Source organism: Massilia sp. LXY-5 (assembly GCF_059801075.1).
Genome location: NZ_JBNNEH010000003.1, coordinates 55,224 through 280,362, shown reverse-complemented (window position 1 = coordinate 280,362; position 225,139 = coordinate 55,224). Strand labels below are relative to the sequence as shown.

At 64.5% G+C, this 225,139-nt stretch carries 208 protein-coding genes, 1 other RNA gene and 1 pseudogene (1 of these 210 running past the window's edge); 89 read left to right on the top strand and 121 right to left on the bottom strand.

The genetic code is table 11. The features are described 5' to 3' along the window. Both glpK and rnpB read right to left on the bottom strand, forming a co-directional pair. A protein-coding gene (glpK, locus tag ACI48I_RS10300) for a glycerol kinase GlpK (protein ID WP_498574527.1) crosses the window boundary here: on the bottom strand, window positions 1–674 show its 5' end (the start). It extends 814 nt beyond the left edge of the window; 674 of the gene's 1,488 nt are visible here — the first part of the coding sequence; the start codon lies at window positions 672–674; the stop codon falls past the left edge of the window. A 48-nt stretch (window positions 675–722) separates the two neighbouring features. After that, an RNA gene (rnpB, locus tag ACI48I_RS10295) (RNase P RNA component class A) lies at window positions 723–1,074 on the bottom strand. 129 nt (window positions 1,075–1,203) lie between these two features. Between rnpB and ACI48I_RS10290 the strand changes: the two genes are divergently transcribed. Further along, window positions 1,204–2,904 carry a thiamine pyrophosphate-binding protein gene (locus tag ACI48I_RS10290; RefSeq protein WP_498574113.1) on the top strand — a complete coding sequence of 567 codons (1,701 nt, stop codon included), beginning with the start codon at window positions 1,204–1,206 and terminating at the stop codon, window positions 2,902–2,904. Between the two features lie 34 nt (window positions 2,905–2,938). Here ACI48I_RS10290 and ACI48I_RS10285 read toward each other — a convergent pair whose 3' ends face one another. Next, window positions 2,939–3,877, bottom strand: a complete 939-nt coding sequence (locus ACI48I_RS10285; RefSeq protein WP_498574112.1) for a hypothetical protein — start codon at window positions 3,875–3,877, stop codon at window positions 2,939–2,941. A gap of 157 nt (window positions 3,878–4,034) precedes the next feature. Between ACI48I_RS10285 and ACI48I_RS10280 the strand changes: the two genes are divergently transcribed. Continuing rightward, window positions 4,035–4,796 (top strand): DUF4261 domain-containing protein, encoded by a 762-nt coding sequence (locus ACI48I_RS10280; protein WP_498574111.1) that lies wholly within the window; start codon window positions 4,035–4,037, stop codon window positions 4,794–4,796. Window positions 4,797–4,815: 19 nt separating this feature from the next. Here the strand turns inward: ACI48I_RS10280 and ACI48I_RS10275 are convergent, their stop codons facing one another. Beyond that, on the bottom strand, window positions 4,816–5,001 hold the full coding sequence (locus ACI48I_RS10275) for a hypothetical protein (RefSeq protein WP_498574110.1): 186 nt from the start codon (window positions 4,999–5,001) through the stop codon (window positions 4,816–4,818). A gap of 248 nt (window positions 5,002–5,249) precedes the next feature. Here ACI48I_RS10275 and ftsY point away from each other — a divergent pair, with 248 nt between their 5' ends. From ftsY to rpoH, 4 genes are all read left to right on the top strand, one after another. After that, window positions 5,250–6,350: a signal recognition particle-docking protein FtsY gene (gene ftsY / locus ACI48I_RS10270; RefSeq protein WP_498574109.1), complete on the top strand. Its 1,101-nt coding sequence runs from the start codon at window positions 5,250–5,252 to the stop codon at window positions 6,348–6,350. Window positions 6,351–6,356: 6 nt separating this feature from the next. Beyond that, window positions 6,357–7,031, top strand: coding sequence for a cell division ATP-binding protein FtsE (locus ACI48I_RS10265; protein WP_193687002.1), 675 nt, complete (start codon window positions 6,357–6,359; stop codon window positions 7,029–7,031). Then, window positions 7,028–7,948: a permease-like cell division protein FtsX gene (ftsX, locus tag ACI48I_RS10260; RefSeq protein ID WP_498574108.1), complete on the top strand. Its 921-nt coding sequence runs from the start codon at window positions 7,028–7,030 to the stop codon at window positions 7,946–7,948. The genes ACI48I_RS10265 and ftsX overlap by 4 nt, the downstream gene beginning before the upstream one ends. A gap of 513 nt (window positions 7,949–8,461) precedes the next feature. Then, complete coding sequence (rpoH, locus tag ACI48I_RS10255) at window positions 8,462–9,355, top strand: RNA polymerase sigma factor RpoH (protein ID WP_193688815.1); 894 nt, start codon at window positions 8,462–8,464, stop codon at window positions 9,353–9,355. Between the two features lie 214 nt (window positions 9,356–9,569). Here the strand turns inward: rpoH and ACI48I_RS10250 are convergent, their stop codons facing one another. Genes ACI48I_RS10250 through ACI48I_RS10240 form a run of 3 tightly spaced genes read right to left on the bottom strand, consistent with a single transcriptional unit; the run spans window position 9,570 to window position 12,579 of the window. Beyond that, window positions 9,570–10,826, bottom strand: coding sequence for an NAD(P)/FAD-dependent oxidoreductase (locus ACI48I_RS10250; protein WP_498574107.1), 1,257 nt, complete (start codon window positions 10,824–10,826; stop codon window positions 9,570–9,572). Window positions 10,827–10,830: 4 nt separating this feature from the next. Next, window positions 10,831–11,760, bottom strand: coding sequence for a quinoprotein relay system zinc metallohydrolase 2 (locus ACI48I_RS10245; RefSeq protein WP_498574106.1), 930 nt, complete (start codon window positions 11,758–11,760; stop codon window positions 10,831–10,833). Continuing rightward, window positions 11,761–12,579 carry a quinoprotein dehydrogenase-associated SoxYZ-like carrier gene (locus tag ACI48I_RS10240; RefSeq protein ID WP_193687006.1) on the bottom strand — a complete coding sequence of 273 codons (819 nt, stop codon included), beginning with the start codon at window positions 12,577–12,579 and terminating at the stop codon, window positions 11,761–11,763. It abuts the gene before it with no gap. A 298-nt stretch (window positions 12,580–12,877) separates the two neighbouring features. Between ACI48I_RS10240 and ACI48I_RS10235 the strand changes: the two genes are divergently transcribed. Beyond that, window positions 12,878–13,213 carry a hypothetical protein gene (locus ACI48I_RS10235; RefSeq protein ID WP_193687007.1) on the top strand — a complete coding sequence of 112 codons (336 nt, stop codon included), beginning with the start codon at window positions 12,878–12,880 and terminating at the stop codon, window positions 13,211–13,213. An 86-nt stretch (window positions 13,214–13,299) separates the two neighbouring features. Here the strand turns inward: ACI48I_RS10235 and ACI48I_RS10230 are convergent, their stop codons facing one another. The 3 genes from ACI48I_RS10230 to pstS form a co-directional block, all read right to left on the bottom strand. Then, window positions 13,300–14,514, bottom strand: coding sequence for an extracellular catalytic domain type 2 short-chain-length polyhydroxyalkanoate depolymerase (locus tag ACI48I_RS10230; RefSeq protein ID WP_227496575.1), 1,215 nt, complete (start codon window positions 14,512–14,514; stop codon window positions 13,300–13,302). Window positions 14,515–14,621: 107 nt separating this feature from the next. Beyond that, the gene (locus tag ACI48I_RS10225) at window positions 14,622–15,578 is read right to left on the bottom strand and encodes an IS1595 family transposase (protein WP_193687008.1); all 957 of its coding nucleotides are present in this window, start codon (window positions 15,576–15,578) and stop codon (window positions 14,622–14,624) included. A 153-nt stretch (window positions 15,579–15,731) separates the two neighbouring features. Beyond that, window positions 15,732–16,775, bottom strand: a complete 1,044-nt coding sequence (gene pstS / locus ACI48I_RS10220) for a phosphate ABC transporter substrate-binding protein PstS (protein ID WP_193687009.1) — start codon at window positions 16,773–16,775, stop codon at window positions 15,732–15,734. Between the two features lie 146 nt (window positions 16,776–16,921). Between pstS and ACI48I_RS10215 the strand changes: the two genes are divergently transcribed. Both ACI48I_RS10215 and ggt read left to right on the top strand, forming a co-directional pair. Continuing rightward, window positions 16,922–17,311 (top strand): hypothetical protein, encoded by a 390-nt coding sequence (locus tag ACI48I_RS10215; protein ID WP_193687010.1) that lies wholly within the window; start codon window positions 16,922–16,924, stop codon window positions 17,309–17,311. 24 nt (window positions 17,312–17,335) lie between these two features. Next, window positions 17,336–19,090 (top strand): gamma-glutamyltransferase, encoded by a 1,755-nt coding sequence (gene ggt / locus ACI48I_RS10210; protein ID WP_498574105.1) that lies wholly within the window; start codon window positions 17,336–17,338, stop codon window positions 19,088–19,090. Here the strand turns inward: ggt and ACI48I_RS10205 are convergent, their stop codons facing one another. Genes ACI48I_RS10205 through ACI48I_RS10195 form a run of 3 tightly spaced genes read right to left on the bottom strand, consistent with a single transcriptional unit; the run spans window position 19,091 to window position 21,665 of the window. After that, window positions 19,091–20,518, bottom strand: a complete 1,428-nt coding sequence (locus ACI48I_RS10205) for a hypothetical protein (RefSeq protein ID WP_498574104.1) — start codon at window positions 20,516–20,518, stop codon at window positions 19,091–19,093. It abuts the gene before it with no gap. Beyond that, window positions 20,515–21,270 (bottom strand): ABC transporter ATP-binding protein, encoded by a 756-nt coding sequence (locus ACI48I_RS10200; protein ID WP_498574103.1) that lies wholly within the window; start codon window positions 21,268–21,270, stop codon window positions 20,515–20,517. Before ACI48I_RS10200 ends, ACI48I_RS10205 begins: the two co-directional genes overlap by 4 nt. Next, window positions 21,267–21,665: a GntR family transcriptional regulator gene (locus ACI48I_RS10195; protein WP_498574102.1), complete on the bottom strand. Its 399-nt coding sequence runs from the start codon at window positions 21,663–21,665 to the stop codon at window positions 21,267–21,269. The genes ACI48I_RS10200 and ACI48I_RS10195 overlap by 4 nt, the downstream gene beginning before the upstream one ends. A gap of 240 nt (window positions 21,666–21,905) precedes the next feature. Between ACI48I_RS10195 and ACI48I_RS10190 the strand changes: the two genes are divergently transcribed. Then, window positions 21,906–22,349, top strand: a complete 444-nt coding sequence (locus ACI48I_RS10190; RefSeq protein ID WP_498574101.1) for a DUF1003 domain-containing protein — start codon at window positions 21,906–21,908, stop codon at window positions 22,347–22,349. Window positions 22,350–22,407: 58 nt separating this feature from the next. Here ACI48I_RS10190 and ACI48I_RS10185 read toward each other — a convergent pair whose 3' ends face one another. The 4 genes from ACI48I_RS10185 to ACI48I_RS10170 form a co-directional block, all read right to left on the bottom strand. Beyond that, window positions 22,408–22,989 carry a TerD family protein gene (locus ACI48I_RS10185; RefSeq protein ID WP_193687016.1) on the bottom strand — a complete coding sequence of 194 codons (582 nt, stop codon included), beginning with the start codon at window positions 22,987–22,989 and terminating at the stop codon, window positions 22,408–22,410. A 23-nt stretch (window positions 22,990–23,012) separates the two neighbouring features. After that, a complete protein-coding gene (locus ACI48I_RS10180) occupies window positions 23,013–23,708 on the bottom strand; it encodes a TIGR00266 family protein (RefSeq protein WP_193687017.1) in 696 nt (231 codons plus the stop codon). Window positions 23,709–23,763: 55 nt separating this feature from the next. Beyond that, a complete protein-coding gene (locus ACI48I_RS10175) occupies window positions 23,764–24,339 on the bottom strand; it encodes a TerD family protein (RefSeq protein ID WP_193687018.1) in 576 nt (191 codons plus the stop codon). 190 nt (window positions 24,340–24,529) lie between these two features. Then, the gene (locus ACI48I_RS10170) at window positions 24,530–25,597 is read right to left on the bottom strand and encodes a DUF475 domain-containing protein (RefSeq protein ID WP_193687019.1); all 1,068 of its coding nucleotides are present in this window, start codon (window positions 25,595–25,597) and stop codon (window positions 24,530–24,532) included. A gap of 117 nt (window positions 25,598–25,714) precedes the next feature. Here ACI48I_RS10170 and nhaR point away from each other — a divergent pair, with 117 nt between their 5' ends. The 5 genes from nhaR to ACI48I_RS10145 all read left to right on the top strand — a co-directional run bounded on the left by nhaR (window position 25,715) and on the right by ACI48I_RS10145 (window position 32,048). Beyond that, a complete protein-coding gene (gene nhaR / locus ACI48I_RS10165) occupies window positions 25,715–26,611 on the top strand; it encodes a transcriptional activator NhaR (protein ID WP_498574100.1) in 897 nt (298 codons plus the stop codon). A 69-nt stretch (window positions 26,612–26,680) separates the two neighbouring features. Beyond that, complete coding sequence (locus tag ACI48I_RS10160; protein WP_193687021.1) at window positions 26,681–28,033, top strand: hemolysin family protein; 1,353 nt, start codon at window positions 26,681–26,683, stop codon at window positions 28,031–28,033. A gap of 96 nt (window positions 28,034–28,129) precedes the next feature. Then, window positions 28,130–28,936, top strand: a complete 807-nt coding sequence (locus tag ACI48I_RS10155) for an alpha/beta fold hydrolase (protein WP_498574099.1) — start codon at window positions 28,130–28,132, stop codon at window positions 28,934–28,936. Continuing rightward, on the top strand, window positions 28,933–30,492 hold the full coding sequence (locus ACI48I_RS10150) for a hybrid sensor histidine kinase/response regulator (protein WP_498574098.1): 1,560 nt from the start codon (window positions 28,933–28,935) through the stop codon (window positions 30,490–30,492). The genes ACI48I_RS10155 and ACI48I_RS10150 overlap by 4 nt, the downstream gene beginning before the upstream one ends. Before the next feature lie 725 nt (window positions 30,493–31,217). Further along, the gene (locus ACI48I_RS10145) at window positions 31,218–32,048 is read left to right on the top strand and encodes a hypothetical protein (protein WP_498574097.1); all 831 of its coding nucleotides are present in this window, start codon (window positions 31,218–31,220) and stop codon (window positions 32,046–32,048) included. 186 nt (window positions 32,049–32,234) lie between these two features. On the opposite strand, the gene ACI48I_RS10140 is transcribed toward ACI48I_RS10145, so the two are convergent. The 7 genes from ACI48I_RS10140 to ACI48I_RS10110 form a co-directional block, all read right to left on the bottom strand. Further along, the gene (locus ACI48I_RS10140) at window positions 32,235–33,896 is read right to left on the bottom strand and encodes a sialidase family protein (protein ID WP_498574096.1); all 1,662 of its coding nucleotides are present in this window, start codon (window positions 33,894–33,896) and stop codon (window positions 32,235–32,237) included. Between the two features lie 115 nt (window positions 33,897–34,011). After that, on the bottom strand, window positions 34,012–35,085 hold the full coding sequence (locus tag ACI48I_RS10135) for an AI-2E family transporter (protein WP_498574095.1): 1,074 nt from the start codon (window positions 35,083–35,085) through the stop codon (window positions 34,012–34,014). A 146-nt stretch (window positions 35,086–35,231) separates the two neighbouring features. Then, the gene (locus ACI48I_RS10130) at window positions 35,232–35,834 is read right to left on the bottom strand and encodes an SCO family protein (protein ID WP_498574094.1); all 603 of its coding nucleotides are present in this window, start codon (window positions 35,832–35,834) and stop codon (window positions 35,232–35,234) included. Between the two features lie 15 nt (window positions 35,835–35,849). After that, window positions 35,850–36,740 carry a heme o synthase gene (cyoE, locus tag ACI48I_RS10125; RefSeq protein ID WP_193687029.1) on the bottom strand — a complete coding sequence of 297 codons (891 nt, stop codon included), beginning with the start codon at window positions 36,738–36,740 and terminating at the stop codon, window positions 35,850–35,852. Beyond that, window positions 36,737–37,885 (bottom strand): COX15/CtaA family protein, encoded by a 1,149-nt coding sequence (locus tag ACI48I_RS10120; protein ID WP_498574093.1) that lies wholly within the window; start codon window positions 37,883–37,885, stop codon window positions 36,737–36,739. Before ACI48I_RS10120 ends, cyoE begins: the two co-directional genes overlap by 4 nt. A 6-nt stretch (window positions 37,886–37,891) precedes the next feature. Further along, window positions 37,892–38,491: an SCO family protein gene (locus ACI48I_RS10115; RefSeq protein WP_498574092.1), complete on the bottom strand. Its 600-nt coding sequence runs from the start codon at window positions 38,489–38,491 to the stop codon at window positions 37,892–37,894. After that, window positions 38,484–39,287: an SURF1 family protein gene (locus tag ACI48I_RS10110; protein ID WP_193687032.1), complete on the bottom strand. Its 804-nt coding sequence runs from the start codon at window positions 39,285–39,287 to the stop codon at window positions 38,484–38,486. Before ACI48I_RS10110 ends, ACI48I_RS10115 begins: the two co-directional genes overlap by 8 nt. A gap of 35 nt (window positions 39,288–39,322) precedes the next feature. Between ACI48I_RS10110 and ACI48I_RS10105 the strand changes: the two genes are divergently transcribed. Beyond that, window positions 39,323–39,523 carry a twin transmembrane helix small protein gene (locus tag ACI48I_RS10105; RefSeq protein WP_193687033.1) on the top strand — a complete coding sequence of 67 codons (201 nt, stop codon included), beginning with the start codon at window positions 39,323–39,325 and terminating at the stop codon, window positions 39,521–39,523. Window positions 39,524–39,586: 63 nt separating this feature from the next. Here the strand turns inward: ACI48I_RS10105 and ACI48I_RS10100 are convergent, their stop codons facing one another. The 7 genes from ACI48I_RS10100 to ACI48I_RS10070 all read right to left on the bottom strand — a co-directional run bounded on the left by ACI48I_RS10100 (window position 39,587) and on the right by ACI48I_RS10070 (window position 45,707). Then, window positions 39,587–40,444, bottom strand: a complete 858-nt coding sequence (locus tag ACI48I_RS10100) for a cytochrome c oxidase subunit 3 (RefSeq protein WP_498574091.1) — start codon at window positions 40,442–40,444, stop codon at window positions 39,587–39,589. 53 nt (window positions 40,445–40,497) lie between these two features. Next, entirely contained in the window at window positions 40,498–40,710 is a 213-nt protein-coding gene (locus ACI48I_RS10095) for a DUF2970 domain-containing protein (RefSeq protein WP_193687035.1), read from the bottom strand. Then, entirely contained in the window at window positions 40,711–41,265 is a 555-nt protein-coding gene (locus ACI48I_RS10090) for a cytochrome c oxidase assembly protein (protein ID WP_227496578.1), read from the bottom strand. It abuts the gene before it with no gap. A 1-nt stretch (window position 41,266) separates the two neighbouring features. Next, window positions 41,267–41,383 carry a cytochrome oxidase small assembly protein gene (locus ACI48I_RS10085; protein WP_227496579.1) on the bottom strand — a complete coding sequence of 39 codons (117 nt, stop codon included), beginning with the start codon at window positions 41,381–41,383 and terminating at the stop codon, window positions 41,267–41,269. After that, window positions 41,383–42,987 (bottom strand): cytochrome c oxidase subunit I, encoded by a 1,605-nt coding sequence (ctaD, locus tag ACI48I_RS10080; protein ID WP_193687036.1) that lies wholly within the window; start codon window positions 42,985–42,987, stop codon window positions 41,383–41,385. Before ctaD (ACI48I_RS10080) ends, ACI48I_RS10085 begins: the two co-directional genes overlap by 1 nt. 33 nt (window positions 42,988–43,020) lie before the next feature. Next, a complete protein-coding gene (coxB, locus tag ACI48I_RS10075; RefSeq protein WP_193687037.1) occupies window positions 43,021–44,208 on the bottom strand; it encodes a cytochrome c oxidase subunit II in 1,188 nt (395 codons plus the stop codon). Between the two features lie 608 nt (window positions 44,209–44,816). Further along, window positions 44,817–45,707: a methyltransferase domain-containing protein gene (locus tag ACI48I_RS10070; protein ID WP_498574090.1), complete on the bottom strand. Its 891-nt coding sequence runs from the start codon at window positions 45,705–45,707 to the stop codon at window positions 44,817–44,819. A gap of 89 nt (window positions 45,708–45,796) precedes the next feature. Between ACI48I_RS10070 and ACI48I_RS10065 the strand changes: the two genes are divergently transcribed. From ACI48I_RS10065 to ACI48I_RS10055, 3 genes are all read left to right on the top strand, one after another. Further along, the gene (locus tag ACI48I_RS10065) at window positions 45,797–46,555 is read left to right on the top strand and encodes a ComF family protein (RefSeq protein ID WP_193687039.1); all 759 of its coding nucleotides are present in this window, start codon (window positions 45,797–45,799) and stop codon (window positions 46,553–46,555) included. A gap of 14 nt (window positions 46,556–46,569) precedes the next feature. After that, entirely contained in the window at window positions 46,570–47,040 is a 471-nt protein-coding gene (trmL, locus tag ACI48I_RS10060; protein WP_193687040.1) for a tRNA (uridine(34)/cytosine(34)/5-carboxymethylaminomethyluridine(34)-2'-O)-methyltransferase TrmL, read from the top strand. Between the two features lie 69 nt (window positions 47,041–47,109). Then, window positions 47,110–47,958 (top strand): alpha/beta hydrolase, encoded by an 849-nt coding sequence (locus ACI48I_RS10055; RefSeq protein WP_227496580.1) that lies wholly within the window; start codon window positions 47,110–47,112, stop codon window positions 47,956–47,958. Between the two features lies 1 nt (window position 47,959). Here the strand turns inward: ACI48I_RS10055 and ACI48I_RS10050 are convergent, their stop codons facing one another. The 6 genes from ACI48I_RS10050 to ACI48I_RS10025 all read right to left on the bottom strand — a co-directional run bounded on the left by ACI48I_RS10050 (window position 47,960) and on the right by ACI48I_RS10025 (window position 59,359). Beyond that, window positions 47,960–50,359, bottom strand: a complete 2,400-nt coding sequence (locus tag ACI48I_RS10050) for a catalase (protein ID WP_193687041.1) — start codon at window positions 50,357–50,359, stop codon at window positions 47,960–47,962. 151 nt (window positions 50,360–50,510) lie between these two features. Further along, the gene (locus ACI48I_RS10045) at window positions 50,511–51,446 is read right to left on the bottom strand and encodes a diguanylate cyclase (RefSeq protein ID WP_498574089.1); all 936 of its coding nucleotides are present in this window, start codon (window positions 51,444–51,446) and stop codon (window positions 50,511–50,513) included. After that, window positions 51,443–54,895: a hybrid sensor histidine kinase/response regulator gene (locus ACI48I_RS10040; RefSeq protein ID WP_498574088.1), complete on the bottom strand. Its 3,453-nt coding sequence runs from the start codon at window positions 54,893–54,895 to the stop codon at window positions 51,443–51,445. The genes ACI48I_RS10045 and ACI48I_RS10040 overlap by 4 nt, the downstream gene beginning before the upstream one ends. Next, the gene (locus ACI48I_RS10035) at window positions 54,892–56,322 is read right to left on the bottom strand and encodes an oxygenase MpaB family protein (RefSeq protein ID WP_227496582.1); all 1,431 of its coding nucleotides are present in this window, start codon (window positions 56,320–56,322) and stop codon (window positions 54,892–54,894) included. The genes ACI48I_RS10040 and ACI48I_RS10035 overlap by 4 nt, the downstream gene beginning before the upstream one ends. After that, window positions 56,322–57,128, bottom strand: a complete 807-nt coding sequence (locus ACI48I_RS10030) for a carotenoid biosynthesis protein (protein WP_193687043.1) — start codon at window positions 57,126–57,128, stop codon at window positions 56,322–56,324. The genes ACI48I_RS10035 and ACI48I_RS10030 overlap by 1 nt, the downstream gene beginning before the upstream one ends. Before the next feature lie 14 nt (window positions 57,129–57,142). Further along, window positions 57,143–59,359: a TonB-dependent receptor gene (locus ACI48I_RS10025; RefSeq protein WP_227496583.1), complete on the bottom strand. Its 2,217-nt coding sequence runs from the start codon at window positions 59,357–59,359 to the stop codon at window positions 57,143–57,145. 266 nt (window positions 59,360–59,625) lie between these two features. On the opposite strand from ACI48I_RS10025, the gene ACI48I_RS10020 reads away from it, so the two are divergent. Continuing rightward, complete coding sequence (locus ACI48I_RS10020) at window positions 59,626–60,252, top strand: hypothetical protein (protein WP_193687044.1); 627 nt, start codon at window positions 59,626–59,628, stop codon at window positions 60,250–60,252. Between the two features lie 25 nt (window positions 60,253–60,277). Here ACI48I_RS10020 and ACI48I_RS10015 read toward each other — a convergent pair whose 3' ends face one another. Both ACI48I_RS10015 and ACI48I_RS10010 read right to left on the bottom strand, forming a co-directional pair. Next, a complete protein-coding gene (locus tag ACI48I_RS10015) occupies window positions 60,278–60,754 on the bottom strand; it encodes an adenylyltransferase/cytidyltransferase family protein (protein ID WP_193687045.1) in 477 nt (158 codons plus the stop codon). A gap of 19 nt (window positions 60,755–60,773) precedes the next feature. Continuing rightward, window positions 60,774–61,958, bottom strand: a complete 1,185-nt coding sequence (locus ACI48I_RS10010; RefSeq protein ID WP_193687046.1) for a PilT/PilU family type 4a pilus ATPase — start codon at window positions 61,956–61,958, stop codon at window positions 60,774–60,776. Between the two features lie 157 nt (window positions 61,959–62,115). Here ACI48I_RS10010 and ACI48I_RS10005 point away from each other — a divergent pair, with 157 nt between their 5' ends. From ACI48I_RS10005 to ACI48I_RS09985, 5 genes are all read left to right on the top strand, one after another. Next, a complete protein-coding gene (locus tag ACI48I_RS10005; RefSeq protein WP_193687047.1) occupies window positions 62,116–63,057 on the top strand; it encodes a hydrogen peroxide-inducible genes activator in 942 nt (313 codons plus the stop codon). 74 nt (window positions 63,058–63,131) lie between these two features. Beyond that, window positions 63,132–63,986 carry a 4-hydroxybenzoate octaprenyltransferase gene (gene ubiA, locus ACI48I_RS10000; protein WP_498574087.1) on the top strand — a complete coding sequence of 285 codons (855 nt, stop codon included), beginning with the start codon at window positions 63,132–63,134 and terminating at the stop codon, window positions 63,984–63,986. Window positions 63,987–64,069: 83 nt separating this feature from the next. Next, window positions 64,070–64,384, top strand: a complete 315-nt coding sequence (locus tag ACI48I_RS09995) for an ElaB/YgaM/YqjD family protein (RefSeq protein WP_193687049.1) — start codon at window positions 64,070–64,072, stop codon at window positions 64,382–64,384. Next, window positions 64,384–64,761 carry a phage holin family protein gene (locus ACI48I_RS09990; protein ID WP_193688822.1) on the top strand — a complete coding sequence of 126 codons (378 nt, stop codon included), beginning with the start codon at window positions 64,384–64,386 and terminating at the stop codon, window positions 64,759–64,761. Before ACI48I_RS09995 ends, ACI48I_RS09990 begins: the two co-directional genes overlap by 1 nt. Then, the gene (locus ACI48I_RS09985) at window positions 64,754–65,116 is read left to right on the top strand and encodes a YqjK family protein (RefSeq protein ID WP_498574086.1); all 363 of its coding nucleotides are present in this window, start codon (window positions 64,754–64,756) and stop codon (window positions 65,114–65,116) included. Before ACI48I_RS09990 ends, ACI48I_RS09985 begins: the two co-directional genes overlap by 8 nt. A gap of 88 nt (window positions 65,117–65,204) precedes the next feature. On the opposite strand, the gene proC is transcribed toward ACI48I_RS09985, so the two are convergent. Further along, window positions 65,205–66,014, bottom strand: a complete 810-nt coding sequence (gene proC / locus ACI48I_RS09980) for a pyrroline-5-carboxylate reductase (RefSeq protein ID WP_498574085.1) — start codon at window positions 66,012–66,014, stop codon at window positions 65,205–65,207. A 9-nt stretch (window positions 66,015–66,023) separates the two neighbouring features. Further along, on the bottom strand, window positions 66,024–66,725 hold the full coding sequence (locus tag ACI48I_RS09975; protein WP_498574084.1) for a YggS family pyridoxal phosphate-dependent enzyme: 702 nt from the start codon (window positions 66,723–66,725) through the stop codon (window positions 66,024–66,026). Window positions 66,726–66,805: 80 nt separating this feature from the next. Here ACI48I_RS09975 and ACI48I_RS09970 point away from each other — a divergent pair, with 80 nt between their 5' ends. From ACI48I_RS09970 to ACI48I_RS09960, 3 genes are read left to right on the top strand one after another with little or no spacing between them, the layout of a single operon-like run. Then, on the top strand, window positions 66,806–67,849 hold the full coding sequence (locus tag ACI48I_RS09970; RefSeq protein WP_193687053.1) for a type IV pilus twitching motility protein PilT: 1,044 nt from the start codon (window positions 66,806–66,808) through the stop codon (window positions 67,847–67,849). A 2-nt stretch (window positions 67,850–67,851) separates the two neighbouring features. Further along, window positions 67,852–68,988 carry a PilT/PilU family type 4a pilus ATPase gene (locus ACI48I_RS09965; RefSeq protein WP_193687054.1) on the top strand — a complete coding sequence of 379 codons (1,137 nt, stop codon included), beginning with the start codon at window positions 67,852–67,854 and terminating at the stop codon, window positions 68,986–68,988. 33 nt (window positions 68,989–69,021) lie between these two features. Beyond that, window positions 69,022–69,504, top strand: a complete 483-nt coding sequence (locus tag ACI48I_RS09960; RefSeq protein WP_193687055.1) for a glutathione peroxidase — start codon at window positions 69,022–69,024, stop codon at window positions 69,502–69,504. An 89-nt stretch (window positions 69,505–69,593) separates the two neighbouring features. Here ACI48I_RS09960 and ACI48I_RS09955 read toward each other — a convergent pair whose 3' ends face one another. The 8 genes from ACI48I_RS09955 to ACI48I_RS09920 all read right to left on the bottom strand — a co-directional run bounded on the left by ACI48I_RS09955 (window position 69,594) and on the right by ACI48I_RS09920 (window position 78,876). Continuing rightward, complete coding sequence (locus tag ACI48I_RS09955) at window positions 69,594–70,130, bottom strand: hypothetical protein (protein ID WP_498574083.1); 537 nt, start codon at window positions 70,128–70,130, stop codon at window positions 69,594–69,596. A gap of 98 nt (window positions 70,131–70,228) precedes the next feature. Beyond that, complete coding sequence (locus ACI48I_RS09950) at window positions 70,229–70,618, bottom strand: hypothetical protein (RefSeq protein ID WP_498574082.1); 390 nt, start codon at window positions 70,616–70,618, stop codon at window positions 70,229–70,231. A 143-nt stretch (window positions 70,619–70,761) separates the two neighbouring features. Then, window positions 70,762–71,448: a pentapeptide repeat-containing protein gene (locus ACI48I_RS09945; RefSeq protein WP_498574081.1), complete on the bottom strand. Its 687-nt coding sequence runs from the start codon at window positions 71,446–71,448 to the stop codon at window positions 70,762–70,764. Window positions 71,449–71,466: 18 nt separating this feature from the next. After that, entirely contained in the window at window positions 71,467–71,781 is a 315-nt protein-coding gene (locus tag ACI48I_RS09940) for a hypothetical protein (RefSeq protein ID WP_193687059.1), read from the bottom strand. A 148-nt stretch (window positions 71,782–71,929) separates the two neighbouring features. After that, window positions 71,930–74,719, bottom strand: coding sequence for a TonB-dependent receptor domain-containing protein (locus tag ACI48I_RS09935; protein WP_498574080.1), 2,790 nt, complete (start codon window positions 74,717–74,719; stop codon window positions 71,930–71,932). A 380-nt stretch (window positions 74,720–75,099) separates the two neighbouring features. Beyond that, window positions 75,100–76,341 (bottom strand): glycolate oxidase subunit GlcF, encoded by a 1,242-nt coding sequence (gene glcF, locus ACI48I_RS09930; RefSeq protein WP_498574079.1) that lies wholly within the window; start codon window positions 76,339–76,341, stop codon window positions 75,100–75,102. A gap of 1 nt (window position 76,342) precedes the next feature. Continuing rightward, window positions 76,343–77,386 (bottom strand): glycolate oxidase subunit GlcE, encoded by a 1,044-nt coding sequence (gene glcE, locus ACI48I_RS09925; protein ID WP_498574078.1) that lies wholly within the window; start codon window positions 77,384–77,386, stop codon window positions 76,343–76,345. 8 nt (window positions 77,387–77,394) lie between these two features. After that, window positions 77,395–78,876 (bottom strand): FAD-linked oxidase C-terminal domain-containing protein, encoded by a 1,482-nt coding sequence (locus tag ACI48I_RS09920; protein ID WP_498574077.1) that lies wholly within the window; start codon window positions 78,874–78,876, stop codon window positions 77,395–77,397. 73 nt (window positions 78,877–78,949) lie between these two features. On the opposite strand from ACI48I_RS09920, the gene ACI48I_RS09915 reads away from it, so the two are divergent. Then, complete coding sequence (locus ACI48I_RS09915; RefSeq protein ID WP_498574076.1) at window positions 78,950–79,504, top strand: cob(I)yrinic acid a,c-diamide adenosyltransferase; 555 nt, start codon at window positions 78,950–78,952, stop codon at window positions 79,502–79,504. A gap of 9 nt (window positions 79,505–79,513) precedes the next feature. Beyond that, complete coding sequence (locus ACI48I_RS09910; RefSeq protein ID WP_498574075.1) at window positions 79,514–80,557, top strand: rhomboid family intramembrane serine protease; 1,044 nt, start codon at window positions 79,514–79,516, stop codon at window positions 80,555–80,557. A gap of 87 nt (window positions 80,558–80,644) precedes the next feature. Here ACI48I_RS09910 and pepA (ACI48I_RS09905) read toward each other — a convergent pair whose 3' ends face one another. Then, a complete protein-coding gene (gene pepA, locus ACI48I_RS09905; protein WP_193687065.1) occupies window positions 80,645–81,502 on the bottom strand; it encodes a flocculation-associated PEP-CTERM protein PepA in 858 nt (285 codons plus the stop codon). A gap of 411 nt (window positions 81,503–81,913) precedes the next feature. On the opposite strand from pepA (ACI48I_RS09905), the gene ACI48I_RS09900 reads away from it, so the two are divergent. The 5 genes from ACI48I_RS09900 (at window position 81,914) to ACI48I_RS09880 (ending at window position 86,106) form a co-directional block, all read left to right on the top strand. Next, the gene (locus ACI48I_RS09900) at window positions 81,914–82,177 is read left to right on the top strand and encodes a XapX domain-containing protein (protein ID WP_193687066.1); all 264 of its coding nucleotides are present in this window, start codon (window positions 81,914–81,916) and stop codon (window positions 82,175–82,177) included. 29 nt (window positions 82,178–82,206) lie between these two features. Continuing rightward, a complete protein-coding gene (locus ACI48I_RS09895) occupies window positions 82,207–82,899 on the top strand; it encodes a hydrolase (RefSeq protein ID WP_498574074.1) in 693 nt (230 codons plus the stop codon). A 62-nt stretch (window positions 82,900–82,961) separates the two neighbouring features. Then, window positions 82,962–84,833, top strand: coding sequence for an amidohydrolase (locus ACI48I_RS09890; RefSeq protein WP_498574073.1), 1,872 nt, complete (start codon window positions 82,962–82,964; stop codon window positions 84,831–84,833). 2 nt (window positions 84,834–84,835) lie between these two features. After that, window positions 84,836–85,516: a YoaK family protein gene (locus tag ACI48I_RS09885; protein ID WP_498574072.1), complete on the top strand. Its 681-nt coding sequence runs from the start codon at window positions 84,836–84,838 to the stop codon at window positions 85,514–85,516. Continuing rightward, on the top strand, window positions 85,513–86,106 hold the full coding sequence (locus ACI48I_RS09880; protein WP_193687070.1) for a TMEM175 family protein: 594 nt from the start codon (window positions 85,513–85,515) through the stop codon (window positions 86,104–86,106). The genes ACI48I_RS09885 and ACI48I_RS09880 overlap by 4 nt, the downstream gene beginning before the upstream one ends. Here ACI48I_RS09880 and ACI48I_RS09875 read toward each other — a convergent pair. Then, window positions 86,101–86,982: a DMT family transporter gene (locus ACI48I_RS09875; protein ID WP_498574071.1), complete on the bottom strand. Its 882-nt coding sequence runs from the start codon at window positions 86,980–86,982 to the stop codon at window positions 86,101–86,103. The genes ACI48I_RS09880 and ACI48I_RS09875 overlap by 6 nt on opposite strands. Before the next feature lie 187 nt (window positions 86,983–87,169). On the opposite strand from ACI48I_RS09875, the gene ACI48I_RS09870 reads away from it, so the two are divergent. Then, the gene (locus ACI48I_RS09870) at window positions 87,170–88,252 is read left to right on the top strand and encodes a DUF3466 family protein (RefSeq protein WP_498574070.1); all 1,083 of its coding nucleotides are present in this window, start codon (window positions 87,170–87,172) and stop codon (window positions 88,250–88,252) included. A 169-nt stretch (window positions 88,253–88,421) separates the two neighbouring features. On the opposite strand, the gene ACI48I_RS09865 is transcribed toward ACI48I_RS09870, so the two are convergent. Continuing rightward, window positions 88,422–89,105: a FadR/GntR family transcriptional regulator gene (locus ACI48I_RS09865; RefSeq protein WP_498574069.1), complete on the bottom strand. Its 684-nt coding sequence runs from the start codon at window positions 89,103–89,105 to the stop codon at window positions 88,422–88,424. Between the two features lie 116 nt (window positions 89,106–89,221). Here ACI48I_RS09865 and ACI48I_RS09860 point away from each other — a divergent pair, with 116 nt between their 5' ends. Both ACI48I_RS09860 and ACI48I_RS09855 read left to right on the top strand, forming a co-directional pair. Beyond that, entirely contained in the window at window positions 89,222–90,091 is an 870-nt protein-coding gene (locus ACI48I_RS09860) for a fumarylacetoacetate hydrolase family protein (protein ID WP_498574068.1), read from the top strand. A gap of 84 nt (window positions 90,092–90,175) precedes the next feature. Further along, on the top strand, window positions 90,176–91,159 hold the full coding sequence (locus ACI48I_RS09855; protein WP_498574067.1) for a tripartite tricarboxylate transporter substrate binding protein: 984 nt from the start codon (window positions 90,176–90,178) through the stop codon (window positions 91,157–91,159). Window positions 91,160–91,363: 204 nt separating this feature from the next. Here the strand turns inward: ACI48I_RS09855 and ACI48I_RS09850 are convergent, their stop codons facing one another. The 10 genes from ACI48I_RS09850 to ACI48I_RS09805 all read right to left on the bottom strand — a co-directional run bounded on the left by ACI48I_RS09850 (window position 91,364) and on the right by ACI48I_RS09805 (window position 101,427). Beyond that, window positions 91,364–92,296, bottom strand: coding sequence for a cytochrome c oxidase assembly protein (locus ACI48I_RS09850; RefSeq protein ID WP_498574066.1), 933 nt, complete (start codon window positions 92,294–92,296; stop codon window positions 91,364–91,366). Beyond that, the gene (locus ACI48I_RS09845) at window positions 92,257–92,592 is read right to left on the bottom strand and encodes a hypothetical protein (RefSeq protein ID WP_498574065.1); all 336 of its coding nucleotides are present in this window, start codon (window positions 92,590–92,592) and stop codon (window positions 92,257–92,259) included. The genes ACI48I_RS09850 and ACI48I_RS09845 overlap by 40 nt, the downstream gene beginning before the upstream one ends. An 11-nt stretch (window positions 92,593–92,603) precedes the next feature. Beyond that, complete coding sequence (locus ACI48I_RS09840) at window positions 92,604–93,218, bottom strand: cytochrome c oxidase subunit 3 (RefSeq protein WP_498574064.1); 615 nt, start codon at window positions 93,216–93,218, stop codon at window positions 92,604–92,606. Beyond that, window positions 93,215–95,131 (bottom strand): cytochrome c oxidase subunit I, encoded by a 1,917-nt coding sequence (gene ctaD, locus ACI48I_RS09835; RefSeq protein WP_498574063.1) that lies wholly within the window; start codon window positions 95,129–95,131, stop codon window positions 93,215–93,217. The genes ACI48I_RS09840 and ctaD (ACI48I_RS09835) overlap by 4 nt, the downstream gene beginning before the upstream one ends. Next, entirely contained in the window at window positions 95,128–96,144 is a 1,017-nt protein-coding gene (coxB, locus tag ACI48I_RS09830) for a cytochrome c oxidase subunit II (protein WP_498574062.1), read from the bottom strand. The genes ctaD (ACI48I_RS09835) and coxB (ACI48I_RS09830) overlap by 4 nt, the downstream gene beginning before the upstream one ends. A gap of 2 nt (window positions 96,145–96,146) precedes the next feature. Then, the gene (locus ACI48I_RS09825) at window positions 96,147–96,701 is read right to left on the bottom strand and encodes a c-type cytochrome (protein ID WP_193687079.1); all 555 of its coding nucleotides are present in this window, start codon (window positions 96,699–96,701) and stop codon (window positions 96,147–96,149) included. After that, window positions 96,698–97,501 carry a substrate-binding domain-containing protein gene (locus ACI48I_RS09820; RefSeq protein WP_498574061.1) on the bottom strand — a complete coding sequence of 268 codons (804 nt, stop codon included), beginning with the start codon at window positions 97,499–97,501 and terminating at the stop codon, window positions 96,698–96,700. The genes ACI48I_RS09825 and ACI48I_RS09820 overlap by 4 nt, the downstream gene beginning before the upstream one ends. Next, on the bottom strand, window positions 97,482–99,269 hold the full coding sequence (locus tag ACI48I_RS09815; protein WP_498574060.1) for a methanol/ethanol family PQQ-dependent dehydrogenase: 1,788 nt from the start codon (window positions 99,267–99,269) through the stop codon (window positions 97,482–97,484). Before ACI48I_RS09815 ends, ACI48I_RS09820 begins: the two co-directional genes overlap by 20 nt. Before the next feature lie 175 nt (window positions 99,270–99,444). After that, a complete protein-coding gene (locus ACI48I_RS09810) occupies window positions 99,445–100,320 on the bottom strand; it encodes a DUF3494 domain-containing protein (RefSeq protein WP_498574059.1) in 876 nt (291 codons plus the stop codon). 216 nt (window positions 100,321–100,536) lie between these two features. After that, entirely contained in the window at window positions 100,537–101,427 is an 891-nt protein-coding gene (locus ACI48I_RS09805) for a LysR family transcriptional regulator (protein ID WP_498574058.1), read from the bottom strand. A 235-nt stretch (window positions 101,428–101,662) separates the two neighbouring features. On the opposite strand from ACI48I_RS09805, the gene ACI48I_RS09800 reads away from it, so the two are divergent. The 6 genes from ACI48I_RS09800 (at window position 101,663) to ACI48I_RS09775 (ending at window position 108,605) form a co-directional block, all read left to right on the top strand. Beyond that, a complete protein-coding gene (locus tag ACI48I_RS09800; RefSeq protein ID WP_498574057.1) occupies window positions 101,663–102,358 on the top strand; it encodes an RraA family protein in 696 nt (231 codons plus the stop codon). Then, window positions 102,355–103,296 (top strand): hydroxyacid dehydrogenase, encoded by a 942-nt coding sequence (locus ACI48I_RS09795; RefSeq protein ID WP_498574056.1) that lies wholly within the window; start codon window positions 102,355–102,357, stop codon window positions 103,294–103,296. Before ACI48I_RS09800 ends, ACI48I_RS09795 begins: the two co-directional genes overlap by 4 nt. Before the next feature lie 63 nt (window positions 103,297–103,359). Further along, window positions 103,360–104,685: an MFS transporter gene (locus ACI48I_RS09790; RefSeq protein ID WP_498574055.1), complete on the top strand. Its 1,326-nt coding sequence runs from the start codon at window positions 103,360–103,362 to the stop codon at window positions 104,683–104,685. A 46-nt stretch (window positions 104,686–104,731) separates the two neighbouring features. Continuing rightward, the gene (locus ACI48I_RS09785; protein WP_498574054.1) at window positions 104,732–105,703 is read left to right on the top strand and encodes a tripartite tricarboxylate transporter substrate binding protein; all 972 of its coding nucleotides are present in this window, start codon (window positions 104,732–104,734) and stop codon (window positions 105,701–105,703) included. A gap of 141 nt (window positions 105,704–105,844) precedes the next feature. After that, window positions 105,845–106,897: a porin gene (locus tag ACI48I_RS09780; RefSeq protein ID WP_498574053.1), complete on the top strand. Its 1,053-nt coding sequence runs from the start codon at window positions 105,845–105,847 to the stop codon at window positions 106,895–106,897. Window positions 106,898–106,997: 100 nt separating this feature from the next. After that, on the top strand, window positions 106,998–108,605 hold the full coding sequence (locus ACI48I_RS09775) for an MFS transporter (protein ID WP_193687088.1): 1,608 nt from the start codon (window positions 106,998–107,000) through the stop codon (window positions 108,603–108,605). 6 nt (window positions 108,606–108,611) lie between these two features. On the opposite strand, the gene ACI48I_RS09770 is transcribed toward ACI48I_RS09775, so the two are convergent. Then, window positions 108,612–109,598 carry a Bug family tripartite tricarboxylate transporter substrate binding protein gene (locus tag ACI48I_RS09770; RefSeq protein WP_498574526.1) on the bottom strand — a complete coding sequence of 329 codons (987 nt, stop codon included), beginning with the start codon at window positions 109,596–109,598 and terminating at the stop codon, window positions 108,612–108,614. Window positions 109,599–109,789: 191 nt separating this feature from the next. Between ACI48I_RS09770 and ACI48I_RS09765 the strand changes: the two genes are divergently transcribed. After that, window positions 109,790–111,289 (top strand): CitMHS family transporter, encoded by a 1,500-nt coding sequence (locus tag ACI48I_RS09765; RefSeq protein ID WP_498574052.1) that lies wholly within the window; start codon window positions 109,790–109,792, stop codon window positions 111,287–111,289. Between the two features lie 64 nt (window positions 111,290–111,353). Here the strand turns inward: ACI48I_RS09765 and ACI48I_RS09760 are convergent, their stop codons facing one another. The 4 genes from ACI48I_RS09760 to ACI48I_RS09745 form a co-directional block, all read right to left on the bottom strand. Next, on the bottom strand, window positions 111,354–112,310 hold the full coding sequence (locus tag ACI48I_RS09760; RefSeq protein WP_193687090.1) for an IS1595 family transposase: 957 nt from the start codon (window positions 112,308–112,310) through the stop codon (window positions 111,354–111,356). A gap of 97 nt (window positions 112,311–112,407) precedes the next feature. Further along, window positions 112,408–114,837, bottom strand: a complete 2,430-nt coding sequence (locus ACI48I_RS09755; protein ID WP_498574525.1) for a hybrid sensor histidine kinase/response regulator — start codon at window positions 114,835–114,837, stop codon at window positions 112,408–112,410. Between the two features lie 12 nt (window positions 114,838–114,849). Next, a complete protein-coding gene (locus ACI48I_RS09750) occupies window positions 114,850–115,506 on the bottom strand; it encodes an MEDS domain-containing protein (RefSeq protein WP_498574051.1) in 657 nt (218 codons plus the stop codon). Between the two features lie 170 nt (window positions 115,507–115,676). Further along, window positions 115,677–116,609 carry a LysR family transcriptional regulator gene (locus tag ACI48I_RS09745; protein ID WP_498574050.1) on the bottom strand — a complete coding sequence of 311 codons (933 nt, stop codon included), beginning with the start codon at window positions 116,607–116,609 and terminating at the stop codon, window positions 115,677–115,679. Between the two features lie 116 nt (window positions 116,610–116,725). On the opposite strand from ACI48I_RS09745, the gene ACI48I_RS09740 reads away from it, so the two are divergent. After that, a complete protein-coding gene (locus ACI48I_RS09740) occupies window positions 116,726–117,625 on the top strand; it encodes a DMT family transporter (RefSeq protein ID WP_498574049.1) in 900 nt (299 codons plus the stop codon). 85 nt (window positions 117,626–117,710) lie between these two features. Here ACI48I_RS09740 and ACI48I_RS09735 read toward each other — a convergent pair whose 3' ends face one another. Beyond that, window positions 117,711–119,786 (bottom strand): CARDB domain-containing protein, encoded by a 2,076-nt coding sequence (locus tag ACI48I_RS09735; RefSeq protein WP_498574048.1) that lies wholly within the window; start codon window positions 119,784–119,786, stop codon window positions 117,711–117,713. A gap of 229 nt (window positions 119,787–120,015) precedes the next feature. Between ACI48I_RS09735 and ACI48I_RS09730 the strand changes: the two genes are divergently transcribed. Beyond that, window positions 120,016–120,720 (top strand): 2OG-Fe(II) oxygenase, encoded by a 705-nt coding sequence (locus ACI48I_RS09730; RefSeq protein ID WP_193687096.1) that lies wholly within the window; start codon window positions 120,016–120,018, stop codon window positions 120,718–120,720. A gap of 100 nt (window positions 120,721–120,820) precedes the next feature. Here the strand turns inward: ACI48I_RS09730 and pepA (ACI48I_RS09725) are convergent, their stop codons facing one another. The 4 genes from pepA (ACI48I_RS09725) to ACI48I_RS09710 form a co-directional block, all read right to left on the bottom strand. Next, entirely contained in the window at window positions 120,821–121,675 is an 855-nt protein-coding gene (gene pepA, locus ACI48I_RS09725; RefSeq protein WP_193687097.1) for a flocculation-associated PEP-CTERM protein PepA, read from the bottom strand. Between the two features lie 231 nt (window positions 121,676–121,906). Further along, on the bottom strand, window positions 121,907–123,781 hold the full coding sequence (dxs, locus tag ACI48I_RS09720; RefSeq protein ID WP_193687098.1) for a 1-deoxy-D-xylulose-5-phosphate synthase: 1,875 nt from the start codon (window positions 123,779–123,781) through the stop codon (window positions 121,907–121,909). Next, a complete protein-coding gene (locus ACI48I_RS09715; protein ID WP_498574047.1) occupies window positions 123,782–124,690 on the bottom strand; it encodes a polyprenyl synthetase family protein in 909 nt (302 codons plus the stop codon). Beyond that, window positions 124,690–124,956 carry an exodeoxyribonuclease VII small subunit gene (locus tag ACI48I_RS09710; protein ID WP_193687099.1) on the bottom strand — a complete coding sequence of 89 codons (267 nt, stop codon included), beginning with the start codon at window positions 124,954–124,956 and terminating at the stop codon, window positions 124,690–124,692. The genes ACI48I_RS09715 and ACI48I_RS09710 overlap by 1 nt, the downstream gene beginning before the upstream one ends. A gap of 365 nt (window positions 124,957–125,321) precedes the next feature. Between ACI48I_RS09710 and ACI48I_RS09705 the strand changes: the two genes are divergently transcribed. From ACI48I_RS09705 to ACI48I_RS09690, 4 genes are read left to right on the top strand one after another with little or no spacing between them, the layout of a single operon-like run. After that, on the top strand, window positions 125,322–126,422 hold the full coding sequence (locus ACI48I_RS09705; RefSeq protein WP_193687100.1) for an aromatic ring-hydroxylating oxygenase subunit alpha: 1,101 nt from the start codon (window positions 125,322–125,324) through the stop codon (window positions 126,420–126,422). Between the two features lie 3 nt (window positions 126,423–126,425). Beyond that, window positions 126,426–127,328: a DMT family transporter gene (locus ACI48I_RS09700; protein ID WP_498574046.1), complete on the top strand. Its 903-nt coding sequence runs from the start codon at window positions 126,426–126,428 to the stop codon at window positions 127,326–127,328. 22 nt (window positions 127,329–127,350) lie between these two features. After that, the gene (locus tag ACI48I_RS09695) at window positions 127,351–128,274 is read left to right on the top strand and encodes a DMT family transporter (RefSeq protein ID WP_498574045.1); all 924 of its coding nucleotides are present in this window, start codon (window positions 127,351–127,353) and stop codon (window positions 128,272–128,274) included. 8 nt (window positions 128,275–128,282) lie between these two features. After that, window positions 128,283–129,134, top strand: coding sequence for a sulfurtransferase (locus tag ACI48I_RS09690; protein ID WP_498574044.1), 852 nt, complete (start codon window positions 128,283–128,285; stop codon window positions 129,132–129,134). Window positions 129,135–129,269: 135 nt separating this feature from the next. On the opposite strand, the gene ACI48I_RS09685 is transcribed toward ACI48I_RS09690, so the two are convergent. From ACI48I_RS09685 to ACI48I_RS09675, 3 genes are all read right to left on the bottom strand, one after another. Then, window positions 129,270–129,986 (bottom strand): ZIP family metal transporter, encoded by a 717-nt coding sequence (locus ACI48I_RS09685; RefSeq protein ID WP_227496724.1) that lies wholly within the window; start codon window positions 129,984–129,986, stop codon window positions 129,270–129,272. A gap of 129 nt (window positions 129,987–130,115) precedes the next feature. After that, window positions 130,116–131,012 (bottom strand): dienelactone hydrolase family protein, encoded by an 897-nt coding sequence (locus ACI48I_RS09680; protein WP_498574043.1) that lies wholly within the window; start codon window positions 131,010–131,012, stop codon window positions 130,116–130,118. A gap of 95 nt (window positions 131,013–131,107) precedes the next feature. Continuing rightward, complete coding sequence (locus ACI48I_RS09675; protein ID WP_498574042.1) at window positions 131,108–132,325, bottom strand: DUF4382 domain-containing protein; 1,218 nt, start codon at window positions 132,323–132,325, stop codon at window positions 131,108–131,110. Between the two features lie 343 nt (window positions 132,326–132,668). Here ACI48I_RS09675 and ACI48I_RS09670 point away from each other — a divergent pair, with 343 nt between their 5' ends. Beyond that, complete coding sequence (locus ACI48I_RS09670) at window positions 132,669–133,196, top strand: PEP-CTERM sorting domain-containing protein (protein WP_498574041.1); 528 nt, start codon at window positions 132,669–132,671, stop codon at window positions 133,194–133,196. Window positions 133,197–133,276: 80 nt separating this feature from the next. Here the strand turns inward: ACI48I_RS09670 and ACI48I_RS09665 are convergent, their stop codons facing one another. Both ACI48I_RS09665 and ACI48I_RS09660 read right to left on the bottom strand, forming a co-directional pair. After that, window positions 133,277–133,912, bottom strand: a complete 636-nt coding sequence (locus ACI48I_RS09665; RefSeq protein ID WP_498574040.1) for a head GIN domain-containing protein — start codon at window positions 133,910–133,912, stop codon at window positions 133,277–133,279. 134 nt (window positions 133,913–134,046) lie between these two features. Next, window positions 134,047–135,135, bottom strand: a complete 1,089-nt coding sequence (locus ACI48I_RS09660; protein ID WP_498574039.1) for a tartrate dehydrogenase — start codon at window positions 135,133–135,135, stop codon at window positions 134,047–134,049. A gap of 99 nt (window positions 135,136–135,234) precedes the next feature. Here ACI48I_RS09660 and ACI48I_RS09655 point away from each other — a divergent pair, with 99 nt between their 5' ends. Next, window positions 135,235–136,146 carry a LysR substrate-binding domain-containing protein gene (locus ACI48I_RS09655; RefSeq protein WP_193687108.1) on the top strand — a complete coding sequence of 304 codons (912 nt, stop codon included), beginning with the start codon at window positions 135,235–135,237 and terminating at the stop codon, window positions 136,144–136,146. Between the two features lie 16 nt (window positions 136,147–136,162). On the opposite strand, the gene ACI48I_RS09650 is transcribed toward ACI48I_RS09655, so the two are convergent. The 3 genes from ACI48I_RS09650 to ACI48I_RS09640 all read right to left on the bottom strand — a co-directional run bounded on the left by ACI48I_RS09650 (window position 136,163) and on the right by ACI48I_RS09640 (window position 138,212). Further along, the gene (locus tag ACI48I_RS09650; protein WP_498574038.1) at window positions 136,163–136,936 is read right to left on the bottom strand and encodes a phytanoyl-CoA dioxygenase family protein; all 774 of its coding nucleotides are present in this window, start codon (window positions 136,934–136,936) and stop codon (window positions 136,163–136,165) included. 455 nt (window positions 136,937–137,391) lie between these two features. Continuing rightward, window positions 137,392–137,784 (bottom strand): VOC family protein, encoded by a 393-nt coding sequence (locus ACI48I_RS09645; protein WP_498574037.1) that lies wholly within the window; start codon window positions 137,782–137,784, stop codon window positions 137,392–137,394. Window positions 137,785–138,002: 218 nt separating this feature from the next. After that, the gene (locus tag ACI48I_RS09640; RefSeq protein WP_192053319.1) at window positions 138,003–138,212 is read right to left on the bottom strand and encodes a cold-shock protein; all 210 of its coding nucleotides are present in this window, start codon (window positions 138,210–138,212) and stop codon (window positions 138,003–138,005) included. A gap of 315 nt (window positions 138,213–138,527) precedes the next feature. On the opposite strand from ACI48I_RS09640, the gene ACI48I_RS09635 reads away from it, so the two are divergent. Continuing rightward, on the top strand, window positions 138,528–139,688 hold the full coding sequence (locus tag ACI48I_RS09635; protein ID WP_193687111.1) for a sensor histidine kinase: 1,161 nt from the start codon (window positions 138,528–138,530) through the stop codon (window positions 139,686–139,688). Window positions 139,689–139,746: 58 nt separating this feature from the next. On the opposite strand, the gene ACI48I_RS09630 is transcribed toward ACI48I_RS09635, so the two are convergent. Next, window positions 139,747–140,823 carry an NADH:flavin oxidoreductase gene (locus tag ACI48I_RS09630; RefSeq protein ID WP_498574036.1) on the bottom strand — a complete coding sequence of 359 codons (1,077 nt, stop codon included), beginning with the start codon at window positions 140,821–140,823 and terminating at the stop codon, window positions 139,747–139,749. 161 nt (window positions 140,824–140,984) lie between these two features. Here ACI48I_RS09630 and ACI48I_RS09625 point away from each other — a divergent pair, with 161 nt between their 5' ends. Next, a complete protein-coding gene (locus ACI48I_RS09625; protein ID WP_193687113.1) occupies window positions 140,985–141,893 on the top strand; it encodes a LysR family transcriptional regulator in 909 nt (302 codons plus the stop codon). Between the two features lie 34 nt (window positions 141,894–141,927). Here the strand turns inward: ACI48I_RS09625 and ACI48I_RS09620 are convergent, their stop codons facing one another. Further along, entirely contained in the window at window positions 141,928–142,536 is a 609-nt protein-coding gene (locus ACI48I_RS09620; RefSeq protein ID WP_193687114.1) for a DJ-1/PfpI family protein, read from the bottom strand. 135 nt (window positions 142,537–142,671) lie between these two features. Between ACI48I_RS09620 and ACI48I_RS09615 the strand changes: the two genes are divergently transcribed. Both ACI48I_RS09615 and ACI48I_RS09610 read left to right on the top strand, forming a co-directional pair. Next, window positions 142,672–143,721, top strand: coding sequence for a MerR family transcriptional regulator (locus tag ACI48I_RS09615; protein ID WP_498574035.1), 1,050 nt, complete (start codon window positions 142,672–142,674; stop codon window positions 143,719–143,721). Continuing rightward, a complete protein-coding gene (locus ACI48I_RS09610) occupies window positions 143,714–144,988 on the top strand; it encodes an MFS transporter (protein WP_498574034.1) in 1,275 nt (424 codons plus the stop codon). Before ACI48I_RS09615 ends, ACI48I_RS09610 begins: the two co-directional genes overlap by 8 nt. Window positions 144,989–144,998: 10 nt before the next feature. Here the strand turns inward: ACI48I_RS09610 and ACI48I_RS09605 are convergent, their stop codons facing one another. The 3 genes from ACI48I_RS09605 to ACI48I_RS09595 all read right to left on the bottom strand — a co-directional run bounded on the left by ACI48I_RS09605 (window position 144,999) and on the right by ACI48I_RS09595 (window position 146,177). After that, window positions 144,999–145,190 carry a hypothetical protein gene (locus ACI48I_RS09605; protein ID WP_498574033.1) on the bottom strand — a complete coding sequence of 64 codons (192 nt, stop codon included), beginning with the start codon at window positions 145,188–145,190 and terminating at the stop codon, window positions 144,999–145,001. A gap of 188 nt (window positions 145,191–145,378) precedes the next feature. Continuing rightward, window positions 145,379–145,564, bottom strand: coding sequence for a hypothetical protein (locus ACI48I_RS09600; RefSeq protein ID WP_193687118.1), 186 nt, complete (start codon window positions 145,562–145,564; stop codon window positions 145,379–145,381). Next, window positions 145,542–146,177: a class I SAM-dependent DNA methyltransferase gene (locus ACI48I_RS09595; protein WP_498574032.1), complete on the bottom strand. Its 636-nt coding sequence runs from the start codon at window positions 146,175–146,177 to the stop codon at window positions 145,542–145,544. The genes ACI48I_RS09600 and ACI48I_RS09595 overlap by 23 nt, the downstream gene beginning before the upstream one ends. 94 nt (window positions 146,178–146,271) lie before the next feature. Here ACI48I_RS09595 and ACI48I_RS09590 point away from each other — a divergent pair. Continuing rightward, window positions 146,272–146,508, top strand: a pseudogene (locus ACI48I_RS09590) (gamma carbonic anhydrase family protein); the annotation flags it as partial. A gap of 8 nt (window positions 146,509–146,516) precedes the next feature. Here the strand turns inward: ACI48I_RS09590 and ACI48I_RS09585 are convergent. Then, on the bottom strand, window positions 146,517–147,428 hold the full coding sequence (locus ACI48I_RS09585) for a LysR family transcriptional regulator (RefSeq protein WP_193687120.1): 912 nt from the start codon (window positions 147,426–147,428) through the stop codon (window positions 146,517–146,519). 146 nt (window positions 147,429–147,574) lie between these two features. Here ACI48I_RS09585 and ACI48I_RS09580 point away from each other — a divergent pair, with 146 nt between their 5' ends. Continuing rightward, window positions 147,575–148,342 (top strand): class II aldolase/adducin family protein, encoded by a 768-nt coding sequence (locus tag ACI48I_RS09580; protein ID WP_193687121.1) that lies wholly within the window; start codon window positions 147,575–147,577, stop codon window positions 148,340–148,342. Between the two features lie 111 nt (window positions 148,343–148,453). Next, complete coding sequence (locus tag ACI48I_RS09575; RefSeq protein ID WP_498574031.1) at window positions 148,454–149,782, top strand: MFS transporter; 1,329 nt, start codon at window positions 148,454–148,456, stop codon at window positions 149,780–149,782. A 42-nt stretch (window positions 149,783–149,824) separates the two neighbouring features. Here the strand turns inward: ACI48I_RS09575 and ACI48I_RS09570 are convergent, their stop codons facing one another. Further along, a complete protein-coding gene (locus ACI48I_RS09570; RefSeq protein ID WP_498574030.1) occupies window positions 149,825–150,871 on the bottom strand; it encodes an SDR family oxidoreductase in 1,047 nt (348 codons plus the stop codon). Between the two features lie 16 nt (window positions 150,872–150,887). Next, window positions 150,888–153,623: a DNA polymerase I gene (gene polA, locus ACI48I_RS09565; RefSeq protein ID WP_498574029.1), complete on the bottom strand. Its 2,736-nt coding sequence runs from the start codon at window positions 153,621–153,623 to the stop codon at window positions 150,888–150,890. A gap of 189 nt (window positions 153,624–153,812) precedes the next feature. Between polA and ACI48I_RS09560 the strand changes: the two genes are divergently transcribed. From ACI48I_RS09560 to ACI48I_RS09550, 3 genes are all read left to right on the top strand, one after another. Then, window positions 153,813–154,373: a hypothetical protein gene (locus ACI48I_RS09560; protein WP_498574028.1), complete on the top strand. Its 561-nt coding sequence runs from the start codon at window positions 153,813–153,815 to the stop codon at window positions 154,371–154,373. A gap of 75 nt (window positions 154,374–154,448) precedes the next feature. Next, complete coding sequence (locus tag ACI48I_RS09555) at window positions 154,449–155,426, top strand: homoserine kinase (protein ID WP_193687126.1); 978 nt, start codon at window positions 154,449–154,451, stop codon at window positions 155,424–155,426. 5 nt (window positions 155,427–155,431) lie between these two features. Then, entirely contained in the window at window positions 155,432–156,205 is a 774-nt protein-coding gene (locus ACI48I_RS09550; RefSeq protein WP_227496589.1) for a BPSS1780 family membrane protein, read from the top strand. Window positions 156,206–156,370: 165 nt separating this feature from the next. Here the strand turns inward: ACI48I_RS09550 and ACI48I_RS09545 are convergent, their stop codons facing one another. Continuing rightward, on the bottom strand, window positions 156,371–158,683 hold the full coding sequence (locus ACI48I_RS09545; RefSeq protein WP_193687128.1) for a UvrD-helicase domain-containing protein: 2,313 nt from the start codon (window positions 158,681–158,683) through the stop codon (window positions 156,371–156,373). Window positions 158,684–159,062: 379 nt separating this feature from the next. Between ACI48I_RS09545 and ACI48I_RS09540 the strand changes: the two genes are divergently transcribed. Continuing rightward, complete coding sequence (locus ACI48I_RS09540) at window positions 159,063–159,608, top strand: SRPBCC family protein (protein WP_193687129.1); 546 nt, start codon at window positions 159,063–159,065, stop codon at window positions 159,606–159,608. Between the two features lie 97 nt (window positions 159,609–159,705). Here ACI48I_RS09540 and ACI48I_RS09535 read toward each other — a convergent pair whose 3' ends face one another. Continuing rightward, window positions 159,706–161,775, bottom strand: coding sequence for a M13 family metallopeptidase (locus ACI48I_RS09535; protein ID WP_498574027.1), 2,070 nt, complete (start codon window positions 161,773–161,775; stop codon window positions 159,706–159,708). A 784-nt stretch (window positions 161,776–162,559) separates the two neighbouring features. Here ACI48I_RS09535 and ACI48I_RS09530 point away from each other — a divergent pair. From ACI48I_RS09530 to ACI48I_RS09515, 4 genes are all read left to right on the top strand, one after another. Further along, window positions 162,560–165,268: a DEAD/DEAH box helicase family protein gene (locus tag ACI48I_RS09530; RefSeq protein WP_498574026.1), complete on the top strand. Its 2,709-nt coding sequence runs from the start codon at window positions 162,560–162,562 to the stop codon at window positions 165,266–165,268. Between the two features lie 502 nt (window positions 165,269–165,770). Then, a complete protein-coding gene (locus ACI48I_RS09525; RefSeq protein ID WP_498574025.1) occupies window positions 165,771–166,502 on the top strand; it encodes a hypothetical protein in 732 nt (243 codons plus the stop codon). Between the two features lie 278 nt (window positions 166,503–166,780). Continuing rightward, window positions 166,781–167,122: a YciI family protein gene (locus ACI48I_RS09520; RefSeq protein WP_498574024.1), complete on the top strand. Its 342-nt coding sequence runs from the start codon at window positions 166,781–166,783 to the stop codon at window positions 167,120–167,122. A gap of 5 nt (window positions 167,123–167,127) precedes the next feature. Next, window positions 167,128–167,457, top strand: coding sequence for a YnfA family protein (locus ACI48I_RS09515; protein WP_498574023.1), 330 nt, complete (start codon window positions 167,128–167,130; stop codon window positions 167,455–167,457). Between the two features lies 1 nt (window position 167,458). Here ACI48I_RS09515 and ACI48I_RS09510 read toward each other — a convergent pair whose 3' ends face one another. Then, window positions 167,459–167,653, bottom strand: coding sequence for a hypothetical protein (locus ACI48I_RS09510; protein ID WP_193687135.1), 195 nt, complete (start codon window positions 167,651–167,653; stop codon window positions 167,459–167,461). A 75-nt stretch (window positions 167,654–167,728) separates the two neighbouring features. Beyond that, entirely contained in the window at window positions 167,729–170,011 is a 2,283-nt protein-coding gene (locus ACI48I_RS09505; protein ID WP_498574022.1) for a TonB-dependent receptor domain-containing protein, read from the bottom strand. A 158-nt stretch (window positions 170,012–170,169) separates the two neighbouring features. On the opposite strand from ACI48I_RS09505, the gene ACI48I_RS09500 reads away from it, so the two are divergent. Further along, window positions 170,170–171,945: a DUF885 domain-containing protein gene (locus ACI48I_RS09500; protein WP_498574021.1), complete on the top strand. Its 1,776-nt coding sequence runs from the start codon at window positions 170,170–170,172 to the stop codon at window positions 171,943–171,945. A 52-nt stretch (window positions 171,946–171,997) separates the two neighbouring features. Here ACI48I_RS09500 and ACI48I_RS09495 read toward each other — a convergent pair whose 3' ends face one another. Together ACI48I_RS09495 and ACI48I_RS09490 are read right to left on the bottom strand one after the other, a co-directional pair. After that, entirely contained in the window at window positions 171,998–172,645 is a 648-nt protein-coding gene (locus tag ACI48I_RS09495) for a YggN family protein (protein ID WP_498574020.1), read from the bottom strand. Between the two features lie 114 nt (window positions 172,646–172,759). Beyond that, complete coding sequence (locus ACI48I_RS09490; RefSeq protein WP_193687139.1) at window positions 172,760–173,866, bottom strand: S-(hydroxymethyl)glutathione dehydrogenase/class III alcohol dehydrogenase; 1,107 nt, start codon at window positions 173,864–173,866, stop codon at window positions 172,760–172,762. A gap of 352 nt (window positions 173,867–174,218) precedes the next feature. Here ACI48I_RS09490 and ACI48I_RS09485 point away from each other — a divergent pair, with 352 nt between their 5' ends. Continuing rightward, window positions 174,219–175,796: a S8 family serine peptidase gene (locus ACI48I_RS09485; protein ID WP_498574019.1), complete on the top strand. Its 1,578-nt coding sequence runs from the start codon at window positions 174,219–174,221 to the stop codon at window positions 175,794–175,796. Window positions 175,797–175,875: 79 nt separating this feature from the next. On the opposite strand, the gene ACI48I_RS09480 is transcribed toward ACI48I_RS09485, so the two are convergent. Further along, entirely contained in the window at window positions 175,876–176,541 is a 666-nt protein-coding gene (locus tag ACI48I_RS09480) for an ion channel (protein ID WP_193687141.1), read from the bottom strand. Window positions 176,542–176,679: 138 nt separating this feature from the next. After that, on the bottom strand, window positions 176,680–177,156 hold the full coding sequence (locus ACI48I_RS09475) for a chemotaxis protein CheW (protein WP_193687142.1): 477 nt from the start codon (window positions 177,154–177,156) through the stop codon (window positions 176,680–176,682). A gap of 188 nt (window positions 177,157–177,344) precedes the next feature. On the opposite strand from ACI48I_RS09475, the gene ACI48I_RS09470 reads away from it, so the two are divergent. The 3 genes from ACI48I_RS09470 (at window position 177,345) to ACI48I_RS09460 (ending at window position 181,105) form a co-directional block, all read left to right on the top strand. Further along, window positions 177,345–180,143 (top strand): valine--tRNA ligase, encoded by a 2,799-nt coding sequence (locus tag ACI48I_RS09470; RefSeq protein ID WP_498574018.1) that lies wholly within the window; start codon window positions 177,345–177,347, stop codon window positions 180,141–180,143. 67 nt (window positions 180,144–180,210) lie between these two features. Then, window positions 180,211–180,579: a VOC family protein gene (locus ACI48I_RS09465; RefSeq protein ID WP_498574017.1), complete on the top strand. Its 369-nt coding sequence runs from the start codon at window positions 180,211–180,213 to the stop codon at window positions 180,577–180,579. Window positions 180,580–180,658: 79 nt separating this feature from the next. Then, a complete protein-coding gene (locus tag ACI48I_RS09460) occupies window positions 180,659–181,105 on the top strand; it encodes a DUF2147 domain-containing protein (protein ID WP_498574016.1) in 447 nt (148 codons plus the stop codon). Between the two features lie 61 nt (window positions 181,106–181,166). On the opposite strand, the gene ACI48I_RS09455 is transcribed toward ACI48I_RS09460, so the two are convergent. Next, window positions 181,167–182,123 carry an IS1595 family transposase gene (locus ACI48I_RS09455; RefSeq protein ID WP_498574015.1) on the bottom strand — a complete coding sequence of 319 codons (957 nt, stop codon included), beginning with the start codon at window positions 182,121–182,123 and terminating at the stop codon, window positions 181,167–181,169. Window positions 182,124–182,309: 186 nt separating this feature from the next. Between ACI48I_RS09455 and ACI48I_RS09450 the strand changes: the two genes are divergently transcribed. Continuing rightward, complete coding sequence (locus ACI48I_RS09450) at window positions 182,310–185,270, top strand: hybrid sensor histidine kinase/response regulator (RefSeq protein WP_498574014.1); 2,961 nt, start codon at window positions 182,310–182,312, stop codon at window positions 185,268–185,270. 18 nt (window positions 185,271–185,288) lie between these two features. Here the strand turns inward: ACI48I_RS09450 and ACI48I_RS09445 are convergent, their stop codons facing one another. The 13 genes from ACI48I_RS09445 to tyrS all read right to left on the bottom strand — a co-directional run bounded on the left by ACI48I_RS09445 (window position 185,289) and on the right by tyrS (window position 195,396). Then, the gene (locus tag ACI48I_RS09445) at window positions 185,289–185,495 is read right to left on the bottom strand and encodes a hypothetical protein (RefSeq protein WP_193687148.1); all 207 of its coding nucleotides are present in this window, start codon (window positions 185,493–185,495) and stop codon (window positions 185,289–185,291) included. A gap of 102 nt (window positions 185,496–185,597) precedes the next feature. Continuing rightward, window positions 185,598–186,098: an MgtC/SapB family protein gene (locus ACI48I_RS09440; RefSeq protein WP_307727319.1), complete on the bottom strand. Its 501-nt coding sequence runs from the start codon at window positions 186,096–186,098 to the stop codon at window positions 185,598–185,600. 47 nt (window positions 186,099–186,145) lie between these two features. After that, a complete protein-coding gene (locus ACI48I_RS09435) occupies window positions 186,146–186,604 on the bottom strand; it encodes a YaiI/YqxD family protein (RefSeq protein ID WP_193688830.1) in 459 nt (152 codons plus the stop codon). An 11-nt stretch (window positions 186,605–186,615) separates the two neighbouring features. Beyond that, window positions 186,616–187,677 carry a Holliday junction branch migration DNA helicase RuvB gene (ruvB, locus tag ACI48I_RS09430; protein ID WP_193687149.1) on the bottom strand — a complete coding sequence of 354 codons (1,062 nt, stop codon included), beginning with the start codon at window positions 187,675–187,677 and terminating at the stop codon, window positions 186,616–186,618. A gap of 23 nt (window positions 187,678–187,700) precedes the next feature. Then, complete coding sequence (gene ruvA, locus ACI48I_RS09425) at window positions 187,701–188,279, bottom strand: Holliday junction branch migration protein RuvA (protein ID WP_193687150.1); 579 nt, start codon at window positions 188,277–188,279, stop codon at window positions 187,701–187,703. A 19-nt stretch (window positions 188,280–188,298) separates the two neighbouring features. Then, the gene (ruvC, locus tag ACI48I_RS09420) at window positions 188,299–188,835 is read right to left on the bottom strand and encodes a crossover junction endodeoxyribonuclease RuvC (RefSeq protein WP_193687151.1); all 537 of its coding nucleotides are present in this window, start codon (window positions 188,833–188,835) and stop codon (window positions 188,299–188,301) included. 132 nt (window positions 188,836–188,967) lie between these two features. Then, the gene (gene purH / locus ACI48I_RS09415; protein WP_498574013.1) at window positions 188,968–190,554 is read right to left on the bottom strand and encodes a bifunctional phosphoribosylaminoimidazolecarboxamide formyltransferase/IMP cyclohydrolase; all 1,587 of its coding nucleotides are present in this window, start codon (window positions 190,552–190,554) and stop codon (window positions 188,968–188,970) included. Window positions 190,555–190,643: 89 nt separating this feature from the next. Beyond that, a complete protein-coding gene (locus ACI48I_RS09410) occupies window positions 190,644–190,877 on the bottom strand; it encodes a helix-turn-helix domain-containing protein (protein WP_056338842.1) in 234 nt (77 codons plus the stop codon). An 83-nt stretch (window positions 190,878–190,960) separates the two neighbouring features. Then, window positions 190,961–191,986 carry a tRNA dihydrouridine synthase DusB gene (dusB, locus tag ACI48I_RS09405; protein ID WP_193687153.1) on the bottom strand — a complete coding sequence of 342 codons (1,026 nt, stop codon included), beginning with the start codon at window positions 191,984–191,986 and terminating at the stop codon, window positions 190,961–190,963. A 269-nt stretch (window positions 191,987–192,255) separates the two neighbouring features. After that, window positions 192,256–192,909 (bottom strand): histidine phosphatase family protein, encoded by a 654-nt coding sequence (locus ACI48I_RS09400; RefSeq protein ID WP_193687154.1) that lies wholly within the window; start codon window positions 192,907–192,909, stop codon window positions 192,256–192,258. A 42-nt stretch (window positions 192,910–192,951) separates the two neighbouring features. Further along, complete coding sequence (locus ACI48I_RS09395) at window positions 192,952–193,617, bottom strand: YbhB/YbcL family Raf kinase inhibitor-like protein (protein WP_498574012.1); 666 nt, start codon at window positions 193,615–193,617, stop codon at window positions 192,952–192,954. A gap of 61 nt (window positions 193,618–193,678) precedes the next feature. Further along, window positions 193,679–194,137, bottom strand: a complete 459-nt coding sequence (gene dtd, locus ACI48I_RS09390) for a D-aminoacyl-tRNA deacylase (protein WP_498574011.1) — start codon at window positions 194,135–194,137, stop codon at window positions 193,679–193,681. Next, entirely contained in the window at window positions 194,134–195,396 is a 1,263-nt protein-coding gene (tyrS, locus tag ACI48I_RS09385) for a tyrosine--tRNA ligase (RefSeq protein WP_193687157.1), read from the bottom strand. The genes dtd and tyrS overlap by 4 nt, the downstream gene beginning before the upstream one ends. Before the next feature lie 150 nt (window positions 195,397–195,546). Here tyrS and ACI48I_RS09380 point away from each other — a divergent pair, with 150 nt between their 5' ends. Both ACI48I_RS09380 and ACI48I_RS09375 read left to right on the top strand, forming a co-directional pair. Next, complete coding sequence (locus ACI48I_RS09380) at window positions 195,547–196,908, top strand: peptidoglycan DD-metalloendopeptidase family protein (protein WP_498574010.1); 1,362 nt, start codon at window positions 195,547–195,549, stop codon at window positions 196,906–196,908. 84 nt (window positions 196,909–196,992) lie between these two features. Beyond that, window positions 196,993–198,102: an anhydro-N-acetylmuramic acid kinase gene (locus ACI48I_RS09375; protein ID WP_498574009.1), complete on the top strand. Its 1,110-nt coding sequence runs from the start codon at window positions 196,993–196,995 to the stop codon at window positions 198,100–198,102. A 264-nt stretch (window positions 198,103–198,366) separates the two neighbouring features. On the opposite strand, the gene erpA is transcribed toward ACI48I_RS09375, so the two are convergent. The 5 genes from erpA to rplM form a co-directional block, all read right to left on the bottom strand. Continuing rightward, the gene (erpA, locus tag ACI48I_RS09370) at window positions 198,367–198,735 is read right to left on the bottom strand and encodes an iron-sulfur cluster insertion protein ErpA (protein ID WP_136220584.1); all 369 of its coding nucleotides are present in this window, start codon (window positions 198,733–198,735) and stop codon (window positions 198,367–198,369) included. Window positions 198,736–198,789: 54 nt separating this feature from the next. Next, on the bottom strand, window positions 198,790–199,188 hold the full coding sequence (locus ACI48I_RS09365) for a bactofilin family protein (protein WP_193688831.1): 399 nt from the start codon (window positions 199,186–199,188) through the stop codon (window positions 198,790–198,792). Window positions 199,189–199,343: 155 nt separating this feature from the next. Further along, window positions 199,344–200,381, bottom strand: coding sequence for an N-acetyl-gamma-glutamyl-phosphate reductase (gene argC, locus ACI48I_RS09360; RefSeq protein WP_498574008.1), 1,038 nt, complete (start codon window positions 200,379–200,381; stop codon window positions 199,344–199,346). Between the two features lie 149 nt (window positions 200,382–200,530). After that, entirely contained in the window at window positions 200,531–200,923 is a 393-nt protein-coding gene (rpsI, locus tag ACI48I_RS09355) for a 30S ribosomal protein S9 (protein ID WP_027865814.1), read from the bottom strand. A 9-nt stretch (window positions 200,924–200,932) separates the two neighbouring features. Next, window positions 200,933–201,361 carry a 50S ribosomal protein L13 gene (gene rplM / locus ACI48I_RS09350; protein WP_056338863.1) on the bottom strand — a complete coding sequence of 143 codons (429 nt, stop codon included), beginning with the start codon at window positions 201,359–201,361 and terminating at the stop codon, window positions 200,933–200,935. A gap of 319 nt (window positions 201,362–201,680) precedes the next feature. On the opposite strand from rplM, the gene ACI48I_RS09345 reads away from it, so the two are divergent. The 4 genes from ACI48I_RS09345 to ACI48I_RS09330 all read left to right on the top strand — a co-directional run bounded on the left by ACI48I_RS09345 (window position 201,681) and on the right by ACI48I_RS09330 (window position 205,567). Further along, the gene (locus tag ACI48I_RS09345; RefSeq protein ID WP_498574007.1) at window positions 201,681–203,123 is read left to right on the top strand and encodes an alpha/beta hydrolase; all 1,443 of its coding nucleotides are present in this window, start codon (window positions 201,681–201,683) and stop codon (window positions 203,121–203,123) included. Between the two features lie 12 nt (window positions 203,124–203,135). Beyond that, window positions 203,136–203,867: an ABC transporter ATP-binding protein gene (locus ACI48I_RS09340; RefSeq protein WP_498574006.1), complete on the top strand. Its 732-nt coding sequence runs from the start codon at window positions 203,136–203,138 to the stop codon at window positions 203,865–203,867. After that, entirely contained in the window at window positions 203,864–205,048 is a 1,185-nt protein-coding gene (locus tag ACI48I_RS09335; RefSeq protein ID WP_193687163.1) for an ABC transporter permease, read from the top strand. Before ACI48I_RS09340 ends, ACI48I_RS09335 begins: the two co-directional genes overlap by 4 nt. 93 nt (window positions 205,049–205,141) lie before the next feature. Then, complete coding sequence (locus tag ACI48I_RS09330) at window positions 205,142–205,567, top strand: OsmC family protein (RefSeq protein ID WP_498574005.1); 426 nt, start codon at window positions 205,142–205,144, stop codon at window positions 205,565–205,567. 134 nt (window positions 205,568–205,701) lie between these two features. Here ACI48I_RS09330 and coq7 read toward each other — a convergent pair whose 3' ends face one another. Then, window positions 205,702–206,346 (bottom strand): 2-polyprenyl-3-methyl-6-methoxy-1,4-benzoquinone monooxygenase, encoded by a 645-nt coding sequence (gene coq7 / locus ACI48I_RS09325; protein ID WP_193687165.1) that lies wholly within the window; start codon window positions 206,344–206,346, stop codon window positions 205,702–205,704. 230 nt (window positions 206,347–206,576) lie between these two features. Between coq7 and ACI48I_RS09320 the strand changes: the two genes are divergently transcribed. From ACI48I_RS09320 to ACI48I_RS09310, 3 genes are read left to right on the top strand one after another with little or no spacing between them, the layout of a single operon-like run. Beyond that, complete coding sequence (locus ACI48I_RS09320; RefSeq protein ID WP_193687166.1) at window positions 206,577–207,470, top strand: ABC transporter ATP-binding protein; 894 nt, start codon at window positions 206,577–206,579, stop codon at window positions 207,468–207,470. A gap of 3 nt (window positions 207,471–207,473) precedes the next feature. Beyond that, a complete protein-coding gene (locus ACI48I_RS09315) occupies window positions 207,474–210,989 on the top strand; it encodes an ABC transporter permease (protein WP_498574004.1) in 3,516 nt (1,171 codons plus the stop codon). Between the two features lie 51 nt (window positions 210,990–211,040). Beyond that, window positions 211,041–211,241, top strand: coding sequence for an addiction module protein (locus ACI48I_RS09310; protein WP_227496591.1), 201 nt, complete (start codon window positions 211,041–211,043; stop codon window positions 211,239–211,241). A gap of 151 nt (window positions 211,242–211,392) precedes the next feature. Here the strand turns inward: ACI48I_RS09310 and ACI48I_RS09305 are convergent, their stop codons facing one another. Continuing rightward, complete coding sequence (locus tag ACI48I_RS09305; RefSeq protein ID WP_193687169.1) at window positions 211,393–214,071, bottom strand: DNA topoisomerase III; 2,679 nt, start codon at window positions 214,069–214,071, stop codon at window positions 211,393–211,395. 383 nt (window positions 214,072–214,454) lie between these two features. On the opposite strand from ACI48I_RS09305, the gene ACI48I_RS09300 reads away from it, so the two are divergent. The 3 genes from ACI48I_RS09300 to ACI48I_RS09290 all read left to right on the top strand — a co-directional run bounded on the left by ACI48I_RS09300 (window position 214,455) and on the right by ACI48I_RS09290 (window position 216,012). Continuing rightward, the gene (locus tag ACI48I_RS09300) at window positions 214,455–214,907 is read left to right on the top strand and encodes a hypothetical protein (protein WP_498574003.1); all 453 of its coding nucleotides are present in this window, start codon (window positions 214,455–214,457) and stop codon (window positions 214,905–214,907) included. Window positions 214,908–215,009: 102 nt separating this feature from the next. After that, entirely contained in the window at window positions 215,010–215,465 is a 456-nt protein-coding gene (locus ACI48I_RS09295; RefSeq protein ID WP_193687171.1) for a MarR family winged helix-turn-helix transcriptional regulator, read from the top strand. A 121-nt stretch (window positions 215,466–215,586) separates the two neighbouring features. After that, window positions 215,587–216,012: an organic hydroperoxide resistance protein gene (locus tag ACI48I_RS09290; protein ID WP_193687172.1), complete on the top strand. Its 426-nt coding sequence runs from the start codon at window positions 215,587–215,589 to the stop codon at window positions 216,010–216,012. A gap of 75 nt (window positions 216,013–216,087) precedes the next feature. Here the strand turns inward: ACI48I_RS09290 and ACI48I_RS09285 are convergent, their stop codons facing one another. The 3 genes from ACI48I_RS09285 to ACI48I_RS09275 form a co-directional block, all read right to left on the bottom strand. Beyond that, window positions 216,088–216,552 carry a Smg family protein gene (locus tag ACI48I_RS09285; protein ID WP_136223162.1) on the bottom strand — a complete coding sequence of 155 codons (465 nt, stop codon included), beginning with the start codon at window positions 216,550–216,552 and terminating at the stop codon, window positions 216,088–216,090. Between the two features lie 169 nt (window positions 216,553–216,721). After that, complete coding sequence (gene dprA, locus ACI48I_RS09280) at window positions 216,722–217,873, bottom strand: DNA-processing protein DprA (RefSeq protein WP_498574002.1); 1,152 nt, start codon at window positions 217,871–217,873, stop codon at window positions 216,722–216,724. 7 nt (window positions 217,874–217,880) lie between these two features. After that, a complete protein-coding gene (locus ACI48I_RS09275; RefSeq protein ID WP_498574001.1) occupies window positions 217,881–218,975 on the bottom strand; it encodes a LysM peptidoglycan-binding domain-containing protein in 1,095 nt (364 codons plus the stop codon). Between the two features lie 276 nt (window positions 218,976–219,251). On the opposite strand from ACI48I_RS09275, the gene def reads away from it, so the two are divergent. Continuing rightward, the gene (def, locus tag ACI48I_RS09270; RefSeq protein WP_193687175.1) at window positions 219,252–219,794 is read left to right on the top strand and encodes a peptide deformylase; all 543 of its coding nucleotides are present in this window, start codon (window positions 219,252–219,254) and stop codon (window positions 219,792–219,794) included. Window positions 219,795–219,813: 19 nt separating this feature from the next. Beyond that, window positions 219,814–220,761 carry a methionyl-tRNA formyltransferase gene (fmt, locus tag ACI48I_RS09265; RefSeq protein WP_193687176.1) on the top strand — a complete coding sequence of 316 codons (948 nt, stop codon included), beginning with the start codon at window positions 219,814–219,816 and terminating at the stop codon, window positions 220,759–220,761. A 70-nt stretch (window positions 220,762–220,831) separates the two neighbouring features. On the opposite strand, the gene ACI48I_RS09260 is transcribed toward fmt, so the two are convergent. Further along, a complete protein-coding gene (locus ACI48I_RS09260) occupies window positions 220,832–221,062 on the bottom strand; it encodes a BrnA antitoxin family protein (RefSeq protein WP_193687177.1) in 231 nt (76 codons plus the stop codon). Window positions 221,063–221,323: 261 nt separating this feature from the next. Here ACI48I_RS09260 and metH point away from each other — a divergent pair, with 261 nt between their 5' ends. After that, the gene (metH, locus tag ACI48I_RS09255; protein ID WP_498574000.1) at window positions 221,324–225,103 is read left to right on the top strand and encodes a methionine synthase; all 3,780 of its coding nucleotides are present in this window, start codon (window positions 221,324–221,326) and stop codon (window positions 225,101–225,103) included. Window positions 225,104–225,139 lie beyond the last annotated feature (36 nt).

Below are 225,139 nucleotides of genomic sequence, written 5' to 3'. Positions count from 1 at the left end.
CGCGCGAGGCCGACCTGGCCCGAGCTGCGCACCACTTCCGGCAACATCGATTCCGGCACGCCGAACAGGTCGAGCAGAAACGGATCCCAACGCATCGTATGGATGTTGTAGAGCATCGTGCGCGAAGCGTTGCTGACGTCGGTGACATGGCGCCCGCATAATTGATAGGCGAGCCAGCTGTCGATCGTGCCGAAACAGAGTTCGCCGGCCAGGGCCCGTTCGCGCGCGCCGGGCACGTTCTCGAGCAGCCATTGCAGTTTGGTGGCGGAAAAATAGGCGTCCAGTTCGAGTCCGGTGCTGCGGCTGATCTGGCGCGCGTAGCCCGCCTCGCGCAGGCGGTCGCAGGCACCGGCCGTTCTCCGGTCCTGCCAGACGATGGCGGGCGCGATCGGCTCGCCGCTGGCGCGGTCCCAGACGACGGTGGTCTCGCGTTGATTGGCGATGCCGATGGCGGCGATCTGGGAAGCCGGCACGCGGCTATCGGACATCACCTTGCGCGCGCAGGCGAGCTGGCTGTTCCAGATGTCGAGCGCGTCGTGCTCGACCCAGCCGGGCTGCGGGAAATGCTGGGGAAACTCCTGCTGGGCGCAGGCGAAGACCTGTCCCTGGCGATCGAACAGGATGGCGCGGGAACTGGTCGTTCCCTGGTCCAGGGCCAGGACGTACTGCGGCACGTACTGAGGCAGATGTTGAGGCACGAGTCCCCCTGCGCTGTGAATTAAGTGTAAAGCAGGCCGATAGGCCGGATTCTGTGTAGTGGTCTCCCTTGCGGGACGCCCCTATGACAGCCATTCCTCTAGGCGCCGAATTACTCCGGCGCTCAAGCTTCCTACCCGCACGCTCCGCGAGCAACATCAACGCGTGCCTATTTGGAATTGCTCCGAGTGGAGGTTACCGCGTTTCACCGTAACTAAATACGCTCGTCTCTGTGGCCCTATTCCTCGCCTTATACCCCTGGCTTGCGCCAGCGGCTTTCGGCGGACGGCCGTTAACCGTCACCCCGCTCTGTGGAGTCCGGACCTTCCTCCCGCCGGCACCTTGAGAGTGCCAGCCAGCGGCTGTCTGGCCTGCTTCACGGGGTGCATTGTAACCGATGGGGGTAAGCGCCGCCATTTTTGAAAATCGGTGTCGCCATTTGAAAAGCCCGCCGCCAGGCGATTGCATAGAATGCCACGATGCCTACCTTTCAAGGATGACCGACACATGACGCACCCTTCCCGCACCGGCGGCCAGATCCTGGTCGATGCACTGCACGTCCACGGCGTCGACACCGCCTTCGGCGTGCCCGGCGAAAGCTATCTCGACGTGCTCGACGCCCTGCATGACTCCGAGATCCGCTTCGTCATCAACCGCCAGGAAGGGGGCGCGGCCTTCATGGCCGAGGCCTACGGCAAGCTGACCGGCAAGCCCGGCATCTGTTTCGTCACCCGCGGCCCCGGCGCGACGAACGCCTCGATCGGCGTGCACACGGCCTACCAGGATTCCACGCCCATGATCCTGTTCATCGGCCAGGTCGGCAACGATTTCGTCGACCGCGAAGCCTTCCAGGAAATCGACTACCGCCGCATGTACGGCGAAATGGCGAAATGGGTGGCGCAGATCGACCGCGCCGACCGCATCCCCGAATACATCGCGCGCGCGTTCCAGATTGCGACCAGCGGCCGTCCGGGCCCGGTGGTACTGGCCCTGCCCGAGGACATGCTGATCGATACGGCAGAAGTGGCCGACACCCGCCGCTACCAGCCGGTGCAGGCGGCGCCAAGCGCTGCGCAAATCGATACCCTGCGTTCGATGTTGGCCGAAGCGCAGCGCCCGATCGTGCTGCTCGGCGGCGGCACCTGGAATGCGCAGGCCTGCGCCGACCTGCAACGCTTCGCCGAAGCGAACGCACTTCCCGTCGCCTGCACCTTCCGCTTCCAGGACCTGCTCGATAACGCCCACCCGAATTACATCGGCGACGTCGGCATCGGCATCAACCCGAAACTGGCCGCGCGCGTCAAGGACGCGGATCTCGTCATTGCGATCGGCCCGCGCCTGGGCGAGATGACGACCGGCGGCTACACCCTGCTCGCCTCGCCGGTGCCGGCCCAGCGCCTGGTCCACATCCACGCCGACCCCGAGGAACTGGGCAGCGTCTATCAGGCCGAATTGATGATCGCCAGCGGCGCGCCGCAAGTCACCGCCATGCTGGCCGCGATGGAACCGGTCGATGCCAGCGCCTGGCGCCATACCGTCGCCGAGGCGAAGGCCGATCTCGCCGCTTACCAGGAGCAGCCGCCAATCTTCAGGAACGGCGAAGCGCCGCTGGACCTGTGGCAAGTGGTGCAGGACCTGATGGCGACGCTCCCACGCGACACCATCATCACCAACGGCGCCGGCAACTACGCCTCCTGGGCGCACCGCTTCTGGCGCTATGGCGGCATGCGCACGCAGCTGGCGCCGACCAACGGCGCGATGGGCTATGCGGTGCCCTCGGGTGTCGCGGCAAAAATCGTCGACCCGCAGCGCACCGTCGTCACCTTTGCGGGAGACGGCGAATTCATGATGACGGGCCAGGAACTGGCGACCGCCGTGCAGTACGGGGCCGGCGTGATCATCATCGTCTTCAACAACAGCATGTTCGGCACCATCCGCATGCACCAGGAAAAAACCTATCCGGGCCGCGTCTCGGGTACGACCCTGCACAACCCGGACTTCGCGGCGCTGGCGCGGGCCTACGGCGGGCATGGGGAAATCGTCGAGAAGACGGCCGACTTCGCGCCGGCCCTGGCGCGCGCACTGGAACATGCGAACGGCAAGGGGTTGCCGGCGCTGATCGAGCTGCGTTACGACGGTAACCTGATTACGCCAAACCTCACGCTGGAGGCGATGCGCAAGGCGGCGCAGGCGGGACAGGGGGGCTAAGGCCCGCTTGCACCGCAAACGGCGACGGCAGGTACTACAAGCGCCGTTCCAGCGTCAGCTCGGCGCTGAACGCCAGCGGCCCGTCGCTGTCGGTGGTCAGGCTGCCGTTGAAGGTGTATGCGCCATTGGCGAGAACACCGACCGTGATCTTGCCCCCTGTGATCGTCAGGCTGTCGCGGCCTTTCGACGCCGTGAATGCGGCCGAGCGCACTTGCACGTGGGCGGCGCTGTCCAGATGTTGAACGAAGTACGTGCTGTCGCCGACCACGAACTCACCCGTGCGCAGGTAATCGCTCAAGGGCACATAAGCTGCGGGAAGGCTGACGCCACTCTTGCGCGGGGGTGCGAAGTTGAGGTCGATCCGCACATGGCTGCCCTGGTAGGGGGCGGTTATCATGATGCCGGCCGAACTGATATCGGTCCCGTTCACGTCCTTGTACGTCGCGCTCGCCCTGGCAGCGCAGACATCCTGGCTCGCCTGCAAGGGCGTCAGGGATGCTCCCTGGAATGACACCCGCCCCGAGTCGAAGACGGGGGAATTTGAAAACCGCCGCCACTCGGCGCCGCCGCTCGCGCCAAGCTTACCGATGATCGCGTTGTCGCCCGCGATGTGCCAATTCGCAGGTGCCCCATTCGTTTCGAGCAGTGTGCTCCCCTGCAGCTTCCAGCCCGAGGTGGAGCGGTCGCAATGCTTGACGACGATGTCGGCCCCATTCTGGACCAGGACATAAGGCAGCAGGAATTCGGAAAATGCGTATGGATTGATTTGATACCAGAGTCCCTGCGTATTGACTGGTGCCGGTTCGGGCTGCGAACTGCCTCCGCCGCACGCGGCCAGCGCGAGAAGCGCGGCAAAGCCCGTAATTATTCTAAGGTGCATCAGGGGCCGTCCTTTTTTGGTTAAAACGCGAATCACGCCGCCACGCGAGCAGATCCCGTTTCGCGAATAGTTTACCGAATTAAGATGGTCCAATTCTCACCTTTTATCACCTCGCACGAACGCTCCAGCACGGTCCTCGACCCTGGTTCGATTGCCAAACGCAGCATTGCGCCGAACGCGCTATGCTGCTCGACGGCAGCATGCACAACGGGCCTGCGCGCCAGGCAAAACGATAAGGAGACGAAACACCGTGAGCACCACCCCAGAACTGGTCTTGTGCATTCCCGGTCCATGGGACAACAGCAGCATCCTGGCCGACGAGATCGCCGTCAGCGCCATCGGTTATTCCCTGACGGGCACCGTGCTGCGCGACGCCGAGACCGGCTTCGCCTGGGAACTCGTGCTGCAAGGGCCCGATCCGAACCTGGCGGCGGACTTCGCCAGGGCCGGTCCGCACTGGGCCTCCACCGAGGCGATGGCCGACATCGACGACCACGCGTCGGTCGCCTACCTGGCAGGACCGGGCGGTTCGCGCGAAGCGGCCGAGGCGATGATGCGCGCCGGCGCCGCCCTGATCGATAGCGGCGGCCTTGGCGTGAAGGTCGACAGCACCGGGATCGCCCACGCCCCGGCATACTGGATCGACATGTGCGAACAGCTCGACCAGCTGACGGCGCACCGGGCGCTGGTGGTCTACGTGGCCGGCGCCGAGGTCTATTCCTGCGGCATGCACAACTTCGGCTTGCCGGAAGCGATCACCAGCGGGGGCGACAAGACGCAGGCGGCCGACATGCTGCGCTTCTTCACCCGCTACCTGCTCGAACGTTCTCCACAACTGGCCGATGGCCACACCTTTTCGGTCAGCGAGGGCAAACCCGTGTACCGGGTCGAAAAGGTGGCGGCGGTCGATTACGGCGAAGGCTCGCTGTTCAATAATCCCTACGGCGCCTGGCGCCTGAGCCCGGTCGCCCCGGAAAAGAAGGGCAACTGGTGGGTCCGCAACCGGCAATAAGTCGACTGGCGGCCGTTCGCTAGCCCGGCAGCAGGGGCTCGAGATCGGCCGGCAGCGGCAAGGGGCCGTCGAATACGCTTTGCTGCTCCGCTGTCGGATGCGTCAGGAACAGCGCGACGAGGGCAATGAACAGCCAGGCGAGCGAGTTGCGCAGCGTGGACCGTTTCCTGGGCTTTTCCTCCTGTTCGGTGCTGGTCGAACCCATACTGTAGACCAGCGCGCACGGACACACCCGGGCGCACGATTCGATCGCTCCAGGTCGTCGGCAGGCCTGGGGCCGCATTTCAGAACTGTCGCGTTTGCGCATATCGGCAGCGTTTTGCATTGTCCAATTCGATGGCAATTCGTTGCCGATTCGTCAGTACCTCCCTCTGGTAAAATACGCGCGACCCTTTTCGTCGTGCCGGCGGTTTTGTCCGGCATGTGCATGCACTACCCTCCACCATTCAATCCATGTTTAGTTTCTTTAAAAGAAAAAAAGCCGCCGACACACCGGCGCCGGTCGAGGTTGTGCCGGCGCCGGTTGTGCCCGCCCCTGCGCCCGCCCCGGCGCCTGCTGCACCTGCCCTGGCACCTGCCCCGGTAACGCAAGCCGTCCCTGAAGCCGACCTCTTCATCGAAGAAACGGCCGAACGCCCGACCAGCGAAGCGGAAAAGAAACGGTCCTGGATGACGCGCCTGAAGGCGGGCCTGTCCAAGACCTCGAGCAATTTGTCGCTGCTGTTCGTCGGCGCGCGCATCGACGAAGACCTGTACGAGGAACTCGAGTCCGCGCTGCTGATGTCGGATGCCGGCATGGACGCGACCCAGTTTCTTCTCGATAGCCTGCGCCGCAAGGTGAAGGAGGACAAGCTGCTCGACGCCGCCGCCGTGAAGGCCGCGCTGAAAACGCTGATGATCGAGATGCTCGCGCCCCTGCAAAAGCCGCTGGAACTGGGCCGCCATGAGCCGCTCGTGATGATGATTTCCGGCGTCAATGGTGCGGGTAAAACCACCACCATCGGCAAACTCGCCAAGCACATGCAGCGCTCGGATCAGTCCGTGCTGCTGGCCGCCGGCGACACCTTCCGCGCCGCTGCGCGCGAGCAGTTGATGGTCTGGGGCCAGCGCAACAACGTCACCGTGATCTCGCAAGCCTCGGGCGATCCGGCCGCGGTCGCCTTCGACGCGGTGCAGTCTGGCAAGGCACGCGGCGTTGACGTCGTGATGGTCGATACAGCCGGCCGCCTGCCGACCCAGCTGCACCTGATGGAAGAACTGAAAAAGATCAAGCGCGTGATCGGCAAGGGCATGGATGGCGCCCCCCACGAAACCGTGCTCGTCATCGACGGCAATACCGGCCAGAACGCGCTGGCGCAGGTGAAGGCTTTTGATGACGCGCTGCAGCTGACCGGCCTCGTGATCACCAAGCTCGACGGCACGGCCAAGGGCGGCGTGCTGGCCGCGATCGCGCGCACGCGTCCGGTGCCGGTGTACTTCATCGGCGTCGGCGAGAAGCTGGACGACCTGCAGCCTTTCAATGCAGAAGAGTTCGTCGAAGCGCTGCTCGGATAAATGCAGATGATCGAATTCCACTCCGTTTCGAAGCAATATTCCGCCGATGCCACCGCCCTGCGCGAGGTATCCCTGAACATCGACAAGGGCGAACTGGTCTACCTGGCCGGCCCGTCCGGCGCCGGCAAGTCGACCCTGATGAAGATGATCGCCGCCATCGAGCGTCCGAGCAGCGGCCGCGTGATCGTGTTCGGCCAGGACATCGGCAAGCTGGGCAAACCCGGCATCCCCTTCCTGCGCCGTAAACTCGGCCTGATCTTCCAGCACCAGCGCCTGCTGAACGACCGCAACATCCTCGCCAATACGATGCTGCCGCTGCTGGTCACCGGTGCCCCCAAGGCCGGGGCCGAGCAACGGGCCCGGGCCGCGCTCGACAAGGTCGGCCTGCTCGACCGTGCGAAAGCCCATCCGCTGGAACTGTCCGGCGGCGAACAGCAGCGCGTGGCGATTGCCCGTGCGATCGTCAACCGGCCGCAGATCATCCTGGCCGACGAACCGACGGCCAACCTCGACCGCGTGGCCGCCGACAAGGTGCTCGACGCCCTGCGCGCGTTTCATTCCGTCGGCGTGACCTGCCTGATTTCGACCCACGACGAGCAGGTGCTCGACGGCGCGGCGCGCGTGATTCGCCTGGAACATGGCCAACTCGTCCCGACTGACCGTGTTGGAGGTGCGGCATGAGCCCCTGGATCCGCCAGCACCAGTTCGCGCTCGGCGCGGCACTGTCCACCCTGCGCAAGGCGCCCGGCAGCTTCCTGTTCAACGTGCTCGTCGTCGCGGTGGCGCTGGCGCTGCCCTTCGCCGGCATCACCCTGCTCGACAACGTGCGTCCGATGTCGGAGCAGTTATCGGTCGATCCGGAAGTAAGCCTGTTCGTGAAACCGGGCGCGACGCGCGAGGAGGCGCAGGCGCTCGCACCCCGGCTGCGCCAGATCCTGCAAGGCAGCAAGGCCAGGATCGTGTTCGTGCCGCGCGAACAGGCGCTCGACGATTTGAAAGACCGCAGCGGCCTGTCCGCCGCCCTCGACACGCTGGGCGAGAATCCGCTGCCCGACAGCTATGTGATGAAACTCGAAGGTTTCAATAGCACCGTCGAGGCCGCGCGCATCGACGGCATCGTCGAGCAGATGGGCGCGCTGCCGCAGGTCGATACCGTGCAAGTCGATTCGGCCTGGGTGAAACGCCTGGCTGCCCTGCTCGGCATCCTGCGCCTGGCGCTGCTGTTGCTGGCGGTCACGCTGGGCGTGGTGGTGATTGCGGTCGTGTTCAACACGATCCGCCTGCAGGTCCTGACCCAGCGTGAGGAAATTGCCGTCTCGAAGCTGCTGGGCGCGACCGACAATTTCATCCATCGGCCTTTCTATTACACGGGCGCCCTGCTCGGGCTGTGCGCCGGCGCCGTGGCGCTGGGCGCGGTCGCGCTGGGCCTGCATCCGCTCAACAATGCCATCGCCGAGTTCGCGCGGCTGTATGCGTCGGAATTCCAGCTGGCGCCGCTCGGCGCGCTGGAAGTGGCGGGCTTGCTGGCCATCAGTGCCGGACTCGGCCTGGTCGGGGCCCTGCTGTCGGTGCAGCGCCACCTGGCGCGCATGCGCTGAGGCCGCGCAGGGAGACGGAAGCGGTATGGCCGGGCGATTCTGCCCGGGCCATATCGCCTGCCCATGTTGTGCCGCCCTGCAAATTTTCACGCCCCCATTTGTAGGTATTGACGCCGCCAGCGCGCCAGACATCTTCCCTTCTGAGCGCTGAACTTCTTCCTCGGTGCGCCAACTAACAGAAACCACGTGTCGCGGACCCGTAACCTGAGTCCTGACCGCAGCCGCATGTCCGGTACGTTTGAGCTATCTCAACAATAATGCAAGGCTTTGTTCTACAGTAAATCGTTCTATTTTCGTTTCCGCAAAGAAATACTTTGATGAAACTTAAACGCTCTTCCGATCCGGGGGCGTTGCTGGCACTCTCCCATGGGGAGTGCTAATATATGTTCTCAAGTGAAGGTAAACAAGATCTGAAACGCATCCGGCACAGGCTTGAAGATAAGCGTGCCATCAGTTTCCGGGATGTCCCGGGAACCTGATCGATGCAGCAAAGATTACTCTACGAGGAAAATGATGATGTCCGCACAATCCGCACTGGTTCCGACCAGCAGTCGTGCCTTGAACCTCGGTTTCACCGGCAATCTCGGCAATATCGACGCGTATATTTCCGCCGTCAACCGCCTGCCGATGCTGACCCACGAGGAAGAGGTTTCGCTGGCAAAGCGGCTGCGGGATGCGAATGATCTCGACGCCGCGCAAAAGCTGGTGCTGTCGCACCTGCGCCTGGTGGTGTCGATCGCGCGCGGCTACCTGGGCTATGGCCTGCCGCACGCCGACCTGATCCAGGAAGGCAATATCGGCCTGATGAAGGCCGTGAAGCGTTTCGACCCGAACCAGGGCGTACGCCTGGTGTCGTACGCGATGCACTGGATCAAGGCCGAGATGCACGAATACATCCTCAAAAACTGGCGCCTGGTGAAGGTCGCCACGACCAAGGCCCAGCGCAAGCTGTTCTTCAACCTGCGCAGCAACAAGGTGGGCCTGGACGCGATGACCCCGACCCAGGTCGACGACCTGGCGAAGATGCTCGACGTCAAGCGTGAGGAAGTGATCGAGATGGAAACCCGCCTCTCGGGCCGCGACATCGCCCTGGAAGCGCCGACCGACGACGAAGACGACAAGTTCTCGCCGATCGCCTACCTGTCCTCGGACCAGCAGGAACCGACCAAGGTGCTGGAAGCCGAGCAGGTCACGCGCCTGCAGTCCGAAGGCCTGGAAACGGCGCTGGGCAAGCTCGACCCGCGTTCGCGCCGCATCGTCGAAGCGCGCTGGCTGGCGAACGACGACGGCTCGGGTGCGACCCTGCACACGCTGGCCGAAGAGTTTGGCGTGTCGGCCGAGCGGATTCGCCAGATCGAGTCGGCGGCATTGAAGAAGATGAAAGGTGCGCTGGCGGCGTTTGTGTAAGCAGCCAGACATTGAAGGACACGGCGGCCCCGCGCGGGCCGCTTTTTTTTTGGCAAATTTGTTGGTCAATGTAACGGGCCGCATGGTTTCAAACGGTGAACGCGTGGGCAATGCCCACCCTACGTTACGCCACAGTTGATTGAACTTGCTGCGGACGGTGGTGCACCGTAGGGTGGGCATTGCCCACGCGTTACGGCGTTCGATCAACTGCGCCCTAACTCAGCACATCCGCCCAGATCTGCCGCGCCCAGGCATCGGCATCTCCCCCCTCCTGCGCAGATGCATGCTCGGACAGCACGCCGGCCCCCTCCGCCTGCATGCTCTTCTTCGCCGCGTCGTACCGGTACAAGGTCGAGATGTGCATTGCCTGCCTGTCGTCGATATAGCTGTAGCAGGTATTGGCAAAGGCCGGTGCCGCGTCTGGCGCCTGGCCCAGCATCAGGTCGACGACGGCACGCGCACAGATCTTCGCCTGGGCATTGGCCATATGCGCCGACTTGGGCAAGCCCGATTCGATCGCATCGCCAATGACGTGGACCCGGGGCAGTACCGTCGAGGCATAACTGAGAAAATCGACCTCGCACCAGCGCCCCTCGCTGTCCGCCAGGCCGGCCTCCTGGGCAAGTTTGCCCGCGCGCTGGGGTGGAATGATGTTCAGCACGGTGGACTTGACCGTATCGAACGCCGTCCTGACGGTCTTCGTCGCCACATCCACTCCCTGCAGCTCGCTGCCCGGCAGGTAGTCGATCAGGCCGGGATACAGGTCACGCCATGCCCGCTCGAACAGGGCCCGTTTCGAGGTGATGACGGGATTGGCGTCGAGCACCACGACCTTGGACCGGGGTTTGTGCGTCTTGAGGTAAAAGGCGACCTGGCAGGCGCGCTCATAGGGCGCGGGCGGACAACGATAAGGCTGTGGCGGCACCACGATCGTGAAGACGCCGCCGTTCGGCATGGCGATCAGCTGGCGCTGCAGATTGCGCGTCTGCGGTCCCGCTTTCCAGGCATGGGGAATCTGCTCCTGGGCGCCGGCGAGCGCGGGAAAGGCGTCGTAGATGAAATCGATCCCGGGGGCGAGGATCAGCCGGTCATACGACAGTTTTTTATCTGCCATGACGATGCGCGACTTGTCCGGGTCGATCGCCGTGACGCCGCCGCGCATGAATTTGACGCCATGGTGCTGCTGCAGCGCATCGTAGGCGAAGGTGAGTTGCTCCAGCGTTCGTTGGCCGGCCAGCACGCGGTTGCTGACCGGGCAAGAGACGAACTGCGCGTTCTGGTCCACGAGGATGACCTCGATGCGTCCGCCGCTCAATAGCCTGACGTACTTGGCCGCGGTCGCGCCGCCATAGCCGGCGCCGACCACCACGACACGGCCTGGTGAAGCGCTCCTGCGCTTGCCGGATGCCTGCGCCATGGCTGTCCATGCCGACCCTGCCAATGCCCATTCGAGAAGCTGGCGTCTGCGCATCGCCTCACTCCCATTCCAGGGAAGGATAGATCAGGTTGACATTACGCCGGTTGACGACGTCAAAAAGCTGCCAGCGCCCGCGCTCGGAGGCCGCCGCCGTCCCCATCGTCTCGGTCATGCCGGTGCCGTTTTTGATACTGGTACGTACGTCGCGCAGCAAAGTCGTCAGGTAGGCGCGCTGCCTGTCCAGGGCCTGGTGCTTGTCGCGTGTGACGGGGCCATGTCCCGGAATGGTCGCGACGGCCGGCAGCCTTTCCAGTGCATCCATCGCAGAGAGCCAGCCCTTGATGTCGCCATCGACGGCGGGCGTGCGCTCGATGAACAGCAGATCGCCCGTCCACAGGGTGCCGCTCGCGGCATCGAACACGGTCAGGTCGTTGTTGGTATGCGCACCCGGCCAAGCCCGGAGTTCGAGCTTGCGCCGGCCCAGGTCGAGGCTCAGGCGGTCCTGCACCGTCTCGTCCGGGGCGACCAGCCTGCTGTTGTCGGCCGCGCCGCCCAACTGTTTTTTCAGGTTGCGCACGTACATATCGCTGCGCAGGGCCATCGCCTGGGGCAGCATGGCATGGCCGATGAATCGGGGTTGCGCACCAGGCTTGTCGTCGATGAAAGCGGCGTTGCCGAATACGTGGTCAGGGTGCACATGCGTGTTGATCACATAGCGAATGGGCAGCCGGGTAATCGCGCGCAGCGCTTCCTTCAGGGCCATGCCGACCGCATACGAGCCGCCGGTATCGATGACCGCGACTGCGTCCGTGCCGACCACGAAGCCGATGTTGGCGATATCGCCGTCGTAACCGTCGTCGACGTCCTTGTGCTGCCCGATGTGCACGTACATGCCCGGCGCAACCTGCTCGAGACGCAGCGGCGCGGCGTCGGCATGCGCAGTATGCGCGGCTGCCAGCACGACCAGCGCGCGGACCAGGCGCCGCACCTAGCCTCCGACGTCCAGCGACTGGCGGAAGGTGGCGCCCCGATTGTCCTGCAGGACGACTTGCAAGGTGCCGGGCTTGTCGGCGAAGAAGCCAAACTGGATCGAAGGATTCTCGCTGATGCCGATATTGGTGTCGGCCATCAGCACCGGCTTGCCGTTGTACGTGACGTCGACCTTGTTGATGAAAAAGGCGGGCCGGAATCCATGCGTGACCAGGTCGCGCTGCAAACCGGTGTACATCGGGTGCCTGATCAGCAGCCTTGCCTGGTTGACCTCGCCTCCCTTGAAAGGCCCGTCCAGCGCCATCTTCATTTGCCCCGCCGCGGCGACCGCTGCCGCATCGCCGCTGGGCGCCGGACCGGCGCAACCGCCCGAGGCTTTCACGGTCACTGCATTCACATAGTAACGGCCATCGCTCGACTCCGCCACGACGTGCACCGGGGAATCGGATTCGAAGCGGATCCTGGTCGCGATTTCTGCTTTTCCACTCTGCGGAAGAAAGTGGAAAACCGCCGTCAGGGGCACCGGGTTTTCGTCGACCAGCACCGTGACCGACTTGATGTACTGCTGTGCCGTCATCGGATGATCGATGCTGAAGGCGAACGGGACCTGGTCGCCGCTGGCCGCGCGCGCCGGCGCAGTCAGACGGATGAAAGGCGCCGCTTCCAGTTTCTTCCCGGGGAAGAGAGACTGTTGCAGCGAGGCCCAGGCGGCATTCGCCTCTTGTGCCGGCGCTGGTAACGGAGACGCCGACCAGGCCAATATCGCCAGGCTGAAGACCCAGGAAGAGCAGCGGCTGCCCTGTAGACGGTTTTTCATCAAATCAACCTTTATCCATGAAGGATGCACGTTTCATTGCCGAACTTGGCGCCCTGTTCTTCCCTGGAGCGATGTAATGACTATAACGCAGGAAGGCCGTAAAGCCCATCGTGTTCCATGCGGCGCGCTGCGGCGTGTTAGGAAGCAGTCCTGCGTCGGCTCCGCGGGCACGAGCGTTCGAGCCAAAGCCACTAATGTAAGCAATTGTTAAGTCTGTCAACAAGCTGGTCAGCTGCGTCGTTAATGGTCGGTAGGATGTGACCATGCACTACCAAACAACCAACCGAGGAGCTGCACCATGAAAAAAATTACCGCTACCCTGATCGCGAGCCTGTTTGCCACCGTTGCCGTCGCACAGACGCCAGCGACGCCTGCAACCTCGGCAACCCCAGCCGCGCAAGCGAGCACGGACACCACCACGCCGAAAGCAGCGTTCGTGGATAACAAGGATCTGAAGGCCAGCACGCAAACCAACGGCAAGCTGGTCAAGAAGGTCAGCAAGGCCGATGCCAAGGCGGCGGCAAAAGCCGACAAGGACGCCAAGGCGGCAGCGAAAGCCGAGGGCAAGGGCGCCGTCAAGGCGGACGCCGATACCCACGGCGCGCATGTTTCCGAAACCGCCAAGACCAAGTAATCGTTTTGGACACATGAAAAACACCCGCGAAGATCGCGGGTTTTTTTATGCCCCTTGCGATAGCGGCAGCGGGCGTATCCAGGACCCTAGGGCCGGCCGGTCACACGCTGCACCATCGCGTAGAGCACGGACATCTGCAAGCCGCTCGTGAGCGCATAGTTCGGATCGTATTGGTTGGCGTAGCCCCACCAGTCAAAGCATGCCTTCGGATTCGTGGGGCCGGGCGCACTCGACGCAATGGTGTCGGGATACAGGACCACGAGTCGGTTCGTATCGGCCCACTCGTTAATGCCGGCCTCGGTGACCCAGCGGTTTCCGATAAGCGACTCCGCTTGCAGGCAGCCATGCATGGCAAGGACGAATCCGCAGGTTTTCCCTTGCGTGCAGGTTTTAGGGACAAAAATCTTCCCGGTCGAGCTCATCGAGACGTTCGGCGACGCCCCGAACTCGGTTTGGTCGAATGTCGACAAGGTCCCCGTCAGCTTTCCGTTATTACGTGGGCTCAAAGGACCGAGGAACATCGTCAGCCAGGTTTTCACCGAATCGTACACGGCGCCATTGACGGTGCAGTTCACCATGTAGGGGCTCCCGAGCGTGCCGCAGGGGAGCTCGCCGTTTGGAGATTCCCAGCCGTGAGCGGCGGGGAAGGCATTATCGAAGCGGACATTCGCACCGTAATGCTGGTATTCGGAATTGAGGTCGGCCATCTCGCGCGGGTTGACGACAGTGTCCTGCGTGCCGGACCAGAGGTAGACAGGCTGGCCTTTGAGATTGGAAGAGGGGTCGATGGTGCCGAGGCTCGACTGCGCATCCAGGTAGGCTATTGAGGCCGCAAGCGTGCTGTTGTACGATGCCTGATTGGTCGGGAGCGTCTGGCCGCCACAATTTGCCAACGCGCCCGCAGCGCCCTCGAGCCCCGCGCACCAGTACACGCCGCCCGCGTAGATGGCTGCGCCCTTGAAGGTCGACGAGTGGGCAACGTGCATCTGCACTGCCGCGAAACCGCCCGACGAAATCCCGGCGACGAAGATTTTCGCTGGGTCAATCTGGTAGCGCGGGAGTTTCACGACGGCAGTCGTGACCGCTGCGGGGTCCGCTGCGACGCTCGTGGACACGGCCAGTGTTGTCGGCCCCGAAGATGCTTGCGGCGCCGTGGCGTCGCCTCCGCATCCAGTCACGGCAAGCGCAAGAACAGCTTGCAAGGCCAGGCGTAACTTCAACGCATTTGCACTCATTGTCGCCTCCTCCACCAATCGGAAAACGGACCAGGCTTCCTCCGCCGCGACCTCGTCTTCACGCATGGGCAATATTGTCGTGTTTGCTCGATTATATCGAGCGTCCACGCAGGGGGCGCGCGTTAGGCCTGGCGCCAGCTCGCCCGGCACGAATAAAAAAGGCGCTGTTCGCGTTAAGCGTGGAATATGCCGATTGCCGCTCGCAGCAAGGCCTCCGGCGTCTTGACACGGGCGCCGTCGAGCGCCCAGCGCCAGCCGAGATAGTTGCCGAGGTAACGGCTGGCAACCCCGCGAAACGGCTGCAGCCAGCCGCGCAGGCGGCTGTGATAGGCATTCACATTCTGGACGTGGATCGCGCCGCGCACCCGGATTCCCGCCTGCAAGTTCACCGCTTCATGGGTGATACCGGCTTCGCGTGCGAAATGCCGGTAGGCCGAATGGGCGTCCGTCACCAGCAACACGTCCGGCTCCAGGCGCACTTTCAAATGTTCGTGCAATTGCGCCCGCGTAACAGGCCCCTTGCCCGGGACCCAGTCGAGCGTCTGGCCGGTCCGGTCGCGTGCGACCAGGATGCACATCTGCTCGTTCGAAATGCCGCGTTTTGTCGCCTTTCCGCCGCGCTTGCGTGGAGGCCGATCGAGCGAGCGGGACCCTTTGTGTGATTCGAGCACATACATCTCGTCGGCCTCGGCGATCCCGGCCAGGCGCTGGGGTCGGTCGTTTTGAGTGAGCGCGAGAAAACGGTGGCGCCAGCGAAAGCTGGTGGCGCGGGCAACGCCGAGCTGGGCGGCGCTGCGCCGGATGCTGTGCGAGTCGAGCATGCCGCCCAGGTAATCGAGCCAGCGCCCTTTGTGGCGCAGGCGCGCCAGCGGCGTGCCGGTGAGCGCATTGCAGGTGCGGCCGCAAGCGCGGCAACGAAAGCGCTGCAGCCCGTTGGCGCGGCCGTGCTTGTGGAAGCGATTCAAGCCGCAACCGGGACAGGCAAGTTGCGGCGCGCTCGCCTGCTCGATGACGTCCACCGTCCGATCGCGCTTGACCGTTGGCAGCAGCAGGCCGAGCAAACGTTCGCGCTGGCGCCGGGTCAGCGCGGCCAGGTTCTTCAGGAAGTGCTCGAACTTGCGTGCTTGCATGCGAACCTCCTCTCAGGTGAAGTCTCATTTGGACCTCAGCCGTTCAAGAAGATTCCACACTCAACGCGAACAGCGCCATAAAAAAAACGGCGGTCCCTGTGAAGACCGCCGCCAACCTACCGGTAACGCTACGCGGGCCTGCGCCCGCTTGCATCAATAAATCGCCGCGCCCGACGCATCCTTCAGCTGCGCCTTCCAGGCGCCCTGCACCAGCTTGACGACCGATGCCGGCATCGGCACGTAGTCCAGCTCGGCTGCGGCGGCGCTGCCGTTCTTGTAGGCGTAGTCGAAGAACTTGACGACCTCTTTACCCTTGGCCGCGTCCGCCTGTGCACGGTGCATCAGGATGTAGGACACGCCGGTGATCGGCCAGCTGCTCTTGCCGGCAGTGTCGGTCAGGACCACGGCGAAGCCCGGGGTCTTGGTCCACTCGGCGCTGGCGGCGGCGGCCTTGAAGTGCTCGTCGTCCGGCTGCAGGAACTGGCCGTCCTTGTTCTTGAGCTGGGTGTGCGACAGCTTGTTCTTCTTGGCGTAGGCCCACTCGACATAGCCGATCGCACCCTTGATGCGCTGCACGTTGGCGGCGACGCCTTCGTTGCCCTTGCCGCCGACGCCGGTGGCCCATTTCACGGCCGTGCCGGCGCCGATTTTCGACTGGAATTCCGGGTTCACCTTCGACAGGTAGTCGGTGAACAGGAAGGAGGTGCCCGAGCTGTCGGCGCGGTGGACGACGGTGATGTCGTCGGCAGGCAGCTTGACGCCCGGGTTCAGCGCGGCGATTTCCTGGGCATTCCACTTGGTGATCTTGCCCAGGTAGATGTCGGCCAGCACCGGACCGGTCAGTTTCAGCTGGCCCGGCGCCACGCCTTCCACATTCACCACGGCAACCACGCCGCCCATGATGGCCGGGAACTGCATCAGGCCCGCTTCGTCCAGTTCAGCCGCTTTCAATGGCATGTCCGAGGCGCCGAAATCGACGGTTTTTGCCTTGATCTGCTTGATGCCCGCGCCCGAGCCGACCGACTGGTAGTTCATGCCGGTGCCGGTGGCCGCCTTGTACATTTCCGCCCACTTTGCGTAGATCGGGTATGGGAAGGTCGCACCTGCGCCCGTCACGTCGGCGGCGAAGGAAGAGGACATCACCATCGCAGCAGCGCTACCTACGATCATCGTTTTGAACATGTGCTTGATTTTCATTTTGTCTTTGGCCCAGGGTGTGGCTCAGTTGGTTGAGTGACGAGCGCAGTCTAGTCCGCGAATATGACCGCTGTATGACGGGTCGAAATGCGCCGATACTGTGGCGTTTTTGCTATGCTGCACTTGTCGACACGACCATTGCTCCGATGCGCCACCTGTTCGCTCTTCCCGTCCTCTGCGCCGCGCTGCTTGGCTGCGCCACCCCGGCGCCGCCCGTGCTCGGCACTTTTACCCTCGAACCCGGCCAGGAGCTGGTGGTCGCGCCGGACACCACCCTGCATTTCGATGCCGTCGACGACAGCCGCTGCCCGCCGAACGTGCACTGCATCTGGGCCGGCAGGCTGAGCTACCGCTTCAGCATCCGGCGCGCCGGCGTGGCGCTCGACACCGTCGAGCTCTCGCCCGCGCAGCGCGAGGCGGCGCCGCCAGCCTTGCATGGGCGCCGCATCCTGCTCGACCCGGCAGCGATCCCGGCCCCACCCGCCCCGGCCATGCCGACTCCTCATCGCGCCACCATCACGCTTGTCCCCGCCTGATCCTTCAACCTTGCCGACCATTCCATGACCCGATCCGCGACCGCCCTCACCTGCACACTGACCCTTTCCATCATCCTCAACGCGCCGCTGGCGCTTGCCAAGACGCCGGTCGCCACCGGCAGCGGCGGCGCCGTCGCCACCATCAGCGAGAAGGCCTCGCAATCGGCGCTCGCCATCCTGAACAAAGGCGGCAACGCGATCGACGCGGCAGTCGCCGCCGCGGCGACGCTGGGCGTGACCGATCCGTTCAGCTGCGGCATCGGCGGCGGCGGCTTCATGGTGATCTATCTCGCCAAGGACAAGCGCGTGATCACGATCGACCACCGCGAAACGGCGCCCGCCTCCTTCACGCCAGCAGTGTTTTTGGAGGGCGGTAAAGAGATCGATTTCGAGAAGGCGGTCGCCAGCGGGGCATCGGTCGGCGTGCCGGGCACGGTGCGCGGCTGGCACGAAGCGCTCGAGCGCTACGGCAGCATGAAGTTCAAGCAGGTGCTGGCGCCGGCCATCGACGTCGCCACCAAAGGTTTTACGGTCAGCGACACTTTCTCGCACCTGACGCGTGAAAATGAGGGCAAATTCCGGCAGTTCGGCACCACGTCGGCGCTGTACCTGCGCGACGGGAAAGCCGTGACGGCCGGGACCACGCTGCGCAATCCCGACATGGCCAAGGCCTACCGCGAAATCGCCGCCAGAGGTCAGCGCGCCTTTTATGAGGGCCCGATGGCGCGCGCCATCGTCGACGCCGTCAACAGGCCGCCGGTGGCGAACGGCGCTCAGGTACGCGCCGGCCGCATGACGCTGGCCGATCTCGCCAACTACGAAGCGCGCATCCGCCAGCCGGTGCTCAGCACCTACCGCGGCTATGAACTCTACGGCATGCCGCTGCCGAGCAGCGGCGGCATTACTGTCGCCGAAGCGCTGAACATCCTCGAAGGCTACGACCTGAAATCGCTGCCGCGTGCGAACGCCGAGCACCTGTACCTGGAAGCGAGCCGCCTTGCCTTTGCCGACCGCAACGCCTATATCGCCGATCCGGAATACGTCGATGCGCCAGTAAGCGGCCTGCTGTCGAAAGAGTTCGCCGCGCAGCGCCGCGCCCAGATCGACCTCAAGCGCGCCAGCGCGAATGTCGGTGCGGGCGATCCCTACGCCTTCCAGGACGACCAGAGCATTCCGCTGCGCCCGCAAACGCGGCCGCTACAGCGCGAGAGCGCCCACACCACCCACTTCACGGTCTCCGACAAGGAAGGCAACGTCGTCTCCTATACCTTCACCATCGAGTCCTGGGGCGGCAGCGGTATCGTGGTGCCGGGCTACGGCTTCCTGCTGAATAACGAGATGACCGATTTCGATTTTTCCGGTCCGCGCCCGAACGTGCCGGAAGCCGGTAAACGTCCGCGCAGCAGCATGGCGCCGACCATCGCCCTGAAGGACGGCAAGCCCGCCTTCACCATCGGCAGCCCGGGCGGCGCGACCATCATCACCACGGTGCTGCAGACGATCGTCAACTACGTCGACTTCGGCATGCCGATGGACGCGGCGGTCAATGCGCCGCGCCTGTCGGAACGGAATGGCGCAGCCACCTCGGTCGAACCGGGCTTCGGCGGCTCGGCCCAGGCGCAGGCCTTGTCGGCCTTCGGTCACAAGTGGGAAGACCCGGCCGAGGAGATCGGCGCGGCGAATGCGATCGTGTTCAATCCGGACGGCACCGTGACGGCGGTCAGCGAAGGCCGGCGTCACGGGGTGGGCAGCGCACTCGTCCAGAAGAGCGCGCACTAGTCAGGCCAGGCGCCCGACCGGAAAAGCGATCGGGGCAGCGACGCTGCGTTTCCAGCGCCAGGGCACGACCACCAGCGCGATCAGGACACTGGCCAGTGCAGCGCCTGCCGTGATGGGCAGGCCCGAGACGGCATGGATCGCGGCGCCGGCGGCGAAGCTGATCGCCGCCGTCACGAGCAGCGCGAACGCCGGGCCGAGTCCGAGCAGGCCGGCATGCCGGGCATGCTGGCGCAGGTTGGTGCCGATCAGCGGCAGCGTCAGGCAGCACAGGCACAGTTGCAGGACGTAGAAGGAGGCCGGCGCGCCGGCGGCGAGCGTCAGCAATCCGACTGCCCCGGCCTGCAGGCACCATCCGAGTACGGCGCTGCGCAGCTGCACGCCGGCCAGCGTGCGGTTGAACGCGGCGGCGCCGGCGGGCATGGCGGGCGCCAGGCGCAGCAGGGTTTGTTCGCCGCGGGTCTCCATCAGGCGGATGTTGCGGCGTTCGTGGTCGAACAGGGGCACCAGCATCAGGCTCGCCGCGACTGCCCAGCCGCCATTGGCCACCATGAGGCGCACCGCATCGCCGTCGTAGAACCGCAAGGCCAGCAGCGCACCTCCGAGGACCGGCGTGACCACGGCCAGCGCCAGCAGCTGGCCGCTCCAGTGCTCGCGCGCGCCCAGCAGGTGGCCGAGCAGCTTGCCGGCATCGCGGCCGGCACAGTCGCGGCGCAGCGCGGCCAGGTAGACCGCCGTGAAGACCCGGTTCGGCTTGCCTTCCCTGAATTGCCCTTTCGGCGTCAGCCGTTCGGTCTGCAGCTTCTGCCGTTCGCGCAGGGCGTAATGGCGCTCGCCGCCGTTCATGAACATGGTCCTGAGGGTGAAGGCGCCGTAGGCGAGCATCAGCAGGCTGGCCGCCGCCAGGCCGGCCCCATGCGCCAGCCGGTCCAGCGCGCTGGCCGGAATCACCCTCGATAGGGCAACCAGGGGGAACAGGCCGAACTGCGCAGCGACGCCCGCCCAGTGGCCGGTGCGTGCCAGGGCGAAGGTGGCGAGCCCGCCGCCGGCACCCAGCAGGACCAGGCTTGGGGCCAGTCCGGTGCCGACCGCCAGCAGCGCCGCCAGGAGCGTGGCAGCGGCCCAGGCGCCCGCCGTCAGCTGCATCAGCCGGCGGCGCAGGGCCGGCACCAGGCGCGCATTGGCCGGCGTGTTGAGTTTGATGGCGCCCGGCAGGAAGTAACCCGCCCAGCCGGCGAGCAGGCCGGCCAGCCCGATACGCGCCGCCACGCCGATGCTCAGCATCGGGTCGTCCATTTTCAGCTGGACCAGGAAACCGATGGTGACCCCAGCTACCGCCGCGAAGGACAGCACGATCATCCAGGCGTGCGGCTGGCGCGAACTGAGCGCCATCCGTGCAAGCACGGCATGCGCGCGCAGCGCCGGGCTCATTGCGTCACCTCGATGAACAGGTCTTCCAGGCTGAGCGGCTCGGCGCGCAGGCCCGGCGCGCCGGCGACGCGGTGCGCGCCTTCGAGCAGTTCGTCGAGCTGGCCCTGGAGCGCGATCCTGCCGTCCTTCAGGAAAGCGACATCGAGCGCAACGCGTTCCAGGTCGGACAGGATATGCGTCGAGAACACGACCGTGGTGCCGCGCTCGATGACGCCGTCGATCAGCTCGCGCAGGAACTCGCGGCGGCCGACCGGGTCGAGCGCGGAGACCGGCTCGTCGAGGACCAGCAGTTCCGGATCGGGTCCGAGCGCGCGGATGATGGCCAGGCGCTGCTGCTCGCCGCCGGACAGCTTGCTGATCGCCCTGCCCTGCTTGACCAGGTCGAAACCCCAGCGTTCGAGCAGCGCATCGACCTTGGCATCGTTCCAGCGCGGATACAGGGCCTTGAAGTAGTCCAGCATCTGGCGCGGCGTGAGCCACTCGAACAGGTCCGATTTCTGCGGCACGTAAGCAATCCGGGCACGGGTGGCGTCCGACAGCGCGTTCACATCCTCGCCGTAGATGGTGACCGCTCCCCCATCCGCTTCGCGCAGGCCGAGCAGGCATTCGAGCAGGGTCGACTTGCCGGCGCCGTTGCGCCCCAGCAGGCCGATCACCTGGCCCGGCATCACCTGCCAGTCGAGGCCATTCAGGACGGGAGTACTGCCGAACTGCTTGCGGACCGAGGACAGCCGGACGATCGGGGTGTTCATGCTTGTTCCTTCAGGATGTGGGTGAACAGGGAGAGGACGGTGTCGGGATCGAGTTCGAGCTGGCGCGCCTCCATGGCCGCGCGTTCCAGGACTGGACGCAGCAGTTCGGCGCGCTCGAGGGCGCTGTGCCGGGTGCCGGCGCGGTCGGCGATGCTCATGCCCATGCCGCGCTTGCGCGTCAACAGCCCTTCCATCTCGAGCAGGCCGTAGGCCTTGGAGACGGTCATCGGATTGAGCGTCAGCGCCTGGGCGACCTCGCGCACCGAAGGCATGCCGTCGCCGGGGACCATCTGGCCGGCGGCAATCAGGCGCCGCACCTGCTCGACGAGCTGGCGGTAGATCGGCTCGGAGGAGCCGGTGGTGATCGAGAACAGCTGGGCGGAGTGGGTGGTCATGGCGCTTAGTGTATTAGTTAATTAATACACTAAGCTCATTCTCGGATGATGTCAACAAGAAATGTCAAACAAAGTCGGGGCCGGCACGCCCGTACATGCAGTTTTCTCACGACGATTCGGGCTATAGTGGGTCGTCCGTTCGTCCCAGGGGGTGTCATGAACTCGTCTCAAATCTCCGCTTTGCCTTCGGAAGGCGAACCCGATGTCGACCACTTGCGCTTTCATCGTCAGCACGAGCATTTGTTCAAGACCTTCGGCAGCGACGTGTTCGGATTGAAAGCGGAAGCCTTCGCCCGTTTCTTCGGAACGCCTGTTTTCCTCGGTGCGCAAACCTTGATTGTTGCTGTCTGGATCGCCGCCAACGCACTCGGGTTCATGCATTTCGACCTGTACCCCTTCATCCTGCTCAATCTGGCGTTCAGCCTGCAGGCAGCCTACGCGGCCCCGCTTATCCTGCTCGCGCAAACGCGCCAGGCGGCGCGCGACAAGGCGCACTCCGACGCGGATGCCAAGCACCGCGAAGCCATCGCCGCCGCCTCGACCAGGCAATCCGAGCAGATGTTGGAATTGCTGCGCCGGAATACGGAACTGACGGAAATCACCAGGACGATGGCGGAACGCATCGAAAAGCTGACGGCGGAAATGCACCAGCATCTGCTGCGGGATAGCGAGCAACAACACTGAGGTGCGAAAAAAAACCGGGGACGTATCCCCGGTTTCCTCGACTACGACAAACGACCGATTACAGATGCGGCGTAATGGCCGGCATCAGGTCATCGAAGGTGCGGCCGCTGGCATTTTCGCCGATCGCATGCATCTTCCATTCGCCATTGTGACGGTAGAGCTTGGCCATCACCTGGGCCGTGTGGGCGCCCTGCACCGACAGGTCGTAGCGCGCCACTTCCTTGTTGCCGGATGCGTCGAGCAGGCGGCAGTAGGCGTTTTGCACCTGCGAGAAGTTCTGGCCCGTGAAGCTGTTCACGGTGAAGACCAGGGACTTCACGTTCGGCGGCACGCTGGACAGGTCGACGTTGATCTGCTCGTCGTCGCCGTCGCCCGCGCCGGTGCGGTTGTCGCCGGTGTGGACGATGCTGCCGTCCTTGCTTTTGAGCTGGCGGAACCAGACGGTGTCCACCGGACGGTTCGATTCGTCGAACATCACCACCGAGGCGTCGAGGTCGACGCTTTCGGTCTTCGCGCCGAAGCCGAGGAAGCCCTTGGTCTTGATGGCGTCCCAGCCGAGGCCCATCGTGACGCGGGTGAGTGCGCCGCCGCCCTCTTTCGAGAGCGAGATTTTCTGGCCTTTTTGCAGATTGACTGTCATTGCATTACTCCTTGTGAGCAGACTTATTTGGCGGGCGTTTGCATCCAGGCTTTAAAGGCGGCACGGTTACGCGAACACACGTAGACCTTGCCCTTGCCCGAAAAGCGCAGGACCATGCCCTCGCCGCTGGTTTGGCTGTTGATCAGGTTACCCAGGAAGCCACCGCTGGTGCCGGTCGTGATCGAGATCTCGTAGCGTAGCGTGCTGTCCCAGCACACGACGTGCGAATTGTCGATGATCGCGTCCTTGCCCGGCTCGACGTCCAGCATCGACATCGACCCGAAACCCGACACCACGACCTGCCCCTGGCCGCTCGTCTCGGTGACGAAGAAGCCACCGCTGTTGGCGAAGAGCGCATTGCCGATGCTCTGGGTGCGCACGTTCAGGCCGACGCCGGACGAAGCCGCGACAAAGGCGCCGTCGCTGATGATGTAATTGTTCGGGCCGACGTCGACGATCTGCATCGCACCCGGCAGCGTCGGCGAGAGCAGGCAGTCGCCGGCGCCGCGCGTGGCTTCGATGTGCTGCTGGAAGAAGGACTCGCCGTTGGCGAAGGTGCGCATCAGCGCGCTGCCGAGCCCGCCCCGCATCTTGCCTTTCAGGTCGAGGGTCGATTCCATCATCACCATCGCGTCGGACTCGCAATAGATGGTTTCGCCCTGACGCATCGACACATGCAGGAAGGGATCGACATCCCCGGTCACGGTAAAAGTTGGCATTTGGCTTCCTTTGAAATGCGGCCCTCCGTTCAGGGAGAGACCGCGAACCTGTTAATTAAACGTTGACGCCGTAGTTCTTGGCGAGTGGCCCCAGGCCGCCCTGGAAGCCCTGGCCAATGGCGCGGAATTTCCAGTCGGCGCCGTTACGATACACCTCGCCGAAGATCATCGCCGCTTCCGTCGAGCCGTCTTCCGACAGGTCGTAGCGGGCAATTTCGCTCTCGCCATTGGCGTTGATGCAGCGAATGAAGGCCTTGCCGACCATGCCGAAGTTCTGGCGGCGGGTGTCGGCGTCGTGGATGGTGACTGCCAGCACGATCTTGTCGACGTCGGCCGGAACCTTGGTCAGGTCGACCGAGACGCTCTCGTCGTCGCCCGCGCCTTCGCCGGTCTTGTTGTCGCCCGAGTGGACGACCGAGCCGTCGGCCGACTTCAGGTTGTTGTAGAAGATGAAGTCGGCGTCGGAACGTACCTTGCCCGACGAGTTCAGCAGGAAGACCGCGCCGTCGAGGTCGAAGGCCGCGCCGTCGGTGGCGCGGGTGTCCCAGCCAAGGCCGACCTTGAGGTTGGTCAGGCCTGGAGCTTCTTTCGACAGGTTGACGTTGCCGCCTTTTTGCAGACTGATTGCCATGATGTTGTATCTCCTGAGTGAGTACTACTTTATTGAACACCGGGGTTACCACGCGCAGCGAACTGGTGTTCTGCCATTCGCCGTGCGGTTCGTTGGGCGCATCGCTTGTGGCGCTGCGCGGAATTCTGTGCTGCTGCTCTTGCTCTGTACCGCGTGGGCATGCCCACGCGGTACGACATTTCCTTACCGCTTACGCCAGCTCTTTGACACCTTCATGCGCTTCCAGAGCAGCATGCTTCTTCTTGTACTGGATCGACGACCACAGCGAAGCCGCAATGAACGCCACACCCGTCAGGCCCGTCACGATCTCAGGCACGTGGAACTTCATACTTGCCAGCATGATCACGGCCAGGATACCGATCGCGTAGTGCGCGCCGTGCTCCAGGTACACGAACTCGTCCAGCGTGCCCTTCTTGACCAGGTAGACCGTCATCGAACGCACGAACATCGCGCCGATTGCCAGGCCCAGCATGATGATCACGACGTCGGTGGTGATCGCAAAGGCGCCGATCACGCCGTCGAAGGAGAACGATGCGTCCAGCACTTCCAGGTACAGGAAGCCGCCGATACCGCCCTTCTTGACCATGTCGCCGACGTCGCCGCCGCCTTCTTCTTCCTTCTCCAGCAGGCCGCTGATCATGTCGACACCGACATACACCAGGATGCCCCAGATACCGGCAACCAGAACCACCATCTTCTGGCCAGCTTCGACGAAGGTCATCGAGAACAGCAGCGAAGCGAGCGCGATCATCACGGCGATCGAGGAAATCTTGCCCAGCGAACCGAGCTTCTTCTCGAAGTGTCCGAGCCAGTGGGTTTCCTTGTCCGAGTCAAGCAGGAAGTTCAGGAAGACCAGCATCAGGAACATGCCGCCGAAAGCCGCCACTTCAGCGTGGTGGGCCGTCAGGTGCGACGAGAAGCCTTTCGGATCGGACAGTGCCAGGTTCCACACTTCGGTGATCCCCAGGTCGGCCGCAACGGCGACGATGACCAGCGGGAACACGAGGCGCATACCGAACACGGCGATGATCATGCCCAGGCCCAGGAACAGCTTCAGCCAGAACTCGTTCCAGCCTTTCAGGACCGAGGCGTTGACCACGGCGTTATCGAAGGAGAGCGACACCTCCATGATCGACAGGATGGTGGCCACGCCAATGGCCGTCAGCGCGCCGGACAGGCCCGCATGCTCGTAGCCCCACCAGCCCGCTAATCCCAGGCAGACGATAGCGACGAGGAATGATCCCCTGAAGTGCTTCATATTGATTTCCCTTCAATGTTGTTGTTGACGGGATGCAGTGTAAGGGCTGGCGACTTATTGAAAAAGCGAAGATAATCGAAGGAATACTTCGAGAAAACGGAAGAGATCGAGCTGAAGATGAAAAACGCGGGCACCAATTTTCGCCACCTGTACTATTTCTGGGTCGTCGCCAAGGAGGGCAGCATCACGCGCGCGGCCGAGCGCCTGGGCCTGGCCGTGCAGACCGTCAGCAGCCAGATCGCCCTGCTCGAGCAGTCCCTGGGCAAATCGCTGTTCACCCAGCAGGGCCGGCGCCTGGTGCTGAGCGACGCGGGCGAACTGGCGCGCACCTATGCCGACCAGATTTTTCTCCTCGGCGAGCAAATGCAGGATGCGCTCGACCAGTCGTCCACCCTGCGCACCCGTCTCTCGGTCGGGATTTCCGACTCGCTGCCGAAACTGACGGCCTACCGCCTGCTGGAAGCGACCACCCAGCTCGCCACCCCGGTACGCCTGGTCTGCTACGAGGGCCAGTACGAGGCGCTGCTGGCCGACCTGGCCCTCCATAAACTCGACGTGGTGCTGACCGACCGCGCGCTGCCGACCGGCAGCACCCTGCGCGTATTCAGCCACCTGCTGTTCGAGAGCGAGATGACGGTGGTCGGCACGGCCGCGCTGGCGCAGATCCATTCGCCCGACTTCCCGAAGAACCTGAATGGCGCGCCTTTCCTGCTGCCGACAAGGAATAATGCCCTGCGCCTGAAGATCGACGAATGGTTCGAGCTGCAGGGCGTGCACCCCGACGTGGTGGGCGAGTTCGAGGACAACGCTTTACTGAATACCTTCGGCCGGCGCGGCCTGGGCCTGTTCTTCGCGCCGGCGGCGCTCGCCAGCGACCTGGCCGAACAGTTGCAGGCGGTGCTGGTGGGCCGGGTACCGCAGGTGCGCGAGCAGTTCTATGCGATCTCGAACGAGAGAAAGATCCAGCATCCGGCGGTCGAAGCGATCCTGGCTTCGATGCATCAGGACGGCTAGCGAACCGTTGAGCTCAGTGAACCTTGTACAATGGGCATCGGCTTTGCCTTTTATTAACTCACATCTTGTATGGAAAATATTCTATTTGTCGTTCTGGCCCTCTTCCTGGTTGTCCTGAACGGCTTCTTCGTGGCGGCGGAATTCGGCATCGTCACGTTACGTAAAACGCGCGTGCGCGCCATCGCCAAAACCTCGGGCCTGCGCGGCCGCATCCTGGCCAAGGTCCACGGCCAGCTCGACGAATACCTGTCCGCCTGCCAGCTCGGCATCACCCTCGCCTCCCTCGGCCTGGGCTGGGTCGGCGAACCGGCCTTTGCCAGCCTGCTCGAACCGGTGTTCGGCCTGGTCGGCGTGACCTCCCCCCAGATCATCCACGGCGTCTCCTTTGTCGTCGCCTTCAGCGTCATCTCCTTCCTCCACATCGTGGTCGGCGAACTGGCGCCGAAATCGCTCGCGATCCGGATTCCCGAAGTCGTCGCCATGTGGTGCGCGCTGCCTTTGTACGGTTTTTACTGGGCCATGTACCCGGCGATCTGGCTGCTGAACGCGAGCGCGAACGGCGTGCTGCGCGTGGCGGGCCTGGCCGGCACCGGCAGCCACGAAACCCATTATTCGACCGACGAACTGAAACTCATCCTGCGCACCAACACCAGCACCAGCACCGGCAAGGAGAAATTCACCCATGACGAGCGCCACATCCTGGCGCAGTCGCTGGAGTTTTCCGAAATGGCCGTGTCCGACCTGATGCGTCCGATCAACGAGGTGATCGCCCTGCACGAAGACCTGTCGATCGAGGAAAACCTCGACACGGTGCGCCGCAACCGCTTCTCGCGCTATCCCTATTTCGACGAGGAAGGCGAGGAAGTGCTGGGCGTGATCCACCTGAAAGACCTGTTCTTCGCCCAGCAGTCGGGGAAAGACATCAGCGACCTCTCGCAATTCCTGCGCCCGGTCGAGACGATCTCGGCGCGCACGCCGGCCCAGGACATCTTCCGCCGCTTCCGCACCGGCGCCCCGCACTTCGCCCTGATCGGCGAAAAGGGCAAGCGCCCGGTCGGCTTCATTACGCTCGACAACCTGCTCGGCGCGATGGTCGGCGAGATCCGCGACGAATTCCGGATGAACGAAAACGACTGGCTGCCGCAGTCGGACGGCACCTATATCGGCAAGGCCTCACTGCCGATCTATTCGCTCGAACGCCTGCTCGGCATCGACATCGACAACGAAGAGATGGGCCTGGACGACGTCGAATCGGTCGGCGGCCTGCTGATGGCGAAGCTGGGCGACATTCCGAAACAGGGGCAGCGCATCGAGTTCCCGAAATTCGACGTGGTCGTGAAAAAGACGAACGGCCCGCGCATCCTGCTGGTGAAAGTGATCCCGCGCCTGGAGCGCGGCGAAGACGAAGACGAACTGAGCTAAGACGTACAAACGCGTTACAAAGCCGCTGCCCTGCGCACCGCTTTGCATGCGTATAATGTTTCGTTGGAAAAATCATCAGTTCACAGTGAGGCCCGTATGAACGTGCGTCTTCGTAACAACGTGACCATCACGGGCAGCGGCCCCATCACCCTCGTGTTTGCGCATGGCTTCGGCTGCGACCAGGTCGTGTGGCGCTTCATGGCGCCCGCCTTTGCGGACCGCTACCGCGTGGTCACCTTCGACCTGACGGGCAGCGGCAACTCCGACCTGGCGGCCTACGACCGCGAGCGCCACGCGACCCTGCATGGCCATGCCGACGACCTGCTTGAAATTATCGACGACCTGAAAGGCCCGGTCGTGTATGTCGGCCATTCGGTCAGCGCCATGATCGGCATGCTGGCCGGGATCAAGGCGCCCGAACGCTTCCTGGCCCAGGTCATGATCGCGCCTTCGCCCTGCTATATCGACGACGGCGACTACCGCGGCGGCTTTTCGCGCGGCGACATCGACGAGCTGCTCGATACGATGGAAGCGAACTATCTCGGCTGGTCGAGCGCGATGGCGCCGGTCATCATGGGCGCGCCCAACCTGCCGCACCTGGGCATCGAACTGACCAACAGCTTCTGCCGCAACGATCCCGACATCGCCCGCCATTTCGGCCGCGTCACCTTCCTGTCCGACCACCGCGCCGACCTCCCGGACGCGACCCTGCCGACGCTGATCCTGCAGTGCAGCGACGACCTGATCGCACCGCGCGCAGTGGGCGCCTGGCTGCGCGAGCGGCTTGCCGGCAGCCGGCTCGAGCAGGTACAAAACGTCGGCCACTGCCCGCACATGAGCGCGCCGCAGGACTGCGTGCGCCTGACCCAGGCCTTCCTCGACCAGCAGGGACTGCAGGCTTGAACGGATTGCCGGACGACGACACGCTCTACCAGCACGCCCCCTGCGGCCTGCTGCTGACCGACGGCGCCGGCCTGATCCTGCGCGCGAACGCGACGCTGTGCCGCTGGCTCGGCTATTCGGCGAGCGCGCTGGTGAACAAGGTGCGCATCCAGGAGCGCCTGCCGGTGGGCGCCCGCCTGTTCCACCAGACCCACTGCCTGCCGCTGCTTCAGGTGCAGGGTTCGGTGGCCCAGTTGCAGGTCGAGCTGCGCGACAGCGCCGGGCAGCGCGTGCCGGTCCTGGTGAACATCGTGCGCCGGATCGTCGACGGCGCGGCCTTCGACGAATGGGCCTTGTTCGCCGTGAACGAGCGGCGTTCCTACGAGCGCGAACTGCTGGCCGCGCGTAAAAGTGCCGAGCAGGCTCTCGAGGCCCGGCTCGAGGCCGAAACCCAGCTGCGCGCCCTGAACCTGGCCCTGTCCGACGCCGACCGCCGCAAGGATGAATTCCTCGCCACCCTGTCGCACGAACTGAGGAATCCGCTGGCGCCGATGCGCAGCGCCCTGGAGGTGCTGAAGCTCGAGCACGGCGCCGGTGCGGAGCGGCGTCCCCTGCTCGACGTGTTCGACCGCCAGCTGCATCATTTGACGCACCTGGTCGACGACCTGATGGAAGTCTCGCGCATCACCCAGGGCCGCATGGAGCTGCGCCGCGAGCCCGTGCTGCTGGCCGATATCGTGCACGGTGCGGTCGAGGACGTGGCGGCCATGATGCGCGCCGCCGGGCATACCCTGAACGTGACGGTCGACGCACCGGGTGCGGTGGTCGAGGCCGACCCGACGCGGCTGCTCCAGGTGGGAGTCAACCTGCTGACGAACGCCTGCAAGTACACGCCGGACGGCGGCACCATCGACCTCGAACTGCGCAGCGAAGGACAGGAAGCCGTGATCACGGTACGCGACAACGGTATCGGCATCCCCGCGCATGCGCTGGGCACCGTGTTCGACATGTTCTCGCAGCTGAAACCGGCGCTCGACCGCTCGAAGGGCGGCCTCGGCATCGGGCTCGCGCTGGTACGCGGCATCCTGGCCCTGCACGGCGGCAGCATCGGCGTCGAGAGCGCAGGCGAAGGCCGCGGCACCACCTTCACGGTGCGCCTGCCGCTGGCCTCGGTGCAGGCGACGCCGGCCACCATTGCCACCGCCTCCGATGCCGTCGCGCCAACCAGCGTGCTGGTGGTGGACGACAATGTCGACGCGGCCGAGACCCTGCAGATGTTCCTCGAACTGTCGGGCTGCCTGGCGCGCGTCGCGCACAGCGCCGCCGAGGCCCTGGAGGTGCTGGACCAGTTCCAGCCGCAGGTGGCCCTGTTCGATATCGGCCTGCCCGACATGAACGGCTACGAACTGGCGCGCCGCGTGCGCCAGCGCCCGGGCGGAGACAATCTGCTGTTGATCGCCGCCACCGGCTGGGGGCAGGAGGCGGACAAGCAGCTCGCGTTCGCGGCGGGATTTGACCATCACCTGACCAAGCCGATCGACTTCGACAAATTGAGAGCACTGCTGGCGGCCTCGTAGGGCACTTGTGCCCACGCGGTACGCATCTGCTCAATCGAACAGCATTTATCTCGATTCACACCGCCGGCGGCTGTCGGCAGCCGCGTCGGTCTTGTTGCCCGTCGAGTATTCCGTCAATTCTTCGGTTGTAGGTATGGCAAGCTGAAAGTGCGTTGCATCTTCCTTCATCCGCTTTCGCCATTTATCGCGCGACACTGACTGGCCTATGGGGATCGGTAACTCTATCTACAGACCGGTGTCTCTTTCCGCAATCGCCCGGTAGAGGGCGAGCATCTTAGCCAAGGCGCAGATTCGCGTGGACTGGCGCCGGCTGAACCTCGTCAGCCTTGGCGAAATAGTGGACCGCCAAGCAAGCTGTCAGGGCCGCAGCGGCTATCCCGGCCGTTCGCAGACCCACAAATACATGCGGGCGCCGGCCGCACTGAGGGCATGTTGTTACGAAACTGGTGAGATACCCGCACTCGACGCATGCCTTCAGAGCCATTTGCTTCTTCCTGAGTTGACCAGGCACGTTCGCGCCCTCAAGCCAAAGGATTATACGGAGTAGGCGTTATCAAAAACTCACCAATTGTCGCAATTCAGTCCTGGCGTCGCCAGTTCGTTGTCGTCTGACCTTCCTGGTGCAAAAGTACTAGTCATGAAGGGACGTTTGTAACTTACGGTAAAAATACTTAACCGCTACGATCGATCCATTCGCACAGATAAAACCTCGGAAGGATGACGCAATGGACGCTCGAAAAGTTGGTGTGGCTAGCTTTTTTGCTTTATGCGTTGTCGGATGCAGATCTCCTGTTCCGGTTGCCGAAAACTTTCCGGTGTCATACCAGCAGGTCGCCAGGACGGCGCATCACTGGGACATCATCGCCCAGGATGTGGTGAACCATGCAGTGACGACCTTGACCGCCACCAAGGGATTGCAGGGCCGGCCAGTGCGCGTGATTCCTACGTCCCGCAACACGACCTTTGATGCGGTTTTTAACGACTTTCTGATCAACCAGATGGTGGACCGCGGAATACAGGTAAGCGCGTGCGAGCTTGGTGGGACAGGAATGATCGTAGAACCCGATCTAAAGGTAAGGTATCAGGCGCGCGTCATTATCCACTCAGAAGCGCCGCAATATCGTCCCGGCCTGTTGACTGCCCTGGCGGCCGGCGTGTTTGTAGGGCGAAGCATTGCGCTTTCCGATCTCAGCAGGGATGCAGAAGGATTGCTGGGGATCGCAGCGAGCGGCGCTGTTGACCTGGCGGCGGGCTACCTTCCACGGGCCACGAGAACCGAAGTAGTCGTGACCACCACGATCGAAGACAAGAACCGGTTCGTTTTGCGTCGTAGCGATATCTACTATGTGCCAGATGGCGACGCAAATCTGTTCTCACGAAGGGTAGCGCAAAACACAATCTGCCCATCCTCCTCTCGAAGCGAAACCGTAGCAGCGACTGCAGCAGAAAAAGAGGAGGCCGAGCGCGTAGCCCGGTACGAACTCTTTGTGAGAAACATGCGCCATACAAATCCGGATTGGAAACCGGAGTCGTCAGACTTATCACTCTTCGATTGAGGAGTCGAGAAGGCATCCTTACGGCGAGGCCGGCGCAGATAGTACGGGGTCAAGGCAGCGGCTCAGGTCTGCCATTCGGACACGGACTCGACAATCTAACCGAACCAGGACAGGCCCCGTCCAATTATCAGATCCGCTCCCGCCGTGATTCGAGGCTCCGGAAGGCGCGACCTGATCCATCCTCGCTCAGGGCACTCTTCGTTCGAGAACCCAGTGCTTGCCGCCGTCGGTCGAGCTATAGAAACGGCCGTCGTCGCTGACGAAGCCGATATGGTCCATTCCGCCGAGCTGCACCAGGCGCCGCGGGAACGCAGGCGCAGCGCCCATTTCGCGCCAGGTACGGCCGGCGTCGTCGGTGCGCCAGACGGACTCGCCGCCCTTGGCGCTTTCGGGGTATTCATACTGCGGCGGTCCGTTTGCGCGCGCGACATAACCGATGTCGTTCGAGACGAAGAGCAGCGATCCCCAGCTGAGGTGCAGCTCCGCGCGCCGTTCCCAATGCATGCCGCCGTCGCCGGACAGCTCGAAGAACCTGTCGCGCGACAGGTTCACCTGCTGAAAACGCGCGATCCTGCCGTCGGGCAGCATGGCCCAGCATTCCGGCAGACCGTCGGTCTCCAGCGTGGCCACCGCCCAGTTACGGGTCTGGCTGTCGTAACGGATTGTTTTCTGTTGCGCAATATTGCTGCCGCTAACAAGAACAAGATTGCCACCTGCGCGCAGCACGAAGCCGCGCGCGTCGCCGGCGGACGCGCGGAAGAGCTGGCGTGGTTGCGAGAACTGTTCGGTCCATTGTCCGGGCGCCGCCGGGTTTGTCGACAGGCCGATGAAACGGTCGCGCGTCTGCAGGATGACGAGCAATTGGTCTGAACCCGGCAGGGTGCCGATGTCGATCACGCTGGCGTCGTCCAGCGGCAGGGCGAGCGCTCGCCAGTCTGCCTGTCCGGCGGGCCTGGTGAACAGGATAGCGTCGTCCGAGCCGGCGAACAGCGTACCGTCGCTTAGCGCATGGACGGATCGGAGCGGCAAGGCGGTCGGCGTCGGGATGGCGCTCCAGTTGCCGTCAGGGCTGCGCACGGCGATGTGGCCGAAGGCCTCTCCAAACAGCAGCGTACCGTCATCGAGGCGCTTGGGCGAATGCACCAGCATGCTGACCGAGCGCAGGTCCTCGTAGCGCGCCTGCAGCGCCTCAAGACGCTCGCCCGGTTCCCAGCCGAGCGCCGGTTGCGCCTCGACGATAGCCGCCAGCGTGGTGCTGAGCTGGCGCAGTTCGGCCTGGCGGTCATGCGGCGCATACACCTGGCCCAAGTGATAGTAGAGGGACGTGGCGGGGTAGTGCGCCCGGATGTAGGCAATATTACCGAGATCGGTGAGGCGTCCTGCAGCCACAGTAAACTTAGGGAATTTCTCTTTGGCGTTAGTACGGAACCACGCTTCGATCATGGGATTGCTTACCTCGCTCCTGATCGCGCGCACAGTGTAGGAGCCTGGTGGAAGGCTGCCGACAAAGAAGGCGTGCATTGCGCCCGGGTCCGCAAAGTCCTTCAGTTCAAATTCCTTTTGCAGGCCTTCGTTCCAAACAGCCAGCGTCGTGAACTTGCGGAAGAGCGGACTGACTTGTGGGCGGTTGATGGCGATTTTGATCGCCAGCAGGCCCTCGCCGTTCGCCAACTGCAGGGTTTTCGGCGATGTCTCGGCGCGCGTCTCGGACGTCACCGGCGGCGACACGCAAGCGCTCAATGCACAAGCCAGGATGAGTACTGCCGCGCCGCTTAGCCGCCTGTAGTTGTTACGAATCAGTCTTGACATATCCATCCCAAGGAATCGTTTGTAAAAGAAACGCAACATCGATTCTATAGGGAAAGGAAAGAGGATGTCTCAATATAAACGCTTTAGCTGCACATCAGGAAGCAGGCGCCACGGTTCCCGTTGGTCGAGGGTGAACTGGTCTCAACAGTGGCACTCAGGCCTCCTGCTCCCCCTTCTGCTTGACGATCGGGTCGCGCGTCCCCGTCCACTCGCTCATCAGCGAGTAGCCGACGGCCAGCAGCACCGGCCCGATGAACATCCCGACGAAGCCGAAGGCGATCACCCCGCCCAGCACGCCCAATAAGGTCAACAGGAACGGCAAACTGGTCCCGCGGCTGATCAGCATCGGCCGCACCACGTTGTCGACGCCGCTGATCAGGACCGTGCCCCAGATCACCATGAAGATGCCCCAGCCCGTCAGGCCCTGGCCGAACAGCCAGATCGACGCGCCGCCCCAGATCAGCGGCGGGCCGAAGGGCACGAGCGAGGTGACGAACACCAGCACCGACAGCAGCGGCACGGCAGGTACGCCGGCAATCGAAAAGCCGATCGCGGCCAACAGGGCCTGCGCCAGCGCGGTGCCGAGCAGGCCGTACATGACGCCGCGCGTGGTCTGGCTGATGATATCGGACACCGATTGCGCGCCCTCCCCCATCACTTTCGCCATCATGCTCGCCGTCACCGCGATCAGCGCGTGGCCGTCGCGGTACAGGAAGAAGCTGACAAAGGCGGCCAGGCTCATCTGCAGAACGCCGGTGCCGAGCAGCAGGCCGCCCGCCATCAGGTAGTGACGGGCCGGCTCGACCATGCGCTGTGCCAGGGCCAGCATCTGGTCGCGGCTGGCCACCAGCTGGCGCAGGTAAATGTCGAGGGTATCGCCGATGAAGGGTAATTCGCGCACCCAGCCGGGCGGCACCAGGGCGCCGTGCTCGATGCTGTCGCGCAGCTGGCCGAAGGTGGTCGCGACGTCGTCGGCCAGGTTGTAGGCGACGATGGCGAGCGGGATGATGACCAGCAAGGTCAGCGAGAGCGTCATCGTCAGCGCCGCCAGCGTGCGCCGCCCGCGCATCGCGCGCAGCAGGCGCAGGTACAGGGGCCAGGAAGAGATGACGACGGCGGCCGCGAACAGGATCGCGGGCAGGAAGGGTTTGAGAACGAACAGGCAGCCCAGCGTCAGCAGGACAACGGTTGCGATACGGGTGTAGTTTCTGCCAATACGTTGTTCCATGAATCCTCGTTAAAGTATCGGGAGCCCGAGAAACCGTAGCGAGCGGAAGGAGGTTTGGCCGAGAAGCGCAGCTGTACGACTGTACAGCGAGCATCGCAGACCGAACCTACGACGCGCAGTAGGTTTATCGGGCTTCCCTCACGAGATCATAGCAGCTGTCGTAAGTCGTGGACGATTGGGGCGGGTCCCTGGCCATGGCGCAGGAACAAGCGCACGCGCCCTTCCTTGTCGAACACATAGCTGCCGGCCGTGTGGTCGACCGTATAGCTGCCCGGCTCCTTGCCCGGCACCTTCGACACGAAGACCTTGAATTCCTTGGCGGTGGCCGCCGTCTGCTCGGGCGTGCCGCGCAGGCCAATGAAACGCTTGTCGAAGGCGGGCACGTAGGAAGCGAGCAGCTCCTGGGTATCGCGTTCCGGGTCGAGGGTGACGAACAGCACCTGCACCTCGTCGGCGGCCGGACCCAGCTCCTTCATCACGGCGGCCATCTCGGCCATCGTGGTCGGGCAGACGTCCGGGCACTGGGTGTAGCCGAAGAACAGCACCACGAGCTTGCCCTTGAAGTCGGCCAGGGTGCGCGGCTTGCCGGTGTGGTCGGTCAGCGAAAAGCCTTTCGCGTAATCGAGGCCGGTGAGATCGGTGTTCTGGAAGGCCACCGGCTTGGATGTCAGCTTATCCAATGCGAGCCTGTCGCAACCGGCGGTGAGCAAGGCCAGTGCGATCATCCCGGCGGTGAGCAGTCGTTTCATGTCTGAACCTGCAAATCAAAAGCGAAAATAATGGTCGACCAGCAGCGCCGCGAACAGCAGCGACAGGTAGAGGATCGAGTATGCAAAAGCCTTGCGCGCGGTCTGGTCGCTGTAGTGCTTGTGCACGCGCCAGCTGTGGCGCAGGAACAGCGCATTCAGGACGATCGCCGCGACGAGGTAGATCAGGCCGCTCATGCGCACGGCAAAGGGCAGCAAGGTGGTCGCGCTGAGGGCCAGCGAATACAGCCAGACCTGCTGTCCGGTGTAGTCCATGCCGTGGGTGATCGGCAGCATCGGCAGGCCCGAGCGCGCGTAATCGTCGCGCCGGTACATGGCCAGCGCCCAGAAATGCGGCGGGGTCCAGACGAAAATGATCAACACCAGCAGCCAGGCCTGCATCGGCACCTCGTTGGCGACCGCCGCCCAGCCGAGGGCCGGCGGCATCGCGCCCGACAGGCCGCCGATGACGATGTTCTGCGGCGTCGCCGGTTTCAGGTAGATCGTGTAGACGACGGCATAGCCGACGAAAGTCACGAAGGTCAGCCACATCGTCAGCGGATTGACGAAGGCGTACAGCACCCACATGCCGAGGCCGCCGATGACGGCGGAGAAGACGAGCGTCTGGTTGCGCGTCAGTTCGCCGCGCGCGGTGGCGCGGCGGGCCGTTCTCGCCATGCGCGAATCGATCTCGGCTTCGATCAGGCAGTTGACGGCAAAGGCCGCACCGGCCAGCAGCCAGATGCCGATCGTACCGGCCACCAGCACGCGCCAGCCGGGAAAGCCGTCGGTGGCCAGGAACATGCCGATGATGGCGCAGAAGACGGCAAGCTGGGTTACCCGGGGCTTGGTCAGCTGCCAGTACTGGGAGATGCGGCTGGTCGATTGGAGGGCGGTCTGGGTGGTCATCGATACGAGTTCGCAGGAAGGTCTGCATTCGCGGGGGTGCGCTGCGACACGTCGAGCAGGTGCTTGACCTTGTAGTTTAACATGGTCACCAGCAGGACGAGGAGAGCAGCCCCGGCGTTATGCAACACGGCAATGGCCAGCGGGAAGTCGAAGAAGACCGTCGCGATGCCCGTGAACAGCTGCGCCAGCAGTACCGCTGCGATGAGTTTCGCCGTGTTGCGCAGCGCGGGCTGGCGCGCGGCGCGCCAGGCAGCCAGGCCCAGCACCAGCGCGACGATCATCGCGAAATTCCGGTGCACCCAGTGGATCGCCACCAGGGCCGAGAACTGCAGGTAGTGGCCGGCCGCCGTCTTGCCCAGTTCGCGCCACAGGGTAAAGCCGTGTTCGAAGTCCATCTCCGGTATGAATTTGCCATCGCAGAGCGGGAATTCGTCGCAGGCCAGGGTCGCATAGTTAGTGCTCACCCACCCGCCGAGCGCGATCTGCAGCACCACGACGACCGCGGCCAGCAGCGCGAGCGTGCGCAAGGCGCGCAGGCCGGCCAGGTCCCGGCTCGGGGCCGGCGGATGCAGCAGGTAGTCTTCGCGCCCGCCCAGCCAGACCAGCATCGCCAATAAGCCCATGCCCAGCAGCAGGTGGATGGTGACGATCACCGGCTGCAGTTTCAGGGTCACGGTCCAGGCCCCGAAGGCGCCCTGCACGCAGACGAACAGGAACAGCGCCACCGGCAGCGCCGGGGCAAAGGCCTGTTGATGGGTCTTGCGCCACTGGCGGACCGACTGGAACATCAGGGCCATGATCAATACGCCGATGCCCATCGCCAGGTAGCGGTGGATCATTTCGATCCAGGCTTTTACTTTGGTCACCGGCCCGGTCGGCATCAGCGCCTCGGCCGCGGCGATCTGCTCATGCGCGATGAAGGGATTCGCGGCGCCGTAGCAGCCAGGCCAGTCAGGGCAGCCGAGGCCCGAGTCGGTCAGCCGCGTAAAACCGCCGAACACGATCAGGTCGAAGGTCAAAAACGCCATCACCCAGACCAGCTTGCGGTATTTGTTGGCGTCGGCGGAGAGCCAGACCATGGTCAGGGGAATGCTGGCCACGAACAGGCCCATCAGGGCTAGTTGCAGGAGGGTGGACGGATGCATGCCTGCTTATCCGATCGCCGAGGCTTTGAGCAGTTTGGCCAGATCCTTGTTCACCTTGCGCGGGTCCGGGTCTTTCGGGAAGCGCATCATGAGGTTGCTGCGCGGGTCGATCAGGAAGATGTGGTCTTCCAACTTCGTACCCGCTTCCACCGGCAGCCATTTCGCCAGCTGTTCGGGCGATACGCGCAGCATGTGCATGTCGTCGTACATGCGGATCAGCATGGTGTCGACCGGTTCTTTATCGGTAATCAGCCAGACCCGTTCCACGCGGTCCATGTTCTTGCCCTGCATGGTGCGCAGCTGGCGCATGGCGAACAGCTGCTTGCTGCAGGCTTCGTCGCAGGCGCCGCCGCCGACTTTCACCATGATCCACTTGCCGGCGTAGTTCTCGAGCGACTCCGGGCGGCCGTCGAGCGTCGTGCTGGCGAGCTTCGGCATCGGATGCGAACGCTGGTCGATGAAGGCGCCGTAATTCGTGCGCCCGCTCGGCTTGATGATGTAATACGTCACATACGAGGCGATGATCGGCGCCGCGCAGACGAACAGGAGGACGAACAATTTCAGGCGCCCATCGCGACGGGCCTTTTTTAACGCTTGTTCAGACAACGTGTTTTCTTCCACTTCGAAACCCTGTAATCACGAAAAATAAGGCAGCCATGGCCGCCAATGCATACCACTGGAAGGCGTAGCCGCGGTGTTTGTCGACGCCCGTGTCCGGGGCCGGCCACGCGCGCACCAGGCCTTCGCCCTGCCCTGTCTGCTGGACGAAGAAGGGCATCAGCGCCAGGCCGCTGGCCTTCGCCACGGTGTCGACGTCGACGTTCTGCACCCGCACGCCCGGCTTGATGTCAGCTGCGCCGCCGAGCTGCATGACGTGCCCCGCGCTCAGCGTGGCGATGCCCTCGATGGTCACGGTGCCGGCCGGCGTTTGAAAGCCCGGCAGCCTCGCATAGTCGCCCGCATCACGCGGCAACCACCCGCGCAGCACCAGTACATGTTTGTTCGAGCCCGCTATTTTAAACGGCATCGCCAGAACGAATCCGGCCCGCCCATTCAGCGGCCGGTTATCCAGGAACAGCGGCCAGCCCGGCACCCACTCGCCGGTAACCCGCACCCGCCGATACTCGATATCCGGGGACACATGCGTGCCGACTGCGCTCCCCGACATCGCCGCCTCCTTGCGTACCGTAGGGTGGGCACCGCCCACGCGTTCGTGCCCATCCACACCACCACCGCTACCGTAGACCACCGGCGCCTGCGCACCACGCTCGGCAAGCCGCGCCGCAATCCCCAGCTTCTCCTCCGCCCGCCTCGTCTGCCAGTTCCCCAACACAATTCCCAGCACCACCAGCACCACCGTGGCAAGGAACGGAATGACCCTAAAACGAAATGCCAAACGCATTACAATTGACCTTTACTCCACACAGCGGCCCGACCATGAAAACCTTCATCGCCATCGCCTTCATCCTGATCATCGCCAGCCTCGGCTCGGCGCTGTTCTTCCTGATGAAGGACAAGGGCCGCAGCAACCGCACGGTGCAGGCGCTGGCGATGCGGGTCGGCCTGTCGATCACGCTGTTCCTGATCGTGCTCGCATCCTACAAGATGGGCTGGATCCACCCGACCGGCATCCGCTGAACCCTCAGATGCGACAAAGGACAGCCAGCTGGCTGTCCCTTGCTATTCCAACCTGAGTACTGATTACAACCAGTAGACCACGACGTACAGGCCCAGCCATACGACGTCGACGAAGTGCCAGTACCAGGCCGCGCCTTCGAAACCGAAGTGGTGATCCGCCGTGAAATGCCCCTTCAGCACACGGTAGAGCACCACCGACAGCATGATCGCGCCCATGGTCACGTGGAAGCCGTGGAAGCCGGTCAGCATGAAGAAGGTGGAGCCATAGATGCCCGAGGTCAGCTTCAGGTTCAGCTCATGGTAGGCGTGGATGTATTCGTAGGCCTGGAAGCCCATGAAGATCGCGCCCAGCAGGATCGTGAAGAACAGGAACACGGCCGTATTGCGGCGATGCCCCTCGCGCAGCGCGTGGTGGGCGATGGTCAGCGTCACGCCCGAGGTCAGCAGCAGAGCGGTGTTGATGGTCGGGATCGGGAACGGGCCCATCGTATTGAAGGCTTCGACCGTACCGGCCGGGCCGGTATTGCCCCACTGGGCAGCGAAGTCGGGCCACAGCACCTTGTGGTCGAGATCGGCCAGCCAGGGCATCGAGATCGCGCGGGCGTAGAACAGCGCGCCGAAGAAGGCGGCGAAGAACATGACCTCGGAGAAGATGAACCAGCTCATCGACCAGCGGAAGGAAGAATCGATGCGCTGGCTGTACTGGCCGGTTTCCGACTCCTGGATGGCGTCGCCGAACCAGAAATACAGCACCACCAGCATCGATACGATGCCGGCCAGGCAGACGCCAGGTCCCCAGGAGGCGCCGTTGACCCAGCCGGACGCGCCGAGCATGGTCACCAGCATCGAGAAGCCGCCGGCCATCGGCCACATGGAGGGGCCCGGCACGAAATAATGCGGCGCGGTCTTTGACACACTCATCTTCATCTCCTGGAACGTTGTTCTAATGCGTTGAATTGAAATGCTTAAAACTATTATTGTGCAACCGCTAGCTTCACCAACAACAACAGCACGCCGATAAATATCGCGACACCCAGCAACGCCGCCACGATCACGTGAACCGGATTCAGGTTCACCGCGTCATCCTCGTAATCGCGCCGCTTGCGCACTCCGAAGAAGGACCAGAACACGGCCTTCATCGAGGCCGCGAACGAAGCCTTGCGGCGCGGCTGTTCGTTCTGTTCCATCTATTTCGCCGCCACCGCGCCGGACACCTCGAAGAAGGTGTACGACAGCGTGATCGTTTTGACTTCCTTCGGCAGCTTCGGGTCGATGAAGAATACCACCGGCATCTGGCGCGCTTCGTTCGGCTGCATGAGCTGCTCGCGGAAGCAGAAGCACTCGACCTTCTTGAAATGCGGCGTCGCCGACTGTGGCGCGTAACTCGGGATCGCCTGCGCTTTCACGGCGCGCGCCTGGGTATTCACCACTTCGTAGACCACGGTCGCCAATTCGCCCGGATGCACCTCGATGCTGCGCGTGGTCGGACGGAAGCGCCACGGCCCCTGCGAGTTGCCATCGAGTTCCACCGTGATCGTGCGCGTGGTGTCGACCTGGGTGTTCGCCGGGCGCTCGACCGTACCGTCCTTCTGGGTCAGCACATTGATGCCGAGTACCTCGCAGACCTGGCGGTAGACCGGCACCAGCGCATAGCCGAAGCCGAACATCGCCACCGCCACCACCACCAGCTTGCCGAAGGTGGAGCGGTTCAGGCGCAGGCGTTCGATAGGCGTGTAGCTCACGTCACATCCACAGGCGCTTGAGGATGACGGCCGCGAAGAAGAACGCGGCAACCAGGGCCAGCACCAAAGCGGTTCGAACGTTCCTCGCCTTGGCGTTCGGCTTCGTCGGCTGATTCATCACTTCACCAGCGGCGGGTTCTCGAAGGTGTGGAACGGCGCCGGGCTCGGCACGGTCCACTCCAGGCCTTCCGCGCCTTCCCATGGTTTGGCTTCCGCTTTCGGACCGCCCTTGATCGTCGGCAGCACCACGAACAGCAGGAAGTAGACCTGCGACAGGCCGAAGCCGAAGGCGCCGACCGAGACGATCATGTTGAAGTCGGTGAACTGCACCGCGTAGTCGGCATAGCGGCGCGGCATGCCGGCCAGGCCCAGGAAGTGCATCGGGAAGAAGGTGATGTTAAACGTGATCAGCGACAGCCAGAAGTGCGCCTTGCCGCGGCCTTCCGGATACATGTGGCCGGTCCACTTCGGCGCCCAGTAGTAGAAACCGGCGAACAGCGCGAACAGCGAGCCGGCCACCAGCACGTAGTGGAAGTGGGCCACCACATAATAAGTGTCCTGCACCTGGATGTCGATCGGCGTCACGGCCAGGATCAGGCCGGTGAAGCCGCCCATCGTGAACACGAACAGGAAGCCGACCGCGAACAGCATCGGCGTCTCGAAGGTCATCGAGCCCTTCCACATGGTGGCGACCCAGTTGAACACCTTCACGCCGGTCGGCACCGCGATCAGCATGGTGGCGTACATGAAGAACAGCTGCGAGGTCACCGGCATGCCGGTGGTGAACATGTGGTGGGCCCAGACGATGAAGGACAGCACGGCGATCGAGGCGGTCGCGTAGACCATCGAGGCGTAGCCGAACAGCGGCTTGCGGGCAAAGGCCGGGATGATCTGCGAGACGATGCCGAAGGCCGGCAGGATCATGATGTAGACCTCGGGGTGGCCGAAGAACCAGAAGATGTGCTGGTACATGACCGGATCGCCGCCGCCGGCGGCATTGAAGAACGACGTGCCGAAGTGGCGGTCGGTCAGGGTCATGGTGATGGCGCCTGCCAGCACCGGCATCACGGCGATCAGCAGGAAGGCGGTGATCAGCCAGGTCCAGCAGAACATCGGCATCTTCATCAGGGTCATGCCGGGCGCGCGCATGTTCAGGATGGTGACGATGATGTTAATCGAACCCATGATCGACGAAGCACCCATGATGTGCAGGGCGAAGATCGCCATGTCCATGCCCGGGCCCATCTGGGTCGACAGCGGCGCATACAGGGTCCAGCCGGCGGCGGTGGCGCCGCCCGGCACGAAGAAGGACGCGGCCAGCAGGAACGCGGCCGGCGGCAGCAGCCAGAACGAGAAGTTGTTCATGCGCGCGAAGGCCATGTCGGACGCTCCCACCTGCAGCGGGATCATCCAGTTGGCGAAGCCGACGAAGGCCGGCATGATCGCGCCGAACACCATCACGATGCCGTGCATGGTGGTCAGCTGGTTGAAGAACTCGGGACGGAAGAACTGCAGGCCGGGCTGGAACAGCTCGGTGCGGATCATCAGCGCCAGCACGCCGCCCGAGAGCAGCATGGTGAAGGCGAACCACAGGTACAGGGTGCCGATGTCCTTGTGGTTGGTGGCGAACAGCCAGCGGCGGGCGCCGGTCGGCATGTCGTGATGCGCGTGGTCGTGGCCGTGATGGTCGTCGTGCGCGTGATCGAGAGTGCTGGTAGTCATGTCAGTATCCTGGAAACGATCTTGCTTGCTACGTTACTTGCTGCGTGCAGCCAGCACTTCGGCCGGTTGGACGATGTTTTCGGCGGCCTTGTTCGACCAGGAATTGCGGGTATAGGTAATCACCGCCGCAATGTCCGAATCCGACAGCTGCTTCCAGGCCGGCATGGCCGCCGCATAGGCCGGCGTATCCTGGCCATGCAGCAGCACGTCGACCTGGTGCGCCCTGGGGCCGTTCACGACCGGCGAACCGTCGAGCGGGGCGAAGGTGTTCGGGATGCCCTTGCCGTTGGCCTGGTGGCAAGCCACGCAGTTGGCGGCGTAGACGGCTTCACCCTTGGTTTTGAGTTCGTCGATGGTCCAGACCTTGGTCGGATCGTCGGCCAGCGCGGCCATTTTCTTTTTCTCGCCCGCGACCCAGGCAGTGTAATCCTCGGCGGAGACGACGCGCACCACGATCGGCATGAAGGCGTGGTCCTTGCCGCACAGCTCGACGCAGTTGCCGCGGTAGACGCCGACCTTGTCGGCCTTGAACCAGGCGTCGCGCACGAAACCGGGGATCGCATCCTGCTTGATGGCAAACGCCGGAATCGTCCAGGCGTGGATCACGTCGTTGGCGGTCAGGACCATGCGGACCTTCTTGCCGACCGGGACCACCACTTCCCTGTCGACTTCGAGCAAGTAGTTTTCGCCGCGTGCTTCGGTCGGCGCCACGCCCGGCTCGCCGATCTGGCTGCGCGGGGTCGACAGGTTCGACAGGAAGCTGATGCCCTCGCCTTCGCCCTTCAGGTAGTCGTAGCCCCATTTCCACTGCATGCCGGTGGCCTTGATGGTCAAATCGGCATTCGAGGTGTCCTTCAGGGCGACGACCGTCTTGGTGGCAGGCAGGGCCATGCCGATGACGATCAGGAAGGGAACGATGGTCCAGGCGATTTCGACGGCGGTCGATTCGTGGAAGGTGGCCGGTTTGTGGCCGAGGGATTTGCGGTGCTTGAACACCGAGTAGAACATGACGCCGAAGACGCCGAGGAAGATGATGAGGCAGACCAGCATCATCCAGTTGTGCAAGCTGTAGATGTCAGCGCCGATCCCAGTCACCGGAGTTTGCATGTTCAACTGGTGTTCCACCGGCCGCCCCGTGATTTCCGGGGCCGCCAGTGCCGGGATACTGGTCCATACTGCGAGACCGAGCACCAAGGCGTGAAGTCGCTTTGCATATGTCATGAATTGTCCCCAACCACCCAAAATAAGAATATTTTTAAACGGTCAGCAATTCCATGAACGAACCGCCGCCGCTCCGAAACCAAGTGCAAGCTGGTTCCCGGCGGCACGGCTTGTGGACGCGCAACTGGTTGAAACCATGCTCGTCCATCAGCAACTGCAACAACACTGACGGGCGCCAAACTTGCTGATGCTGCTTTTCAATTTTCTAATTCTTCCACCATTTCACCCTGTTTTTCAATGTTTACAGGGCAGAGGACGAAAAAATAGTCATTGATTATACTCAAATCGCTAATTTTTATTCAAGGAAAATCCTTGCCATCGCTGTGATATTTCGTGCATTAGAGCATCGAGCGTTGCCGTATGGGCCTTGCCGCTGCGAGTTAGCCGTGTTAGCGATTTATACCAGTACCCGGGTTTCTCCGGCACGAACGCGTGGGCTCGAGAGCCCACCCTACGTTACGCCGCTGCCACTGGCCGTCGCATGACGTACGGGTCATCGAGGCCAATGGCCTTGATGACGGGTTTACCGGGCACCTTTGCCCACGCGTGCATCGCCACCGTAGCCCGGATCTTTCAACCGGGCCGCGACAGGATATCCACGGCCGACATCACGGTTTGCGCGGCCGGAATTGCACGATCGCCTCCCCCGCCGCAGTCGTCTTCGGCACGGGCCGGAACGCGTGGCCATAAATCACCTCGAAACTCAAGCCAATCTTGCCGTCCGCCCCACGCTGCGCTTCCAGTGCATCCACCATGCGCTGCCAGGCCGCGCGCCCGATCAGGCCGCGCCGGCGCGTCGCCAGCGGGTTGCCGCCGATCGCCCGCACATCCGCCAGCAGCGCCTCGACCGTGCCATAGGTGACGGTGATGCGCTCGGCATCCATCACCGGCGTCGAGAAGCCAGCTTCCACCAGTTGATCGCCGAAATCGTGCATGTCGACGAAGGGCAAGGTATGCGGCGATTCGTCGAGCTCGGCAAACGCCGCGCGCAATTCCTTGAAGGTGTCGGGACCGAAATTCGAGAACATCAATAAACCATCGACGCGCAGCACGCGGCGCCACTCGGCGAACACGCGGTCGGGCTGCGGATGCCAGTGCAGCGCCAGGTTCGACCACACCAGGTCGAGCGAGTTCGGACCGAATGGCAGGATTCCAAAGTCGCCGCAAAGAAGATCGACGCCGGCCTTGGCCGGCATCAGGCGGCTGAGCATCTGGTTCAGCGAGCGCAGCGCCGGCGCCGGCGCTTTGGCCTCGGCCAGCATGGCGCTCGAGGCATCCATGCCGATGATCTGGGCCGCCGGATAGGTTTTTTGCAGGGTGCCGAGATCGGGCCCGGTGCCGCAGCCGGCGTCGAGCACGCGCTGCGGCACGATCTTTACCAGGCTCAGCCGCTCGTGCATGCGCGCGGCGATCTCGCGGCGCAGGAAGTCGGCAGCGGCCACGCGCTGCGGTTCCGCGAACAGTGCACGCACACGCGACTGGTCAATCGGTGCGCTCATTTTCGATGGGGACGAGGGAGAAGCCATGGTTCTGTTGCGTTCAAATGAGATAATGGCGGAAGTGTACAGGTTTGCGGAGAGCCGAGCCGATGGGTGAGCGCATCGAACCGTTGTTGCTGCGCTGGCCGCGCGCCCTGGCCGGCCGGCTGCTGCCCATGCTGTTGCCAAGTTCGTGCGCCCTGTGCGGCGAGCAGGCGCCGGGTGCCGTCTGCGCGTCCTGCACGCTGAGTTACGCGGCGCCCGGCGGACCGCGCTGTCCCTGCTGCGCCAACCCGCTTGGCCCAACAGAACTGCCCGGGCAAGCCTGCGGCGCCTGCCTTGCCGACGAACCGGCTCATGATGCCACGGTCGTCGCCGTCGATTACGCGGCGCCGCTCGACGGCCTGGTGCTCGGCCTGAAATTCGGCGCCCGGCTGCCGCTGGCGCCCTGGTGCGCGGGCCTGCTGCGGGACGCGGTGCTGGCGCGGCCCGGCTTGCCCCTGCCCGATCTGCTGTGCCCGGTCCCGCTGGGGCCGCGCCGCTTGCGGGAGCGCGGCTTCAACCAGGCGCTCGAGATCGCCCGGCCGCTGGCGAGTGCGCTCGGTGTCGGGCTGCAGCCGCGCCTGGCAACGCGTGCCGTCGAGACGGCCGCGCAGTCGGGCGTGAGGCCGCGCGAACGGGCGGCCAACATCCGCGGCGCCTTCGAGATCGCGCCGGACATGGCAGAGAGAATACAGGGCCGCCACGTCGGCGTCGTCGACGACGTCATGACGAGCGGCCACACATTGAACGAACTGGCCGCCACCCTGAAGGCGGCCGGCGCGCTGCGGGTGACGAACCTGGTGTTCGCCCGCACGCCACCCCATTGATCGAGGAGAAGCGCTTGTTTCACGTAGTCCTGTTTGAACCGGAAATCCCGCCCAACACGGGCAACGTCATCCGCCTGTGCGCCAACACCGGCGTCCAGTTGCACCTGATCGAACCGCTCGGTTTCCCCCTCGACGACGCCAAGATGCGCCGCGCCGGGCTCGATTACCACGACTACGCGACGATGAAGGTGCACAAGAACTGGGAAGCCTTCCTGGCGGACACCCAGCCCGACCCGAGCCGCATGTTCGCGCTGACGACCCACGGTTCCTCCCCCTTCGCCGACGCCGCATTCAAACCGGGCGACGTGTTCGTCTTCGGACCCGAATCGCGCGGCCTCGCACCTGCCTTCCGCGAAAGCTTTCCGGCATCCCAACGCATCCGCCTGCCGATGATGCCGGACAACCGCAGCCTGAACCTGTCGAACACGGTGGCGGTCGTGGTCTACGAGGCCTGGCGCCAGAACGGTTACGCCGGCGGCGTCTGAACGCAGTACTTGACCCTGCGCGCGGCGGACAGGCACACTGCTCGGCACGCACACTGCCGAGGAGCCGCATTGACCAACCGCCGAACCGTGTTACAGGCCGCCGCCGCGCTGGCCGCCCTCGCCGCCTGCGCACGCGCCGGTGCCCAGTCGGCGCTTGCCGCGGCGCCGCTGGCGATCGGCGACACCTTCATGCTGCCCTCCAGCGTGCTCGGTGAGAACCGCCGCATCAATGTCTATAACGCGCCGGCCGCAAACGGCGCGCCCCTGCCCGTCCTGTACATGCCTGACGGCGGCCTGGAAGAGGATTTCCTGCATATCGCGGGATTGCTGCAGATCTCGGTCGCGAGCGGCACCATGCGCCCGTTCATGCTCGTCGGTATCGAAAACACGCAGCGCCGCCGCGACCTGACGGGCCCCAGCGACGATCCGGAAGACCGCAAGATCGCGCCCGTGATCGGGCGCTCGGAAGCGTTTCGCGCTTTCATCCGCACCGAGCTGATGCCGGCGATTAGCGGGCGTTACCGGACCACGGGCGAAACGGCCATCGTCGGCGAATCGCTGGCCGGCCTGTTCGTGATGGAAACGTATTTTGTCGCCCCGGAGATGTTCGACACCTATATCGCCGTCGATCCGAGCCTGTGGTGGAATCGCGAAGGCTTGCTGGCGAAGGGGGCGGCGCAGCTGCGCACGCGGCGTCATGGGAATAAAACGCTGTTCGTCGCCGCCAGCGGCGAACCGGGTATGCCGGCGCTCGCTGGCCGGCTCAAGCAAGTGTTCGACACGGCCGCAGCACCCGGTCTGCGCTTCGAACTGGCGGCCTTCCCCGAAGAAAACCACCGTACGGTCTACCATCCGGCTGCGCTGCGCGCATTCCGGACGGCTTTCCGCAAGCCCGCCGAACAGCGCGGGCCAGGATAGATCAGACCATCGGCGGATCGGTCTCGCGCGCGAAGGAGCGGTGGCTGGCCAGCGCCTGCTTGAAGGCATCCAGGCCGGCATCGACCAGCAGCGCCGGATCGTCCGAACCATCCGGCAGCGTCGCCGGAATCATGGCCTTGGCCAGCAAAGCGGCGCCGCTGCCCAGCACCATGATCGGCTTGCAATGGCGGTACTGCTCGCGCAGGAAGTCGATCGCGTGGGCGTTGCGCGCCAGCAGCTCGGCCGATTTGTCGCCATCGGGCACGATCACGGCGTCGTACATCACCGACGGGCCGGCTTCGAGCGAGATCTCGACATCCAGCGGGTCGCCGGCGCTGGCCTTGACCTTGCCCAGCATGTTGCCCACCAGGCGAGGCACGGCGCCATCCTTCAGCAAGTCCGCATACAGCTTGCGCACCTGTTTGCCGTCCACGCCATTGGCCACCAGGATCGCCACGCGGCGGGTGCGGATGCCGGTTTCGCCCGGACGGCTCAGCAGCGACAGCGCCGGCGATGGATCGTAGACCGGGACCGGATCCGGGCTGGCCATCGGCAGCGGCGCCGGCACGTCCATCCCCAGGCCTTCGGCCACCTTGGCCACCAGGCCGTCGTCGACATTCGCCAGCAAAGCCAGCATGCGCTCGCGCACGGCCGGGGTTTGCACCCGGGTCAGCTCGAAGCGGAAGGCGTTGGCGATGTGGGTCTGCTCGGCCGCGCTCTGGCTCTGGTAGAACAGGCGCGCCTGGCCGTAGTGCTCGGCGAACAGGGCGGGATTGCCGCGCACCTTGTCTTCGGTCGTGAAGCGTTCCGGGAAGCTGGTGAAGCCGGCCTTGCCGGCCTGGAATGGACAGCCACCGCCCAGCGAGTTCGGCTCGTAGTTCACACGGCCGCGGTTGATGGCCTGGCGGTGCATGCCGTCGCGCTGGTTGTTCTGGATCTGGACGATCGGCGAATTGATCGGAATTTCATGGAAATTCGCGCCGCCCAGGCGGCTGATCTGGGTGTCCAGGTAGGAGTGGTTGCGGCCTTGCAGCAGCGGGTCATTGGAAAAATCGATGCCCGGCACGATGTGCGCGGTGCAGAAGGCCACCTGCTCGGTCTCGGCAAAGAAGTTGTCCGGGTTACGGTCGAGCACCATGCGGCCGACCGGCGTGATCGGAACGAGCTCTTCCGGCACCAGCTTGGTGGCATCGAGGATGTCGAAGGGGAAGGATGCGGCCTGCTCTTCGGTGAAGATTTGCAGGCCCAGTTCCCATTCCGGGAAATTGCCGCCCTCGATCGCTTCCCACAGGTCGCGCCGGTGGAAGTCGGAATCGGCGCCGGAAATACGCACCGCCTCGTCCCAGACCAGCGAGTGCGTGCCCTGTAACGGGGTCCAGTGGAATTTCACGAAGCGCGACTCGCCCTGCGCGTTGATCAGGCGGAAGGTGTGCACACCGAAGCCCTGCATCGTGCGGTAGCTGCGCGGGATGGCGCGGTCGGACATCACCCACATCAGCATGTGCGCGATTTCCGGAGACAGCGAGGCGAAGTCCCAGAAGGTGTCGTGGGCCGTGGCGGCCTGCGGCATCGCATGGTGCGGTTCCGGCTTGGCGGCGTGCACCAGGTCGGGGAATTTCATCGCATCCTGGATGAAGAAGACCGGGATGTTGTTGCCCACCAGGTCCCAGTTGCCCTGCTCCGTATAAAACTTGACCGCGAAGCCGCGCACGTCGCGCGCCGTGTCGGTCGAGCCGCGTTCGCCGGCGACGGTCGAGAAGCGCACGAAGACCGGGGTGCGCTTGCCCTTGGCGGCGAACGGGACCGCGCGGGTCAGTTCGCTGAAGTCGCCGTAGGACTCGAAATAGCCGTGCGCGGCCGAGCCGCGCGCATGCACCACGCGCTCGGGAATGCGTTCATGGTCGAAATGGGTGATCTTTTCGCGCAGAATAAAATCTTCCATCGCGGTCGGTCCGCGCAGGCCGATCTTGAGCGAATGCTGGTTGTCCGCCACCGGCACGCCCTGGTTGGTGGTCAGGTGGCGGTCGCTCGGATCCACACGCACGCGGTCAAGCGGCGCCACGGTCGGATTCTGGCCGACCGGCGGCTGGCCGTTGCCGACCTTCTCCGACATCATGATTTCGCTGCTCGTGCTGCCGGTCGCGGCCGGCGTCGACGGCTGGTGATGGTCGCCCTCGGGTGGGGTGCCCGACGCATCGCCGTACTCGGCCGGCTTGTTCGGATTGAAGGGCATGGCGGCGGCCAGGTCCTTTTCGGCGCTGGTTTTCTCGAGCAGGCGCTCGGGAACCGGATCGCTGCTGCCCAGGCTCGATGGCGGCGTGCTGGTCGATGGCCCGGCGACGGTGCTCAGTACGGAACCGGCGCCATCGGTGGCGCCGGATTTGTTATTGCGTGTGGTCATGCGGTCCTCGCTGGTTGATCAGTTGTCTTCGATTCAACGAACAACATAACCGACCAGCAGTGAGCGCTATGTTAGTGAACTAACGCAATTGATCAGGCAACAAGTATTCCCTCGACAAAGGCGCATTGCATTTCCCAGCCAGAAATAACAATTATCCCGCGTCAGTAAGCGCTTCTTGCGCGCCCCGCCACATCACCCGATTGCGTCCGCCCTGCTTGGCCCGATACAACTGCACATCCGCCGCCTCGAACAGCGCTGCCGAGCTTTCCGCCTGGGCCGGGTCGAGGCTGGCGCCGCCGATGCTGACCGTGATGCAGGACGCCGCCGCGGAACCGGCATGGGCGATCATCAGCTCGGCCACTGCCTGGCGCAAGGCCTGCGCGATCTGCAGCGCCTGAACGGCATCGGTTTCCGGCATCAGGAGCACCAGCTCTTCGCCGCCGTAGCGCGCCGCCAGGTCGGCCGGGCGCCGCATGTGGGTGCCGGCCACGCGCGCAACCGCACGCAGGGCGCGGTCGCCGGCCGGGTGGCCATATAAATCGTTGAACTGTTTAAAGGAGTCGATGTCGAGCAGGGCCAGCGACAGCGGCCGGCCGCTGCGGCGGGCGCGCTGCCATTCGAGGTCGTAGACGTCGTCGAAGCGGCGCCGGTTGGCCAGCTCGGTCAGGCCGTCGACGTGGGCCAGGTGTTCGAGCAGGCGCCGCTGGCGCACCAATTGAAGGTGCAGCGCCACCCGCGCCAGCACCACCGTCGCATTGAAGGGCTTGGCGATGTAGTCGGAGGCGCCCATCTTGAGGCCGGCCGCTTCGTCTTCCGGACGGTCGAGGCCCGAAATGAAGATGACCGAGACGTGTTCGGTCTGGGGCGTGGCGCGCAGGCGGCGCAGGACTTCGAAGCCGCTCATGTCCGGCATCATCACGTCGAGCAGGATCAGGTCGGGCACGTGGCGCGTCGCGCGCTCGACGGCCTGGGCGCCGTTCTTCGCGAGCAGCACCGTGTACTCGGGCTGGAGCAGCTCGCACAGCACGTCGCGGTTGACCGGGTCGTCGTCGGCGACCAGGACTTTCTGCGGTTCGGCGGGCGTCATGCGCATTCCTCCAGGTTCGGGCGCAGCAGCCCTTCCAGTTCGGCGAGCGGCGCCAGGGCGGCCTCGTATTCGAGCTCGCTCACGGCGTGCGCGATTGCGGCCAGGGGCGCAGCAAAGGCGGCGGCGGGGAGCCGCGCCTGCAGTTCGGCCAGGGTATCGCGGGCGCGCGCGTCGTCCGCCGCCAGCTGGGCCGCGAGGCGCGCCACCAGCGCCGGCAAGCCGTCGGGCGGGCGCGCAGGCTGGTCGCGCGGACCGGCCAGCGGCGCCATCCCGGCCAGGATGGTGTCGAGGGTCGCGATCAGGGCCGGCACCATGCCGGCCGCGCGTTGCGCTTCATCGGCGCGCAGCGCTTCCTCGAGGCGCCGCGCCTGCGCCGCCAGCTCGTAGGCGCCGACATAGGCCGCGCTCGACTTCAGGTTGTGCGCCAGCGCTGCCAGCGGCGCCTCGTCGCCGCTGGCCAGGGCCTCGGCCAGCTGGCGCGGCGCCGCGCGGTATTCCTGCACGAAGCTGCGCACGCGCTTGATCAGGCGCGCATGCTGGTGGCTGACGCCGGCCAGCGCCGTGTCCCAGTCGACGCCGGGCACGGCCGGCAGCAGGACGGTGTCGTTGCCCGGCAGCGTCTCAACCTGCGCGGCCGGCGCTGCGCGCCCGTCCAGGCGCGCCGGGTCGATCCAGGCCAGCAGGGTGCGGAACAACAGGTCCGGATCGATCGGCTTGGCGAGATGGTCGTTCATGCCGGCCGCGAGGCTGCGTTCGCGGTCGCCCGCCATTGCGTGCGCGGTCATGGCGACGATCGGCAGCGCGCGCAGGCGCTCGATGGCGCGGATGCGGCGCGTGGCGGTGAGGCCGTCGACCTCGCGCATCTGGATATCCATCAGCACCAGGTCGTAGTCGTGCAGCTGCACCATCTCGACCGCCTCGCCGCCATGGACGGCGACGTCGACGTGGACCGGGGCGGCGGCCAGGAAGTCGAGCGCCACTTCGCGGTTGTTGGCGTTGTCCTCGACCAGCAGGATGCGCGCACCGCGCAGCCGCGCCAGGCCACGCGGGTCCGCTTCCATCCGCTCGGGCGCACCGCCCGGGGCCAGGTCCGGACGCAGCACCCGCAGCAGGCTGTGGTACAGCAGCGCCGGGCCCACCGGCTTGTTCAGGAAGCCCTGCAGCTGCAGCTGTCCCGCCTGCAGCTGTACCGTTTCGCGCGCGCAGGCGCTGACCATCAGGATCGAGGGCGCGGCGCCGATATCCCCGGCCGCGCGGATACGGCGGATCGTCTCGACGCCGTCCCAGCCCGGCATCAGGTAGTCCATCAGCACGACCTGGTAGGGTTTGCCGCGTGCTGCCGCGTCCTTCCATCGTGCCAGCGCCTCTTTTCCGCACGAGGCCGCGTCGGCGGCGATGCCGAAGCCCTCCAACATTTCGACCAGCGCAGCGCGCGCCGTCTCGCTGTCGTCGACCACCAGCAGGCGCATCTGCTGGAGCGCGGCTCCGGGAGCGGAAAGCACGCCGGGCGCGCTCCCCGCCTCCCCGAGCGGCACCGTGAAACTGAAGCTGCTGCCGACGTTCGGGGTGCTGGTGACGGCGATCGCGCCGCCCATCAATTCGACCAGCTGCTTCGAAATCGAGAGGCCGAGCCCCGTGCCGCCGTACTTGCGCGTGATCGAATCGTCGCCCTGGCGGAAGGACTGGAACAGGCGCGCCAGCTGGTCCGCGTCCATGCCGATGCCGGTGTCGGTGACGCAGAAACGCAGGGTCAATGCGCCGGTACTGCGCGCTGCCACCTCGACGCCGACGACGATCTCGCCCTCCCCGGTGAACTTGACGGCATTGCTGGTGAGGTTGATCAGGATCTGGCCCAGGCGCAGCGGATCGCCGACCAGGCGCGCCGGCACGCCGCGTCCGACGCGGAACACGAGTTCGACGCGGCGCGCATCGAGCTTGATGGCGGTGAGGTTGGACAGGTGCTCGAGCAGGTCGTTGAGGTCGAACTCGACCTGCTCGATCTTCAGCTGGCCGGCCTCGATCTTCGAGAAATCGAGGATGTCGTTGACGATGCCGAGCAGGTGTTCGCCCGCGCCCAGGATCTTGCCCAGGTAGTTGCGCAGGCGCGGTGCCGGATCGGCCATCAGGGCCAGCCGGCTCATGCCGATGATCGCATTCATCGGGGTGCGGATCTCGTGGCTCATGTTGGCCAGGAAGTCCGATTTCAGGCGGGTCGCCGCTTCCGCGCGCAGCATGGCATTGCGGATCGCACCCGTGCGCAGGCCAAGCACGCGCATGAAGATGACCATGTCGACCGCATTCGTGAACTGCAGCGAGTGCATGGTCCAGAAGCCGGCGTCCACCGCGCCGTTGATCATCTGGCTCAGCACGAGCGAGCCGGTGAAGCTCAGTGCCCAGCCGAGCAGGAAATACAGACCGACCGGGTCGCCGCGGCGCGCGCGATTCAGTGCGCCCGGCAGGCCCAGCAGCATCGGCATGATGCCGAGCGTGCTGACGATGATCACCAGCTGCCCGACGCTGATCAGGTCAGCAGCGAATGCCAGCGCGGCGCAAGCGGTGAGCGCGGCGCCGGTTTTCATCAGGCGGCTGAAGATGCGGTCCTTGCCGGGACGCGCGAGCGCCTGCTCGACGAACAGGTAGGCGCCGCAGGAGGACATCAGGGCGAACAGGCCGCCGGCATGGATGTTCATCCAGGCGTTGGCGCCCCAGAAGTACTGGCTGCCGATGCCGAAGAACTCGGCCGAGAACAGGGTCGTGCCGGCGATCATCAGCGCGTACTTGCCAAACAGCGGCTCGCGCAGGTTCAGCGCCTGGGCCAGGCTGTAAAGCAGCAAGCACAGGCTCAGGCCCAGCAGCAGGCCTTGCAGCATCTGCTCGTTGACGGCATCGGCATGAAATACCGCGGGCTGCGAGAAGCGCAGCGGCAGCACCATCGCACCGGTATTCTCGATGCGCAGGTAGATGTCGTGGCGCTGGCCGTGCAGCAGGTCGAGCAGCACGGCCGGCGTGCGCACCCGGCGCCCGCCCGCTTGCGGCGGCTGCAGGTTGCCGGCCACGCCATGCTGGCGCAGGACACCCTCGCTCACCACGAAGAAATCGACCTTGTTCAGGACCGCGTAATCGATCTCCGCGATCCAGGCCGCGCGGCTGCCGGCCGGCACCCTGACCGGGATGTGCAGCCAGACCGGGTCGTTCTGCACCCCGAGCGTCGCATGGCTCGACACGGGCGCGGTAAAGCGCTGCGGTTCGGCCAGCACGGCCTCGATCCCGAGCTTGCCGCCGGGGTCGGTGAACATCGTCAGCGCGGGCCAGGCCTCGACGCTGCCGCTGCGGTCGTCGAGCACCAGCGGTGACGCCGCCCGGGCGCGCGGCAGGAAAGCAAGCGACAGCACCAGGAGCAGCAGCAGCGCGAGGGCTGCGCGCAGCCGGGGCGACACGGACCACATCATGCGGCTTCCTCCTGTGGGCTTGGGGCGGCATCGGGGCGGAAGCGGCGCTCGATGCTGTTCATCCAGCGGGGCGCCTGCGGGTCGACGTCCCAGTCGTTCACGGCGCCCGCGACCTGGCGCAGCAGCGCTTCGGGCAGTTTCAGGGGCCGCGTCTGGTCCATCAGGAAGCGCACCGTCAGGCGGTAGCCGAGGATGCGCGTGGCCAGGCGCGCGATCGAAAAGCCGGGCCGGACCACCCGCGCCAGGGTATCGACGGCGCGCGTCACGCCCATGCCGAGCGCGAACAGGGCGCGCGAAACCAGGGACACGCGCCCGTCCAGTCCCAGGTCCGCCGCCGTCTCGCGTCCGCACAGGTAGCGCGTCAGCAGCACCGGGAAGGGTTTTAACGAACGCAGTGGAATCTCGGCCTGCATCGCCCCCATCAGGGCGTTCGCCAGCGCCGGGCGCGGGTCGGTGCTGCGCGCATGGAACGCGGCGCCGGCCTTGCGCGTGGCCGGCGCATGGCGGGCTGCAGCCAGCGCGCGTCCGTCGCCCTGCAGGCGCGCGAACAGGGCCTCGGCTTCCTTCATCGTTTGCACCAGCAGGCTTTGCTCGATGCCGAGCAGGTGGCCGACCACGTTCCAGGCGTGCAGGTAGGCGCCCTCCTCCTCTTTTGTCAGGCCCAGGCCGAGGCGGCGCAGGCTGCGCAGGAAGACATAGTGAAACGTGAGCAGCGTATAGGCCAGCTCTTGCTGGTTGCAGGGCAGGCCGTTGGCGTTCACGTCCCAGCCGCGCGCGAACAGGGTTTGATACAGGCCCTTGCCTTCGGGCAGCAAGGCGGGTACCGCGGCGCCGTGTTCGAGCGCCTCGCCCGGGTTGCCGCGCACGATCAGGTGGCGGATCGTGGCGTGGATCAGGCGCACCTTGAGCACCTGCGCCACCCCGCCGCCGTCGGCATCGAGCAGGCCGCCGCGCAGCATCACCGGGAAGATCATCGCCGCCGTCGACCGCACCCGGTAGTCGGTGTGCCGCTCGAGCTGGCCGGCCGTGTGCAGCACGCTGGCCAGGTCAACCGGCACATAACACTCGGGCAGGCTGGCGCAAAACAGCAGCGTGCACGAGAGCATGCTCATGTCGACGAAGACCGATTCCGCGCAGCCGACCTTGCCGGCGTCGACCCAGGCGGGCAGCCGGCGTGCCTGCCGTACGTAGTCTTCGAGCGCTGCGGCGATCGGCGCCGGGGTCTGCGCAGCAGCGGTCCAGCCATCGAGCGCGCCGTTGGTCTCCCAGCCTGCCAGCTCGCGGTTGACGACCGCGATCGCGTCCCAGCGCGACAGGGCCGGCGTGCCCTCGCCCCATGGCCCGAGGATGCGCGCGATGGTGTCGTCGGCCAGCGGATCGGCGCGCAGGCGCGGGTCGGCGGCGACCGGTTCAGACATGGTCCCCATCACGCCTCCCCCGCCAGGCGCACGCCCGGCTGGCGCCAGCGGCTCCAGCCGCACAGGGCGGCCAGCAGCGGAATGCCCATTGCGAACACGGCGATGGCGCGCGTTTCGACCGGTACGCCGAGCAGCGCCTGGAACAGCAGGCTGCCGCCGTAGATCGCCAGCGGCACGGCGATGTCGCGCGGCGCCACCGGCACCCTGGCGACCGGCGGCTGCCGCCGCAGGGTCAGGCGGAACAGGAAGACGATGACGAAGGAGACGAACATCCAGCCGGCGAAGCCCTGCAGGGTTTCGCCGAACCAGCCGCCGTCGGTCTCCGTCATGATCCAGGCCTTCAGCTTGAACACCATGTAGGGATCGGCGCCGAGGTCATAGGCGGTGACGACCATCGCCGCCAGCAGCGACTGCGCCAGCGTCTGCCCGAGCGCGGTGGCGCCGTCGCTCGGCGTCTGCCAGACGATCAGGTTGGCGATCACGTAGCCGATATAGCTCAGGGCGAACCACATCAGCGCGATCACGAAAGGGACCTTGCCGATGCGCGGCCCGAGCACCTCGGTATAGGTATAGGAACCGAAGAACCAGCCATAGGTCGAGCCGAGCTGCTCGGCCGTCCAGCCGAGGACGACCGCGATCAGCACGAAGCGCAGCGCCGCGCGCGCGCCCAGCACGTGGACGGCGCTGCTGGCGCAGCAGGCGAACATCAGCACCGAACTGGCCACCAGCAGGCCGCTGGTGTCGCCCAGCGCGCGCACGAGCAGGCTTGCCGCCACCAGGGCCAGCAGGACGAGGGTGATGCGCGGGAGCGTCATGGATGGACTTCCGTTCAGAACCGGTAATCGACGCGCAAGGCGACTGCGCGCGGCTCGCTCGGCACGGTCATGCCGAAGCTGTCGATCGTGACCGGCTCGACCTTGTTCTGCAGGTTCTTCACGCGCAGCAGCACGCTCCAGGGCGAACCCGCCGGCTCGTAGCCCAGGCGCATATCGGTCTCGGTGCGGCCCGGAATCCGGTAGCGCAGCAGCTGGCTCGGCACGCCGATCGTGGATTCACTGCTGCTGCGCGAGAAGACGCCGGCTTTCATTACGCCGTCGCGCAGCTGGAAGCCATGTTCGTAGCCGAGCGTGAACACGGCGCGCGGCGCGCGGTCGAGTTTGTAACCGGCCCAGGAGTGAACGCCGTCCGGGCTGTAGGCGAGATAGTGGGCGTCGGTGAACGCGAGCGTATAACTCAGGCGCCCTGCCGCCACCGGTTTCAGCACGCCCTCCACTTCCACGCCCTTGACGCTGGCGGCGCCCGCGTTGGCGGTGACGAAGCGCGGCACGCCCTGCACCATGGCCACGCCCGACAGCTGCAGGTTGTCGTAGGCGTAGCGGTAGGCGCTGAGGTTCAGGCCGGCGCGGTTGGCCCAGAAGCGGGTCTTGATACCCAGCTCGTAAGCCTTCAGCGTTTCGGGACGGTAGACCAGCGTAGGATCCGGCGCCGCTCCGTCATTGAAGCCACCCGACTTGTAGCCGGTCGAGACCGTGGCATAGGCCATGGTCGATGGCGCCAGGTCGAACTCGGCGCCGAGGCGCCAGGTGGTCTTGCCGGTGGCAAGGGCGGCCGCATTCGGCAGGGCGATATCGGTGGCCGGGTTGAACACCTGTTCCTGCTGCAGGTTGGTCGAACCGTAGCGCGACTTGCGGTCTTCGGTACGGCGGGCGCCGGCGGTCAGGCGCAAGCCGTCCAACGCGCGCCATGTGACCTGGCCGAAGAGCGCGCGGCTGCTTGAGGTGACCGGATTCGACGGGAACACGTAGTACGGAGGCAGCCCGATGAGTTCGAGGTCGCGGAAGGTGGCCAGCTGCGCCATCTCTTCGCGAAACCAGTAGATGCCGGCCTGCCCCGATACGGGGCCGTTGCCGTTCGTCGCCACGCGCAGCTCGTGCGAATCCTGCTCGAAGCTGCCGTCGAAGTCCTGGCGCACGCCCAGCGCGAAGCCGGGCACGATACGGTAGTAATAGTTGACCAGGAAATCGTGGTCGAACCTGCGGTGCGCGCCCAGGTAGTGCAAGGTGGCCGGGCCCAGGTCCCAGGAGAATTCGGCGCCCAGACCGGTGCTGGCGCGGCGGCTGTGGCCCTGCTCCGGCACCGTGTTCGGCGGCACGAAGGCATTCGTCAGGCGCGCGACCGTGCCGGCGTCGTACGGTACCGGGTTGCCGGTCTCGATACCCTGGTAAAAATTCGTGTCGGGGACGATGACGTCGTTGTTGTCGCGCTGGACGCTGCGGTCCAGGCGCAGCAGCAGCGAAGCCGAGGAGCCGAGCGCGAACTTCGCCGACAGGCGGCCTGTCGTGGCGTCGCGGTCCTGGCCGAGCGTGTGCGGCGTGCCCTGCCCGTTGCGCAGCAGGCTGTCGCGGCGGTTTGTCGACACGGCGGCGCGCAGCGCGATGGCGTCGCTCACCGGTACGTTCAGCACCGCGTCGGCCTTGCGGCTGCCGTGGTTGCCCATTTCGACGCCCGCGGCGCCTTCGAAGCGCGCGGTCGGCGCGCGCGAGATGACGTTGACGACGCCAGCCGTGGTGTTGCGGCCGTACAGGGTGCCCTGCGGGCCGCGCAGCACTTCGATGCGGTCGACGTCGAGGAAGTCGAGGTTCTGGCCGTGCGGACGGGCGATGTAGATGCCGTCCATCATGAAGGCGGCCGACGGCTCTCCCTTCTCGGTGGCGTCGGCGTTCGACACGCCGCGGATGGTGATCCGCAGGCCGTCGGCGGCGCCGTTGATGGCCACGCCGGGCAGGCGCGCGCCGATGTCGGACGGGCGATCGAGTCCGGCCGCGGCGAGCGCGGCGCCGTCGACGACCGACATGGCGACCGGTGTTTTCGATTCAAGGCCGCTGGTGCGCTGCGCGGTGACGATCACTTCCTGGATTCCGCCTTCGGCCGTATGCATGACTGCGGCGGCCGGCGCCTCCTGTGCTGCCGCGGCAGCGCCGCAGACGATACCCGCGATGGCGAGCGCCAGCGGCGTGAGGTTCGAACGAACCTGACGATTGGACATGCATTCCCCTAGTCTCTTGATTAAACGCTGACGCCGCCTGAGACGGCGTCCGCCCAATGTGTGTCTGATTTATGTCAACACATCTTATGGCTGGGCTTGGACTAGGGCAGTCTATCAGTTAGTGCAACTAGGAAACAGTGCCTTTGAGCGATACCGTGGATGGCCAACAACTGTTCAGGATTCTGTGTTCCGTATCCACTTTTAAATAGTTGCCGTAGGGAATTAAATGCTTACAATGGGCGTCCTTTCCCTCACCAGGCATCACCATGAAGACAATCGATTCCGCCGGCTTTCGCACCATTGCCCTGCGTTCCGCCTCCGCCCTGCTGCTGAGCTTGTGCGCACTCGCCGGCGCCTCGGCACAGGAAGCACAGCCCGCCCCTGCCGCTTCGAACGAAGCGGCCACGCCCGCTCCGGCACGCGTACGCCTGTTCGGCCAGAACGGCCTGATGGTCCATTTTTACCAGAACAGCAGCTGCATGGGCGGCAAGGGACCGAAGACGACCGTCTCCGGCGGCGTCGGCGACGCGTTCGGTTCGATGTTTGGCCGTGCCAAGAACACCTCGATCGGCATGCCCGAGACCCCGACCACCGCCAACCTGGGCAAACGCGACGGCTATTTCTCGAAAGCCTATTTCCGCGAATATGAAATTCCTGGCAACCAGCCGATGGCGCTGCGGATGGCGTATCAAAGTGCGGCCGGCGCGCCGGGTTCGAAATACTGCCGTAGCTTCGGCGGCACCTTTACGCCGGAAGCCGGCAAGCAGTACGAAGTGACCCTCGAGGTCTCGCCGTACCAGTGCCTGGCTGTGGTCCATGAAATCGAGCAAGGGGCACAAGGGCCGGCGACTTTGCGCGACGTCGCCGTCACTGCGACGAAAGATTGCGATTAAGGAAGGAAGTACACGGCCGGCTGCCTCAGCCGGCCCGTACCTTGGTCAGCAGCTTGGTCGTCGAGCGGTCGTGCTCGAAATCGATGGCGACCGCCTGGCCGCCATAGGCGAGCACCGCCTGCCCCTCGGGAATCGCGCTCATCTCGTAATCGCCGCCTTTCGCGTAGATCTCGGGCCGCGCTTCCAGCACGGTTTCGAGCGCCGTATCCTCGTCGAATTCCACCACCAGGCTGACCGATTCCAGGGCCGCCAGCACGGCCATCCGGTCCGCCAGCGTGTTCAGGGGACGGTCATCGCCTTTCCCCAGGCGTTTCACGGAGGCGTCGGTATTGGCCGCGACCACCAGCGAAGCGCCCAGTTCGCGCGCCTGCGCCAGGTAGGTCACGTGGCCGCGGTGCAGGATGTCGAAGACGCCGTTGGTCAGCACGACAGGTTTTGGCAGGGCGGCGACGCGCGCCTTGAGCTCCGCGCGCGAGCAGATTTTATTTTCGAAATTCGGCATAAGTTCGGCTTTAAATGCGTCAGCTTGGATTTGCAGGGTCTTCCGGCTCTTCTTCGAGCATCATCGACAGCGGCGAGGCCTTGGCGCCGCCCTCGTCGGCTTCGCGCCGTTCGCCCGACAGCTTGATTTGCAGGCGCAGGCCGTTGGCCGAATCGGCGTTGCGGATCGCCTCGTCGTAGCTGATATGGCCCTTGTTGTAGAGCTCGTACAGGGCCTGGTCGAAGGTGCACATGCCCAGTTCGCGCGACTTGTGCATGATCTCCTTGATGCTGTGGAAATTCCCCTTCAGGATCATCTCGCCGATGGTCGGGGTATTCAGCAGGATTTCGATCGCGGCTTTGCGGCCCTTGCCGTCCTCGGTGCGCACCAGGCGCTGCGAGACGATCGCGCGCAGGTTGGCCGACAAATCCATCAATAACTGGTTGCGGCGCTCTTCCGGGAAGAAGTTGATGATGCGGTCCATCGTCTGGTTCGCATTGTTCGCGTGCAGGGTGCCGAGGCACAGGTGGCCGGTTTCGGCAAAGGCGATTGCGTGCTCCATGGTTTCGGTGTCGCGGATTTCGCCGATCAGGATCACGTCCGGCGCCTGGCGCAGCGTGTTTTTCAGGGCGTTGTGCCAGGAGTGCGTATCGACGCCGACCTCGCGGTGCGTGACCAGGCAGTTCTTGTTCTTGTGGACGTATTCGACCGGATCTTCGACCGTGATGATGTGGCCGGCCGAGTTGCTGTTGCGGTAGTCGATCATCGCGGCGAGGGTGGTCGACTTGCCGGAACCGGTGCCGCCGACGACCAGCACCAGGCCGCGCTTGGTCATCACGACGTCTTTCAGGACTTCGGGCAATTCCAGCTTCTCGAAGTTCGGGATTTCGGAAGCGATCGTGCGCACCACCATGCTGACGCTCTGCTGCTGCACGAAGACATTCACGCGGAAGCGGCAGACGTTCGGCAGGGAAATCGCGAAATTGCACTCCATCTGCGCTTCGAACTCGGCGCGCTGGCGCTCGTTCATCAGCGACAGGGCCAGCGCCCGCGTCACTTCCCCGGTCAGGCGCTGCTGGCTCATCGGTTTCATCGCGCCCTGGTGTTTCATGCTGGGCGGGAAATCGGCCGAAATGAAGAGATCCGAGCCGCCCTGCTGGTGCATGACGGTCAGCAGTTTCTGGATGTAAGCGAGGGCTTCGGCCGGGCCAAAGGTGGAGGTCATGGTGCCTTTCTGAACTGTTGGGCAAGGATTCGTCGTCGATCTCACCCAGAGCGCATTATATCGACTAAGATTCTGGTTAAATTACTATCCTGGCTGACCACGCCGGGCGGTGGCAGGTTTATTATTGCATCTCTGCAATGCGACTGACCATACTTCTATGACACTCACCGAGCTGAAATACATCGTCGCCGTTGCGCGCGCCAAACACTTCGGCCATGCCGCCGAGTCGTGTTTCGTAGCCCAACCCACCCTCTCGGTCGCCATCAAGAAGCTCGAAGACGAGCTCGGCGTTACCTTGTTCGAGCGCGGCGGTTCGGAAGTGTCGGTGACGCCGGTGGGAGCGCAGATCGTGGCCCAGGCCGAACGCGTGCTCGAGCAGACCGCCGCGATCAAGGAGCTGGCCAAGCAGAACAAGGACCCGCTGGCCGGCCCCCTGCGCCTGGGCGTGATCTACACGATCGGCCCCTACCTGCTGCCGCCGCTGGTGAAAAACCTGATCGACAATGTGCCGCAGATGCCGCTCGTGTTGCAGGAAAATTTCACCGTCAAACTGCTGGAGCTGCTGCGCCAGGGCGAACTCGACGCTGCCATCATGGCGCTGCCGCTGCCCGACCACGGCATGCTGATGCAGACCCTGTACGACGAGCCCTTCGTTGTCGCCACGCCGCGCACCCATCCGTGGTCGAAGCGCCGCGAGATCCCGGCCGACGACCTGAAAGCGGAAACCATGCTGCTGCTGGGCAGCGGCCACTGCTTCCGCGACCAGGTACTCGAAGTGTGCCCGGAAATGGCGCGTTTCTCGTCGCCGGGCAACGGCATGCAGCGCACCTTCGAGGGCTCGTCGCTGGAGACGATCCGCCACATGGTGGCCAGCGGCATCGGCCTGACTGTCCTGCCGCGCGCCTCGGTGCGCGACATGGAAGATCCGAACGGCATGCTTTCCTTCGTTCCCTTCTCCAAGCCGGCGCCCTCGCGGCGCGTGGTCATCGTCTGGCGCAAGAGTTTTACGCGGCGGGCGGCGATCGAGGCGGTGTGCAATGCGGTGGCGCAGTGCGACTTGCCGGGGGTGGATATGCTGGCGCTGGAAAAAGCCGCGTAAACTCGTCGGGGGTGCCAAACCCGGTAAAATCGCTGTCTTGTCCACAATAATTCTTGCACGACAAGAAGCGACTCATGAACAAGCTGGCGCTCTACTTCCGGCTGGTCCGCGCTGACAAGCCGATCGGCATCCTCCTCCTGCTCTGGCCCACGCTGTGGGCGCTCTGGATGGCCTCCGGCGGCAAGCCCGATCCGGTGGTGGTCGTCATCTTTGTCCTCGGCACCGCCCTGATGCGCTCGGCCGGCTGCGCCATCAACGATTACGCCGACCGCGACTTCGACAAGCACGTCAAGCGCACCGTCGACCGGCCGCTGACTTCCGGACGCATCAAGGGCTGGGAGGCGGTCATGGTGGCCGCCGTGCTGGCCATCGTCTCCTTCCTGCTGATCCTGCCGCTCAATACCCTGACCAAGCAGTTGTCCGTGCTGGCCGTGATCGTCGCCGGCTCCTATCCGTATTTCAAGCGCTTCTTCGCGATTCCCCAGGCCTACCTCGGCATCGCCTTCGGCTTCGGCATCCCGATGGCCTTTGCCGCGGTGCAGGGCCAGGTACCCGCCATCGCCTGGTGGCTGCTGCTGGCGAACGTCTTCTGGGCGGTCGCCTACGATACCGAATACGCGATGGTCGACCGCGACGACGATTTAAAGATCGGCATCCGCACCTCGGCCATCACCTTCGGCCGCTTCGACGTGCTTGCGGTCATGCTGTGCTATGGCGCGGCGCTTGCCATCGACCTGGCCTGCGGCTGGATGCTCGGCCTGCGCTGGTGGTTTGTCGCGGGCGTCGTCGTCGCCGCCGGCATGGCGCTGTACCACTACACCCTGATCCGCGACCGCGACCGGATGCGCTGCTTTGCCGCCTTCCGCCACAACAATTGGTTGGGTGCGGCACTATTCGTTGGTGTCGCGTTAGACTATGCATTAGGATAATATTGTCCGAAATGCACGACCCTTGTGTTGCACGATCGTGGCCGCCTGGCCGCGACCCACATTTAGATAAAGAGGACCTCCCCATGATGGAAAAAATCCCGACCCAGACCGGCGCCCGCGACCAGCTGATGGCCGACCTGAAGACCGTTATCCAGGACGCCGAAGCTTGGCTGCGCCACGGCGGCTCGCTGACCGGCGAAGAGCTCACGAAAGCGAAAGCCAAGTTCGAAGGCGCCCTGACCAGCGCCAAGGAAGGCCTGGCCAACCTGGAAGTCGTCGAGAAATCGAAAGCTGCCGCCAGGGCCACGGACACCTACGTCAAGGACAATCCGTGGAAGGCCGTCGGTATCGGCGCCGCTGTCGGCGTCGTGCTGGGCATGCTGATCAATCGTCGTTGATGGTCTTCACCGAGACGGTCGGCCGGATCGGGTCGACGCTCGTTTCCATGGCGCGCACGCGCCTGGAGCTGGCCGCCGTCGAGGCGCGCGAGGAAGCGCAGTCGCTGCTGGGCTATGCGGCCTGGACGCTGCTGGCCGCCTTCCTCGGCGCTTTCGCGTTCATGCTGGTGGCCCTGTTCGTCATCGTGCTGTTCTGGGACGAGCACCGGTTGCTCGCGATCGGCGCCATGGCCGGCGCGTTCGCCCTGGCCGCCGTGCTGATCCTGGCGAAGGTGCGTGCCGGCTTCGCCGCGCGCGGCCCGATGCTGGCCGCCACGCGCGCGGAACTGGGCAAGGACATCGGCTTCATCCAGGGCACGGGAGCGGCACATGAGTAAGGGGAAAAACGGCGAGAAAACACCGCTGGCGATGCGCCGTGCGCACCTGGTTGCGGAATGCGCGCGCCAGCGTGGGGACCTGGCCGATCACCTCAATTTGCTGAAGGCGCCCGTGGAGCGGGTCCAGGGTGCGGCAGGGTTTATCGGCGCGCATCGCAAGACCTTGCTGGCCGGTGCCGGGGTCGTGGCCGGCATGATGATCGCGCGGCCCAAGCCGGTGCTGGGCGTGATCGCGGCGGGTGCCTCGCTGTGGCAGGTCGCGCAGCGCGTGGTGCCGCTGGTGCAGAGGATGCTGCCGACGGTGCAGCGGGTGCTGCCGATTGTTCGCTCGCGCTTGGGCGGGCATCTGGAATAGCCGGTCAGGCTAGCGCTTTGCATGGTGGGCACAGGGTGCCCACCCTACCGGATACGCGTGCAGGGTGGGCGCCCCGTGCCCACCGCTCTTAATCCTTCCCCAACTCGTCTCCCAGCTCGCGTCCGCGCGCCGCTGCCGCCTTCATGGCTGCGACGATCGCTTCTTTCACGCCCGCCGCTTCCATGCTGGTTATCGCCGCATGCGTCGTGCCGCCCTTCGAGGTCACGCGCTGGCGCAATACGTCCAGGGATTCGTCCGACTGCGCCGCCAGCTGGGTGGCGCCGCTGAAGGTCGCCAGGGCCAGCTCCCTGCCCTGCTCCGCGCTGAGACCCATCTCCTGCGCGGCGGCGACCATCGCCTCCAGAAAATAAAACACGTAAGCCGGACCGCTGCCCGACACCGCCGTCACCGGATCGATCAAAGCTTCATCAATCAGCCACACGGTCTGGCCGACCGCGCGCAGCACCTCGTCGGCGGCCTTGCGCTGCGCCTCGCTCACGCCGGCAAGTGCCACCAGGCCGGTAATGCCCTGTTTGATGAGCGCCGGCGTATTCGGCATCGCGCGCACGATGGCGCCGTAGCCTCCCAGCCAACGCGACAGGTCCGTGCCGCGGATGCCGGCGGCGATCGACAGCACCAGCGGACCTCCCGTCAAATGCGGCGCCAGCGTGCTTGCCACCTCGCGCATCTGCTGCGGCTTCACCGCCAGCACGATCACGTCGACATCCGCCACCGCGCCGTCGATGCCGCCCGCGGTCGTAGCGCCGTATTGCGCCGCCAGCCGGGCAAGGGCTTCCGGGTTCGGATCGACCACGTGTACCTGGGTGCCGCCGACCTTCGCCAGGCCGGCGATCAGCGCGGTCGCCATGTTGCCGCCGCCAATAAAAGCAATCTTCATCTCAATCCTTCAGTCGTAATGGCGTAAGCCGAAAATGGCGCTGCCGACGCGCACGATGGTCGCGCCTTCGAGAATCGCGGATTCCATGTCGCCCGACATGCCCATCGAGAGCGTATCGATGGCCAGACCGCCCGCGCGCAGGCTGTCGGCGAGCTGGCGCAGCCTGGCGAAGGCGGCGCGCTGCAAGGCCGGGTCGGTCTGCGGTTCGGGAATCGCCATCAGCCCGCGCAGCCGCAAATTCGGCAGCGCCGCGACCTGGCGCGCCAGCTCCGGCAGCTCGGCCGCCGTGGCGCCGCTCTTGGTCGCCTCGCCGCTGATGTTGACCTGCAGGCAGACGTTCAGCGGGCCGAGCTCCGGCGGACGCTGTTCTGACAGGCGCTGCGCGATTTTCAGCCGCTCGACCGTGTGGACCCAGGCGAAGTTGGTCGCGATCGGGCGCGTCTTGTTGCTCTGGATCGGGCCGATGAAATGCCACTCCAGGGGTAGGTCCGGTTGCGCGCGCGCCACGGCGGCGATCTTTTCGACGCCTTCCTGCAGATAGTTTTCGCCGAAAGCGCGCTGTCCCGCAGCCACCGCTTCGAGCACAGCTTCCATTGGGAAGGTCTTCGATACGGCCAGCAGCTGCACGCTCGATGGCGGCCTGTTGGCGGCCTGCACGGCGGTCGCGATTATCGCTTCGACAGCTTGCAAGTTGGCGGCGATTGTGGACATAATTGTTTTCTATAGGAAATTTTCGCGCAGGTACTGAAGAGGTACGCCGGAGCTGCTCCTCCACCGCATAGGGATTATAAATGGACATCTCAGAACTACTCGCCTTCTCGGTGAAGAACAAGGCCTCCGACCTGCACCTCTCGGCCGGCCTGCCGCCGATGATCCGTGTGCATGGCGACGTACGCCGCATCAACCTGCCGCCGCTCGAGCACAAGGACGTGCACGCCATGATCTATGACATCATGAACGACGGCCAGCGCAAGCAGTACGAAGAAATCCTGGAATGCGACTTCTCGTTCGCGATCCCCGGCCTGGCGCGCTTCCGCGTCAACGCCTTCAACCAGGAACGCGGCGCCGCCGCCGTCCTGCGTACCATTCCGTCCAAGATCCTGACGCTGGAAGAACTGAACGCGCCGAAGATCTTCGGCGAACTGGCCTTGAAACCGCGCGGCCTGGTACTGGTGACGGGTCCGACGGGCTCGGGCAAATCGACCACGCTGGCGGCGATGGTCAACCACCTGAACGAGACCGAATACGGGCACATCCTGACGATTGAAGATCCGATCGAATTCGTGCACGACTCGAAGAAATGCCTGATCAACCAGCGCGAAGTCGGCCCGCACACCCTGTCGTTTTCCAACTCGCTGCGTTCGGCGCTGCGCGAAGACCCGGACGCGATCCTGGTCGGCGAACTGCGCGACCTCGAGACCATCCGTCTCGCCTTGTCGGCCGCCGAAACCGGCCACCTCGTGTTCGGTACCCTGCACACCTCGTCCGCGGCGAAAACGATCGACCGTATCGTCGACGTCTTCCCGGCCGAAGAAAAGGAGATGGTGCGGGCGATGCTGTCGGAATCGCTGCAGGCCGTGATTTCGCAGACCCTGCTGAAAACGAAGGACGGTACGGGCCGCGTCGCCGCCCACGAAATCATGATCGGCACGCCGGCGATCCGCAACCTGATCCGCGAAGCGAAGATCGCCCAGATGTATTCGGCGATCCAGACCGGCAGCAATGTCGGCATGCAGACCCTGGACCAGAACCTGACGGACCTCGTGCGCCGCAACGTGATCTCCAGCGCCGCGGCCCGTTCGGCCGCCAAAATTCCTGAAAACTTCCCGGGCTAAAAATGGAACGCGACCAGGCCTCAAAATTCATGTTCGACCTGCTGCGCCTGATGGTCAGCAAGGGCGGCTCGGACCTGTTCATCACCGCCGGCTTCCCGCCGGCGATCAAGATCGACGGCAAGATGACGCCGGTCTCCAGCCAGCCCCTGACGGCCGCCCACACGGCCGATCTCGCGCGTTCGATCATGAACGACAAGCAGACAGCCGGCTTCGAGCTGACGAAAGAGGCGAACTTCGCGATCAGCCCGGGCGACCTGGGGCGCTTCCGCGTCTCCGCTTTCGTCCAGATGAGCAGCGTCGGCATGGTGCTGCGCACGATCACGACGCAGATCCCGAAGTTCGAGGACCTGGCCCTGCCGAACGTGCTGAAGGACGTCATCATGTCCAAGCGCGGCCTGGTGATCATGGTCGGCGCCACCGGCTCCGGTAAATCGACGACGCTGGCCGCCATGGTCGGCTACCGCAACGAAAACAGCTACGGCCACATCATCACGATCGAGGACCCGGTCGAATTCGTCCACCCGCACAAGAACTGCGTCATCACGCAGCGCGAAGTGGGCGTCGATACCGACAGCTTCGAGGCGGCCCTGAAGAACTCCCTGCGCCAGGCGCCGGACGTGATCCAGATCGGAGAGATCCGCGACCGCGAGACGATGGAACATGCGATCGCCTTCGCCGAGACCGGCCACCTGTGCTTGGCCACCCTGCACGCGAACAGCGCCAACCAGGCGCTCGACCGCATCATCAACTTCTTCCCCGAAGAGCGCCGCCAGCAGCTGTTGATGGACCTCTCGCTGAACCTGCGCGGCCTGATTTCGCAGCGCCTGATCCCGAAGAAGGAAGACAAGGGCCGCGTAGTGGCGATGGAAATCATGCTCAATTCTCCGCTGATCTCGGACCTGGTCTTCAAGGGCGAAGTCCACGAGATCAAGGAGATCATGAAGAAGTCGCGCGAACTGGGCATGCAGACTTTCGACCAGGCCCTGTTCGACCTGTACGAGGGAGACAGGATTTCGTACGAGGATGCGCTGCGCAATGCCGATTCGGTCAACGACCTGCGCCTGAACATCAAGCTCAACAGCAAGAACGCGAAGGACCGCGATTTCTCGAGCGGGACCGAGCACCTCGGCCTGGTCTGACCGCGCGCGGGTGATACGCGTTATCATCCTGCCATGAACGTTTTCGACTTCCAGGCCGCCCTGTTGGACGGCACCCCCATCGACCTGTCGCGCTACCGCGGCAAGGTACTCCTGATCGTCAACACGGCCAGCGCCTGCGGCTTCACGCCCCAGTACAAGGGCCTGGAAGAAGTCTATCGCCAGTTCCGCGAGCGCGGCGTCGAAGTGCTGGGTTTTCCCTGCAATCAGTTCGGCCACCAGGAACCCGGCGGCGAAGCCGAGATCGGCGCCTTCTGCGAAAAGAACTACGGCGTGAGCTTCCCGCTGTTCGCCAAGGTCGAGGTCAACGGTCCCGGCGCCCATCCCCTGTTCCAGCACCTGAAGCATGCTGCGCCGGGCGTGCTCGGCACGGAACTCATCAAGTGGAATTTCACGAAATTCCTGGTCGGGCGCGACGGCAAGGTCGTCAGGCGTTATGCGCCGCAGACCAAGCCGGAAGAGATCACGGGCGATATTGAACAGCTGCTGGGCCGGTAACAAAACCCTCGCGACGCGGCACCCGGAAACGCATCCGCACATGAAAAAAGCCCGCACTGGTGCGGGCTTTTTTCACTACAGGCGTGCGCTTACTTCGTGATCGGCGTCGGCGCTGGAGCGGCCGGCGTGTCGACTGGCATCGGGGCCGTGGACGGCGCGACGGTGGCATCGACATTGGCGCTGACCGGCGTCGTGGCCGGGGTCGTGGTCAGGACGGGGGCAGCTGGCGTGGTCGCCGCGGCACCGGCCTGCACTTGGGTCGAAGACGAGGTCGAACCCGCGGTCGAGCTCGAACCGGAGGTCGATGCCGACGTGTCTACGGCTTCAGTCTTGGCTTTGGCCTTCGCCTGCTTGTGCTTCGGCTTGGCGTGGACGGTTTTCTTCGCCTTCGGGGTTTCCGACTTCGCTGCCGGCTGGGCGTCGACCGTCGTGGTCGTGGTGGTCGTGGCGGTCGCAGGCGTCGCCTTGGCATTCAGGGTCGTCTTGACGTCCTTGTTGTCCACCAGCACAGCGGTCTTTGCATTGACCTTGCCGGTATGGGCTTTGGCGGCAGGGGTGGCCGGGGCTTGTGCGAAGGCAGCGCTTGCAAACAGGCCGGCGATCAGGGTGGCGGTGATTTTCTTCATGGTGTGGCTCCTTGTATTGGTCGTCGTCCGTGCGACAGTATCCGGGCAGAGAAACCCGCGGCGACGCGGGCTTCATCGGTCATTGGTGCTTGCCTGGCTTATTTGGTTTTTGCGGTGGTCGAGACATCGGCGCCATGGGTGCCGGTGTGGGTAGTGGTGGTCACCTCGGCTGGCGGCTTCACGCTCGATTTGGCGGCGGTCTTGGCTTCCTTGGCGTCGGCCTTCACGGCGGCCTTGGCTTCCTTGGAGTCGCTCTTGATCGTTTCCTTGGCTTGCTTGGTATCGGCCTTCAGGGTCGCCTTCGCTTCCTTCGTATCGGCTTTCACGGCAGCTTTCGCTTCCTTGGTATCCGCTTTTGCATCCGCCTTGACTTCCGCCTTGGTCGGTGCCGGCGTCACGGTCGTGGCGGTGGTAGCGGTGGTAGTGGTTTGGGCGAATGCGGCGCTTGCGAACAGACCGGCGATCAGGGTGGCGATGATTTTTTTCATGGTGCGGCTCCTAGTGGGTTGTCTTGTCAGTGCGCGTTTCTTACGTCACTGAGCCAATAACGGAGCGGCTACCTGGGCTGTTGACGTGTTTAACAATCCCTTACATTCCTGGCATTTGCTTACAAGTGCGCCAACAAGTGTTGCTATGCGACGGAGAGGCCCATCGCCCGCACCAGTTCCGCGGCCTGGCGCGGCGAGATCGTCGCGCCCGCGAACAGTTTTGCATTGACCAGCTTCAGCCCGCCCAGGTCCGCCTCGCGCAGGTCGGCACCCTCGAACCGCGTGTCCTTGATGTGGGCGTCGCGCAGGCTGCCGCCTTCGAAGACGGCCTCGCGGAAGTCGCAGCCCGATAAGTCGGCGTCGGCGAAGTCGAGTCCGACGAGCGTCATCTTCTTGAAGGACATGCGGCGCAGGTCGGCGCCGATCAGGAGCGAATCCTCGAACGAGAGGCCGAGATAGCTGACCTCCTCGAAGGCGGCGCCGGTCAGCTTGCAGCTGCAGTAGGTGCAGGAAGCCAGCCTGGCGCGGCGCCAGCTGGTGTTGTTCAGGTCGCAGGCTTCGAAGCGCGCGTCGACCAGGTCGCCGGCCTCGAAATCGGCCTGCCCTGCCCGGCAGCGCTGCCAGTGCGTGCGCGCCAGGTTGGCTGCGTAGAACGAGGTCTCGGGCAGTGCGCAATTCCTGAACACGCTGTCCTGCAGGTTCAGGCGCGCCAGGTCGGCGCCCGAAAAATCGCAGTCTTCGAAGACGAGCAGCGCGTCCTCTTGCAGCAGCTGTTCGATGCGGGCGCGGTCGATCGCTTCGCCGGAAACGGTGCTGGTGTGACGCGTCATGGGGAAGCCGTGTCGACGCTAGCGCGTCTGGACCTGCGCCGTCCGGTGGATCACGCAGGCGCGGTTCACGTCTTCGAGGAAGCGGATCGCTTCGCCCTGCGACAGCGAGGGCGGTATCAGGCGCGCGAGCGAGGCGTCCTCGCTGACCCGGTCCAGGCCATAGGCAATGCTGGGCGACACTTCGCGCGCGGATTTGCCGTCGCTGTTGTACAGCGAATCGTAGACCCCCACCTCTTCCCACAGCGGCACGAAGCCCGGGCTGGTCGAATCTTCGAACACGACGACGGGCTCGAGCCCGCCCTCCTCGCGCACCAGGCGAAATACGAAACTCATTGCTTTCTCTTGCGGATATCGAAAAGGAAGGGATGCTATCACGACCGTGCGGACGATGCGGGCGCAGTGCCGCGCGGCAGCGTCCCGCAAAAAAAAGACCAGGCCGAAGCCTGGTCTCTTGCTAGGACATCGTCAAACGCTCAGACGATCAGAAGGTGTAGCTTGCCGCGACGCCGAAAGTACGGAACTGCGGCGAGGTCGTGCGCCAGCCGTCGCGCCACTCGATCGGACGGTCTTCGCCGAACAGGTTGTAGACGTACAGGTTCAGCTTCACGTGCGGAATGCCCGAGTAAGCCAGCGTGTAGTCGACGGTGGTGTTGTGGTCCACACGTTCGCAATCGGCCAGGTTTGCCGCCACCACTTTCTGCGTGGCGCAGTAGGTTGGCTGCAAGATGCTGTTGTTGCTGTAGCCGCTGGCGTAGTTCCAGGTGACGCCGTGGTCGAAGTCGCCCTGCTTCACGTAGGCGCGTGCCTTGACGGTCATGCGCGAACCGAAGTCCCAGGTGCCGACCATGTTGCGGTCGTAGGCATTCGTCGCTTCGCTGAAGGTCTGGTACTTCAGCACATAGGTGCCGTCCAGTTTCAGGCGCACGTCCGTGCCCAGCAGCTTGAAGCGGCCCGACGCATCGAAGTCGATGCCCGAGACGCGCGTCTTGCCGCTGTTGACGTACGGGTTGTAGACCATGCCCAGCTGGCCGACGTTGCCGTAGTTGATGGTGTTGTTCGGCGCGTACTTCTTCACCAGGGCCAGGAACTCGTTGTCGGCGGCGCTGTTGTCGACACGGATCAGCTGGCCGGCAGGCAGGTCCGCCTCGCCTTTCAGGATGTCGGTCGTCGCGCGGGTACCGATCTGGTTACGACGCTCGATGAGGTAGTAATCCATCGCCATCGTCCAGTTCTTGACCGGTTCGAAGACCAGGCCCGCGGTGTACGAACGCGAGGTTTCTGGTTCCAGTTCCGGATTCGAACGCACGAAGCTCGGCAGGTTGCCCACGCATTCCGCGTTGCGGAAGGTGTTGGCCTGCGCCTTGTCGGCGGCGGTGGCGCCGGCGCCTTTTTGCACCAGGTCGTTGAGCTGGTTGGCGATCGGGCAGCGGCGCGGGTCGACGACACTGGTGGCGACCGAGCTGCGGCCCAGGCCGTTACCCGATTCGACGATGTTCGGTGCGCGGAAGCCGCCCGATGCGGTGGCGCGCAGCAGCAGGTTGCTGGCGGCGTTCCAGCGCAGGCCCAGCTTCGGCGACAGGTGCGAGTCGAAGCCGTCGGTCTTGTCGGCACGCAGGGCCGCGCTCAGTTCGACGTTCTTGACGACAGGCACGCTCGCTTCGGAGAAGACCGCGTACTGGTTGACGGTGTCGTCGACCTGCAGGCCGAACACGCCGACCAGCTCGCCGCGCAGGACGTTGTCCGAGCTCTTCATGCGGTAGCCGTTGCTGCGGATGTCGGTACCGACCGCGACTTTCAGCGGACCGGCAGGCAGTTGCATCACGGTACCGTCGATGGTTGCATCGAAGAACTTGATGTGCGCTTCGCCCGACGTGGTACGGACCGGGAACATCGCTTCGAGCAGGGCCGGATCGTTCTGCTGGCCGAACTTGTAGGTGCCGTTGACGATGGCGTTGGTGTAGCCGGTGGCGCTGACGGCGCGGGTGGCTTTCACGGCCGACGATTTCATCGAACCGACGGCCGAACGCCAGTCGAAGCCGCCGATCGTGCCGTCCAGGGTCAGCATGACGCGCGACTGCTCGGCTTCGGTGCGGTTGAAGTTGAAGCCGTTACCGGTGTCCATCATGCGCGCACGGTATTCGGTCGGCACGCTGTACGGATTCATCGGGTGACCGACCGGCAGTTTCGGATACGAGAACGGCCCGACCATCTTGTTGCCGTACACGTCGTACCAGATGCTCGTCGAGCTGGTCGCGCTCTGGTTGCTCACGCTGAACGGCGCGACGATGTATTCGCTGGTCGAGCGGGAGGTCGTCACTTCGAAGTTGGCGTTGATATCCTTGCCGATGCGGAAGTGGGTGTTGCTGGCGATCGCATGGCGCTTGTTGTCGGTGGTCAGGCCGGAGTACGGCAGCGCGTCCCATTTGCACAGCTTGTCGGCCGGGTCGATCGCATCGGCCGGGCAGCCTGGTGCGGCGACGATGTTGGTGCTGCTGCGGAAGTAGTTACCGGTCGGCGAGTAGGAGCTCTTCGCATCCCAGGTCGAGCGGCCCGGGGTCTGGCGGTGCCATTCCGGGTAGTACGGGCGCAGGTCGCCGACGCTGTAGCCGTCGCTCTTGTAGCCTTCGGCGGTGATGTAGGTATTAAAACCCTGCTGTTCGAGGTCGCCGAAACCGACGATCGCCGAGACGTTACGGTTGCGGTTGTCGTGGAAATGCTGGGATTCGGTGTAGCTGCCGCGGATCTTGGCGCCCTGGAAGTCCTTGCGCAGGATGATGTTGACCACGCCGGCGATGGCGTCGGAACCGTAGATGGCCGACGCGCCGTCCTTCAGCACTTCGATGCGCTCGATCGCGTCGCTGGCGATGGCGTCGAGGTTGGTGAAGTTGTCCTGGGCGCCGTCGGACAGGCCGTATTGGGCAATGCGGCGGCCGTTCACCAGGATCAGGGTCGAGACCTTGCCCAGGCCGCGCATGCTGACGGCCGATGAACCGGTGGCGAAGCTGCCCGAGCTGCTCGTGGCCGAGTTCAGGCTGGTGTCGATGGAAGCGGTGCTGGTCAGGATGCCGAGGGCCGTCGTCTGGCCGGTGCGCTCGATATCGTCGCGCGTCAGGACCTGGACCGAGCCCGCAGCTTCCGCCTGGGTGCGCTTGATGCTACTGCCGGTAACGACCACGCGCTGCATCTGGGCGGCCGGTTCGGCCGCCTGCTGGGCGTTGGAAAAGGCCGGATAGGCCAGGGTCAGCGCCAATGCGATTGCGCTTTTATTCAAAGTACTCTTGTGCTTCAAAACCACTCCCACTAGTCAATTTATTTTAACAACACACATCATTCACCACAGTTACACGTGAACCAGGACGATGACGCGGAGAAATACTGTTGCACAACATTGACCAACGGCAAAGTTACGAATCACTAATTATTTCTTTTGTGTTAAACAATGTGACTTCCGTCGCTTTTTCGATACATTACGTTACTTTCAAGTAACATGAGCGAAACATGGAAGGGTAGCGGAGTTGCGCACGCGTTGGAATGAATACCCTTTATCGGTGCGATAAAGAGAATGCGCAGCCGTGCCTGTACCGCCAAGGCGACCGCACACTGCACGAAGGTAAGGGTTGGCAATCGCCTGTGGCCAGGCGGCCGCGCCGGTCAGGCCGGCGCGCGCTCCTGCAAGGCCCGATCGACCAGCTCGATCCAGTGCGTGACGGGCGTATCGGTCCCCGACTGCAGATGCGTCATGCACCCGATATTCGCCGACACGATCTCCTTCGCGCCGGTCGCCTCGAGCTTGGCCAGCTTGCGGTCGCGCAGTTCGTGGGCGATCTGCGGGTGCAGCACGGAATAGGTACCGGCCGAGCCGCAGCACAGGTGGCTGTCGGCGCACAGCACGACGTCGACGCCGGCCGCGCGCAGCACGCCTTCGACCTTGCCGCGGATTTGCTGGCCGTGCTGCAGCGTGCACGGCGGGTGGAAGGCGACACGTTCCGTGATCTTGCCGCGCAGGGCCACGGCAAGCTGCTCTTCGAACTCCGGCATGATTTCCGACAGGTCGCGCGTCAGCATCGAGATGCGCCCTGCTTTCGCCGCATACTCCGGATCGTGCGCCAGCAGGTGGCCGTATTCCTTGACCGTCACGCCGCAGCCGGAAGCCGTCATCACGATCGCCTCGATTTCTTCGCGCTCGACATGGGGCCACCAGGCGTCGATGTTGCGGCGCATGTCGTCCAGCCCCGCTTCCTGGTCGTTCAGGTGATAGCGCACGGCGCCGCAGCACCCGGCCTTCGGCGCCACAAGCAGTTGCACCCCGAGCGCATCGAGCACGCGCGCGGTGGCCGCGTTGATGTTCGGGGCCATCGCCGGCTGCACGCAGCCCTCCAGCACCAGCATCTTGCGCGCGTGGGCGCGGGTCGGCCAGTGGCCGGCATGGCGCGGACGCTGCACCTTGTCCTGCATGTCCTTCGACAGCAGCGGCCGCAGCGCGGTGCCGACGCCGTAGGCCGGCTTGAACAGGCTCGTTCGCGGCAGGAATTCCTTGAGCATCGTGCGCTTGATGCGGTCAGCAGCGGGACGCGGCACGCGCTCCTCGACCACGCGGCGGCCGATGTCGACCAGGCGCCCGTACTTGACGCCCGACGGACAGGTCGTTTCGCAGTTGCGGCAGGTGAGGCAGCGGTCCAGGTGCAGTTGGGTCTTACGCGTCGGTTCCGCGCCTTCCAGCACCTGCTTGATCAGGTAGATGCGCCCGCGTGGTCCATCGAGTTCGTCGCCCAGCAGCTGGTAGGTCGGGCAGGTGGCGGTGCAGAAGCCGCAGTGCACGCAGGCGCGCAGGATCGCTTCGGCCTCGTTGCCTTCCGCGGTGCCTTTTATAAAATCGGCCAGATTGGTTTGCATGCTATGACATCCGTCCAGGATTAAAAATGTGCGCGGGGTCGAAGGCCGTTTTCAGGCGCTCGTGGATGCGCGCCACGGCCGGCGCGAGCGGCTGGAACACGCCAACGGCCTTGTCGCCGCCGCGGAACAGGGTCGCGTGGCCGCCGGCCGCGCGCACCGCGCTGCGGATGGTCTCGGCGTCGCCGGAATCCGCGCGCAGCCAGCGCTGCGCCCCGCCCCACTCGATCAGCTGCTCGCCGTTCAGCACGATGGCGCCGGTCGTCGAGGGCACGGACAGGCGCCACACCGGCGCGTCGCCGGCGAAAAAGGCGTGGCGCTGTTCGCGCAGGTCGGTCCAGAGACCGGCGGCGTCGCCGACTACCTGCCCGCCCAGCGATTTTACCGCCGCGTCCACGGCCGCCCGCGCGCCCGACAGGCGCAGCGCCAGCACGCCCCGGTGCCAGCAGCTGGCCGATACCGGCAGCGGCTGCCCGCCCCAGACGTTGAGCATGCGGATCGCCTCGATCTCGTTCGCCTCGAAGCGCAGCGTGGCTTCAGCGAAGCTGCGCGGCAGCACCTTCACCGACAGTTCCGTGATCAGCCCGAGCGTGCCGAGCGACCCGGCCAGCAGGCGCGAAACGTCGTAGCCGGCCACGTTCTTCATGACCTGGCCGCCGAAGTTGAGGAGGTCTCCCTTGCCGTCCATCAGCTGGGCGCCCAGCACGAAGTCGCGCACGCCGCCGCTGTTGGCGCGGCGCGGGCCGGACAGGCCGGCCGCGATCGCTCCGCCGAAGGTGGCGCCTGGACCGAAATGCGGCGGCTCGAAGGCCAGCATCTGGTTCTGCTGCGCCAGCACGGCTTCGATCTCGGCCAGGGGCGTGCCGCAGCGCGCCGTGATCACCAGTTCGGTCGGCTCGTAGTCGACGATACCCGTGTGGCCGCGCGTGTCGAGGATCTCGCCTTGCAGCAACCCGCCGTACCAGTCCTTGGTGCCGCCGCCGCGGATGCGCAGCGCTTGTTGCCGAGCCGCGGCCGCGCGGATCTGGTCCCTGAATTGTTCGATCATTTTTTAGATTAAAACCGCGGGAGTTCGGGGAACGGCACAGCGCCGTGGTGCACATGCAGCTTGCCGAATTCGGCGCAGCGGTGCGGGGTCGGGATCGCCTTGTCGGGATTGAGCAGCATCGGCACGTCGAAAGCGCGTTTGACGGCGAAGAAGGCGTCGAGTTCCGCCCGCTCGAACTGCACGCACATCGAATTGATCTTCTCCATGCCCACGCCATGCTCGCCGGTGATGGTGCCGCCCACTTCCACGCACAGCGCCAGGATGGCGGCGCCGAAGGCTTCGGCGCGTTCGAATTCGCCCGGCTGGTTGGCATCGAACAGGATCAGGGGATGCAGGTTGCCGTCGCCCGCGTGGAACACGTTGGCGCAGCGCAGGCCATAGGTCGTTTCCATCTGCTCGATCCCGGTCAGCACCTGCGCCAGGTGTTTACGCGGGATGGTGCCGTCCATGCAGTAGTAATCGGGCGAGATGCGTCCCGCCGCCGGGAAGGCGTTCTTGCGGCCGGACCAGAATTTCATGCGCTCGGCTTCGGTCTGCGACACCGCGATCGCACTGGCGCCGGCCGCTTCCAGCACCTGCGTCATGCGTTCGATTTCCTCGGCCACCTCGAGCGGCGTGCCGTCGGCCTCGTACAGCAGGATGGCGGCAGCGTCGGTGTCGTAGCCGGCGTGCACGAAGGGTTCGACCATGCGCGCCGAGGTGCGGTCCATCATTTCCAGTCCCGCCGGGATGATGCCGGCCGCGATCACGCTGGCCACCGCATTGCCGCCGGTAACGACATCGTTGAACGAGGCCATGATCACCTGGGCCGCCGCCGGCTTCGGCACCAGTTTCACCGTCACTTCGGTGACGATGCCGAGCATGCCTTCCGAACCGATGAAGACGGCGAGCAGATCCAGGCCCGGCGCGTCCAGCGCTTCGCTGCCCAGCTCGATGATCTCGCCCTCGATGGTCGCCACCCGCACGCGCAGCACGTTGTGGACCGTCAGGCCGTATTTCAGGCAGTGCACGCCGCCCGAGTTCTCGGCCACGTTGCCGCCGATGGTGCAGGCGATCTGCGAGGACGGGTCCGGCGCGTAGTACAGGCCGTACTGGGCCGCCACTTCCGAGATCGCGAGATTGCGCACCCCGGGCTGGACCACGGCCGTGCGCGCGTAATCGTCGACCCGCACGATGCGGTTCAGGCGCGCCGTCGACAGCACGACGCCATCAATGATCGGCAGCGCCCCGCCGGACAAGCCCGTCCCGGCGCCGCGCGGCACGATCGGCACGTTCAGCTCGCGGCAGACGTCCAGGACCGCCAGCACCTGCTCCTCGTTGGTGGGCAGGGTGACGATCATCGGCAGCTGGCGGTAGGCCGCCAGGCCGTCGCATTCGTAGGGACGCGTGTCTTCCGGATCGGACAGGACGGCGCCAATCGGCAACCGTGCACGCAGGGCCGCCGCGACCTGCTCGCGGCGCTCGTGGGGGACGTGGAGAGGGGCGGACATGACGTCGATTGTAGGCCACAATCACATCGATTTGTCGTATGCTCGGGCTATCTTTTTTCAGGGGCAGCACATCATGGGTAATCGACTCTCCAAAATTGCCACGCGCACCGGCGACGACGGCAGCACCGGCCTCGGCGACGGCAGCCGCACCGGCAAGGACAGCGCCCGCATCCATGCCCTGGGCGAGGTGGACGAACTCAATTCCTTCGTCGGCCTGCTGCTGTGCGAGGACATGCCGGCGGACCTGCGCGAAGAACTGGTGTCGATCCAGCACGACCTGTTCGACCTCGGCGGGGAATTGTGCATTCCCGGCTACCAGATGATCAAGGACGAGCACGTCGCACGCCTGGACGGCCTGCTTGAAAAATACAATGCCGACCTGCCGGTGTTGAAGGAATTCATCCTGCCGGCTGGCTCGCGCGCGGCCTCGACCGCCCACGTCTGCCGCACGGTCTGCCGCCGCGCCGAGCGCGCCATCGTCGCGTTATCGAAGGAAGACACGATCAACCCGCAGCCGCGCCAGTACGTGAACCGCCTGTCGGACCTGATGTTCGTGCTGGCGCGCGTGCTGAACCGTTTTGCAGGCGGCAGCGACGTGCTCTGGAACCACGAGCGCCAGCGCGGCTGAAGGGTGACGATGACGGGTAGTACGCTGTTCGACGTCCGTTTCTACACGGCCGGGTCCAAATGGCCGACCAACCCCTTCCGCCTGCGCGGCAAGGGAACCCTCGAGGTGCAGGACGATTTCCTGATCATCCGCGGAACCAGCCAGCGCTCGTTCCGCATGCCGAAGCGCGAGGAGCATCGCCTGCGCCGCGTCGACATCGTCAACGCCTGGGCCAGCGGCCAGGACGTCCGGTTCGACGAGCTCGGCGTGAAGGGCGACAGGACGATCGGCTTCAGTGTCGCGGACCGCGAGACGGCCGCGCGCATCGTCGCCCTGCTCCCCACGCGCCAGACCGAGCAATTCGTGCAGGAGCACGAGGAAAACGAGGTCTTCCACGACCGCATCGACTACTGGAGCCCGTCGACGCCCGCGATCTGGGGCCTGCTCGCGGCGAACATCGGCATTTTCGCGTTGATGTGGCTGGCGCGGCAGAAATACCAGGCGGCGCTCGAGGGACCACTGCGCCAGCTGTTCGCGCTGAACCCGACCGTCTCGGCCATCCTGCACGCCCAGCAGCTGGTGGAATGGGGCTCGAACGTCGGCCGCCTGACGCGCGGCGGCCAATGGTGGCGCCTGGTCAGCTCGATGTTCCTGCACGGGAGTATCTGGCACCTGGGCTTCAACATGCTGGCGCTGTGGCAGGTCGGCAGGCTCACCGAACGGATCTTCGGCAGCCCCCGTTTCGTGGCCCTGTATTTCCTGGCCGGCGTGTCGGGCAGCCTGGCCAGCGTGCTGTGGAATCCGCACGTGAACAGCGTCGGCGCCTCGGGCGCGATCTTTGGCGTCATCGGCGGCCTGCTCGCCTTCCTCGGCCGTCCGAACAGCGGCGTGCCACCGACCGTCGTGTCGGAACTGCGTTCGTCGCTGGTACCGTTTTTACTGTTCAGTTTATGGATGGGCTTCGTGTATCCGCATACCGATAACGCGGCGCACATCGGCGGCCTGGTCGGCGGCTGGCTGGCGGGACATTTATTGGCGCGGTCGATTCATTTGCCGGAGCAGCAGCGGGCCTGAACGGGGCGGCTTTGCCAACCAATAAGAGCGAAAAAAAGAGCGGGCAAGCCCGCTCTTTTTTATTACGACAAGACCGACATCACCCGATTACACCTTGCTGGCGCGCTTGCGGGTGGCGAATCCGGCACCCAGCATGGCGATGCCGAACAGGGCCAGCGAACCTGGCTCCGGCACTTCCGCCAGCTTGAGTTGACCGTTTCCGCCAATGAAGAAGTACTGGCCAGGCGAATTCGCGTAAGCCGTACCGTTGCAGCCCGCACCGGTGAAGCCCGAGTACTGGCAAGCCACTTCATTGACCAGCGTGGAAGTCGGATTGGCAATCGTGTTCGCGTTGGTGAAGGCGAAGGCCATGATCGACTCGGTCGACAGGTCCTGGCCGTTTTCACGGAAGAAGTAGCCCGCATCCAGCGCACCGGCCTCGGCCCGTGCAAGCACGGTCACCTGGCCGTTATTGGTCGGCGAACCGCTGGCATCGACCAGGCCGCCGCCGCCCGCCATCACGCTGAACTCGGCGATCAGGTTGCCCTGGTCGGCGCCATAGATACCGGCCGTCGTGCCGTACTGGTTGGTGGTGTTCTGGTAGATGCGGATGGTGCCGCCGCTGAAGGTGAAGGCGCCACCGAAGCTACCGGTGCCGGTCGCCTGGAAGGTTGCGCTGATGTTGCCACCTGGGTAGTTCACTGGGAACAGCTGGTTGTTGCTGTCGGCCTGGACGATATTGAACACCCCATGCTCGGAGAACGAGAAGCTGGAGCCACCGGACGGGTTGATCTGGATGAAGGCATTGCCGTTCACGTCCAGGTATTCGTTGATGGTCTGCCCGCTGGCGAAGCCGCCGCCGGTCGGATTGAATACCCAGTCGTTCAGGACGGTGGCGGCGTTGGCGCCCCCAGCCATGGTCATTGCAACAGCGGTAGCACAAGCCAGTTTCTTCAGAAATTTCATGATCGTCATCCTCATCGGTGGTTGATAGGCAGACAGCACTTCAGTACTAGCATCAGCCGTGCCAGCGTATTGACGACCTTACAGATCAATGACTTACGATTTTTTGTTAACTCATCAATAAGAAAAATGTAAAGAAAACCGACGCTTCTCGCGCGAAATTTTTCATTCCTTCAGGCAGCAATACGCCTCCTGCCTGTACCGTTTTCAGCCCGCCACAGCGACATTCGAAAATTTCGATTGTATGTCCGCAAATATTCCGTTTTTCAGCCCCGCTTTCGTTCCGCATAATGCATTCATCGCATCGAAACACGACGAGAGCCAGGAGGCGAACGCTGTCCTGAAGCTTCGAAGCATTCGATGATCTCGACAGCGATGCCGGCCGGTCGCCCACGGTAGAAGGAGGAACGAACGATGTATTTGATTTCCCTGGGGGCCGGCATCCTGGCCGGCCTGCTCTACGGCCTGATCAACGTGCGTTCGCCGGCGCCGCCGGCCATTGCCCTGATCGGTTTGCTGGGCATGCTGGTCGGCGAGCAGATCGTGCCGGTGGCGAAACGCGTGATCGACGGCGCACCGCTCACGAAAGCCTGGTTCGCCAGCGAATGCAAGCCGAAGATCACCGGCATCCAGCACGATGCCAAAAAAGAAGCCGCCGGCGATTCCCGCCACGGCTAACCTGCACTGATGACGACAAGGAGCACAGCATGAACAACCCGAAACTCGAAGTCCTGACCCCACACAACTCGCAACTGATCATCATCGACCACCAGCCGCAGATGGCCTTCGGTGTGCAATCGATCGACCGCCAGACTCTGAAAAACAACGTGGTCGGCCTGGCCAAGGCGGCCAGGGCTTTCGGTATCCCGACCGTGATCACCACGGTGGAGAGCGACTCGTTTTCGGGCCGCACCTATCCGGAAATCCTGGACGTGTTCCCGGACCACCCGATCCTCGAGCGCACCTCGATGAATTCCTGGGACGACCAGAAAGTACGGGACGCGCTGGCGGCAAACGGCCGCAAGAAGATCATCGTGGCCGGCCTCTGGACCGAAGTGTGCAACACCACCTTTGCCCTGTCGGCCATGCTGGAGGGCGAGTACGAGATCTACATGGTGGCCGACGCCTCGGGCGGCACCTCGAAGGACGCCCACGATTTCGCGATGCAGCGCATGGTGCAGGCCGGCGTGGTCCCGGTGACCTGGCAGCAGGTGCTGCTCGAGTGGCAGCGCGACTGGAAGAACCGCGACACCTACGATGCCGTGATGAAGATCGTCACCGAGCACTCGGGCGCCTACGGCATGGGTGTCGACTATGCTTACACGATGGTGCACAAGGCCGCCGCCCGCAACCAGGGAAATAACGAAGTGCTGGCGCCCGTCCCCGCGCCGGTCCGCTGAAGCGCCACCCACTCACCCGGTCCGCCGCGGCGGACCGGGTCCACCATCCACGGAGCAGAACCATGAACGCACAGTCCACCCAGGCCGCAGCGCCCCTCATCCTCATCAACGGCAACTTCGCCACCCTCGACCGTGCGCGGCCGCAGGCGAGCGCCGTGGCGATCCAGGACGGACGCTTCCTCGCCGTCGGCGACATCGAACACGTGATGCGCTACCGCGAAGCGGGCAGCCAGGTCATCGACCTGAACGGGCGCACCGCGATTCCCGGCCTGAACGACTCGCACATTCACCTGATCCGCGGTGGACTGAACTACAACCTGGAACTGCGCTGGGAAGGCGTACCCTCCCTTGGCGACGCGCTGCGCATGCTGAAGGAGCAGGCCGAGCGCACCCCGCATCCGCAATGGGTGCGCGTGGTCGGCGGCTGGAGCGAATTCCAGTTCGCCGAACGCCGCATGCCGACGCTCGAGGAAATCAACGCCGCCGCGCCCGATACCCCTGTCTTCATCCTGCACCTGTACGATCGCGCCCTGCTCAACCGCGCCGCCCTGCGCGCCGTCGGCTACACGAAAGACACGCCGAACCCGCCGGGCGGCGAGATCCAGCGCGACGCCCTGGGGAACCCGACCGGCATGCTGATCGCGCGTCCGAACGCAATGATTTTGTATGCGACCCTGGCAAAGGGACCGACCCTGCCCATCGACCTGCAGGTGAATTCCACCCGCCAGTTCATGCGCGAATTGAACCGCCTCGGCCTGACGAGCGCGATCGACGCCGGCGGCGGCTTCCAGAACTACCCGGACGATTACGCCGTCATCGAAGAACTCGACCGGAATAAACAGCTGACCATCCGCGTCGCCTACAACCTCTTCACCCAGAACAAGGGACGGGAGCTGGAAGACTTCCAGCGCTGGACCGGCATGGTGAAACCGGGCGAAGGCAGCGATTACTACCGCCACAATGGCGCCGGCGAGATGCTGGTGTTCTCGGCCGCCGACTTCGAGGATTTTCTCGAACCGCGTCCGGAACTGGCGGCCGGCATGGAAGACGAACTGGAAAAAGTGGTGCGCCACCTGGTCGAGAACCGCTGGCCGTTCCGCCTGCATGCGACCTACGACGAATCGATCACGCGCATGCTCGACGTCTTCGAGAAGGTGAATCGCGAGATCCCCTTCAATGGCCTGCACTGGATGTTCGATCACTGCGAGACCATCAGCGAGCGCAATATCGAACGCGTCAAAGTGCTCGGCGGCGGCATCGCCATCCAGCACCGCATGGCCTTCCAGGGCGAGTATTTCGTCGACCGCTACGGCAGGCAGGCAGCGAGTGCGACGCCGCCGGTCAGGCAGATGCTGGCGAGCGGCGTGCCGGTGGGCGCCGGCACCGACGCCACCCGCGTGGCCAGCTACAACCCCTGGACCGCGCTGTACTGGCTGGTATCCGGGCGCACCGTGGGCGGCCTGCCGCTGTACGGAGACAAGGGCCTGCTCGAGCGCAGCGTCGCCCTTGAACTGTGGACCTCGGGCAGCGCCTGGTTCTCGAACGAGCAGGGCCGCAAGGGCAGGATCCAGGAAGGCATGCTGGCCGATCTCGCCGTACTGTCGCAGGACTTTTTCACGGTGGACGACGAGACCATCAAATCGATCGAATCGGTGCTGACGGTGGTGGGCGGGAATGTGGTGTACGGCGCCGCCGAGTTCACCAGCCTGGGGCCGCCGCCGATTCCGGTGCTGCCCGAGTGGTCGCCGGCGCGATCGGTGCCGGGACACTGGCGCAAGGCGGCCCCGCAAGCGCAAGCCGCCCTGCCCCACCAGTGCAGCGGCCCTTGCGGCGTGCACGCCCATCGCCACGACCGGGCCCGCAAGTCGACCGTTCCCGTGTCGGACTTGGGCGGCTTCTGGGGTGCCTTCGGCTGCAGCTGCTTCGCGTTCTGATCATGAAGAGCGCACAATTCCAACGGCTGCAGGGTGTCGGCATGGGCTTCCTGGCCGGCTATGTCGACACCCTCGGCTTCATCGCCCTGTTCGGCCTGTTTACCGCCCACGTCACCGGCAACTTCGTCCTGATCGCGGCGGCCCTGGCCGATCCGGCGCAGACGCCCTCGCTGCTGAAACTGCTCGCCTTCCCGGCCTTTATCCTCGGCGTGGCCGCGGCAAGGCTGCTGGCGGCGGGCTGCGAGCGGCGCGGTGCGCCTGCCGTCAAGCCGGTCTACCTGCTGCAGCTGGTGCTGCTGGTCGGCTTCATGGTGTGCGGCATGCTGGCCGAGCCGGTTGGCCGCAAGGTCGCGCCGCTGGCCTTCGCCGCCGGCCTGCTAGGGGCGGCAGCGATGGGCGCGCACAGCGCGGCCAGTAAGCTGCTGCTGACCAATCTGGCCCCGACCTCGATGATGACCGGGAACGTCACCCAGCTCGTGATCGACACCGTCGACCGCCTGCGGGGCGCGGCCGACGCGGCAACCAGGGCGCGCTGCGCCAAGTTCTTCTGGCCGGTGCTCGCCTTTGCCCTGGGCTGCGCGGCGGCGGCCTTCGCCTTTCGCGCCTTCGGATTCGTCGCACTGGCGGTGCCGGTGGCGATCCTGTGCTGGCACTTGTCGTTGAACGAACCGGAGGAAAAATGAACAAGAACCGCCTGGAGGCCTTCAGCGACGGCGTGATCGCCATCATCATCACGATCATGGTGCTGGAACTTAAAGTTCCGCACCACCCGGACTTCAGCGCCCTGCTGCCGCTGTGGCCCGTCTTCATGAGCTATGTGCTCAGCTTCATCTATGTCGGCATCTACTGGAACAACCACCATCACCTGATGCACGCGGTGAAGGAAGTGAACGGTGGCGTGTTGTGGGCCAACCTGCACTTGCTGTTCTGGCTGTCGCTGATCCCCTTCGTCACCGGCTGGATGGGAGAAAACCATTTCGAGACCGGGCCGATCGTCGCCTATGGCTTCGTGCTGTTCATGTGTGCGGTGGCGTATTCGATCCTGATCGGCCGCCTGCTCGCCCACCACGGCAAGAATACGACCCTGGCAGAAGCCATCGGCAGCGACCGCAAAGGCAAGATCTCGATCGTGCTCTACCTGCTCGGCATCGCGCTGGCCTGGTTCGCGGCCTGGCTGGGCTTCCTGGTGTATGTCGGCGTGGCGGTGATGTGGCTGATACCGGATCGCCGGATCGAGCAGAAGGTGGTCGAGGAGGAAGCGGCAAGGCTATGACCTGGACGGCCGCAGCGCCAGGGCGACCCCGGCGAACGTCAGGGTCATCGCCACGAACTCTTTCGTGCCGAGCGCTTCGCCAAGGCTGAAGGCGGCCGCCAGCACGCCGACCACCGGGGTCAACAGGGTGGCAATGGAGGCCAGGGCGGGCGGCAGACGGCGCAGGGCCGCGAACCAGGTGACGTAGCACAGGCCCATCGGCACCAGCGTCATGTACACCATGACCGCCAATCCCTTGCCGCTCAGCGCATGCGGATCCGGATGCTCGACCAGCAGGCCGAACAGGACCATGGGCAGGCAGCCCAGTGCAAGCTGCCATGCGACCGAGGCCAGCGGCGCAATCGGAAGCGGCTTGAGGACGATGGTCCCCAATGCAAACAGCAAGGCCGCGCCCAGCGCGAACAGCACGCCAGGAAGCTGATCCGGCCGGATGCCGCTGTCCGCGCCTGCGAACAGCAAGGCAATCCCCGACAGGCAGAGCACCAGCCCGGCCAGGCTCGCGGCAGCCGGCCTCCTGCCAAGCACCGGCCAGGCCAGCAAGGTCGCCCAGACCGGCATCGTATAGACCAGCAGCGCGCCCTGCCCTGCAGTGAGCCAGCGGATGGACAGCGTCGCGAATCCCATCCAGGCAAAGATGTTGAGGAAGGCGGCCAGCGCCAGTTTGCCCCACAGGGCGCGCGGCACCCTCAGGCTTTGGCCTGCCTTGAAGGCGACCAGGGCGATCAGGAGCGCGGCGCACAGTCCCGCGCTTCCACGGGCGAACAGGGGCGGCCACTCCTTCAGCAGGAACTTCATCGCCGGCCAGTTCAGGCCCCATCCGACCGAGGTCACGAGCAGGCACAGCAGGCCGATGGAGCGTGCGTTCGAAGTGGTCACGGCGGGCGGCTCATCCGATGATCGAAAGCCAGATCTTACTCCTGGCTCGTTGATACAAGTCAATCTGCTCGGAAACCTTGTTATGACATAAATGTTATCAGTTAAATAATGATGACGATGGGTGGCGGCTCAGTATGCTGCTGTCTGCGACGTTGGGCCGCACCCCCAAGACGAATATGGAGTCTTTATGTCATCTCTGAAACTTGCAATCATGCCGGCCCTGCTGATCGTGGCACTCGGCGCGTCGGCCGCTGCCAATGCGGAAGTGAAATATACGCTCACCCACCTGAAGCCCAGCTGCGACGGGAGCGTGATCCCGATTGCCATGAACAACCGGGGCCAGGTGCTTGCGTCCGTTTATCCCGTTGCTTCACCCAGAAGCTCCCGCCCTGTGATGTGGAGTGCCGGCGTGCCACGCGACCTCAACATCGGTGAGGCGGGCGAACTGATCCCGGTCGCCATCAACGATGCAGGTACCGTCGCCCTGAACCGTGCCAGCGATGGGGCCGCTTTCCTCGTCCAGGCGGCGCGGTCCTTGCACATGCTCGGGCGCGTGATGGCAACCCAGCAGAATACGCGCGTCACCGCCATCAACCGCTATAACCAGGTTGCGGGCTATTTCGAAGACCTCAATGTCCGGGTGGACCAGCCGGAAAACACCCCGAGCTATTCGTTCGCCGGCGCGGCGCGCAACGAAAAGATCATCAGCGGGCTGCCGGCTTCCAGCAATGCGACCTCCATCAACGACGCAGGCCAGGTCGTGGGTTACATGAACATCGCCGCCGACCAGTTTCGCACCGTCAACCATACCTTCCTGTACGCGAACGGCCGCGTGACCGACCTGGGCTCCCTGAACGGTGCGCAGGGCAGCAGCGTCCCCGCAAAGATCAACAACCACGGCGTGGTGGTCGGCTACTCGACCGTGAAGGACAAGTACGGCACCAATGCCTTCGCCTGGGCCGGCGGACAGATGTACGACCTCGGTGCGCTGGTCTCGTGGGGCACCAGTGCGGCGAAAGACGTCAACGACGCCGGCGACGTGGTCGGGACCAGCCAGGCGATGCACACCGGCGCCCCAAGCCTGAATGCCGCCTTCATCCGTCCCCGCACCGGCGTCATGCAGGACCTGAACACGCTGATCGACCCGGCTTCCGGCTGGTACCTGGCGGAAGCGGTCGCCATCAACGACAAGGGGCAGATCCTGGTTCGTGGCTACAAGCGCGAACGGAACGAGTGGCAGTCGGGCGCGGTCCTGCTGACGCCGCGCTGATTGGCGCCCATGGGCAGCCTGGCCGGCAGCAACCTCGACCGAACACCGCAGCGGTCACAGGCAAGGGTGACCGCTGCAAACGGGGAAATCGCATGGTTCCCCGGTCGTCGCTACCGCGCAGCTGCCTGTGATCGTGGCGGCACTGCCGGCAGGCCGATGTCTGCCTGTCCTAATACCCGAGCAGGTTGTGTCGGATATGCACCAAATGCTCCATGATCAGCCCCCGCGCGCCCTCCTCGTCGCGGTCCTTCAGCGCATTCACCAGCGCGCGGTGTTCGAGCTCGTAGGCCCGGCGCCGCTCCGGCGTCAGGCTCCGCATTTTCAGGGCGCCCCAGTCGCCCTGCTCGCGCACCCGGTTCATCAGCTGGAACACCTGCTTGATGAAGGTGTTGTGGGTGGCATCCGCAATTGCCTGGTGCAGCGCGCCGTCCCACACCTCGAACTCCTGCATCGAGCCGGCGTTCTCGGCGCGCGTGCAGCACTCTTCCATGCGCAGGAAATCGGCGCTGGTGCCGTTGCGCACGATGAGGTTCGCGATCATCGGTTCGATGATGATGCGCGCCTCCATCAATTCCGCCGGGCTGGTGTGCATGCCGGACGCTTCGCTGTCGTCGGCCTCCAGCAAGGCCGCGGCTTCCTTCGACACATAGGTGCCGCTGCCGACCAGCTGCGTGATCAGCCCGCGCTCCTTGGCTTCCGCCAGGATCTGGCGTACCCCCGCGCGGCCGATCTGGTAGGTCTCGCTCAGTTCGCGTTCGGTCGGAAGTTTGTCGCCGGCGCGCCAGTGCCCGGAGCGCATGTTCGCCAGTAGTGCGGTACGGAGCGCGGCGGCACCGTTCTGGTTTTTCATCATTCAGCTTTCAACGGAAATTGGTTGGATTTTAAACCAATTTTGCCTTTGACTGGCGTCTTCACCTGAGGTAAATTGGTTTTAGAGACAAACCATTTAAAACCAAAGCAAGGACGACAATGCGCATTGCCACCATCGAAGTCCAGTCCTCGTCGCGCGTAGTCATCGTCGACGATGCTGGCGAACACTACTGGGATATCGCCGACCTCGTTCCGGGGTTCACGGGCGACATGCTGGACCTGATCAAGGCCGTTCCGGAGCCGGCAAGCCAGCTGGTACCGAACGGCCCCGGGCGGCCACTGGCGCAGGCCCGGCTCAAGGCGCCGCTGGGCCGCACCGATCGCAACCTCTTTTTGGTCGGGAAAAACTATCACGAACATGCCAAGGAATTCAGCGGCTCCGGCTTCGACTCGTCGGCCCAGGTCGTGCCCTCGGCGCCGAACGTGTTCACCAAACCGGCCAGCACCATCGTCGGGCCTGGCGACGACATCCTGTCCCATCCGGAAGTGACGCAGCAGATGGATTACGAGGCGGAGCTGGCCGTCATCATCGGCAAGGGCGGGCGCGGCATCCGCAAGGAAGACGCCTACGCGCACATCTGGGGCTATACGATCGTCAACGACGTGACCGCGCGCGACCTGCAGAAGCTGCACGGCCAGTGGTTCATGGGTAAATCCCTGGACACCTTCTGCCCGATGGGCCCGTGGATCGTCAGCGCCGACGCGATCGATCCGGAAAACACGCGCGTCCAGTGCTGGGTCAACGGCGAGCTGCGCCAGGATGCCAACACGGCCGACCTGATCTTCGACATTCCGACCCTGATCGCCACCATCTCGGCCGGGATCGCACTGCGGCCGGGCGACGTCATCGTCACCGGCACGCCAGTCGGCGTCGGCATCGGCTTCAAGCCGCCGAAATTCCTCAAGGCCGGGGACGAAGTGCGCATTGCGATCGAGGGCATCGGCACGATCGAGAACCGGGTCCGCTGACGGGACCACGGCAGCATCCATGCATTGCAGCCCGGCGCGGCTGCGCATTTGCCACATCATCACCACATCCATAGCGAGAGCACGATGAACATGCACTTCCTGAAAACGCCCGTCCTGGCCGTGGGCCTGATTTGCAGCGTCTTTTCCAGCCTGGCCGGCGCAGCCGATGTCTATCCCAATAAAGTCATCACGATGGTCGTCCCCTTCCCGCCCGGCGGGGTCGCCGATACCGTGGCGCGTCCGGTAGCGGCAGCCATGGAAAAGCACCTGAAGGGCAGCATCATCATCGAAAACAAGGGTGGCGCCGGCGGCGCGATCGGTATGGGGCAAGTGGCGCGGGCGGCGCCGGACGGCTATACGGTCCTGATGGCGCTGTCCTCGATTTCGATCATTCCGGAAGCCGACAAGGTCACCGGGCGCAAGCCGCTGTACCAGATGGCGCAGCTGAAACCCATCGCCCGCTTTACCGCCGACCCGACCGTGCTGGTGGTGCGCGCCGACAGTCCCTGGAAAACGCTCCCCGAATTCGTCGCCGCCGTGCGCAGCAAACCCGGCGAATACAGTTTCGGCTCGTCGGGCAATTACGGAACCATGCACGTGCCGATGGAAATGCTGAAGCACGAGGCAAAACTGCACCTTCTCCACGTTCCCTACACCGGCGCGGCACCGGCCGTCATCGCCCTGCTCGGCGGCCAGGTGACTGCCCTGTCGACGGGACCTGCCAGCGTGGCACAGCACGTCAAGGCCGGCAAGCTGCGCGTGCTGGCGCACTGGGGCAGCGAGCCGCTGGCCGCCTTCCCGGGCGTGCCGAGCCTGAAGGAAGCGGGTCATCCGGTCGAGTTCGCGCAGTGGTCGGGGCTGTTCGTGCCAAGCGATACGCCGGAACCGGTGGTTGCCAAACTGCGCGAGGCGGCGCGTGCGGCTGCCAACGATCCGCAGGTGCGCCAGGTCATCGCCGGAGCCGGCAGTCCGATCCAGTATCTCGATACGCCGGAGTTCCAGGCGTATATCGCCGAGGATGCGAAGAAGCTCAAGGAGGCGGTGCAGAAGATCGGGAAGGTGGAGTAGTTTGTAAACCGCAAGCTCTTGATCTCGACCGGATAGCCGCGCACTGTAGGGTGGGCACTCGTGCCCACGCGTTCGTGCCGATGAATGCTGCGCCCTGTCAGGGCACTCACGTTTCGTCCGATCGATGACGAACGGGTTGATCATCAGTTCCATACGCGTGGGCACAAGTGCCCACCCTACGGTGCGCGCCCGCCCGAAGCGAGTTCACACGATGCGGCTAGCGCCCTCCCCCTGCGGCGCAGGCCTCCCCAGCCATTTCGACACCAGCGCCAGCCCGGCGATCAGGTAGGCCAGCCCTCCCGGCACCCACATGATCAAACCGCCGAGCTGCTGGTCTTCCAGCGCATCCATGCCGAAGGCTTCGCCGGCGCCGATATAGCTCGGATACCAGACCACGCCCGACCAGGTCAGCAGCGCGCCGAGGGCGCCCGTGTGCGCCATGGTCGTGAAGATGTAGAGCATCGACAAGCCCCTCTGCGGGCGGAAGCCGCCGTCGCCGAGCACGGCCCACCAGAACAGCAGCGCCGAACCGAGGAAGCTCACATGCTGCAGCGTGTGGATGGCATTGCTGTGCAGCGCCGCCTCGAACAGCAGCGGCGCGTGCCACAGCCACAGGACGGCCGCATGAAACAGCCAGGCGAACACCGGCATGGTCAACAGCGCCCAGCCGGCCTGCACGCCGCCCGTACGCACCGCGGCGGCGACCGGACGCCGCCAGCCGGGGGGCAGGCCCCACATCCAGAGCGCGAACGGACGCCCCAGCACCAGCAGCGGCGCGGCGACGATCATCATCGCTTCGTGCTGCAGCATGTGCGCCGAGAACAGCTGGGTGCCCATCGCGTCCAGCGGCGACACCAGCGCGGCGACCAGCGCCAGCCAGCCGCCGAAGAACCAGCAGGCGCGGCGCCGCAGCTGCGCGCGCCCGTCACCGGATTTTTTCCACAAGCGCACCAGGCCCACACCGTAGAGCAGCGCGGAGAGGCCCAGGCAAATCACCACCCAGGGCTCGAAGGTCCAGCCGGGTGCGGGGGGCGCAGGTGCCGCCACGTCGTGCGCATGCGCGGCGCCGGACAGGAACAGGACGAGCGTGCCGCAGATCAGCCGTAGCACGGCGACACCATCCAGATCGGCAGCCATTCGGCCAGCACCACCAGCGCAGACAGCAGCCCGCACAACGTCGCCACCTGGCTCAGGAAGCGGCGCCGCGATTGGTCCGGCGTTTCGCCCGGTCCCGCCAGCGCGCGCGCGCGCTGCCAGTTCAGCAGCGCACCGAAGGTGACGAGCAGGCAGGCCAGCAGGCTGCAGATCGTCAGCACGTGCAGCGTGCTGGTGTCCTGCCCCGCGCAGCTGGGCGAGGTGAGCGCGTAGGCGACGCCCGCGTTGGCGAGGGCGATCGAAGGGGCAAGCAGCATGGCGGGCCAGTTCGGCATCATTGTTCGCGCCCTTACAGGCGCGCTCCCCAGTAGATGACGGCATAGATCGGCAGCCAGCTGCCGACCACGAAATACCAGTACATGGCGTTCTCGCTGACGTCGACGAAACGTTTACCTTCGAGCGGCCCGGTGAACATCAGCACGGCCAGCACCGTGGTGTCGATGGTGTCGGTGACCAGGTGGGTCGTATGCAGGGCCAGCAGCATCCAGACCACCGAGCCGTAGGCGTTCGAATCCCATCTCGTGTTCAGGGCGCCGAACTCGAACACGCGCACGACAAGAAAGGCCAGCGCGAACAGCAGGCAGGCGACCAGCCACCAGCGCGCACGCTGTTTGTCCTCGCGCTCGGCAGCGCGCTTGGCCAGCTGGTTCGGCACCAGGCTGGCCAGCATGATCAGGGTATTCAGGCCGCCCCAGAACAGCTCCGGCGCGCGGTTGACCGGCCAGGTCTGGGAGTGGCTGCGCAGGTAGAAATACACGACCACGGTAATCGCGAAGACGGTGCCCTCGATCAGCATCAGCCCCATCGTGCCCCACCACATCATGCTGTGCGAACCGTAGACATAGGTCGGCAGCCGGGCGACGTCGATGTCGTGCGTGGTGACGTTGGTATCGACCTTGTTCATGGCTTGACCTCGCGCTCGATGTTCTGCTGCGTGGGACCGCGTTTCGGCCAGAACCAGATGACCAGCGGCGGCGTGCACAGCACCGCGCCCCAGACGATCGCCCAGGGGGTGAAGATCGAGCCGATGAACAGCACCGTCACGGCGACCGCCGACACGAAGGGCCAGGGGCTCGATTCGGGCATCACCGCGCGGTGATTCGGCACGGCGTCGTTCACGCTGGTGACCAGCACTTCGCGGCGGTCATCGGCCAGGCCCCTCACGGTGCCGGCCACGCCATCCTTGCTCCACAGCGGAAAACGCGAGCCCACCACCGGCGGGCGCGGGAAATTGCCGGGCGACGGAGGGGAGGACGTCGCCCACTCGAGGGTGCCGGCAGCCCAGGGATCGGCGCCGGCCATGTCGCCGCGCTTGCGGCTGAGCAGGACGTTGACGACGAAGAGCAGGATGCCGACCGCCAGGATGGCGGCGCCGATGGTCGAGATCAGGTTCAGCAAGCCCCACCCCATCTCGGCCGGATAGGTATAGACCCGGCGCGGCATGCCGCGCAGGCCGGCGATGTGCATCGGGAAAAACGCCACGTTGAAGCCGACGAACATCAGCCAGAAGTTCCATTTCCCGAGGCGCTCGCCCATCATGCGGCCCGTGAACTTGGGGAACCAGTAATAAAAGGCGCCGAACAGCGGGAACACGGCGCCGCCGATCAGCACGTAATGCAGGTGGGCCACGACAAAGAAGGTGTCGTGCACCTGCAGGTCGAGCGAGACCGAGGCCAGCATCACCCCGGTCAGGCCGCCGATCAGCAGGATGAAGAAAAAGGAGAGCGCGAACAGCATCGGCGTGCGGAAGTTCAGGCGTCCGGCCCACAAGGTGGCGATCCAGCAGAACATCTGGGCCGCGGTCGGAATCGCGATCATGGCGCTGGCCGCCGTGAAGAAGCTTTTACCGAGTTCGGGCACATTGGTGGCGAACATGTGGTGCACCCACAGGCTGAAGGCGAGGAAGGCGGTGGCGATGATCGCCAGCACCATCACCGGATAGCCGTAGATCGGGCGGCGCGCAAAGGTGGCGATGATCGAGGACATGAAGCCCAGCGGCGGGATGAAGATCAGGTAGACCTCGGGGTGGCCGAAGAACCAGAACAGGTGCTGCCACAGGACGACGTCGCCGCCTTCGGCCGGGTTGTAGAAATGCGTTCCCACCAGGCGGTCGGTGATCAGGGCGGTACTGGCCAGCATCACCGACGGCATGGCGAACATCACCATGAAGGAGGTAACCAGCATGGTCCAGACGAACAGGGGCATGCGGTTCAGGGTCATGCCGGGCGCGCGCATCTTGAAAATGGTCGTGATCAGGATCACCGCCTCCAGCAGGCCCGAAAGCTCCGTGTAGGTGATCAGCTGGGCCCAGAAATCCGTCCGCTTGCCGGGAGAGTATTCGGGGCCGGCCAGCGGCGGGTAGGCGAACCAGCCGGCGTCGGGGCCGATGTCGAGGATGAAGGCGGCGTACAGCATCAGGCCGCCGAACAGGAAGATCCAGTAGGCGAAGGCGTTCATGCGCGGGAAGGCGATGCCGCGCGCGCCGATCATCAGCGGCACCAGGTAGGTCGCCACCGCCTGCATCACCGGCACCGCGAACAGGAACATCATCGTGGTGCCGTGCATGGTGAACAGCTGGTTGTAGAAGTCCGGGCCGATCAGTTTGTTGTCCGGGACGGTCAGCTGCAGGCGGATCAGCAGCGCCAGCACGCCGCCGGCGGCGAAGAAGCCGAAGGTGGTGAGCATGAAGCGCACGCTGATGGTCTTGTGGTTGATCGCGGAGAGCCAGCCGATGAGGCCCGGCGGATCGCTCCAGGTGCGGTCCAGCACGGCATTGCAGGGTTCGACCACCGCGTCGACAGCCGGGCTCGGGTTCATTTGAGCGTCTCCAGGTAAGCCATCAATGCCTCCAGCTCGTGTGCGGACAGGGGCGTGGCAGGCATGTTCGCCCCTTTCTTGAATTTTTGGGGGTCGAGGATCCAGGCCGCCAGGTATTGCGGCGTGTTGGGCAAGGTGCCCGAGGCGAGCATGCTGCGGCTGGCCAGGTGGGTCAGGTCGGGGCCGAGCCGGGCGCCCGCCTCGGTGCCGGCCACCGTGTGGCACATGGCGCAGGTGCTGCGCATGAAGACCTCGAGTCCCTGCTTCTGCAGTGCGGTCGCGGGCGCGGGGGCAGGCAGCCGCTGGCGTGCGGCCCAGGCTTCGTACTCGGCAGGCGGATGGGCGACGACCGTAAACGCCATCAGCGCGTGCTCGAAGCCGCAGAACTCGGCGCACTGGCCCCGATACACGCCAGGCTGGTCGGCGCGGAAGTGCAGCAGCGAGGTGCGGCCCGGTATCAGGTCCTTCTTGCCGTGCAGGCTGGGCGCCCAGAAGCTGTGGATGACGTCGGCGCTGTTCAGCTTGAGGATGACGGGTTTGCCGGCCGGGACGTGGATCTCGTTGGCGGCGTCGAACATGCGCGAAGGCTCGTCGTCCAGGTAGCGCGCGCCCCACCACCACATGTGGCCTGTGACCTCGATGCGCACCGCATCCTTCAGCGGCAGGCGCGCCAGGCGGCGCTCGGTGACGAAGTCAGCCACGATCAGCACCACCAGCAGCACGATCGAGATCGCGACGCCGATGACGACCGGCCGGCCCAGCTTCGGTTCGGGCTGGTCGAGTGTGGAGACGTCCGGCGCCAGTTGGACCTTGCTGTGCGGCGCGCGCCAGATCGCATACAGGAAGGCGGCCAGCACGGCCGCGAACACCAGGGTGCAGATCAGCAGCGTCAGGCGCCACAGGTCGTGGATCCCGGCGGCCTGCACGCCGAGCGGCTCGAGCGCGTTCTGCGCCGGCACAGCCGCCGCCAGCTTCGAAGCGCCCAGCAACAGGAAGGACATCAGCGCGCGCATGCTCATCCTTTCGGCGTCGCGGCAGCGTCGGCGGCGTCTTTCGGCTCGGCCTTCTCGCGCCGGCCTTCGGGCGGCGCGGTCTGGAATTCGTCGCTGCGCGAAGGCGCCGCATCTTCCCTCACCTGCCCGCTCATCGAGCGTACATAGGCGACCAGCTGCCACACCTGTTCGTTCGTGAGGTGGCCGCCGAAGGCCGGCATGCCGTTCGGGCGCCCCTGCACGATGGTCGCGTAGATGTTCGCCGGCTCGCTGCCGTAGCTCCATTTGTCGTCCATCAGGGCCGGCCCCATGCCGCCGCCGCCCTGGCCATGGCAACCGCTGCAATTAAATTTGCGGAACATCGATTTGCCTTGCGAGAGCGCATAGGCGTTCTCCTCGTAGCCGTTCGGGACGGCGGCCGCGATCCGCTTCGCGCCCGGCTCGATCTCGCTCTGGCGCACGGCCGACACGGTCGCGTCGCGCGGTTCCGCCGGTGCCGGCGGATTCGGGCGCTCCTCGCGGTAGCAGCCTGCCAGGCCGGCCAGCAAGGCCAGCATCAAACACACCGGTGCCTTCATCGCCCCTCCCCTTTGTCCGTGCGCGGGACGTGGTATTGCGCCAGGATGCCGTCGATCTCGCCCTGCCTGCGCGTGAGGACGCCCTCGAGTTCGGCCAGCAGCGCCTTGTTGCCGCGCTTGACGCCGAGCGCCACGTCGAATTCGAAGGGTTCCGGCGTGCCGGCCGGCGGCCTGGCGATGCTGACCTTGAGCGGCAGCTGCGCGCGCGCGGCAAACCAGCCGGCCTGCGGTCCCCACAGCAAGGCGGCGTCGATCTCGCCGGCGTCGACCGCGTGCACCATGCGCTCTGCGGCCGGGCCGTCGCCGAAAATCGTAAAACCGGTGACGTTCGCGGTGGCGCCGGCGCGCGAGAGCGCGTGCCCGGCGGGCGTGGCCGCCATGTCGTTGCCGATCAGTTGCACGCCGATGCGGCGTTCGCGGATCGCGGGACTGCCGAAATCGGGCACCGGGTCCGCCCTGCGCGTCACAAACACATAGGCCGAGCGGTAATACGGCCTGGTCGTGGCGACGCGCTCGAAATCGGCCGGCACGCCGATCAGCAGGTCGCACATGCCGGCGCCGATCGTGCGCCGCACGAAACCGCGGCGCTGCGGCCACCAGTCGTATTCCAGCGTGGCGTGCAGGTCCTGCGCGATCAGTTCGGCGATCTTGTTTTCGAAGCCGTCACCTTCCTGGTTCGAGTACGGCAGGTTGTCGGGATCGGCGCAGACCCGCAACTGGCGCGGTTCATCGGCCTGCGCGGCCGCGCTCAAGGCCAACGCGGCCGCCGCAAACAGCAGCTTACGGAAGGGCGAAGACATACAGCATCCCTCCCTTGGCGGTGTATTTCGGCAGGTCGCGGGTCAGGTTGATCATACCGGTGGCCGCCGTGCCGTCGCGCGGATCGATCTCGCCGGCGACGATGGTGCCGGCCCAGCCGCCGATCCCCGACAGCACCGCGACGTACTGCTTGCCGTCCGGCCCGCGGTAGGACACCGGCTGGCCGATGATCCCGGAACCGACCTTGTACTGCCACAGCAGCTTGCCGGTCTTGCCGTCGAGGCCCTTGAACCAGCCGTCCATGGTGCCGTAGAAGACGACGTCGCCGGCGGTGGCGAGCGCGCCGCTCCAGACCGGGAAGTTTTCCTTGATGCTCCAGACCTTCTTGCGCGCGACCGGGTCCCAGGCCGCGAATTCGCCGCGGTGGCCGCCCGGACCGGCGTACTGCTTGATGCTGGCGCCGACATAGGGCGTGCCGGCGATATAGCTGGTCTCGAAGGTCTCCGCATCCTGGCAGATGTTCTGCATCGGCAGGTACAGCAGCTTCGTGCGCGGCGACCAGGCGGACGGTTGCCAGTCCTTCGCGCCCGACGAGGCCGGGCAGATGTCGCGCACCGCCTTACCCGCCTGCGGGTCCTTGGCCGGGTTGTAGACCAGCTTGCCGGTCTGGAGGTCGACCCGGGTGCTGGTCGTAATCGTGGCGTAGGGACTGGCCGAGAGCACCTGGCCGCTCGCGCGGTCGAGCACATACAGATAGCCGTTGCGGTCCGGGTGCAGGATCACCTTGCGCTGCTTGCCGTCGATCGGCATCTCGGCCAGCACGTTCTCGTTGACGCCGTCGTAGTCGTGCAGATCGTGCGGGCTCCACTGGTAGTACCAGACCGCCTCCCCGGTGTCCGGCTTGCGCGCGAAGATCCCGGAGGTCCACTTGTTGTCGCCGGGCCGCTGCTCCGGATTCCAGGGTCCCGGATTGCCGGTGCCGTAATACACCAGGTCGGTCTCGGGATCGTAGGTGAGGAAGCCCCAGACCGTGCCGCCGCCGATCTTCCAGCTGTCGCCGGGCCAGCTGCGCGTGCCCAGGTCCTTGCCGCGGTCCTGCGCATAGAAGGGTTTGAACGAGGGCCCGATCAGGACTTCCTTGTCGGGGCCGGTGCTGTAGGCGCGCCAGGCGATCTTGCCGGTGTTGGCGTCGAGCGCCGTGAGCCAGCCGCGCACGCCCAGTTCGCCGCCGCTGTTTCCGACCAGGACCTTGCCCTTGACCACGATCGGCGCCATGGTGACGGTTTCGCCCTTGTCGATGCTGCCCAGCCGCGTGCGCCAGAGCTCCTTGCCGGTGGCGGCGTCGAGGGCGATCGTGTCCATGTCGAGGGTATTGAAAAAGATCTTGCCGTCGGCGTAGACGAGGCCGCGGTTGACCACGTCGCAGCAGGCCACGCCCTGCGCGCTGGCGCGCGGCTTGGGATCGTATTTCCACTTCTGCGGCGCGCCGGGTTTCGTCAGGTCGAGCGCGTAAACCAGGTTCGGATAGGGCGTGACGATGAACATCGTGTTGTCCGCCACCACCGGCGCCGCTTCATGGCCGCGCAGCACGCCGGTCGAGAAGGTGAACGCGAGGCTGAGTTTATTCAGGTTGGCCGGGGTGATTTCCCCTAGCGGGCTGAAGCGCGTGTTGCCGTAATCGTGGGCGGCCATGCGCCAGTCGCCGTCGGCAGCCGCAGCCGCAGCAGGTTCAGCCGCGAATGCCGGCGCCGTGGCGCCTGCCAGGAGAGTCAGGGCTGCAAGAGTGAGGGCTGAAAGAGTCGCTTTCATTGACTGCCTTATCCGGAGATCGGTGAAGCTGCGAATAAGGAAATTGTATTGAGATGTAAGCGGCCCGATTGTGCGGCATTTAACTCTGCCGTGGCGAAACTTGCAATTGAAATATAGGTTTTCTATCGTCCCGGCCGGGACGATGCCGAGGACGGTATCGAGACCGCCCTCCCGCTCAGGCGGCGGCTGTTTTCAGCCCGGCACGCCGGCCGCGCCGCAATACGCCGACCGTGCACAGGCCCAGTGCGAACAAGGCCAGGCTGGCCGGCTCCGGTACGTCGGAAGGCGGCAGGACGGCCACGCCGAAACCGCCGTAGCCACCGCTGCCGTAGTCACCGCCCAGGCTGGTCGGGGAATAGGCATTGCAGTCGTTGGAAACGGTGTTGCCGATCATCGTGACCGCCGCCCCCAGCGCCAGCGCCCGTCCGCATGCAATGCTGGAAGCGGACCCGAAGCTCACGCTTTGCTGGGCCAGGATATTTCCCGCAAAAACGGCATCCGCGCCCAGGGTGGCCGAGCTGCCCACCTGGAAGTAGATCCCGTTGGTGCTGGTGCCGTTGAGCACGTTGACGAAGGAATTCGCCGCCGTGACCAGCGTGCTGCCGATCTGGAAGACGATGACGCCGTTCGGGTCGTTGGCAAAATCGATCGTCATGCTGCCGGTCAGTGCCGCCGACGACGAGAAACGATAGACGCCTGAGCCAAGCACGCCGACGCTGCCGAGGTCCTGGCCGCTCAGGTCGATACCGCCGGCCAGGGCCGCAAGCCGCTCGTACGATGAGCGCGCATCGGCCTGTGCCCGGACCGCAATCGCATCGGTCTGGTGGATGGCGCCGCCCGAGGCGAAGGTGACGCTGTCGGTACCGGTGATCGACGAACCAGGTGCGACGCCCAGGTCGCCGTGCAGCGTGGTGGCGTTGGTGTTCGTGACCGTTTCAGCCCCCAGCACGGCAAATTGCTGGGCGCCCCCGAGGAAAGGCAGTACGCCGGCATTCGCGGAACCGCAGGCCAGTGCCAGCATCAGCGGCAGGATCAATTTGTTGGTGTTCATGTTCTCTCCAGGTGTTTGTCTCATCAATGCCATGCCACGACCCATGCCGTGCGGGCTACACCTGAAGAGAATTGCATTTATTGCAATAATATTAACATCAAAACACCCCACTCGCCGTTCAGCTCAGCAATATTTACGTAAACTGCCCAATGTTCGTTTCCGAACGGAAGCGCAGACATGGGGCGGCGTCCACAGCCGGCGAGCCTCCTGCCCTCCTCAGCCCAGCAAGATGGCGCCCCGCGTGCGCAAGACTGCCGACATGCGTTGCATGACCGGGGAAATATAGCCTGATCTCCTGTAGGTCAGGCCCAGGCAGCGGCGCATGGTTGTCTCCGGCAGCTCGACTTCGCGCAGGTTCGCCCTGCCCGAGCGCAGATTAAAACGTGTGACAAAACCCAGCAGCGGGGTTTTCTCCAGGATCGGCAGGATCATGTTCAGCACATTCGATTCGATCTGGATCTGGGGGCGCGGCAGGCCGTTGCGCTCGAAGGTCTGGTCGAGGAACTGGCGGCTGGCTACGCCGATCGGCGGCAGGATCCATTTATAGTCGAGCAGGTCCGGCAAGGCATACTCACCCTGGAAGATGCGATGATCGCTGGCGGCCATCACCACGACGACGTCCTCAGCGAACTGTTCGGACTCGAGCTCCTCGTCGGCGTCGACCACCGGCCCCACCACCAGGTCGAGCTGCCCCTCGCGCAGGGCGCGCAGGATCTGGTCGTTCATGGCCACCATCAGCTCCACTTTTACATCGGGCGCCTCGGCCAGCAAATCCTGGAAGACGGACGGCATCAGGTGCTGGGCCAGGGTCGGGACGCAGCCGACGCGGATCGTGCCGCGCAGCCCGCTCGCATGTTCCTGCAGCTCGCGCGAGGTGTCTTCGACCATGATCGCCAGGCGCCGCGCACGCGCCAGCAGGGCGGTCCCAGCCGCCGTCAGGCGCATGTGGCGCCCGCTCTTTTCGAACAGCTGGGCGCCCAGGTCCGCCTCGAGCCGGTCGATGCATTTGGTGAGCGCCGGCTGGGTGCGGAACAGGCGCTCGGCGGCGCGCCCCAGGTTGCCTTCGGTGGCAATCACCTCGAAGTAACGCAAGTCGCGGAAGTCCATGACCTATTCCTGAAAGTTTAAGAATTCAAAAAATAAGTGAATATACATTATAGATTGGCCTTCCTATACTCGAATCCATACTTAACCACGTGCCGCCACAGGCAGGACACGGGAACAAGACGGAGACACGCACTACCCGCAGCATTGCACCAATCGGTGCGGCTGCCTCCTGTCGAACCGCCCGTGTACAGCACCTGTTGGCACGCCGCTTCACTCCATCGACAAGGATCCAGCAATGAGCCAATTTTCCCTCCCTGAAGTCATCCGCGATTTCGACCGCGTCGACCCCGCCCTGGTCAAGGCAGCTGCCCAGTACCAGGCCTCGATCCTGGCCGACGTGGCCGGCCGCCGCGGCACCCTGTGCAGCCGCGTCGCTCCCCTCTCCCCCAGCATGCGCATCGCCGGCCCGGCCCTGACGGTCGAAGTGCGCCCCGGCGACAACCTCATGATCCACGCCGCGATGTCGCTTGCAAAACCGGGCGACGTGCTCGTCATCGACGGCAAGGGCGACGAAACCTGCGCCCTGATGGGCGAGATCATGGTGTCGCAGTGCATGGCCCTGGGCCTGGCCGGCGTCGTCGTCTACGGCTCGGTGCGCGACACGGAAGCCATCCGCGAACTCGGCTTCCCGGTATTCGCCGTCGGCGCCAACCCGAACGGCCCGACGAAAGTGGTGCCGGGCCGCGTCAACTGGCCGGTCTCGCTCGGCGGCGCGGTCGTCAACCCCGGTGACCTGGTCGTGGCCGACGCCGACGGCGTGGTCGTGGTCGAAACCAGCAAGGCCGGCCTCGTGGTCGAACTGGCGGCGAAAAAAGTAGCCGACGAAACGGCGCGTCTGGAAGGCATCCGCAGCGGCGCCCAGCTGCGCCCGTCCTGGCTCGACGACGCCCTGCGCAAGGCCGGCGTCGTGATGGAAGGAGCCGCATCGTGAGCGCTTCTCAATCCGATAAAGACGTCATCCTCGTCACCGGCGCCGACCTCGCGCCGCAAGCAGTCGCCCTGCTCTCGGACTTCGAGATCGTCTATGCGGGCAAGGAGTGCCCGGAAGATGCGCTCGAGGCGCTGTGCCGCCAGTTCGAACCGGTGGCCATCATCGTGCGCTACGGCCGCATCTCGGAGCGGGTGATCGCCGCTTCTCCCAAACTGCGCGTGATCTCGAAGCACGGCACCGGCATCGACAACATCGATTCGAACGCCGCCAGGGCGCGCGGCATCGTGGTGCGCGCCGCCGTCGGCGCCAACGCCGCGGCCGTCGCCGAGCACACCTGGGCCCTGATCCTGGCCTGCGCCAAGAACGTGGTGCAGTTAGATAGCCGCATGCGTGCCGGCCACTGGGACAAGGCCACCCATAAAAGCCTGGAGCTGAAAGGCCGCACCCTCGGCCTGGTCGGCCTGGGCGCCATCGGCCGCCGCGTCGCCGACGTCGGCACGGCGTTGGGCATGCGCGTGATCGCCTACGATCCGTTCGCAACGAGTGTGCCGGAAGGGATCGAGCGCCGCGAACTGGCCGAGGTGATCGCCACGTCCGACGTGCTGTCCCTGCACTGCCCGCTCACCGCGGACAACGCGAAGATGATCAACGCCCAGACCCTGACCACCATGCGCGACGGCGCGATCGTCGTGAATACGGCGCGCGGCGGCCTGATCGACGAAGCGGCGCTGGCCGAGGCGCTCACCAGCGGCAAGCTGCGCGCGGCGGGACTCGACAGCTTCCAGGTCGAGCCCTTCGTCGCAGGCGGCCACGCCTTCACCGGCTTGCATAATGCGATCCTGTCGCCGCACATCGGCGGCGTGACCTCCGATGCGTATGTCGGCATGGGCACCGCAGCGGCACGCAACATCCTGGACGAGCTGGCGGTTACCGTTTGAGGTGACTCGTTGGGTGGACGGGGAACCCGACCACCCAACGACGCAGAAATTTGGAGGAAGACAATGACTACTACAACGAGAGACCACGCCCACCTGGAAAAGGAGACCGTCAGCAAGGTCACCTGGCGCCTGATGCCATTCCTGATCGTGTGCTACCTGCTGGCCTTTATCGACCGCGGCAACATCGGCATGGCGGCCCTGCAGATGAACAAGGATATCGGCATCACGCCGCAGATCTTCGGCTTCGCGAGCAGCCTGTTCTTCATCGCCTATTTCTTCTTCGAGGTGCCCAGCAACCTGGCCCTGCAGAAGTTCGGCGCCCGCAAATGGATCGCCCGCATCATGATCACCTGGGGCCTGGTCTCGGCCGGCAACGCCCTGGTGCAGGGCGCCAATTCGCTCTACTTCCTGCGCTTCCTGCTGGGCGCGGCCGAAGCGGGCTTCTTCCCCGGCGTAATGCTCTACATGACCTACTGGATCCCGGCCGCCTACCGCGCGCGCTTCGTCGCCGTGTTCATGGTCGCCGTGCCGATGGCCAGCTTCATCGGTTCGCCGATTTCCGCCCTGCTGCTGCAGGCCGACGGCGTGCTCGGCCTGCGCGGCTGGCAGTGGCTGTTCATCCTCGAAGGCCTGCCGACGGTCGTGATGGGACTGGTCTGCCTGTTCTACCTGACCGATCGTCCGGAACAGGCCAAATGGCTCACGCTTGAACAGCGCACCTGGCTGTCGGCGCGCATGGAGCGTGAACGCAGCGAGAAGAAGGCCGGCGCCCACGTCCCGCTCTGGAAGCTGTTCCGCAGCAAGGAAGTGATCGGCATGGCCCTGGTCTGCTCGACCGCCTCCGCCGCCGGCAGCGTGCTCGGCGTCTGGCAGCCGCAATTGATCAAGTCCTTCGGCCTGACCGTCATGCAGACCGGCCTGCTCAATTCGGTGCCCTATGCCGTCGCCGCAGTGCTGATGGTCTGGTGGGCCCGCCGCTCCGACCGCAAGGGCGAGCGCCGCTGGCATACCGTCATTCCGCTGGCCCTGATCGCCATCGGCATGCTCGGCACCCTGCTCATCAAGTCGCTGCCGCTCACCATCATGCTGTTGACCTTCGTACTGGTCGGCGCCTATTCGTTCAAGGGTCCGTTCTGGGCGCTGAGCACGGGCTGGCTGTCGGCCGGCTCGGCCGCGGCGGGACTGGCGGGCATCAACGCCGCCTCCAACCTGATCGGCGGCGGGCTGATGATCAATGTCTACGGCTGGATCAAGGCCGCCACCGGCAGCCATGCACTGGCCCTGGCGCCGATCGCGCTGCTGGCCATCATGAGCATCACGGTGCTGCTTTCCCTGAGCCGGCAGGCGCAGCGGGCAGCACCTGCAGCAGGCAGCAAGATCGCGGCATAAGACCGCGCCCCCCAGTTCGCCAACGATTGATAACAACGGAGACAGCATGAACACACTTACCCGCAGCATCCTCACCCTTGCGCTGCTTGGGGCCAGCGCGCTGGCCTCGGCCGGGGAGGCCTGGCCGAAACAGCCGATCCGCCTGGTCGTGCCCTTCCCGCCGGGAGGCGGTACCGACATCATCGCCCGCGTCGTCGGCAACAAGCTGACCGAGACGCGCAAGTGGGTGATCGTGGTCGACAACCGTCCCGGCGCCGGCGGCAACATCGGCATGGACCTGGTCGCCAAGTCGAAACCCGACGGCTACACGATCGGCCTGGGACAGACCTCGAACCTGGCGGTCAACCCGACCCTGTACACGAAACTGCCCTACGATCCGGTCAAGGATTTCGCGCCGGTCAGCACCGTCGCCGACGCGCCGCTGGTGCTGGTCGTGGCCAGCAACTCGCCGTACAAGACCCTGGCCGACGTGGTCGCCGCCGCCAAGGCCAAGCCCGGCCAGATCACCCTGGCCACGCCCGGCAACGGCACGGTCGCCCACCTGACCGGAGAGTTGTTCCAGAAGGCGGCCCACATCGACCTGCAGCACGTGCCGTATAAAGGCTCGTCGCAGGCCATCACCGACCTGCTGGGCGGCTCGGTCCAGGTCTTCATGTCCTCGGTGCCGACGGCGCTGTCGCAGATCCGCGGCGGCACCATGCGCGCCCTGGCCGTGACCTCCTCGCAGCGCGCGGACGACCTGCCCAACGTCCCGACCATCAACGAATCGGGCTACAAGGGCTTCGATGCCCGCACCTGGTTCGGCGTGGTCGCGCCGGCCGGCACCCCGCCCGCCATCGTCGCCGAGCTGAACGCCGAGATCAACAAGGTGCTGGCGATGCCGGAAGTGCGCAAGAAAATCACCGTCGAAGGCGGCGACGTGATGGGCGGCAGCCCCGAGCAGTTCGGCGCGCTGATCAAGACCGAAATCCCACGCTGGGGCAAGGTCGTCAAGGATTCCGGCGCGCGCATCGACTAAGCCGGTGTTACCCCCGTCCGCCATCACGCGGGCTTCATTTTCCTGACAAAAAAAATTTTCCGCAGCTTACGCGGAGGACCCGTGCCGTCCGCCCCTTCGCGGGACGGACCGGCACGTTCACGACAACACGGAGACAAACCAATGAACAAGACTTGCCTGACCCTCGCCCTCGCCGCCCTGGCCGCCACCAATGCCTGCGCCGAATCGAGCGTCACGGTCTACGGATCGATCGATGCCAGCATGCGCTACCAGACCAATGTGGACGCCGCCGGCAACGGCATGTGGAACGTCGCATCGGGGAATTACTATTCCAACCGCCTGGGCTTTCGCGGCGTGGAAGACCTGGGTGGCGGCCTGAAGGCACGCTTCACCCTGGAGAGCGGCTTCGCCAGCGACACCGGCGCACTCGACAACACGAATAACGTGCTGTTCAACCGTACCGCCTCGGTCGGCCTCAGCGGCGCCTGGGGCAGTATCGATGTCGGCCGCATGTACACGCTTGCCTTCCGCACCGAAAAATTCCTCGACCCCTTCGACCACCACTACACCCCGATCGTGCCCCTGTCCTCGGGCGCCGGCACGACTTTGCCGGCCGCGGCAAGGACCGCCGGCCTGAGTGCGAGCGCCTCGTCCGGCACGCGCTTCAACAACAATATCGAGTATTCGAAGGTCATGGGACCGCTGACGGTGCGCGCCGAACTCGCGGCCGGCGAAGTGGCGGGCGACAGCAGCCGGGGCGCGGCCCAGGCCGTCGCCTTCTCCTACGACAACAAGTCCCTGCTGCTGGCCGGCGCCTACACCCACAAGGAAACCCCGACCGGCTTCGCCAACCGCGCCTGGGTCGCCGGTGCCGGCTACAATATCGGGAACACCACGGTCAAGCTGGCCCACTCGCGCGAAGAACAGGACGCCGGCGCCGTCGACTACCGCAACCAGATCACCTGGGCCGGCGCCACCTATCAGGCGACGCCCGCCCTCGACCTCACCCTGGCCTTCTACCACTCGCGCTACAACGGCCCGGCCGCGGCCGAAGGCAAGCGCGACCTGCTGCTGTTCGGCGCCAGCTACGCGCTCAGCAAGCGCACCAACCTGTACGCCGAACTCGACCTGAACCGCTACGACGGCGCCCTCCTCCCGACGACCGGCAAGGAACGCCAGCGCGGTGCTTCGGTCGGTATCAACCACCTGTTCTGAGGCCCCATGCGGCGGCGACCGGCTCCTTGCTGGCCGGTTGCGCCGGCATGGCGGCCGGTTTCGTTATACTGGCTTACCTGTTCAGCAAGGTGGTCTGCCCATGCCCGCTTCCGCGTCTCCCGATTCCCCAACTCCGGCGCCTTCCGTGCCGGCCTCGCTGGCACCCCTGCTTCACCCCACCTTCCGCATGCTGTGGAGCGCCTGGTTCGCCGCCAACCTGTGCATGTGGATGAACGACGTGGCCGCAGCCTGGATGATGACCTCGCTCACCAGGGACCCGATCTGGATCGCCCTGGTGCAAACCGCGTCGACGCTGCCCGTCTTCCTGCTCGGCCTGCCCAGCGGCGCACTGGCCGACAACGTCGACCGGCGCCGCTATTTCATCCTGACCCAGTTCTGGGTCGCCGCCGTGGCGGTCGCCACCTGCCTCGCCGTCCTTTCCGGCGGCATGACGGCGCCGCTCCTGCTGCTGCTCACTTTTACGAACGGCATCGGCCTGGCGATGCGCTGGCCCGTGTTCGCCGCCATCGTGCCGGAACTGGTGACGCGCGCCCAGCTGCCGGCGGCGCTGGCCCTGAACGGGGTCGCCATGAACGCCTCGCGCATCGCCGGTCCGCTGATCGCCGGCGCCATCATCGCCAGCCTGGGCACGGTGTACGTGTTCGTCCTGAACGCGCTGCTCTCGGTCGCCACCGGCTTCGTGATCATGCGCTGGCGCCGCGAGCACGTGCCGAATCCTCTGGGGCGCGAACCGCTGCGCAGCGCAATCCGGGTCGGCGTCCAGTTCGTGCTGCAGTCCGCGCGCGTCAAGGCGGTGCTGGCGCGCATCGCCGTGTTCTTCTTCCACTCGACCGCCGTGCTGGCCCTGCTGCCGCTGGTGGCGCGCAACCTGAATGGCGACGCCGCCACCTTCACCCTGCTGCTGGCCTCGATGGGCAGCGGCGCCATCGTCGCCGTGCTGTTCCTGCCGCGCCTGCGCCAGGCCATGACGCGCGATACGCTGGTGCGCAATGGCGCCCTGCTGCATGCGGCGATGACCCTGACCGTCGCGCTGAGCGGCCACCTGGTGCTCTCGATGGCGGCCATGCTGTTGTCGGGCGTGGCCTGGATCACGACCGCGAATTCGCTGAGCGTGTCGATCCAGCTGGCCCTGCCCGACTGGGTCCGTGCGCGCGGGATGGCGATCTACCAGATGGCCCTGATGGGCGCGAGCGCGCTGGGCGCCGCGGCCTGGGGCCAGTGGGCGAGCATCGACAGCGTGCAAAACAGCCTGATCATCGCGGCAATGAGCGGCGCGATCGCGATGCCGGTGGTGCTGCGCCTGGTGCGCGACCCGGGCCAGGTCGAGAACCTGGCGCCTGGTGTCCCCTTCAGCGTGCCGGTTGCCGAGCGCACGCCCGAGCAGGGCCGCATCGTGATCGCGATTACCTACCGCATCGATCCGGCGCGCGCGGACGCATTCCTCGCCGTGATGCAGGAAAGCCGGCGCAGCCGCCTGGCCCAGGGCGCCCTGCGCTGGGAATTGCTGCAGGACCTGAACACGCCGGGGGAATATGTAGAGCAGATCGTCGACGTCTCCTGGACCGAGCACCTGCGCCGGGTCCAGCGCATCACGCAGGCCGATGTCGCCCTGCGCGAACGCAAGTTCGCCTTCCATATCGGAGAAGAGCCGCCGCGGCTGACCCGGCGCCTCGTGCTGGCGCCGTGAGCGAGGCTAGTGCGGCCGTGTCAGGTTGAACTGCTCCGCCTGCCGGTCGTAATTCGCGACGGCCTGCTTCACGTAGCGGGTCAGCGCATCGCCGGTCAGCGCGAACGGATAGAGCCCGGCCTGGGTGCGCATGCGCTCGAATTCGGGCTGCGTCTCCATGCCGGCAAAGGCGGCGACCCAGCGCTGGTAATCCTTCTCCGGCACGTCCGCCCCCATGTACACGCCGCGAATCACCGGCCACACCGCATCGTAGCCCTGCTCGCGCGCGGTCGGCACGTTTGCCAGCACGCCCGGCAGGCGGTGTTCGGACAGCACGGCCAGCACCCTCACCTTGCCGGGGTTGAGCAGGGCCTCGGAGACGTCGCCCGAAATCGCCTGGACATAGCCCGCCTCCATGGCGATGAATTGCTCGCCGCCGCCCTCCAGCGCAACGAAGCGCATCTTGCGCGGATCGAGGCCGGCCTGGCGCGCCAGCAGCGCCATCTTCATCCAGTCCTGGCTGCCGATGGTGCCGGACATGCCGATCAGGACCCGCTTCGGCTCGCGCCGCATCGCCTTCAACAGCTCGCCCAGCGTGCGGTAGGGAGAATTGGCCGGCACGGCGATCATGCCGTAGTCGGCGGCAAAGGCCGCGACCCAGCGCACGTCGTCGACGCTGGCCTTGCCGAACTTGCCGCGCGCCAGGTTCAGCACCGAGCCGCCCGAAAACGCGACCAGGGTATTCGGCTCGCCGCGCCGTTGCGACACCAGGGTGTGCCAGGCCACGGCGCCGACCCCGCCGGGGAGATAGCTCAGCTTCAAGGGGGGGCCGCCCGCCGCATCCTGCAGGGCCTTGCGGGCCAGCTTGCAGGTCAGGTCCATGGCGCCGCCCGGTTTCGAGGGAACCAGGCACTCGGCGTCGGCGGCGTTCGCAGCATGCGCCGCGGCGGCCGGCAGGCAGGCCAGCGCCAGGATCGGCAACAGGAGATTACGCAGGATGTTCACGGTGCCCATCATAGCCGGGACGCCTGCACGGTGCACGGCCGCACTCTTGCGGTGCGCTGGCAACGCGGTGAAAGCTGTTTGAAAGCTCCATACGCATATAGTTCACGCTGATAAGAGCAATACACAACCGTGATAACGAACTGTTTGGAGCGCCTGCCTGTCCTCGCAAGGGGAAGACGGCATTCCCGAGGAGAAAGAAGATGTTGACCGCCCTGGCCTATGCAATGATTGTCGTGTTCATGTTCCTGATCATGACCAAGCGCCTGCCTGCCCTGGTTGCCCTGATCGTCGTGCCGATTGCCTTCGGGCTGATCGGCGGCTTCGGCGCCGGACTCGGACCGATGATGCTCACCGGTATCAAGAACCTGGCGCCGACCGGCGTCATGCTGATGTTCGCGATCCTGTATTTCGGCGTCATGATCGATGCCGGCCTGTTCGACCCTGTCATCCGCCGCATCCTGGCGCTGGTGAAAGGCGATCCGATGAAGATCGTGGTCGGCACCGCAGCGCTGGCGATGTTCGTCTCGCTCGACGGCGACGGCGCCACCACCTACATGATCACGGTGTCGGCCATGCTGCCGCTGTACAAGCGCCTCGGCATGAGCCGCCTGGTCCTGGCCTGCGTCATCATGCTCGCCGGCGGCGTCTTCAACATCCTGCCATGGGGCGGCCCGACGGCGCGCGCCGCCAGCGCGCTGGGCGTGGACGTGAGCGAGATCTTCGTGCCGATGATCCTGCCGATGATCGTGACCATCGGCTGGGTCCTGTTCGTGGCCTATGTGCTGGGCAAGCGCGAACGCAATCGCATCGGCACGCTGCAGATGGAAGCGCAGGCCAATGCACCGCAGGCAGCCAATGACAGCCTCCTGAAACCGGTGCTGGCCGAGATGGCCGTCGCGGGCCAGAAGGACGGCACCACGGGCCAGTGGCTGACGCCTGCAGGCGCCGCCGCCGCGGCCGGTGGTGCCGGTTTCGCCGAACAGCGCGGCGCCGCTGCGGCATCCCACCCGGCCGGCGCCGCCGCGTCGGCGCACAGCACCGCCGCGGAGTTCGCCGCCTCGAATGCAGCCACCGCCCGTCCGAAGCTGATCTGGGTGAACGCCGCACTGACCGCGGTCCTGATGGGCCTGCTGATCAAGGGCGCCCTGCCGCTGCCGGTGCTGTTCATGATCTTCTTCGCCATCGCGCTGATGATCAATTATCCGAAGCTGCAGGACCAGAAAGAGCGCATCGCCGAACATGCGGCCAACGTGGTGCCGGTCGTTTCGCTGATCTTCGCCGCCGGTATTTTCGTCGGCATCCTGCAGGGCACCAAGATGGTCGATGCGATCGCCACCAGCGTCATCGCCGCCGTTCCGGCCTGGATGGGTCCCTATATGGCCATCGTCACCGGCGTGCTGAGCATCCCGTTCACCTTCTTCATCTCGAACGACGCCTTCTATTTCGGCGTGGTGCCGATCCTGGCCAAGGCCGCCGCCGTGTACGGCATCAGCGCCGCCGAAATCGGCCGCGCCTCGATCATCGGCCAGCCGGTGCACCTGCTCAGCCCACTGGTGGCCTCGACCTACCTGCTGGTCGGCATGTCGGAAGTCGAGTTCGGCGACCACCAGCGCTACACCCTGATCTGGTCGATCTCGGCCTCGCTGGTGATGCTGGCGGCGGCACTCGTCTTCGGCGTGATTCCGTTCATGGGCCACTGAACGCCGCGCTCCTTGAAAAGCCTGTTCCCGCGAAGGGAGCAGGCTTTTTTTGGCGCTGTTCGCGTTAAGTGTGGAATACGCCGATTGCCGCTCGCAGCAAAGCCTCCGGCGTCTTGACGCGAGCGCCGTCGAGCGCCCAGCGCCAGCCGAGGTAGTTGCCGAGGTAACGGCTGGCAACCCCGCGAAACGGCTGTAGCCAGCCGCGCAGACGGCTGTGATAGGCGTTCACATTCTGGACGTGGATCGCGCCGCGCACCCGGATTCCTGCCTGCAAGTTCACCGCCTCATGGGTGATACCGGCTTCGCGCGCGAAATGCCGATACGCCGCATGGGCGTCCGTCACCAGCAACACGTCCGGCTCCAGCCGCACTTTCAGATGTTCGTGCAATTGCGCCCGCGTTACCGGCCCCTTGCCGGGGACCCAGTCGAGCGTCTGGCCGGTCCGGTCGCGTGCGACCAGGATGCACATCTGCTCGTTCGAAATGCCGCGTTTTGTCGCCTTTCCGCCGCGCTTGCGTGGAGGTCGATCGAGCGAGCGGGACCCTTTGTGTGATTCGAGCACATACATCTCGTCGGCCTCGGCGATCCCGGCCAGGCGCTGGGGCCGGTCGTTTTGAGTGAGCGCGAGAAAACGGTGGCGCCAGCGAAAGCTGGTGGCGCTGGCAACGCCGAGCTGCGCGGCGCTGCGCCGGATGCTGTGCGAGTCGAGCATGCCGCCCAGGTAATCGAGCCAGCGCCCTTTGTGGCGCAGGCGCGCCAGCGGCGTACCGGTGAGCGCGTTGCAGGTGCGCCCGCAAGCGCGGCAACGAAAGCGTTGCAGCCCGTTGGCGCGGCCGTGCTTGTGGAAGCGATTCGAGCCGCAACCGGGACAGGCAAGTTGCGGTGCTGCCGCCTGTTCGATGACGTCCACCGCCTGATCGCGCTTGACCGTCGGCAGCAGCAGGCCGAGCAGCCGTTCGCGCTGGCGCCGGGTCAGCGCGGCCAGGTTCTTCAGGAAGTGCTCGAACTTGCGTGCTTGCATGCGAACCTCCTCACGGGTGAAGTCCGGGTTGGACCTCAGCCGTTCAAGAAGATTCCACACTCAACGCGAACAGCGCCCTTTTTTTTGACTCGGCCCTCTACTGCAGCGAACTCAAAAATTCGCTGACGCGCGCCGGCGCAACCGGCTTGGTGAAGTGCTGGTCGAATCCGGCCTGCTTTGAACGCAGCAGGTCATCCTGCGCGCCCCAGCCCGACACGGCCACCAGGGTGCTCCCACGCAGCTCGGGCATCGCCCTGAGCGCGCGCGCCACCTCGTGGCCGCTCATGCCCGGCATGCCGATGTCGAGGAAGGCGACGTCGGGACGGAACTGCGCCGCGATCTCCAGTGCGGCCGGTCCATCGTGCGCGACCCGGACATCGTGACCGTACATCCCGAGCAGCGACGCGAGGGTGGCCGCGGCATCGACGTTGTCATCCGTGACCAGGATGCGGAAGAGTTTCGGCGCCGCGGGTTCGACTGGTACGCCATCGTCGCCGCGGCCGGCAAGCGCGCCGGCCAGCTCGAGCGGCAGCCGCACGCTGAAGGTGCTGCCCTGTCCCACGCCCGCGCTCGCCACGCTGACGGAACCGCCGTGCATCGTGACCAGCTGGCGCACGAGCGACAGGCCGATACCGAGGCCGCCCTGGGAGTGCGCCATGTTCTGACCGACCTGGCTGAACATGTCGAAGACCGACCCGAGCGATTCGGGCGGAATGCCGATCCCGTTGTCGACGACCGAGATGAGCGCTTCGCCGCCTTCGCGTTCGACGCTCAGCCTGATGGTGCCGCCCTGCGGCGTGTACTTCGCCGCATTCGTCAGCAGGTTGCCGATCACCTGGACGATGCGCGTGGCATCCGCGTTCACCGGCAGCGGCGCGGGGTGCAGCGTCAGGCTGAATGCATGGCGGCCTTTTTCGATCAGCGGCAGGCTGGTCTCGACCGCGTTCGAGACGATGCCCTTGAGGTCGTGCACTTCCTTCCTGAGCTCGAGTTTGCCGTTGGTCACGCGGGCGATGTCGAGCAGGTCGTCGATCAGGTGCGACAACTGCCGGACCTGGCGCTCGATGATCCCGCGCACGTTGACGACGACGTCCGCACTGCCCGCGCGCAGGCGCATGATCTCGAGGCCGGTCAGGATCGGCGCCAGCGGATTGCGCAGTTCGTGGGCGAGCACGGCGAGGAACTCGCTCAGGTTCTTGTTCGATCGCGCGACTTCGTCGAACAGGGCGCGCTGGTTCGCCTCGGACAGGCGCAGCGCCGCTTCGGTACGTTTGAAGGCATCGATGTTCATGACCACCGTGACCTGGCCGTCCGGCCTGCCATCGCTGCCCGCAAGCGGCACCGCGGCGATCTGGGTCCAGATCTCGCTGCCGTCGTCGCGGGTATAGAGCGCCTCGACACCGGGGACCACCCGTTCGCCGCGCAATGCGCGCGCACCCGCGAATTCCTCGCCGGCATATGACCGGCCATCGGGGTGCACGGCGCGCCAGCGCTCACGGCGGACCTCGTCGAACGAGGGCAGCACTTTGGTCGGCAAGTACTGGTGCATTTCCTGGTTCGACAGGCGCACCTTGCCTTCCTGGTCGGACACCGCAACGCCGACCGGCAAGGCCTCGAACACTGCCGACAGCATGCCCTGCGCCGCGTGCAGCGCCTGCTCCGCTTTCTTGCGGTCGCTGATATCGAGGACATTGCCGACGAATCCGAGGAAGTCGCCGGCCGCGGAAAAGCGGGGCCGGCCCGCATCGATGACCCAGCGGTAGCTGCCGTCGGCATGCAGCATCCTGTGTTCGAGGCTGAATTCCTTCTGCTGCGCGTTGGCGTCCGCGAAGTGGCGGCGCGCCGCCTCCCGGTCGTCCGGGTGGACCACACCGGTCCAGCCGAAGCCGAGGCCCTCGTCCTGGCCTTGCCCGGTGAACGCATACCAGCCGCGCGACAGGAAGGAACAGCTGCCGTCGGCTTCCGTCACCCAGAGCATGGCCGGCGCCGCATCGGCGAATTCGAGGAAACGCGACTCGCTGCGCGCCAGTGCCCGCTGCGCGAGGTGACGCTGCAAGACGACGGCCGCCTGGTTGGCCGCCACGCCCAGCAACAGGCGCTCGTGATCGGAGGGGAAGCCGGGCCGGCGCGAACCGGCGACGATGCTGCCGATGTCGCCGCCAATGCCGAGCCGGACCAGGCTCACGCGCAGCGGCTGGCCGCCGGCCGGGTCGAGAACGCCTTCCAGCGCATCGCTGCCCGGTCCTGCCGCGTCCAGCGCCGTGCGCAGCGCCGCAAGCGCAAGATCGGCCGTCGCCTCCTGCCTGCTGCGCAGGGCATCGATCGCATCGTGCCCGCCGGGTTCGGCGACCCGGACATAGGCCAGGTCCAGGTCGAGCGTCGTCAACAGGACACCGGCCAGGCTCTTGACCACGCCCTCGGGCGCCAGCTCGCCCCAGATTGCCGGCAGGGTCGACAGGGCGACGAGGTCGCGCATGGTTTGCCGCAGGCGCGCCCCTTCCGGATCGTGTGCTGCCGGGATCTCCATGCGCGACACGCGTCAGCTCCCGGCGACGGGCTGGACGCGGCCGGCAGCCTTGCGCGCCTCGATTTCCTGAAGCATCTGCTCAGCCGGGACGAAGAACGGGTTTTCCTGGAGAATGCCGCCAATGATGATCATCGGGTGGGTGCGCATGATGTCGATCACGACGCTGGCGTCGAACTGGGACAGGTCGTAGGTGCAGACCACGGGGTCATGCTGTTCGGGCAGCGCGCGATTGAGCCGTGCCTCGTATTCGACGATCTCGTGCGCGCCGGGCCGGTCTTCGAGCGCCCACTCCATGTTCGCGACATTGCGCGAGATGGTTCCCGGCGGCGTCTTGCCGGGCGCGAGCATCTCGAGCAGGGTAGCGATCATGCGGTCCTGGTCGAAACGGCCATCCTTCAGATAGGTGTCGTCCCAGGTCAGGACCTCGAGCTGCCCTTGCGCCTGCGCAGCCCCGGTATCGACCCCCTCCTGGCGCAGGCGCTCGAGGTGCGCGGCGCGGCGCTCGGGCTGGACGATATGGAAGGCCCGGTCACCGCGTTCGAAGCCTTCCATGATGAAAGGCAGGAGCACCCGGTATTCTTCTTCCCTGGTATGGAAAAAAGCGCAGGCATGGCAGGAGTGCTTCAGGGCGGAACCCGCCAGGTTGACGGGTCTGGTTTCGGTCGACATATGCGCACGGATGAAAAAGTGAGCACGGCCGCAATGATGGTGCGCTGCGCTCGGGATTGTCCAGGTATGCCCGGAAGGAACAGGGTCGCCCGCACTTCGTCGGGCGCTGCCGTTCAGTGTAACAGAGGCGCCGCCGACCTCTCCGGCCGGGACGCTGGCCAAGCCATTTTTCACCCCGGCTGGAACCCATCCCACCCCGGCCGCTCGCCGATCTGCTCGACCAGATAATCGATAAACACGCGCACCTTCGGCGGCAGGAAACGGTTTTCCAGGTAGACCGCATACAGCCGGTCGCCGAAAGCGCCGACCGGCCTCCACTCCGGCAGCACCGGCAGCGCAGCGCCGCTCCCGATATCCTCGCCCACGACATAGGTCGGCAGCAGCGCGATGCCGCCGCCACGCAGCATCGCCAGGCGCAGCGCCGGGCTGCTGTTGGCGCACATGGCGCTGTCGACCCTGACGCTTTGCTGGACCCCTTCGCGTTCGAACTGCCAGGTCAGCGGTGCGCCCGAGGTGCCGAAGGTCAGGCAGCGGTGGGCCGCCAGTTCCGCGATGCTTGCGGGCGTGCCGTTCTTGTCGAGGTAGGCGGGCGAGGCCGCAACCACGTAGCGGATCGGGGCGATCGGCCGCGCCACGGCGCTCAGCATGTCGATGCGCGGGGCCATGCGCAGGGCGACGTCGATGTTTTCCTCGACCAGGTCGACATAGCGGTCGGTCATCGACAGGACGACGCGAATGTCCGGATAGCGCGCCATGAAGTCGGGCAGCAGGCCACCCAGATACGTGTTCCCGAAGGCGAGCGAAGCGCTCACGCGCAGGGTACCGCCCGGCCCCGCTCGCAGGCCGGCGGCCGTGGCCTCGAGCGCGCGCGCTTCCTCCAGCATGCGCAGGGCGTTCCGGAAGATGGCATTGCCTGCCTCGGTCAGGCCCAGTTTGCGTGTGGACCGGTTCAGGAGCCGGGCGTGCAGTGTCTTCTCCAGGCGCGCCACCTGCTTGCTGATACTCGCCTTGGTCGTGTCCATCTGGCGCGCGGCCCCGGAAAAGGAACCGGTTTCGACGACGCGCACAAAAGCCCAGATATCGGAAAAATCGCGTGGCTGCATTTCTCTCCTCTTTCGCTCACCGTATCGCTTTTGGAAACAATCAGTTCTTCGTTTGATGGATTGTATCCCTGTTATGTCCGGCCTAAGCTGGCCTGACATCCTCACCGGAGAATTTGATGACGACGACAACCAGGCTGTCGGCCCCAGCGGCCATCCATGTGGGCAGCCTCGCCCTGCCCCTGCTCTTCATTGCGATGTGGAGTTCGGGCTATGTGGTCGGCAAGCTGGCCGTGCCCTATGCCGCACCGTTCACCTTGCTGACGCTGCGCTTCGGGCTGGGCGCCGCGCTACTGTTGCTGGTCGCGCTGGCCTCGCGTGCACCCTGGCCGAAGGACCTGAAAGCATTCGGCCACCTGGTCGTGGTCGGCCTGCTGATCCAGGCGCTGCAGTTCTCGGGGCTGTACACGGCGCTGAAAATGGGCGTATCGGCGGGAGAATCGGCGCTGATCGTCGGCACCATGCCCGTGTTCACGGCCCTCGGCGCGGCCCTGATGCTGGGCGAGCGGAGCAGCATGAAACAGTGGCTCGGCATGCTGGGCGGCGTGCTCGGCGTGCTGCTGGTGGTCTGGCACAAGCTGGGTAGCGGCACTGCGGGCCTCGGGGCCTACGCCGCCGCCGTGGTGGCCCTGGCCGGCATCACGCTCGGCACCCTCTACCAGAAAAAATACTGCGCCACGATGGACCTGCGCACCGGCGGCTTCGTGCAGCTGGCCGTCGCCACCCTGGTCGCCCTGCCGCTCTCGCTCGGCCTGGAAGGCTTCGACGTGCGCTGGACGCCGACGATGGTCTTTGCCTCCGGCTGGCTCTCCATCGTGAATTCGATCGGCGCCAGCAGCCTGCTGTTCGTCCTGATGCGCAAGGGCGAAGCGAGCAAGGTAGCCAGTCTGTTCTACCTGATCCCGGGTGTCACGGTGCTGATGGCCTTTGCCGTGCTGGGCGAAACCCTGAACGCGCTGACGCTGGCGGGGTTCGTCGCGACCGGCGGCGCGGTCTGGTTCTGCACGCGGGCGCGCTAGGCGCTGCCGGCGCACCGCAAAAGAAACGGGCTGCAGCCCGGTATGACACCGTGCATGCAGCCCGCCGTGCCCGAAGGCCTGTGGCTTACTTGAAGTAGACGCTGGCCTGGGTCTTGTTATTCGACTCGTCCGATTCGGACACCGCATTGGCCGGATCCGCGACTGCAGTCACGACGTGCGTGCCGCGCGTGCGCGTGGTCGGCCAGACGATGCTGACGTCGGCACTGGCGCCCGGCTGCAGGCTCACCGGCGCACTGGTGCCGACGGTGGACGTGTCTTCCATGAACTTCACCACGGCGCCGGACGCCGCGCTGCTGCCCTTGTTGGCGACCGTCGCCACCAGCGTGGCCTTCGAGTTCACCTGCGTCGCACGCACGCTCGTCACCACCAGGTCGGGCTGGTCGAAGCGGGCGAACAGGCGCCGGCCGTCGGCCTGGCGCGCGATCGAAGCCAGCTCGGTATGGTAGCCGTTGGCCGGATCGTCGGCAGGCGACGGATTGGTGGCGCAGGCCAGGGTGCAGCCGTCGGCATAACCGACCAGCAGGCGGCCCTCGGCGTCCACGGTGGCGTCCATGAAGTCGAGCAGGTTACGGCAAGGGTTGGAACCGCCGCCCATCCAGATGCAGCCGGCCTGCACCGGATCGGTCGGGGTGGCGTCGGTGGTCACCCAGCTCTTGCCGCCATCGTAGGTATGCGCCACGTACAGGTGCCACAGGCCCGCGAAAGCGGCATCCTGGAAGTTGCCCGCGGTCTTGGTGCCGAGATAGGCGAAGGCGGCGCGGTCGCCGTCGCCGGCCACCACGGCCGGGAAGGTCACGTTCTGCACGCCGAACTGGGCGCTGAGGTCCTGGTCGTCGGTCCAGGTCTGGCCGCGGTCGCGCGACACCGCGACGCGCGGATGGCCGTCGGCGTTCGCGTAGCCGTAATAGACGGTGCCATCGCTGCCGATGCCGACCGACGGGTCGCTCTCGCCGGCCAGGCTGTTCGGTACCGTGCGGATGGTCCAGGTCATGCCGTTGTCAACCGAGACCGCGAGGCCCTGCTGGCCGCCGCAGCTCTTGTTCGGCAGGTAGACCGTGCCATCCGGCGCAACCTTGACGTGGCCATGCAGGCCGCCGCATTGCTCGATGGTATAGACCGGCATCGACGGGCCATAAGTCAGGCCGCCGTTGTCGCTGCGTGCGCAGGTCGCCGCGACCAGGCTCTGCGAGCAGTAATACACGGCGTGCGGATAGCTCCCCAGCAGCGGCTCGAGGCCCGGCACATAGGCGCCGCCGCCGATGCTCTGGTGGTCGACGCCCTGGCCCACGCCGCCGCCCTGGGTCGGCGTCCAGGTTTCGGCATCGTCGTCGGTGTAGCAGGACAGGCTGTTGACGACCGGATTGGCCAGCAGCTGGGATTCGATGGTGCGGCCCAGCTTCGAGTCGGTCCACAGGATCGGGTCGAGGCCGGTCACCGCGGTGCATTGCGGCGGTGCGGCGCTCTTCGCCACCCAGGTGGCGGAGGCAGGCTTGACGCTGTCGTCGAAGCCAACGCGCAGGGTCTGGGTATTCGACTGGAACATCACCTTGCCGGACTTCCAGTTGGCGCCGATCGAGGGTTCCCCCGCGTTCTTGCCGAGCCCGCTGGCGGCCGGCGGCTGGTAGCTCGTATAGCTGGGCGACGGACCGCTGCCGGGAGCCGGCGCGACCGGCTTCGCTGCGAGTTCGACGCTGGCGCTGATGCTCTCGCCCAACGGCGCGAACGGCACGATGCGGATGGTGTAGGTGCCGGTCACCGCGGGCAACACGGCGACCTCGGGGTCGCTCGACGAAGCGGCCGAACCGACGATGTTGCCGGCCTCGTCCAGCACGTACAGGTCGAAGTCCGCGCTGGCGTTGGCCCATTGCACGCGCACGGTCAGGTTGTGGTCCGCCGCGTACGCGGCAGGCACGTCGACCTTCAGCGTGAAGTCGTCGCACGGCAAGGCGGCATTGCAGGTGACACTGCCGGCCAGTCCGCTGGTGTTGGGCACCAGGAAAGGGCCGGACGTATAGGCCGTCGAGGTCGTTCGGTCGGTAACGCTGCCTGCCGCCGGGTTGGCGGCGCCGGCGATTCCCGCGTGCAGCCCTGCGTACAGTAGCGCAAGGCCGAGCGGCATGGTAGACCACTTCGTTTTCATCGATTATCTCCATTGACGCGCAGGTAGGCTGGCAGAACCGTTCCGCTCGGTGAGGCCTCCCGCGTTCTGATACATACGGTATCAAAACTCGTCAATACGGGTTGCACGATAGAAATGCATGCGTCCTCGACGCGCAGGCAAGGCCAGCGTCCACGGCAGCCTGCAGCGCGGTACACTGATGGGCACAATCCACCCCAACAGTGCAACCCACCAGCGAACAGGATCGACCTTGGACGACTTCATCGGCATCTACGACAACGCCCTCACGCCCGAACAATGCGACGCGATCATCAACCGTTTCAATGCCAGCGACAAGGTCGTGCGCGGGCGCACCGGCAACGGCGTCGACACCAGCAAGAAGGACAGCTGGGACCTGACCATCGGCCCGCACAAGGAATGGCATGACGTCGGCAACCTGATGATGTCTGCCGTGGCACAGCATCTGACGGCGTATATCGACCAGTACCGCGCGCTGGTGCTGGGCGCGCTGGCGCCGATGGTGGCGCATCCGCGCACCGGCCAGCCGGTGGCCCTGTCGCTGGAGAATTTCGACGAATGCGGCCGGCCGCATCTTGGGGCGCTGCTGCAGTCGATGTACCGCTGCGGGCCGATCAACCTGCAGAAGTATTTGCAGGGGACCGGCGGCTACCACCACTGGCATTCGGAAGTCTATCCGCAGAACGCCAGCTGCGAGACGTTGCACCGGGTGCTGCTGTTCCAGTTTTATCTGAACGATGTGGCGCAGGGCGGCGAGACCGAATTCCTGTACCAGGGGCGCAAGGTGGAAGCGCGCAAGGGACGCCTGATCATCGCGCCGGCCGGGTTCACGCATACGCACAAGGGACATGTGCCGGCCAGCGGCGACAAATACATCGCCACCTCGTGGATCCTGTTCCGGCGCGCCGAGGAGCTGTTCGGGAAGCCCGCGGGCTGACAGGCCAGGACGGGACAGGGCCATAAAAAAAGCCGGTCAGCGTGGCTGACCGGCTTTTTTTGAGTCCGCCCTTTTTCAAGGGCGGCACATTCAAACTACATTACGCCTTCTTGGCGCGCTTGCGGCTCACGACGCCAGCGCCCAGCATGGCGATGCCGAACAGGGCCAGCGAACCTGGCTCTGGCACTTCAGCCAGTTTGAACTGACCGTTGTTGCTGACAAAGAAGCTGCCTGGGGTGTTGGCGTAAGCCGAACCGTTGCAACCGTTGCCGGTGAAATTGGCGTACTGGCAAGCGACTTCGTCGACCAGGATGCTGGTCGGGTTAGCGACGGTGTTGGCGTTGGTGAAGGCGAAGGCCATGATCGACTCGGTCGACAGGTCCTGGCCGTTTTCACGGAAGAAGTAGCCCGAATCCAGCGAACCCTGGCTAGCCTTGGCCAGCACGGTGACTTGACCGTTGTTGGTTGGCGAGCCGCTTGCATCGACCAGACCGCCGCCGCCGGCCAGCACGGTGAACTCGGCGATCATGTTGCCCTGGTTGGCACCGTAGATGCCAGCCGACGTGCCGTACTGGTTGGTCGCGTTCTGGTACATGCGGATGGTGCCGCCGCTGAAGCTGAAGGCGCCGCTGAAGTTACCGGTACCGGTCGCTTCGAAGGTTGCCGAGATATTGCCGCCTGGGTAGTTCACCGGGAACAGCTGGCTGTTGCTGTCAGCCTGGACGATGTTGAACACTGCGTGTTCCGCGAACGAGAAGCTCGAGCCGCCGGTCGGGTTGATCTGGATGAAGGCGTTGCCGTTCACGTCCAGGTATTCGTTGACTTGCTGGCCGCTGGCATAGCCGCCGCCGATTGGATTGAAGACCCAGTCGTTCAACACGGTAGCGGCGTTAGCGCCACCGGCGACGGTCATTGCAACAGCTGCGGCACAAGCGAGTTTTTTCAGGAATTTCATGATCAGTCATTTCTCTTCAGTTGGGTTGTAGCCTCTATATGCAATACCCGTGCCAGCTAAGGCGATTACTTACAAATCAATGACTTAGGGTAAATTGTTACTGATGACATACGGCAACTGTAAAGTTTTCCGATTTATTTATCCTATCATTTCAGGTTTTTGAAACGATTATTTCTATTGCGCAATGAAAAAAAGCGGCGCATCAGCGCCGCTTTTTTATTTGCTCCTGCTTCAGGTGTTGTTGACCACCAGCCTGGGTTCCCCCGCCGCGCCAAAGCGCGCGCGGATCGAGGCGGCGATGCCCTTGGCATCGAGCCCGACCGAGGCCAGCAGCGCCGCCGGGTCGCCCTGGTCGATGAACTTATCCGGCAGGCCGAGGATCAGCAACGGCTTCACGATGCCGTTTGCGGCCAGTGCTTCGGCCACGGCGCTGCCCGCGCCGCCCATGGTCGCGCCCTCTTCCACCGTCACCAGCACCTCGTGTTCGAGCGCCAGCTGTTTCACCAGCTCGAGGTCGAGCGGTTTCACGAAGCGCATGTTGGCAACCGTCGCATTCAGTTCGCTGGCCGCGCCCAGGCTCGGCGCCACCATCGAGCCGAAGGCCAGGATGGCGATCTTCTCGCCCTTGCGCTTGATCTCGCCCTTGCCGATCTCGATCGAGGTGAGTTCCTGCTGGATGGCCGCGCCGATGCCGGCGCCGCGGGGATAGCGCACCGCCGCCGGACCCGGGTAGTGGTAAGCGGTGGTCAGCATCTGCCGGCACTCGTTCTCGTCGGAAGCCGCCATGACGACCATGTTCGGGATGCAGCGCAGATAGGACAAATCGTAATTGCCGGCGTGCGTGGCACCGTCGGCGCCGACCAGGCCGGCCCTGTCCAGTGCGAAGGTCACGTCCAGGTTCTGCAGCGCCACGTCGTGGATCAGCTGGTCGTAGGCGCGCTGCAGGAAGGTCGAGTAGATCGCGACCACCGGCTTCATGCCTTCGGTGGCGAGGCCGCCGGCGAAGGTCACCGAGTGCTGCTCGGCGATGCCGACGTCGAAATAGCGCTCCGGGTATTGCGCATGGAAGCGCACCATGCCCGAGCCCTCGCGCATCGCCGGCGTGATGCCGACCAGGCGCGGGTCTGCCGCCGCCATGTCGCACAGCCAGTTGCCGAAGACTTCGGTGTAGGTGATCTTCGCGGGCGCCGTGGCCGGGATGATGCCCTCGGTCGGATTGAATTTGCCGGTGCCGTGGTACAGGATCGGTTCGGCCTCGGCCAGCTTGTAGCCCTGGCCCTTTTTTGTGACCACGTGCAGGAACTGCGGGCCCTTGAGCTTCTTGATGTTTTCCAGCGTCGGGATCAGCGAATCGAGATCATGGCCGTCGATCGGGCCGATGTAATTGAAACCGAATTCCTCGAACATCGTGGCCGGAACCACCATGCCCTTCGCGTGTTCCTCGATCTTGCGCGCCAGGTCGAGCACGGGACCGGGCAGCACGCTTTTACCGACCGTCTTGGCGGCGGCGTAGAACTGGCCGCTCATCAAGCGCGCCAGGTAGCGGTTCAGCGCGCCCACCGGCGGCGAGATCGACATGTCGTTGTCGTTCAGGACCACCAGCAGGTTGCAGTCTTCCTCAACGCCCGCATTGTTCAGCGCCTCGAAGGCCATGCCGGCCGTCATCGAGCCGTCGCCGATCACGGCGATCGCGTGGCGGTGCTCGCCCTTCAGCTTGGCGGCGGCGGCCATGCCGAGCGCGGCCGAGATCGAGGTCGACGAGTGCGCGGTGCCGAAGGTGTCGTATTCGCTTTCGTCGCGCTTCGGGAAGCCCGACAGGCCGTTCAGCTGGCGCAGCGTGTTCATGCGCTCGCGGCGGCCCGTGAGTATCTTGTGCGAATAGGTCTGGTGGCCCACGTCCCAGACGATGCGGTCGTGCGGCGTCTCGAACACGTAGTGCAGCGCGATGGTCAGTTCGACCGTCCCCAGGTTCGAGGACAGGTGGCCACCCGTTTTCGAGACCGAATGCAGCAGGAACTGGCGCAGCTCGTCCGCGAGCGGCGTCAGTTGCGTGCGCGGCAGCATGCGCAGGTCAGACGGGTCGTTGATGGTTTCTAGCAGTTTCATTTAGGCCTTCCGCTGCACGATCAGGTCCGCGAGTTCGCGCAGCCGCAGTGCTTGTTCTCCAAATGGCGCCAGCGCGTCATGCGCGTCGCGCCGCAATTTCTGCGCCAGTGCTTTCGATTCTTCCAGGCCGAGGATCGACACATAGGTCGGCTTGTTGTCGGCCGCATCCTTGCCGGCGGTCTTGCCGAGCGTGGCCGAATCGGCCGTGGCGTCGAGCACGTCGTCGACGACCTGGAACGCCAGGCCGACCGCCTTCGAATAGGCTTTTAAACTTTCCAGTTCGGCGTCAGTCAACTCCTTGCCGCACAGGGCGCCCAGCAGCACCGATGCGCGCAGCAGGGCGCCGGTTTTCAGCTGGTGCATGCGCTCGAGCTGCTCGAGGCTCAAGGCCAGGCCGACGCTGTCGAGGTCGATCGCCTGGCCGCCGCACATGCCGCTCGAGCCCGCCGCTTCGGCCAGCAGGCGCAGCATGCCGATCAGGCGCACGGGCGGCAGCGTGTCGGTTCCGCTCAGTACCTGGAAAGCCTGGGCCTGCAGCGCGTCGCCGACCAGCAGGGCGGTCGCTTCGTCGTAGGCGACGTGCACCGTCGGTTTGCCGCGGCGCAGTTCGTCGTCGTCCATGCAGGGCATGTCGTCGTGCACCAGCGAATAGGCGTGGATCATCTCCAGCGCGCTGGCGGCACGCGCCAGTGCCTGCGGGTCGGCTCCGAACAAGGCGCCGCTGGCGTAGACCAGCAGCGGACGCACGCGCTTGCCGCCGCCAAGTACCGTGTAGCGCATCGCCTCGTGCAGCTTGTGCGGCACCAGGTGCGCCGGCGGCAGATAGTCCGAGAGCGCATCCTCGACCTCGGCCTGCACGCCGGCCATCCAGGCTGCGAACGGCAGTTCCTCCGTCAGCATCTGCGTCATTACGCGCCCTCGCCCGCGCCGTCGGCGCTGAAGGGTTTGAGCATGTCGCCCTCGAGCACCTTCACCTGGGACTCGACCTTTTCCAGCTGGGCCGCGCAAAACTTCACCAGCTCCGAGCCGCGCGCATAGGCCGCGACCGAAGCTTCCAGCGGCAGCTGGCCGCCTTCCATCTGGGTGACGAGCTGGGCCAGCTCAGCCATTGCTTCCTCGAAGGAGGCCGGGCTGGTGTTCGACTCCGCTGCTCCCGCGTTTGAATTGATTGCCATAGTGTCTTCTTGTTGGGCCGGCGATCCCGCCATGCGCATCGGGTGCGCCACGCGGGAGTTGAATCGCGTATTTTAAAACAATCCACACCCTAGGGGTGGTCCGGCGCGATTGCCGAGCTGCTAAATAGAACAGTTCGTCGAAAGCGCAACCGCCTTTGAATTCATGAAAACCATGCCTTTCCGGCACTATCTGTGCCATTGCGCACCACAATCACGCGACGGACCACGTTGATCGGGGACGGCTGAGCTCGTTCCACGCTATAATCTCCGGTTCTGTCCGAAATACCGTATTTCCTTCCAAAAAAATACTGGTCTTTGGATTCTTTCTCTTCTTTGCGGTGATGCTTTTATAAAGGGGGGTTGGGATGTCCGATCTGGCTACCCACGCCAAGCTGGCGCGCTCCTGCGCTCAGCTTCCGGTAAATGTATATTTTGACAATGCGCTGTTGCAGCGCGAAATCGAGCAGCTGTTCCAGAAGGGACCGCGCTACGTCGGCCATGAACTGATGGTGCCGGAAACGGGCGATTTCGCGACCCTGCCTTCCGAAAACGAAGGCCGCATGCTCGTGCGCAATGCCAACGGCATCGAGGTGCTGTCCAACGTCTGCCGTCACCGCCAGGCGCTGATGTTCAATGGCCGCGGCAACGCCAACACCATCGTCTGCCCACTGCACCGCTGGACCTACGACCTCAAGGGAGAGCTGATCGGCGCCCCGCATTTCGCGGAGACGCCCTGCCTCAACCTGTCCAAGTCGCCGCTGCAAAGCTGGAACGGCCTGCTGTTCGAGCAGAACGGCTACGACGTGATGGACAAGCTCAAGCAGATGTCGGTCTCGAAGGACCTCGACTTTTCCGGCTACCTGTTCGACCACGTCGAGATCCATGACGTCGACTACAACTGGAAGACGTTCATCGAGGTCTACCTGGAGGATTACCACGTCGAGCCCTTCCACCCGGGCCTGGGCAATTTCGTCTCCTGCGAAGACCTGAAATGGGACTTCGGCCGCGACTACAGCGTACAGACCGTCGGCGTGAACCGCGGCCTGCAGAAGGCCGGCTCGCCGACCTATAAAAAATGGCAGGAAGCGGTCCTGAAGTTCAATGGCGGCAAGGAGCCGAAACAGGGCGCGATCTGGCTGACCCTGTACCCGAACATCATGGTCGAGTGGTATCCGAACGTGCTGGTGGTGTCGACGCTGTGGCCGCTAAGCCCCACGAGGACGCGCAACGTGGTCGAGTTTTATTATCCGGAAGAGATCGCCCTGTTCGAGCGCGAGCTGGTCGAAGCCGAACGCGCGGCCTACATGGAAACCTGCGTCGAGGACGACGAGATCGCCCAGCGCATGGATGCGGGCCGCAAGATCCTGCTCGATCGCGGCGTCAACGAAGTCGGGCCGTATCAATCGCCGATGGAAGACGGGATGCAGCACTTCCATGAGTGGTATCGCAGCAAGATAGACCTGTAACGCATGCCTGGCCTATGGATGCTGTTCGCCAGCTTCGCCTTTGCCCTGATGGGCACTTGCGTGAAGCTGGCGGCCGAACAGTATTCCATTGCGCAGATCGTCACCGTGCGCGGCCTGGTCGGGGTTGCGCTGCTGTTTTTCATGGCCCGTGTCTCCGGCCGTTCCCTCGCCACGAATGAACCGCTGTCCCATCTCTGGCGCGGCCTGCTCGGCGTGATCTCGCTGTGGCTCTGGTTCGCCGCGATTACCCGCCTGCCGCTGGCCACCGCCGTCACCCTCAACTACATGTCGCCGATCTGGACCGCCGTGGCCCTGGTCGGCATGAGCCTGTGGCGCGGTGAACGACGTGTCGCGTGGCCTCTGGTCGGCGCGATCCTCGTCAGTTTCATCGGTGTCGTGCTGGTGCTGCGTCCGGCCTTTGGCGCCGACCAGTGGCTGGGCGGCCTGATGGCGCTCGCTTCCGGCGCCCTGGCCGCGCTGGCCTACCTGATGGTGCGCAGGTTGAGCCGCAAGGGCGAACCGGAATACCGGGTCGTGTTCTATTTTTCGCTGCTGAACGTGGTGGCCGGGCTGGCGGGGATGCTGGCACTGCCTTCCAACCCACCCACGCATCCGTCCAGCTGGGGCGGCGTCGCCCTGCTGCTCGGCGTCGGCCTCACCGGCACCGCCGGCCAGCTGGCACTCACCCGCGCCTACCGCCTCGGGCGCACGCTGGTCGTGGCCAACCTGCAGTACAGCGGCATCGTCTTTTCCAGCCTCCTCGGCGGCTGGATCTGGGGCGACGCTTTTCACTGGACCGTCTGGGCCGGCATCGCCGTGATTCTCGGCTCCTGCATTGCGGCCGGCCTGATGGGACGCCGGGCGGTGCCGGGCACGCCTTCGCAAGCTGCTGTATCGTCTACCTGATTCTTGTAACGACTGGACCGTAATGCCTTCACTTTGGATGCTGTTCGCCAGCTTCGCGTTTGCCGCCATGGGCGCCGGCGTGAAACTGGCCTCCGAGTTCTACACCACCTCCGAACTCCTTTTCTACCGCGGCCTGATCGGCTCCGTGATCCTGTTCGCCATGGTCCGCCACCGCGGCGGCAGCTTCCGCACGCCCTTCCCGAAAGAACACCTGTTTCGCAGCCTTGTGGGCGTGACCTCGCTCTGGCTGTGGTTCTTCGCGATCGGCAAACTGCCGCTGGCCACCGCCATGACCCTGAACTACATGGCGCCGATCTGGATCGCCGCCGGCCTGTTCCTGGCCGGCTGGTGGTCGAAAACGAATACCGTCGAGTGGCCGCTGATCGTCGCCGTGGGCGCCAGCTTCTTCGGCGTCACCCTGGTGCTGCAGCCGGCCGTCGAATCGCACCAGTGGCTGGGCGGCCTGGCCGGCATCTGTTCGTCGGTGATCTCGGCGATGGCCTACATGCAGGTGCGCAAACTGGGGCAGATGGGCGAACCGGAATACCGCGTCGTCTTCTACTTCTCGCTGACGACCGCGGTGGCCGGCCTGGCCGGCGTGCTGGCCGGCGACGGCCAGAGCGTCGGCATGCCCTTCCATGGCCATACGACGGGCGGCGCGGTGCTGCTGCTGGGGATCGGCGCGGCCGCCCTGATGGCGCAGATGGCGATGACGCGCGCCTACCGGGTCGGCAAGGTGCTGGTGGTGGCGAACCTGCAGTACACCGGCATCGTGTTTTCCAGCCTGTGGGGCCTGGCGCTCTGGGGCGACCGCTTCGACTGGCACGTGTGGCTGGGGATCGGCGTGATCCTGGCGTCCGGCATCGCCGCGACGTTCTACAATACGAAGAGCACGCCGAAGGGCGCCGCCATCAAGAAGACCGACCCGATCGCCAGCGAACTGTGAGGAAGCCCATGTACACGACCCTGATTTCCGCCGCCGACCTCGCGGCCCATATCGACGATCCGGACTGGGTCGTCGTCGACTGCCGGCACGACCTCGCCGACCTCGCCTTTGGCCGCGCGGCTTATGCGGCCGGCCACCTGCCGCACGCGCTGTTCGCCGACATGGAAACCGAACTGTCGGGCGAAAAACGCGGAGAAGACGGCGTATTCCGCGGCCGCCATCCGCTGCCCTCGAAGGACGCACTGGTCGACACCCTGCGCCGCTGGGGCGTGAACGACAGCACCCAGGTCGTCGCCTACGACGCCCACGGCGGCATGTACGCGGCAAGGTTGTGGTGGCTGCTGCGCTGGATCGGGCATGAGGCCTCGGCCGTGCTCGACGGCGGGCTGCCGGCCTGGCAAGCCTTGGGACAGCCTTTGTCGGCCGATCCACCAGAGCCGCGCAGGTCCGGCACCATCGCTCTGCACGCGCCTTTCGTACCGACCGTGACGGTGGCCGAGGTACTGGAGAATATCGAGACGGAGAAACGCACCGTGGTCGACGCGCGCGCGGCCGACCGTTTCCGGGGCGAGAACGAGACGATCGATCCGGTCGGCGGGCATATCCCGGGCGCGAAGAACCGCTTCTTCAAGGACAACCTGCACAACGACGGCCGCTTCAAGGCGCCGGAACAGCTGCGTGAGGAATTTTCAGGGGTGATCGATGATCCTGAAAAGGCCATCATGCAGTGCGGGTCGGGGGTGACGGCCTGTCACAACCTGCTGGCGCTGGAGGTGGCGGGGATGCCGGGTGCGGCCTTGTATCCGGGGTCGTGGAGCGAGTGGAGCAGCGATCCGGCGCGGCCGGTCGCAAAAGGGTAAATCGGTCTCGATTGATCGAACGTGCTACCGGGTGGGTACAAGTGCCCACCCTACGGTGCACCACCTTTGCAGGGTGGGCTCCCGAGCCCACGCGTACGTGCCGCGGCATACCCCACCGCGACCGCGAAGCGACCGTTAATGCCCCGCCGTCAAGAACAACACCATCGCCACGCCCAGGCCGATCAACAACACCTGCGGAATCGAATCCTTCACCGTCGCCCGCCTCTGCATCTGCGGCATCAGATCGCTCACCGCGATATAAATAAACCCCGACGACGCGAACACCAGCACGTACGGAATCAGCCCGCTGGCCCGGTCCAGCGTGTAATAGCCGATCAAGCCCCCCGCCACCGACAGCAAACTGCACAGCAGGTTGAACACGTAGGCGCGCATGCGCGAGAAGCCGGCGTTGAGCAGGACGATGAAATCGCCGATCTCGGTCGGGATCTCGTGGGCGACGATCGCCAGCGCCGTGACGATGCCCAGCTCCGGATTGGCCAGGAAGGCTGCCGCGATCAGGATGCCGTCCGTGAAATTGTGCATGCCGTCGCCGATCAGGATCATCCAGCCGGACTTGCCCGCCGCGTGCGCATCGTGGCCGTGGGCGTGATGGTGGCCGTCGCCTTCGTGGTGGTGCGAATGGCGCAGCAGCGCCAGCTTCTCGAGAAAAAAGAAGGCAAGCAGGCCGGCCAGCAGCGCGCCGAACAGCTTGCGCGGGTCGGCGTGCGACTCGAAGGCCTCGGGCAGTGCGTGCAGCAGCGAGGTCGAGAGCATGATGCCGACCGACAGGCTGACCAGCCGCTCCACCATTTTGGAGAGCAGCGTGAACGAAAATACAGCCGCGGCCGAGATGCTGACGACGCCGGCGATCAGGGTCGCCAGCAGGATGGAGATGAGAATCGGGTCGATGTGAGGCCTCTTGTTCTTACTGGGCGTGGCAAGCCGGGCATTGTACCGCTCCCGGCCGGCACGCGTGCTACTTCAGACGACGCCGTGGCTGCGGAACCAGTCCAGCGCGCGCCTCCAGCCGTCCTTCGCATCGGCCTCGTTGTAACTCGGACGGTAGTCCGCATGGAAGGCGTGGCCCGCATCCGGATAGACCACGAATTCCGACTTGCTGTTGCCCTTCGCCAGTTCCGCCTTCATGCGGTTGACCGTGTCGAGCGGAATGCCCGTGTCCTTGCCGCCGTACAGGCCCAGCACCGGGGTTTTGAGGTTGGCGGCGATGTCGATCGGATGCTTCGGCGAGTTCGCCGTCGCGTCGCCGACCAGGCGCCCATACCAGGCTACGCCCGCCTTGACCTTCGGGTTGTGCGCCGCGTACAGCCAGGTGATGCGCCCGCCCCAGCAGAAACCCGTGATGCCGAGGCGCTCGGTGTCCCCTCCCCTTTGCTTCGCCCAGGTGACGACGGTGTCGAGGTCGGACATGACCTGCGCATCCGGGGTCTTGCCGACGATGTCCTTCATCAGGTCGGCGATGTTGGCGACCTTGCCGGCGTCGCCCGCGCGCACGAACAGGTCGGGTGCGACGGCCATGTAGCCGGCCTTGGCGAAGCGGCGCGCCACGTCCTTGATGTGTTCATGGACGCCGAAGATTTCGGAGATGACGAGGATGACCGGCGGGTTGGTCTTGCCCTCGGGCTGGGCCCGGTAGACCGGCACGTCCTGGCCGTTGATGACGATGATGTGGTCGCCGGCCGAGAGGCCCGTGGTATCGGTCTGGACCAGGGTTTGCGCCGTGACCGGCAAGGCAGCAGCGGCAAAGGCGCTGCTGGCGGCGCCGCCGACGGCCACTTTCAGGAACACACGGCGATCGACGCCGTCTTCGAAACTGCTGGCGCCAACGAGGCTGTCGCCGTCCTGTACGAGATCCTTCATGTGCATCCCTCCGGTCGATGGTTGTAAGGTTGACTATCTTACAGCGACACGGAGCGCTGCGCCGGACGAATCGCCGGCGCAGCGGAAGGCACCGATTACGGCGTCAGCGTGAAGTTGACGCCGGTCGCGTTGGCGGTGGCGATGTTCACGCCGTCGACCGACTTGGCGGTGTAGCCGGTGGCCGAGGCGTCGACACGGTAGCTGCCGGCGGAGAGGCCCGCCGAAGCGGCGAAGCTCAAGGGCAGCGTGGCGCTGTAGGCCGCGTACTGCGGTGCGACCACCGGCAGGTTGGCGATCGTGTAGGCGCCGGTGGCCAGGTCCGCGCCCTGGTACTTGATGGTGACGGTCGGGCCCGAGGCGAAGGACTGCTTGGCCGCGACATAGGCTGCCTCGGTGCTGCTTGGCGGCGTCATGGTGACCGTGCCGCCGATCGTGCCCACGGTGCTGGCCGGCAGCGCGATCGGCGCGGCCGCGGTGCTGAGCGTGGTGGTGCTGGTGGTCGATGCGACCGGCACCGCGCCGACGACGGCCGCCGCGCTGTTATTGGCGGTGATGACGACGTCGTAGCTGCCTGGGGCCAGGCGCGACAGGAAGAATTCGCCGGTGCTCGCGTTCGGGGTGGTGGCGCTGACGATATTGCCGTTCTGCTGGGCCGAGACGGTGACGCCGTTGGCCAGCAAGGCAGTGTTCACGAAACCGTTGATGCCGTTGATGGCGGCCGGGATCATCTTGATGACCGGCTTCAGGGCATAGTTGGTCTTGCCGCGTGCGACCACCGATTTGCAGGCGTCGAAGTCGATCACGACGTCCGAACGCGCGCCCGCTTCCACGGTGAAGCTGCCGTTCAACTTGATGCCGCTCTGGACGGCGCTCGGGGTCTCGAGCGGCTGTTCGGCCTTGGCGCCGGTTACCAGCACGGTGTTGGCGGTGCCGCTGGTGTTGGCGTCGAGGACGAGGCGGATCTGGTTGTACTGGCCGGCCTCGAGCGAGGTCTGGCCCAGGGTTTCGAGCACGCCGTTGGTGAGATTGAGCAGGTTGACCTTTTTCGGGCTGGCCAGGGTGATGTCGGTCCAGCCGGAATCCGTTTCGCCGGCGGTCGAGCTCTTGTTGACGCGCACCTTGACGACGGTGACGTTGACGGCTTCGAAGCCGCAGGCTGGAGCGTCGGTCATGGCAACCGAGAGGGTGCCCATGGTGGCGACCGGCGCGGCCGCCGGCGCGCTGCCTCCTCCGCCACCGCCGCAGGCGCTCAGGGTGGCCGCGGCGACGATGCTGCCAAGAAGAAGATTGGTACGGAGGGAGGTCGGTTGCATGGAATACCTTTCAAAAAAGAGCTCGCCTGATGGGCGCTGAAAGGACAATAACATTCTATGCGGCAACATCGTGTTACCCAGTTCACATTGAAACGTTTGATTACATCTGAAACAGTTTCACGTTGTCTTTACGCAATTTCCCGATCTTCCACCGATATCGAAGTACGGCTGGGCCCGCGCGCGAGCACAGCTACCCGCGCACTGTCGATGACGGAGTCTTGACCCTTGTCGGGAATATTTACACATGCAAACCTCTGTCACGCCAATACATTGATTTTAAACAATTTAAATTTCTGCATTTTGCTGTGCATGAGTTACAACAAACCACAACTAGGGGTATTACATGAAACGCTTCTCCGCACTTGCAGCAGCAGTTCTTCTTTCCGCCTTCGCACAATCGGCAAATGCGGGCTTGCTGAACGATCAGGTCAAGGTCGATTACCTGTTTCCCAGCATCGATACCCAATACGCTAGTATCGGTAGCGGCACGGTCGATGCCGACGGCCTGGGTGTCACGTTCAATCCGTACTTTGCGATGAACATCACGGATCGCCAGGTGTCGGTCGACTTCACGTACAACGGTTCGGCCAACTGGAGTTCGACTTCCTATAACGGTTTTGCATTGACCAACCTGACCGAGGCGCTGCCGGCGTTCACCGTCAACGCGGCAACCAACATGGGCAACTTCAGCGCGGCGAACGTCTCGGTCGTCGGCAACGTGCTGTACGTGAACTGGCGAGGACTGGCCTTCAATCAGAACACGATGGTCGTGCTCGACCTGAAGGACGGCGAAGTGCCCGAGCCGATGACCCTGGGCCTGCTCGGCCTCGGCCTCGCCGGCCTGGCGGCGACCCGTCGCGCGAAGAAGTAAACAGTACGCAGTCCGCGTCCTGAATGAATAAAAACCCTGCCGCGGCAGGGTTTTCTCATTGCAGCGCTCGCTCGAGTGAGTCAGTCTCCCGCGCTGACCGATCCCAGTCCCTGCACCGACTTGTTGACGGTGCGCGGGCGGCCGTAATAGCTGAGGCTGCCCATGCCCTGCACTTTCACGTCCAGCTTCTCCTTTGCGTACACCTTGACGTCGCCGATGCCCTGGAAGCGGATATCGGTCTCGTTCGCGATCAGGGCTTTGGCGTCGACCTCGCCCACGCCTTCGGCCGTCATTTTGAACGTTTTCACCTGGCCGCTGATGGCCATGCTGCCGGCGCCGCGGTAGCCCACGTCGAGGCGCTCGCCGCGCACGTTATCGAGTTTGATTTCGCCGGCCCCTTCGGCATTGAATGCGCGCAGCTGGGGCATGGCGATGATGATGCGCTGGTCGCCCAGGTGAAGGGGTACTTCCTTGTCGCGCATGCGCAGGCGCAGCTCGCCGTTCACGACTTCGCTCGCCAGACCATTCCGGAACCTGTCGCCGCCACGCACGGTCAGCGACTGCTGCGCCGCACTTGCGTCGACGTAGACGCTGATTGGACCCTGCACGTTGATCGAGGTGAAGGGTGCGGCGGCACGCACCTGGTCGGCGGCCGATGCGGCACCGGCGGCGCAGAGGGCTAGGACGAGTGCAAGGACGGGTGGCAAAGTGCGCATAATGATTTCCTTTTTGTTTGCAGTGAAATCATCGTAAATCGAAGCCTTCCCGCACACGCCCGTTTTGCGACGAACTGCACGATTCGCCGGATGCGCTGCCGTTGCAGGCGGCACCTCCGGCTGCAAGGAGCTGCTTACGCCTGCGTGCGCAGGTACTCGGCGATGGCCTTGCCGACTTCGGTCGTATTCGCCGTGCCGCCCATGTCCGGCGTGCGCGGACCCTGGGTCAGGCAGGTTTCCATCGCCTGCACGATGGCGTCGTGGGCGGCCGTGTAGTTCGCATCGCCCTGCCCCAGGAACTCGAACATCATCGCGCCCGACCAGATCATCGCGATCGGGTTGGCGATGTTCTTGCCGTAGATGTCGGGCGCGGAACCGTGGACCGGCTCGAACAGCGACGGGAAGGTCCGCTCCGGGTTCAGGTTGGCCGAGGGCGCGATGCCGATCGTGCCGGCGCAGGCAGGCCCCAGGTCCGACAGGATGTCGCCGAACAGGTTCGAAGCGACCACCACATCGAAGCGTTCCGGCGACAGCACGAAGCGCGCGGCCAGGATGTCGACGTGGTACTTGTCCCACTTGACGTCGCCGTACTGCTCGCCCATGGCGGCCACGCGCTCGTCCCAGTAGGGCATCGAGATCGCGATGCCGTTCGACTTGGTGGCGGCGGTCAGGTGTTTCTTCGGACGGCGCCGGGCCAGTTCGAAGGCGTACTTCAGGATGCGGTCGGTGCCGTGGCGGGTAAAGACGGCTTCCTGCAGCACCAGTTCGCGCTCGGTCCCTTCGAACATGCGCCCGCCCACCGACGAATACTCGCCTTCGGTGTTTTCGCGCACCACATAGAAATCGATGTCGCCGGGCTTCTTGTTCGCCAGCGGGCACGGCACGCCAGGCATCAGGCGCACCGGGCGCAGGTTCACGTACTGGTCGAATTCGCGGCGGAATTTCAACAGCGAACCCCACAGCGAGATGTGGTCGGGCACGATATCCGGCCAGCCGACGGCGCCGAAATAGATCGCCTCGAAGCCGCTCAGTTGCTCCTTCCAGTCGTCCGGCATCATCTTGCCGTGCTTGGCGTAATAGTCGCAATCGGCCCATTCGAAGGTGGTGAACTCGAGCCCGATGTCGAAACGTCTGGCGGTCGCCTCGAGGGCGCGCAGGCCTTCCGGCATCACTTCCTTGCCGATGCCGTCACCGGCGATCACGGCGATCTTGTGGGTTTTCATGTCTCTCTCCTGGGTCTGGGTGGTAACGAATGGATACCAGCATAACGCATTACAGGGCGTTTATAATCGCCACTGACGTGAATGCAAAGGACACGAATCGTGAACAATCTCCTTCAGAATGACGACCTGCGTGTCTTCGTCACCGTGGTGCGCAAGGGCAGCTTCGCGGCCGCCGCGGAAGAGCTCGGCATGTCGCCGGCCTATGTGAGCAAGCGCATCGGCGTGCTGGAAGGCATCCTGAACGTCCGCCTGTTCCAGCGCACCACGCGCCGCATCGTCATCACGGGCGACGGCGAACAGGTGTACGCGCGCGCGCAAACCATCCTCGAGAACCTCGACGACCTGATCGACGAGGTCTCCGAACGGCGCCGCGCACCCAGCGGCATGCTGCGCATCTGCAGCAGCTTCGGCTTCGGGCGCAAGCTGGTGGCGCCGGCGATCGCGCGGCTGGCCGCGGCCTATCCGGGCCTGCAGATCCGCTTCGAAGTCTTCGACCGCCTGGTCGATACCGTGGCCGAAGGCTTCGATCTCGACGTGCGCGTGGGCGACGAGATCGCCCCGCAACTGATCGCGCGCCGCCTGCGCCCGAACGGCCGCATCCTGTGCGCCTCCCCTGCCTACCTGGCGCGCCACGGCACGCCGAAGAATCTGCAGGACCTCGCCGGCCACCAGTGCCTGCCGATCAAGGAGCGCGACCACCCCTTCGGCGTCTGGCGCCTGCGCGGGAAAAACGGGGAAGAGACGGTCAAAGTGTCGGGCGCGCTGTCGACCAACCACGGCGAGATCGCGCTGCGCTGGGCGCTCGACGGCGCCGGCATCGTGCTGCGTTCGCGCTGGGATGCCCAGCCCTACCTGGACGCCGGCACCCTGGCCGTGGTGCTGCCGGAGTACACGCAGGAGGCGAACGTGTGGGCCGTGTACCCGCAGCGCCTGGCCGGGTCGGCGAAGCTGCGGGTGTGCGTGGAGTTCCTGGACCAGCACCTGGAGATGCCGCGCCACGGAGCCGCCTGAATGGCGGCCGCGGCCGTCATGCCACGCTGCCGAGTTCTGCCTCTTCCAGTTCGCCCGCCGCCACTTCCCTGCCGCCACTGGCCGGCCGGCTGCGCACGATCAGCCGGTTGATATAGGGGTCATGAGGCAGGGTCGCGAGGTATTCGGGCTCGTACTCGTACAGGAAGCAGGGCAGGATCGAATACTGGAAGGACAGCAGCAGGCGCGCGGCGCGGCGCGGCGTCTCGCCCTTGTGCAGTCCCGCCGTATCGACCGCGAACCCGAAGCCCTGCGCGCCGGTTTGCCGCGCGATGCGCGCACCGAAGCGCGCGTGCACCGCGGCATCGTCCAGCACAGGCAAACGTGCTGTTCGCCGGTCCAGGTGCGTGCCCCTCACGTAGACATGCGGGCCGCTCGCATCGTCGACCGGGGTCAGGTAAACCATGATCCGAAAGGCCAGCCAGTCTTCCGAATCGCGATGGAATTTCTGGACGTCCCCGGATGCCGATTCCCCCGGAAAGGACCAGCGCGCACTGAGCCCGGACAGGGTCGGCGTACATCCCAGGTACTGCCTGGCCAGGTCGAGGAGCGCCGGGCTGTTCGACAGGGCGAGCAGATAGGGACAGGTCACCAGGTCAGCCAGGGCGTAATTGGCGAAGGCCACGCCGTCGGGCCTGCCGTCCACGATGAACGGGACCGCACCGCGGGCCGCGACGTACTTGTCCGCCAGGTGCAGGAGCACCTCCCTGCACTGTTCATCCGACAGCACCTGCCCCAGGGGTGCGATGCCGTCGGTCCGCAATGCCGACACGAGCTCGCTGCTCCCACCAGCTCCAGTCCGGAAGCGCCCGGTCCGGCACGCCACCCAGAACCGCAGCAGGGAAATCGACGCTCGGCGAAGCACGGGGTTGGTGATCACGCGCTGCAGATAATACAAAGACAGTCGGGGAACCCTGCGCTTCAGGGGAGAATCCACTCCGATGTATTTCACGCATCCTCCACGCAAGGGATGAACAGCGGTTGAACGAACAGAGCAGCCACCCGGACATCGTGCGCGACCGAAACGGGAGAGCCGGCCCGACCATAGCGTGAAAAATATGCTTAAGCAATAAATGTGAACGGAGGAATTTTTTGGTGTCACCTTGCAAGAAGGTGGCATGTGCCGTCACGCCGCAGCGGCTGGCGGGATCGGCGAAGATGGGGGATACGTGTAATTCCTGGCCCGGCACCGGGAGCTGCCGGGCCAGGAAGCGGGCCGGATGATGCCTACTTCACGCGGTACAGCGCGCAGAGTTTGTTGCCGTCCGGGTCGCGCACATAGGCCAGGTGCAGCGCGCCCATGGCGCCTTCGCGCAGGCCGGGCGCGTCCTCGATCGAGGTGCCGCCATGCGCCAGCGCGACGTCGTGGAATTGCTGCACCTGCTCGGGCGAGCTGCACTTGAAACCGATCGTGCCGCCGTTCGCGCAGGTCGCCGCTTCGCCGTTGATCGGTTCGGTGATGCCGAAGCTGCTGCCCTCGTGGCGATAGAACAGCCGGGTGTGGCCGGAAGGTCCCTGGTTGCGGAACGGTTCGCCTGCCCCGAGTGTGCCGAGTACGGCGTCGTAAAAGCGCTTCGAGCGTTCGATGTCGTTCGAACCGATCATGACGTGACTGAACATGCTGTCTCCTTGTCTGGCTTCGATTACATATCGAAGGTGGTGTTATTGGATGAATCCGGAATCGGACGAGTGCCAGCTTAAATTAAAACCGTCTTTCCTGGCAAACTCCATCCGCAAATGCAAAAAACCCGCCAATGGGCGGGTTTTTATATTGCCGAATAAGCGCGGCAGCGCCCATGCTATCTGCGTGGTGCGCGCCGGTTATCCGCATCGGCGAATTAAATCGCGCAGATGCTTCCGGCTTTTTCGCCTTTAGGACCGGTCGAGCGCACGAACGAAACGCGCTGGTTTTCGGCCAGGCTCTTGAAGCCTTCCGACTGGATATCCTGGAAATGGGCGAACAAGTCGCCGCCGCCTGCATCAGGCGTGATGAAGCCGAAGCCTTTTGCATCGTTGAACCATTTGACGGTGCCGGTTTGAGTAGTCATTTTACATTCCTTGTTTTGCATGGGGCGAAGATGCCCGAAATGCACTTACGACCAAGAGGGGGAGTAACGGAGGAAATCAAACAGGACTGCCGAAAAGGCAAGGCGGGAAAGAAAGACCAACAATAACAACGACTTGATGTAGTGCGAGATGGAAGATACAGGTATTTTCCGGATTTGCCTAATCATTTCGGATTTAATTTCGGCCCTGTGCATTTTCCCTTCATTTATTAGGAACGAAGAAATGACTGTTAAGATCCGCAAACCCGTTCGAGGCGAATCGCGCTGAATCGGGAGCAATCAGGATTCAAATAAACAATGACCCAACACCGACTCGGCAATTTCATCCACGACAAGATGGAATCCATCTTGCAGGCATGGGAGGATTTTGCGCGCACCATCGAGCCGCCCGCGTTGACCATGGACGACACCGAATTGCGCGACCACGCCCGCCAGATGCTGACCGCCTTCGCGTCCGACCTGGCAACGGCGCAATCCGAGCGCGAGCGCTCCGCCAAGTCGAAGGGGCTGGGAAAGCGCGGGCCGGACGATACGGCCGCGGAAATCCATGCCGAAGCGCGGCTGCTGTCGGGCTACACGGTGGTCCAGCTAGTGTCGGAATACCGCGCCCTGCGCTCGAGCGTGCTCACCCTCTGGGCGGCCGATGTCGGGGACGCCGGCACGCCCAACATGGGCGACGTGACACGCTTCAACGAGGCGGTCGACCAGGCACTGGCCGAGTCGGTGGCGCGCTATGAGTTCATGGTCAAGCAATCGCAGAACATGTTCCTGGCCATCCTCGGCCACGACCTGCGCAACCCGCTCGGGACCGTGGTCACCGGCTCGAACTTCCTGATGCAGGCGGTCGACATCCCGCCGAGGTACGTGCTGGTGGCCACCAGGATGTTCAACAGCGCCAAGCGCATGAGCAAATTGATCAACGACCTGATCGACTTCACGCGCACCCATCTCGGGCCCGGCATCCCGATCCAGGTCAAGCTGGGCAACCTGGTGGGGGTGTGCGAAGAAGTGGTCGACGAAATGCGGACCTATCACCCGGAGCGCCTGATCGAGCTGCACGTGCCGGCCAAGATCGAGGCGATTTTCGACGAGAGCCGCCTGGCCCAGGTGCTGTCGAACCTGATCGGCAATGCGATCCAGTACGGCACCCCCGACGAACCCGTGTCGGTGCGCCTGGCAGGCGACGGCGACGATGTCGTGGTGACGATTAACAACCGCGGCGCACCCATCGCGGTGGATCACATCCGCACCATTTTCGATCCGATGGTGCGGATCGCCGCCAACGCCGGCATCGCCGACAGCGGCTACATGGAACGCACGAGCCTGGGCATCGGCCTGTATATTTCGCGTCAAATCGTCCATTCGCATGGAGGCACGGTCGGCGTCGAATCGAATGCGGCCGACGGCACGACCTTCACCATGACCATGCCGCGCCTGCCGGCGGGATTCCGCTCATAGCGTGAACGGATCCGAAGCCGGCAGAGCGCTCCCGGCCTGCGCACTCCAGGCTTGACGGTCAGGCCGCGGCCTGGAACGCCAGTTCGCTGTTCTTGATATTGGCAATCGGCCCGAGGATGGCGCCGTCGAATTCACGCGGCGCGATGCCCTTCTCGAACAGCTTCGGCATGTCCGGGTTGGCCAGCGCCCCGCGGCCAAGCGCAACGATGTCCGCGCCCAGCTCCAGCGCTTCGGCGGCCCGCTCGATGGCGTGCAGTGAACCGTTGGCGATGATCGTCACGCCTGGCGCATGGCGCCGCGCCAGCGCGATGAGGGTATCGCTGCCGCCCTCGAAAGCCGGTTGCCAGGCTTCGAACTCGGTGACGTGGATGAAGTCGGCCCCGGCTTGCGCCAGCGCGCCGAAAATCGCTGCCGCGTCCCGCTCTCCGCCCGGCCACTTGGCCTTGAAGTCGTTGACCTTGCCTTGCGAGATGCGGATCCCCACCGGCACCTGGTCGCCGAGTGCCGCCTTGACGGCGCGCAGCACCTCCACCAGCAGCCGCACCCGTCCCTGTATGTCGCCACCCCAGCCGTCGTCGCGCAGGTTGGTGTGGGCGGTCAGGAACTGGTCCAGCAGGTAGCCGTTGGCGCCGTGGATTTCGACGCCGTCGAAGCCGCCCACGCGCACCGCCCGCAGGGCCGACTGGACAAAGCCGTCGATCGCCTCGGCGATGTCCTGTTCGCTCATCTGCACGGGCGTCGGGTAGCGGCCTTCGCCATAATAAAAGCCCATCTGTTCACCGGCCGGCTGGACCGCGGATGGCCCGGCGGTATGCGAACGGAAGGGATTGTCCTGGCTGAGCGCCCCCGCATGCATCAGCTGCGCGAACGCCAGCGCGCCGCCGCCGTGGACCGCGGCGGTAATGTCGGCCCAGGCACGCGCCTGCTCGTCGTCGGCGATGCCGGGCTGGTAGCGGTAGCCTTGCGCATAGGCCTTGTCGGTGTACAGGCCTTCGGTAATCACCAGGCCGAAGCCGCCGCGGGCGAAGCGGGTGTAATAGTCGCGCATGGCGGCGGTCGGCACGCCTGCGGCCGTGGCGGTCACGCGCGTCATTGGCGCCACCGCCAGACGGTTACGGAAATGGAGGCCCTTCATATCGTGTCCGGATAAAATCGGGGATTGGAAATCGGTCATGCGGTATGCTCCCTCATCTGGCTTGCCCTGCGGATGCAGTGCTTCGGATACCATCCTAGAGGACCGGGCGCGACAAAAACAGCCGCGCTCGTGTGAAACCGCCTTATCAAAATGGGTTATAAATGCAGATCGCTGACGTACGCATTTTCCTGGCAGTGGCGGCCGCCGGCAGTCTGTCCGCCGCCGCGCGGCAGCTCAATATCGGACCGATGCAGGTATCGCGCCGCATCGCCGTCCTCGAGCAGGAACTTGGCGTACGCCTGTTTCACCGCACCACCCGCTCGGTGGCGCTGACGGCTGAAGGAGAGGCGTTTTCTCCTTATGCAAACACGATCGTCGAAGCCGAGGAAAGCGCGCGCGGCGAACTGCATCCGGCGCCGGCCACCGCGTCCGGCACCCTCAAGCTCACCGCCCCCAGCGTCTTCGGCCAGACCATCATCCTGCCTTTCCTGACGACGCTGCTGGAACAGCACCCCGACCTGTGCATCGACCTCGACCTGTCGGACCGGGTACTGGACATCGTGGGACAGGGCCTGGACCTGGCGCTGCGCATCGCGACGCTGGAAGACTCGGAACTCGTCGCCAGGCGGATCGCGGGCAATCCCCGCATCATCTGCGCCGCCCCGCACTACCTCGCGCGCCATGGCATGCCGGCCCGGTTGGCGGACCTGGATGAGCACCAATGCATCGTGCTCCACAGCGTGCCGCGCTGGCCGGTACTGGTGCATGGCGAACTGCAGCGCAGGCGCGTCAATGCGCGCTTCACGACGAGCAGCGTCGATGCGGTGCGCACCGCCACCTTGCAGGGGCTGGGCCTGGCCATGCTCACCTACTGGGACGTGCACGAGCAATTGCGCGACGGCGCGCTGGTGGCCGTCGTGCTGGAAGACGCGGCGATGGAAGACCTGTCGGTGTGGGCGCTGACCCCGACGCGGCGCTACGCGCCGGCCCGGGTCAAGATCTTCCTTGACGCGCTGGAACAGGAGCTCGCGCGCCGGCAGCAGGGCCAGGGCATGGCGCCGGCGGCCTGAGCGTCCGGCCGACCCGATCAGGCCTGTGCTTGCGTCATCCCGCCGGGGTCAGGCAGGGGACGACATGGTGGAGCATGCGCTCGATGTACTCCTCTTTTTCTCCCACCGGCGCCACGTAATGCATCGCATCGTGCGCCGCATCGACTCCTTCCAGGCGGGCGATGACCCAGGCGGCGAGATACTGCGAGGCCAGGCAGCCGCCCGCCGTCGCGATATTCCCCCTGGCGAAAAATGGCTGGTGCAGGACCTCGACGCCGGCCTCCTGCACCCATGGCCGGGTCAGCAGGTCGGTACAGGCGGGAACGCGATCGAGCAATCCGAGCCTGGCCAGGACCAGGGTGCCCGAGCATTGGGCGCCCAGTAACTGCCGGCCGGGATCGAGCCTCAGTTGGTCCATCAGCGCCGCATTCGCCACCACTTCCCTCGTTTGCGCGCCGCTTCCGATCAGTACCGCATCGGCCTGGGCCGCCTCGGAGAGGGAGGCCTGGGCTTCGAGTACGACTCCGTTCATCGAGGTGACGCGCGGCGTCGGGCAGGCGATGGAAACGCGCCATCCCGGCTTCTTGACGCGGTTCAGGATGCCGAAGGCTATCAGCGAGTCGAGTTCATTGAAGCCGTCGAAAGTCAGGATGGCGATATGCATGGCGACGGGTGCTCCATTCGTTGGGATACCGGCCATGGTACGTCACCCGGCCTTGCCTCATCGGCAAAAATGCTTGACCCTCACGCGGCGTCAGGCTTTATTGTTGTGCGAACTTGACAATATGCGGAGAACGCGATGCTGCTGAAGATCGGCCAACTGGCACGGCAAACCGGCCTGACCGTGCGCACCCTGCACCACTACGACGCCATCGGGCTGCTGCGCCCGAGCGGACGGGCAGACAACGGCTACCGGATGTACAACGAACGCGACGTCGCGCGCCTGCACCAGGTGCAAGCCTTGCGCCGCCTCGGCCTGGGTCTCGAGGAAGCCGGCGCCCTGCTGGCCGGTGAACACGCCGACATCGGCGCCGTCGTCGCCCGGCAGGTCGCGCAGCTGAACAGCCAGATCGGGCAGGCCACGCTGCTGCGCGACCGCCTGCTGCGCCTGCAGGAAGGCTTTGCCAGCGCCAGCGAGCCGGACCTGCAGGAATGGCTCACGACCCTGGAATTGATGGCGGTCTTCGACAAGCACCTGACGCCGGAAGAAACGGCGCGCTGGCGCGTCCATGCCCAGGAAAACCGGGGTGCCGAAGCGGCGTCCTGGAAGGCGCTGACCGCGGAGATCGGGGCCATCATGCGCGCCGGCGTGCCGCCCTCCGCGCCGGCAGCCCAGGACGGTGCGCGCCGCTGGATGGCATTGGTCGACCCGCACCTCAAGCGCAGTCTGCCGCTGATGCTCAAGATGGACGCCCTGTACCGCGACGAACCGCAGCTGCAGGCCGCCGTCGGATTCGACCCTGCGCTGCTCGACTATGTCGGCCAGGCCGCCAACCACTACCGTCTCGGCCTGTACGCGCGCCACCTGGAACCGGCGCAGCTGGAGGCGATCCGCGAGCGCTACCTGCGCCACCCGAACGGCGCCTGGGTGGCGCTCTCGCGCGACCTGTCGGCGTTGATGGAACGCGGCGTCCCGCCCGGCGATCCGGACGTGCTGGCGCTCTGCGTACGCTGGCGCGGCCTGTTCGAGGAGTGCTGGGGCAGCGACCCGGACATCCGGAAGCGCATCCTGCACGCCCAGGCCATTGACCCGCTGCTGGCCCTGGGCAGCATCTGGGACACGCCGCTGCGGGCCTATCTGGAAGCCGGCATCGAACGGCTCGACGCGCAGGAGGCCAGCCATGCGTAAGCCCGATCCGAACCGCGGCGCCCTGTGGCGCAACACGAATTTCCGCTGGCTGTGCGGGGGCGGCGCCATCTCCCTGCTGGGCGACCAGTTCACCCTGATCGCCCTGCCCTGGCTGGTCCTGAAGCTGAGCGGCGATCCGCTGGCGCTGGGCGGCGTGCTGGCGGCGATGGGCGCGCCGCGCGCGCTCTTCATGCTGGTCGGCGGCGCCCTCGTCGACCGCAGCTCGCCGCGCCGCATCCTGCTGGCCACCAAGTGCGCCAGCGCGCTGCTGGTCGGCCTGCTCGGCGCGCTGGTGCTGATGGGCCGGATCGACATGGCGCTGGTGTATGTGCTGGCGGCGGCGATCGGCCTGTGCACGGCCTTCGCCTATCCGGCCGGCAGCGCCCTGCTTCCCGGCGTGCTCGAACCGGCCCTGCTGGCGCCGGCCAACGGCGTGCTGATGGGCATGCGCCAGGTGTCGATGCTGGCCGGCCCGCTGCTCGCTGGGCTGCTGATCGTGGCTGGAGGCGATGCGGGCGGCGCTGCCGGCGGCGGCCTGGCCGATGCCCGCGGTCTCGGGATTGCCCTGCTGCTGGACGCGCTCAGCTACCTGGTCTCGGCGCTCACGCTGGCGCAGGTGCGTCCGCTCGCGCAAGCCGCGGCGCCGGCAAACAGGCCGCCGCTGCTGGCGAGCCTGGCGGCCGGGCTGCGCTACTGCCGGGACGACACGGTCCTGCGCGCCTGTTTTATTTACTGGGGCGCGATGGCCTTGTTCGTGTCCGGTCCCCTGCAGGTAGCGCTGCCGCTGCTGGCCGCGCGTCTTGGCGGCGCCGGTGCCTACGGCAGCCTGATGGCCGCACACGGCGGCGGCATGCTGGCGGGGATGATATTCGCGGGCGTCCGTCCGGGCCTGCGCATCGCCAATTTCGGCACCACGCTGCTGGTAGCCGACGGCGCCGTCGGCCTGCTCTTCATCGCCATGGCCGGCGTGGCCGGCATGTGGCAGGGTATCGGCTTGCTGCTGGCACTGGGCCTGGTGTCCGGCTACCTGCAGGTGGCGCTGATCTCATGGCTGCAGCGCCGCATCCGTGCCGACATGCTCGGGCGCGGCATGGCGCTGCTGATGTTCCTGTTCATGGGCCTGGCGCCGGTCTCCGCAGCCCTGAGCGGCTGGCTAACAGGCGCCGTCGGCCTCGATGCCATCTTTGCCGGGGCCGGCGTGGCGATGCTGGCGCTGGTGACGGTCGGCTTCGTCGGGACACCGATCCGGCATCTGAGCGAAGCCTGATCCGGGCGGCTCAGGCGAACTTGGTAGCAGCCGGCAGGCGCTTGCCGACGACCTTCACGGTCGCCATTTTCTCGCTGCCGACCGAGACCATCGCATCGGCGCGCACCTGCGCTTTATAACTCTGCGCGCCGGCGTAGGTGGTGCCGACAACGGCGAGTGCGGCGACCAGGAACAGCGTTTCCATGTGCTTGAGGACGTTCATTTTCAGGCTCCCTTCGGTTGGTTGGCGGCCCGTTTGCGTGTGCGTCCGGGCTTTCGATGGGAGTAGATTAGCAAGCGGTCCTCCGCGCTTCCATCGGCGTGCGACGAAGTGCAAAAAACGCGTGATGAAGCGCGCAAAGCGGCGATATGGGCGATGTTGAGGCCGTGTGCAGGAATGTTCGCAGCTGATCAGTGCAGGACGGCGTCGCCGTAGGTGCGGCGCAGGCCCGGCTGGCGCAGCACGCGGTGCGCGGTGGCGAAGGGGACGCCCTGTTCGCTCAGCATGCGCGCCGCGGCGTACATGCCCTGCGCGCGCAGCGCTGCAATCGATGCGTCGATCAGTTTGGCGGTGTCATAGTCCCGGCGCGGTTTCATGATGTTCTCCTGGTCGATACTGCGCGATCCATACGGTGGCGCCACCGCAGGCCGCATCGTCCGCCGCATGCCGCAGCACGGCGAACCCATGCCGCTCCAGCAGGCTGCGGTATTCGTCCGCGTCGAGCGAGGCGTGATACAGCGCTTCTCCGCCGTTATCGCTCCAGGTCTCGCCATATGCGCTGCCCGACGTGAACACCAGTATGCCACCGGGATGCAGCCAATGCGAGAAGGCCGCGAACATCGCCCGCTGGTCGTCATGCGGCAAATGAAAAAAGCTGTGCCAGGCGATGAGGGCCTCGAATCTGCGGTCGAGCGCCAGCTTTCGCATGTCGCCGACCAGCAAGCGCGTGTCCGGAAAACGCGTGCGCGCGATGGCGATCATGGCGGCGCTGGCATCGACGCCGGTGAGCTCGAACTGCCGCTCGGCCAGGAAGCGCAGGATCGGTTCGCCGGTGCCGCAGCCGAGGTCGAGGATCGACGCACCCGGCTTCAGCGCCTGGACCAGGTAGTCGAGGTAGGGCTTTTCGATGAGTTCGCGGGTGCGGTGCTCGTCGAACCACGCCGCGATCTTGTCGTAAGCACGAGCAAGGTCCGTATCCCTGGCTTGCATGTCACTGGTGCGCGGGCGGACGTCGGATGGAGCGGGGGTGACCATGCCGAATGGTAGCACCTGGTCGCCGGGGCCAGCCGTACCGGTGCCCTCCCTGGTCGGCATGGGCAGCATCGTCATGGACGACGTCATCGTGCAGGACCAGGTCATGCTCGGCGCCGGCAGCCTGGTCGCGCCAGGCAAGACCCTGGAGAGCGGCTTCCTGTACATGGGACGGCCCGCCGGAAAAATCCGGCCTTTGAGCGCAGCGGAGATCGCGTACCTGCGCTATTCGGCGGAACATTACGTGCGGGTGAAGGACAACTACCTGGGTACGCCGGTTTCAGGCTGACCGGCTCGTCACCTTGAATCAGGCCGGAGCAAGGAAGGTCCGCCTCCCGTGCCGCATACCGTCATCGCATGCCGCAGCACCTCGTCGACCAGCCTGTCACGCGGCCCGCGTACGGTGCGCAGCAGGCCGATGCGCCGCAGCGGTGCGTCACCCGGCAGGGCGATGCGGGTGAGCGCCAGGTTCGAGGTCCACATCGGCGCCCAGTCCACGACCAGCGAGATCCCCAGGCCGCGGCTGACGAAGGTGGCAATCGTCATCAGGCCGTCGATCTCGAGCCGCACCCGCGGCTGGATGTTGCGCTCGCGCAGATAGCGGTCGGCCAGGCGGCCGCCCCAGATGCGGCGGTCGTAGCGGATGAAGGGCTCGGAGCGGAGCAAGGCGTGCGCATCCTGCTCGCCTGTGAAGCGGGCGGGCGCGATCACCACCAGCGGCTCTTCGGTCAGCGCATGCCACTCGCAGCTTTTCGGAATCGCGAACTGGTGCTCGACCACAATCGCGGCATCGAGCTCGCCAGCCATCACCTTGGCCGAGATGTCGACCGAATGGCCGACGTCGACGAACACCGACAGCTCGGGATGGTCGGCGTACAGCTTCTCCAGCACCGGCGAAACGATCGAGGTCGCGGCCGAGAAAAAGCTGCCGAGGCGCAGCTGCCCGAGCCCGTCGCGGTCGACGGCGGCGGCGCGCAGGTCGGTCACGCTCCTGACCACGCCGCGTGACTGGTCGAGGATCTGCAGGCCCGCTTCGGTCGGTTTCACAGCGCGGCCGGAACGGATGACCAGGGCCACGCCCAGCTCCTCCTCCAGGGTACGGATGCGAGCGGCGACGGCGGCCGGCGTCAGGTCCAGCCGGCGCGCCGCTTCGGCCATCGAGCCGCATTCGACGACGGCGACAAAGCTTTGCAAGAATCGGGTATCCATGGCCGGAGTCTAGCACCGGAAGTCCGGTCCCTGAAGCGGGAAGATAATTTTCCTATTGTTCAAAGCTAAGAATGTGGCCTGTATCCATTCAAAAATTTGTTTGACAATGCAGCCTCATTATCTTGTTGTCCCGTCAAGGAAGAGCCATGAACAACCCAGTACAGAACGTCCGCAGCCTGGTCTCGGAAGCCGAGTGGGAAGCGCGCGTCAACCTCGCCGCCTGTTACCGGCTGGTCGCCCATTTCGGCATGTCCGACCTGATCTACAACCACATCACCTGCCACGTCCCCGGCGCCGAAGGCGAATTCCTCATCAATCCGTACGGGATGCTGTACGAGGAAATCACCGCCTCCTGCCTCGTCAAGATCAACCTGGCGGGCGACATCCTGCTCAACCCGAACCCGACCTATGGCATCAACCAGGCCGGCTACGTGATCCATAGCGCGATCCACGGCGCGCGCGCCGACGTCGATTGCGTGATCCACACCCACACGCGGGCGGGCATGGCGGTATCGGCGCTGGAATGCGGCCTGTTGCCGATCGCGCAGACGAACATGCGCTTCGGGAAGGTGGCGTACCACGACTACGAAGGCGTCGCGGTCGACGTGGACGAGCGCGAGCGCCTGGTGGCCGACCTCGGAAGCTCGGACGTGATGATCCTGCGGAACCACGGCCTGCTGACCTGCGGCCCGAGCGTCGCCGAGGCCTTCAACACGATGTACTGGCTGGAGAACGCCTGCAAGGTGCAGCTCGACGCGCTGGCATGCAATGCGGCCCTGATCGTGCCGCCCCAGAAGGTCATCGAGAAGACGGCCAACCAGTTCGAGCCGCATGTGCGCAGGCCGTATGGCATCATGGAGTGGCCAGCCATGCTGCGTTTGCTCGACCGCCGCGACACGTCCTACCGCGACTGATTCAACCCTCCCCCGATCCACCAACCAACGCCAGCGCAGCTCCCGCAAGAGGAGCGAGGCGGCTGCGTGCGTCCCCTCGAAACGGACGCGCGCAACAATCAGGAGACAACGATGGAAACCGCAATCGAAAAGAAAGTGATGGGCAAGATTTTCTGGCGCCTCGTGCCCTTGCTCATGGGTTTGTATGTGCTGTCGTATATCGACCGCATCAACGTCGGCTTCGCCGCGCTGACGATGAACAAGGACCTGGGCCTCTCCGCCTATATCTATGGCTGGGGCGCCGGCATTTTCTTCCTCGGCTACTGCCTGTGCGAGGTGCCCAGCAACCTGATGCTGGCAAAAGTCGGCGCCCGGCGCTGGATCGCGCGCATCCTGTTCACCTGGGGCCTGCTCTCGACCGGCATGGCTTTTGTGCGGGGACCGGACAGCTTCCTCATCATGCGCTTCCTGCTCGGCGCGGCCGAAGCGGGCTTCTTCCCGGGCGTGGTGCTGTATTTGACCTACTGGTTCCCGGCGCGCTATCGGGCCCGCATCATCGCCGCCTTCATGCTCTCGATCCCGCTGTCGATCGCGGTCGGCGCGCCGCTCTCGACCTGGATCCTCGGACTGGATGGATACCAGGGCCTCAAGGGCTGGCAGTGGCTGTTCATCATCGAAGGCATACCCGCCGTGCTGGCCACCTGGGCCGTGCTGCGCTATCTCACCGACCGCCCGGAAGCCGCCAGGTGGCTCACGCCTGCCGAAAAGACCTGGCTCGAGGGCCAGCTTGCGGCCGACCGCGAGATGGCCGGCACCGTGCAACAGACCTCCTCGCTGCGCGCCGTGTTCACGAATCCGGCCATCCTGGCGCTGAGCTTCGTCTACTTCTGCGCCACCGGCGCCAACGTCGGCCTGTCGTCCTTCCTGCCGCAGATGATCAAGGGGCAAGGCTTCAGCAACCTGGCCGTCGGCTTCCTGACTTCGCTGCCCTATATCGTCGGCTGCGCGGGCATGCTGATCATCGGCTACTGGTCGGACCGCACCAAGGAACGCCGCTGGTTCCTGGTGCTGACCATGGTGATGGCCGCGCTCGGCCTGTACATGGCGGCGGCCTTCGGCGGCGGGATCTGGGCTATCCTGTCGCTCGCGCTGGCCGCGGTCGGCATCCTCGGCTGCAAGGGACCGTTCTGGCCCCTGCCCTCGGCTTACCTGAGCGGCACCGCGGTGGCGGGCGGGATCGCCTTCATCAACTCGGTGGGCAACCTGGGCGGCTTCGTCGGACCGTATGCGGTGGGCTGGATCAAGGATGCGACCGGCAGTTTCGAAGGCGGGCTGTATGCGCTCGCCGGCCTCGCGGCGCTGGCGGCGCTGACGACCCTCGTGTTCGTGCGCGGGCGTGGGCCTGCGCAGGTGACGGACGGGGTCGGGCCGCAGGACAAGCCGAAGGCGGTGGCCGGCTGATCCGGCCTGGTCCACTCGCCGTCGCGGCGAGTGGACTTCGGATCAGGGCAACTGGCCCTTCGCACGCAAGCGCTCGATGGCGTGGACGATCGTCGCTTCGGTCTCCACCGCTTCGGTGAAGCCGGCGCGGCGGATCTTGCCCATGTCCGACACCATGTCGAATTCGGTGTTGAACACGAAGTCGCCGAACCACCAGCCGACCAGTTTCTCGAAGGGTGGCGTGCGCAGGCCGTGCTGCCGCACCAGCCGCTCCCAGGCGTCGGCCTTGAGCGGCATCTGCTGCGCCAGCGACAAGGGTTGCGGCGGCCCGACTTCCATGTCGAAGGCTGCAGCCACGTGGCGCCAGACGCGCTCCCAGCGAAACGGCTCGTTCACCAGGTTGAAAGCCTCGCCGCGCGCCGCCGGGTCGAGCGCGGCCCAGACGCTGGCGCGCGCCATCCAGTCGGCATCCGTGGTCTGGGCCAGCACGCCGGAATACACTTTCTGGGTGCCCGGAAAGCGCAGCGGTACGCCGGCTTGCCGGCTCAGCGCGGCGAACACGCCCATCACCATCACGATGTTCATCGGGTTGCCGGCGATGTCGCCGACCACGACGTCCGGGCGCAGGATCGACCACTCGAACTCGCCGGCGGCACTGCGCTCGCGCAGCAGGTCTTCCTGGGCATAATAAAAATTCGGGGTCAGGTGGCGCGGATCGTCCTCATAGAACGGGGCCTGGGTTGCACCCAGGTGCACGCCGTAGACCTTTGCGCCCTGGTAGTGGACGACGCGCTGTAACGGCGCCCCCACGCTTTTCAGGCCGTCGAGCAGGTTGCGCAGCATGCCGCCGTTGATCCGCTCTTCGTCCAGCAGGTCGGTCCCGCTCTTGAGCGCGGCGTAGAACACGTGGGTGGTGTCGCGCGCGCCTTCCAGGGCCCGCGCGGTAGCCTGCGCGTCGAGCAGGTCGGCCTTGATGGTTTCGACGCCGTCGACAAGGGTGCGCGGCAAGGCACGGACCTGCCAGTCGGGACGTCCCTGCAGTTCGCGCACGACCGCGTTGCCGATGATGCCGCTGGCGCCGACGACCAGCGCACTGTATTTGGTATTCATCCGTTCCTCCGTTGGCTTAGTGCGCCGCTTCCCAGTTCGGCCCCACGCCGGTCTCGGCCACCAGCGGCACCTTCAGTTCGGCGACACCCGCCATCAGCTCCGGCAGCTTCGCCTTCACCAGTTCCAGCTCGGCTTCCGGCACTTCCAGCACCAGTTCGTCGTGCACCTGCATGACCATGCGCGTGGCGAGTTTTTCGGACTCCAGCCAACCCTGCACCGCGATCATCGCCAGCTTGATCAGGTCGGCGGCCGTGCCCTGCATCGGCGCGTTGATCGCGGCACGTTCGGCGCCGGCGCGGCGCGGGCCGTTCGGGGAGTTGATCTCGGGGAGCCACAGGCGGCGGCCGAACACGGTCTCGACATAGCCCTTCGCCTTGGCCGCCAGGCGCGTCTCGTCCATGTACTGCTTCACGCCGGCGAAGCGGGCAAAGTAGCGGTCGATGTAGTTGGCGGCGGCGCCGCGCTCGATCTGCAGGTTCTGGGCCAGGCCGAAGGCGCTCATGCCGTAGATCAGGCCGAAGTTGATGACCTTGGCGTAGCGGCGCTGCTCGGAATCGACTTCGTCCGGGGCGACGCCGAAGATTTCGGCGGCGGTCGCGCGGTGGATGTCGACGCCTTCGGCAAACGCCTTCAGCATCGCTTCGTCGCCCGAGATGTGGGCCATGATGCGCAGCTCGATCTGCGAGTAGTCGGCCGAGACGATCACGCTGCCCGGCGGCGCAACAAAAGCTTCGCGGATGCGGCGGCCTTCGCCGGTGCGCACCGGGATGTTCTGCAGGTTCGGATCGTTCGAGGCCAGGCGGCCCGTGATGGCAACTGCCTGCGCGTAGTTGGTGTGCACGCGGCCGGTGCTCTGATTGACCATCTTCGGCAGCTTGTCGGTATAGGTCGATTTCAGCTTCGACAGGCTGCGGTGCTCGAGCAGGACCTTCGGCAATGGAAAATCCTCGGCCAGCTTTTGCAGCACCTCTTCGTCGGTCGAGGGCGCGCCGGTGGCGGTCTTCTTGATGACCGGCAGGCCGAGCTTCACGAAGAAGATCTCGCCGATCTGTTTCGGCGAGCCGAGGTTGAACGGGCCGCCGGCCATCTCGTAGGCCTTGGCTTCGAGTTCAACCAGGCGCGCGCCCAGTTCGCGCGATTGCGCTTCCAGTTTCGCGGCGTCGATCAGCACGCCGTTACGCTCGATCTTCTGCAGCACGATCTGGGTCGGCAGCTCGATGTTCCTGTAGATGAAGCTCAGGCCCGCATCCTTTTCCACGTGCGGCAGCATGGTCTGGTGCAGGCGCAGCGTGATGTCGGAATCCTCGGCCGCGTACTCGGTCGCGCGATTCAGTTCGACCTGGTCGAAACAGATCATGTTGGCGCCCTTGCCGCAGACGTCGACGAAAGGAATCGTCGTGTAGCCGAGGTGGCGCATCGCCATCGTGTCCATGTCGTGCGGCTTGTGCGACTCGAACACGTAGGACTGCAGCAGCGTATCGTGGACGATGCCCTTTAAGGTCACCCCATGGTTGTTAAAAATGTGCATGTCGTACTTCAGGTTCTGGCCCAGCTTCGGCTTGTCCGGGTTTTCCAGCCAGCCGCGCATGCGTTCCAGCACCTCTTCGCGCGGCAGCTGTTCCGGCACGCCGGCATAGCGGTGCGCCACCGGGATATAGGCGCCCTTGCCCGCTTCGACGGACAAGGAGATGCCGACCATCTGCGCCGTCATCGGGTCGAGCGAAGTCGTTTCGGTATCGACCGAAGTCAGCTCGGCCGCATCGGCCAGCGCCAGCCATTTATCGAGCTGCTCCCAGGTCGTCACCAGTTCGTATTCGCCCTTGATGATCGGCATGCCGGGCAGCGTGTCCTGTGCGCCTTCCGGCGAATTGAGGACAGGGCCGCCGGCCGGCGTTTGCGACAGTTCGCGCAGCATGGTTTTAAAGCCGTAGCGATTGAAAAAGTCGCGCAGCGCATCCGTGTCTTCCGGACGCGCCACTAAACTTTCCTCGATCGAGATCACGTGGCCCATCAGGTCGCAGTCGGTTTTTACCGTGATCAGCTGGCGTCCCTGCGGCAGCCATTCCAATGCCGAGCGCAGGTTTTCGCCGACGGCGCCGGTAATCGTGTGCGCGTTTTCGATCACGCCGTCGAGCGAGCCGTGCAAGGCCAGCCATTTCAGGGCCGTCTTCGGGCCGCACTTGTTCACGCCCGGCACGTTGTCGACGGTGTCGCCGATCAGGGTCAGGTAGTCGATGATGCGGTTCGGCGGCACGCCGAATTTCGTCAACACGCCGGCTTCGTCGAGCTTTTCGTTGCTCATCGTATTGATGAGCGTGACCTTGTCGTTGACCAGCTGTGCCAGGTCCTTGTCGCCGGTCGAGACGATGGTGTGCATGCCCTTCGCGGCGGCCTGCACGGCCAGGGTGCCTATCACGTCGTCGGCCTCCACTCCTTCTACCATCAGGATCGGCCAGCCCATGTGGCGCACTACTTCGTGGATCGGCTCGATCTGCTTGGAGAGGTCGGGCGGCATCGAGGCGCGGGTCGCCTTGTACTCGGGGTACATATCGTCGCGGAAGGTTTTACCTTTCGCGTCGAAGACGCAGGCAATGTAGGCGGCCGGATAGTCGGCGCGCAGGCGGCGCAGCATGTTGACCATGCCGTGCATGGCGCCGGTCGGGTGGCCGTCCGGGCCGCGCAGGTCGGGCAAGGCGTGGAAGGCGCGGTACAAATAGCTGGAACCGTCGACGAGCAGCAGGGTATTTTGCATAGGTGTAGGGTGAAGCGGCGAAGAGCCAAAAGTGGGTCCGCAAGCGGGTGGTACATTATCGCAGAATCGGCATGAAGAAAGCACAACAGGAAGGCTGCGGCTGAGCTCTTATATGGGGTCGCCGGCACACATTTCACAGGGAAGGCACTGTGTTTGTTACAATGGTTCAAACGATATTAGGTGACCATCATGCCGCGCACACTTCCCCGCCTGACCCTGTCGATCGCCCTGCTGGCCTGCGCCGGCGCAGTGTACGCACAAACGGCCCAGACCGGACAAACCTCGCCGGCCGCACCTGCTGCGACCAGCGGGCAGCCGCAGACCGAACGCATCGAACCGGGCAGCGACGAGCCGGCCACGAAGATCGAACCGCGCCGCGGCACCCGGATCAAGGAAAAGCGCAACAATGGCCAGGTGACCGAAGTCGAAGTCCAGGCGGGCAAAAGCCACTATACGCTGAAGCCGAACCAGCCCGCCGGCAACGCGGTGCCGGGCGATGCACAGAGCAGCGCCTTCCGCGCACCGCAATGGCAGGTGATGGAATTCGACCTGAACGGGAAGAAAAAGGCGGCCGATGCCGAGGCTGCTGCTGCCGCTGCGGGAACCACGGCGCCGGCGCCGCCAGGCAGCGTGACCGCCAGCTCGATCGGCGCTGCAGGCGCACCGAAGGTCAAGGTGCCGCCGGCAACTGTCCAGATGACGAAGCCGGCGGACATTCCGCCGCCACCGCCGCTGCCCGCTACCCGCTGATCCAGCTGCCAGGCAGGCGCTTGCGCCCGCGCGCCCAGATTCTTTCCACCTCAGACTTTCAAGCCCTCTCGCACCATGGCAGTTTTCACGGCGGTAACACTGGATGACCTCACCCAGTGGATGAAACAGTTTCCTCTCGGCCAGGCAGTGGCGCTCAAGGGCATTGCCTCCGGCATCGAAAACAGTAATTTCTTCCTGACGACCCAGCGCGGCGCCGAGCGTGCCGAGTATGTGCTGACGGTCTTCGAGAACCTCGACTTCGACCAGTTGCCCTTCTACCTGCAACTGATGCGCCACCTGGCCGAGCGCGGCATCCCGGTGCCGGCGCCGGTGCCGAATGCCGTCGGCGACCTCGTGGTGCCGCTGCACGGCAAGCCGGCCGCCATCGTCAGTAAACTCGAGGGCAGCTCGCAGATGGACCCGCAACCGGTGCACTGCGCGGAGGTCGGTACGATGCTGGCGCGCATGCACCTGGCAGCAAGCGACTTCCCGATGCAGCAGCCGAACCTGCGCGGCCTGGCGTGGTGGCAGGCCACCACGCCGCTCGTGCTGCCCTATCTGACGCCCGCGAACGCCTGCTTCCTGCACGATGAAGTCACGTTCCAGACAGAGTTCGCAGCCAGCCCCGTCTACGCGCAATTGCCGCGCGGCCCGGTCCACGCCGACCTGTTCCGTAATAACGTGATGTTCGTCGGCGAAAAGCTGACCGGCTGCTTCGACTTTTATTTTGCCGGCGTCGACACCTGGCTGTTCGACCTGGCCGTGACCGTCAACGACTGGTGCATCGACCTGGACAGCGGCGAGCTCGACGAGGCGCGCGTGAATGCGCTGCTGGCCAGCTACCGCGCCGTGCGCCCGTTCACCGATGCGGAAGACATTGCCTGGCAACCGATGCTGCGCGCCGCGGCGCTGCGCTTCTGGCTGTCGCGCCTGTACGACTTTTACGTGCCGCGCGAGGCCGAGATGCTGACGCCCCACGACCCCACCCATTTCGAGCGCATCCTGCGCGAGCGCATTGCGACGCCCGCACCGCGCCTGGCTAATTTCGAATGAACAACATGCCCGCAATTACCGGCTGGAACTGGCTGAAGCAAGGCACCGGCCTGTTCCGCAAACAACCCGCCGCGCTGACGACCCTGCTGTTCGCCAACATCCTGTTCAGCCTGCTGATCAGCGCCGTGCCGCTGCTGGGCAAGATGGTGGCCGTGGTCCTGATTCCCTCGTTCTCGATGGCTTTCATGAAGGCCTGCCTGATGATCGAGAACGGCGAGCGCGTCACGCCCCCGGTACTGCTGACCGGCTTCAGGAAGCCGGTCATCGGTCCGCTGTGCAAGATCGGCCTGATCTACCTCGGCGCCTCGCTGCTGCTGACCTTGCTCACCAAGGTCGCGATCGACCCGAGCTTCTGGCAGCAGGTGTCGCAGCCGGTGGACCCGGCCGCGCCGCCGCAGGTGCAAGCTTCGGACCTGCTGGCCATGTTCGGCATTTTCCTGCTGGACGTGGCGGTGCTGATCGCACTGGCCTTTGCCGCGCCGCTCACCTACTGGCAGCAAATGGGGCCGGGCAAGGCCACCTTTTACAGTTTCTTCGCCGTCCTGAAAAGCGCGCGCGTGTTCATCGTGCTGCTGATGGCCTGGTTCGCGATCTTCTTCGGCATCTGCTTCATCGTCGCGCTGGTGCTGGGCGGCACGAGCCTGGCGCGCGTGGCGATCATGTGGCTGATCTTCCTGTTCGTGCTGCTGCTGCAGTGCGCGATGTATGCGGGGTATCGGCAGATTTTCGGGAAGCCGGTGGAGATGCCGGCGACAGGGCGCGTCAACCTCGACAAGTGAAGCTGTTGTAGGGTGGGCGGATCTCCGCCCACGCGGTGATACGCGACGGCACGATAATCGAGCATGCAATCGGAGCAGTACGCGGGGGCGCGGTCATCAGGTACGAAGTCGGAGCCGTTGCGTATCACCGCGTGGGCATGAATGCCCACCCTACGCAAGGCCCCCTTAGCGGGCGATCCGCTCCAGTTTCGCCACCGACAGATCGAGCACTTTCATCCCGGCCGCGCCGAAGTTGATCTGCGCGCGCGCCGCACCGGCGCCACCCTCGATATTCACGATCACGCCTTCGCCGAACTTGGCATGCGCCACCGCTTCGCCGATGCGCCAGCCGGAGCCCCCGCCCGATTTCTGGGTGATCTGGGCGGCGATCTTGTTGTCGCTACCGGCGTTGCGGAAGGCGGCGTCGTCCCAGGCGGTCGCCGCCTTCTTGTTGGCGAACCAGTGGCTCTGCACGCGCGGCGAGAGCCATTTCAGGGCTTCTTCGGGCAGCTCGTCGAAGAAGCGCGATTTCATATTGAAACGGGTCTGGCCGTGCAGCATGCGCTGCTGGGTGAAGCTCATATATAAACGCTTGCGTGCGCGCGTGATCGCCACATACATCAGGCGCCGCTCTTCGTCCACGCCGTCCGCCTCGCGGGCGCTGGTTTCATGCGGGAACAGGCCCTCTTCCAGACCCGTGATGAACACGGCATCGAATTCCAGGCCCTTGGCCGAGTGCACCGTCATCAGCTGCATCGCGTCCTGCCCCGCCTGGGCCTGGGCATCCCCCGCTTCAAGGGAGGCGTGGGCGAGGAAGGCGGACAGCGGCGACATGACCTGCGGCAGCGGCGTGTCGGCATCCATGATCTCGATGCCGTCCTGGTACACGACCGCGTCGCCGGCCTGCGCCTGCGAGGGCGGACCCAGGTGGGCCGGCGCGAACTGGCCGAAGCCTTCTTCCTGCACGAACTGGGTCGCCGCGTTGACCATCTGCTCCAGGTTTTCGATACGGTCGGCGCCTTCTTTTTCGTTGGCGTAGTGGGTGAGCAGGTTGCTGCGCTCGAGCACGACACGCACCATTTCCGGCAGCGCCAGCTGCTGGGTCTCGAAGCGCGCGCCCTCGATCAGTTTCACGAAGCCGCCGAGCGAGGTGCCGGCCTTGCCCGTCATGTAGGGCACGGCCGCGTACAGCGAGATGCCATAGGTATCGGCCGCCATCTGCAGCTGCTCGATCGAGCGCACGCCGATGCCGCGGGTCGGGAAATTCACGACGCGCAGGAAAGCGGAATCGTTGTGCGGATTGTCCATCAGCTGCAGATAGGCGATCGCATGCTTGACCTCGGCGCGCTGGAAGTAGCGCAGGCCGCCGTAGACGGTATAGGGAATGCCGGCCGCAAACAGCGCGTGCTCGATGACCCGGCTTTGCGCGTTCGAGCGATACAGGATCGCGATTTCCTTGCGCTCCAGGCCTTCGCCCATCAGGCTTTTGGCTTCTTCGATGATCCACTGCGCTTCTTCGAGATCCGACGATGCTTCATAGATGCGCACCGGCTCGCCCTGCCCCGCATCGGTACGCAGGTTTTTCCCCAAACGCTTCGTGTTGTTGGCGATCAGGTAGTTGGCGCTGTCGAGGATGTGGCCATGCGAGCGGTAGTTCTGCTCCAGCTTGATCAGGTTCTTGACATGGAAATCGCGCTCGAAGGCCGACATGTTGCCGACGTTGGCGCCACGGAAGGCGTAGATGCTCTGGTCGTCGTCGCCGACGGCGAAGATGGCGCCGCCGACCTGCTCGCCATGCCCGGCCAGCAGTTTGAGCAGGTTGTACTGCAGGTCATTGGTATCCTGGAACTCGTCGACCAGCACGTGCTTGAAACGCATCTGGTAGTGCTGGCGCAGCGGCGCGTTGCGCGACAGCAGCTCGTAGGAGCGCAGCAGCAGCTCGGCGAAATCGACCACGCCTTCTTTCTGGCATTGCTGGTCGTAGAGTTCGTAGAGCTCGACCATCTTGCGTTCGATCGGATCGTAGGCCTCGACCTGGCCCGCGCGCAGTCCCTGGTCCTTCGCGTTGTTGATGAAGTACATCAGGTTTTTGGCCGGATATTTTTCATCGTCGACGTTTGCCGCTTTGAGTAACCGCTTGATCATCGACAGCTGGTCCTGCGAGTCGAGGATCTGGAACGATTGCGGCAGCGCGGCGTCGCGGTAGTGGGTGCGCAGCAGGCGGTTGCACAGGCCGTGGAAGGTGCCGATCCACATGCCGCGCGTGTTCACCGGCAGCATGGTCGACAGGCGGGTCAGCATCTCCTTCGCCGCCTTGTTGGTAAACGTTACCGCCATGATGCCGGCCGGGCTCACCTGTCCGGTCTGGAGCAGCCAGGCAATACGGGTCGTCAGGACGCGGGTCTTGCCCGAACCGGCGCCGGCAAGGATCAGCGCACTTTGCGAGGGCAGCGTAACGGCTGCCAATTGTTCGGGATTGAGGTTGTGAAGGAGATTCATGCGGCCATTATAGCGCCGGGATCTACTGTATGCCCATCCAGTCACGCGTAGAAACTGTTCAGTGTTGACAGAAAATTTCGACCGAGCTCGTATTCTGAAAGAATATTTCGCATTGAGCGCAGCGGGCTGGCCGCCGATGTCCCACCGCTCGTGCTGCATCTCATGCATGGATTCGTCAATTTCCCACGCACCATGCATGAGCAATTTCCAAGCGAAAATCGAAAAAGCCGCTCTATCTTTCGATATCTTCATTTAACTCAGCAGTAACGGCACGCATCCCTCCCGCGCGCCACCTGTTCAGAAATTCGCTTAACTTAACGACAAATACGCGATGCATCGCGTGGTCCAATATCCATTGTTGTCACCAAAGGAGAAACCTATGTTGAATCGAGTCGTGACGGTCGCCGCACTTGCAGTCGGCGGAATGATGTTGTCGAAACAAATGAAGAAGGGCCGCACCCAGAACGGCGATTCGTCGATCATCGAGGCGATCGAAGTGAACGTCCCGCTGCGCACGGCCTACAACCAGTTCACCCAGTTCGAGGACTTCCCGCAGTTCATGAAGAGCGTCAAGGAGATCCGCCAGCTCGACGACAAGCGCCTGCACTGGAAAGCGAATATTGCCGGCGAAGACAAGGAATGGGATGCGGAAATCACCGAGCAGATTCCCGACAAGCGCATCGCCTGGCGCAGCATCGGCGGCGTGCACAATGCCGGCGTAGTAACCTTCCATAAAATCTCGGACAACGTCACCCGCGTGACGCTGCAGATGGATTACCAGCCGGACGGTGCGCTGGAAGCCATCGGCGACGCCCTTGGGGCGGTGCGCATGGAAACGCGCTCGAACCTGCAAAACTACAAGGAAATGCTGGAGAAGCGCGGCTCCGAAACGGGCGCATGGCGCGGCAAGATCGACCAGCACTGATCAGTGCAGCGTTGAATAAAAACAGCCCGGAGGCCAGCGATGGCCTCCGGGCTGTCTTCGTTCGCAGGACGTCCCGACCGCGGCCGGGATGCAGCTTTTACCAGACCCGGCAACGCTTCAGCGCCGCCATCGGCTGCCCCGGCTTGCAGGCGAAGGCCTTCTCGAACTCCGGCATGTTGATCACGACACCGTTCACCCGGTACTTGCCCGGCGAATGGGGATCGGTCATGGCGGTGACGCGCAGGTTTTCAGGACGGTCGTTTTCGCAGGCCCATTGCGCATAGCCGACGAAGAAACGCTGCTCCGGCGTGAGGCCATCACGCGCAGGCTGCGCCTGCTGAGGCATGCTCGCCATCTGCGTCTTCCAGGCCATCCAGCCGAGGATCACACCGCCCAGATCGGCCACATCCTCGCCCAGGGTCAGCTTGCTGTTGATCTTGATGTCGTCCACCACCGTGTAGCCCGCGTACTGGTCGACGATGCACTGGGCGCGGTCGGTGAATTCCTTCGCGTCCTTTTTGGTCCACCAATCTTTCAGGTTGCCCCTGGCATCGAACTGGCGACCCTCGTCGTCGAACGCATGAGTCAGTTCGTGGCCGATGGTGCCGCCCGTGTTGCCGTAGCCGGGCGCGTCGTCCATCTTCGGATCGAACAGCGGCGGCTGCAGCACGCCGGCCGGGAAGTTGATGTCGTTCATCTGCGGATTGAAATAGGCGTTCACCGTCGGCGGTGTCATCAGCCACTCGCTGCGGTCGAGCGGCTTGCCGATCTTGGCCAGCTGGCGCCGGTTCTCGAACTGCGTGCCGCGGATCGCGTTGCCGGTGAAATCGTCGGGCCGGACCTCGAAGGCCGAATAATCGCGCCAGGTGTCCGGGTAGCCGATCTTGTTGACGATGGCGTCCAGCTTTTCGCGGGCGCGCTTCTTCGTGTCCGGGCTCATCCAGTCGAGCGACTCGATGTCCTTGGCCATGGCCTCTTCCACCTGGCGCGTCATGTGCAGCGATTTCGCCTTCAGTTCCGGCGAGAATGCGCGGCTGACGAATTCCTGGCCCAGCGCTTCGCCCAGCTGGGCGTCGACCAGCTGCACGCAACGCTTCCAGCGCGGCGGCTGTTTCTCGACACCGCGCAGGGTCTGGCTGAAGAAGGCGAAATGCGGCTGGTCGAACTGCGGCGCCAGCGCCGGAGAGAGGCTTTTCAGCACATGCCAGCGCAGATAGGTCTTGACCGCCACCAGGTCGTTCGCGCGCAGCTGTTTACTGAACGCCTTCATGAACTTCGGTTCGGTCACGTTGAAGGTCTTGATGCCCGGCTGGCCGGCGGCTGCCAGATAGCTTTTCCAATCAAAACCCGGCGTCATCGCCTGCAGGCCTTTCAGGTCGGTCTTGTGGAACAGTTTATAGGGGTCGCGCTTGTCGACCCGGGTCAGCGAGGCCTGGGCCAGCGCGGTTTCGAGGCGCATCACGGTCGCGGCCGAACGTTTGGCGCTCGCTTCCGATTCGCCGATCAGGCCGAACATCGTGCGCACGTGGGCTTCGTACTTGGCGCGGATTTCCTTGGAGCGCGCGTCGGTTTTCAGGTAATAGTCGCGGTCCGGCAAACCCAGGCCGCCGCCGCTGGCAAAGGCGATCACGCGGGTCGAGTCGCCGAAGTCCTGGTTCGAGCTGAACCCGAAGAAGAAATCCTCGCTCGACAAGGCCAGTTGCAGCCCGGCCAGTACGCGCGGCAGTTCGCGGATCGAGGCCATGCTGTCGATCTGGGTGAGGAAAGGCGCAAGCGGCTCGGCGCCGCGTTTGGCGATCGCGCCCTCGTCCATGCAGGCGCCGAAATAATCGCCGATTTTTTGCTGGGTCGCGTTGCGGCCCTCTTTCTGTTTCGCCAGGCCGTCGAGGATGCCCCACAGGTAGCGCTGGTTATCCTGCGCCAGCTTGCTGTAGACCGACCAGCGCGCCTGGTCGCTTGGGACCGGGTTGTTCTTCATCCAGCCGCCGCAGGCGTACTGGTAAAAATCGACACAGGGATCGGCGCTCTTGTCCATCGCGCTGACGTCCAGGCCCGGCGTGTAGGGGAAGGTCGTGGCCGGACGATCCAGTTCGGTGGTCTGGGCAGAGGCGAAGGCGGCGCTGGAGGCAAGCGCGCCGGCGAGGGCAAGACGGGTCAGTTGGTGCATGGGTGGATGTCCGCGAAAGTGATCCTCCATGCTGACATATAAATATTGCTGAAGCAATAATGATCAGCTGCTGATAGGGAATGCAGAACGCGTATTAAACCGGCCGATAAAGCGTCATACTTGCTTTGATAGCAACAACTTCGTACACTTGGCCGCTCGGGCTGCCTGCAATCGGCCAGAAGGAGACCTTCGCATATCGATCGACTTCCTTCCTGGGAATGTGGCTCCGCGCTGGCCTTCAAGGAATCAGAGCAGTGCGGCATTGAGGTTCTGCGCCTTCAATGCGAGTGCCGCCAGCATAGCCCTCATCTGATGTACAGTGATCCCGAGGTGAAGGCCAGGATGCACCAGGCGGCAATCGGCGACTGGAAGCTGCAACTGGAACCTAAGTTAGTCATTTGTACTAGAGCGAAAAGGACGTTTGTCACTACTCCAACTCACCGGCAAAGAGTATTGTCGAGGTTTCAATTAGCCGGTGCGAAGAGCATGAAACTTCCAGGGTTCTCAAGCATTGTGACGTCACGCATAACGAACCTAAGCCCGTCCTTACTTCTTGGATCGGCTAAACATTGTTATGCCTGCTTACTTTAGTAAAACCTCTACCATGTCGTCAGTTAACATCAATTTTCGCCTGTTGCTTCAATGGTTGGTGACCGCCAAGGGTGAAAAATTGGGTTTTACCGAGCAGGCCAGACTAATCTTAAACTAGCGCGATCTGACCTTGCTTACCGGTCAGCGCCTTATCCTGTTCTGTATTTTTTAGAAATGCTTTAAGAGGATCTCGATGAGAAGCCACGTTACCTCTGCAAACCCACAGCCGGAACCATCCAGCAAAATTGAGGTAATGGAGAGGGGCGGGCCAGCCTCTCGTCCGGAATTTGGAAGTGATTATTGTCGGACGTTTGATCTCGAAAGCGCACGGTTGCACCCGTCAAACAAGAAGGCGGCGGTCCACCAGCAGGACGCGTTAGGGAAGCTTCATACCTGGTTTCGGTCCGCCTCTCGCATGCCGGAGGCAGGGGGTATTGTTGTGCTTCCGACTGGCGGGGGGAAGACTTTCACCGCGGTCCGTTTCCTTTGCAATGGCCCCTTATCGCGGGGCTATAAAGTATTGTGGCTCGCTCACACGCATCATTTGCTCGACCAGGCCTACCAAAGTTTCGCTCCCTTGGACGAAGATGAGGCGAACAGGAAAGGCGTTGAGGTTGGCCTGATAGCCGAACCCAAAAGCACGCTTACGATTCGCGTTGTCTCAGGTACGCCTGAACATTGTCCAGTTAGCACAGTCAAGCGATCGGATGATGTTCTCATCATTACACTCCAAACCTTGCGGCTCGCGTGGGAAAATCGCGGCCACTTGGCTGGGCTAAGCGATTTTCTCGCGTCGGCAGGGGAAAAGTTGTTCGTCGTCTTTGACGAGGCGCATCATGCTCCAGCGCCAGGCTATCGATCACTCATCAATGATTTGCGAAAGCACCACCAGAAGATGTATCTTCTAGGGCTTACCGCAACACCGACCTATACAGACGAGCGGAAAAAGGGTTGGCTAAAGGACCTTTTCCCGCAGGAGATCATCTATCAGGTGAGTGCCAGCAAGCTTATCGCTTCCGGCGTTCTGGCCAAGCCCATCTTCGAACGAACCCATACCGACTTCACTCCAAGTTTCAATGAGCGCGAATTCGAGAGATGGGTCGGTACGTATCGCGACCTGCCTGAAAGCGTTATCGACAACCTCGCCCGAAATCAGAAACGAAACACTCTGATTGCGGAAGCATATGTAAAGAACCGAAAGAAATATGGCCAGACGATCATTTTTGCCGAGCGCTGGCATCAATGCGAATTCTTGTGTGAAGTATTACGCAGGCGAGGCGTACGCGCCGGCGCGGTTTACTCCCATGTCGATGCATCGAAAGCGACCGCCGCTGGCAGGAACATGCGTGAAAAGGGGCACAATGGGAAGGTCTTGGAATCCTTTAAAAAGGGAGAGCTAGACGTCATCATCAACATTAAGATGCTAACCGAAGGGACCGACGTTCCATCGGTGAATACCGTCTTTCTCACACGTGAGACCACCAGTCGCATATTGGCGACACAAATGGTGGGCCGAGCGTTACGTGGACCAAAATTCGGGGGTACAGAGATTGCTTATATTGTATCTTTTACCGACAACTGGCAGCACCGCATCAATTTTGCGGACTACAGTCAACTCGAGTCAGGGGATACAATCGACGACGTAGATGAATATGCAAAGCGCCCCCCACTAAGCTTAATTTCCGTTAGCCTTATCCACAGTCTCGCGCAAACGATGGACTCCGGTATTACCGTTACGCCGGGTCCGTTCTTGTCCTTAATGCCGGTGGGCTGGTACCGGACTCAATACGACTCATTGGTCGATGGCACTGACGACACGGAGACGGTCCGCGACCTCGTGATGGTGTTTGACGACTGTAAGCTGGGCTTCGAGTCTCTCGTTAACCACTTGAAAAAACTCAATCTTACTGGGTTCGCGAGCGAAAGCCTTACGCTGACAGACGTGAAGGAAAGTCTGGAAACGTGGTCATCTAGATTTTTTGCGCAGACTGAATCGCGTCATCAGGAGGAACTGCTTAAGTCTCTGTTGGACATCGCTCGCCACATGGCACAGAATGATGGCGCCGCGCCCGAGTTCATCCTCTTTGAAGAACGAACTGGGCACGATCTGGATGTCGTTGCCGAAACGTTCATCAACCGGGGGCTAACGCTTCGCGAAGTTCAAGAAGCACTGTACACCGAGTATCTCCGCTCGGACCGTTACTGGCCAACACTTTATTCCAACTTCGATCGTTTCAAGTCGCACTTTGACGGGTGCGTAAATCGCATCCAGTTGCCACGATCTACAGCACCGCGTTTGACCTCGCCGGTTCGAGAAGTGATTCCAGCCCGGGAACCAACGGAAGATGTCAAATTGCAGGTTAAGCGCCGCGACGGATTTGCGTGTCTCTGCTGCGGAGAAGACAACCGGCGCTTGCTGCAGATTGATCATGTCGCGCCAAGCTACGTAGGCGGTGACAATACGCTTGCCAATCTACAAACTCTATGTAGGACATGCAATCATACCAAGAGCATCAAGACGGTCAACTTTCGGGTTCAGCATAACCAGTGTTTAACCAGTGCACCCTCATGCTTCCCGGAGTTTGATATGCCTTCTGGTCCCGGGGCGAAGGAAGCTCTGCAGTGGAAGCGGTATCTTCGACGCGCAATCAATTTTTATTTTCAAGGCGCCGCGGTCAGTGATATTCATATCGGTGCGCGAGGCAGGGATTTCTACGAATGGGAGATCGAGCTTTGCGATGGAAACGATCCCACTTGGTTGAAGTCCCACCTTAAGCAGCTTGTGACGCGCATTCGTGCACAGATAAACATGGCCCGAAGCGACGGTTTTGTTATGCAAAGACTGATCGTGAGAGCACCAAATGGGAAAGTCGTCACTTGGCCACTACGTAGCCAATTATAGATTGGGCCGCCGCTATTGCTCATAGCGCCCGAGGCGTGCAGCCAGCAATGTCAGCGCGTTGGGGAAGCAGCCCACGCGCTGATCGCGTCGCGATATCACCAGAATCAACGTACCACGCGGCAAGGCAGCATAGTGTCCAATGGAAACGAATGTTAAAACACAAAGCGCACCCAAAAAATCAAACAAAAATTTCCTTAACGCAGCGGCTATGGCCGCATAGCTCTACGTGGGATTTCAGCCTGCTATAGCCCATGCTAGTCTCCTCTCTAAAGATTACCGCCCAGTTCGCGCGACTTGAAATGTTACCGCTGCTTCGCAGTTAGCAGCATTTGGTTATCGCAAGCGTCGACGATCGCATTGTGTAGTCGAGTACGCGAACTTGAAGCAAAGTTGAGCGGCAACTCATCTGTTGGTCGCTCTTGGCCGTCCACAATGGGTGGGAAGCGGACGTTACAATAGGTCCGCAATCGGCCAGGACCACACACTAACTGAAGAGGGCATCATGCGTGTAGACGTAAGTAGCGAATTGGCACTCTGCGTTAAACGCCTTAATGGAATGGTGCTGGACGAGGTTTTGCCGCAGCCTCGATTTCCTAACAATGCCGACTATTGGTTCCCTGAGCAAAATATAGTGGCGGAACTAAAGTGCCTTACTGAAGACCTCGCAACAGATTTCGTTTTCAAGAACGTTTTGAACGCGCTGCACGCCTCATGGGTTCAACGAGGTCTATTGCCCCCGGCGAAAGGAAAAATCAAGTTAAATCTCCAAGATCTTCCACTCACATGTGCGCGAGAGTTTGTCTCTAAACTTAAACGAAAACTCGAAACAAGTACGCTTAGAAAAGCAAACCGACAACTTCGGGACACGAAAAGATACTTTTCCGCGCCAAACGCGAAAGGACTTCTTTTGTTGGTGAACGACGGCAACTCCCTTTTCACACCTTTAATGATGAGTTACATACTCGCCAATACGTTAGCGGGACAATACTCGAGCATAGACTCAATTATTTACTTTTCCGTCAACGAATTTTGTACTACACCTGGAGTCGCCTCAGGCCCTTTCTGGATGGATCTCAGGCTTCCTTCCCGAGATCCCGTTCCATTAGCCTTCCGCAGCCAGTTTCGTAATATGTGGTTTACCCACCTGAGTGATATAACTTCCGAGCCTATAAGCGCAGTGTTGATGCCCAACGAGCCGGACATCATCGCCAATATGCAGTTCGCCTCCCGCTAAGAATTCGCTTTACAAGAGGGCATTGCCACGATCTTTGTTTGGCGTCTCAGTTTCCGCTTGAGCGATGCAGTACGCGTTGGTTTAGAAAATGGGAGGTTTCGTAGGCACACTTTAGCCGGCTAGTAGTACGTCGCTAAAACGCCCTGCTATGTCCGCTTCGGGTCGCAAGCAGACGCTACCAAACCAGAAATCGGACGCGCACAGTTCACCAAGTCCACCCGCCAGACCAGCCTCCTGTCACTTTTTGTACGTAAAACGTCATCACCGAGGAGCGGCCCATGACAAAGTTTCTTGTTTCCTTCCCCGCGAGCGCGATGGACGTTCCCGCCGAGGACATGCCTGCTGTCGCTGAAGCGTCACACGCGGTTATCCGCGAGGCAAAGGCCGCCGGGGTCTACGTGTTTGGCGGCGGAATCAACAGTGAGGTCGCCCCAGTCATGATTGCAGCGGACGCGAGCTACACAACCGGGACATACCCCCAGACCCGAGAGTTCGATGGGGGCTTTTGCGTACTCGAACTGCCGTCCAGACCGGATGCTGTTCGGTGGGCGGCCAGGCTCGCTGCGGCCTGCCGCTGTGCACAGGAGCTGCGCGAGTTCTACTACGATCCTGAAAGCTGATGTAGATGCCGGACCTGATCCGTTTCACCGCCCTCTTCGCCCTCACCGCCCTCGCCGAAATTGTCGGCTGCTATCTGCCCTGGCTGATACTCAAGCAAGGTAAATCCGTTTGGCTGCTGCTGCCGGCCGCCGCATCGCTGACCCTGTTCGCCTGGCTGCTGACCCTGCATCCGACTGCCGCCGGCCGCACCTATGCGGCCTACGGCGGCATGTATATCGCGGTGGCCCTGCTGTGGCTACGCTTCGTGGACGGCATCCCGCTGAGCCGCTGGGACCTGGCCGGGGCCGGCCTGGCGCTGGCCGGGATGGCCGTGATCGCCCTGCAGCCGCGCTAGATCAGTCGCCCGGCCCCTCGCCCGGCATCGTGTCGGCCATCAGCCGCAATTCTTCGGGCGTCAGGTCTTCCGGTTTCTTGCCCGCGAGGGCATCGAAGTCCTCCGCCCCGGATGCTTTGTCCTCTTGCGGCTGCACTTGCGGCTGTCCTGTGGCATGGCCGCCCTGCTCGGCCGCGGCTCCCGGTTGCTTGTTCATGTCGTGCTCCATTCTGGTGGTTCAAAACCCCAGTCTGGCACAGGGGCGCCTTCGGTGGCGCCCCGCTCCGGCCCATCAATGGCCTGGGCCGCCTCCGCCGCCTCCGCCGCCTCCGCCGCCGGCCCCATGCATGCCCGGCCCGCCGCCGCCACGCATCGGGCGCTGGCCGTTGCCGCCGAAACTGCCGAAGCGGTAGGACAGGCCGACGAAATACGTCCGGCCATTGAAGCGGCGGATGCTGTGTTCGCGCAGGCGGTCGGTCTCGGTGATCGATTCCATCTTCTGGGAATCGAACAGGTCGTTTACGTTGAGCACCAGGGAGAGCGCCGGGCTCAGGTTGTGGCGGTAATTGAAATCGGCCGTGCGGACCGGCTGGCGGTAACCCTCGCCGAGCAGGGTCTTGCCCTGGGCGTTGAGCATCAACTGGAAATGGTTGTTGCGGTCGTATTGATAGCCGAAACGGGCGCGTCCGCTCAAGGTGGTCGCGCTGCGCTTGTCGCCGCTGGCACTGCCCAGCACGCTTTGTTCGGCATAGCCGAGGTTGCCGCTGGCGTTGACGCTCAGCTTGTCCGTGAGCTTGCCGCCGAACGTAAATTCGAGGCCGCCCGAATTGCTGCTGCCGGCGTTTTCCTTGGTCGTCAGCAGGACATTGTCGGCCAGGAAGAAGCGGCGTTCGGAAATCAGGTCGGTATCGCGCCGCGCGTACAGGCGCAGGTTCGTATCCACTTTGCCGAGCTTGGTCTCGATGCCGAACTCGAGCGAATCGGAGTCGCTCGGCTGCAGCGCCGGATTGCCGGAGGAAACGTTGTACTCGTCGCGGTACACGACGAAGGGATTCAGGTCGCCCGCGCCCGGACGGCGAATGCGGTGCGCGTAGCTCAGGCGCAGCGTGGTGTCGTCGGACCAGCCATAGGTGACGAAGGCGCTCGGGATCGCGTCCAGGTAATGGTTGCCGGCACGGATATTCGTCGTCGCCTGGAACATGTCGACATCGGTGTACTCGGCGCGCAGGCCGCCGAGCACGCCCCAGTCCTTGTTGATGCGCCATTGATACGAGGCGTACAGGGCCGCGGTCGTCTCGTCGAGCTCGAAGCGGTTGCTGCGGCCGGTGTTGAGGCGTTCGGCTAGCGTCGCGGCGTCGATGTCGAGGTAGGCGTTGTCGAACACGCTGCTGGTGCGCGCCAGTTTATAGCCGAGTTTGACGATGCCGTGTTCGCCCGGCAGCTCGTAGTCGCCCGTGAAGTCGGCGATGCGGTTGCTGGTCTCGTTGTCCTGACGCGTGCGCGCGGCCTGGGCATTGACGGGACGCACCGTGTAGTCGCTGGCGTTGCGCAGGTCGCCCTCGGTCTTCGCGCCGGACAGGCGCAGGTCCATTTTAAACAGTTCGCCTTGCGAGTCGCCCTTGTGGTCGAGGCGGGTCGACAGGCTGTAGTTGCGGCTGCGGCCGTCGCGGGTGGCCTGGCGCAGGTAGTCGCTGTCGACCAGGCCGGCGGCATTGGTGCTGTGGAAGCGTTCGCTCGAAACGGTATCGCTGTCGGTACCGGAGGCCATGACGGTCGCCGCGACGACATCCTTCTCGCCCAGGTTGTAGCTCAGCGACGCATTCATGCCGACGGTGTCGTTGGCGGTATCGCTGTTCGAGGCCTGGGTACTGCGCGCCACGGCGCCGGTGGCCGGATCGATGCGTTCGCGCACCGTGTCGCCGGTCGACTCGCGCTTGTCGCGGCGGCCATACACCCCGCCCTGGGCGCTCATGCGTCCGGTCGTATAGCTGCCGAAACTGCTGAGGTTGGCACGACCCTCGGTGCCGAGGTTCGCGTTCACCGAGGCGAAACCGCCGGGCGTCCGTTCGCGCCGCATCACCAGGTTCAGGATCGGTCCGCCGCCGCCCTCGTTGCCGAACTGGGCGCCGGGATTATTGATGACCTCGACCGATTCCAGGTCGGCCGCCGGCAAGGCGTTGATCGCCGCGGCCCGGTTATCGCCCTGCATCATGGCCGAGGGCTTGCCGTCGACATAGATCTGCACATTGCTCTTTCCGCGCAACGTCACGTTGCCGTCCGGGTCGACCGCCACCGAGGGCACCTTGTTCAGGGTATCGGCCACGGTATCGTTCGAGCTGGCCGGATCGGCCTTCACATCGTAGACCTGGCGGTCGATGCGGTTCGCGTTGCGCTTGGTGGTCACCGAGACCGTCGCCGCTGCCTCGGGCGCGGACTGGGCCTGCTCGGGCGTGGAAGCGGACACAGGCGCAGGCGCCTGCTGCGCCACTGCCGACACGCAGGCGAGCAGCGCGCCGAGCGCGATGGCGGATTTGGCCGGCAGGCGGGGAAGGTCGGAACGGTGTGTGGCAGGCATGGAGGCGGCGTCGCATTGCAGAGTTTGGTTGACTGCAATTGTCGCATGCAGGCATAAGCGAAATTCTTTCCGGCGCGAAGGATTTGGTAACGGCTTGTTTCAGGCCGCAGGGTAGAATCAATGGAGCCCTGTTTCGTCAACGACTACAAAGGAATGCAATGCCGACTCCCCGTTCCCTGGCCAAGACCGTCCTCGCCACGCTGCTGGCCGCGGCGCTGACCATGCCCGCCCTCGCCGCCGAACCGGCCTGGGTCACGAAAAGCAACGACAACGCCAGGGTGCTGCTGAACGTGATGGCGAAGTATTCGCCCGAAGGCGCCAGCAACCTGGGCGTGGACGGCTATGACGAGCAGATCACGGACATGTCGCGCGACCAGTTCGAGGCCACCAACCGGGATTTGCGCGCGGCGATCGCCGAACTGCAGAAGCGCATGCGCAGCGAGACCGACTCGAAGGTGAAGCAGGACTTGCAGATCCTGATCGACAAGGCCCAGGACAACATCAAGACCAATGCGCTGCAGCGCAAATACTTCATGCCCTTCGACGATCTCACCGGCATGATCTTCGGCGTCGTGCGCGCCACGCTCGACCCGCGCATCCCGCAGGCGCGCCAGCAGTCGCTGCTGGTGCGGCTGGATAAATACGCGGGCCTGGCCAAGGGCTATCGGCCGGTGACGGAACTGGCGCACGAGCGCCTGCAGGAACGCCTGAAGGCGAACAAGAATCTGCTCGGTCCGTATAAAGGCGAAATCGAACAGGCCTTGAACGACGGCCCGACCCTGTTGAAGGGAATGCGCGAGCTGCTCGCGAAAAGCGAGCTGAAAGGCTGGGAGAGCCGCTTCGACACGCTCGAAAAACAGCTGAGCGCCTACAACGCGCGCCTGAAAACGGAGATGCTGCCGCGCGCGCGGGCTGACCACCGCCTGCCGCCGGAAGTGTATGCCGACAACCTGAAGAACTTCGGCGTCGACATCGGGCCGCAGGAAATGATCTCGAAGGCCCTGACCTCGTTCGCGGAAATCCGCAACCAGATGCAGATCACGGCGAACCTGATCGCGAAGGAACGCGGCTTCAAGGATGCCGATTACCGCGTCGTGATGAATGAGCTGAAAAAGCAGCAGATCCCGCTCGATGCGGTGATGCCGCTCTACGCCGAGCGCCTGGCCGCGATCGAGTCGGCGGTGCGCGAGCAGCACATCGTCACGCTCCCGGCGCGCAAGGCCGTGATCCGCCTGGCCTCGATGGCGGAGAACGCGGCGCAACCGGCCCCGCACATGAGCCCTCCGCGCCTGATCGGCAACACCGGAGAGTATGGCGAATTCGTGCTCACCACCGGCATGCCGCCGGACGCCAGCGGCAAGCGCCTGGTGTTCGACGATTTCACCCACCAGTCGGGCACCTGGTCGATCACGGCGCACGAGGCGCGTCCCGGCCACGAACTGCAGTTCGCGAAGATGATCGAGACCGGCGTGTCGACCGCACGCGCCGTCTTCGCCTTCAACAGCGTCAACGTCGAAGGCTGGGCGCTGTATGCGGAAGCGGAAATGCAGCCCTACGAGCCGCTCGACGGCCAGCTGTTCGCGCTGCAGGCGCGCGCCATGCGTGCGGCCCGCGCCTTCCTCGACCCGATGGTCAACCTGGGCGAGATCACCCCGGACGGCGTCAAAACCTTCCTGATGCGCGACGTCGGCCTGTCCGAGGGCATGGCGACCCAGGAGATGCAGCGCTACACCTTCCGCGCGCCGGGCCAGGCGACCTCCTATTTCTACGGCTACCAGCGATTGATGGAGACGCGCCAGGCGGCCGAGGTGGCGCTGCGCGGCAAGTTCGACCGCCAGAAGTTCAACGACTTCGTGCTGGCCCAGGGGCTGGTGCCGCCGAAGCTGCTGCGCAAGGCGGTGATGGAGGAGTTCGTGCCGGCGCAGGGGAAGTAAACACGTCCGCTGGTGGATTTATTCGGTGGCGGTGGTGTAACGTACGGGGTGTTTAACTGCGCTTCGGCGCCGGACGCGCCACGCCGTTCGCGAGCGCCTCGCCGATGATCCCGCGCGTCGCCCGGTCCGCCTCCTTCTGCTGGGCTTCCATCTGCTCGCCCAGCACCTCCATTTTCTTGCCGAGCGCCTCCATCGGCTTGCCGGCCTCTTCCATCTGCTTGCCGAGGGCTTCCATTTTCGCCTGGTTGAAGGTGGCGGCGGCCAGCGCCATCCTGGTGCCGTAGGCGCCCATGGCTTCGCCGCGGCGGCCCATTTCCTTGCCCTGCTTTTCCATCTCGGCGCCGGTTTTTTCCATCGGCGCCCAGGCCTGGCGCACGCGTGCGAGCGTGGCGGCGTCCTGCACGATGTATTCCTTGCCGTCCTTGCGGAACCAGAAGAATTCGCCCTGCACGCTGCGCTTGATGCCCTCGATGTCGGCACCGTCGACGTTATCGCCGGTCATGTTCAGGCGCGAGCCGGCACGCACCAGGGCGTAGGGCTCGCCGCCTTCGCTGCGGTGCATGGCGTGCACCGCCTTGAGCCCATCGGATGGCGGCGCGGCGTGCACGGCCAGCAGGGGCGCGGCGCAGGCGGCAGCGGCGGCGCTCAGCAGGAGGGCGTGCCTGATACGGGAGGAGGCGAAAGGAAAGCGTGCTTGCATGGTGGTCTCCACAAGTCGATTGACGATGGAGCCACTGTAGGAGAACCGAAAGCCGCCTGCCCGCTTCATGCGACGAACCGTCGCTTTCGCGGAACAGGCGACAAAATACCAGACTTAATACACGACCACGGAGCGGATCGACTCGCCCGACTTCATCAGGTCAAACCCTTCGTTGATGCGCTCGAGCGGCAGGTGGTGGGTGATCAGGTCGTCGATGTTGATCTTGTTTTCCATGTACCAGTCGACGATCTTCGGCACGTCGGTGCGGCCGCGCGCGCCGCCGAAAGCGGAGCCCTTCCATTCGCGGCCCGTCACCAGCTGGAACGGACGGGTCGAGATCTCGGCACCCGCTTCGGCCACGCCGATGATGATCGACTGGCCCCAGCCCTTGTGGCAGCACTCGAGCGCCTGGCGCATGGTCTTGACGTTGCCGATGCACTCGAAGGAGTAATCGGCGCCGCCGTCGGTGATCTGGACAATCGTGTCCACCACGTTCTCGACCTGGGTCGGATTGACGAAATGGGTCATGCCGAACTTGCGTGCCATTTCCTGGCGCGCCGGGTTGATGTCGACGCCGATGATCTTATCCGCGCCCACCATCTTCGCCGCCTGGATCACGTTCAGGCCGATGCCGCCCAGGCCGAACACGACGACGTTGGCGCCCGCTTCCACCTTGGCGGTGAAGATCACGGCGCCGATGCCGGTGGTCACGCCGCAGCCGATGTAGCAGATCTTGTCGAAGGGCGCGTCGTTGCGCACCTTGGCCAGCGCGATTTCCGGAACCACGATGTAGTTCGAGAAGGTCGAGGTGCCCATGTAGTGGAAGATCGGCTTGCCGTCGAGCGAGAAACGGGAAGTCGCGTCAGGCATCAGGCCGCGGCCTTGCGTGGAGCGGATCGCCTGGCACAGGTTCGTTTTTTGCGACAGGCAGAATTTGCACTGGCGGCATTCCGGCGTGTAGAGCGGAATGACGTGGTCGTCCTTCCTGAGGCTGGTGACGCCCGGTCCGACGTCGACGACGACACCCGCGCCTTCATGGCCGAGGATGGCGGGGAACAGCCCTTCCGGGTCGGCGCCCGAGAGCGTGTAGTAATCGGTGTGGCAAATGCCGGTGGCCTTGACTTCGACCAGGACCTCGCCGGCCTTCGGGCCTTCGAGTTCGACTTCCTCGATCGTCAGCGGCTGACCCGCCTTCCATGCAATCGCTGCCTTGGTTTTCATGGATATTCCTGTACGTAAGATGAATGGACGCGGTGCACCACCGCGGGTTCGCCATGATACCAAGCGGGGAACAACCCTGCCGCAGCCTGCCGTACCGGGCAAAAATGCTGCATTTGCACAAATGTAGGGGACAAAAATATAGCACTGTTTTAACGATGCATACTGTTTTCAATCGTGCAGGTGTGCAACATTGCAACACAGACGAGCACGGTTGATTTGTCATTTGCCTATACATACTTTTCCTGCCTACACTTGCTCGGCCGTCACAAGCGGTACACGACGTCTTATAAAAAACATGCACGCGAGCAAAGAATCGCGGCATTTCGATAGGCTTTCATACGGAGAAGTAAAAATGATTCAACGATCCAATCGTGCTTCAAACAAGATCCTTAGCCTGTGCCTGACCGCTGCTGCGGCCAGCATCCTGTGCAGTTCCGCCATGGCGGCGGCACCGGACACCACCCGCGTCATCGTTGCATTCAAACCAGGCGCGAAAGCGGCCATCAAAGGCGTTGTCGCCGCGGCCAAAGGCTCGGTCAAGCACGAAATCTTCGGCATGAATGCCATGGCCATCGAAGTGCCACGCACCGCCCTGGCGGGCCTGGAAAACAACCCGAACGTCGAATACGTCGAGGAAGACGTCATCCGCAAGCCGTTCGCGCTGACCACCCCGTCGACCGGTACCCCGTACGCAACCGGCCAGCTGGTCCCATACGGCATCAAGCTGGTGCAGGCCGACCAGCTGCCGGACACCAACGCCGGCAACCGCAAGGTCTGCATCATCGACTCCGGCGTCGATTTCACCCATGAAGACCTGAAGGACAACGGCGCCAACGTGACCGGCGAATACGATTCCGGCACCGGCTGGTGGAACACCGACGAGACCCACCACGGCACCCACGTGTTCGGCACCATCGCAGGCGTCAACAACAGCGGCGTCGGCGTGGTCGGCGTGAACCCGAACAAGAAGCTCAAGCTGCACATCGTCAAGGTGTTCGGCGCGAACGGTGCCTGGACCTATTCGTCGACCCTGGCCAGCGCCGCCAACAAGTGCGGCGCGGCGAACGCCAACATCATCACGATGTCGCTGGGCGGCGGCCGCGCCAGCATGACCGAACAGAAAGCCTTCGACAGCCTGCAGACCAAGGGCGTGCTGAGCATCGCTGCCGCCGGCAACGACGGTAACACCGTCGTCAGCTATCCGGCCGGTTACGCCAGCGTGATGATGGTCGCCGCCCTTGACGAGAACAAGAACTGGGCCACCTTCTCGCAGTACAACAGCAAAGTCGAGATCGCCGGTCCTGGCGTCAGCGTCCTGTCGACTGTCCCAATGGGCGTCGGCCAGGATCCAGTCCTGAGCGTCGGCACGACCACCTACGCACCCACCGCGATGGAAGGCTCGCCGGTCACGACCGCGACCGCTCCGCTGGCCGACTTCGGCATCGGCGACACCGTCAACACTGCCGTGTCGGGCAAGGTCTGCCTGATCCAGCGCGGCACGGTCGACTTCGCGACCAAGGTCACCAACTGCCAGAACAGCGGCGGCGTCGGCGCAGTCGTGTACAACAACGTGGCCGGTCCTCTGGCAGGCACGCTGGGCACCACCGTGACCAACATTCCTTCGGTCGGCGCGTCCGACACCGAAGGCGCGGCGATGAAGGCCCAGCTGGGCCAGAGCGCGACCGTGGGCGTGAAGGCATCGAACTACGCTTACTTCGACGGCACCTCGATGGCAACCCCGCACGTGTCGGCCGTCGCCGCACTGGTGTGGAGCTACTTCCCGACCTGTACCGGTTCCCAGATCCGTACCTCGCTGGACAACAGCGCGCTCGACCTGGGCACCGCCGGCCGCGACACGAAGTACGGCTATGGCCTGGTGCAGGCGAAAGCTGCCTACGACCGTATCGCATCGCTGGGCTGCGGCAAGTAATCTGCCGGCGTCAGCTGGACAACGAAAAGGACGCTTCGGCGTCCTTTTTTTATGTACCGCTGCGCCCGACGGGCTCCCCCTACTTGGTCGGCTGCATCGTCAGGCCGATCAGGCGCGCGACCACCGCCGCCAGGTAGATCAGCCCGACGAACATCTCGATGCTGGCCAGTGCGCGCGCGTGCACAGTGAGCGGGATGACGTCGCCGATGCCGGTGGAGGACAGCAGCGCGAAGCTCAGGTAATTCAGTTCGGTCCAGGTACGCGGCAGCTCGGGGTTGACCGCGGCGCCGTACGAGTGCGGCGCCAGCGCCTGCACCCCCAGGTACAGGTGCGTGAAACCCCAGCCCAGCAGGGTGAAGGTCGCGCCGGCGGCATACAGCTCGTCGGTGGTTACGCGGCGGTCTTCCAGCATGTAGGCGATCAGGCTGCCGGCGGCATAGAAATAGAAGAGCGCTTCCAGGCCCGACGACCACGCGACCAGGTGCGGCATCCCGAACATCATCTGCGCCGACAGCAGCGCGATGATCGGCACCGCCATCGCCACGCTGATCCAGGTCGGTCCCGGCGTGCGATGCACCATGCGGATGGTGAAGGTCAATATCAGGATGCCGAAGGCGTTGAAGGCCACATGCCCGTACCGGGTCTGCTCGAGGAAGGGATACAGGAGCATGCCGAGCAGCTGGGCCAGCAGCAGGATGGCGGACGGGTGGCGGCGGGTATGGACGATGAAGCGGAGCAGGCGCATCGGTTTCTCTTGGTGGACGGTCGATGGCCGTATTGTAGGCACAAGCACGCCGGTCGATCGCACGCCGCGCGGGAGCCGGAAGCAGGGACAAGAAAAAACCCGCCACATGGGCGGGTCCGGATGGCGGCAGGCCAGTGCTTACGCGGCGATGCTCTCGATGACGCCCATTTCCTCGGACGACATCAGGCGGTCGATGTCGACCAGGATGATCATCCGCTCGTCGACCGTGCCCAGGCCCACCAGGTAATCGGTGGTCAGGGCGCCGCCCAGGTCGGGGGCAGGCTTGATCTGGTCGGCGGTCAGCGAGATCACGTCGGAGACCGAATCGACCACCATGCCCACCACGCGGTCCTGGATGTTCAGGATGATCACGACGGTGAACTGGTTGTAGGTCGGCTCGCCGAGCTTGAACTTGATGCGCATGTCGACGATCGGCACGATGGTGCCGCGCAGGTTGACCACGCCCTTGACGTGTTCCGGTGCGCTGGCGATGCGGGTGACCGATTCGTAGCCGCGGATTTCCTGCACTTTCAGGATCTTGATGCCGTATTCCTCGTTGCCGAGTTTGAAGGCGAGCGCTTCGAGCACGCCATCGTTCATCAATGTGTTGTCCATGGTATTCGGTGTGAGTAGGAAGAATACCGGGATTATATATTTTTGCCGCACGGCAATAAATAGCGAAGCAGCGTTAACCCGGGTTTTGTCTCCCCGCTGCAACGGCAAATTGGATCGCCATGCCCGAACGCATCCCCGCCCTCCTCCTCTATAATGGTCCTTTTCGCACATTCAAACGCCATCACATCATGGAATTAGCCAAGTCTTTCGAGCCAGCCGACATTGAACAATATTGGCGCAAGGAGTGGGAAGAGCGCGGGTACTTCGCCGCCACCCTCGACGCCGACAAACCATCGTTCAGCATCCAGCTGCCGCCGCCGAACGTGACGGGCACGCTGCACATGGGCCATGCGTTCAACCAGACCGTGATGGATGGCCTGACGCGCTACTACCGCATGCGCGGCTATAACACCGCCTGGATCCCGGGCACCGACCACGCCGGCATCGCGACCCAGATCGTGGTCGAGCGCCAGCTCGATGCGCAAAAAATCTCGCGCCACGACCTCGGCCGCGACGAATTCATCAAGAAGGTCTGGGAGTGGAAGGAGCAGTCCGGCAACACGATCACCGGCCAGATGCGCCGCCTCGGCACCTCGCCCGACTGGGACCGCGAATACTTCACGATGGACGAGACGCGCTCCAAGACGGTCTCCGAAGTGTTTGTGCGCCTGTACGAGCAGGGCCTGATCTACCGCGGCAAGCGCCTGGTGAACTGGGACCCGGTGCTGGGCACGGCTGTCTCCGACCTGGAAGTCGATTCGGTCGAGGAAGACGGCTCGATGTGGTACATCCAGTACCCGCTGGCGGACGGCTCCGGCACGCTGACGGTGGCTACCACCCGCCCTGAAACGATGCTCGGCGACGTCGCCGTGGCGGTCGACCCGACCGACGAGCGCTACACGCATTTGCACGGCAGGATGCTGAAACTGCCGCTGACCGACCGCGAAATCCCGATCATCGCCGACAGCTACGTCGACAAGGAATTCGGCACCGGCTGCGTGAAGATCACGCCGGCCCACGATTTCAACGACTACGCCGTGGGCCAGCGCGCGGGCCTGGCGCCGATCACGATCATGACGCTCGACGCGAAGATCAACGAGAACGCCCCCGCCCAATACCAGGGCCTGGACCGTTTCGCTGCGCGCAAGCAGATCGTAGCCGACCTGGAGGCGCAAGGCTTCCTCGAACAGATCAAGCCCCATAAACTGATGGTCCCGCGCGGCGACCGTACCGGCGTCGTCATCGAGCCGATGCTGACCGACCAGTGGTTCGTCGCGATGACCAAGCCGGCGCCGGAAGGCACTTTCAATCCAGGCAAATCGATCACCGAAGTGGCCCTGGAAAAGGTCGCCAACGGCGAGATCAAGTTCGTGCCGGAGAACTGGAGCACGACCTACAACCAGTGGCTGGGCAACATCCAGGACTGGTGCATCTCGCGCCAGCTGTGGTGGGGCCACCGCATTCCGGCCTGGTTCGACGAAGCCGGGAACATCATCGTCGCCCGCGACGAAGAGGAAGCCAGGGCCAAAGCCGCCGCACAAGGCATCACGGGTGAACTGCGCCGCGACGAAGACGTGCTCGACACCTGGTTCTCCTCGGCCCTGGTGCCGTTTTCGACCATGGGCTGGCCGGAAGAGACGCCGGCCATGAAAATGTTCCTGCCCTCTTCGGTGCTGGTGACCGGCTTCGACATCATCTTCTTCTGGGTCGCGCGCATGGTCATGATGACCGCGCACTTCACGAATAAAGTGCCGTTCGAGACCGTCTACGTGCACGGCCTGGTGCGCGACTCGCAGGGCCAGAAGATGTCGAAGTCGAAGGGCAATACGCTCGACCCGATCGACCTGATCGACGGCATCGACATCGAGTCGCTGGTGGCCAAGCGCACCGCCGGCCTGATGGACCCGCGCGCCGCCGAGAAGATCGCGAAGGCCACGCGCAAGGAGTTCCCCACCGGGATCCCGGCCTTCGGCACCGACGCCGTGCGTTTCACGATGGCGAGCTACGCCTCCCTTGGCCGCAACATCAACTTCGACCTGGGCCGCGCCGAGGGCTATCGCAACTTCTGCAACAAGCTGTGGAACGCGACCCGCTTCGTGATGATGAACACGGAAGGCAAGGACTGCGGCGCGCCCGACCCGGCCGACCTGTCGCCGGCCGACCGCTGGATCATCTCGCTGATGAACCGCGTCGAGCTGGAAGTGGCCAAGGGTTTCGCCGACTACCGCTTCGACAACATCGCCAGCGCCATCTACAAATTCGTCTGGGACGAGTACTGCGACTGGTACCTGGAAGTGGCCAAGGTCACGGTCCAGCAAGGCACCGAGGCGCAGCAGCGCGCCACCCGTCACACCCTGCTGCGCGTGCTGGAAGTGATCCTGCGCCTGGCGCATCCGGTCATCCCGTTCGTGACCGAAGCGCTGTGGCAGGCGATCGCGCCGCTGGCCGGCAAGACCGGCGATTCGATCATGCTGCAGCCCTACCCGATCGCCAACGAAGCGCTGATCGACGAAGGTGCGGAAAGCTGGATGGCGCAGCTGAAGGACTTGACCAACGCGACCCGCAACCTGCGCGGCGAAATGAAGCTGTCGCCGTCGGTGCGCGTGCCGCTGATCGTGGAGCCGGGCACCGAACAGGACCGCGCCAACATGGCCGGCTTTGCGCCCTTCATCCAGTCGCTCGGCAAGCTCGCCGAAGTGCAGATCGTCGACGCGCTGCCGGAATCGCCGGCCGCGGTGTCGATCGTCGGCACGACCAAGCTGATGCTCAAAGTCGAGATCGACGTCGCCGCCGAGCGCGAGCGCCTGTCGAAAGAGATCGCACGTCTCGAGGGCGAGATCGGCAAGGCCAACGGCAAGCTGTCGAGCGAGAGCTTTGTCGCACGCGCGCCGGCCGCCGTGGTGGCGCAGGAGAAGGAACGCCTGGCGAACTTCTCGGCGACGCTGGTCAAGATGCAGGAGCAGCTCGGAAAACTGGCCGCGGGCTGACCCGCACAGTGAGGAACGCGGCCCCGGTGGCCGCGTTTTTTTTGACCCTACACGTTGGAGAGACCCGATGATCCGCGACCACATGTACGTGCTGGCTGTCCACGACCTCGAGCGCTCGGCCGCCTTCTACCGCGACGCCCTCGGCTTTGCGACCCACGACATGGGCGACCCGGGCTGGCGCATGTTCGTGCGCGACGGCTGCCGCATCATGGCCGGCGAATGCCGCGACGCCATGCCGCCCGCCGACACCGGGTTCCACTCGTACTTCGGCTATCTGGTGGTCGAGGATGCCGATGCCGAATACGCGCGCGCGGTGGCGGCCGGCGCCGAGATCACCAAGGAGATCAGAGACGAGCCCTGGGACATGCGCGAGTTCGGCCTGCGCACCGTCGACGGCCACCGCCTGATGGTCGGCCACGAGCTGCCCGCCGCCTGAAACATTCCGCAACGTTTTTATCGACAGGGTGCGTGCGCAGTTTGCTACACTCCCTGAACACAACAACGGAGACCCCACGATGCGACCTCTCATCAAAGCCGGCCTGCTGGCCACCATGCTGCTCACCGCCTCCGCCTGGGCACAGAACACCTCGCCGGTCGGCCTGTGGAAGACCATCGACGACGAGAGCGGCAAACCGAAAGCCCTGGTGCGCATCACCGAGGAAAACGGCGCCCTGCAGGGCAAGATCGAGAAGCTGTTCCGCGGACCGAACGAAGACCAGAACCCGAAATGCAGCGAGTGCAAGGATTCGCGCAAGGACCAGCCGCTGATCGGCATGACGATCGTGTCGGGCCTGAAAAAGGACGGCAACGAATACACCGGCGGCGAGATCCTCGACCCGGCCAAGGGCAAGGTCTACAAGAGCAAGGCGACCCTGCGCGACGGCGGCCAGAAGCTGGAAGTGCGCGGCTATATCGGCGCGCCGATGTTCGGCCGCTCCCAGGTCTGGCAGCGCGAGCAGTAAAAGGATTTTGCTTTCCCATCAAGCGGCCCGCGTGGCCGCTTTTTTATTGGCGCTGTTCGCGTTAAGTGTGGAATATGCCGATGGCCGCTCGCAGCAAGGCCTCCGGCGTCTTGACGCGAGCGCCGTCGAGCGCCCAGCGCCAGCCGAGATAGTTGCCGAGGTAACGGCTGGCGACCCCGTGAAACGGCTGCAGCCAACCGCGCAGGCGGCTGTGATAGGCGTTCACGTTCTGGACGTGGATCGCGCCGCGCACCCGGATTCCCGCCTGCAAGTTCACCGTTTGGTGGGTGATACCGGCTTCGCGCGCGAAATGCCGGTACGCCGCATGCGCGTCCGTCACCAGCAACACGTCCGGCTCCAGGCGCACTTTCAAATGTTGGTGCAATTGCGCCCGCGTCACCGGCCCCTTCCCGGGGACCCAGTCGAGCGTCTGGCCGGTCCGGTCGCGTGCGACCAGGATGCACATCTGTTCCTTTGAAATACCGCGTTTTGTCGCTTTGCCGCCGCGCTTGCGTGGAGGCCGATCGAGCGAGCGGGACCCTTTGTGTGATTCGAGCACATACATCTCGTCGGCCTCGGCGATCCCGGCCAGGCGCTGGGGCCGGTCGTTTTGAGTGAGCGCGAGGAAACGGTGGCGCCAGCGAAAGCTGGTGGCGCCGGCAACGCCGAGCTGCGCAGCGCTGCGCCGGATGCTGTGCGAGTCGAGCATGCCGCCCAGGTAATCGAGCCAGCGCCCTTTGTGGCGCAGGCGCGCCAGCGGCGTGCCGGTGAGCGCGTTGCAGGTGCGGCCACAAGCGCGGCAACGAAAGCGTTGAAGGCCGTTGGCGCGACCGTGCTTGTGGAAGCGATTCGAGCCGCAATCGGGGCAGGCAAGTTGCGGTGCTGCCGCCTGCTCGATGACGTCCACCGTCCGATCGAGCTTGACCGTTGGCAGCAGCAGGCCGAGCAGCCGCTCGCGCTGGCGCCGGGTCAGCGCCGCCAGGTTCTTCAGGAAGTGCTCGAACTTGCGTGCCTGCATGCGAACCTCCTCTCAGGTGAAGTCTCATTTGGACCTCAGCCGTTCAAGAAAATTCCACATTTAACGCGAACAGCGCCTTTTTATTTCAGGCATGGTTGCATGCAGGATGACTATTCCCGCGCACAGGCTTGGTATATGCTTCGGCTGGTCCGCACGATCCAGCAACGCTACAGTAAACGAGACGACGTGAACCAGAGAGCCGACCCGAGACCCGTCTCCTTGAATTTCCTTGCCGGCGGCGGAGAGATGGGCGCGCTGATGCGCGCCCACGACTGGTCCGCCACCTCGCTCGGCCCGCCCGAAGGCTGGCCGCAGGCGCTGCGCACGACGGTGCGCCTGATGCTCAACACCGGCCACCCGATGTTCATCTTCTGGGGCCTTGACCGCGCCTGCCTCTACAACGACGCCTACAGCGCCTCGATCGGGCCGGAACGCCACCCGGTCGCCCTCGGCCAGCCTGGGCGCGCCGTGTGGGAAGAGATCTGGCCCGTCATCGGGCCGCAGATCGAGCAGGCGCAATCGGGCAAGGGCGCGACCTGGAACGTCGACCACCTGATCCCGATCACCCGCCACGGCCGCGTCGAGGAAGTCTACTGGACCTACAGCTACAGCCCGATCGACGACGATACCGCGCCGAACGGCGTCGGCGGCGTGCTGGTGGTGTGTTCCGAAACCACGCGCCAGGTGCGGGCCGCGCGCGAGCTGGCGAACCAGCGCGACCAGCTGGCGCAGATGTTCGAACAGGCGCCGACCTTCATGGCCATGCTGCGCGGCCCCGAGCACCGCTTCGAGCTGGCCAATCCAGGCTATGTGAAGCTGGTCGGCGGCCGCTCCGTGCTTGGCCTGACAGTGGCCGAAGCGCTGCCGGAAGCCGTCGAACAGGGCTATATCGTCCTGCTCGACCAGGTATATGCCAGCGGCGAAGCCTACGTGGCGCGCGAAGACCGGTTCGAGATCCAGCCCCCGGACGGCGGCCCGCCCATCGAGCGCTACGCCAACTTCGTGTACCAGCCGATCAAGGACGCGAGCGGCCAGGTCGGCGGCATCTTCATCGAGGGCAGCGACGTCACCGACCAGGTGCGCAGCAGGCTGCAGCTCGAAGCGCTCAACGCCGAGCTGGCCGCGACGGTCGGGCAGCTGGAAGAGAACGAGCGCAGCCAGTCGCTGCAGCTGCGGCTGGCGAACGCGTTGCTGCCCCTGGAGAGCCCGGAAGCGATCATCGCGGCCGCCAGCGAGCTGCTGGGACGCGAACTCGGCGCCTCGCGCGTCTTTTATGCCGAAGTCGACGACGAGCGCGGCACCCTGTTCATCCGCCAGAACTGGACCGCGCCGGGCTTCGCCAGCCTCGCCGGCCAGACGGAGGTACTGGACGACTACGGTCCGGACATGATCGCGCAGCTGCGCGCCGGCGTCATCGTCGCCAACGAGGACATCGCGCTCGATCCGCGCACGGCCGCCCATACCGAGGCCTATGCACGCATCGGCGTGCGCGCCGACCTGATCACGCCCCTGGTGCGCGCGCGCAAGCTGGAGGCGATCCTGGTCATCCATGACGCCGGCGTGCATCGGTGGCAGGAACGCGAGCTGCAGCTGGTGCGCGCGATGGCCGAGCGCACCTGGTCGGCGGTCGAAGCGGCCCGGGCCCAGGCCGAGCTGCGCGAGGAACGCGACCGCAGCCGCCGCATCTTCGACAGCATGAAAGAAGGCTTCGCCCTGCTCGACGCCGACTGGACGCTGCGCCATGTGAACACCGCCGCCGCGCACATCAGCCGCCGCCCGGCGGGTGCACTGATCGGCCAAAGCCACTGGAAGGCCTTCCCGGAACTGGTCGGCACCGAGGTCGAGTCGCTGTACCGGCAAGTGCAGCGCGAGCGCACGGCCGCCAGCGTCGAACACCACCATGTATTCCCCTCCGGTTCCCAGGCCTGGATCGAGATCCGCGCCGTGCCCGCCCTGCGCGACGAACTGGCCGTGTTCTTCCGCGATATCAGCGAACGCAAACGCAGCGAGAAGCAGCTGCAGGAAAGCGCGCGCCGCAAGGACGAATTCCTGGCCATGCTGGCGCACGAACTGCGCAATCCGCTGGCGCCGATCGGCGCGGCGGCCCAGCTGCTGCAACTGGTGAAACTCGACGAGGTGCGCGTGCGCGACACCAGCCGCATCATCGCGCGCCAGGTCGAGCACATGACGGGCTTGGTGAACGACCTGCTCGACGTCTCGCGCGTGACGACCGGGCTGGTGACGCTCGACGCCGTGCCGGTCGACATGCGCCAGGTGGTGTCCCACGCGGTGGAACAGGTGACGCCGCTGTTGCAGTCGCGCCGCCATGAACTGTCGCTGCAGCTGGCGCCGGACACCTTCATGGTCACGGGCGACGAGAAGCGCCTGGTGCAGGTGCTCGCGAATATCCTGAACAATGCGGCCAAGTACACGCCCGAAGGCGGCAGGCTGCGCCTCGACATGGGCATCGCCGACGGCGAGATCGTGGTGGGCGTCGCCGACAACGGCATCGGCATGGACGCCGCCCTGGTGCCGCATGTGTTCGACCTGTTTTCCCAGGCCGAGCGCACGCCGGACCGTTCGTCGGGCGGACTGGGCCTGGGCCTGGCGCTGGTGAAAAGCCTGGTCGAACTGCACCGCGGCAGCGTCAGCGCGGCCAGCGACGGTCGGGGCAAAGGCAGCCGCTTCACGATCTGGCTGCCGCGCCGGGAGGAAACGGTCGAGCAGGCCGACGCCGCGCCCCCGAATGCGGCCACTGACGACGCCTGCGCGCCGCTGCGCATCATGGTGGTGGACGACAATGTCGACGCCGCGGCCACGCTGGCCATGCTGCTCGAGGCGCTGGGCCACACGGCGCTGGTCGAATACTCGCCCACGAGCGCCCTGGCGCGCGCCCGGCGCGAACGGCCGGACGTCTGCCTGCTCGACATCGGCCTGCCCGAAATGGACGGCAACGAACTGGCGCGGCGCCTGCGCGCCCAGCCGGAGACGGCCAGGGCCCTGCTCGTGGCGATCACAGGCTATGGGCAGGAACACGACCGCAGGACTGCGCTCGCGGCCGGGTTCGATCACCACATGGTCAAGCCGGTCGATACCGCGCGCCTCGGTGCGATCCTGGCGGCGCGGGCCGGCCAGCGCGGCGGCTAAGGGGTACCAAGGGGGTTGTTAACGTGGACTTTTGCGGCGGTCGCGCGACCGCTGCTGAGCCGGCGAGCACAGCACGCGCAGCGCAACCGTACGCGGCACCCCGACCAGCTGCATGAACTCCAGCGCAGGCGACATGCCATCCGTTTTCAACATCTTCAAGGCATCGTCCACACGCGCCGCCAGATAGGCGTTCGCCCGCGGATCCGAGTTGCCGCTCCCTGCCATGCGCGCCTCGCTGGATCGACCTTATCAGCGGCATCCTAGCAAACGAGGACGGACGTGGCGCGCGCTTGCTGGCACGAAACTGCAAGCGTTCCGAACGGCAGATCACTCCTTGGGCGAGCGGCGCAGGATGGCCAGAATGATGAGCGCGAACAGCGCACTCAGCACGGCCGTCGCTTCCCGTCCCATGCCGGCGGCAATGCCGATGGCGGCGGTCAGCCAGACGCTGGCAGCCGTGGTGAGGCCGCGGATATCGTTGCGGTTGCTCTGCTTGAGGATGGCGCCGGCGCCGAGGAAGCCGATGCCGGCCGTGACGCCCTGCAGCACGCGCGACAGGTCTTCGATCGGCATGCCCGCCTGCAGGGGAATGAGCACGAACAGGGCCGAGCCGAGCGAGACCAGCATGTGGGTGCGCAGGCCGGCCGAGGCGCCGACCGATTCGCGTTCATAGCCGAGGATGCCGCCCAGCACGATCGCAACCAGCATGCGCACCACCAGCCGGGTGATCGAATCGACGTCGCCCAGATCGGAAAATTCCTGCTGTATCGTCATCCAGCTTTGTTGCCACCACACGCGCCTGCTCCTCTTGAAAGTCCGGAGGATCATGGCAGATCAGCAATTTCCATGTCGCCACGCTCGGCGGCATGGGCGGCTTAGCTTGCTTTGGGACGATGCCGCGCCAGGTGGCGGTCGAGGGAATTCGCGAACTGCTGGCGGTCGGACTGGCTGAAGGCGGCCGGGCCGCCGGTGTCGACGCCGCCGCTTCTGAGTTCTTCCATGAAGGCGCGCATGGTGAGCTGCTGGGCGATGGTGTCCTTCGTATAGAAATCGCCGCGCGGGTTCAGCGCGAAGCCGCCCTTCTCCAGCACCAGCGCCGCGAGCGGGATGTCGCCGGTGACGACCAGGTCGCCCGGAGCGAGGCGTTCGACGATCTCGGCATCGGCGACGTCGGCGCCGCTCGGCACCTGCACCGAGCGGATGAATTTCGAGCCGGGCACGCGCAGCAGCTGGTTCGCCACCAGCGTCACCTGGATCTGCGTGCGCTCGGCAACCCGGTACAGGATGTCCTTGATGACGGCGGGGCAGGCGTCGGCGTCGACCCAGATCTGCATCGATCCGGTACTCAACGCAGGTTGTCCCACAGGTCGCCCGTGGGGCTGATGCGCGGTGCCGCGACGCCGAAGTGCTGATACGCCGCCGGCGTCGCGATGCGTCCGCGCGGGGTGCGCTGCAGATAGCCCTGCTGGATCAGGTAGGGTTCGAGCACGTCCTCGATGGTGTCGGCTGCTTCGCCGATGGCCGCCGCCAGGTTGCCGATGCCGACCGGTCCGCCGCCGAATTTGAACAGCACCGCTTCCAGCAGCTTGCGGTCCATGACGTCGAAGCCGACCGAGTCGACGTCGAGCATTTTGAGGGCGCGGTCCGCCATCTCCATCGTGATCTCGCCGGTGCCCTTCACTTCCGCGTAATCGCGCACGCGGCGCAGCAGGCGGTTGGCGATACGCGGGGTGCCGCGCGCGCGCATGGCCACTTCGCGCGCGCCGTCTTCCTTGATCGGCGCTTCCAGCAGTGCCGCGCTGCGGGTGACGATCTTGGTCAGCTCGGCGACGTTATAAAACTCGAGGCGGGCGACGATGCCGAAGCGGTCGCGCAGCGGATTGGTCAGCATGCCGGCGCGCGTGGTGGCGCCGACCAGCGTGAACGGCTGCAAGTCGAGTTTTACGGAACGCGCGGCCGGGCCTTCGCCGATCACGATGTCGATCTGGTAGTCCTCGAGCGCCGGGTACAGGATCTCCTCGACCACCGGCGAGAGGCGGTGGATCTCGTCGATGAACAGGACGTCGTTCGGCTCGAGATTGGTCAGAATCGCCGCCAGGTCGCCCGGGCGCTCCAGGACCGGACCGGAAGTCTGGCGCAGGTTGACGCCCATCTCGCGCGCGATGATGTGGGCCAGCGTGGTTTTACCGAGGCCTGGAGGACCGAACAGCAGCGTGTGGTCGAGCGCTTCGCGCCGCTTGCGCGCAGCGGAAATGAAGATCTCGAGCTGGTCGCGGATCTTTTCCTGGCCGACGTATTCGTCGAGCTGCTTCGGGCGCAAGGCGCGCTCGATCGCCTCCTCGTTGGGCGAGGCCGGCGCGGCGTCGATGACCCGCTGCTCGGTGAAATTGTCGGTCTGGATGCTCATGATCTGATCTCGTGTTGCTGCGCTCAGGCTTTGGATAGCGCCTTCAGCGCGAACTTGATGCCGTCGGACACGGTCGAGCCCGCCGGCAGGTTCTTGGTCGCCAGCAGCGCTTCCTTGTCAGAATACCCCAAAGCCAGCAGCGCGTTGAGCACGTCGGACTGGGTATCGTCGCGCGGTGCGCCACCGACAGTGCCGAGGTCGGCGCCGATCTTGCCTTTCAGTTCCAACAGCAGGCGCTCGGCGGTCTTCTTGCCGATGCCGGGAATTTTCACGAGGCGCCCTGCTTCCTGCAGCGTGACGGCCTGCGACAGGTCGGCCACCGTCATGCCCGATAAAATCGCCAGCGCGGTACGGGCACCGACGCCGGTGATCTTGATCAGCTGGCGAAACAGCGCGCGCTCGCTGGCGCTGCCGAAGCCGAACAGCAGGTGCGCATCCTCGCGGATCGCCAGGTGGGTGAACAGCACCACCTTCTCGCCGGTGTGCGGCAGGTTATAGAAGGTGCTCATCGGCACGTCGACTTCATAGCCGACACCCTGGCAGTCCACCAGCAGTTGCGGCGGATTTTTTTCCAGCAGCGTTCCGGAAATGCGACCAATCATGGTTGACCTTTTTTTCTGGTTAAACGAGACGACCGTTTTTCATGCGCAGCGTGGCCTTCTGCGGGCTGAGCACGTTGAGCAGCGCCAGCGTGTCGTAGGTGTGCGCATGGCAGATCGCGACGCCGAGGGCATCGGCCGCGTCGCTGCCGGGCAGGCCCGGGAGCTTCAAGAGACGCGCAACCATGTCCTGCACCTGCGGCTTGGCCGCCTTGCCGCTGCCGACGACGGATTGCTTGATCTGGGTCGGCGAGTATTCCGCCACGTCGAGGTCGAAGCCGACCAGCGCGCTGATGGCTGCGCCACGGGCCTGGCCGAGCAGCAGCGTGGATTGCGGATTGACGTTCACAAACACTTTTTCGATGGCCGCGCATTGCGGGCCATAGGTGGTGACGACTTCGCGCACGCCATCGAGGATGATCTTCAGGCGTGGCGGCAGCGCGCCCTCCAAGCCGGTCTTGATGGTGCCCGAGGCGATATAGCGCAGTTTGCTGCCGTGTTTTTCAATAAGCCCAAAGCCGGTGGTGCGCAGGCCTGGGTCGATGCCGAGGATAATCATTATCGAATGTTATACCGGCCAGCAACGTTCGTGGGAAAAATACTGTGCAAAAACACAGGTGACTGATGTTTATGCAACCGTTGGACGCACGTGCGTTGAACGCGTGGGCAGGAGACCTGCCCACCCTACGAATCAATGACGGAAGTGGCGGGTACCCGTGTACAGCATCACGACACCACGCTCATCCGCCGCGTCGATCACTTCCTGGTCGCGCATCGAGCCGCCTGGATGAATCACGCAAGTCGCACCCGCATCGACCACGACATCGAGGCCGTCGCGGAACGGGAAGAAGGCGTCCGAGGCCACGGCCGAACCCGCCAGCGACAGCCCGGCGTTCTGCGCCTTGATCGACGCGATACGGGCCGAATCGATACGGCTCATCTGCCCTGCCCCGACGCCCAGCGTCATGCCGTTGCCGCAGAAGACGATCGCGTTCGATTTCACGAATTTCGCAACGCGCCAGGCGAACATCAGGTCTTGCAACTGCTGCTGGGTCGGCTGCTTCTTCGACACCACGCGCAGGTCGCCGATACCGACATTCTTCGCATCCGGCGCCTGCACCAGCAAGCCGCCGCCCACGCGTTTGACGTCGTACGGGTTCTGGCCATTGCCCAAGGAAATTTCCAGCAAGCGAACGTTCTGCTTGGCCGCCATGATCTGGCGTGCCTCGGCGGTGAAGGACGGTGCGATCAGCACTTCGACGAAGAGTTTCGCCAGCGCTTCGGCGGCACGGCCGTCGACTTCGACGTTGAAGGCGATGATGCCGCCAAAGGCCGAAGTCGGATCGGTCTGCAGGGCACGGGTGTAGGCGTCCAGGGCATCGGCGCCGATCGCCACGCCGCATGGATTGGCGTGCTTGACGATCACGCAGCCGGCCGGATGCTGGAAACCGCCGAGCGACTTCACGCATTCCCAGGCGGCATCGGCGTCGGCGATGTTGTTGTACGACAGTTCCTTGCCCTGCAGCTGGCGGTAGTTGGCGAGCGCGCCGTCGACAGGGGCGATGTCGCGGTAGAAGGCGGCGCCCTGGTGCGGGTTTTCGCCGTAGCGCATGTCCTGCACCTTCTCGAAGGCCATATTGATGGTCTGCGGATACTGAGCGCGCGTCGCGTGCTGCTTGTCTTCGCCCAGGCTGGTCAAATAGTTCGTGATGGCGCCGTCGTATTGGGCGGTGTGCGAAAAGACTTTTTTGGCGAGGCGGAACTTGGTGTCGTAGCTGACGGCGCCGGCAACTTCTCCGGTCCCTTTCATTTCGGCCAGCACGACGCCGTAGTCGCTCGGGTCGCAGATCACGACCACGTCGCGGTGGTTCTTGGCCGCCGAGCGCAGCATGGTCGGGCCGCCGATGTCGATGTTCTCGATCGCGTTTTCCAGCGAGCAATCATCCTTGGCGACGGTCGCCTGGAAGGGGTACAGGTTGACCACGACCATGTCGATTTCCGGAATGCCGTGCTCTTGCAGCTTGGACACGTGCTCAGGAAAATCGCGGCGCGCGAGGATGCCGCCGTGCACTTTCGGGTGCAGGGTCTTGACGCGGCCGTCGAGCATTTCCGGAAAGCCCGTGTAGTCGGCCACTTCGGTGACCGGTACGCCGTTTTCCTGAAGTAACTTGGCCGTGCCGCCGGTGGACAGGATGTTCACGCCGAGCGCAGACAGGGCGCGCGCAAAGTCGAGCACGCCGGTCTTGTCGGAGACGGAAATGAGAGCTTGTTTGATCATGGGGTGGCCACTGGTTGATGAGAATTCTGGTCGGAATTCCGGCGCGCCTTCCTGGCCGCGCCCACGCGGCCACGCGTGCCGGTGAATGCTTAGAGCAGTCCGTGCTCTTGCAGTTTCTTGCGCAAGGTATTGCGGTTGATGCCCAGCATCTGGGCCGCGTGCGACTGGTTGCCGTCGGCGCGCGTCATCACCACTTCGAGGATCGGCTTTTCCACGGTCATGACCATCATGTCGTAGATGTTCGTCGGCTTTTGCTCGCCCAGGTCATTGAAATAGTCCTCTAGGCTCTTCTGGACAACTTCCTGGATACTCTCTTTGCTCATGTCTGCTGCTTCATCCTGGTTAGTGATTGCTCCGCCGATTGTGTCGGCAGTGTCCCCAAATCGTTCTTGTAGTTTTTTTACTTTTATGCCGCGATTGCATCTACGACAGGCAACGCGGGCCGGTATTGTAACCGGTCGCCATGACGAAGTTGCGATTCGAAAAAATTATCGACTGCCGCCAGTTGCTCGGCCGTCGACTCCAGCAGGTTCATCCGCTGGCGGAATTCCTCGCCGCCCGGCAAGTCCTCGACATACCAGCCGATGTGCTTGCGCGCGCTGCGCACGCCGATGTAGTCGCCGTAGAAGGCGTAATGGGCCGGCAGGTGTTCGTTCATCAGGGCCCGCACTTCTTCCACCAGCGGCGCCGGCAGATGCTCGCCAGTACGCAAGTAATGGTCGATTTCGCGGCAGATCCAGGGACGGCCCTGGGCCGCGCGGCCGATCATGACGGCGTCCGCACTCGTGTAGTCGAGCACAAATTTCGCCTTTTCCGGGGTCGTGATGTCGCCGTTCGCGACTACCGGAATCCCGACTGCCGCTTTCACGGCGCGGATGGTGTCGTATTCCGCATCTCCCTTGTAGCCGTCGGCGCGCGTACGGCCGTGCAGGGTCAGCATCTGAATGCCGGCCTGCTCGGCCATGCGGGCGATGCGCAATGCGTTCTTGTTCTGGCGGTCCCAGCCGGTACGGAATTTCAGGGTTACCGGCACGTCCACGGCGTCCACCACGGCGTGCAGGATGCGCTCGACCAGGTCTTCGTGCTGCAGCAAGGCGGAACCGCACCAGCTGTTGCAGACCTTTTTGACGGGGCAGCCCATGTTGATGTCGATGATCTGGGCGCCGCGTTCGACGTTGTGGCGGGCGCAATCGGCCAGGTCCTGCGGGTCGGCGCCGGCGATTTGCACCGCCTTCGGCTCCATCTCGCCTTCGTGATCGGTGCGGCGGCTGGTCTTTTCGCTGGCCCACAATCTCGGATTCGACGCCGCCATCTCGGACACGGCATAGCCTGCTCCCAGCTGCTTGCACAGCTGGCGGAACGGACGGTCGGTCACGCCGGCCATCGGGGCGACGAAGACGTTATTGCGCAGTGTATAAGGGCCGATTTGCACAGCGGGAACAGGATAAGAATGGACGGGAACCCGCTATTTTACCTGAACTACTGCTCAATTTACGGGCAATATTTTTTCGAAACTGTCGCGCACCGGAGAATTCGGTGTGGACAAAGGGAAAAGGAATGCTTTAGGGCTTACCCGGCAGACATGAGCTTGACGTAGGGTGGGCACTTGTGCCCACGCGGTGATACGCTACGCCGAGATCGTCGAGCACGACATCGAAGCCCGTACGTATCACCGCGTGGGCTCAAGAGCCCACCCTACAATTAGATATCGTCGAGAACGGCCGGCTGCAAATGGGCGACCTCGCCCCAGCTGACCAGCTCCAGCTTGCCGCCCTGCACCGTAAACCGGTTGACGCTGGCATTGAGGACCTTGAAATCGCGCGGCGTTTCCAGCGACAGGCCGAGTGCAGCCCGATAAATGCATTCGAGCACGCCGCCGTGGGCGACGATCGCCAGCGATTTACCTGGATTGTCCTCTGCCCAGCCGAGCACGGCGCCGATTACCCGGTCATAGAACTCGCGGAAGGATTCGCCCCGGTTCTGCCCCGGCGGCAGCTGGGCATCGACGTCGCGCCCCTGCCAGGCTGCGAATTCCTTGGGGAAGCGTTCGGCGATGTCGGCGTACAGCAAGCCCTCGAAGCCGCCATAGCAGCGCTCGCGCAGGCGCCCATCTATATAGAGGGGCAAGCCAATGACGTCGCCGAGGGCCTTGGCGGTCTGGCTGGCACGCGCCAGGTCGCTCGAGACGAGGACGTCGAAATGTTCGTTGGCCAGGCTGGCCGCCAGGGCGCGCGCCTGGCGCTGCCCTTCTTCGTTCAGGTCGATGTCGAGGTGGCCCTGCAGGCGGCGTTCGGCGTTCCAGGCGGTTTCGCCATGACGGATCAGCACGATCCGGGTAGGGGTGTCGTTATGCATGCGGTCCAGAATGCGCCCGGAAAGCCGGGCGAGGTGAAATGATCAGGTAGAAAGCGTCGCTGCGACCTCAGGATTGAGCGAATAGACGCCGTAGATCTGCGCTTCGTCGAGAATGTGGCCACTCAGCGCCGCCCTTGCCTCGGCACAGGTAAAACTGCCCTCGAGCGGAAATTCGGCGATGTCGAGCGCATAGATTGTAAACACATAGGTGTGAACGCGCTCGTCGTTCCATGGCGGGCACGGGCCGTCGTAGCCGAAGTATTCGCCGGCCATGGCCGGATCCGACGCGAACCAGCCGGTGTAGTCGTTGACGCCCTGGCGCAGCTGGTGCTCGGTGCCGTTCTTGACGAGGAAAGGGACGTTCGGGCCGCTCTTGCCGCCCGGCGTGATCATGTCGGAGAACTGGCCCTCTTCGATCGCCTTCAGGCTCGGCGGGATGTCGACCAGCGCCCAGTGATGGAAATCGGCACGCTTGAGCGACTCCGGCACGACCTTCCCTTCCTTGTTGACGTCGGTGCCGTCGGTCGGCGCATCGCCATCGACGCACAGGATCGCCAGCGACTGGGTACCAGCCGGCACGCCGTCCCAGGCCAGGTGGGGATTGCGATTGTTCGACAAGCGTACGTGCGCTTGCGGATCGATGACCGCGAACGCGCACTCCGGCGGAATCATGCCGCCTTCAGTAAATGAATCGCTCCAGATGTTCATCTTCGACTCCCCCACTGAACCTCCTTGTATGTTGTATTGACCGTGCGCTGCTACCGGGGTTTCAACGCGAAACAACGACCGGATCAACACGCAGCCAGATGGTCACCGGACCGTCGTTCGTCAGGCTCACTTTCATGTCTGCGCCGAATTGACCGGTCTCCACTTTGCCATGGCGCTGCCGCGCCTGGCGCACGAAATAATCGAACAGGCGACGCCCGTCGTCGGGGCTGGCCGCCGGCGAAAACGAAGGACGGGTGCCGGAGCGGGTATCGGCCGCCAGCGTGAACTGCGGCACGAGCAGCAGTGCGCCTTCGGTATCGGTGACGCTGCGGTTCATTTTGCCGGCCTCGTCGGAAAACACCCGGTAGCCCAGCAATTTGGTCAGCAGGGCGTCCGCTTCGCGCTCGGTATCGCCCTTCTCGGCGCAGACCAGCACCATCAGGCCGGCGTCGATGGCGCCGACCGTCGCGCCCTCGACCACGACGCTGGCGTGGCTGACGCGTTGCAGCAGCCCGATCATGCCGTAAAGCTGACTCGCGCGAACTTGCGCTTGCCCACCTGCATCACGAACTGGCCGGCGTCGACTTTCAGATTCTTGTCGCTGACGACATTGCCGTCGATGCGCACGCCGCCCTGGTCGACCATGCGCATGGCTTCCGAGGTCGAGGCGCACAGGCCGGCTGCCTTCAGCAGCTGCGCCACGCCCAGCGGCGCGCCCGAGACGGCGACTTCCGGCACGTCGTCCGGGATGCCGCCCTTCGAGCGGTTGACGAAGTCGGCCAGCGCATCCTCGGCCGCCTGGGCCGAATGGAAGCGGGCGACGATCTCCTTGCCCAGCGCCACTTTGGCGTCGCGCGGGTTGGCGCCGCCCTCGACGGCGGCCTTCAGGGCGGCGATGTCGTCCAGCGAGCGGAAGGACAGCAGCTCGAAATAGCGCCACATCATCACGTCCGAAATGCTCATCAGCTTGGCGAACATCGTGTTCGGCGCTTCGGTGATGCCGATGTAATTGTTCTTCGACTTGGACATTTTCTCGACGCCGTCCAGGCCTTCGAGCAGCGGCATGGTCAGGATGCACTGTGGCTCTTGCCCATAGTCCTTCTGGAGTTCGCGTCCAACCAGCAAATTAAATTTCTGGTCTGTTCCACCTAGCTCAAGGTCTGACTTCAAAGCGACCGAATCGTAGCCCTGCATCAAGGGATACAGGAACTCATGGACGGCAATCGGAGTCCCACTCTTGTAGCGCTTGGTGAAGTCGTCGCGTTCCATCATGCGGGCGACGGTGTAGCGCGAGGCCAATTGAATCATGCCGCGCGCGCCGAGGGGGTCGCACCACTCGGAGTTGTAGCGCATTTCGGTGCGCTCGGCGTCGAGCACGAGGGAAGCCTGACGGAAATAGGTCATGGCGTTTTCCTCGACCTGCTCGCGGGTGAGCGGCGGGCGCGTGACGTTACGGCCCGACGGATCGCCAATCATCGAGGTGAAGTCGCCAATCAGGAAAATCACCTGGTGGCCCAGGTTCTGGAGCTGGCGCAGCTTGTTCAGTACCACGGTATGGCCCAGGTGCAGGTCGGGGGCGGTCGGGTCCAGGCCCAGCTTGATACGGAGCGGCGTGCCGGTCTTTTCCGAGCGCACCAGCTTCTGCACGAATTCGCTTTCGATCAGCAGTTCGTCGACACCGCGCTTGGTGATGGCGAGCGCTTCCTGGACCTTGTCGGACAGAGGCACAGCGGTGGCGGAAGCGGAGTTGTTATTACTACAAGACGCGGAGTCTGTCATAAATTCTTTGTAGGAGTTTGGCTAAAACGGTTGTAGGAGCGCATATTTTGGTACAATGCTCGATCCCATCAATCTTGCTGCAAGAAAACTTTTTAAAACAACAAGAAAAATAGCGGTCCTAAGTTCAAGCGGTAAATTTTAACTGATTGCATGAACCCAATACATAAATTCACCCGCAAAAGCCTGTTGAGCCTGGCCAATACGAGCCGTAAAACTCGTATCGTCGGCGCCGGCGCCCTTGCTCTCGCACTGTGCGCGTTTGGCGCTGTTGCGACCGCTCCGATCACCCAGGACGACAGCAACGTCCAGGTCGTGTCCGTCTCCGAACACCTGGCCCTGCCCAATCTCGCCGACCAGATCAGCGCCCTGCAACAGGACGAGCAGCAATTCATCCACGAAGAGCGCGTGCGTTCGGGTGATTCTATCGGCACCATGCTCGGCCGCCTTGGCGTGAACGATGCGCAGGCCCAGAACTTCATCCGTTCCGATAAACTCGCCCGCCGCCTCCTGTCCTTGAAAAACGGCAAGCGCCTGCAGGCCGAGACCGACGAGAACGGCGAACTGCTGTCGCTGCGCGCCACCCTGACCGACAAGAACAGCGAGCCGACCACGCTCACCATCGTCCGCCGTGGCGACAGTTTCAAGGCAAGCGAAGCCCCTGCCAAGCTCGAGCGCCGCGTCGAAATGCGTTCGCGCGAAATCACCAATTCCTCGCTCTACGCTGCCACCGACGCGAACGTCGACGGCGGCTCGATTCCGGATTCGGTGGTCGGCGAAATCATCAAGATGTTCTCGACCAACATCGACTTCCGCGGCGACCTGAAGCGCGGCGACCGTTTCAATGTTGTCTACGAAACCTTCTGGCTCGACGGCGAACTGGTGAAAACCGGCCGCATCCTGGCAGGCGAATTCATCAACCGCGGCGCCAGCTACCAGGCCGTGTGGTTCGAAGACCCGGTCACCAGGCAGGGCGGCTACTACAGCCTGGACGGCAAGTCGCTGAAAAAAGCCTTCCTCAAGTCGCCGCTCGAATTCACCCGCGTCTCGTCGGGCTTCGCCAACCGCGTGCACCCGATCTCGGGCGAGTGGAAAGCACACAAGGGCATCGATTTCGCAGCCCCGACCGGCACCCCAATCCGCGCCGCCGGCGACGGCACCGTCGACTTCGCCGGTGTCTCTAACGGCTACGGCAACATGGTCGTCCTGAAGCACTGGTCGAACTACAGCACCGCCTACGCCCACATGAGCCGCATCAACGGCCTGCGCAAGGGCGCCAAGGTCACGCAAGGCCAGGTTATCGGCTTCGTCGGCTCGACCGGCTGGTCGACCGGCGCGCACCTGCACTACGAATTCCGCGTCGCCGATGTCGCACGCGATCCGAGCACGCTGAAAGACCTGATGGCCGCTCCCCTGAGCAAGGGCGAACTGGCCCGCTTCCGGATGGCTGCCGCGGAAATGAACCACCGCTTCTCGCTGCTGACCCCGGGCGGCAACGCCATGGCTGCCCGCTAAGCGCCTCACGCATCTTCGTAAAACGCCTTCCCTGCTTCATGGCACGGAAGGCGTTTTTACGTGGGTCTCGATTATGATGGGCACATGATGACGAACAATTCCTCCTCTTCCCTTTACATTGGCCTGATGTCAGGCACCAGCCTGGACGGCGTGGACGGCGTGCTGGCCGATTTCGCCGACGGCAGCATCCGCACCCTCGAGGCCGCGTTTATCCCCTTCCCGGCCACCCTGCGCGCCGAGCTGATGGCCTTGCAGGCAAACGGACAGAACGAGATCGAGCGCGAGGCGATCGCCGCCAACGGGCTGGCGCAGGCCTATGCCGAGTGCGTCGAGGCCTTGAAGGCGCACGCGCCTGGACAGGTTGCCGCCGTTGCCGTGCACGGCCAGACCGTGCGCCACCGGCCCGAACTCGGTTTTACGCGCCAGACAAATAATCCCTCGCTGCTGGCCGAACTGACGGGCATCGACGTCATTGCCGACTTCCGCAGCCGCGACATCGCGGCTGGCGGCCAGGGTGCGCCGCTGGTGCCGGCGTTTCACGCGGCCGCCTTCGGCAAGCCGGGGACGACGCGCGTGGTGGTGAATATCGGCGGCATCGGCAACATCAGCATGCTGCACGAAGACGGCCGCGTCACCGGCTACGACACCGGGCCGGGCAATGTGCTGATGGACGGCTGGATCGGACGCCATCAAGGCAAGGAATACGACGAGGGTGGCGCCTGGGGCGCGAGCGGGACGGTGGACGCCGCCCTGCTGGCGACCTTGCTGGAAGAACCGTATTTCCATCAGCCGGCGCCGAAGAGCACGGGGCGCGACCTTTTCCACATGGAATGGCTCGATGCGCACCTGGCGGGCTTCTCGAGCCTCCCCGCGGCCGACGTGCAGGCGAGCCTGACCGCCCTGACCGCGCAGACGATCGCCAACGCCATCCTGGCCGAGAACGTGCGCGTCGACGCCGTCTATGTCTGCGGCGGCGGCGCCTACAACGGCACGCTGCTGCGCATGCTGGCGGCCGCTCTCGGCGGCCATGTGCTGGTGGAATCGACGGCAGAACTCGGCATCGCGCCGAACCGGGTCGAGGCGCTGGCGTTCGCCTGGCTGGGCTATCGGTTCAATGAGCGCCAGCCGGGCAACATGCCGGCGGTGACGGGAGCGAAGGGGCTGCGAATTTTAGGCGCACTGTATCCTGCCTAGATGCAGGTAGAGCAATCGCAGTGGCAGGGTGGGCTCCGCCCACGCGCTTCATCCTTTGCACGGCTGCGGCTTTACACGCGCAACGCCACCTTGCATGCGATATGGCGCTCGCACGTATAAAGTCGCGTCTGTGCAGGTGATAGCCGGCGTGGGCGGAGCCCACCCTACAAAAGCGTGCCACCCACAACCCAAGGCGCAAAAAACAAATCCGGGCATTGCCCGGATCTGATAACGACACCCGGCCAGGCCGGGTTAGCGTAACACTTACGCCGAGAACGACGAACCGCAGCCGCAGGTGCTGGTCGCGTTCGGGTTCTTGATGACGAACTGGGCGCCCTCCAGGTCATCCTTGTAGTCGATTTCGGCGCCGACGAGGTACTGGTAGCTCATCGAGTCGATCAGCAGCTGCACGCCGTTCTTCTCCATGGTCGTGTCGTCTTCGTTGACGATTTCGTCGAAGGTGAAGCCGTACTGGAAGCCCGAGCAGCCGCCACCCTGCACGAAGACGCGCAGTTTCAGGTCGGGATTGCCCTCTTCCTCGATCAGTTGCGCCACTTTTTCAGCGGCGCTATCGGTGAAGACGATAGGGGTCGGGATGGTGTCAAAGTCTACTACTTCGGCCACTGCAGTCATGGATAAACTCCTGATTGGATTCAAATTTATTCCATTATAGACTGTTCGTGACGGTCATGCCTGAGAGGCCTCCGCCACGGCCAGGTGGAACACGGGCTCGCCCGCCGGCTGGTGCGTGAGCTTGCCGGTAACCAGGGCGCCGCCGTGCATCTCGAGCAGCTTGTAATGGACATCACCATGAATGCGGCCTTTCGGCTGTAATTCAAGTAGTTCCGTGGAAAAAACCGATCCGGCGATGAATCCATTGACGACCAGGTTGGCACAGCGCACTTCACCCTCGATGCGCGCGTGCTCGGAAACGATCAGCACGCTGTCCACGCCTTCGCTGGCGATCACGTTGCCGTGCACTTCGCCGTCGATGCGCAGGCCGCCGCTGAAGCACAGGTCGCCCTCGATCCGGGCAGCGATGCCGATCAGGCTGTCAATTTCGCTTTTTGCATTGCGACCGAACATGGTGGCACCCCTGAGAGATAGATGTTGTGATCGGAAAAAACCGATCAACCCATCGGTCAATTTACCGATCTCATCAGTTGCCGCCTTGATCTAGCTCTTGTCAGCTAGTGCAGGGCGGCAACGCCACAGGAATGCTCTTCAGTTATGCAACGAGCTTAGGGCAGCAGCGCGATCTGCTGCAAGCCGGTCGTCTCGTCAAAGCCGAACATCAGGTTCATGCACTGTACGGCCTGGCCGGAAGCGCCCTTCACCAGGTTGTCCTGCACCACCAGGATGACGACGGTGTTGCCGCCCTCCGGACGGTGCAGCGCCAGGCGCAGCATGTTCGAGCCGCGCGTCGAGCGGGTTTCCGGGTGCGAGCCGAAAGGCATGACGTCGACGAAAGGCGAATCGGCATAGGTTTCCTCGAACAGCGCCTGCAGCTGCTCATCCGTGACGTCCTTCGTCAGGCGCGCGTACAGGGTGGCGTGCATGCCGCGGATCATCGGCACCAGGTGCGGGGTGAAGATCAGGCCGACCTTGTCGTCCGTAAAACGCTGCAGCTGGGCCGAGGTTTCCGGGGTATGGCGGTGGCCGGCGACGCCGTAGGCCTTGAAATTGTCGCTCGCTTCCGAGAACAGGGTGCCAATTTCCGCCTTGCGGCCGGCGCCCGAGACACCCGATTTCGCATCGGCGATCAGGTTGCCGGCGTCGATCAGGCCGGCTTTCAGGAGCGGTACGAAGCCCAGCTGCATCGTCGTCGGGTAGCAGCCCGGGTTGGCGATCAGGCGCGCCCCTTTGATGTCTTCGCGGTTCAGTTCCGGCAGGCCGTACACGGCTTCCTCGATCAGCTCGGGCGCCGTGTGCTCGATCTTGTACCATTTCTCGAAGGACGCGCGGTCCTTCAGGCGGAAGTCGGCGGCGAGATCGATGACTTTCACGCCGGCGGCCAGCAGGGCCGGAGCTTGCGCCATGGCCACGCCGTGCGGGGTGGCGAAGAACACCACGTCGCATTGCGTCAGGTCGGCCTTGTCGGGCGCCGAGAAGGCCAGATTGACGCGGCCGCGCAGCGACGGAAACATGTCGGCCACCGGCAGGCCGTCTTCCTTGCGCGAAGTGATCGCGGTCAGCTCCACGCCGGGGTGGGCCGCCAACAGCCGCAGCAATTCCACGCCCGTGTAACCGGTTCCGCCAACGATGCCAACTTTGATCATGTTCTTTCCTTTGAAAATATGAATGGTGCAATGAGGCTGCAATTTTAACAGTCGATCGCTTTCGGGGCAGCGCATGCGGGCGCGGCATAAAAAAAGCCGCCCGAAGGCGGCTTTCTGTCCAGCAATCGCAGCCCGAAGACTGCAAGCGATTAACGCTTCGAGAACTGCTTGGCGCGACGTGCTTTACGCAGGCCGACTTTCTTACGCTCGACTTCACGGGCGTCACGGGTGACGAAACCGGCACGTGCCAGGTCGCCCTTGAGGCCTGCGTCGTAGTCGATCAGTGCGCGGGTGATGCCGTGACGGACGGCGCCAGCCTGGCCCGATTCGCCACCGCCGTGCACGTTGACCTTGATGTCGAAACGCTCGACGTTGCCGGTCAGTTCCAGCGGCTGACGGATGACCATCAGGCCGGTTTCGCGCGAGAAGTATTCGTTCGCAGGCTTGCCGTTCACGACGATCAGGCCGGTGCCGGCTTTGATGAACACGCGAGCGACTGCACTCTTGCGACGGCCGGTGCCGTAGTTGTAGTTACCGATCATGTCAGTTCCTTAGAGGGTCAGTGCTTGTGGTTGCTGTGCTGCGTGCGGGTGGGTGCCTTCCGCGTACACTTTCAGCTTCTTGATCATTGCATAGCCCAGCGGGCCCTTCGGCAGCATGCCTTTGACAGCCTTTTCCAGGGCACGGCCCGGGAAGCGCTGTTGCATTTTCAGGAAGTTGGTTTCGTAGATACCGCCCGGGTAGCCCGAGTGACGGTAGTACGTCTTGTTGGTGGCTTTCGTGCCGGTCACGCGCAGTTTGCCTGCGTTGACGACGACGATGTAGTCACCGGTATCGACGTGCGGAGTGAATTCTGGCTTGTGTTTGCCGCGCAGTCGGAGTGCCACTTCGCTGGCAACACGTCCGAGGACCAAGTCCGTCGCGTCAATCACGAACCAGTCGCGCTGGACTTCATGGCCCTTAGCGGAAAAAGTTTTCATGTTGACTTCCTAAATATATGTAAATTGCTCAAATGGCGGTTCCGCAATTGTCGCTGCGGACTCATCCTTATTATCTTTTCCAGAGCAAATGGAAAGCCGACGATTGTACTTCGACCAGACCACATGAGTCAAGACACCACGAGGAAGCCTGTCGCATCGACGCCTCCTCGCACGGCGCCAATTCGCCAGCGTGATGACATTCGACAATCAATCCCTTGCGAACCGGGCTAGACTCGGCTCAACCATTCCCTAGCGAAACTATCTGTTGACCGTAGAAACGATAGCAAATTACCATGAGTCAACTATCTGAGGAGTCTTCGTGAAAATACCTTCCATCCTGCCCGCCGTGCTGGCGCTGCTGGTCTCGAGCGGCGCGCCGGCGGCCGACGGTCCCGCGGCAACGGGATCCAGGCCCGAAGCACGCACCTGCCACCTGCCCGGCTCCGAAGGGTCACTGCGCTGCCTTGCGGTCCCGGTGCCGCTCGACTACGCCCAGCCCGCCAGGAAGGATCTGAAGATCCACGTCACAGTCGCACCGGCGTTTCGCGAGGGAGCCAAGGCCGACCCGCTGTTCGTGCTCGCAGGCGGGCCCGGCCAGGCCGGCAGCGAAGTGCTGATGCTGCTCTCGACCGCCTTCAAGCGCGTGCGCGCCACGCGCGACATCGTCTTCATCGACCAGCGCGGCACGGGATTGTCGGGCAAGCTCGATTGCAAGGAGCCGCCCGGACAGGAAACGATGAGCGACGCCGAACTCGAGGCCGAGGCGCGCCGCTGCGTCAGCACCAGCAAGACGCCGTTCGCGCTCTACAACACCGCGAATGCCGCGCGCGACCTCGAGGAAGTGCGGCGCGCGCTCGGCTACACGAAGGTCAACCTGTTCGGCGGCTCGTACGGCACCCGCCTCGGCCAGGCCTATGCGCGTGCGTTTCCGGCCAGCGTGCGCTCGCTGATCCTCGACGGCGTAGCCGCGCCCGACCAGGTCATTCCGGCCGGCGGCCGCGATGCCCAGGCCGCGCTCGACAAGCTGTTCGAAGGCTGCCGCAAGGACGCGGGCTGCAACAGGGCCTATCCGAACCTGCGCGCCGAATTCGACAGCCTGGCCGCGCGCACCGAGGCCGGCATCAAGCTCTCGGTCGCCGACCCGCGCACCGCGCAGCCGGTCACCTTCACCATGACGGCGCAGCGCTTCAACGGCACCGTCCACAACATCCTGTATTCGCCGGCCGATGCGCGCCGCCTGCCCTTCCTGATCCACAGCGCCTACCAGGGCCGCTGGGAGCCCTTCATTGCGCGCCACAACATCAGCGGCGACTTCGCCGGCGAAGGCGGCACCGCCGCCCTGCTCTACCTGGCCGTGGTCTGCGCCGAGGACGTGCCGCGCATGACGCCGGAGCTGATGAAGGAAGATGCCGCTGCCATCACACGCCCCTTGACCGGCCGCATTCCGGCCATGTGCAAGGACATGAAGGTGCCGGCCGTGCCGTATTCCGCGCCGACCACGATCGAGGCGCCGGCCCTGCTGCTGTCGGGCGCGCTCGACCCGGTCACGGCGCCGCGCCGTGCCGAAAGCGCGGCGCGCTACATGAAGAATGCGCGCCACCTGGTGGTGGCCAATGCCGGCCACGGCGTCTCGCAGCTCGGATGCGCGCCGCGCCTGCTGCGCGAATTCCTCGACAAGCCGGGCGCCGCGCTCGATGCGACATGCCTGGCCGAGATCCCGCCCCCGACCTTCCAGCTCGGCAGCGCCGGGCCGCAACCCTGAAGCGAGCTCCCCATGATCGAAGTGCACGACGTACGTAAACAATTCGGCGATGTGAAGGCCCTCGGCGGCGTCAGCTTCAGTGCGCGCGACAGCCAGATCACCGCCCTGCTCGGCCCCAACGGCGCCGGCAAGACCACGCTGCTGCGCACCCTGGTGGGCCTGCTCAAGCGCGACCAAGGCACGGTCGCCATCGACGGCGCCGATCCGGAACAGGATCCGCTGGCGGTACGCCGCAACATCGGCTTCCTCACCGACCAGTTCGGCCTCTACGAGCGCCTCTCGACGCGCGAATACCTGCAGTACTTCGGGGAGCTGAACGGCATTGGCGGCGCGGCCCTGAAAACGCGGATCGAGGAGGTGTCGGAACTGCTGGTCATGGACGACATCCTCGAGCGCCGCACCAAGGGCTTTTCGCAGGGCCAGCGGATCAAGGTGGCGCTGGCGCGCACCCTGCTGCACCGCCCGCGCAACCTGCTGCTCGACGAACCGAGCCGCGGCCTGGACGTGATGAGCACGCGCGCGCTGCGGCGCGCCCTGATCGCGCTGCGCGAGGACGGCTGCTGCGTCATCATGGCCACCCACGTGATGCAGGAAGTGACGCACCTGTGCGACGACGTGATCGTCATCGCACAGGGCCATACCGTGGCGCAGGGCTCGCCAAGCGACTTGTGCCGGCGCACCGGCATCGAAAACCTCGAGGATGCATTCGTCAGCCTGGTCGGCGAAGAAGGGATTGCCGCATGAAGCCGCCATTTTTCATCATCTTCCTGAAAGAGCTGCGCGAAACCCTGCGCGAAAAACGCACCGTCGGCCTGCTGGTGCTGTTCACGCTGATGTATCCGGTGATGTTCGGCGTCCTGATCCAGCAGCTGATCGACCGCGCCACCCGTTCCGAGCGCGAGGGCATCGAACTGGCGGTCATCGGCTCGAGCAAGGCCCCGACCCTGATGGCCCAGCTCAAGCAGAAGAACATCACGGTGCGCGACACCCCGCCGATGGAAGAGCAGGCGATCCAGGACCTGCTCCAGAAAGGCAAGGTCGCGGGCGTGCTGCGCCTGTCCGACAAATTCGCCGACAACTACACGGCAATGCGCCCTGCCCGTATCGAGCTGTGGTACGACTCGGCCGCCGAGAAGAATGCGCAGCGGCGCGAAGTCGAGGACGTGCTGGAAGCCTATGGCGCCAACGTGGCCAGCGCGCGCCTGCTGGCGCACGGGGTGTCGCCGGCGACGCTGGCGCCGATCCAGGTGCAGCGCTACGACACCGGCACCAATGCCTCGCGCTCGGCCGGCCTGATCGGCGGGATGCTCAGCATGCTGTTCTTCCCTGCTTTCTTCTGCGGCATGGCGGCCGCGATCGACAGCACCGCCGGCGAACGCGAACGGCGTTCGATGGAAGTGCTGATGGCCCAGCCGGCGCGCGCATGGGAGATCGTCACCGGCAAGTGGCTGATGGCCGGCTTCCTCGCCGTGTCCGGCCTCACCCTGGAACTGCTGCTGGCGCACGGGGTGCTGTCCTGGCTGCCGCTGGAAGAGCTGGGCATGTCGTGGAGCCTGAACTGGGGCGACATCGCACTGGTCTGCCTGGTCTCCCTGCCGCTGGCGCTGCTGGCCGCCGCGCTCCAGATTGCCCTGGCGATGAACGCGAAATCGTTCAAGGAAGCGCAAAGCACGCTCAGCATCGTGCTGCTGCTGCCGATGGTGCCCGGCGTCGTGGTCTCGATGATGGACCTGAAAACCTCGCTCTGGATGTATGCGGTGCCGATGCTGTCGAACCAGACCCTGCTGCGCGAAATGGCGAAGGGCGTCGAGGTCGGCCTGCTGCCCTTCCTGCTTACCTTCTTCAGCGCGGCGCTGCCGGCGCTGGCCATCGTCGCCTTCGCCGGCTGGCGCATGAAGAGCGAGCGCTACGTGCTGGCCGTCTAAGAACCTGTCCCGGCAGGGAGGAAAACAGCCCACCCCGGCACGCCGCGGTGGGCTGTTTTACAATGACCGCCACCTTATAGCGGAGAAACCCACATGGAAGTCAAAGTCAGCTGGAACGGCCCCTCGGGCATGAGTTTTCGCGCCCAGACCGGATCGGGCCACATGGTCTCGATGGACGGTGCGCCGGAAGGCGGCGGCCACAACCTGGCGCCGCGGCCGATGGAGATGGTGCTGGTCGGCACCGGCGGCTGCACGGCCTACGACGTGGTGCTGATCCTCAAGCGCGGGCGCGAGAACGTGATCGGCTGCGACGTCACGCTGCAGGCCGAGCGGGCGGAGACGGATCCGAAGATTTTCACGAAGATCAATTTTCACTTCGTGGTGACGGGGAAGAACCTGAAGCCGGCGGCCGTCGAGCGCGCCGTCAAACTGTCGCACGAGAAGTACTGCTCGGCCTCGATCATGCTGGCGGCGATGGCGGAGATCACGCATTCAATCGAAATTATCGAAGCCGCGTAAATATTGACACGCTCGGGTATGTACGGGCACGAACGCGTGGGCATGCCCACCCTACGGATCATCGCATCACGTAGGGTGGGCATGCCCACGCGGATGTTCGCGCTGTGTTGGCCGACGCTTACACCCGCCGCGACTTACAAATAATACGCCGTCGTCGTCATCACTTTCGACATCGCGCGCATGATCAGCTTGACCGGCACCGGCATCTCCGCCGCGCCCAGGGCCTGGGCGGCATCGCCATGGGCGACTTCATCGAGGCGCATCTGCTCGACGATCGCGCGCGACTTGGCGTCCCCCGCCGGCAGCTGTTCGAGGTGGCTGTTCAGGTGCGCTTCGACCTGGCGCTCGGTCTCGACGACGAAACCCAGGCTGCGCGCGTCGCCCAGCTTGGCGGCCACGGTTCCCATTGCGTAGGCGCCCGCATACCAGAGCGGGTTGAGCACGCTCGGCTGCGAGCCGAGTTCGGCCAGGCGCTGCGCGGTCCAGGCCAGGTGGTCCTCTTCTTCACGTCCGGCCTGCTCGAACTGGGCGCGCATGCCGGCACTTTGCGCGTGGCGCGCCTGCGAATCGTAGAGCGCCTGGGCGCAGACTTCGCCGACATGGTTCACGCGCATCAGGCCGGCGCTGTGGCGCTGTTCGCGCTCGTCGAGTTCGCAGTCGACCGCATGCGCCGCCGGGTTCGCGCGCGAGGCCGCCGCCACGCCGCCGACCACGCGCAGCGCCTTGTCGAAGCCGACGATCAGGTCGTCGAGTGGACTGATGAAAGGGTTGGCTCGCATAGGATGTCCTTCGTCGCGGGAAAACCACATTATATGCGCCGTGCCTGCCGCTTGCCGCGCTGCTAAACGAGCACGTCCTGCCCCGCCTTTTTTGCACTCTGGCCGCCCCTGTGCGCCGTGCGTCGCACGGGTCCGCCCGAGTCAGCCATTAGGGCATACAATGCATTCGTCAAAAAAAGCTTGGCGGAAATGAAACTGACCGCTTTGCAAAGTATTCATCTGGAGTCCGCATGGAATTACGCATCCGCAATTTGTCCAAGACCTACGCCAACGGCGTGGTGGCGCTGGACAAGGTCACGCTGAACATCCCGCCCGGGATGTTCGGCCTGCTGGGGCCGAACGGCGCCGGCAAGTCGACCCTGATGCGCATCCTCGCCACACTGCAGGAATGCGATGCCGGCTCGGTCTTCCTGGACGATATCGACGTCCTCGACGAAAAGGACGAGGTGCGCCGCATGCTCGGCTACCTGCCTCAGGATTTCGGGGTCTACCCGCGCGTCACCGCCTATGAGCTGCTCGACCATTTCGCCCAGCTGAAAGGCATCGCGAACCGCAACCGGCGGCGCGAAGTCGTCGACGGCCTGCTCCAGCAAACGAATCTGTTCGAGGTGCGCCACCAGAAGCTGGGCACCTTCTCGGGCGGCATGCGCCAGCGTTTCGGCGTGGCGCAAGCCCTGATCGGGGACCCGCAGCTGATCATCGTCGACGAGCCGACCGCCGGCCTCGATCCGCAGGAGCGGGTGCGCTTCCACAACCTGCTGTCCGACATCGGCGCCGACAAGACGGTGCTGCTGTCGACCCACATCGTCTCGGACGTGGCCGACCTGTGCGCCAACATGGCGATCATTAACAAGGGCCACGTGCTGCTGTGCGGCGAACCGGCGCGCCTGATCGAGGGAATCGAAGAAAACATCTGGGCGCGCTTCGTCGACAAGGCCGACCTGCCGCTGTTCCAGAAGCAGCACACGGTGATCTCGACGCGCCTGCGCGCCGGGCGCACCCTGATCCATGTGTATGCCGAGGGCGACCCCGGCATGGGTTTCGAGGAAGCCCATGCCAGCCTGGAGGACGTCTATTTCGCCACCATCGCCGGCCGCCACAACTTCCAGGCCGGGAACTGCTGATCGATGGCAGCGCTTCTTTCCATTGCCCGGTTCGAGCTGCGCGGGCGCCTCAGGCAGGTATCGACCTGGGTCTGCTTCTTCGCCTTCCTCGCCCTGGCGATATTGTGGACGGCCGCCGCCGGCGGCGTGTTCAAGGATACCGTGGTCGCCTTCGGCTCGCGCGTGCTGATCGACGGCCCGCGCCAGGTGGCCTTGTCGACCGCCTTCCTCGGCTGTACGGCCGTGGTCGTGATCGCCGCCTTCATGGGGCGCGCCGTGCAGCAGGACTTCGAGCACGGCATGCACCATTTCTTCTTCAGCGCCCCGATCCCGAAATACGCCTATGTGTTCGGGCGCTTCCTCGGCGCCTGGGCGATCCTCGCCTTCGTGTTTGCAGCGATTCCGCTCGGGTCCTGGCTCGGCAGCCTGCTGCCGGGGATCGACCCCGACCGCGTCGGCGCAGCCGGGCCGCTGACCTATGTGCTGCCCTGGCTGCTGACGCTCTTGCCCAACCTGTTCATCTTCGGGGCGATCTTCTTCGTGCTGGCGGCGCTCACGCGGCGCATGCTGCCGGTGTATGTCGCCAGCATCGTGCTGATGGTGGGCTACACGATCGCACCCTCGATCGCGCGCGACTTCGACTATAAAACCTTGGCCGCGCTGATCGATCCCTTCGCCACCACGGCGCTGCTGCGCCTGACCGAATACTGGCCGATCGCCGAACGCAATGCGCGCCCGGTCCTGCTCGAGGGCGTGTATCTGGCCAACCGCCTGATCTGGTGCGGCTTCGGCCTGGCCGTGCTGCTGCTCGGTTACTGGCGCTTCCACCTGGTCGGTTTGCTCGAGTCGCGCAGCCTGGACCCGCGCGGCCCGAGCGAGGCGGCGCCGATCCTGTCACAGGCGGCGGTCAACACGCGCGAGCAACCGGACTTCGCGCGCCGCAGCCTGGTTGTGCTGCTGGCCAGGGAAGCGCTGCTGCACCTGCGCCAGTCGGTAGCCACGCTGCCCTTCGCGCTGATCGCCCTGGCCGGCATGGCCCTGATCGCGGTCGGCAGCTTCGACATCGGCCGCCTGCACGGCGCGCGCACCTATCCCGTGACCTGGCAGATGCTGGAACTGGTACGCGACGTGTTCTCGTGGTATATCGTGATCGTGACGGTCTTCTACGCCAGCCAGCTCGTATGGCGCGAGCGCGATGCGGGGACCAGCCAGCTGTTCGACGTGCTGCCGGTGCCGGGCTGGCTGGCGCCGCTCTCGAAGACCCTGGCGCTGGTCGCGATGCAGGCGCTGCTGCTGTTCCTGGCGATGCTCGCGGCGATGCTGTGCCAGCTGGTGCGCGGCTATTTCGCGCTCGAGCCGGGCCTGTACCTGCACACCCTGTTCACGATTTTGCTGCCGCAGTACGCACTGCTGGCGGTGCCGGCGATCGCGGTGCAGGCGTTCTGCAACCGCAAATACCTCGGCTATGCGGTGCTGGCGGCGCTCGGCGTGGCGGGCATCGCCCTGCGCGGACGCGGCCTCGACCACCTGCTGCTGCCCTACACGGGCTTCCCGCCGCTCGACTATTCGGGCATGAACGGCTATGGCTACGAGCTGCTGCGCGAACGGGTGCTGTCGCTGTACTGGGGCGGCCTGGCCCTGATCCTGCTGGTGGCCAGCGTGGTGCTGTGGCCGCGCGGCGTGAACGCCGAACTGCGCAGCCGCTGGCGCCTGGCGCGCCAGAACCTCACGCTGCCGATCCTCGGCGCCTTCGGCGCCGGCCTGCTCATCTTCGCCGGCACCGGCGCCCTGCTCTGGTACGAGCTGGACGTGGCGGGCAACTACCGCACCACGCACGCCGCCGAGGCACGCCGCGCCGCTTACGAAACCCTGTACCGGCGCTACGCCCGGCTGCCGCAGCCGGCGCTCACCACGGTCGACCTGCGCGTCGACCTCCATCCGCGCAGCCGCATCCTGGCGGTGCAGGGCCACTACCAGCTGCAGAACCGCGGCGCGGCGCCGCTGCTCGACGTGATCCTGTACCAGGAGCCGGGCGCCGACCTGGCGGCGCGCCTGTCGGAGCCGGCGACACTGGTCACGAGCGACCGCGAACGCGGCTTCTTCCACTATCGGCTGGCACGCCCGCTGATGCCGGGCGCGCGCCTGGCGCTCGCGTTCGAACTCAGCGCCGCGCCGGGCGGCCTGCTCGGCATCGGCAGCGACACGCCGGTGGCCACGAACGGCAGCTTCTTCACGAACGAGGCGCTGCCGCGCATCGGCTACCAGGCCGCGGTCGAGCTGGACGACGCGCGTGACCGCCGCCGCCACGGCCTGCCGCCGCGCGTGGCGCCGGCCGCCCCGCTGCCGCAGCAGATCGCCTTCAGCGCCATCGTCGGCACCTCCGTCGACCAGGTGGCGGTGGCGCCGGGCACGCTCGAGCGCGAGTGGATCGCCAATGAGCGGCGCTACTTCCATTACCGCTCCGACGGCGCCATCCCGAACGATTATGCGATCGCCTCGGCGCGCTATGCGGTGCGCCACGAGCGCTGGCAGGACGTCGCCATCGACGCCTATTTCGCGCCCGGGCACGAGGCGAATGTCGAACGGCTGCTGCGCGGGGCCAGCGCCGCCCTCGACTACGGCACCGGCCAGTTCGGGCCCTACGGCCAGCACGACCTGCGCCTGGTCGAGACGCCGCGCCGGAGCGGCAGGCCGCACGGCTTCCCGGGCATGCTCGCCCTGCCGGAACACGGCGCCTTCATCGCGCGCACCGACAGCAAGGCGAGCGGCAAGGACGCCGGCATCGATTATCCGCTCTACACGGCTGCCTGGAGCACCGCGCACCAGTGGTGGGCGCGCCAGCCGGGCGGCGCCCTGCTGGCGGACAGCCTGGCCGAATACACGGCGCTGATGGCGGTGCGCCGCAGCGCCGGGGCGTCCGCGATGCGGCGCTACCTGCGCGAGGACCTGCACTCCTACCTGATGGGCCGTGCGCTGGCCAGCCGCGAACGGCCGCTGGCCGACTACGTGGACGAGGTCTGGTTGCGCCGCAGCAAGGGCGGAATCGCGCTCTACCTGCTGCAGGATCTGCTGGGCGAAGAGCGGGTGAACGGCGTGCTGCGCAAGCTCGCCATGCAAGCCGGCCCCACCCCCGACATGGCGGCGCTGGCGGCGGCCCTGCGCGCGGTGGCGCCGGCCGACAAGGCCTACCTGGTGCACGACCTGTTCGAGGACATCGTGCTCTACGAGAACCGCGCCGACAGCGCCAGCGCGCGCCAGCTGGCCGATGGCAGGTACGAAGTGACGCTCCACGCCAGTGCGGCCAAGGTGCGCGCCGGGGCGCCGGTCGAACAGGACCTGCCGCTGGCCGACTACATCGAATTTGGCGTCGACGACCGCGCCGGCAACCCTTTGGCGCGCGAACGGCGCAAGGTCACCGGCCATGCACAGCGCATCGTCTTCGTCGTCGCCGCCCGCCCGGGCCGCGCCGGAATCGACCCTGACCACAAGCTGATCGACAAGAAGCCCACGGATAACATGGTTGTAGTCGACAACGGGTAAAAGTCGCGATATTATCGAGACACTATTACATTGAGGTTAAAGATGTCGACCATGCTTGCCGAAGTTTGCGAAAAAATTCAGCTCCTCAATGCCGAGGAAAAGCATGAGGTGCTGCGTGTCCTGTTGCAGGACATCGACGATCTTGCCGATGCGGACGCCGACGAGGCCTGGCGCGACGAAGTCGTGCGCCGGGTAAAGGCGATCCGCAACGGCGAGGCCGCGATCCGCGCCTTGCAGGACTGGCAGGAGTGAGCCGCGCAGTGGCGAACGCCGCGCCGGCACGCCGCGACACTTATCCGAATCGGGTAACTGTATAAACAATACAGGATAATCAGCACTCAGCGACAGACGAAAAAAAACCGCGACCCGGGGGCCGCGGTTTTTTTATGCCCGCTCGCCGGGCTTACTTCCTGGCGGCGGCGCGCTTGGCAGGCGGCTTGGCAGCCGTCCCTTTCGCGGCCGCTTTCTTCGCTGCCGGCTTGGCAGCCGCTTTCGTGGCTGCTTTCGCGGCCGGCTTCTTCGCCGCCTTCACCGCGGTCGCTGCGCCCTCGCCCTCGGCGCCATCGGCCTCGGCATCGTTTGCCGCCGCCTTCGGTTTAGCGCCCGGCTTGGCCTTGCGCTCCTCGAACTCGAAGCTGATCTTGCCGTCCTTGCCCCGCGTCAGGAAGGCCTTGAAGGAACGGCGGGTACGCTGCGACACGAAGCCCGGCAGCAAATCCGTCTTGCCGTCGTTGAGCAGTTTCGCCATCTGCTCAGGGAGGATCTCCTGCTGCAGGATGATACGGCCGCTGCGGAAGTCGCAGGTCTTCGGCTTGGCCACCTGGTTTTCGCAGACATAGGCCAGGCCCATTTCGTAGACCCCTGCATTGCACTTCGGGCAGGGTCCGAGCGGGGTCTGTCCGGTGAAGTCCACGCCCTCTCCCTCTTCGCCGTCGGCCGAATCCTGGCCGAAATCGAATTCGAGCTTGAAGTTCTTGATCTCCTCGTCGCGCACGATGCGCAGGATCGCGGCGAACGGACGGCCCATCTTCGAGCGGAAGCCCTGCAGCGGACCGATGGTGCGCTTTTCCAGCAGCTCTTCGACCTCGTTGATCTCGAACTGGCGGCTGCCCGGCGTCTTGCTCATCGAGAAGTCGCACTTGGTACAGGCGAAGCGGCGGTAGTTTTCCTTGACCACGCCGGCGCAGTTCGGGCACGGGGTTTTCAGCGTCGCGTACTCGCCCGGAATCGTGTCGTTGTCGTATTCCTTGGCGCGCTTGACGATGATTTGCGTCATCTGCGCAATTTCTCGCATGAACTCTTCGCGCGAAATCTTGCCCTTCTCCATCTGCGACAGCTTGTATTCCCACTCGCCGGTCAGTTCCGGCGCGGTGAGTTCGTTCACGCCCAGGCCGCGCAGCAAGGTCATCAGCTGCGATGCCTTGGCGGTCGGGATCAGCTCGCGCCCCTCGCGGATCAGGTATTTCTCGGTCAGCAGGCCCTCGATGATGGCCGCGCGCGTGGCCGGGGTGCCGAGACCCTTGCCGGCCATCGCATCGCGCAGCTCGTCCGAGTCGACCAGTTTACCGGCGCCTTCCATGGCCGACAGCAGCGTCGCTTCACTGTAGCGCGCAGGCGGCTTCGTCACCAGGCCGTTGGCAGTGATTTTATCCGTCAGTACCTTCTCGCCCTTCGCGACCGGGACCAGCGTAGCGCCGTCCTTGTCGTCGCCCGTGGTGTCCTTGCCATAGACGGCCAGCCAGCCCGGGTTGGTCATGACCTTGCCCTCGGTCTTGAACTGGTGGCCCGAGACTTCGGTGAAGCGGGTCGTGACCAGGAACTCGGCCGGCGGGAAGAAGACGGCCAGGAAGCGGCGCGTGACGAGGTCGTACAGCTTTTGTTCCGGCTCGGTCAGGTTCTTCGGGGCGACACCGGTCGGGATGATCGCGAAGTGATCCGAAATCTTCGTGTTGTCGAAAATGCGCTTGTTCGGCTTGACCCAGCCGTTCTTCGTCACCTGTTTGGCGAACTGGTTGTAGTTGTTCGTGTCGGCCAGCGCGTTCATCGTTTCCTTGACGGTCGCGATATAGTCTTCCGGCAGGTGGCGCGAGTCGGTACGCGGGTAGGTCAGCACCTTGTGCTTCTCGTACAGCGCCTGGGCCAGACCCAGGGTGTTCTTGGCCGAGAAGCCGAAGCGGCCGTTGGCCTCGCGCTGCAGGCTCGTCAGGTCGAACAGGGCCGGCGCCATCGAGGTGGTCGGCTTCGATTCCTCGGTGACGACGCCCTGCTTGCCGCGGCAGGCGGCGGCGATCGAGTCGGCGGCCGTCTTGCTCCACAGACGCTCCGGGCGCTTCTCCGGGTCGTTCTCGTCCTTCTTGAACTGCTGGTCGAGCCAGCGGCCTTCGTAGATGCCGGCGGCGCAGACGAACTCGGCGCGCACTTCCCAGTAGTCGCGCGGGACGAATTTCTTGATTTTTTCTTCGCGCTCGACCACGATCGACAGGGTCGGCGTCTGCACGCGGCCCACGGTCGTCAGGTAGAACCCGCCCTCCTTCGAGTTGAAGGCGGTCATGGCGCGGGTGCCGTTGATGCCGATCAGCCAGTCCGCTTCCGAACGGCAGCGCGCAGCGTCGGCCAGCGGCAGCATCTCTTCGTCGCTGCGCAGCTGCTTGAAACCTTCGCGGATCGCGTTGGCCGTCATCGACTGCAGCCACAGGCGTTTCACGGGCTGCTTCGCCTTCGCGTTCTGCGCGATCAGGCGGAAGATCAGTTCACCTTCGCGGCCCGCGTCACATGCGTTGATGAGGGTGGTGACGTCCTTGCGCTTGATGAGCTTGTTCAGCACTTTCAGGCGCGACTCGGTCTTTGGAATCGGGTTCAGCGCGAAATACGGCGGAATCATCGGCAGGTGGGTAAAACTCCACTTGCCGCGCTTGACGTCGTATTCCTCGGGCACGGCTATTTCCAGCAGGTGGCCGACGGCGGACGACAGGATGTATTCGTCGTTTTCGAAATACTCATCGTGCTTGGTGAAGCCGCCCAGCGTCTTCGCGATGTCGTTCGCGACAGACGGCTTCTCGGCGATGATGAGGGTTTTGGTCATAGGGTTTCTCGTCGTACTTATATATATGGTGTATTTGGCCTGCGCATCATACATGCTTTGGCGGCCGGGCCGGGCCGCAGCATCACGGCATCGCGGCACTAATGTCTTAGTAGTAACAGTCTTGAATGAGCGGCCAATGATAAGCGCGTTATCGCGCTGTTCGCAAGTAGGCTCTGCACCTTCCTTGTGCGGCGCGCCATCGGCCGCACGCTCGTGGCGCGCTTGCAACGACCGGATTTTCGCTCGTGCCACCCGGATATCTTGTCGGTGACGGTGGGCGCCTTCCTACATTGCCTCCACCATGATTCCGATACAAGCGGCGCCGCGCCGCGCGCATGATCGGCCTGTTGGCGCCCTCACGCGCCGTATCAGGAGGATCGACCATGAGCGACAAGCACAAAGGCATGGTGAACGAGCACGGCCGCAGCGTGCGGCGCGAAAAAATGGTGCCGGTGGCGCCGGAAAGCCAGCAGGGCAAATCGCCCGGCTCCGGCGCGGGCAACCGCCAGTCGGACGTGGGTCTGGGTACGCAGGCGGGCAGGATGGGGGCAAGCGACGCCGGTTCGCGCGGCGGGCCCGGTTCGCAGACCGGCGGACGCAGCGCACGCCAGCAAGCCCAGCGCATGCAGGCCCAGGCGGAGGCCGACCGGCTCGGTACCTCGATGCAGTCGGGCGCCGGTGGACTCGAGCAGAGACAGCATGCCGGTTCGAAAGAATCCGGGACGGCGCCGGGTTCGCTGCAGTCGGGCGGCGCCGGATCGGGCGGACGTGGGGGACCGGAGCAGCCTGCGTCGGATGCCGGTGCGGGGCTGGCGGGGACGGACAAGAAGCGCTGAGCAGGCAAAGCGCGTCCTGGCCGGAGCAGGAGGCCGGCCAGGGTATTTGCGTAAACAATAAAATCGCTTGCAATTGAATAGCGCGCGATCTAAACTGCGGACATGACAAGCAAATCCGCCAAGACCGACGCCCTGCTCCGCCTCGACAGCCAGCTGTGCTTCGCCCTATACTCGGCCAACCTGGCGATGACCAAGGTGTACCGGCGCCTGCTGGCCGACCTGGGCCTGACCTACCCGCAATACCTGGTGATGCTGGTGCTGTGGGAAGGCGACGGCATGACGGTCTCGAACCTGGGCGAGCGCCTGTTCCTCGACTCGGCCACGCTCACCCCGCTGCTCAAGCGCCTGCAGGCTGCAGGCCTGGTGCTGCGCGAACGCGGACTCGAGGACGAACGCCAGGTGCTGGTCAGCCTGACGGAGGAAGGACGCGCGCTGCGTACGAAAGCGCGGGCGGTGCCGGAAAACGCGTTTTGCGCGACGGGCTGCAAGCCGGAAGAATTGCAGGCGATGCGGCGCGACCTCGAGCAATTGCGCGCCAGCCTGGCGCAACACAGCTAAAGGCAGGTGTGGACGCATGCAGTGCAATAATGCGGGCATTTAGATAGCACGCGATTTAATCGACAGCGACCGATTTCGTGGTGCGGCGCTGCCCTCTCATCACCACGCTTTGGAGAAAAAGATGTCCCTCGAAAAAACCTTGTATGTCGCCCACGCAACCGCCACCGGTGGCCGTGATGGCCGTGCCGTATCGTCCGACGAGCAACTGAGCGTCGCACTGGCCACGCCGCGCGAACTCGGCGGCGCAGGCGGCGCCGGCACCAATCCGGAACAGCTGTTCGCGGCCGGCTATGCAGCTTGTTTCATCGGCGCATTGAAGTTCGTGGCGGCAAAAGAAAAAGTGGCGCTGCCGGCGGAGACGGCAATCACGGCCGACGTCGGCATCGGTCCCCTGCCGACCGGCTTCGGCATCGAAGTGACACTCAATGTCTCGGTTCCGGGCCTGGCGCGCGAGCTCGTCGAATCGCTGGTGGAGAAGGCCCACGTGGTGTGCCCGTACTCGAACGCAACGCGCGGCAACATCGATGTGACGCTGAATATTGCGTAATCAGCAGCGAAAACAAAATCAATAGCACAAACAAAAACTCCCGCAGTGCGGGAGTTTTTGTTTGTGCTTGTTCGATTAATGCAGCTGGCGCGGAATCTGTTCGTCGTCGGAGCCGAACAGGTCGTCGAAGATCAGTGCATCCGGTTCCTTGTTCTGGCTCCACATCATCATCAGCACGATGATCTTCAGCTTGCTCAGGGTAACGGGCGATTCGTCCACCGCGAGCGCACGCTCGATGACGATTTCGCGCTGCAAGGGCGTGAGCAGCTTGGCGCTTTCGAGGAACTGGATGAAACCGATCGCGGCGCTGCCGAGCTCGTTATATTCCTCGTCCACGTAGTAACGCGTGCCGGTAGAGGCGACCACGTCGGCCAGCTCTTCGCCCGCCATTTCAGTGAGACCCGTAAGCCAATCGATGGCCTCGCAGATCTCGAAGTCGTCGAAGCCGACGGCGGAGAGTTTGCGTGCCAATGCAGCCGGCTCGGGGCAGGCTTCGGGACGATAGTACGTCTCGTAGAGGTAGACCAGGATGTCGAACATAGTGACGCTACTGTAGCAGCTAAGCTCGTACAGGTACAAGCTTGCTGCGTGTGTGCGCATGCGGCGAACGGAAATCGTCGTTTTTCGGCCTTATCGGTTCATACAGGCTTGTAATTCATGTTCGAAAAAATGTCCCTGTTCAAGCATTTACCCAGGGCGAATGAAACGCTTATTGAACAAGCACGCGTTGCACTTTTCCTCCGGGAAGACGTTCGATCATGCCGGCCATTTCGAGTGCCAATAAACCCATGCTCAATTGACCGATACTGGTGCCGAGTCGTTCCAACAAGTCGTCGACAGCGAGCGCTTCGTGCCCCAGCTGCGCCAGCAAATCGGTGCAGTCCGTTTCGGTCGGCAAGGCGTTTGTTGCAGTCGTGTTTGCAGACGGCAGCGATGCAAGCGGCGACACCTGCATCGCCTCCAGCACTTCATCCACCGTTTCCACCAGCCGCGCACCATCGCGTATCAGCTTGTGGCAGCCCTTGGCCAGCGGCGCATGGATCGAGCCGGGCAAGGCGTAGACCTCGCGTCCCTGTTCGGCGGCCACGCGCGCGGTGATGAGGGAGCCCGATTGCGCCGCCGCTTCGATCACGAGCACGCCGATTGACAAGCCGCTGATGATCCGGTTGCGGCGCGGGAAATTGCCGCTGGTCGGAGGCGTGCCGAGCGCGTATTCGCTGACGATGCAGCCGTCGTTGGCAATGCGTTCGGCCAGTGCGCGATTGCGCGCCGGATAGAACAAGTCGGCGCCGGTGCCGACCACGGCAATCGTCGAACCCGCGCCGCGCAACCCGCCTTCATGCGCGGCGGCGTCGATGCCGAGTGCGAGGCCGGACACCACGCACACACCGGCGTTCGACAGTGCAGTCGCGAACGCCGCTGCATTCGCCTTTCCCTGTACGGTGGCATTGCGGCTGCCGACGATCGCCAGCGCCGGTCGCGCAAGCAGGTCGATGCGTCCTTGTATATAGAGCAGCAGGGGCGGATCGGGAATATTGGCGAGCGCCTGCGGATAGGCGGCATCGCCCAGCGCCAGCACGTGGTGCGAGGGAGTTTGCAGCCAGGCGAGCGTGGTGTCGATCAGGGCACGCGTCGTGCCTGATGGCGGCGCGCACAGGCTGCGCGCCAGGGCAGGACCGACGTGCCGGGCCAGCGCGGCGTGGCCGGCCTCGAAGATGGCGCGCGGCGAACCGAAGGCATCCAACAGCAGGTGTGCAGTGCGCAGTCCCACCCCGCGCGCGCCGTCGAGGCGCAGCCAGTCGCTCAGTTGCGTACCGGGTTGCTCGATGCGGCTGGCGGGGATGGGGTCCGTGTCCTGCACGGTGGATTTACTCCGGTGATTTCGCCACGTCGCCGACTTCCACTGGCGCCGTTACTTGCATGATCAGGCCGTACGAAACGCGCCCGAATACTCGGAAGATGAACAGGCTGCCATACTGTTCATCGGGAAGCTTCATCTTCGCGCGGCCGATTCCGAGGAAACCCCTCTTCCCTTCCGGATCGGCCACCGTCTTCCCGAAATGATAGAGCTGCAGCACCGAGCCGACATCGAGTCCGTCAATCGAACCACGGTTGACAGTGACGACCTGGCTCTGTCCGGCATAGCTGACGCCCGCGTAAATCGACATCACGCGCGCGTCGACCGGCGACTGCGGCGCATGCGGCACATAGTTGCGCACGGCCGGCGGCGGGGCCGGCAGCAGGCGGTCGCCGACGCCCATTTCGCTCACCGAGTTCGAAGCCGTCATGGTGTGCACGTCGACGCCGGGCGCGGCCGCTTTCACCAGTTTTACCGTACCGACATAGGCGGCCTCGTGCGCGAGCAGCGCGCCCGTCTGCGGATCGCGCAACGGGGCGCCCGGACGGAACACCTGGAATTCGGTTGCGCCCTGCAGATCGCCGCGCACATACACGCGGTCGCCCGTGCCCAGGTATAAATGACCCTCCTGGGAGGCGGCGATGCGCGGCGCGCCCGCCAGCGCATCCTTCTCGACGACGAGCGGCTGGGTCAGGTAAGGTTCGATCACACTGGCGGGGATGGCGTCGATGGCGCCGCGCTCCAGGCCTTCGCTGCGCACCTGCGGCGACAGGCGCAGCACGGGCACGCCTCCGCCGTCATCGCTGCCCGGCTTCGTCAGCGACAGGCGGCCGTGCACGCGGTCGAAATACACGATCTGGCCCGGATAAATCCAGTGCGGATTGCGGATTTCCTCGCGGTTCATGCCCCAGACCTGGGGCCAGCACCAGGGATGCTCGAGGAAGGCGCCGGAAATATCCCACAGGGTATCGCCCTTGACCACGCGGTGCTGGTCGGGCGCATTCGGCTTGAAGCTGCATTCGGCAGCCTGGACGGGGCCGGCCACGACACACGCGACGAGCGCCGCGGCTACAGCGCGGGTCACGACTGTGCTAAAATTTTTCATTGAAGACGTCCGTAAAGTGCGGCATTGACAACGGAATTGCTGGCGGTGTCCATCACTCGGCCAGCCACACGGCGCAAGAGACGGCATAGATTGCACTCCGGACCGCACGGCGGATCAGGAAGAGTTGCCCAACTGAATCAAATTCTGCACACAAATCCTCGAACTAGCAAGACAAACCGCGTCCTGTTTCCCCGGCGATGTGTTGCATTCCTGCTCTGCGCCCCGCTCTGCCGACCTCCACCATTATCCTTATATAAAATTACTTAACTCCCTGATATGGCCCTCCTGAAAATCCTGCGCTATCCCGATCCACGTCTGCACAAGGTCGCCGCGCCTGTCACCGAATTCGGCGAGCGCCTGGCCAAGCTGGTGGCCGACATGGCCGAGACCATGTACGACGCCCCCGGCGTCGGCCTGGCCGCGACCCAGGTCGACGTGCACGAGCGCGTGGTCGTGATCGACACCACCGAGACGCACGACGAACTGCGCGTGTTCGTCAATCCGGAAATCATCTGGGCCAGCGAGGAAAAGCAGGTCTACGACGAAGGCTGCCTGTCGGTGCCGGGCATCTATGACGGCGTCGAGCGCCCGTCGCAGGTCAAGGTACGCGCCCAGGATGCGAAAGGCGAGTTCTTCGAGCTCGATTGCGACGGCCTGCTGGCCGTCTGCATCCAGCACGAGATGGATCACCTGATGGGCAAGGTGTTCGTGGAATACCTGTCGCCTTTGAAACGTAACCGCATCAAGGCCAAGCTGCAGAAGGAAGAGCGCGGCATGGAACGCGAGGCGGCTCTCAAAGCTGCCGGCCGCCGCTACTAAGTTGATGACGAGCGCGCGGATGAAAGTCGTCTTTGCCGGCACCCCGGAGTTTGCCGCCTGCGCCCTGCGCGCCCTGATCGATGCCGGTTTCGAGATCCCCCTCGTGCTGACCCAGCCCGACCGCCCGGCCGGGCGCGGCATGCAGTTGCAGGCATCGAGCGTGAAACAGGTCGCGCTGGAACACGGTATCGAGGTGCTGCAGCCCTTGTCGCTGCGTACCGACGCCAAAGATCCGCAGCGCGCTGAAGAGGCAGCTGCGGCCCACGCGCGTTTGCTGTCGCTCGACTACGACGTGATGGTGGTCGCGGCCTATGGCCTGATCCTGCCGCGCAGCACGCTCGACATCGCCCCCTGCATCAACATCCACGGTTCCCTGCTGCCGCGCTGGCGCGGCGCCGCGCCGATCCACCGCGCGATCGAAAGCGGAGATGTCGAGACCGGCGTGACGATCATGGGCATGGAAGAAGGCCTCGACACGGGTCCGATGATGCTGATCGAACGCGTCGCCATCGACGACGCCGACACCACCGGCACCCTGCACGACAAGCTGGCCGCGCTCGGCGCCACGATGATCGTCGAGGCGCTGCGCCTTTTGTCCCGCGGCGAACTGCCGGCCACACCGCAGCCGGAAGAAGGCGTGACCTATGCGGCCAAGATCAGCAAGGACGAAGCGAAGCTCGATTTCGGTTTGCCTGCCGTCGACCTCTGGCGCAAGGTGCGCGCCTTCAATCCCTTCCCCGGCGCGCAAGGCAGCGTGAACGGGACGGCGGTCAAGATCTGGAACGCGGAGCCGGCGCAAGGAAGGGGAGAACCGGGGCAGGTGTTATCGGCCGATGCGGCAGGCATTGTGGTGGCCTGCGGCGACGGTGCGCTGCGCCTGCTGCAGTTGCAGAAACCGGGCGGCAAGCGCCTGGCGGCTGGGGAATTCCTCAAAAGCTTTCCGCTGCAGGGGTTGAAGTTCGAATAACCCCGACGAAAAACCCCGGCCACAAACGAAAACGCGCCCACCCGGGCGCGTTGCAAGGACTCAGCCTTGTTTAATGACCGTCCGACTCCGCGGCGCGTTGGGCATCCATATGCTCACGCAGGACCTGGTTGATACGGGTCTGGTAACCTGGACCGGCTGCCTTGAACCACTCCAGCATGTCGACATCCAGGCGGATCGTCACGATCTGCTTTGCGCCACCCGGCGCTGCTTTCGGCTCTGCGGCAACCACGTGGCTGTGCAGCGAAGTCTGGTCCCAATCGGGTTCGTACTCTTTGTTCATGCTATCCATCCCTGTTAATACGTGCCATGTTTCTCATGGCCAGTATTTATATTGTCGTCCCTGTATGTATCCACAACATTGCGAAACGCCCGGGTTTTGTAACGTCATGTAACAATCGGATGCATAAACACATAACGATACAATCTGCCCGAAGAGCGGCCTGCCCCGGCGGGCACGCACCGCATTGACGTATAATTTCAGACCGCCCCAACCGTGCAAGTGCGCCATTTCCCGTCTTGCACGCATCCCAGAAAGTGACCGATGACTGCCCCGACCACCACCCCATCCCCGATCGAAACCCAGCTGCGCGACATCCTCACGCGCCGCATCATGATCCTGGATGGCGCCATGGGCACCATCATCCAGCAGTACAAACTGGATGAAGCGGCCTACCGCGGCGGGCCGCAGGGCCGCTTCGCCGACTTCGCCGCGCCGCCAGAGGCCGGCACGCGCGAGCTGTTCGTGAAGGGTAACAACGAGCTGCTGACGCTGACCCAACCGCAGGTCATCCAGGAAATCCACGAGCGCTACCTCGCGGCCGGCGCCGACCTGATCGAAACGAATACCTTCGGCGCCACCAGCGTCGCCCAAGACGACTACCACATGGGCCACCTGGCCTATGAGATGAACCTCGAAGCCGCGAAACTGGCGCGCGCCGCCTGCGACAAATACAGCTCCGCCGACAAACCGCGTTTTGTCGCCGGCGCCCTCGGACCGACCCCGAAGACGGCGTCGATTTCTCCCGACGTCAACGATCCGGCGGCGCGCAACGTCACCTTCGATCAACTCGTCACCAGCTACCATGAGCAGGTGCGCGGCCTGGTCGACGGCGGCGTCGACGTGCTGCTGGTCGAGACCATCTTCGACACCCTGAACTGCAAGGCGGCGCTGTTCGCGATCGACCTGTATTTCGACGAGAACCCGACCATCGTGCGCAAGCCGATCATGATCTCGGGCACCGTCACCGACGCCTCGGGCCGCATCCTGTCGGGCCAGACCGTGCCCGCCTTCTGGAATTCGGTGCGCCACGCGAAACCGCTGACCATCGGCCTGAACTGCGCGCTGGGCGCGGCGCTGATGCGCCCCTACGCCGAAGAGCTGTCGCAGATCGCCGATACCTTTGTCTGCATCTACCCGAACGCCGGCCTGCCCAACCCGATGAGCGATACCGGCTTCGACGAACTGCCGGCCGACACCTCGGCCCTGCTGCGCGAATTCGCCGACGCCGGTTTCGTGAACATCGCCGGCGGCTGCTGCGGCACCACGCCCGAGCACATCGCGGCCATCTCCGAACTGTTATCGACGGCCAAGCCGCGCGCCGTGCCGGAAATCCCGACTGCACTGCGCCTGTCGGGCCTGGAGCCGTTCACGGTCGACGAATCCTCGCTGTTCGTGAACGTCGGCGAGCGTACCAACGTGACGGGCTCGAAGGCTTTTGCGCGCATGATCCTGAACGAGCAGTTCGACGAGGCGCTGTCCGTGGCGCGCCAGCAGGTCGAGAACGGCGCCCAGGTCATCGACATCAACATGGACGAAGCGATGCTGGACTCGCAGGCGGCCATGACGCGCTTCCTGAACCTGATCGCTTCCGAACCCGACATCTCGCGCGTGCCGATCATGATCGACTCGTCGAAGTGGTCCGTCATCGAAGCGGGCCTGAAGTGCGTGCAAGGTAAAGCCATCGTCAATTCGATCTCGATGAAGGAAGGCGAAGCGGAATTCATCCGCCAGGCAGCCCTGTGCCGCCGTTACGGCGCCGCCGTGATCGTGATGGCTTTCGATGAGCAGGGCCAGGCCGATACCTTCGAGCGCAAGATCGAGATCTGCGAACGCGCCTACAAGGTGCTGACCGAGCAGGTCGGCTTCCCGCCGGAAGACATCATCTTCGATCCGAACATTTTCGCGATCGCCACCGGCATCGAAGAGCACAACAACTACGCGGTCGATTTCATCAACGCCACGCGCTGGATCCGCCAGAACCTGCCGCATGCGAAGGTCTCGGGCGGCGTCTCGAACGTCTCGTTCAGCTTCCGCGGCAACGACCCGGCGCGCGAAGCGATCCACACCGTCTTCCTCTACCACGCGATCCAGGCCGGCATGACCATGGGTATCGTCAACGCCGGCATGGTCGGCGTCTACGATGACCTGCCGGCGGAGCTGCGCGAGCGCGTCGAAGACGTGGTGCTGAACCGCCGCGAAGACGCCACCGAGCGCATGATCGAGATCGCCGGCAGCCTGAAGGCCGGCGGCGGCAAGCAGGAACAGAACCTCGAATGGCGGAACGGCCCCGTTGAAAAACGCCTGGCGCACGCGCTGGTGCACGGCATCACCCAGTGGATCGTCGAAGACACCGAGGAAGCGCGCCAGGCCGTATTGAAGGCCGAGGGCCGCCCGATCCACGTGATCGAAGGCCCGCTGATGGACGGCATGAACATCGTCGGCGACCTCTTCGGCCAGGGCAAGATGTTCCTGCCGCAGGTCGTGAAATCGGCGCGCGTCATGAAGCAGGCCGTGGCCCACCTGATCCCCTTCATCGAAGAGGAAAAGGCGCGCGAAGAAGAACGTACTGGCATCGTCGCCAAACCAAAGGGCAAGATCGTGATCGCCACCGTCAAGGGCGACGTGCACGACATCGGCAAGAACATCGTCTCGGTGGTCCTGCAATGTAATAACTTCGAGATCGTGAACATGGGCGTGATGGTGCCCTGCTCCGACATCCTGGCCAAGGCCAAGGCGGAGAACGCGGATATCGTCGGCCTGTCGGGCCTGATCACGCCTTCGCTGGAAGAGATGGCCCACGTCGCGCGCGAGATGCAGCGCGACCCATGGTTCCGCGAGCGCGGCATTCCGCTCTTGATCGGCGGCGCCACCACCAGCCGCGCCCACACGGCGGTAAAAATCGCGCCGCATTACGATGGGCCGGTGGTGTATGTGCCGGACGCCTCGCGTTCGGTGTCGGTCGGCCAGTCGCTGCTGACGGAAGAGTCGCGCCACGCCTACATGGCCGAGATCAAGCTCGATTACGAGCGCATCCGCGAACAGCACGCCAACAAGAAGGCGCTGCCGATGCTCAGCCTCGTCGATGCGCGCGCCAACAAGGCGAAGCTCGACTTCGCGCCGGTGAAACCGAAATTCATCGGGCGCCGCGTCTTTAAAAACGTGGAGCTGTCGACGCTGGCGCGCTACATCGACTGGGGCCCGTTCTTCCAGACCTGGGACCTGGCCGGCCCCTTCCCTGCCATCCTGACCGACGAAGTGGTCGGCGAAGCGGCCTCGAAGGTGTTCGAGGAAGGCCAGGCGCTGCTCAAGAAAATCATCGAAGGGCGCTGGCTGACGGCGAATGGCGCGATCGCCCTGCTGCCGGCCAACAGCGTCAACGACGACGACATCGAGATCTACACGGACGAGACGCGCGAAAAGGTCGCCTTCACCTGGCACGGCCTGCGCCAGCAGGGTGTCAAACCCGTGGTCGACGGCGTGCAGCGCCCGAACCAGTGCCTGTCCGACTTCATCGCTCCCAAGGGCTCGGGCGTGGCCGACTACATCGGCATGTTCGCGGTGACGGCGGGTCTCGGCATCGAAAAATATGAACAGCGTTTCGAAGCCGCGCACGACGATTACTCGTCGATCATGCTCAAGGCCCTGGCCGACCGCCTGGCCGAAGCCTTCGCCGAATACCTGCACGAGCGCGTGCGCACCGACCTGTGGGGCTATGCGGCGAACGAGGACCTGAGCAATGCAGACCTGATCGGGGAAAAATACGTCGGCATCCGTCCGGCGCCGGGTTATCCGGCCTGCCCCGAGCACACGGTCAAGAAGGAGCTGTTCGAGACGCTGCAGGCCGAGGAAATCGGCATGCAGCTGACGGAATCCTACGCCATGTATCCAGGCGCGGCCGTGTCGGGCTTTTATCTGGCCCACCCGGAGTCGAAGTATTTCGTGGTCGGCAAGATCGGCGACGACCAGGTGCTCGACATGGCCCAGCGCCGCGGGATGGACAAGGCGGAAGTCGAACGCCACCTGGCGCCGAACCTGTCGTAACGCGCAGGGTGGGTCCCCGAGCCCACGCGCGTTACT

Bases quoted from the DNA above. Each gene is read 5' to 3' on its own strand.
- ACI48I_RS10290 (WP_498574113.1), top strand. From the start codon at position 1,204: ATGACGCACCCTTCCCGCACCGGCGGCCAGATCCTGGTCGATGCACTG.
- ACI48I_RS10275 (WP_498574110.1), bottom strand. From the start codon at position 5,001: ATGGGTTCGACCAGCACCGAACAGGAGGAAAAGCCCAGGAAACGGTCC.
- ftsY (WP_498574109.1), top strand. From the start codon at position 5,250: ATGTTTAGTTTCTTTAAAAGAAAAAAAGCCGCCGACACACCGGCGCCG.
- ACI48I_RS10265 (WP_193687002.1), top strand. From the start codon at position 6,357: ATGATCGAATTCCACTCCGTTTCGAAGCAATATTCCGCCGATGCCACC.
- ftsX (WP_498574108.1), top strand. From the start codon at position 7,028: ATGAGCCCCTGGATCCGCCAGCACCAGTTCGCGCTCGGCGCGGCACTG.
- rpoH (WP_193688815.1), top strand. From the start codon at position 8,462: ATGATGTCCGCACAATCCGCACTGGTTCCGACCAGCAGTCGTGCCTTG.
- ACI48I_RS10250 (WP_498574107.1), bottom strand. From the start codon at position 10,826: ATGCGCAGACGCCAGCTTCTCGAATGGGCATTGGCAGGGTCGGCATGG.
- ACI48I_RS10240 (WP_193687006.1), bottom strand. From the start codon at position 12,579: ATGAAAAACCGTCTACAGGGCAGCCGCTGCTCTTCCTGGGTCTTCAGC.
- ACI48I_RS10235 (WP_193687007.1), top strand. From the start codon at position 12,878: ATGAAAAAAATTACCGCTACCCTGATCGCGAGCCTGTTTGCCACCGTT.
- ACI48I_RS10230 (WP_227496575.1), bottom strand. From the start codon at position 14,514: ATGCGTGAAGACGAGGTCGCGGCGGAGGAAGCCTGGTCCGTTTTCCGA.
- ACI48I_RS10225 (WP_193687008.1), bottom strand. From the start codon at position 15,578: ATGCAAGCACGCAAGTTCGAGCACTTCCTGAAGAACCTGGCCGCGCTG.
- pstS (WP_193687009.1), bottom strand. From the start codon at position 16,775: ATGAAAATCAAGCACATGTTCAAAACGATGATCGTAGGTAGCGCTGCT.
- ACI48I_RS10215 (WP_193687010.1), top strand. From the start codon at position 16,922: ATGCGCCACCTGTTCGCTCTTCCCGTCCTCTGCGCCGCGCTGCTTGGC.
- ggt (WP_498574105.1), top strand. From the start codon at position 17,336: ATGACCCGATCCGCGACCGCCCTCACCTGCACACTGACCCTTTCCATC.
- ACI48I_RS10205 (WP_498574104.1), bottom strand. From the start codon at position 20,518: ATGAGCCCGGCGCTGCGCGCGCATGCCGTGCTTGCACGGATGGCGCTC.
- ACI48I_RS10200 (WP_498574103.1), bottom strand. From the start codon at position 21,270: ATGAACACCCCGATCGTCCGGCTGTCCTCGGTCCGCAAGCAGTTCGGC.
- ACI48I_RS10195 (WP_498574102.1), bottom strand. From the start codon at position 21,665: ATGACCACCCACTCCGCCCAGCTGTTCTCGATCACCACCGGCTCCTCC.
- ACI48I_RS10185 (WP_193687016.1), bottom strand. From the start codon at position 22,989: ATGACAGTCAATCTGCAAAAAGGCCAGAAAATCTCGCTCTCGAAAGAG.
- ACI48I_RS10180 (WP_193687017.1), bottom strand. From the start codon at position 23,708: ATGCCAACTTTTACCGTGACCGGGGATGTCGATCCCTTCCTGCATGTG.
- ACI48I_RS10175 (WP_193687018.1), bottom strand. From the start codon at position 24,339: ATGGCAATCAGTCTGCAAAAAGGCGGCAACGTCAACCTGTCGAAAGAA.
- ACI48I_RS10170 (WP_193687019.1), bottom strand. From the start codon at position 25,597: ATGAAGCACTTCAGGGGATCATTCCTCGTCGCTATCGTCTGCCTGGGA.
- nhaR (WP_498574100.1), top strand. From the start codon at position 25,715: ATGAAAAACGCGGGCACCAATTTTCGCCACCTGTACTATTTCTGGGTC.
- ACI48I_RS10160 (WP_193687021.1), top strand. From the start codon at position 26,681: ATGGAAAATATTCTATTTGTCGTTCTGGCCCTCTTCCTGGTTGTCCTG.
- ACI48I_RS10155 (WP_498574099.1), top strand. From the start codon at position 28,130: ATGAACGTGCGTCTTCGTAACAACGTGACCATCACGGGCAGCGGCCCC.
- ACI48I_RS10145 (WP_498574097.1), top strand. From the start codon at position 31,218: ATGGACGCTCGAAAAGTTGGTGTGGCTAGCTTTTTTGCTTTATGCGTT.
- ACI48I_RS10140 (WP_498574096.1), bottom strand. From the start codon at position 33,896: ATGTTGCGTTTCTTTTACAAACGATTCCTTGGGATGGATATGTCAAGA.
- ACI48I_RS10135 (WP_498574095.1), bottom strand. From the start codon at position 35,085: ATGGAACAACGTATTGGCAGAAACTACACCCGTATCGCAACCGTTGTC.
- ACI48I_RS10130 (WP_498574094.1), bottom strand. From the start codon at position 35,834: ATGAAACGACTGCTCACCGCCGGGATGATCGCACTGGCCTTGCTCACC.
- cyoE (WP_193687029.1), bottom strand. From the start codon at position 36,740: ATGACCACCCAGACCGCCCTCCAATCGACCAGCCGCATCTCCCAGTAC.
- ACI48I_RS10120 (WP_498574093.1), bottom strand. From the start codon at position 37,885: ATGCATCCGTCCACCCTCCTGCAACTAGCCCTGATGGGCCTGTTCGTG.
- ACI48I_RS10110 (WP_193687032.1), bottom strand. From the start codon at position 39,287: ATGCGTTTGGCATTTCGTTTTAGGGTCATTCCGTTCCTTGCCACGGTG.
- ACI48I_RS10105 (WP_193687033.1), top strand. From the start codon at position 39,323: ATGAAAACCTTCATCGCCATCGCCTTCATCCTGATCATCGCCAGCCTC.
- ACI48I_RS10100 (WP_498574091.1), bottom strand. From the start codon at position 40,444: ATGAGTGTGTCAAAGACCGCGCCGCATTATTTCGTGCCGGGCCCCTCC.
- ACI48I_RS10095 (WP_193687035.1), bottom strand. From the start codon at position 40,710: ATGGAACAGAACGAACAGCCGCGCCGCAAGGCTTCGTTCGCGGCCTCG.
- ACI48I_RS10085 (WP_227496579.1), bottom strand. From the start codon at position 41,383: ATGAATCAGCCGACGAAGCCGAACGCCAAGGCGAGGAACGTTCGAACC.
- ctaD (WP_193687036.1), bottom strand. From the start codon at position 42,987: ATGACTACCAGCACTCTCGATCACGCGCACGACGACCATCACGGCCAC.
- coxB (WP_193687037.1), bottom strand. From the start codon at position 44,208: ATGACATATGCAAAGCGACTTCACGCCTTGGTGCTCGGTCTCGCAGTA.
- ACI48I_RS10070 (WP_498574090.1), bottom strand. From the start codon at position 45,707: ATGAGCGCACCGATTGACCAGTCGCGTGTGCGTGCACTGTTCGCGGAA.
- ACI48I_RS10065 (WP_193687039.1), top strand. From the start codon at position 45,797: ATGGGTGAGCGCATCGAACCGTTGTTGCTGCGCTGGCCGCGCGCCCTG.
- ACI48I_RS10050 (WP_193687041.1), bottom strand. From the start codon at position 50,359: ATGACCACACGCAATAACAAATCCGGCGCCACCGATGGCGCCGGTTCC.
- ACI48I_RS10045 (WP_498574089.1), bottom strand. From the start codon at position 51,446: ATGACGCCCGCCGAACCGCAGAAAGTCCTGGTCGCCGACGACGACCCG.
- ACI48I_RS10040 (WP_498574088.1), bottom strand. From the start codon at position 54,895: ATGATGTGGTCCGTGTCGCCCCGGCTGCGCGCAGCCCTCGCGCTGCTG.
- ACI48I_RS10035 (WP_227496582.1), bottom strand. From the start codon at position 56,322: ATGGGGACCATGTCTGAACCGGTCGCCGCCGACCCGCGCCTGCGCGCC.
- ACI48I_RS10030 (WP_193687043.1), bottom strand. From the start codon at position 57,128: ATGACGCTCCCGCGCATCACCCTCGTCCTGCTGGCCCTGGTGGCGGCA.
- ACI48I_RS10025 (WP_227496583.1), bottom strand. From the start codon at position 59,359: ATGTCCAATCGTCAGGTTCGTTCGAACCTCACGCCGCTGGCGCTCGCC.
- ACI48I_RS10020 (WP_193687044.1), top strand. From the start codon at position 59,626: ATGAAGACAATCGATTCCGCCGGCTTTCGCACCATTGCCCTGCGTTCC.
- ACI48I_RS10015 (WP_193687045.1), bottom strand. From the start codon at position 60,754: ATGCCGAATTTCGAAAATAAAATCTGCTCGCGCGCGGAGCTCAAGGCG.
- ACI48I_RS10010 (WP_193687046.1), bottom strand. From the start codon at position 61,958: ATGACCTCCACCTTTGGCCCGGCCGAAGCCCTCGCTTACATCCAGAAA.
- ACI48I_RS10005 (WP_193687047.1), top strand. From the start codon at position 62,116: ATGACACTCACCGAGCTGAAATACATCGTCGCCGTTGCGCGCGCCAAA.
- ubiA (WP_498574087.1), top strand. From the start codon at position 63,132: ATGAACAAGCTGGCGCTCTACTTCCGGCTGGTCCGCGCTGACAAGCCG.
- ACI48I_RS09995 (WP_193687049.1), top strand. From the start codon at position 64,070: ATGATGGAAAAAATCCCGACCCAGACCGGCGCCCGCGACCAGCTGATG.
- ACI48I_RS09990 (WP_193688822.1), top strand. From the start codon at position 64,384: ATGGTCTTCACCGAGACGGTCGGCCGGATCGGGTCGACGCTCGTTTCC.
- ACI48I_RS09985 (WP_498574086.1), top strand. From the start codon at position 64,754: ATGAGTAAGGGGAAAAACGGCGAGAAAACACCGCTGGCGATGCGCCGT.
- proC (WP_498574085.1), bottom strand. From the start codon at position 66,014: ATGAAGATTGCTTTTATTGGCGGCGGCAACATGGCGACCGCGCTGATC.
- ACI48I_RS09975 (WP_498574084.1), bottom strand. From the start codon at position 66,725: ATGTCCACAATCGCCGCCAACTTGCAAGCTGTCGAAGCGATAATCGCG.
- ACI48I_RS09970 (WP_193687053.1), top strand. From the start codon at position 66,806: ATGGACATCTCAGAACTACTCGCCTTCTCGGTGAAGAACAAGGCCTCC.
- ACI48I_RS09965 (WP_193687054.1), top strand. From the start codon at position 67,852: ATGGAACGCGACCAGGCCTCAAAATTCATGTTCGACCTGCTGCGCCTG.
- ACI48I_RS09960 (WP_193687055.1), top strand. From the start codon at position 69,022: ATGAACGTTTTCGACTTCCAGGCCGCCCTGTTGGACGGCACCCCCATC.
- ACI48I_RS09955 (WP_498574083.1), bottom strand. From the start codon at position 70,130: ATGAAGAAAATCACCGCCACCCTGATCGCCGGCCTGTTTGCAAGCGCT.
- ACI48I_RS09950 (WP_498574082.1), bottom strand. From the start codon at position 70,618: ATGAAAAAAATCATCGCCACCCTGATCGCCGGTCTGTTCGCAAGCGCC.
- ACI48I_RS09945 (WP_498574081.1), bottom strand. From the start codon at position 71,448: ATGACGCGTCACACCAGCACCGTTTCCGGCGAAGCGATCGACCGCGCC.
- ACI48I_RS09940 (WP_193687059.1), bottom strand. From the start codon at position 71,781: ATGAGTTTCGTATTTCGCCTGGTGCGCGAGGAGGGCGGGCTCGAGCCC.
- glcF (WP_498574079.1), bottom strand. From the start codon at position 76,341: ATGCAAACCAATCTGGCCGATTTTATAAAAGGCACCGCGGAAGGCAAC.
- glcE (WP_498574078.1), bottom strand. From the start codon at position 77,386: ATGATCGAACAATTCAGGGACCAGATCCGCGCGGCCGCGGCTCGGCAA.
- ACI48I_RS09920 (WP_498574077.1), bottom strand. From the start codon at position 78,876: ATGTCCGCCCCTCTCCACGTCCCCCACGAGCGCCGCGAGCAGGTCGCG.
- ACI48I_RS09915 (WP_498574076.1), top strand. From the start codon at position 78,950: ATGGGTAATCGACTCTCCAAAATTGCCACGCGCACCGGCGACGACGGC.
- ACI48I_RS09910 (WP_498574075.1), top strand. From the start codon at position 79,514: ATGACGGGTAGTACGCTGTTCGACGTCCGTTTCTACACGGCCGGGTCC.
- pepA (WP_193687065.1), bottom strand. From the start codon at position 81,502: ATGAAATTTCTGAAGAAACTGGCTTGTGCTACCGCTGTTGCAATGACC.
- ACI48I_RS09900 (WP_193687066.1), top strand. From the start codon at position 81,914: ATGTATTTGATTTCCCTGGGGGCCGGCATCCTGGCCGGCCTGCTCTAC.
- ACI48I_RS09895 (WP_498574074.1), top strand. From the start codon at position 82,207: ATGAACAACCCGAAACTCGAAGTCCTGACCCCACACAACTCGCAACTG.
- ACI48I_RS09890 (WP_498574073.1), top strand. From the start codon at position 82,962: ATGAACGCACAGTCCACCCAGGCCGCAGCGCCCCTCATCCTCATCAAC.
- ACI48I_RS09885 (WP_498574072.1), top strand. From the start codon at position 84,836: ATGAAGAGCGCACAATTCCAACGGCTGCAGGGTGTCGGCATGGGCTTC.
- ACI48I_RS09880 (WP_193687070.1), top strand. From the start codon at position 85,513: ATGAACAAGAACCGCCTGGAGGCCTTCAGCGACGGCGTGATCGCCATC.
- ACI48I_RS09870 (WP_498574070.1), top strand. From the start codon at position 87,170: ATGTCATCTCTGAAACTTGCAATCATGCCGGCCCTGCTGATCGTGGCA.
- ACI48I_RS09865 (WP_498574069.1), bottom strand. From the start codon at position 89,105: ATGATGAAAAACCAGAACGGTGCCGCCGCGCTCCGTACCGCACTACTG.
- ACI48I_RS09860 (WP_498574068.1), top strand. From the start codon at position 89,222: ATGCGCATTGCCACCATCGAAGTCCAGTCCTCGTCGCGCGTAGTCATC.
- ACI48I_RS09855 (WP_498574067.1), top strand. From the start codon at position 90,176: ATGAACATGCACTTCCTGAAAACGCCCGTCCTGGCCGTGGGCCTGATT.
- ACI48I_RS09850 (WP_498574066.1), bottom strand. From the start codon at position 92,296: ATGGCTGCCGATCTGGATGGTGTCGCCGTGCTACGGCTGATCTGCGGC.
- ACI48I_RS09845 (WP_498574065.1), bottom strand. From the start codon at position 92,592: ATGATGCCGAACTGGCCCGCCATGCTGCTTGCCCCTTCGATCGCCCTC.
- ACI48I_RS09840 (WP_498574064.1), bottom strand. From the start codon at position 93,218: ATGAACAAGGTCGATACCAACGTCACCACGCACGACATCGACGTCGCC.
- ctaD (WP_498574063.1), bottom strand. From the start codon at position 95,131: ATGAACCCGAGCCCGGCTGTCGACGCGGTGGTCGAACCCTGCAATGCC.
- coxB (WP_498574062.1), bottom strand. From the start codon at position 96,144: ATGCGCGCGCTGATGTCCTTCCTGTTGCTGGGCGCTTCGAAGCTGGCG.
- ACI48I_RS09825 (WP_193687079.1), bottom strand. From the start codon at position 96,701: ATGAAGGCACCGGTGTGTTTGATGCTGGCCTTGCTGGCCGGCCTGGCA.
- ACI48I_RS09820 (WP_498574061.1), bottom strand. From the start codon at position 97,501: ATGTCTTCGCCCTTCCGTAAGCTGCTGTTTGCGGCGGCCGCGTTGGCC.
- ACI48I_RS09815 (WP_498574060.1), bottom strand. From the start codon at position 99,269: ATGAAAGCGACTCTTTCAGCCCTCACTCTTGCAGCCCTGACTCTCCTG.
- ACI48I_RS09810 (WP_498574059.1), bottom strand. From the start codon at position 100,320: ATGAACACCAACAAATTGATCCTGCCGCTGATGCTGGCACTGGCCTGC.
- ACI48I_RS09805 (WP_498574058.1), bottom strand. From the start codon at position 101,427: ATGGACTTCCGCGACTTGCGTTACTTCGAGGTGATTGCCACCGAAGGC.
- ACI48I_RS09800 (WP_498574057.1), top strand. From the start codon at position 101,663: ATGAGCCAATTTTCCCTCCCTGAAGTCATCCGCGATTTCGACCGCGTC.
- ACI48I_RS09790 (WP_498574055.1), top strand. From the start codon at position 103,360: ATGACTACTACAACGAGAGACCACGCCCACCTGGAAAAGGAGACCGTC.
- ACI48I_RS09785 (WP_498574054.1), top strand. From the start codon at position 104,732: ATGAACACACTTACCCGCAGCATCCTCACCCTTGCGCTGCTTGGGGCC.
- ACI48I_RS09780 (WP_498574053.1), top strand. From the start codon at position 105,845: ATGAACAAGACTTGCCTGACCCTCGCCCTCGCCGCCCTGGCCGCCACC.
- ACI48I_RS09775 (WP_193687088.1), top strand. From the start codon at position 106,998: ATGCCCGCTTCCGCGTCTCCCGATTCCCCAACTCCGGCGCCTTCCGTG.
- ACI48I_RS09770 (WP_498574526.1), bottom strand. From the start codon at position 109,598: ATGGGCACCGTGAACATCCTGCGTAATCTCCTGTTGCCGATCCTGGCG.
- ACI48I_RS09765 (WP_498574052.1), top strand. From the start codon at position 109,790: ATGTTGACCGCCCTGGCCTATGCAATGATTGTCGTGTTCATGTTCCTG.
- ACI48I_RS09760 (WP_193687090.1), bottom strand. From the start codon at position 112,310: ATGCAAGCACGCAAGTTCGAGCACTTCCTGAAGAACCTGGCCGCGCTG.
- ACI48I_RS09755 (WP_498574525.1), bottom strand. From the start codon at position 114,837: ATGGAGATCCCGGCAGCACACGATCCGGAAGGGGCGCGCCTGCGGCAA.
- ACI48I_RS09750 (WP_498574051.1), bottom strand. From the start codon at position 115,506: ATGTCGACCGAAACCAGACCCGTCAACCTGGCGGGTTCCGCCCTGAAG.
- ACI48I_RS09745 (WP_498574050.1), bottom strand. From the start codon at position 116,609: ATGCAGCCACGCGATTTTTCCGATATCTGGGCTTTTGTGCGCGTCGTC.
- ACI48I_RS09740 (WP_498574049.1), top strand. From the start codon at position 116,726: ATGACGACGACAACCAGGCTGTCGGCCCCAGCGGCCATCCATGTGGGC.
- ACI48I_RS09735 (WP_498574048.1), bottom strand. From the start codon at position 119,786: ATGAAAACGAAGTGGTCTACCATGCCGCTCGGCCTTGCGCTACTGTAC.
- pepA (WP_193687097.1), bottom strand. From the start codon at position 121,675: ATGAAATTCCTGAAAAAACTCGCTTGTGCCGCAGCTGTTGCAATGACC.
- dxs (WP_193687098.1), bottom strand. From the start codon at position 123,781: ATGAAACTGCTAGAAACCATCAACGACCCGTCTGACCTGCGCATGCTG.
- ACI48I_RS09715 (WP_498574047.1), bottom strand. From the start codon at position 124,690: ATGACGCAGATGCTGACGGAGGAACTGCCGTTCGCAGCCTGGATGGCC.
- ACI48I_RS09710 (WP_193687099.1), bottom strand. From the start codon at position 124,956: ATGGCAATCAATTCAAACGCGGGAGCAGCGGAGTCGAACACCAGCCCG.
- ACI48I_RS09705 (WP_193687100.1), top strand. From the start codon at position 125,322: ATGTCCGATCTGGCTACCCACGCCAAGCTGGCGCGCTCCTGCGCTCAG.
- ACI48I_RS09700 (WP_498574046.1), top strand. From the start codon at position 126,426: ATGCCTGGCCTATGGATGCTGTTCGCCAGCTTCGCCTTTGCCCTGATG.
- ACI48I_RS09695 (WP_498574045.1), top strand. From the start codon at position 127,351: ATGCCTTCACTTTGGATGCTGTTCGCCAGCTTCGCGTTTGCCGCCATG.
- ACI48I_RS09690 (WP_498574044.1), top strand. From the start codon at position 128,283: ATGTACACGACCCTGATTTCCGCCGCCGACCTCGCGGCCCATATCGAC.
- ACI48I_RS09680 (WP_498574043.1), bottom strand. From the start codon at position 131,012: ATGAAGGATCTCGTACAGGACGGCGACAGCCTCGTTGGCGCCAGCAGT.
- ACI48I_RS09675 (WP_498574042.1), bottom strand. From the start codon at position 132,325: ATGCAACCGACCTCCCTCCGTACCAATCTTCTTCTTGGCAGCATCGTC.
- ACI48I_RS09670 (WP_498574041.1), top strand. From the start codon at position 132,669: ATGAAACGCTTCTCCGCACTTGCAGCAGCAGTTCTTCTTTCCGCCTTC.
- ACI48I_RS09665 (WP_498574040.1), bottom strand. From the start codon at position 133,912: ATGCGCACTTTGCCACCCGTCCTTGCACTCGTCCTAGCCCTCTGCGCC.
- ACI48I_RS09660 (WP_498574039.1), bottom strand. From the start codon at position 135,135: ATGAAAACCCACAAGATCGCCGTGATCGCCGGTGACGGCATCGGCAAG.
- ACI48I_RS09645 (WP_498574037.1), bottom strand. From the start codon at position 137,784: ATGTTCAGTCACGTCATGATCGGTTCGAACGACATCGAACGCTCGAAG.
- ACI48I_RS09640 (WP_192053319.1), bottom strand. From the start codon at position 138,212: ATGACTACTCAAACCGGCACCGTCAAATGGTTCAACGATGCAAAAGGC.
- ACI48I_RS09635 (WP_193687111.1), top strand. From the start codon at position 138,528: ATGACCCAACACCGACTCGGCAATTTCATCCACGACAAGATGGAATCC.
- ACI48I_RS09630 (WP_498574036.1), bottom strand. From the start codon at position 140,823: ATGAAGGGCCTCCATTTCCGTAACCGTCTGGCGGTGGCGCCAATGACG.
- ACI48I_RS09625 (WP_193687113.1), top strand. From the start codon at position 140,985: ATGCAGATCGCTGACGTACGCATTTTCCTGGCAGTGGCGGCCGCCGGC.
- ACI48I_RS09620 (WP_193687114.1), bottom strand. From the start codon at position 142,536: ATGCATATCGCCATCCTGACTTTCGACGGCTTCAATGAACTCGACTCG.
- ACI48I_RS09615 (WP_498574035.1), top strand. From the start codon at position 142,672: ATGCTGCTGAAGATCGGCCAACTGGCACGGCAAACCGGCCTGACCGTG.
- ACI48I_RS09610 (WP_498574034.1), top strand. From the start codon at position 143,714: ATGCGTAAGCCCGATCCGAACCGCGGCGCCCTGTGGCGCAACACGAAT.
- ACI48I_RS09605 (WP_498574033.1), bottom strand. From the start codon at position 145,190: ATGAACGTCCTCAAGCACATGGAAACGCTGTTCCTGGTCGCCGCACTC.
- ACI48I_RS09600 (WP_193687118.1), bottom strand. From the start codon at position 145,564: ATGAAACCGCGCCGGGACTATGACACCGCCAAACTGATCGACGCATCG.
- ACI48I_RS09595 (WP_498574032.1), bottom strand. From the start codon at position 146,177: ATGCAAGCCAGGGATACGGACCTTGCTCGTGCTTACGACAAGATCGCG.
- ACI48I_RS09585 (WP_193687120.1), bottom strand. From the start codon at position 147,428: ATGGATACCCGATTCTTGCAAAGCTTTGTCGCCGTCGTCGAATGCGGC.
- ACI48I_RS09580 (WP_193687121.1), top strand. From the start codon at position 147,575: ATGAACAACCCAGTACAGAACGTCCGCAGCCTGGTCTCGGAAGCCGAG.
- ACI48I_RS09575 (WP_498574031.1), top strand. From the start codon at position 148,454: ATGGAAACCGCAATCGAAAAGAAAGTGATGGGCAAGATTTTCTGGCGC.
- ACI48I_RS09570 (WP_498574030.1), bottom strand. From the start codon at position 150,871: ATGAATACCAAATACAGTGCGCTGGTCGTCGGCGCCAGCGGCATCATC.
- polA (WP_498574029.1), bottom strand. From the start codon at position 153,623: ATGCAAAATACCCTGCTGCTCGTCGACGGTTCCAGCTATTTGTACCGC.
- ACI48I_RS09560 (WP_498574028.1), top strand. From the start codon at position 153,813: ATGCCGCGCACACTTCCCCGCCTGACCCTGTCGATCGCCCTGCTGGCC.
- ACI48I_RS09555 (WP_193687126.1), top strand. From the start codon at position 154,449: ATGGCAGTTTTCACGGCGGTAACACTGGATGACCTCACCCAGTGGATG.
- ACI48I_RS09550 (WP_227496589.1), top strand. From the start codon at position 155,432: ATGCCCGCAATTACCGGCTGGAACTGGCTGAAGCAAGGCACCGGCCTG.
- ACI48I_RS09545 (WP_193687128.1), bottom strand. From the start codon at position 158,683: ATGAATCTCCTTCACAACCTCAATCCCGAACAATTGGCAGCCGTTACG.
- ACI48I_RS09540 (WP_193687129.1), top strand. From the start codon at position 159,063: ATGTTGAATCGAGTCGTGACGGTCGCCGCACTTGCAGTCGGCGGAATG.
- ACI48I_RS09535 (WP_498574027.1), bottom strand. From the start codon at position 161,775: ATGCACCAACTGACCCGTCTTGCCCTCGCCGGCGCGCTTGCCTCCAGC.
- ACI48I_RS09530 (WP_498574026.1), top strand. From the start codon at position 162,560: ATGAGAAGCCACGTTACCTCTGCAAACCCACAGCCGGAACCATCCAGC.
- ACI48I_RS09525 (WP_498574025.1), top strand. From the start codon at position 165,771: ATGCGTGTAGACGTAAGTAGCGAATTGGCACTCTGCGTTAAACGCCTT.
- ACI48I_RS09520 (WP_498574024.1), top strand. From the start codon at position 166,781: ATGACAAAGTTTCTTGTTTCCTTCCCCGCGAGCGCGATGGACGTTCCC.
- ACI48I_RS09515 (WP_498574023.1), top strand. From the start codon at position 167,128: ATGCCGGACCTGATCCGTTTCACCGCCCTCTTCGCCCTCACCGCCCTC.
- ACI48I_RS09510 (WP_193687135.1), bottom strand. From the start codon at position 167,653: ATGAACAAGCAACCGGGAGCCGCGGCCGAGCAGGGCGGCCATGCCACA.
- ACI48I_RS09505 (WP_498574022.1), bottom strand. From the start codon at position 170,011: ATGCCTGCCACACACCGTTCCGACCTTCCCCGCCTGCCGGCCAAATCC.
- ACI48I_RS09500 (WP_498574021.1), top strand. From the start codon at position 170,170: ATGCCGACTCCCCGTTCCCTGGCCAAGACCGTCCTCGCCACGCTGCTG.
- ACI48I_RS09495 (WP_498574020.1), bottom strand. From the start codon at position 172,645: ATGCAAGCACGCTTTCCTTTCGCCTCCTCCCGTATCAGGCACGCCCTC.
- ACI48I_RS09490 (WP_193687139.1), bottom strand. From the start codon at position 173,866: ATGAAAACCAAGGCAGCGATTGCATGGAAGGCGGGTCAGCCGCTGACG.
- ACI48I_RS09485 (WP_498574019.1), top strand. From the start codon at position 174,219: ATGATTCAACGATCCAATCGTGCTTCAAACAAGATCCTTAGCCTGTGC.
- ACI48I_RS09480 (WP_193687141.1), bottom strand. From the start codon at position 176,541: ATGCGCCTGCTCCGCTTCATCGTCCATACCCGCCGCCACCCGTCCGCC.
- ACI48I_RS09475 (WP_193687142.1), bottom strand. From the start codon at position 177,156: ATGGACAACACATTGATGAACGATGGCGTGCTCGAAGCGCTCGCCTTC.
- ACI48I_RS09470 (WP_498574018.1), top strand. From the start codon at position 177,345: ATGGAATTAGCCAAGTCTTTCGAGCCAGCCGACATTGAACAATATTGG.
- ACI48I_RS09465 (WP_498574017.1), top strand. From the start codon at position 180,211: ATGATCCGCGACCACATGTACGTGCTGGCTGTCCACGACCTCGAGCGC.
- ACI48I_RS09460 (WP_498574016.1), top strand. From the start codon at position 180,659: ATGCGACCTCTCATCAAAGCCGGCCTGCTGGCCACCATGCTGCTCACC.
- ACI48I_RS09455 (WP_498574015.1), bottom strand. From the start codon at position 182,123: ATGCAGGCACGCAAGTTCGAGCACTTCCTGAAGAACCTGGCGGCGCTG.
- ACI48I_RS09445 (WP_193687148.1), bottom strand. From the start codon at position 185,495: ATGGCAGGGAGCGGCAACTCGGATCCGCGGGCGAACGCCTATCTGGCG.
- ACI48I_RS09440 (WP_307727319.1), bottom strand. From the start codon at position 186,098: ATGATCCTCCGGACTTTCAAGAGGAGCAGGCGCGTGTGGTGGCAACAA.
- ACI48I_RS09435 (WP_193688830.1), bottom strand. From the start codon at position 186,604: ATGCAGATCTGGGTCGACGCCGACGCCTGCCCCGCCGTCATCAAGGAC.
- ruvB (WP_193687149.1), bottom strand. From the start codon at position 187,677: ATGAGCATCCAGACCGACAATTTCACCGAGCAGCGGGTCATCGACGCC.
- ruvA (WP_193687150.1), bottom strand. From the start codon at position 188,279: ATGATTGGTCGCATTTCCGGAACGCTGCTGGAAAAAAATCCGCCGCAA.
- ruvC (WP_193687151.1), bottom strand. From the start codon at position 188,835: ATGATTATCCTCGGCATCGACCCAGGCCTGCGCACCACCGGCTTTGGG.
- purH (WP_498574013.1), bottom strand. From the start codon at position 190,554: ATGATCAAACAAGCTCTCATTTCCGTCTCCGACAAGACCGGCGTGCTC.
- ACI48I_RS09410 (WP_056338842.1), bottom strand. From the start codon at position 190,877: ATGAGCAAAGAGAGTATCCAGGAAGTTGTCCAGAAGAGCCTAGAGGAC.
- ACI48I_RS09400 (WP_193687154.1), bottom strand. From the start codon at position 192,909: ATGCATAACGACACCCCTACCCGGATCGTGCTGATCCGTCATGGCGAA.
- ACI48I_RS09395 (WP_498574012.1), bottom strand. From the start codon at position 193,617: ATGAACATCTGGAGCGATTCATTTACTGAAGGCGGCATGATTCCGCCG.
- dtd (WP_498574011.1), bottom strand. From the start codon at position 194,137: ATGATCGGGCTGCTGCAACGCGTCAGCCACGCCAGCGTCGTGGTCGAG.
- tyrS (WP_193687157.1), bottom strand. From the start codon at position 195,396: ATGACAGACTCCGCGTCTTGTAGTAATAACAACTCCGCTTCCGCCACC.
- ACI48I_RS09380 (WP_498574010.1), top strand. From the start codon at position 195,547: ATGAACCCAATACATAAATTCACCCGCAAAAGCCTGTTGAGCCTGGCC.
- ACI48I_RS09375 (WP_498574009.1), top strand. From the start codon at position 196,993: ATGATGACGAACAATTCCTCCTCTTCCCTTTACATTGGCCTGATGTCA.
- erpA (WP_136220584.1), bottom strand. From the start codon at position 198,735: ATGACTGCAGTGGCCGAAGTAGTAGACTTTGACACCATCCCGACCCCT.
- ACI48I_RS09365 (WP_193688831.1), bottom strand. From the start codon at position 199,188: ATGTTCGGTCGCAATGCAAAAAGCGAAATTGACAGCCTGATCGGCATC.
- argC (WP_498574008.1), bottom strand. From the start codon at position 200,381: ATGATCAAAGTTGGCATCGTTGGCGGAACCGGTTACACGGGCGTGGAA.
- rpsI (WP_027865814.1), bottom strand. From the start codon at position 200,923: ATGATCGGTAACTACAACTACGGCACCGGCCGTCGCAAGAGTGCAGTC.
- rplM (WP_056338863.1), bottom strand. From the start codon at position 201,361: ATGAAAACTTTTTCCGCTAAGGGCCATGAAGTCCAGCGCGACTGGTTC.
- ACI48I_RS09340 (WP_498574006.1), top strand. From the start codon at position 203,136: ATGATCGAAGTGCACGACGTACGTAAACAATTCGGCGATGTGAAGGCC.
- ACI48I_RS09335 (WP_193687163.1), top strand. From the start codon at position 203,864: ATGAAGCCGCCATTTTTCATCATCTTCCTGAAAGAGCTGCGCGAAACC.
- ACI48I_RS09330 (WP_498574005.1), top strand. From the start codon at position 205,142: ATGGAAGTCAAAGTCAGCTGGAACGGCCCCTCGGGCATGAGTTTTCGC.
- coq7 (WP_193687165.1), bottom strand. From the start codon at position 206,346: ATGCGAGCCAACCCTTTCATCAGTCCACTCGACGACCTGATCGTCGGC.
- ACI48I_RS09320 (WP_193687166.1), top strand. From the start codon at position 206,577: ATGGAATTACGCATCCGCAATTTGTCCAAGACCTACGCCAACGGCGTG.
- ACI48I_RS09315 (WP_498574004.1), top strand. From the start codon at position 207,474: ATGGCAGCGCTTCTTTCCATTGCCCGGTTCGAGCTGCGCGGGCGCCTC.
- ACI48I_RS09310 (WP_227496591.1), top strand. From the start codon at position 211,041: ATGCTTGCCGAAGTTTGCGAAAAAATTCAGCTCCTCAATGCCGAGGAA.
- ACI48I_RS09305 (WP_193687169.1), bottom strand. From the start codon at position 214,071: ATGACCAAAACCCTCATCATCGCCGAGAAGCCGTCTGTCGCGAACGAC.
- ACI48I_RS09300 (WP_498574003.1), top strand. From the start codon at position 214,455: ATGAGCGACAAGCACAAAGGCATGGTGAACGAGCACGGCCGCAGCGTG.
- ACI48I_RS09295 (WP_193687171.1), top strand. From the start codon at position 215,010: ATGACAAGCAAATCCGCCAAGACCGACGCCCTGCTCCGCCTCGACAGC.
- ACI48I_RS09290 (WP_193687172.1), top strand. From the start codon at position 215,587: ATGTCCCTCGAAAAAACCTTGTATGTCGCCCACGCAACCGCCACCGGT.
- ACI48I_RS09285 (WP_136223162.1), bottom strand. From the start codon at position 216,552: ATGTTCGACATCCTGGTCTACCTCTACGAGACGTACTATCGTCCCGAA.
- ACI48I_RS09275 (WP_498574001.1), bottom strand. From the start codon at position 218,975: ATGAAAAATTTTAGCACAGTCGTGACCCGCGCTGTAGCCGCGGCGCTC.
- def (WP_193687175.1), top strand. From the start codon at position 219,252: ATGGCCCTCCTGAAAATCCTGCGCTATCCCGATCCACGTCTGCACAAG.
- fmt (WP_193687176.1), top strand. From the start codon at position 219,814: ATGAAAGTCGTCTTTGCCGGCACCCCGGAGTTTGCCGCCTGCGCCCTG.
- ACI48I_RS09260 (WP_193687177.1), bottom strand. From the start codon at position 221,062: ATGAACAAAGAGTACGAACCCGATTGGGACCAGACTTCGCTGCACAGC.
- metH (WP_498574000.1), top strand. From the start codon at position 221,324: ATGACTGCCCCGACCACCACCCCATCCCCGATCGAAACCCAGCTGCGC.